At 69.3% G+C, this 228,607-nt stretch carries 221 protein-coding genes, 1 tRNA gene, 4 pseudogenes and 1 riboswitch (2 of these 227 cut by a window edge); of the genes and pseudogenes, 99 read left to right on the top strand and 127 right to left on the bottom strand.

What is annotated here, in order from left to right; genetic code table 11:
• Positions 1–741, top strand: the 3' portion of a protein-coding gene (locus ASG12_RS05770) for an acyltransferase (protein WP_055786233.1). It extends 681 nt beyond the left edge of the window; the window shows 741 of its 1,422 coding nt (coding positions 682–1,422); its start codon lies beyond the left edge, outside the window; the stop codon is at positions 739–741.
• 10 nt (positions 742–751) lie between these two features.
• Here the strand turns inward: ASG12_RS05770 and ASG12_RS05765 are convergent, their stop codons facing one another.
• The 4 genes from ASG12_RS05765 to ASG12_RS05750 all read right to left on the bottom strand — a co-directional run bounded on the left by ASG12_RS05765 (position 752) and on the right by ASG12_RS05750 (position 4,560).
• Positions 752–1,705 (bottom strand): SGNH/GDSL hydrolase family protein, encoded by a 954-nt coding sequence (locus ASG12_RS05765; protein ID WP_235456086.1) that lies wholly within the window; start codon positions 1,703–1,705, stop codon positions 752–754.
• A gap of 70 nt (positions 1,706–1,775) precedes the next feature.
• Entirely contained in the window at positions 1,776–2,759 is a 984-nt protein-coding gene (locus ASG12_RS05760) for an arsenic resistance protein (protein WP_055786227.1), read from the bottom strand.
• A gap of 36 nt (positions 2,760–2,795) precedes the next feature.
• On the bottom strand, positions 2,796–3,578 hold the full coding sequence (locus ASG12_RS05755; RefSeq protein ID WP_055786224.1) for a VOC family protein: 783 nt from the start codon (positions 3,576–3,578) through the stop codon (positions 2,796–2,798).
• A 37-nt stretch (positions 3,579–3,615) separates the two neighbouring features.
• Complete coding sequence (locus ASG12_RS05750) at positions 3,616–4,560, bottom strand: esterase/lipase family protein (RefSeq protein WP_055786220.1); 945 nt, start codon at positions 4,558–4,560, stop codon at positions 3,616–3,618.
• A gap of 117 nt (positions 4,561–4,677) precedes the next feature.
• Here ASG12_RS05750 and ASG12_RS05745 point away from each other — a divergent pair, with 117 nt between their 5' ends.
• Both ASG12_RS05745 and ASG12_RS05740 read left to right on the top strand, forming a co-directional pair.
• Entirely contained in the window at positions 4,678–5,190 is a 513-nt protein-coding gene (locus ASG12_RS05745) for an RNA polymerase sigma factor (RefSeq protein WP_055786217.1), read from the top strand.
• The gene (locus ASG12_RS05740; RefSeq protein ID WP_055786214.1) at positions 5,187–6,461 is read left to right on the top strand and encodes a VOC family protein; all 1,275 of its coding nucleotides are present in this window, start codon (positions 5,187–5,189) and stop codon (positions 6,459–6,461) included. Before ASG12_RS05745 ends, ASG12_RS05740 begins: the two co-directional genes overlap by 4 nt.
• Here ASG12_RS05740 and ASG12_RS05735 read toward each other — a convergent pair.
• Genes ASG12_RS05735 through ASG12_RS05715 form a run of 6 tightly spaced genes read right to left on the bottom strand, consistent with a single transcriptional unit; the run spans position 6,452 to position 10,991 of the window.
• Positions 6,452–6,826 carry a VOC family protein gene (locus ASG12_RS05735; RefSeq protein ID WP_162243400.1) on the bottom strand — a complete coding sequence of 125 codons (375 nt, stop codon included), beginning with the start codon at positions 6,824–6,826 and terminating at the stop codon, positions 6,452–6,454. The two genes, ASG12_RS05740 and ASG12_RS05735, sit on opposite strands and share 10 nt — an antisense overlap.
• Before the next feature lie 38 nt (positions 6,827–6,864).
• Complete coding sequence (locus ASG12_RS21130; protein WP_045821780.1) at positions 6,865–7,053, bottom strand: ferredoxin; 189 nt, start codon at positions 7,051–7,053, stop codon at positions 6,865–6,867.
• A gap of 13 nt (positions 7,054–7,066) precedes the next feature.
• Complete coding sequence (locus ASG12_RS05730; RefSeq protein ID WP_055786208.1) at positions 7,067–8,470, bottom strand: aldehyde dehydrogenase family protein; 1,404 nt, start codon at positions 8,468–8,470, stop codon at positions 7,067–7,069.
• Positions 8,471–8,482: 12 nt separating this feature from the next.
• Positions 8,483–9,274 carry a coniferyl-alcohol dehydrogenase gene (locus ASG12_RS05725; RefSeq protein WP_055787764.1) on the bottom strand — a complete coding sequence of 264 codons (792 nt, stop codon included), beginning with the start codon at positions 9,272–9,274 and terminating at the stop codon, positions 8,483–8,485.
• Between the two features lie 2 nt (positions 9,275–9,276).
• Entirely contained in the window at positions 9,277–10,548 is a 1,272-nt protein-coding gene (locus ASG12_RS05720) for a cytochrome P450 (protein ID WP_055786205.1), read from the bottom strand.
• A gap of 38 nt (positions 10,549–10,586) precedes the next feature.
• Positions 10,587–10,991: an SCP2 sterol-binding domain-containing protein gene (locus ASG12_RS05715; protein WP_055786202.1), complete on the bottom strand. Its 405-nt coding sequence runs from the start codon at positions 10,989–10,991 to the stop codon at positions 10,587–10,589.
• Positions 10,992–11,064: 73 nt separating this feature from the next.
• Here ASG12_RS05715 and ASG12_RS05710 point away from each other — a divergent pair, with 73 nt between their 5' ends.
• Positions 11,065–11,634, top strand: coding sequence for a TetR/AcrR family transcriptional regulator (locus ASG12_RS05710; RefSeq protein ID WP_055786199.1), 570 nt, complete (start codon positions 11,065–11,067; stop codon positions 11,632–11,634).
• On the opposite strand, the gene ASG12_RS05705 is transcribed toward ASG12_RS05710, so the two are convergent.
• The 5 genes from ASG12_RS05705 to ASG12_RS05685 all read right to left on the bottom strand — a co-directional run bounded on the left by ASG12_RS05705 (position 11,623) and on the right by ASG12_RS05685 (position 15,157).
• The gene (locus tag ASG12_RS05705; RefSeq protein ID WP_200932728.1) at positions 11,623–12,906 is read right to left on the bottom strand and encodes a M18 family aminopeptidase; all 1,284 of its coding nucleotides are present in this window, start codon (positions 12,904–12,906) and stop codon (positions 11,623–11,625) included. The genes ASG12_RS05710 and ASG12_RS05705 overlap by 12 nt on opposite strands.
• A gap of 5 nt (positions 12,907–12,911) precedes the next feature.
• Positions 12,912–13,592 carry a phosphoribosylformylglycinamidine synthase subunit PurQ gene (purQ, locus tag ASG12_RS05700; RefSeq protein ID WP_045821774.1) on the bottom strand — a complete coding sequence of 227 codons (681 nt, stop codon included), beginning with the start codon at positions 13,590–13,592 and terminating at the stop codon, positions 12,912–12,914.
• Entirely contained in the window at positions 13,589–13,828 is a 240-nt protein-coding gene (purS, locus tag ASG12_RS05695; RefSeq protein WP_045821773.1) for a phosphoribosylformylglycinamidine synthase subunit PurS, read from the bottom strand. The genes purQ and purS overlap by 4 nt, the downstream gene beginning before the upstream one ends.
• 71 nt (positions 13,829–13,899) lie before the next feature.
• Positions 13,900–14,607: a DUF2334 domain-containing protein gene (locus tag ASG12_RS05690; protein WP_045821772.1), complete on the bottom strand. Its 708-nt coding sequence runs from the start codon at positions 14,605–14,607 to the stop codon at positions 13,900–13,902.
• A gap of 64 nt (positions 14,608–14,671) precedes the next feature.
• Complete coding sequence (locus ASG12_RS05685) at positions 14,672–15,157, bottom strand: glutathione peroxidase (RefSeq protein WP_045821771.1); 486 nt, start codon at positions 15,155–15,157, stop codon at positions 14,672–14,674.
• A gap of 128 nt (positions 15,158–15,285) precedes the next feature.
• On the opposite strand from ASG12_RS05685, the gene ASG12_RS05680 reads away from it, so the two are divergent.
• From ASG12_RS05680 to ASG12_RS05670, 3 genes are all read left to right on the top strand, one after another.
• Entirely contained in the window at positions 15,286–15,801 is a 516-nt protein-coding gene (locus ASG12_RS05680) for a MarR family winged helix-turn-helix transcriptional regulator (RefSeq protein WP_235456074.1), read from the top strand.
• Positions 15,801–17,276, top strand: a complete 1,476-nt coding sequence (locus ASG12_RS05675) for a DHA2 family efflux MFS transporter permease subunit (RefSeq protein WP_055786195.1) — start codon at positions 15,801–15,803, stop codon at positions 17,274–17,276. The genes ASG12_RS05680 and ASG12_RS05675 overlap by 1 nt, the downstream gene beginning before the upstream one ends.
• 264 nt (positions 17,277–17,540) lie before the next feature.
• Positions 17,541–18,425, top strand: coding sequence for a hypothetical protein (locus ASG12_RS05670; RefSeq protein ID WP_055786192.1), 885 nt, complete (start codon positions 17,541–17,543; stop codon positions 18,423–18,425).
• A gap of 78 nt (positions 18,426–18,503) precedes the next feature.
• Here the strand turns inward: ASG12_RS05670 and ASG12_RS05665 are convergent, their stop codons facing one another.
• Positions 18,504–20,612 carry a S9 family peptidase gene (locus ASG12_RS05665; RefSeq protein ID WP_055786189.1) on the bottom strand — a complete coding sequence of 703 codons (2,109 nt, stop codon included), beginning with the start codon at positions 20,610–20,612 and terminating at the stop codon, positions 18,504–18,506.
• On the bottom strand, positions 20,609–21,502 hold the full coding sequence (locus tag ASG12_RS05660) for a phosphoribosylaminoimidazolesuccinocarboxamide synthase (protein WP_055786185.1): 894 nt from the start codon (positions 21,500–21,502) through the stop codon (positions 20,609–20,611). The genes ASG12_RS05665 and ASG12_RS05660 overlap by 4 nt, the downstream gene beginning before the upstream one ends.
• A 112-nt stretch (positions 21,503–21,614) precedes the next feature.
• Here ASG12_RS05660 and ASG12_RS05655 point away from each other — a divergent pair, with 112 nt between their 5' ends.
• On the top strand, positions 21,615–22,142 hold the full coding sequence (locus tag ASG12_RS05655; protein ID WP_055786183.1) for a mycothiol transferase: 528 nt from the start codon (positions 21,615–21,617) through the stop codon (positions 22,140–22,142).
• A 290-nt stretch (positions 22,143–22,432) separates the two neighbouring features.
• On the top strand, positions 22,433–23,989 hold the full coding sequence (locus ASG12_RS05650; protein WP_082501785.1) for a GMC oxidoreductase: 1,557 nt from the start codon (positions 22,433–22,435) through the stop codon (positions 23,987–23,989).
• Positions 23,990–24,007: 18 nt separating this feature from the next.
• On the opposite strand, the gene purB is transcribed toward ASG12_RS05650, so the two are convergent.
• The 4 genes from purB to ASG12_RS05630 all read right to left on the bottom strand — a co-directional run bounded on the left by purB (position 24,008) and on the right by ASG12_RS05630 (position 28,620).
• Positions 24,008–25,438 carry an adenylosuccinate lyase gene (purB, locus tag ASG12_RS05645; protein WP_443089073.1) on the bottom strand — a complete coding sequence of 477 codons (1,431 nt, stop codon included), beginning with the start codon at positions 25,436–25,438 and terminating at the stop codon, positions 24,008–24,010.
• Between the two features lie 144 nt (positions 25,439–25,582).
• Complete coding sequence (locus ASG12_RS05640) at positions 25,583–26,635, bottom strand: glycerophosphodiester phosphodiesterase family protein (protein WP_443089082.1); 1,053 nt, start codon at positions 26,633–26,635, stop codon at positions 25,583–25,585.
• Between the two features lie 78 nt (positions 26,636–26,713).
• Complete coding sequence (locus ASG12_RS05635) at positions 26,714–27,334, bottom strand: TetR/AcrR family transcriptional regulator (protein ID WP_055786174.1); 621 nt, start codon at positions 27,332–27,334, stop codon at positions 26,714–26,716.
• Between the two features lie 77 nt (positions 27,335–27,411).
• On the bottom strand, positions 27,412–28,620 hold the full coding sequence (locus tag ASG12_RS05630; protein ID WP_055786172.1) for an aminotransferase class I/II-fold pyridoxal phosphate-dependent enzyme: 1,209 nt from the start codon (positions 28,618–28,620) through the stop codon (positions 27,412–27,414).
• Between the two features lie 120 nt (positions 28,621–28,740).
• On the opposite strand from ASG12_RS05630, the gene ASG12_RS05625 reads away from it, so the two are divergent.
• Positions 28,741–29,664, top strand: a complete 924-nt coding sequence (locus ASG12_RS05625; protein WP_055786170.1) for an alpha/beta hydrolase — start codon at positions 28,741–28,743, stop codon at positions 29,662–29,664.
• Positions 29,665–29,676: 12 nt separating this feature from the next.
• On the opposite strand, the gene purD is transcribed toward ASG12_RS05625, so the two are convergent.
• The gene (gene purD / locus ASG12_RS05620; protein WP_055787750.1) at positions 29,677–30,936 is read right to left on the bottom strand and encodes a phosphoribosylamine--glycine ligase; all 1,260 of its coding nucleotides are present in this window, start codon (positions 30,934–30,936) and stop codon (positions 29,677–29,679) included.
• Positions 30,937–30,997: 61 nt separating this feature from the next.
• The gene (locus tag ASG12_RS05615) at positions 30,998–32,278 is read right to left on the bottom strand and encodes a low temperature requirement protein A (protein ID WP_235456072.1); all 1,281 of its coding nucleotides are present in this window, start codon (positions 32,276–32,278) and stop codon (positions 30,998–31,000) included.
• Between the two features lie 96 nt (positions 32,279–32,374).
• Here ASG12_RS05615 and pip point away from each other — a divergent pair, with 96 nt between their 5' ends.
• The gene (gene pip, locus ASG12_RS05610) at positions 32,375–33,346 is read left to right on the top strand and encodes a prolyl aminopeptidase (protein WP_055786167.1); all 972 of its coding nucleotides are present in this window, start codon (positions 32,375–32,377) and stop codon (positions 33,344–33,346) included.
• Between the two features lie 13 nt (positions 33,347–33,359).
• Here pip and ASG12_RS05605 read toward each other — a convergent pair whose 3' ends face one another.
• From ASG12_RS05605 to ASG12_RS05560, 10 genes are all read right to left on the bottom strand, one after another.
• A complete protein-coding gene (locus ASG12_RS05605) occupies positions 33,360–33,848 on the bottom strand; it encodes an FBP domain-containing protein (RefSeq protein WP_055786164.1) in 489 nt (162 codons plus the stop codon).
• A 128-nt stretch (positions 33,849–33,976) separates the two neighbouring features.
• Positions 33,977–36,109, bottom strand: a complete 2,133-nt coding sequence (locus ASG12_RS05600) for a glycosyltransferase family 39 protein (protein ID WP_055786162.1) — start codon at positions 36,107–36,109, stop codon at positions 33,977–33,979.
• Entirely contained in the window at positions 36,106–37,410 is a 1,305-nt protein-coding gene (locus ASG12_RS05595) for a bifunctional glycosyltransferase family 2/GtrA family protein (protein ID WP_082501662.1), read from the bottom strand. Before ASG12_RS05595 ends, ASG12_RS05600 begins: the two co-directional genes overlap by 4 nt.
• A 78-nt stretch (positions 37,411–37,488) precedes the next feature.
• Positions 37,489–38,295, bottom strand: coding sequence for a hypothetical protein (locus tag ASG12_RS05590; RefSeq protein WP_055786160.1), 807 nt, complete (start codon positions 38,293–38,295; stop codon positions 37,489–37,491).
• Position 38,296: 1 nt separating this feature from the next.
• Positions 38,297–38,722 (bottom strand): HIT family protein, encoded by a 426-nt coding sequence (locus ASG12_RS05585; protein WP_045821757.1) that lies wholly within the window; start codon positions 38,720–38,722, stop codon positions 38,297–38,299.
• Between the two features lie 103 nt (positions 38,723–38,825).
• Positions 38,826–40,334: a sensor histidine kinase gene (locus ASG12_RS05580; protein ID WP_055786158.1), complete on the bottom strand. Its 1,509-nt coding sequence runs from the start codon at positions 40,332–40,334 to the stop codon at positions 38,826–38,828.
• Positions 40,331–41,029 carry a response regulator transcription factor gene (locus ASG12_RS05575; protein ID WP_045821838.1) on the bottom strand — a complete coding sequence of 233 codons (699 nt, stop codon included), beginning with the start codon at positions 41,027–41,029 and terminating at the stop codon, positions 40,331–40,333. Before ASG12_RS05575 ends, ASG12_RS05580 begins: the two co-directional genes overlap by 4 nt.
• Positions 41,030–41,146: 117 nt before the next feature.
• Positions 41,147–41,686 (bottom strand): methylated-DNA--[protein]-cysteine S-methyltransferase, encoded by a 540-nt coding sequence (locus ASG12_RS05570; protein WP_055786155.1) that lies wholly within the window; start codon positions 41,684–41,686, stop codon positions 41,147–41,149.
• A complete protein-coding gene (locus ASG12_RS05565) occupies positions 41,683–42,870 on the bottom strand; it encodes a winged helix DNA-binding domain-containing protein (protein WP_055786154.1) in 1,188 nt (395 codons plus the stop codon). The genes ASG12_RS05570 and ASG12_RS05565 overlap by 4 nt, the downstream gene beginning before the upstream one ends.
• A 19-nt stretch (positions 42,871–42,889) precedes the next feature.
• A complete protein-coding gene (locus ASG12_RS05560) occupies positions 42,890–43,291 on the bottom strand; it encodes a RidA family protein (RefSeq protein ID WP_055786151.1) in 402 nt (133 codons plus the stop codon).
• 118 nt (positions 43,292–43,409) lie between these two features.
• Between ASG12_RS05560 and ASG12_RS05555 the strand changes: the two genes are divergently transcribed.
• On the top strand, positions 43,410–44,267 hold the full coding sequence (locus tag ASG12_RS05555) for a formate/nitrite transporter family protein (protein WP_055786148.1): 858 nt from the start codon (positions 43,410–43,412) through the stop codon (positions 44,265–44,267).
• A gap of 73 nt (positions 44,268–44,340) precedes the next feature.
• Here the strand turns inward: ASG12_RS05555 and ASG12_RS05550 are convergent, their stop codons facing one another.
• The 4 genes from ASG12_RS05550 to ASG12_RS05535 form a co-directional block, all read right to left on the bottom strand.
• On the bottom strand, positions 44,341–44,619 hold the full coding sequence (locus tag ASG12_RS05550; RefSeq protein WP_055786145.1) for a LapA family protein: 279 nt from the start codon (positions 44,617–44,619) through the stop codon (positions 44,341–44,343).
• 145 nt (positions 44,620–44,764) lie between these two features.
• Positions 44,765–44,935, bottom strand: coding sequence for a CsbD family protein (locus tag ASG12_RS05545; RefSeq protein WP_045821745.1), 171 nt, complete (start codon positions 44,933–44,935; stop codon positions 44,765–44,767).
• 121 nt (positions 44,936–45,056) lie between these two features.
• A complete protein-coding gene (locus ASG12_RS05540; protein ID WP_055786143.1) occupies positions 45,057–46,127 on the bottom strand; it encodes an XdhC family protein in 1,071 nt (356 codons plus the stop codon).
• Positions 46,128–46,278: 151 nt separating this feature from the next.
• A tRNA-Thr gene (locus tag ASG12_RS05535) sits at positions 46,279–46,353 on the bottom strand.
• 9 nt (positions 46,354–46,362) lie between these two features.
• Between ASG12_RS05535 and ASG12_RS05530 the strand changes: the two genes are divergently transcribed.
• The 5 genes and pseudogenes from ASG12_RS05530 (at position 46,363) to ASG12_RS22320 (ending at position 53,185) form a co-directional block, all read left to right on the top strand.
• Positions 46,363–47,925, top strand: a complete 1,563-nt coding sequence (locus ASG12_RS05530) for a threonine/serine ThrE exporter family protein (protein WP_082501661.1) — start codon at positions 46,363–46,365, stop codon at positions 47,923–47,925.
• Positions 47,926–48,085: 160 nt separating this feature from the next.
• On the top strand, positions 48,086–48,253 hold the full coding sequence (locus tag ASG12_RS21950) for a hypothetical protein (protein ID WP_160298507.1): 168 nt from the start codon (positions 48,086–48,088) through the stop codon (positions 48,251–48,253).
• A gap of 80 nt (positions 48,254–48,333) precedes the next feature.
• Positions 48,334–49,794, top strand: coding sequence for an alpha,alpha-trehalose-phosphate synthase (UDP-forming) (locus ASG12_RS05520; RefSeq protein ID WP_045821834.1), 1,461 nt, complete (start codon positions 48,334–48,336; stop codon positions 49,792–49,794).
• A gap of 76 nt (positions 49,795–49,870) precedes the next feature.
• Positions 49,871–52,429, top strand: a complete 2,559-nt coding sequence (otsB, locus tag ASG12_RS05515; RefSeq protein ID WP_055786137.1) for a trehalose-phosphatase — start codon at positions 49,871–49,873, stop codon at positions 52,427–52,429.
• A 52-nt stretch (positions 52,430–52,481) separates the two neighbouring features.
• A pseudogene (locus ASG12_RS22320) lies at positions 52,482–53,185 on the top strand (DUF6461 domain-containing protein).
• A 63-nt stretch (positions 53,186–53,248) separates the two neighbouring features.
• Here ASG12_RS22320 and ASG12_RS05500 read toward each other — a convergent pair.
• Positions 53,249–54,061 carry a transglutaminase-like domain-containing protein gene (locus ASG12_RS05500; RefSeq protein ID WP_055786127.1) on the bottom strand — a complete coding sequence of 271 codons (813 nt, stop codon included), beginning with the start codon at positions 54,059–54,061 and terminating at the stop codon, positions 53,249–53,251.
• 115 nt (positions 54,062–54,176) lie between these two features.
• Between ASG12_RS05500 and ASG12_RS05495 the strand changes: the two genes are divergently transcribed.
• Positions 54,177–54,935 (top strand): SDR family oxidoreductase, encoded by a 759-nt coding sequence (locus ASG12_RS05495; protein WP_055786123.1) that lies wholly within the window; start codon positions 54,177–54,179, stop codon positions 54,933–54,935.
• Between the two features lie 8 nt (positions 54,936–54,943).
• Here ASG12_RS05495 and ASG12_RS05490 read toward each other — a convergent pair whose 3' ends face one another.
• Both ASG12_RS05490 and ASG12_RS05485 read right to left on the bottom strand, forming a co-directional pair.
• Entirely contained in the window at positions 54,944–56,260 is a 1,317-nt protein-coding gene (locus ASG12_RS05490) for a L,D-transpeptidase (RefSeq protein WP_055787741.1), read from the bottom strand.
• Positions 56,261–56,342: 82 nt separating this feature from the next.
• Positions 56,343–57,437 carry a UDP-N-acetylmuramate dehydrogenase gene (locus ASG12_RS05485; protein WP_055786120.1) on the bottom strand — a complete coding sequence of 365 codons (1,095 nt, stop codon included), beginning with the start codon at positions 57,435–57,437 and terminating at the stop codon, positions 56,343–56,345.
• 25 nt (positions 57,438–57,462) lie between these two features.
• Between ASG12_RS05485 and ASG12_RS05480 the strand changes: the two genes are divergently transcribed.
• The 8 genes from ASG12_RS05480 to deoC all read left to right on the top strand — a co-directional run bounded on the left by ASG12_RS05480 (position 57,463) and on the right by deoC (position 63,926).
• Positions 57,463–57,963: a DUF2505 domain-containing protein gene (locus ASG12_RS05480; protein ID WP_055786117.1), complete on the top strand. Its 501-nt coding sequence runs from the start codon at positions 57,463–57,465 to the stop codon at positions 57,961–57,963.
• Positions 57,964–57,987: 24 nt separating this feature from the next.
• Positions 57,988–58,497, top strand: a complete 510-nt coding sequence (locus ASG12_RS05475) for a DUF2505 domain-containing protein (protein WP_055786114.1) — start codon at positions 57,988–57,990, stop codon at positions 58,495–58,497.
• Between the two features lie 79 nt (positions 58,498–58,576).
• Positions 58,577–59,278 carry a hypothetical protein gene (locus ASG12_RS05470; protein ID WP_055786112.1) on the top strand — a complete coding sequence of 234 codons (702 nt, stop codon included), beginning with the start codon at positions 58,577–58,579 and terminating at the stop codon, positions 59,276–59,278.
• Between the two features lie 39 nt (positions 59,279–59,317).
• Entirely contained in the window at positions 59,318–60,151 is an 834-nt protein-coding gene (locus tag ASG12_RS05465) for a carbon-nitrogen hydrolase family protein (RefSeq protein ID WP_055786109.1), read from the top strand.
• Positions 60,152–60,257: 106 nt separating this feature from the next.
• A complete protein-coding gene (locus ASG12_RS05460; RefSeq protein WP_055786105.1) occupies positions 60,258–61,274 on the top strand; it encodes an LmeA family phospholipid-binding protein in 1,017 nt (338 codons plus the stop codon).
• Complete coding sequence (locus ASG12_RS05455) at positions 61,271–62,758, top strand: cryptochrome/photolyase family protein (protein WP_082501658.1); 1,488 nt, start codon at positions 61,271–61,273, stop codon at positions 62,756–62,758. Before ASG12_RS05460 ends, ASG12_RS05455 begins: the two co-directional genes overlap by 4 nt.
• A gap of 106 nt (positions 62,759–62,864) precedes the next feature.
• Entirely contained in the window at positions 62,865–63,158 is a 294-nt protein-coding gene (locus ASG12_RS05450) for a hypothetical protein (RefSeq protein ID WP_055786100.1), read from the top strand.
• 78 nt (positions 63,159–63,236) lie between these two features.
• Complete coding sequence (deoC, locus tag ASG12_RS05445) at positions 63,237–63,926, top strand: deoxyribose-phosphate aldolase (protein ID WP_055786097.1); 690 nt, start codon at positions 63,237–63,239, stop codon at positions 63,924–63,926.
• An 87-nt stretch (positions 63,927–64,013) separates the two neighbouring features.
• Here deoC and ASG12_RS05440 read toward each other — a convergent pair whose 3' ends face one another.
• The 7 genes from ASG12_RS05440 to ASG12_RS05410 form a co-directional block, all read right to left on the bottom strand.
• The gene (locus ASG12_RS05440) at positions 64,014–65,066 is read right to left on the bottom strand and encodes an alpha/beta fold hydrolase (protein WP_235456062.1); all 1,053 of its coding nucleotides are present in this window, start codon (positions 65,064–65,066) and stop codon (positions 64,014–64,016) included.
• A gap of 106 nt (positions 65,067–65,172) precedes the next feature.
• Positions 65,173–65,934, bottom strand: coding sequence for a MerR family transcriptional regulator (locus ASG12_RS05435; protein WP_055786090.1), 762 nt, complete (start codon positions 65,932–65,934; stop codon positions 65,173–65,175).
• Between the two features lie 46 nt (positions 65,935–65,980).
• On the bottom strand, positions 65,981–66,901 hold the full coding sequence (locus ASG12_RS05430) for an AurF N-oxygenase family protein (RefSeq protein WP_055786087.1): 921 nt from the start codon (positions 66,899–66,901) through the stop codon (positions 65,981–65,983).
• 149 nt (positions 66,902–67,050) lie between these two features.
• Positions 67,051–67,353, bottom strand: a complete 303-nt coding sequence (locus ASG12_RS05425) for a DUF2516 family protein (protein ID WP_055786083.1) — start codon at positions 67,351–67,353, stop codon at positions 67,051–67,053.
• Positions 67,354–67,464: 111 nt separating this feature from the next.
• Complete coding sequence (locus ASG12_RS05420) at positions 67,465–68,163, bottom strand: hypothetical protein (protein ID WP_045821729.1); 699 nt, start codon at positions 68,161–68,163, stop codon at positions 67,465–67,467.
• Between the two features lie 43 nt (positions 68,164–68,206).
• Complete coding sequence (locus ASG12_RS05415; RefSeq protein ID WP_045821728.1) at positions 68,207–68,641, bottom strand: helix-turn-helix domain-containing protein; 435 nt, start codon at positions 68,639–68,641, stop codon at positions 68,207–68,209.
• Positions 68,642–68,764: 123 nt separating this feature from the next.
• A complete protein-coding gene (locus ASG12_RS05410; protein WP_055787738.1) occupies positions 68,765–70,090 on the bottom strand; it encodes a DUF445 domain-containing protein in 1,326 nt (441 codons plus the stop codon).
• 98 nt (positions 70,091–70,188) lie between these two features.
• On the opposite strand from ASG12_RS05410, the gene ASG12_RS05405 reads away from it, so the two are divergent.
• The 4 genes from ASG12_RS05405 to ASG12_RS21545 are packed head-to-tail and all read left to right on the top strand — an operon-like array spanning position 70,189 to position 73,062.
• The gene (locus ASG12_RS05405) at positions 70,189–70,986 is read left to right on the top strand and encodes a TetR/AcrR family transcriptional regulator (protein WP_082501657.1); all 798 of its coding nucleotides are present in this window, start codon (positions 70,189–70,191) and stop codon (positions 70,984–70,986) included.
• Positions 70,987–71,003: 17 nt separating this feature from the next.
• Complete coding sequence (locus tag ASG12_RS05400; protein ID WP_055786082.1) at positions 71,004–71,351, top strand: DUF4873 domain-containing protein; 348 nt, start codon at positions 71,004–71,006, stop codon at positions 71,349–71,351.
• On the top strand, positions 71,348–72,184 hold the full coding sequence (locus tag ASG12_RS21550; RefSeq protein WP_055786079.1) for an SDR family NAD(P)-dependent oxidoreductase: 837 nt from the start codon (positions 71,348–71,350) through the stop codon (positions 72,182–72,184). Before ASG12_RS05400 ends, ASG12_RS21550 begins: the two co-directional genes overlap by 4 nt.
• 5 nt (positions 72,185–72,189) lie before the next feature.
• Complete coding sequence (locus tag ASG12_RS21545; protein ID WP_055786076.1) at positions 72,190–73,062, top strand: PPK2 family polyphosphate kinase; 873 nt, start codon at positions 72,190–72,192, stop codon at positions 73,060–73,062.
• Between the two features lie 23 nt (positions 73,063–73,085).
• Here the strand turns inward: ASG12_RS21545 and ASG12_RS22290 are convergent.
• From ASG12_RS22290 to aceA, 3 genes and pseudogenes are all read right to left on the bottom strand, one after another.
• Positions 73,086–73,655, bottom strand: a pseudogene (locus ASG12_RS22290) (rhomboid-like protein); the annotation flags it as partial.
• A 121-nt stretch (positions 73,656–73,776) separates the two neighbouring features.
• Positions 73,777–74,658, bottom strand: a complete 882-nt coding sequence (locus tag ASG12_RS05385; protein WP_055786072.1) for a 3-hydroxybutyryl-CoA dehydrogenase — start codon at positions 74,656–74,658, stop codon at positions 73,777–73,779.
• A 164-nt stretch (positions 74,659–74,822) separates the two neighbouring features.
• Complete coding sequence (gene aceA, locus ASG12_RS05380; protein ID WP_045821725.1) at positions 74,823–76,118, bottom strand: isocitrate lyase; 1,296 nt, start codon at positions 76,116–76,118, stop codon at positions 74,823–74,825.
• Positions 76,119–76,509: 391 nt separating this feature from the next.
• On the opposite strand from aceA, the gene ramB reads away from it, so the two are divergent.
• The 4 genes from ramB to ASG12_RS05360 all read left to right on the top strand — a co-directional run bounded on the left by ramB (position 76,510) and on the right by ASG12_RS05360 (position 80,660).
• On the top strand, positions 76,510–77,973 hold the full coding sequence (gene ramB, locus ASG12_RS05375; RefSeq protein ID WP_055787733.1) for an acetate metabolism transcriptional regulator RamB: 1,464 nt from the start codon (positions 76,510–76,512) through the stop codon (positions 77,971–77,973).
• Positions 77,974–77,991: 18 nt separating this feature from the next.
• Positions 77,992–78,522 carry a carboxymuconolactone decarboxylase family protein gene (locus tag ASG12_RS05370; protein WP_055786069.1) on the top strand — a complete coding sequence of 177 codons (531 nt, stop codon included), beginning with the start codon at positions 77,992–77,994 and terminating at the stop codon, positions 78,520–78,522.
• On the top strand, positions 78,519–79,277 hold the full coding sequence (locus ASG12_RS05365) for a class I SAM-dependent methyltransferase (RefSeq protein ID WP_082501656.1): 759 nt from the start codon (positions 78,519–78,521) through the stop codon (positions 79,275–79,277). Before ASG12_RS05370 ends, ASG12_RS05365 begins: the two co-directional genes overlap by 4 nt.
• A gap of 99 nt (positions 79,278–79,376) precedes the next feature.
• On the top strand, positions 79,377–80,660 hold the full coding sequence (locus ASG12_RS05360; protein ID WP_055786067.1) for a PucR family transcriptional regulator: 1,284 nt from the start codon (positions 79,377–79,379) through the stop codon (positions 80,658–80,660).
• 12 nt (positions 80,661–80,672) lie between these two features.
• Here ASG12_RS05360 and ASG12_RS05355 read toward each other — a convergent pair whose 3' ends face one another.
• Both ASG12_RS05355 and lpdA read right to left on the bottom strand, forming a co-directional pair.
• Positions 80,673–81,569 (bottom strand): DNA-3-methyladenine glycosylase family protein, encoded by an 897-nt coding sequence (locus tag ASG12_RS05355; RefSeq protein WP_055786065.1) that lies wholly within the window; start codon positions 81,567–81,569, stop codon positions 80,673–80,675.
• Between the two features lie 13 nt (positions 81,570–81,582).
• A complete protein-coding gene (gene lpdA, locus ASG12_RS05350) occupies positions 81,583–83,004 on the bottom strand; it encodes a dihydrolipoyl dehydrogenase (RefSeq protein ID WP_055786063.1) in 1,422 nt (473 codons plus the stop codon).
• Between the two features lie 149 nt (positions 83,005–83,153).
• Between lpdA and ASG12_RS05345 the strand changes: the two genes are divergently transcribed.
• Complete coding sequence (locus ASG12_RS05345; protein ID WP_055786061.1) at positions 83,154–84,107, top strand: cytochrome c oxidase assembly protein; 954 nt, start codon at positions 83,154–83,156, stop codon at positions 84,105–84,107.
• Positions 84,079–86,202, top strand: a complete 2,124-nt coding sequence (locus ASG12_RS05340; RefSeq protein WP_082501655.1) for a prolyl oligopeptidase family serine peptidase — start codon at positions 84,079–84,081, stop codon at positions 86,200–86,202. Before ASG12_RS05345 ends, ASG12_RS05340 begins: the two co-directional genes overlap by 29 nt.
• A gap of 286 nt (positions 86,203–86,488) precedes the next feature.
• On the opposite strand, the gene ASG12_RS05335 is transcribed toward ASG12_RS05340, so the two are convergent.
• From ASG12_RS05335 to ASG12_RS05310, 6 genes are all read right to left on the bottom strand, one after another.
• Positions 86,489–88,003, bottom strand: a complete 1,515-nt coding sequence (locus tag ASG12_RS05335; RefSeq protein ID WP_443089081.1) for a DUF222 domain-containing protein — start codon at positions 88,001–88,003, stop codon at positions 86,489–86,491.
• A 281-nt stretch (positions 88,004–88,284) separates the two neighbouring features.
• Positions 88,285–89,115 (bottom strand): hypothetical protein, encoded by an 831-nt coding sequence (locus ASG12_RS05330; protein ID WP_055786052.1) that lies wholly within the window; start codon positions 89,113–89,115, stop codon positions 88,285–88,287.
• Positions 89,116–89,152: 37 nt separating this feature from the next.
• Complete coding sequence (gene ppk2, locus ASG12_RS05325; RefSeq protein ID WP_055787728.1) at positions 89,153–90,079, bottom strand: polyphosphate kinase 2; 927 nt, start codon at positions 90,077–90,079, stop codon at positions 89,153–89,155.
• An 83-nt stretch (positions 90,080–90,162) separates the two neighbouring features.
• On the bottom strand, positions 90,163–90,678 hold the full coding sequence (locus ASG12_RS05320) for a DUF6764 family protein (RefSeq protein WP_055786049.1): 516 nt from the start codon (positions 90,676–90,678) through the stop codon (positions 90,163–90,165).
• A gap of 186 nt (positions 90,679–90,864) precedes the next feature.
• The gene (locus ASG12_RS05315) at positions 90,865–91,302 is read right to left on the bottom strand and encodes an SRPBCC family protein (RefSeq protein ID WP_045821824.1); all 438 of its coding nucleotides are present in this window, start codon (positions 91,300–91,302) and stop codon (positions 90,865–90,867) included.
• 61 nt (positions 91,303–91,363) lie between these two features.
• Positions 91,364–92,038 (bottom strand): DUF4166 domain-containing protein, encoded by a 675-nt coding sequence (locus ASG12_RS05310; protein WP_055786047.1) that lies wholly within the window; start codon positions 92,036–92,038, stop codon positions 91,364–91,366.
• A gap of 207 nt (positions 92,039–92,245) precedes the next feature.
• On the opposite strand from ASG12_RS05310, the gene ASG12_RS05305 reads away from it, so the two are divergent.
• Positions 92,246–93,013 (top strand): acyl-[acyl-carrier-protein] thioesterase, encoded by a 768-nt coding sequence (locus ASG12_RS05305; protein ID WP_055786044.1) that lies wholly within the window; start codon positions 92,246–92,248, stop codon positions 93,011–93,013.
• Positions 93,013–93,777, top strand: a complete 765-nt coding sequence (locus ASG12_RS05300) for an acyl-[acyl-carrier-protein] thioesterase (RefSeq protein ID WP_055786041.1) — start codon at positions 93,013–93,015, stop codon at positions 93,775–93,777. The genes ASG12_RS05305 and ASG12_RS05300 overlap by 1 nt, the downstream gene beginning before the upstream one ends.
• A gap of 7 nt (positions 93,778–93,784) precedes the next feature.
• Here the strand turns inward: ASG12_RS05300 and ASG12_RS05295 are convergent, their stop codons facing one another.
• Complete coding sequence (locus ASG12_RS05295) at positions 93,785–94,453, bottom strand: hypothetical protein (protein WP_055786037.1); 669 nt, start codon at positions 94,451–94,453, stop codon at positions 93,785–93,787.
• 207 nt (positions 94,454–94,660) lie between these two features.
• On the opposite strand from ASG12_RS05295, the gene ASG12_RS05290 reads away from it, so the two are divergent.
• Positions 94,661–95,452, top strand: a complete 792-nt coding sequence (locus ASG12_RS05290) for a trans-aconitate 2-methyltransferase (protein ID WP_055786034.1) — start codon at positions 94,661–94,663, stop codon at positions 95,450–95,452.
• Here ASG12_RS05290 and ASG12_RS05285 read toward each other — a convergent pair.
• The 4 genes from ASG12_RS05285 to ASG12_RS05270 form a co-directional block, all read right to left on the bottom strand.
• Positions 95,439–96,005 carry an isochorismatase family protein gene (locus ASG12_RS05285; protein WP_055786030.1) on the bottom strand — a complete coding sequence of 189 codons (567 nt, stop codon included), beginning with the start codon at positions 96,003–96,005 and terminating at the stop codon, positions 95,439–95,441. The genes ASG12_RS05290 and ASG12_RS05285 overlap by 14 nt on opposite strands.
• Positions 96,006–96,088: 83 nt before the next feature.
• Complete coding sequence (locus tag ASG12_RS05280) at positions 96,089–97,930, bottom strand: endonuclease/exonuclease/phosphatase family protein (RefSeq protein WP_082501781.1); 1,842 nt, start codon at positions 97,928–97,930, stop codon at positions 96,089–96,091.
• A 75-nt stretch (positions 97,931–98,005) separates the two neighbouring features.
• Positions 98,006–98,674 (bottom strand): DsbA family oxidoreductase, encoded by a 669-nt coding sequence (locus ASG12_RS05275; protein ID WP_055786024.1) that lies wholly within the window; start codon positions 98,672–98,674, stop codon positions 98,006–98,008.
• A 42-nt stretch (positions 98,675–98,716) separates the two neighbouring features.
• Positions 98,717–100,303, bottom strand: coding sequence for an alpha/beta fold hydrolase (locus ASG12_RS05270; protein ID WP_327197933.1), 1,587 nt, complete (start codon positions 100,301–100,303; stop codon positions 98,717–98,719).
• 225 nt (positions 100,304–100,528) lie between these two features.
• Here ASG12_RS05270 and ASG12_RS05265 point away from each other — a divergent pair, with 225 nt between their 5' ends.
• From ASG12_RS05265 to ASG12_RS05250, 4 genes are read left to right on the top strand one after another with little or no spacing between them, the layout of a single operon-like run.
• The gene (locus ASG12_RS05265) at positions 100,529–101,386 is read left to right on the top strand and encodes an ABC transporter permease (protein ID WP_055786022.1); all 858 of its coding nucleotides are present in this window, start codon (positions 100,529–100,531) and stop codon (positions 101,384–101,386) included.
• Positions 101,383–102,102 (top strand): ABC transporter ATP-binding protein, encoded by a 720-nt coding sequence (locus ASG12_RS05260; RefSeq protein WP_055786019.1) that lies wholly within the window; start codon positions 101,383–101,385, stop codon positions 102,100–102,102. Before ASG12_RS05265 ends, ASG12_RS05260 begins: the two co-directional genes overlap by 4 nt.
• Positions 102,103–102,143: 41 nt before the next feature.
• The gene (locus ASG12_RS05255) at positions 102,144–103,181 is read left to right on the top strand and encodes an ABC transporter substrate-binding protein (protein ID WP_055786016.1); all 1,038 of its coding nucleotides are present in this window, start codon (positions 102,144–102,146) and stop codon (positions 103,179–103,181) included.
• Complete coding sequence (locus ASG12_RS05250) at positions 103,178–104,296, top strand: LLM class flavin-dependent oxidoreductase (RefSeq protein ID WP_055786013.1); 1,119 nt, start codon at positions 103,178–103,180, stop codon at positions 104,294–104,296. Before ASG12_RS05255 ends, ASG12_RS05250 begins: the two co-directional genes overlap by 4 nt.
• 4 nt (positions 104,297–104,300) lie before the next feature.
• Here ASG12_RS05250 and ASG12_RS05245 read toward each other — a convergent pair whose 3' ends face one another.
• Positions 104,301–104,663, bottom strand: coding sequence for a hypothetical protein (locus ASG12_RS05245; protein WP_055786010.1), 363 nt, complete (start codon positions 104,661–104,663; stop codon positions 104,301–104,303).
• A gap of 77 nt (positions 104,664–104,740) precedes the next feature.
• Between ASG12_RS05245 and ASG12_RS05240 the strand changes: the two genes are divergently transcribed.
• From ASG12_RS05240 to ASG12_RS05230, 3 genes are read left to right on the top strand one after another with little or no spacing between them, the layout of a single operon-like run.
• Positions 104,741–105,007 (top strand): type II toxin-antitoxin system Phd/YefM family antitoxin, encoded by a 267-nt coding sequence (locus ASG12_RS05240; protein ID WP_055786008.1) that lies wholly within the window; start codon positions 104,741–104,743, stop codon positions 105,005–105,007.
• On the top strand, positions 105,007–105,417 hold the full coding sequence (locus ASG12_RS05235) for a type II toxin-antitoxin system VapC family toxin (RefSeq protein ID WP_055786004.1): 411 nt from the start codon (positions 105,007–105,009) through the stop codon (positions 105,415–105,417). Before ASG12_RS05240 ends, ASG12_RS05235 begins: the two co-directional genes overlap by 1 nt.
• A 28-nt stretch (positions 105,418–105,445) precedes the next feature.
• On the top strand, positions 105,446–105,919 hold the full coding sequence (locus tag ASG12_RS05230) for a hypothetical protein (protein WP_055786001.1): 474 nt from the start codon (positions 105,446–105,448) through the stop codon (positions 105,917–105,919).
• 130 nt (positions 105,920–106,049) lie between these two features.
• On the opposite strand, the gene groL is transcribed toward ASG12_RS05230, so the two are convergent.
• Positions 106,050–107,675, bottom strand: coding sequence for a chaperonin GroEL (groL, locus tag ASG12_RS05225; RefSeq protein WP_055785999.1), 1,626 nt, complete (start codon positions 107,673–107,675; stop codon positions 106,050–106,052).
• Positions 107,676–108,116: 441 nt separating this feature from the next.
• On the opposite strand from groL, the gene ASG12_RS05220 reads away from it, so the two are divergent.
• Positions 108,117–108,944, top strand: a complete 828-nt coding sequence (locus tag ASG12_RS05220) for a type IV toxin-antitoxin system AbiEi family antitoxin domain-containing protein (protein WP_055785996.1) — start codon at positions 108,117–108,119, stop codon at positions 108,942–108,944.
• Positions 108,945–109,021: 77 nt separating this feature from the next.
• Here ASG12_RS05220 and ASG12_RS05215 read toward each other — a convergent pair whose 3' ends face one another.
• Together ASG12_RS05215 and ASG12_RS21540 are read right to left on the bottom strand one after the other, a co-directional pair.
• Complete coding sequence (locus ASG12_RS05215) at positions 109,022–110,140, bottom strand: LLM class flavin-dependent oxidoreductase (protein ID WP_055785993.1); 1,119 nt, start codon at positions 110,138–110,140, stop codon at positions 109,022–109,024.
• A complete protein-coding gene (locus tag ASG12_RS21540; RefSeq protein ID WP_156377925.1) occupies positions 110,137–110,307 on the bottom strand; it encodes a hypothetical protein in 171 nt (56 codons plus the stop codon). The genes ASG12_RS05215 and ASG12_RS21540 overlap by 4 nt, the downstream gene beginning before the upstream one ends.
• A gap of 134 nt (positions 110,308–110,441) precedes the next feature.
• Between ASG12_RS21540 and ASG12_RS05210 the strand changes: the two genes are divergently transcribed.
• Together ASG12_RS05210 and ASG12_RS05205 are read left to right on the top strand one after the other, a co-directional pair.
• The gene (locus tag ASG12_RS05210) at positions 110,442–111,632 is read left to right on the top strand and encodes an LLM class flavin-dependent oxidoreductase (protein WP_055785990.1); all 1,191 of its coding nucleotides are present in this window, start codon (positions 110,442–110,444) and stop codon (positions 111,630–111,632) included.
• Entirely contained in the window at positions 111,629–113,002 is a 1,374-nt protein-coding gene (locus ASG12_RS05205) for an NtaA/DmoA family FMN-dependent monooxygenase (protein ID WP_055785986.1), read from the top strand. Before ASG12_RS05210 ends, ASG12_RS05205 begins: the two co-directional genes overlap by 4 nt.
• 4 nt (positions 113,003–113,006) lie before the next feature.
• Here ASG12_RS05205 and ASG12_RS05200 read toward each other — a convergent pair whose 3' ends face one another.
• Both ASG12_RS05200 and ASG12_RS05195 read right to left on the bottom strand, forming a co-directional pair.
• Positions 113,007–113,381 carry a GNAT family N-acetyltransferase gene (locus ASG12_RS05200; protein WP_055785983.1) on the bottom strand — a complete coding sequence of 125 codons (375 nt, stop codon included), beginning with the start codon at positions 113,379–113,381 and terminating at the stop codon, positions 113,007–113,009.
• A 2-nt stretch (positions 113,382–113,383) separates the two neighbouring features.
• On the bottom strand, positions 113,384–114,403 hold the full coding sequence (locus ASG12_RS05195; RefSeq protein WP_055785979.1) for a pirin family protein: 1,020 nt from the start codon (positions 114,401–114,403) through the stop codon (positions 113,384–113,386).
• Positions 114,404–114,534: 131 nt separating this feature from the next.
• On the opposite strand from ASG12_RS05195, the gene ASG12_RS05190 reads away from it, so the two are divergent.
• Positions 114,535–114,990: a carboxymuconolactone decarboxylase family protein gene (locus ASG12_RS05190; RefSeq protein WP_055785976.1), complete on the top strand. Its 456-nt coding sequence runs from the start codon at positions 114,535–114,537 to the stop codon at positions 114,988–114,990.
• Here the strand turns inward: ASG12_RS05190 and ASG12_RS05185 are convergent.
• Positions 114,965–116,236: an FAD-dependent monooxygenase gene (locus ASG12_RS05185; RefSeq protein ID WP_082501780.1), complete on the bottom strand. Its 1,272-nt coding sequence runs from the start codon at positions 116,234–116,236 to the stop codon at positions 114,965–114,967. The genes ASG12_RS05190 and ASG12_RS05185 overlap by 26 nt on opposite strands.
• Positions 116,237–116,307: 71 nt before the next feature.
• Between ASG12_RS05185 and ASG12_RS05180 the strand changes: the two genes are divergently transcribed.
• Positions 116,308–116,787 (top strand): MarR family winged helix-turn-helix transcriptional regulator, encoded by a 480-nt coding sequence (locus ASG12_RS05180; protein ID WP_156377923.1) that lies wholly within the window; start codon positions 116,308–116,310, stop codon positions 116,785–116,787.
• Between the two features lie 7 nt (positions 116,788–116,794).
• Here the strand turns inward: ASG12_RS05180 and ASG12_RS05175 are convergent, their stop codons facing one another.
• Positions 116,795–117,379: a TetR/AcrR family transcriptional regulator gene (locus ASG12_RS05175; RefSeq protein ID WP_082501649.1), complete on the bottom strand. Its 585-nt coding sequence runs from the start codon at positions 117,377–117,379 to the stop codon at positions 116,795–116,797.
• A gap of 94 nt (positions 117,380–117,473) precedes the next feature.
• Here ASG12_RS05175 and ASG12_RS05170 point away from each other — a divergent pair, with 94 nt between their 5' ends.
• Positions 117,474–118,841 (top strand): MFS transporter, encoded by a 1,368-nt coding sequence (locus ASG12_RS05170; protein ID WP_055785964.1) that lies wholly within the window; start codon positions 117,474–117,476, stop codon positions 118,839–118,841.
• A gap of 80 nt (positions 118,842–118,921) precedes the next feature.
• Here ASG12_RS05170 and ASG12_RS05165 read toward each other — a convergent pair whose 3' ends face one another.
• Positions 118,922–119,188: a lipopolysaccharide assembly protein LapA domain-containing protein gene (locus tag ASG12_RS05165; RefSeq protein WP_045821685.1), complete on the bottom strand. Its 267-nt coding sequence runs from the start codon at positions 119,186–119,188 to the stop codon at positions 118,922–118,924.
• A 211-nt stretch (positions 119,189–119,399) separates the two neighbouring features.
• Between ASG12_RS05165 and ASG12_RS05160 the strand changes: the two genes are divergently transcribed.
• The 4 genes from ASG12_RS05160 to ASG12_RS05145 all read left to right on the top strand — a co-directional run bounded on the left by ASG12_RS05160 (position 119,400) and on the right by ASG12_RS05145 (position 123,202).
• The gene (locus ASG12_RS05160) at positions 119,400–120,572 is read left to right on the top strand and encodes an acyl-CoA dehydrogenase family protein (protein ID WP_045821684.1); all 1,173 of its coding nucleotides are present in this window, start codon (positions 119,400–119,402) and stop codon (positions 120,570–120,572) included.
• A 58-nt stretch (positions 120,573–120,630) separates the two neighbouring features.
• Positions 120,631–121,755, top strand: a complete 1,125-nt coding sequence (locus ASG12_RS05155) for an acyl-CoA dehydrogenase family protein (protein ID WP_055785962.1) — start codon at positions 120,631–120,633, stop codon at positions 121,753–121,755.
• A gap of 57 nt (positions 121,756–121,812) precedes the next feature.
• Positions 121,813–122,679, top strand: a complete 867-nt coding sequence (locus ASG12_RS05150) for an SDR family oxidoreductase (protein WP_055785959.1) — start codon at positions 121,813–121,815, stop codon at positions 122,677–122,679.
• A gap of 61 nt (positions 122,680–122,740) precedes the next feature.
• Complete coding sequence (locus tag ASG12_RS05145; protein ID WP_055785956.1) at positions 122,741–123,202, top strand: SRPBCC family protein; 462 nt, start codon at positions 122,741–122,743, stop codon at positions 123,200–123,202.
• 59 nt (positions 123,203–123,261) lie between these two features.
• Here the strand turns inward: ASG12_RS05145 and ASG12_RS05140 are convergent, their stop codons facing one another.
• Together ASG12_RS05140 and ASG12_RS05135 are read right to left on the bottom strand one after the other, a co-directional pair.
• Positions 123,262–123,468: a hypothetical protein gene (locus tag ASG12_RS05140; protein WP_055787721.1), complete on the bottom strand. Its 207-nt coding sequence runs from the start codon at positions 123,466–123,468 to the stop codon at positions 123,262–123,264.
• A 126-nt stretch (positions 123,469–123,594) separates the two neighbouring features.
• A complete protein-coding gene (locus ASG12_RS05135; protein WP_055785953.1) occupies positions 123,595–124,395 on the bottom strand; it encodes an HAD-IIA family hydrolase in 801 nt (266 codons plus the stop codon).
• Between the two features lie 62 nt (positions 124,396–124,457).
• Between ASG12_RS05135 and ASG12_RS05130 the strand changes: the two genes are divergently transcribed.
• From ASG12_RS05130 to ASG12_RS05115, 4 genes are all read left to right on the top strand, one after another.
• Positions 124,458–125,810 carry a dipeptidase gene (locus tag ASG12_RS05130; protein WP_055785950.1) on the top strand — a complete coding sequence of 451 codons (1,353 nt, stop codon included), beginning with the start codon at positions 124,458–124,460 and terminating at the stop codon, positions 125,808–125,810.
• 62 nt (positions 125,811–125,872) lie between these two features.
• The gene (gene moeA, locus ASG12_RS05125) at positions 125,873–127,123 is read left to right on the top strand and encodes a molybdopterin molybdotransferase MoeA (protein ID WP_055787718.1); all 1,251 of its coding nucleotides are present in this window, start codon (positions 125,873–125,875) and stop codon (positions 127,121–127,123) included.
• A gap of 212 nt (positions 127,124–127,335) precedes the next feature.
• Positions 127,336–128,046: a phosphatidylserine decarboxylase gene (locus tag ASG12_RS05120; protein ID WP_055787715.1), complete on the top strand. Its 711-nt coding sequence runs from the start codon at positions 127,336–127,338 to the stop codon at positions 128,044–128,046.
• Positions 128,043–129,017, top strand: a complete 975-nt coding sequence (locus ASG12_RS05115; RefSeq protein ID WP_082501648.1) for a CDP-alcohol phosphatidyltransferase family protein — start codon at positions 128,043–128,045, stop codon at positions 129,015–129,017. Before ASG12_RS05120 ends, ASG12_RS05115 begins: the two co-directional genes overlap by 4 nt.
• A 6-nt stretch (positions 129,018–129,023) precedes the next feature.
• Here ASG12_RS05115 and ASG12_RS05110 read toward each other — a convergent pair whose 3' ends face one another.
• Complete coding sequence (locus tag ASG12_RS05110) at positions 129,024–129,494, bottom strand: hypothetical protein (RefSeq protein ID WP_055785947.1); 471 nt, start codon at positions 129,492–129,494, stop codon at positions 129,024–129,026.
• 114 nt (positions 129,495–129,608) lie between these two features.
• Entirely contained in the window at positions 129,609–130,013 is a 405-nt protein-coding gene (locus ASG12_RS05105) for a hypothetical protein (protein WP_055785945.1), read from the bottom strand.
• 260 nt (positions 130,014–130,273) lie between these two features.
• On the opposite strand from ASG12_RS05105, the gene ASG12_RS05100 reads away from it, so the two are divergent.
• The 7 genes from ASG12_RS05100 to ASG12_RS05070 all read left to right on the top strand — a co-directional run bounded on the left by ASG12_RS05100 (position 130,274) and on the right by ASG12_RS05070 (position 138,431).
• Positions 130,274–133,210 carry a Na+/H+ antiporter subunit A gene (locus ASG12_RS05100; RefSeq protein WP_055785942.1) on the top strand — a complete coding sequence of 979 codons (2,937 nt, stop codon included), beginning with the start codon at positions 130,274–130,276 and terminating at the stop codon, positions 133,208–133,210.
• Positions 133,207–133,881: a Na(+)/H(+) antiporter subunit C gene (locus tag ASG12_RS05095; RefSeq protein ID WP_055785939.1), complete on the top strand. Its 675-nt coding sequence runs from the start codon at positions 133,207–133,209 to the stop codon at positions 133,879–133,881. Before ASG12_RS05100 ends, ASG12_RS05095 begins: the two co-directional genes overlap by 4 nt.
• A complete protein-coding gene (locus tag ASG12_RS05090) occupies positions 133,878–135,485 on the top strand; it encodes a Na+/H+ antiporter subunit D (RefSeq protein ID WP_055785936.1) in 1,608 nt (535 codons plus the stop codon). The genes ASG12_RS05095 and ASG12_RS05090 overlap by 4 nt, the downstream gene beginning before the upstream one ends.
• Entirely contained in the window at positions 135,482–136,270 is a 789-nt protein-coding gene (locus ASG12_RS05085; protein ID WP_055785933.1) for a Na+/H+ antiporter subunit E, read from the top strand. Before ASG12_RS05090 ends, ASG12_RS05085 begins: the two co-directional genes overlap by 4 nt.
• Positions 136,267–136,581 (top strand): monovalent cation/H+ antiporter complex subunit F, encoded by a 315-nt coding sequence (locus ASG12_RS05080; RefSeq protein ID WP_045821673.1) that lies wholly within the window; start codon positions 136,267–136,269, stop codon positions 136,579–136,581. Before ASG12_RS05085 ends, ASG12_RS05080 begins: the two co-directional genes overlap by 4 nt.
• A gap of 22 nt (positions 136,582–136,603) precedes the next feature.
• A complete protein-coding gene (gene mnhG / locus ASG12_RS05075) occupies positions 136,604–136,936 on the top strand; it encodes a monovalent cation/H(+) antiporter subunit G (RefSeq protein WP_055785930.1) in 333 nt (110 codons plus the stop codon).
• A gap of 214 nt (positions 136,937–137,150) precedes the next feature.
• Positions 137,151–138,431, top strand: a complete 1,281-nt coding sequence (locus ASG12_RS05070) for a PucR family transcriptional regulator (protein ID WP_082501647.1) — start codon at positions 137,151–137,153, stop codon at positions 138,429–138,431.
• A 9-nt stretch (positions 138,432–138,440) separates the two neighbouring features.
• Here the strand turns inward: ASG12_RS05070 and ASG12_RS05065 are convergent, their stop codons facing one another.
• The 4 genes from ASG12_RS05065 to ASG12_RS05050 form a co-directional block, all read right to left on the bottom strand.
• Positions 138,441–139,568: a glutamate--cysteine ligase gene (locus ASG12_RS05065; protein WP_055787706.1), complete on the bottom strand. Its 1,128-nt coding sequence runs from the start codon at positions 139,566–139,568 to the stop codon at positions 138,441–138,443.
• Positions 139,568–140,287: a superoxide dismutase[Cu-Zn] gene (gene sodC, locus ASG12_RS05060; RefSeq protein WP_082501646.1), complete on the bottom strand. Its 720-nt coding sequence runs from the start codon at positions 140,285–140,287 to the stop codon at positions 139,568–139,570. The genes ASG12_RS05065 and sodC overlap by 1 nt, the downstream gene beginning before the upstream one ends.
• 124 nt (positions 140,288–140,411) lie before the next feature.
• Complete coding sequence (locus ASG12_RS05055; RefSeq protein WP_055787702.1) at positions 140,412–140,918, bottom strand: LytR C-terminal domain-containing protein; 507 nt, start codon at positions 140,916–140,918, stop codon at positions 140,412–140,414.
• A gap of 64 nt (positions 140,919–140,982) precedes the next feature.
• Positions 140,983–141,351 (bottom strand): DUF3263 domain-containing protein, encoded by a 369-nt coding sequence (locus tag ASG12_RS05050; RefSeq protein WP_055785927.1) that lies wholly within the window; start codon positions 141,349–141,351, stop codon positions 140,983–140,985.
• 162 nt (positions 141,352–141,513) lie between these two features.
• Here ASG12_RS05050 and ASG12_RS05045 point away from each other — a divergent pair, with 162 nt between their 5' ends.
• Both ASG12_RS05045 and ASG12_RS05040 read left to right on the top strand, forming a co-directional pair.
• Positions 141,514–142,134 carry a peptide deformylase gene (locus ASG12_RS05045; protein WP_055785924.1) on the top strand — a complete coding sequence of 207 codons (621 nt, stop codon included), beginning with the start codon at positions 141,514–141,516 and terminating at the stop codon, positions 142,132–142,134.
• 24 nt (positions 142,135–142,158) lie between these two features.
• Entirely contained in the window at positions 142,159–143,139 is a 981-nt protein-coding gene (locus tag ASG12_RS05040) for a GNAT family N-acetyltransferase (RefSeq protein ID WP_055785923.1), read from the top strand.
• 178 nt (positions 143,140–143,317) lie between these two features.
• Here ASG12_RS05040 and ASG12_RS05035 read toward each other — a convergent pair whose 3' ends face one another.
• The 5 genes from ASG12_RS05035 to ASG12_RS05015 all read right to left on the bottom strand — a co-directional run bounded on the left by ASG12_RS05035 (position 143,318) and on the right by ASG12_RS05015 (position 148,830).
• Positions 143,318–144,196: an FAD:protein FMN transferase gene (locus tag ASG12_RS05035; protein WP_055785920.1), complete on the bottom strand. Its 879-nt coding sequence runs from the start codon at positions 144,194–144,196 to the stop codon at positions 143,318–143,320.
• A gap of 184 nt (positions 144,197–144,380) precedes the next feature.
• Positions 144,381–145,106, bottom strand: coding sequence for an ethanolamine ammonia-lyase subunit EutC (gene eutC, locus ASG12_RS05030; protein WP_268810423.1), 726 nt, complete (start codon positions 145,104–145,106; stop codon positions 144,381–144,383).
• A complete protein-coding gene (locus ASG12_RS05025) occupies positions 145,103–146,527 on the bottom strand; it encodes an ethanolamine ammonia-lyase subunit EutB (protein WP_055785915.1) in 1,425 nt (474 codons plus the stop codon). Before ASG12_RS05025 ends, eutC begins: the two co-directional genes overlap by 4 nt.
• A 3-nt stretch (positions 146,528–146,530) precedes the next feature.
• A complete protein-coding gene (gene eat / locus ASG12_RS05020) occupies positions 146,531–147,967 on the bottom strand; it encodes an ethanolamine permease (RefSeq protein WP_055785912.1) in 1,437 nt (478 codons plus the stop codon).
• Between the two features lie 62 nt (positions 147,968–148,029).
• On the bottom strand, positions 148,030–148,830 hold the full coding sequence (locus ASG12_RS05015) for a LysE family translocator (RefSeq protein WP_327197932.1): 801 nt from the start codon (positions 148,828–148,830) through the stop codon (positions 148,030–148,032).
• 89 nt (positions 148,831–148,919) lie between these two features.
• Here ASG12_RS05015 and ASG12_RS05010 point away from each other — a divergent pair, with 89 nt between their 5' ends.
• A complete protein-coding gene (locus tag ASG12_RS05010; protein ID WP_156377922.1) occupies positions 148,920–149,903 on the top strand; it encodes an SMI1/KNR4 family protein in 984 nt (327 codons plus the stop codon).
• Between the two features lie 21 nt (positions 149,904–149,924).
• Entirely contained in the window at positions 149,925–150,305 is a 381-nt protein-coding gene (locus tag ASG12_RS05005) for a hypothetical protein (protein ID WP_055785906.1), read from the top strand.
• A gap of 6 nt (positions 150,306–150,311) precedes the next feature.
• Here the strand turns inward: ASG12_RS05005 and fmdA are convergent, their stop codons facing one another.
• On the bottom strand, positions 150,312–151,565 hold the full coding sequence (gene fmdA / locus ASG12_RS05000) for a formamidase (protein ID WP_055787695.1): 1,254 nt from the start codon (positions 151,563–151,565) through the stop codon (positions 150,312–150,314).
• Positions 151,566–151,998: 433 nt separating this feature from the next.
• On the opposite strand from fmdA, the gene ASG12_RS04990 reads away from it, so the two are divergent.
• From ASG12_RS04990 to ASG12_RS04980, 3 genes are all read left to right on the top strand, one after another.
• Positions 151,999–152,667 carry a hypothetical protein gene (locus tag ASG12_RS04990; RefSeq protein WP_055785900.1) on the top strand — a complete coding sequence of 223 codons (669 nt, stop codon included), beginning with the start codon at positions 151,999–152,001 and terminating at the stop codon, positions 152,665–152,667.
• 139 nt (positions 152,668–152,806) lie between these two features.
• Positions 152,807–153,307, top strand: coding sequence for a CHAP domain-containing protein (locus tag ASG12_RS04985; protein WP_055785896.1), 501 nt, complete (start codon positions 152,807–152,809; stop codon positions 153,305–153,307).
• Positions 153,308–153,353: 46 nt separating this feature from the next.
• Entirely contained in the window at positions 153,354–154,151 is a 798-nt protein-coding gene (locus ASG12_RS04980; protein ID WP_055785894.1) for an exodeoxyribonuclease III, read from the top strand.
• Here the strand turns inward: ASG12_RS04980 and ASG12_RS04975 are convergent.
• Entirely contained in the window at positions 154,121–154,540 is a 420-nt protein-coding gene (locus tag ASG12_RS04975) for a DUF4345 domain-containing protein (protein ID WP_055785890.1), read from the bottom strand. The genes ASG12_RS04980 and ASG12_RS04975 overlap by 31 nt on opposite strands.
• Before the next feature lie 83 nt (positions 154,541–154,623).
• Here ASG12_RS04975 and ASG12_RS04970 point away from each other — a divergent pair, with 83 nt between their 5' ends.
• Positions 154,624–155,226 carry a TetR/AcrR family transcriptional regulator gene (locus ASG12_RS04970; RefSeq protein ID WP_235456059.1) on the top strand — a complete coding sequence of 201 codons (603 nt, stop codon included), beginning with the start codon at positions 154,624–154,626 and terminating at the stop codon, positions 155,224–155,226.
• A gap of 13 nt (positions 155,227–155,239) precedes the next feature.
• Here the strand turns inward: ASG12_RS04970 and ASG12_RS04965 are convergent, their stop codons facing one another.
• The 4 genes from ASG12_RS04965 to mbtM form a co-directional block, all read right to left on the bottom strand.
• Positions 155,240–156,223 carry an ABC transporter substrate-binding protein gene (locus tag ASG12_RS04965; RefSeq protein WP_055785887.1) on the bottom strand — a complete coding sequence of 328 codons (984 nt, stop codon included), beginning with the start codon at positions 156,221–156,223 and terminating at the stop codon, positions 155,240–155,242.
• A 47-nt stretch (positions 156,224–156,270) separates the two neighbouring features.
• Complete coding sequence (locus ASG12_RS04960) at positions 156,271–157,083, bottom strand: hypothetical protein (protein ID WP_055785883.1); 813 nt, start codon at positions 157,081–157,083, stop codon at positions 156,271–156,273.
• 91 nt (positions 157,084–157,174) lie between these two features.
• Entirely contained in the window at positions 157,175–158,335 is a 1,161-nt protein-coding gene (locus tag ASG12_RS04955) for an acyl-CoA dehydrogenase family protein (RefSeq protein WP_055787689.1), read from the bottom strand.
• Positions 158,332–160,005 carry a long-chain-fatty acid--ACP ligase MbtM gene (gene mbtM, locus ASG12_RS04950; RefSeq protein WP_055785879.1) on the bottom strand — a complete coding sequence of 558 codons (1,674 nt, stop codon included), beginning with the start codon at positions 160,003–160,005 and terminating at the stop codon, positions 158,332–158,334. Before mbtM ends, ASG12_RS04955 begins: the two co-directional genes overlap by 4 nt.
• Positions 160,006–160,095: 90 nt before the next feature.
• Here mbtM and ASG12_RS04945 point away from each other — a divergent pair, with 90 nt between their 5' ends.
• The 6 genes and pseudogenes from ASG12_RS04945 to ASG12_RS04925 all read left to right on the top strand — a co-directional run bounded on the left by ASG12_RS04945 (position 160,096) and on the right by ASG12_RS04925 (position 172,579).
• Positions 160,096–164,109: a non-ribosomal peptide synthetase gene (locus ASG12_RS04945; protein WP_055785876.1), complete on the top strand. Its 4,014-nt coding sequence runs from the start codon at positions 160,096–160,098 to the stop codon at positions 164,107–164,109.
• Between the two features lie 44 nt (positions 164,110–164,153).
• Positions 164,154–165,956 carry an IucA/IucC family protein gene (locus ASG12_RS04940; RefSeq protein ID WP_082501777.1) on the top strand — a complete coding sequence of 601 codons (1,803 nt, stop codon included), beginning with the start codon at positions 164,154–164,156 and terminating at the stop codon, positions 165,954–165,956.
• A complete protein-coding gene (locus ASG12_RS04935; RefSeq protein ID WP_055785873.1) occupies positions 165,953–168,268 on the top strand; it encodes a penicillin acylase family protein in 2,316 nt (771 codons plus the stop codon). The genes ASG12_RS04940 and ASG12_RS04935 overlap by 4 nt, the downstream gene beginning before the upstream one ends.
• Before the next feature lie 29 nt (positions 168,269–168,297).
• Positions 168,298–169,599: pseudogene (locus ASG12_RS22055) on the top strand (condensation domain-containing protein); the annotation flags it as partial.
• Between the two features lie 123 nt (positions 169,600–169,722).
• Positions 169,723–171,243 carry a pyridoxal phosphate-dependent decarboxylase family protein gene (locus ASG12_RS22050; RefSeq protein WP_055787683.1) on the top strand — a complete coding sequence of 507 codons (1,521 nt, stop codon included), beginning with the start codon at positions 169,723–169,725 and terminating at the stop codon, positions 171,241–171,243.
• Entirely contained in the window at positions 171,233–172,579 is a 1,347-nt protein-coding gene (locus ASG12_RS04925) for a lysine N(6)-hydroxylase/L-ornithine N(5)-oxygenase family protein (RefSeq protein WP_055785869.1), read from the top strand. Before ASG12_RS22050 ends, ASG12_RS04925 begins: the two co-directional genes overlap by 11 nt.
• 129 nt (positions 172,580–172,708) lie before the next feature.
• Here the strand turns inward: ASG12_RS04925 and ASG12_RS04920 are convergent, their stop codons facing one another.
• The 6 genes and pseudogenes from ASG12_RS04920 to ASG12_RS04895 all read right to left on the bottom strand — a co-directional run bounded on the left by ASG12_RS04920 (position 172,709) and on the right by ASG12_RS04895 (position 178,255).
• Positions 172,709–174,016 carry a wax ester/triacylglycerol synthase domain-containing protein gene (locus ASG12_RS04920; protein ID WP_082501643.1) on the bottom strand — a complete coding sequence of 436 codons (1,308 nt, stop codon included), beginning with the start codon at positions 174,014–174,016 and terminating at the stop codon, positions 172,709–172,711.
• Positions 174,013–174,294: pseudogene (locus ASG12_RS04915) on the bottom strand (acyl carrier protein); the annotation flags it as partial. The gene ASG12_RS04920 and the pseudogene ASG12_RS04915, both read right to left, overlap by 4 nt.
• Positions 174,295–174,343: 49 nt before the next feature.
• On the bottom strand, positions 174,344–175,159 hold the full coding sequence (locus tag ASG12_RS04910) for an ABC transporter permease (protein WP_055787676.1): 816 nt from the start codon (positions 175,157–175,159) through the stop codon (positions 174,344–174,346).
• A complete protein-coding gene (locus tag ASG12_RS04905) occupies positions 175,156–175,935 on the bottom strand; it encodes an ABC transporter permease (protein WP_055785863.1) in 780 nt (259 codons plus the stop codon). Before ASG12_RS04905 ends, ASG12_RS04910 begins: the two co-directional genes overlap by 4 nt.
• Complete coding sequence (locus ASG12_RS04900) at positions 175,932–176,930, bottom strand: daunorubicin/doxorubicin resistance ABC transporter ATP-binding protein DrrA (RefSeq protein ID WP_055785860.1); 999 nt, start codon at positions 176,928–176,930, stop codon at positions 175,932–175,934. The genes ASG12_RS04905 and ASG12_RS04900 overlap by 4 nt, the downstream gene beginning before the upstream one ends.
• Positions 176,927–178,255, bottom strand: coding sequence for a salicylate synthase (locus tag ASG12_RS04895; protein WP_055785858.1), 1,329 nt, complete (start codon positions 178,253–178,255; stop codon positions 176,927–176,929). The genes ASG12_RS04900 and ASG12_RS04895 overlap by 4 nt, the downstream gene beginning before the upstream one ends.
• Before the next feature lie 93 nt (positions 178,256–178,348).
• Between ASG12_RS04895 and ASG12_RS04890 the strand changes: the two genes are divergently transcribed.
• Positions 178,349–180,010 (top strand): (2,3-dihydroxybenzoyl)adenylate synthase, encoded by a 1,662-nt coding sequence (locus ASG12_RS04890; protein ID WP_055785855.1) that lies wholly within the window; start codon positions 178,349–178,351, stop codon positions 180,008–180,010.
• Here ASG12_RS04890 and ASG12_RS04885 read toward each other — a convergent pair.
• Positions 179,980–180,738: a siderophore-interacting protein gene (locus ASG12_RS04885; RefSeq protein ID WP_055785852.1), complete on the bottom strand. Its 759-nt coding sequence runs from the start codon at positions 180,736–180,738 to the stop codon at positions 179,980–179,982. The genes ASG12_RS04890 and ASG12_RS04885 overlap by 31 nt on opposite strands.
• Before the next feature lie 68 nt (positions 180,739–180,806).
• Positions 180,807–181,151, bottom strand: coding sequence for a GNAT family N-acetyltransferase (locus ASG12_RS04880; RefSeq protein WP_045821649.1), 345 nt, complete (start codon positions 181,149–181,151; stop codon positions 180,807–180,809).
• 278 nt (positions 181,152–181,429) lie between these two features.
• Between ASG12_RS04880 and thiC the strand changes: the two genes are divergently transcribed.
• Positions 181,430–183,079, top strand: a complete 1,650-nt coding sequence (thiC, locus tag ASG12_RS04875) for a phosphomethylpyrimidine synthase ThiC (protein WP_082501642.1) — start codon at positions 181,430–181,432, stop codon at positions 183,077–183,079.
• Between the two features lie 35 nt (positions 183,080–183,114).
• A complete protein-coding gene (thiD, locus tag ASG12_RS04870; protein WP_045821647.1) occupies positions 183,115–183,960 on the top strand; it encodes a bifunctional hydroxymethylpyrimidine kinase/phosphomethylpyrimidine kinase in 846 nt (281 codons plus the stop codon).
• Positions 183,961–183,990: 30 nt separating this feature from the next.
• Here thiD and ASG12_RS04865 read toward each other — a convergent pair whose 3' ends face one another.
• Both ASG12_RS04865 and ASG12_RS04860 read right to left on the bottom strand, forming a co-directional pair.
• A complete protein-coding gene (locus tag ASG12_RS04865; protein ID WP_055787674.1) occupies positions 183,991–184,761 on the bottom strand; it encodes an ABC transporter permease in 771 nt (256 codons plus the stop codon).
• Positions 184,761–185,720 carry an ABC transporter ATP-binding protein gene (locus ASG12_RS04860; RefSeq protein WP_055785846.1) on the bottom strand — a complete coding sequence of 320 codons (960 nt, stop codon included), beginning with the start codon at positions 185,718–185,720 and terminating at the stop codon, positions 184,761–184,763. Before ASG12_RS04860 ends, ASG12_RS04865 begins: the two co-directional genes overlap by 1 nt.
• A 173-nt stretch (positions 185,721–185,893) precedes the next feature.
• On the opposite strand from ASG12_RS04860, the gene ASG12_RS04855 reads away from it, so the two are divergent.
• Positions 185,894–187,609: a sensor domain-containing protein gene (locus ASG12_RS04855; protein WP_156377920.1), complete on the top strand. Its 1,716-nt coding sequence runs from the start codon at positions 185,894–185,896 to the stop codon at positions 187,607–187,609.
• 5 nt (positions 187,610–187,614) lie between these two features.
• On the opposite strand, the gene ASG12_RS04850 is transcribed toward ASG12_RS04855, so the two are convergent.
• The 3 genes from ASG12_RS04850 to thiO all read right to left on the bottom strand — a co-directional run bounded on the left by ASG12_RS04850 (position 187,615) and on the right by thiO (position 189,681).
• Entirely contained in the window at positions 187,615–188,397 is a 783-nt protein-coding gene (locus ASG12_RS04850) for a thiazole synthase (RefSeq protein ID WP_055785838.1), read from the bottom strand.
• Entirely contained in the window at positions 188,390–188,605 is a 216-nt protein-coding gene (gene thiS / locus ASG12_RS04845) for a sulfur carrier protein ThiS (protein ID WP_156377919.1), read from the bottom strand. The genes ASG12_RS04850 and thiS overlap by 8 nt, the downstream gene beginning before the upstream one ends.
• A complete protein-coding gene (gene thiO / locus ASG12_RS04840; protein WP_235456057.1) occupies positions 188,602–189,681 on the bottom strand; it encodes a glycine oxidase ThiO in 1,080 nt (359 codons plus the stop codon). Before thiO ends, thiS begins: the two co-directional genes overlap by 4 nt.
• Positions 189,678–189,791: riboswitch (TPP riboswitch) on the bottom strand. Its footprint overlaps the gene before it by 4 nt.
• A gap of 41 nt (positions 189,792–189,832) precedes the next feature.
• On the opposite strand from thiO, the gene thiE reads away from it, so the two are divergent.
• A complete protein-coding gene (thiE, locus tag ASG12_RS04835; RefSeq protein ID WP_055785835.1) occupies positions 189,833–190,504 on the top strand; it encodes a thiamine phosphate synthase in 672 nt (223 codons plus the stop codon).
• Positions 190,505–190,739: 235 nt separating this feature from the next.
• Positions 190,740–191,192 (top strand): hypothetical protein, encoded by a 453-nt coding sequence (locus ASG12_RS04830; RefSeq protein ID WP_055785832.1) that lies wholly within the window; start codon positions 190,740–190,742, stop codon positions 191,190–191,192.
• 26 nt (positions 191,193–191,218) lie between these two features.
• Here ASG12_RS04830 and ASG12_RS04825 read toward each other — a convergent pair whose 3' ends face one another.
• The gene (locus ASG12_RS04825; protein WP_055785828.1) at positions 191,219–191,704 is read right to left on the bottom strand and encodes an NUDIX hydrolase; all 486 of its coding nucleotides are present in this window, start codon (positions 191,702–191,704) and stop codon (positions 191,219–191,221) included.
• Positions 191,705–191,863: 159 nt separating this feature from the next.
• On the opposite strand from ASG12_RS04825, the gene ASG12_RS04820 reads away from it, so the two are divergent.
• The 3 genes from ASG12_RS04820 to ASG12_RS04810 are packed head-to-tail and all read left to right on the top strand — an operon-like array spanning position 191,864 to position 196,890.
• The gene (locus ASG12_RS04820; RefSeq protein WP_055785826.1) at positions 191,864–193,369 is read left to right on the top strand and encodes a hypothetical protein; all 1,506 of its coding nucleotides are present in this window, start codon (positions 191,864–191,866) and stop codon (positions 193,367–193,369) included.
• On the top strand, positions 193,366–194,346 hold the full coding sequence (locus tag ASG12_RS04815) for a glutamate ABC transporter substrate-binding protein (RefSeq protein WP_055785821.1): 981 nt from the start codon (positions 193,366–193,368) through the stop codon (positions 194,344–194,346). Before ASG12_RS04820 ends, ASG12_RS04815 begins: the two co-directional genes overlap by 4 nt.
• A 36-nt stretch (positions 194,347–194,382) precedes the next feature.
• Positions 194,383–196,890 carry a serine/threonine-protein kinase gene (locus tag ASG12_RS04810; protein WP_082501640.1) on the top strand — a complete coding sequence of 836 codons (2,508 nt, stop codon included), beginning with the start codon at positions 194,383–194,385 and terminating at the stop codon, positions 196,888–196,890.
• Here the strand turns inward: ASG12_RS04810 and ASG12_RS04805 are convergent, their stop codons facing one another.
• The 3 genes from ASG12_RS04805 to ASG12_RS04795 are packed head-to-tail and all read right to left on the bottom strand — an operon-like array spanning position 196,891 to position 200,179.
• Positions 196,891–198,225, bottom strand: a complete 1,335-nt coding sequence (locus ASG12_RS04805) for a glycosyltransferase (RefSeq protein WP_055787666.1) — start codon at positions 198,223–198,225, stop codon at positions 196,891–196,893.
• Complete coding sequence (locus ASG12_RS04800) at positions 198,222–199,265, bottom strand: hypothetical protein (protein WP_055785814.1); 1,044 nt, start codon at positions 199,263–199,265, stop codon at positions 198,222–198,224. Before ASG12_RS04800 ends, ASG12_RS04805 begins: the two co-directional genes overlap by 4 nt.
• Positions 199,262–200,179: a WcbI family polysaccharide biosynthesis putative acetyltransferase gene (locus ASG12_RS04795; protein ID WP_055785813.1), complete on the bottom strand. Its 918-nt coding sequence runs from the start codon at positions 200,177–200,179 to the stop codon at positions 199,262–199,264. The genes ASG12_RS04800 and ASG12_RS04795 overlap by 4 nt, the downstream gene beginning before the upstream one ends.
• Before the next feature lie 199 nt (positions 200,180–200,378).
• Between ASG12_RS04795 and ASG12_RS04790 the strand changes: the two genes are divergently transcribed.
• Genes ASG12_RS04790 through ASG12_RS04775 form a run of 4 tightly spaced genes read left to right on the top strand, consistent with a single transcriptional unit; the run spans position 200,379 to position 204,409 of the window.
• On the top strand, positions 200,379–201,425 hold the full coding sequence (locus tag ASG12_RS04790; protein ID WP_235456055.1) for a glycosyltransferase: 1,047 nt from the start codon (positions 200,379–200,381) through the stop codon (positions 201,423–201,425).
• Positions 201,422–202,558: a glycosyltransferase gene (locus ASG12_RS04785; RefSeq protein WP_055785810.1), complete on the top strand. Its 1,137-nt coding sequence runs from the start codon at positions 201,422–201,424 to the stop codon at positions 202,556–202,558. The genes ASG12_RS04790 and ASG12_RS04785 overlap by 4 nt, the downstream gene beginning before the upstream one ends.
• Positions 202,559–202,571: 13 nt before the next feature.
• The gene (locus ASG12_RS04780; protein ID WP_055785809.1) at positions 202,572–203,594 is read left to right on the top strand and encodes a glycosyltransferase; all 1,023 of its coding nucleotides are present in this window, start codon (positions 202,572–202,574) and stop codon (positions 203,592–203,594) included.
• A complete protein-coding gene (locus ASG12_RS04775; protein ID WP_055785806.1) occupies positions 203,591–204,409 on the top strand; it encodes a glycosyltransferase family 2 protein in 819 nt (272 codons plus the stop codon). The genes ASG12_RS04780 and ASG12_RS04775 overlap by 4 nt, the downstream gene beginning before the upstream one ends.
• A 3-nt stretch (positions 204,410–204,412) precedes the next feature.
• Here ASG12_RS04775 and ASG12_RS04770 read toward each other — a convergent pair whose 3' ends face one another.
• The 5 genes from ASG12_RS04770 to ASG12_RS04750 all read right to left on the bottom strand — a co-directional run bounded on the left by ASG12_RS04770 (position 204,413) and on the right by ASG12_RS04750 (position 211,682).
• The gene (locus ASG12_RS04770; protein ID WP_200932727.1) at positions 204,413–205,636 is read right to left on the bottom strand and encodes an acetate kinase; all 1,224 of its coding nucleotides are present in this window, start codon (positions 205,634–205,636) and stop codon (positions 204,413–204,415) included.
• Entirely contained in the window at positions 205,636–207,717 is a 2,082-nt protein-coding gene (gene pta / locus ASG12_RS04765; protein ID WP_082501638.1) for a phosphate acetyltransferase, read from the bottom strand. Before pta ends, ASG12_RS04770 begins: the two co-directional genes overlap by 1 nt.
• Positions 207,718–207,737: 20 nt before the next feature.
• Complete coding sequence (locus ASG12_RS04760) at positions 207,738–208,376, bottom strand: TetR/AcrR family transcriptional regulator (RefSeq protein WP_055785800.1); 639 nt, start codon at positions 208,374–208,376, stop codon at positions 207,738–207,740.
• A gap of 20 nt (positions 208,377–208,396) precedes the next feature.
• On the bottom strand, positions 208,397–209,473 hold the full coding sequence (locus tag ASG12_RS04755) for an amidohydrolase family protein (RefSeq protein ID WP_235456053.1): 1,077 nt from the start codon (positions 209,471–209,473) through the stop codon (positions 208,397–208,399).
• A gap of 148 nt (positions 209,474–209,621) precedes the next feature.
• Positions 209,622–211,682: a glycosyltransferase family 39 protein gene (locus tag ASG12_RS04750; RefSeq protein WP_055785794.1), complete on the bottom strand. Its 2,061-nt coding sequence runs from the start codon at positions 211,680–211,682 to the stop codon at positions 209,622–209,624.
• 142 nt (positions 211,683–211,824) lie between these two features.
• Between ASG12_RS04750 and ASG12_RS04745 the strand changes: the two genes are divergently transcribed.
• A complete protein-coding gene (locus tag ASG12_RS04745; protein ID WP_055785791.1) occupies positions 211,825–212,313 on the top strand; it encodes a hypothetical protein in 489 nt (162 codons plus the stop codon).
• A gap of 79 nt (positions 212,314–212,392) precedes the next feature.
• Here the strand turns inward: ASG12_RS04745 and ASG12_RS04740 are convergent, their stop codons facing one another.
• The 6 genes from ASG12_RS04740 to fgd form a co-directional block, all read right to left on the bottom strand.
• Complete coding sequence (locus ASG12_RS04740; RefSeq protein ID WP_045821626.1) at positions 212,393–213,103, bottom strand: enoyl-CoA hydratase/isomerase family protein; 711 nt, start codon at positions 213,101–213,103, stop codon at positions 212,393–212,395.
• 9 nt (positions 213,104–213,112) lie between these two features.
• Positions 213,113–213,676 carry a TetR/AcrR family transcriptional regulator gene (locus ASG12_RS04735; RefSeq protein WP_055785787.1) on the bottom strand — a complete coding sequence of 188 codons (564 nt, stop codon included), beginning with the start codon at positions 213,674–213,676 and terminating at the stop codon, positions 213,113–213,115.
• An 11-nt stretch (positions 213,677–213,687) separates the two neighbouring features.
• Positions 213,688–214,575 carry a DMT family transporter gene (locus tag ASG12_RS04730; RefSeq protein WP_156377918.1) on the bottom strand — a complete coding sequence of 296 codons (888 nt, stop codon included), beginning with the start codon at positions 214,573–214,575 and terminating at the stop codon, positions 213,688–213,690.
• A 46-nt stretch (positions 214,576–214,621) separates the two neighbouring features.
• The gene (locus ASG12_RS04725) at positions 214,622–215,422 is read right to left on the bottom strand and encodes an alpha/beta fold hydrolase (protein WP_055785785.1); all 801 of its coding nucleotides are present in this window, start codon (positions 215,420–215,422) and stop codon (positions 214,622–214,624) included.
• An 81-nt stretch (positions 215,423–215,503) separates the two neighbouring features.
• Positions 215,504–215,662 (bottom strand): hypothetical protein, encoded by a 159-nt coding sequence (locus tag ASG12_RS21535; protein ID WP_156377917.1) that lies wholly within the window; start codon positions 215,660–215,662, stop codon positions 215,504–215,506.
• Positions 215,663–215,832: 170 nt separating this feature from the next.
• Positions 215,833–216,846, bottom strand: coding sequence for a glucose-6-phosphate dehydrogenase (coenzyme-F420) (fgd, locus tag ASG12_RS04720; protein WP_045821622.1), 1,014 nt, complete (start codon positions 216,844–216,846; stop codon positions 215,833–215,835).
• 187 nt (positions 216,847–217,033) lie between these two features.
• On the opposite strand from fgd, the gene ASG12_RS04715 reads away from it, so the two are divergent.
• Complete coding sequence (locus ASG12_RS04715) at positions 217,034–217,927, top strand: SGNH/GDSL hydrolase family protein (RefSeq protein ID WP_162243398.1); 894 nt, start codon at positions 217,034–217,036, stop codon at positions 217,925–217,927.
• Between the two features lie 3 nt (positions 217,928–217,930).
• Here the strand turns inward: ASG12_RS04715 and ASG12_RS04710 are convergent, their stop codons facing one another.
• The 3 genes from ASG12_RS04710 to ASG12_RS04700 are packed head-to-tail and all read right to left on the bottom strand — an operon-like array spanning position 217,931 to position 220,599.
• Entirely contained in the window at positions 217,931–219,274 is a 1,344-nt protein-coding gene (locus ASG12_RS04710) for a sensor histidine kinase (protein ID WP_055785779.1), read from the bottom strand.
• Entirely contained in the window at positions 219,271–219,954 is a 684-nt protein-coding gene (locus ASG12_RS04705; protein WP_055785776.1) for a response regulator transcription factor, read from the bottom strand. Before ASG12_RS04705 ends, ASG12_RS04710 begins: the two co-directional genes overlap by 4 nt.
• Before the next feature lie 30 nt (positions 219,955–219,984).
• Positions 219,985–220,599: a DUF5666 domain-containing protein gene (locus ASG12_RS04700; RefSeq protein WP_156377916.1), complete on the bottom strand. Its 615-nt coding sequence runs from the start codon at positions 220,597–220,599 to the stop codon at positions 219,985–219,987.
• A gap of 159 nt (positions 220,600–220,758) precedes the next feature.
• Between ASG12_RS04700 and ASG12_RS04695 the strand changes: the two genes are divergently transcribed.
• Positions 220,759–222,654 carry an ABC transporter ATP-binding protein gene (locus ASG12_RS04695; protein WP_055785772.1) on the top strand — a complete coding sequence of 632 codons (1,896 nt, stop codon included), beginning with the start codon at positions 220,759–220,761 and terminating at the stop codon, positions 222,652–222,654.
• Between the two features lie 49 nt (positions 222,655–222,703).
• On the opposite strand, the gene ASG12_RS04690 is transcribed toward ASG12_RS04695, so the two are convergent.
• From ASG12_RS04690 to ASG12_RS04680, 3 genes are all read right to left on the bottom strand, one after another.
• On the bottom strand, positions 222,704–223,324 hold the full coding sequence (locus ASG12_RS04690) for a TetR/AcrR family transcriptional regulator (protein WP_055785769.1): 621 nt from the start codon (positions 223,322–223,324) through the stop codon (positions 222,704–222,706).
• The gene (locus tag ASG12_RS04685; protein ID WP_055785766.1) at positions 223,321–223,707 is read right to left on the bottom strand and encodes a hypothetical protein; all 387 of its coding nucleotides are present in this window, start codon (positions 223,705–223,707) and stop codon (positions 223,321–223,323) included. Before ASG12_RS04685 ends, ASG12_RS04690 begins: the two co-directional genes overlap by 4 nt.
• A 136-nt stretch (positions 223,708–223,843) precedes the next feature.
• The gene (locus tag ASG12_RS04680; RefSeq protein ID WP_055785763.1) at positions 223,844–224,470 is read right to left on the bottom strand and encodes a TetR/AcrR family transcriptional regulator; all 627 of its coding nucleotides are present in this window, start codon (positions 224,468–224,470) and stop codon (positions 223,844–223,846) included.
• 118 nt (positions 224,471–224,588) lie between these two features.
• On the opposite strand from ASG12_RS04680, the gene ASG12_RS04675 reads away from it, so the two are divergent.
• Positions 224,589–225,641, top strand: coding sequence for an MFS transporter (locus tag ASG12_RS04675; RefSeq protein ID WP_055785760.1), 1,053 nt, complete (start codon positions 224,589–224,591; stop codon positions 225,639–225,641).
• A gap of 22 nt (positions 225,642–225,663) precedes the next feature.
• Here ASG12_RS04675 and ASG12_RS04670 read toward each other — a convergent pair whose 3' ends face one another.
• Positions 225,664–227,373 (bottom strand): TIGR03767 family metallophosphoesterase, encoded by a 1,710-nt coding sequence (locus ASG12_RS04670; RefSeq protein WP_055785757.1) that lies wholly within the window; start codon positions 227,371–227,373, stop codon positions 225,664–225,666.
• Between the two features lie 221 nt (positions 227,374–227,594).
• Between ASG12_RS04670 and ASG12_RS04665 the strand changes: the two genes are divergently transcribed.
• Positions 227,595–228,347: a DUF2127 domain-containing protein gene (locus tag ASG12_RS04665; protein ID WP_055787655.1), complete on the top strand. Its 753-nt coding sequence runs from the start codon at positions 227,595–227,597 to the stop codon at positions 228,345–228,347.
• Between the two features lie 16 nt (positions 228,348–228,363).
• On the opposite strand, the gene ASG12_RS04660 is transcribed toward ASG12_RS04665, so the two are convergent.
• A protein-coding gene (locus tag ASG12_RS04660; RefSeq protein ID WP_055785755.1) for a TetR/AcrR family transcriptional regulator crosses the window boundary here: on the bottom strand, positions 228,364–228,607 show its final stretch. 341 nt of this gene lie beyond the right edge of the window; 244 of the gene's 585 nt are visible here — the last part of the coding sequence; its start codon lies beyond the right edge, outside the window; the stop codon is at positions 228,364–228,366.

Below are 228,607 nucleotides of genomic sequence, written 5' to 3'. Positions count from 1 at the left end.
CCCGTCGGGGTGCTGTGGCGGCACCTCGAGATCACGCTGCTCCCCTACCAGTTCTTCATCCTGTCGGGCGCTCTCGCCGCGATGCACTTCGAGGCGTTCAGCCGATTCGCGAAGCGGTTCCGGTGGGCGGTGCTCGGCGTCGGCGCGATCGTCATCGCGGCCACGTTGATCTACTTCCTGAAGCTGATCGATCGCGGCGAGTCGATGTTCCGCGCGACCAACGTGTTCATGCTGCACAACACCTTCGCCTACATCGCGATCATCGCGATGCTCTACTGCATCGGCACCATCTGGCAGGAACGACGTCGGGCGGGATCGATCGCGGCGCGGTTCATGCGCACCGCCGCCGACCGCTCGTTCGGCATCTATCTCGCCCACGCGGTGGCCCTGAGCGTGGTGCAGCCGACGGTGCTCGAGGACATCGATGCACCCACGGGCCTCGAGATCGTGCTGGCCTACGCCGCGGTCGTCGCCATGACGATCGCCATCGTCGAGGTGTTGCGTCGCAGTCCGATCAGCCTCATCACCACCGGACGCAGCACCCTCGACTGGCGCACGCAGACGCCGGCGAAGTCACTGCCGGTGGGCGTGCTGACGATGGCCGCGGGCCTCGCCGTGCACTACACCTTCTCGCCGTTGGCGGGGTCGGCCCTGTTCGGGACCGGCGCATTGCTCACGGCGTCGTCGGCGTGGGTCCTGCTCAAGCAGCGGCGCTCGCACGACACCCCCGTCGCGGCCTGACCGGTATCGCTCAGCTCGGCGTCGTGGGTCGACGCAGCCCCGACGTCTCCAGCGCATCGAGGACCAGCGAGGCCATCGCCTCTCGCCCCTCGGCGTTCGGGTGGTACGGCAGGGGAAGGCGGAAGCCGTACACCCAGGGCGACGCCGAGCACGCCGTGTGATCGGCGCCGGCGGCCGCGGCGTTGACGAGGGTCGCGCCCGTCGCCTCCGCAGCGGCACGCGTCGTCGCGGTGAGTGCCGCGAAGGTGTCGACGGTCTGGCGTGCCTGCACCGGGTCGAGGGGGATCACCGGGCAGGTCGTCGCCTGGGCGTCGAGCACCGGCAGGTAGTCGACGATCATGACCACCGCGCGCGGGGCACGGGCCCGCACGGCGTCGACCAGTCGGATCATCGACGCGCGCAGACGGTCGTAGTCGGCGGGCACCGGAGGCGGCGACGGCCGTCCGGGGCGACACTTCTTCCCGTCCACGTTGACCGGTTCGGCCAGCCAGTTCGAGCAGCTGATCTCGGTGAGCCGCCCGATGTAGCGCAGGTCGTTGCCCCCGGTGGTGATGGTGACGAGTTCGGTGTCGGGGCGCACGGCGTCGATCTGCGGTTCCGAGGCCCGGCCGGGCTGCGCGCGGTCGAGGATGTCGGGGATGGTCGACCCGGAGCACGTGACGTCGGTCAGGTCGGCGCGCCACCCGGCGGCGACCCGGTGCGGGTAGTCGTCGCGACTACGCAGGCAACGAGCGCTGATGAGGTCGCCGACGTCCGGTCCCGCGGCGTACGAACTGCCCAGGGCGACGTAGTGGATCGGGCCCTCGGTGGTGGCGCTGCGCGGCATCGGCGACATCGCCTCGTCGTCGGTCGTCGAATCCGACGTCGACCATCCGACGACGCCCGCCACCAGCACGGCCACCCCCACGATCGCCGTCAGCGAGGCCGCTGTGCGCAGCCAGCGCCGTCGCGTTCCCGGACCCACGTCGATTCCCCTCCCCTTCCTCCCGCACCCGGATGACCGGGCGCGCGCATCACGAACGCGGAACATCTTCTCATGCGCCGGTGACGGCAGCGCGCTTCGCCGAGCCGCCGATCAGCAGGGGGACGATCCGCACGTAGATCACCATCCCGAGCAGTTCCACGAGTGTCTGAGTGACCACGACCGCGGGCGTCAGATCGAGGTCGGCCGGCAACGCGACGGCGAGCGGCAGGACCACCAGCGAGTTGCGGGTCGCCCCCGAGAACACCAGCGCACGGCTCGCGGCCACGTCGTATCGGGCGATCCGGGCGACACCGGCGCCGAGGAACGGCATCACGATCAGGAAGGCGACGAACAGCAGCGCCGCAGGCAGCAGCGACGACCACCGGTCGGCGACGGCATCGATCTGCGAGACGACCACGACCGCGAGGGTGACCATCATGATCGGCACCATCGCCGCCGCCATCGCCGATATGACGACCCGGCCCGCCCGCCGTCTGCGGGCCACCGACTGGGTGACGCCGGCCAGCACCAGCGGCACCACGATGAGCAGCACGAACGCCTCGACGAACGGGGCGATGTCGATCACGTCGACGATCTCGGACCCGACGAAGGCCCAGAGGTACAACGGCAACAGCAGCAGCTGGAGCAGCATCAGCAGCGGTGCCGCGGCGAGCAGACGGTCGGACGCGCCGCCGGCGAGCCCACTGAAGACGATGACGTAGTCGATGCACGGCGTGAGCAGCACCAGCAGCGCGCCGATCAGGACCGGTCGGTCGTCGGCCACCACGCGGGTCAGCGCGAACACGACCGCGGGCACCACCACGAAGTTGAGGACGACCACCCCGAGCAGAAAGCGGCCGTCGCGGACCGCGGCGCCGATCCGTCCGAACGGGACGGCGAGGAACGTGGCGTAGAGCAGGACGATCAGCACCGGGGTCACGGCGTGACCCGCCACCGGGCCGACGTCGGGGACGGCCAGGCCCACCACCGCGCCGCAGGCGAGTGCGGCGAGATAGAGCGGGATCTGGAACCGCTCCCTCGCTGCGACCGTCACGGACGCCGAGGATAGCGAGCGCGGGTCGACCTCCGCTCAGTGCAGCATCGACACGACGTTGCCGGAGGGGTCGGCGAACCACACGATGTCGGGGCCCATTCCCACCTGTCGGCCGCGCATGATGCCCTTGTCGTCGCACGGCATCCCGGGGTAGCGCAGGACGGCGACTCCACGGCTCACGAGATCGTCGACGGCGGAATCGATGTCGGCCACCGGGATGTTCAGCACGGTGTGCGAGGCGGGACGGTGATCGTCGCTCGGGTACACCAGCACGCGTGTGCGGCGGTCGAGGTGCAGCGTCAGCATCCCGGAATCCGATCGCGCCACGCGCAGCCCGAGGACGTCGCCGTAGAACACCGCGGCCGCGTCGACATCACGGACGGCGAACCCGCTGAACGGCGTCATCGACGCCTCCTCGGCGTCGCGCACCATCGCCTCGCTCAGGGCGATGACCTGCACGAGATTGCCGTCGGGGTCGGTCGCGGTCCCGAACCAGCTGCCGTCGCGGTCCTCGACGGGGGCGAGCCACCCGTGGCCGAGCTCGTCGACGCGCGCCGCCGTCGCGTGGATGTCGTCGACCTCGAGATTGAGGATGAGGCGCGCGGGTTCGCGCGCCGGGCCGGTGACGTCGTCGCGGGCGTCGATCATCAGGTAGAAGCCGTCCAGATCGACGGAGTAGATGACCGGTTCACCGGGGTCGTACCCGGGCTCGTCTCCGACGTGTTCGACGGCGGCGTCGAACACCGACGCGTACCAGTCACGGAGTCGGGCGGGGTCGTCGCTGGAGAGCAGTGCGCTGGAGATCGTTGCTGTGGCCATACCGGTACTGACTCGGCGGGCGGGCCGAACTCATCGGTCAACCGGGCAGGCCCGGGGCCACCGGCACGCACGGGACCGGCACCGGGTGGGCGGGATCGAGTGCGGTGCGCACGAGGGCCGCGGTCCGCGGGGACGACACCAGCGACAGATGGTCGGAGTGGTCGGCGGCGCAGGTGTCCTGCACGACGATGTTGGTGGTGCGCGGTCCGGGGACGAAGCCGTCGGTCCAGGGCTCCACGATGCCGTCGAAGCGGGTCATGATGTTGGTGTAGGTGACCCCCGGCGCGTACGGGGTGCCGCCGGCGTTGATCTGTCGCATGAACGGGCTGCCGTACTGCTCCTCGGCGCACTCCGGGCACGGCAGGACCGTCTTCGGGTTCAGTCCCAGTGCGCGCGTTGCCGATTCGAGCTGCAGGTAGGGCGTCTGGTCCTGGCCCTTCCAGTACGGGGCGAGCGAGACGTACCGGTTCACGAACTGCGCGCCACCGAGGTACCGCACGTACCACTCGGGCATGAGCGTTCCCTCGGAGTGACCGACGAGGTCGACCTTCGCCGCACCGGTGGCCGACCGCACCCGGTCGACGAACGACGCGAGCTGCCGCGCGCTGGGGACCATGCTGGTGAGCCCGCCCAGCTGGTTCAGCGGATAGGGCGTGCCCGGCAGCGCGCCATAGGTCAGCGCGAACACGCAGTATCCGGCGTTGTGCAGCACCGGCCCGAGCGTCGCCCAGTTGGTCTGGCGGTTGCCGCCCGTGCCGTGCACCAGGATCACCGGTTCGGGGTGCGCCGTACTCGGCCGACAGCCGAAGTCGTTGGTACCGGGCAACGAGCCGCCGGGATTCGCGAGTTCCGCGCGGGCACCGGCGAAGAAGTCGTAGGTGACCGGGAGCGGGGCGGCGGTCGCCGGTGTGGCGACGCCTGCGAGGGCGATCAGCAGTGTCGCGAGAGCGGTCAGCCGCAGAACGGCGGGACGAACACGCATGGGACCTCCTCGGTGTGGTCGGGATCGAGTGCGTCGAGGACCGTGCGCCACACGGCCCAGATTACGGGTCGCCCCCGATTCCGCCGGATTTCCGCGCCGCCCGACGACTATGGGGATGTGAGTGTCGGATCGGGCGCGGGCGCGCTCCTCGAGATCTACGACGACGCGGTGCCGGTCGTCTACGGATACCTCCTGCGCCGGTGTCGTGACACCGCCGTCGCCGAGGACCTCACCTCGGAGACGTTCCTCGCCGCGATGGACGCCGCGCGACGGGGTGCGATGCCCTCGGCGGGCACCGCGTGGTTGGTCGGCGTCGCCCGTCACAAGCTGGCCGACCACTGGCGTCGCGCCGCGCGGACCGCGACACCGGTCGCCGACGTACCCGAGACCGTCCACGACGGCTGGGACGCCGAACTCGACCGTCTGGTCGCCGAACACGTGCTCGCCCGCCTCACGCCGCTGCACCGGGCCGTACTCACCCTGCGCTACGTCGACGACCTCACCGTCGCCGACTGTGCCGACACCCTGGGCCGGACCGTGTCGGCGACCGAGGCCCTGCTGACCCGCGCGAAGCGCGACTTCCGCGCCCACTATCCGGGCGCCCCGACCGCGAGAGGAGGCGTGTCGTGACCACCCATTTCGAGGACCGTGATCCGTTCGCCGTCCTGCGCGCCGACGACACCCCGCTCGACCCGTCGACGGATTTCCGTCGCCGGTTGCGAAGCCGCCTCGAACGGGGCGCCGCCCTCCCGGAAGGAATCGACATGTCCATCACCCTCGACGAGACCCCCACTACCACAACCGGTTCCCCTGTCGTGGAGCGACCGGGCGCCCTGCCGTACCTCACCGTCGGCGACGGACGTGCCGCGATCGAGTGGTACACCGGCGTCCTCGGTGGCCGCCTGCGCGGCGAGCCGATCACGATGGACGACGGGTCGGTGGGCCATGCCGAGATCGAGATCGGAGGTGGCGTGGTGTATCTCGCCGAGACCTCCCCCGATCTCGGTTTGGCCGCGCCGACGCCGGGGGCGGTGTCGGTGAGCCTGATGCTCGCGGTGCCCGACACCGATCGAGCGGTCGCCGCGGCCCGCGCGGGTGGGGCGACGGTGCAGCGGGAACCCTACGAGGGCCACGGATCCCGCACCGGGGCGATCATCGACCCGTTCGGACATCGGTGGATGCTGACCGGCCCGACACGGGCGGAGGCCGCCTCGCGGATGCTCCGCGGCGACCTGATCTATCCGTCGCTGTGCGTACCCGATGTCGAGGCCGCGGTGCGGTTCTACGGCTCGGTGCTCGACTGGCGGTACGACCCCGAGACCCGACAGGTCACGAATCTGGGTCATCGACTGGGTATCTCGAGTCTCGGCGACCTGCGCACCGTGTTCTGTGTGTACGCCGTCGACGATCTCGACGCCGCCCGCGCGGCGATCGTCGCCGCCGGGGGCCGTGACGTCACCGAGCCCGGCGGGCACCCCGGGTCGCTCGACGCCATCGACGATCAGGGCACCCGGTTCGCGGTGTACGTCCCCGACGCCGACGAGTCGCGAGGAGACCTGCATCCGTCAGGGCACGGCGAGCTCACCTACCTCACCGTCGAGACCCCCGACAGCGCCGCACTGCGCGATTTCTACGGGTCCGTCCTCGGGTGGGAGTTCACCGCGGGCCGCATCGACGACGGCTGGGAGGTCGACGACGCCCGCCCGCAGATCGGGATCGCGGGAGGCGCGCAGACACACGCGGCCGTCGCGATGTGGGCGGTCGACGACATCGATCTCGCCGTCGCACGTGTCCGGCAGGCCGGTGGCGAGGTGATCTCGGAACCCGAACGGATGCCGTACGCGACCGTCGCGGAATGCCGCGACGACCAGGGCGTGCGCTTCTACCTCGGTCAGTACTGATCGGGTTCGATCAACCCGATCACGTTGCCCTCGGGATCCACCGCGTCGCAGTGCGTGGCTCCGCGGAACGACCACTGGGTCGACGCGGGCTCGACCGCGCCGCCCGCAGCGGTGATGCGCTCGCGTGCGGCGACGAGAGAGTCCACCTCGACGGTCAGCTTGATCGCCGTCTCGCTGCGACGCGGGGCAGGCACGGCAGACGGTGTCGCGTCAGGTGAACGGACGAGCGTGACGAGACCCGCCGACGACGCCATACCGCGGTAGCCCTCGCCGTGGTCGACGTCGGTCCAGCCCAGGCAGTCGGCGTAGAACCGCTGCATACGGTCCAGATCGGACACGTAGATCACCGCGCCGGCGAGGTTCATGTCGGCAGGATACGAGACCGCGCCGCCGCGGTCGCGGATCACTCGATCAGCGTCAACGCCTGGGTGGGACATTCGCTGATCGCCCGGCGCACGCTGTCGACGTTCGCCTCGACTGCGGCGTCGTCGACCTGCACCTCGCCAGAATCCGCGAGCTCGAACACCGCCGGTGCCGCCATCTCGCAGTTGCCGGACGCACAACAGATGTCCCGATCGACCGTCACGTGCATGACCGCTCCCCTCTCAGAGCATCCGGCGCAGCAGCTTGACCGCGCGGTCGCTGTACGGCGGATAGATCAGCGACAGATCGGGTTTCGTCGGCTTGGCCAGCACCGCCTTGCGGTGACTGAGCGCCTCGAAACCCCAACGGCCGTGGTAGGCGCCCATGCCGCTCGCGCCGACACCGCCGAACGGGAGACTGGGGATCAGGCAGTGCATCGCGATGTGGTTGACCACCGCACCACCCGACGGGATAGCGTCGATCATCTTCTGCCCCAGCGCCTTCGACGACGTGAAGACATAGCTCGCGAGCGGTTTCGGGCGCGCGTTGACGAAGGCGATCGCGGCGTCGGGTGAGTCGACGGTGAGGATCGGGAGGATGGGCCCGAAGATCTCGTTCTCCATCACGGCGTCGTCGGGGTCGGGGTCGACGACCACGGTCGGCTCGATGCGGAGGTTCTCGCGGTCGACGCCGCCACCGAGCGCGATGCGACCCGTCGTGGCGTCGAGATAGGCCGACAGCCGGTCGAATTGGCGGGCGTTGACGATCTTGACCGTCGGCTCGGTCTTGTCGGCACGGAACTCGGCGATGGTGGCGCCGATCTTGCGCACCAGTTCGTCGACCACCGATCGGTCGGCCAGCACGTAGTCGGGCGCGATGCAGGTCTGGCCGGAGTTCAGCAGCTTGGTCCAGGCGATCCGGCGTGCGGTGACGTCGAGGTCGGCGTCGGCGGCGACGTAGACGGGGCTCTTGCCGCCGAGTTCGAGGGTGACCGGGGTGAGCGTGGGGGCCGCGGCGGCCATGATCTTCTTGCCGACCTCGGTGCCGCCGGTGAACACGGCGTGGTCGAAGCCCATGGCGAGGAGGTCTTGCGTGGTCGACGCATCACCCTCGATCACCCGGAAGGCCTTCGTGTCGAGATACTGCGGAACGATGCGCGCCAGCAGCTCCGACGACGCGGGCGCCATCTCCGAGGGCTTGAGCACCGCACAGTTGCCGGCCGCGATCGCCGCGACCAGCGGGCCGAGGGTGAGGTACACGGGGTAGTTCCACGGGCCGATCACGAGCACCACGCCGAGCGGCTCGTACTGCACCCAGCCCCTCGCGGGCAGCTGCGCCAGGGGCAGCGACTGCTTCTGTCGCTTCATCCACTTCTTCAGGTTCTTGCGGGCGTAGGTGGCCTCGCCCTTGGTCGAGGCGATGTCGCCGAGCCACGCATCGAACCCGGCGCGACCGAGGTCGGCGTCCAACGCGGCGACGATGTCCGCCTCACGCTCGTCGAGCATCCGCTCGAGGGCTTCCAACTGTCCTGTGCGCCAACCGATGTCTCGGGTCACCCCGGACGCGTGGTACCGGCGTAGCTCGGAGAGCACCGTCGGGTCGACCGGCTCGACGACGGGTGTGGTGGGGAGGGTGGGTGCAGCCATGGTGGGTCCTTCTCAGATCTCGGGTGCCGGTACGACGCCGGTCAGGATGCCCCCGCTGAGACCGCCGTCGACGACCAACCCGTGGCCGTTGATCCAGCGTGCGGAGTCGGTGACCAGGAAGATGATCGCGTCGGCGATGTCGTCGGGCTGGGCGTGTCGGCCCAGCAGACCCCGGACGCCGTCGAGATTATCTTTGCCCATCGACTCCTCGAAGTCGGGCAGAATCGGCGTTTCCACAGGTCCGGGCAGCACCGCGTTGATGCGCAGCCCCATCTCCACCAGGGCCAACGACATCGACATCGCGTAGACCGTGGCGACCTCCTTGGAGAAGTTGTAGGCGTTGCCCTCCTGCGGGTGGTCCTTGAACCAGGCGGCACCCTCGTCGAAGGTGTCGGTGGCCAGCAGGTCACGCACGGCCTCGAGTCGCAGCGGCCAGTTCATCCCGGCGATCGACGAGACCACCACGATGGCGCCGCCCGACCGCAGACGCTCGAACATCGCCTCGGTGAGGTGGCGCACCGCGAGTGCGTTCACCGCGAGGACGAGGTCGCCCGGCGCGGTGCCGGGGATGCCCGCGACGTTGATCAGACCGTCGAACTCGCCGTCGAGCTGTTCGACCGCGGTGTCGATGCTGCGCGGGTTCGCGAGATCGACCTCGATGTGCGAGGTGACCGCCGCGGTGGGGGTGTTGCGGTCGAGGCTGTGCACGAGCGCGCCCGCGTCGAGGAGCTTGGTGGCCACCACGTGACCGATGCCCGACGCCGTCCCGGTGACGACGAAACTCTTTCCGGCCAGGTCGATCATGGTCACTTCTCCGTGGTGTGGGGCTCGAGGGTGTAGGGCAGGGATCGGACGGCGTGGACGAAGTTGCCCACGAGGTACTCGGGGTCGCCGAGGGTGAGCCCGGGTGCACGGGACAGCAACTGGCCGAACAGTTCTCGCAGCTGCGTCTTCGCCAGGAAGGCACCCATGCAGTAATGCGGTCCACCACCGCCGAACCCGAGTTGCGGGTTGGGCGACCGAGTGAGGTCGAAGGTGTCCGGGTCGTCGAAGACCTCGTCGTCGCGGTTGCCCGACGGATAGAGCAGCAGCAGCCACTCGCCGGCCTTGATCTGCTGACCGCCGAGCTCGGTGTCGACGACGGCGGTGCGCCGGAACGTCATCACCGGCGTCGCGTACCGGACGAACTCCTCGAGCGCGGTGGCGGCGTTTCCCTCGAAGTCGTCGGCGAGCAGAGCACGTTGGTCCGGATTGTCCTGCAGCGCACGGGCCACGAGGCTGATGGTGTTGCGGGTGGTGTCGTTGCCGGCGACCGACAGGAGCACGAAGAACGCCGCGATCTCCTCGTCGGTGAGGTGCTCGCCGTCGACCTCGGCCTCCACCAGGTTGGTCATCAGGTCGTCGCGGGGATCGGCGCGGCGCTCCTCGGCGAGATCGAGGGCCAGACCGAGGAGGGCGACCAGCGACTCGTTGAGGACCTCGCCGGGTTCGCGTCCCGCGGCGACGTCGGGATCGTTCCACGAGACCATGCCGTCGGCGTGGTGGGCGGCCTCCTCGCGGTGCTCGGCGGGCAGGCCCATCATCTCGTAGATGGTCCACATGGGCAGTCGCTTGGACACCTGGGCCACGAAGTCACCCGAGTCGGTGGTCAGGAGATCGTCGACGATGGTGCGGGCCTGGTTCTCGATCTGCTCGGTGATCGCCGCGACGCGACGCGGGGTGAACGCCGCACTCACCAGCCGCCGCAGCAGCGAATGTCGCTTGCCGTCCATGGCGAGGAACGACATCGCCGCCTCGAGCATCTCCTCGGGCACCTCCTCGACCATCACGCCCTGTCCGGAGGTGAACAGTTCGGGGTGCTTGGACACGTAGGCGATGTCGGCATGACGCGCGACCGCCCAGATACCCGGCTGCTCGGGTGGGATGAGCGCACCCTCGACCGGCGGATGCCAGCTCACGGGCGCCTCGGCCCGCAGGCGGGCGAAGGTCGCCTCGCGGTCGGCGGCGGCGCCGGCCCAGAACGACAGCGGCGAGATGGTGTCGGGATGGAAGGTGCGATCGGCGGTGGGTGCGCTCATGGTGGTCTCCCGGTGGTGGGGTCGGACGAAGGTGGCCGTCAGACGAGCAGGTCGTCGCGGCCGTCGGCGGTGAGGCGCTCGATGTAGGTGGGGAACAACTTCTTCGACAGCGGTGCGATCTTCAGCAGCGACGCGACGTTGCCCTCGACCTTGATCTTCTTCTTCGCCATGGCCATCGGGAGGTTCACCTTCCCCTGCCAGTAGGCGTTGCCGACGTCGGCGGTCATCGACATCGTCGCGACCGGTTGCGGGGCGCCGTCGCGGCCGTTGTGGACCGACCCCGTGGTGGTGTCGATGATCAGATGCGTCTCGGGCTCGCTGAAGTCGAACTCGAGCACGATGCCGGTCTCGGCCAGCTTCGGGCCCAGCTCGGCGTCGGCGAAGGCGGTCTCGAAGATGCCCCCGATGTAGGTGGCGACCTCGTCGGAACTGCGGAAACTCACGTCGACCTCCGGTTGGTTGTGGTGGCGTGGGTCACACTAACATAAGTCCACTTATGGCGTCTAGGCTGAGTGGGTGGTATCGACGACCTCGCGCCAGGCGTACCTGGAGACCGGATTGGGGGTCCTGGCCGACCAGGGCTACGGCGGACTCAAGCTCGCCGAGGTCTGTCGCCGCCTCGGGGTGACCTCGGGCAGCTTCTATCACTTCTTCGCCAACTGGGGCACCTACACCGGTGAGCTCATCACGCACTGGCACACCGAGAGCACCACGCTGCTGGTGGAAGGTGTTCGCGCCCAGTCGGATCCACGCGCGCGGATCGACGCGCTGCGGGCGATCGGACTGTCGCTGCCGTACCGCGCGGAGGCCGCGATCCGCACGTGGAGCAGCCTCGACCCCGAGGTGAGGGCCGTGCAGCAGGAGGTCGACGCGCAGCGCATCGCCGCCCTGTCGGACGCCGCGTTCGACATCCTCGGCGACCGGCGTGGCGCGGACATGTTCGCGAAGTGGTCGATGTACCTGCTCATCGGCTACGAGCAGATCACCCTCCCCGACGATCCCGATGCCCTCGCGTGGCTGTTCAGCCGCGCCGAGCAGGCCCTGATCGGCGGCGAGCTCCGCGGGATCGACGCGTCAGACGGGTGACAGGAACGCCTGCAGCGCAGCCGAATACAAGGTGATGTCGGCGGCACCCATGAGTTCACGCGCACTGTGCATGGCGAGCTGTGGGGCACCGACGTCGACGGTCGACAGACCGGTGCGCGTCGCGGTGATCGGCCCGATCGTCGATCCGCACGGCAGGTCGGCGCGGTGCACGTACCGCTGCAGCGGCACACCGGCCTGTTCACACGCCAGCGCGAAGAGTGCCTCGCCGCCGGCGTCACTGGCGTAGCGCAGGTTCTGGTTCACCTTCAGCACGGGGCCACCGTTGACCGCGATGCGGTGGGCGGGCTCGTGACGGTCGGGGTAGTTCGGATGCGTGGCGTGGGCCATGTCGCCGGAGACACACACGCTCGATGCCATCGTGCGGAGGAACTCCGAACGGTCGCCGCCGCGACCGGCCACGATCCGTTCCAGCGTCGAGATCAACAGGTCCGATGCCGCCCCGCGATCCGATGCGCTGCCCACCTCCTCGTGGTCGAACAGCGCGAGCACGCGGGTGTGGGCCGCACCGGTCGCGCCGTCGAGCAGGGCGCGCAGACCGGCGTAGCAGGTGCCCTGGTTGTCCAATCGAGGAGCACTGATCAGGTCACCGTCGGCGCCGACGACCGCGCTCGGCGCCAGATCGTGGGTCATCAACTCCCACCCGAGGACCTCGGCGGCATCGACATCGGCTCGCGCACAGACGGTCTCGAGGAACGTGCGACTGTCGCCGGTGTCGACGCCCCACACCGCGTTGACGTGTCGCTGCGGGTCGAGGGCGACACCCTTGCGGTCCTCGGACAGGTGGATGGCGAGCTGCGGCACCCGCAGGATCGGGTCGTCGACGCGGATGAGTCGCTGCTCGATCGTGCTGCCGCGGCGGATCGCGACGCGCCCGGACAGACCCAGGTCGCGGTCGAGCCAGGAGTTCAGCCACGCACCGCCGTAGGGCTCGAGACCGACCATCCGCAGGCCCGCCGAGCGCAGTTCGGGGTGCTGCTTGAGGCGCAGGTTGGGGCTGTCGGTGTGACCGCCGATGATGCGGAACGCGGTGCCGGCGTCGCGGGCGTCCCAGGCGATCAGCGACCCGCCGCGGATCACGAAGTGCGCACCGGGTTCGATGGGCCAGACATCGGCCTCGTGGAGTTCGGTGAAGCCGGCGGCGCGCAGATGCGTTGCCGCGGTGGCACACACGTGGAACGGCGACGGGGACGCGTCGACGAAATCACACAGTCCCCGCGCGGTCGCCGTGGTGGTGATCGCGGTGTCGGCCACGGGGATCAGGCGGTGGCCAGCACGGCGTCGAGTGCCGAGTAGAACAACCCGAGCCCGTCGTCGCTGGGTCCGGTGAGCGGCTCGGTGGCGTGTTCGGGATGCGGCATGAGCCCGACGACGCGGCCGTCGGCGCTGGAGATGCCCGCGATCGAGCGCATCGAGCCGTTCGGGTTGTCCCCGGCGTAGCGGAACACGACGCGGCCCTCGCCCTCGAGTTCGTCGAGGACCTCCTCGGACGCGACGTAGCGTCCCTCACCGGATTTGAGCGGCACCAGGATCTCGGCGCCGGGCTCGAAGCGGCTGCTCCACGCCGAGGTGGTGGAGGCGACCTCGAGCCACTGGTCACGGCACACGAAGTGCAGGCCGATGTTGCGGGTGAGCGCGCCGGGCAGCAGACCGGCCTCACACAGCACCTGGAAACCGTTGCAGATACCCAGGATCGGGACACCACGGGTGGCAGCCTCCACGACCGAACCCATCATGGGCGCGAACCGCGCGATGGCGCCGGCACGCAGGTAGTCGCCGTAGGAGAACCCGCCGGGCACGACGACCGCGTCGACCCCCTGCAGGTCGGTGTCGGCGTGCCACAGTTCGACCGGGGTGGCACCGGCGAGCCGGACCGCCCGCGAGGCGTCGACGTCGTCGAGGGTGCCCGGGAAGGTGATGACGCCGATGCGTGCCGTCACTGCTCGGCCCGGGAGACGGTGAAGTTCTCGATCACGGTGTTGGCCAGCAACTCCGCCGCGATGCGGTCGAGTGCGACGTCGTCGACGGTGCCGTCGACCTCGAGTTCGAACCGCTTGCCCTGGCGGACATCGGAGATGCCGGAGAAGCCCAGCCGTCCCAGTGCCCCCACGATGGCCTGACCCTGCGGGTCGAGGATCTCCGTCTTGGGCATCACATCGACCACCACACGTGCCATGAGAGTGCGCTCCTGATTCCGATCGGCCGGTACTCGATCCTGAGGGTTCTCGGTCGAGACGACTTTACCGGTCAGGCGGCGCCGCGCCCGGCGGCGACCCCGGTGAGACGGCGGTAGGTGACCGGCGTCAACCCGTGGTGACGCGACAGGTCGACGCAGTCGAGGAGCGTCTGCCGCGCGATCGGGGTCTGCAGGTGCTTGGCGGCGATCGACAGCCGCACCACCCCGCCGCGCCGGGCCGTCCGGTTGGTCGAGACCACGACCATCCGCGCCCACCACGCGTCGGCACGGAAGCCGTCGCCGAAGCCGAGGACGCGGGCGCGGGTGAACTGACCGGTGACCAGGTCGTCCCACCCCGTGAAACCCAGGTTCACCCGGAACCCGGCAGCCGGAAGCGCGGCCGTCGCACCCGCCGACGCCGTCCACCGGGGCGCGGCGAACAGGCGTGTCCGCAGACCGGCCGCCTCGAGCACCCGGTCGGCGGCGGCGAGGCGCAGCGCGGCCTCGTGGGTGTCGATCACCGCGAACTCGGCGCGGCGTCGCTTCGTCGCCGCCTGGTCGTAGCCGTGCAGCACGATCGCGTCGTCACCCGACCGGCGCTCGCGCAGCCAGTCGACGGTCTCGGCGTCGTCGCCCAGGCGATAACCGTGCTTGAGCCGCGGTGACACCAGCAGCGAGGTGGGCACCTCGCGGCGGGCGAGGTCGTCGACGAAGGCCTGCGTGTCGGTGAGGGTGTCGGCACGGATTCCCGAGACCGACACATACAACTGTCCTGCCATGTCCCCGAGTGTCCGTTCGGCAGGTGAGCCGTCGGTTATGTCGCCGTGTACGGCGTGCCAACTCTCAGGAGAGAACGGATTCGATGGCCTCGATGACCTCGGGGGCGTCGGGCTCGGTGCGCGGGCGGAAACGCTTCACCACGGTGCCGTCGGCGTCGAGCAGGAACTTCTCGAAATTCCATTGCACGTCGCCGGCCTCGCCGGAATCATCGGACGCCTGAGTGAGCTCGGCGTAGAGCGGATGGCGGTTGTCGCCGTTGACGTCGACCTTCTCCAGCAGCGGGAAGGTCACGCCGTACGTGGTCGAGCAGAACGTCTCGATCTCCTCCGCGGTTCCGGGTTCCTGACCCATGAACTGGTTGCAGGGCACACCGACGACGGTGAGCCCGCGATCGCGGTAGTCCTCGGCGATCTTCTCCAGCCCGGTGTACTGCGGCGTGAGGCCGCACTTGCTGGCCACGTTGACGACGAGGACGGGACCGTCGAACTCCGCGAGGCTGGTGTCGGAACCCTGGAGGGTGGTGAGCGGGATGGACTTGATGGAGGTCATGCGACGAGCGTAGTCACGGGGCTCTCCCGCCGTCCGTGACGCGTCTCACATGCGATTTCCGGCCGACGTGCGCCATGTCACAACAATTGCGGTGGCGGCAATAGTTGCGCGGGCATTACCTTTTTCCGGTGACCATCACCGACCCCTCCGCGGACACCGCGGCGTCCACGGAACAGACGTTCGACGTCCTCGTCGAGTTCCTCGGGCGCCTCATGACCACGGCCGAGGTCGATGCGCTCGACAGCCTGTTCAACACCGAGATCTCGTTCTCGCACTTCCGCACCCTCATGGTCCTCGCGGGCCGCGGGCGGGCGTTGTCGGTGAACGAACTCGGTGACGCGTTGCACCTGTCCGTCGCGGCCACCGGTCGCAACGTGGACAAGCTCGTGGGCCTGGGACTCGTCGATCGACGCGAGGACAGCCACGACCGCCGCATCAAGCGGGTGTCCCTCACCGACGAGGGCCACACCGTCGTCAACGCCCATCTCGACAGCAAGGAGGAGCAGTTCCGGCACTTCGTCGGCCGACTGCCCGCCGAGCTACGCACCAACCTGTACGACGCTCTGCACTCGATAGTCAGCGGCGACTACCTGTCCGAATCCGATCCGGTGTTCGCTCACCGGCACCATCAGAAAGTGGACTGATGACCTCCTCGACACCATCGACCGATCAGGGATCGGGGCTCGACGCCCGGACCCTGAAGGTCGCCGCCGTGGTCGTGCTCGGCGCGATCATGTCGATCCTCGACACCACGGTCGTGGCCGTGGCGCAGAACACCTTCCAGGACGTGTTCAACACCTCCGCCGCCAACGCCGCCTGGACGGCCACCGGCTACACCCTGGCACTCGCCGCGGTGATCCCGCTCTCGAGCTGGGCCACAGCACGTTTCGGCACCAAGAACGTCTACCTCACCTCGCTCGTGCTGTTCGTGCTCGGTTCCATCCTCTGCGCCTTCGCATGGAACATCGGATCGCTCGTCGCGTTCCGCATGCTGCAGGGCGCCGGCGGCGGCATGCTGATGCCCGTCGGCATGATGATCCTCACGCGCGCAGCGGGTCCCGAGCGTGTCGGCTCGATCATGGCCGTTCTCGGTATCCCCATGCTGCTCGGACCCATCGCGGGCCCGATCCTCGGCGGCGTGCTCATCGAGTTCGTGTCGTGGCACTGGATCTTCCTCATCAACGTCCCGATCGGCATCCTCGCCATCGCGTACTCGGCGTGGATCCTCGACGGCGAGGAGGAGAAGTCCAAGCCCCCGTTCGACTTCGTCGGACTGCTGCTGCTCTCCCCCGGTCTCGCGGTGTTCCTCTACGGCGTCTCGTCGTCGAACTCCGAGGGCACGTTCATGTCGGCCAAGGTGCTCATCCCGATGGTGATCGGCGCGGCGCTGATCGTCTCGTTCGTGGTCCACGCCCTGCGCGGCAAGACCCCGCTTCTCGATCTCCGCTTGTTCCGCAACCGCACGCTGAGCATCACCGTCGTCACGTTCACGTTCTTCCTGATCGCGTTCTTCGGTGCGTCGCTGCTGTTCCCGCAGTACTTCATCGGTGTGCGCGGTGAGTCGACGCTGATGGCCGGCCTGCTGGTCGCGCCGCAGGGCCTCGGCGCGATGCTGACGATGCCGATCGCCGGTCGCATGACCGACAAGATCGGACCCGGCAAGTTCGTGCTCACCGGCATCGTGCTCATCGCGGTCGGTCTCGGCGTGTTCATGTTCCTCGGAGCGGACACCTCGTACTGGCTGCTCGGCGGCGCCCTGTTCGTGCAGGGTCTCGGCATGGGCATGTCGATGATGCCGATGATGTCGGCCGCACTGGCGACGCTGAAGGCCGAGAGCGTCGCCGACGGCTCGACCCTGGTCAACGTCGTCCAGCAGACCGCCGCCTCCATCGGCACCGCGGTCATCTCGGTGATTCTCGCGACCAACCTCAAGGGTCTGGCCGCACCGACACCGGGCGCCTCGGCCGGCGCGTTCGGCGACACCTTCGTGGTCGCCGTGGTGCTCATAGTGATCTGTCTGGTCCCGGCGTTCTTCCTGCCCCGCAAGAAGATCGCCGTCGCCACCCCGGTCGACGAGAACGGCGAGCCCGTCAAGGCCGCCCCGGTGATGATGCACTGATCGCCCGACCCGTTCGACCCACGAGCCCCGCCGGCACACCGGCGGGGCTCGTGTCATCTCTGCACCCAGTACCCGACCGCCCCAACCGCCCCGACCGCCCCAACCGCCCCACCCCACCCGCCCCACCCGCCCCACCGCCCGCCCATCCCGCCAGTTGGGCCGTTGTTTCCCGCAGTTGGGCCGGCGTTCGCGTCAGTTGGGCCTAAGGCGACTCGAAGGGACGCCGAATGAAACCAGAACGCTGCCGACGCCGTCCAACCGTGCATGACATTCGGCGAGCACCCGCTATGGGGCGAAGCGCACATCATCCGGGCGAACGCGCACGCGCACGACGTCCGGCGCGATCACCATCGCCTCCATCGGGGTATCTATGTCGAGCCCGGCATCGCCCTGTCCCCTGTCGACGTGATCCGCGCGGCCGCGATGCGGGCCGGACCCGGCGCAGTCGTCGCGGGGACGAGCGCCGCAGTCCTGCACGGGGCGAAGTTCAACGACACCGGAGACGAGGTCGAATTGATCCGCGACCTCAGCGGTCAGGGACGCACGCGCAACGACGTCCACATCGTCCGAACCGACGGCCTCGAACCGGGGATGATCGACGTCGTCGACGGAATCGCGGTCACCTCGCCGATCCGTACCGCGTACGACCTGGGTCGGAGAACGCCCGCGTGGATGGCACTCGGTCGCCTCGACGCCCTCGCCGCTGCGACGGATCTCCACGTCGGGCAGCTGTGGTCGTATGTCCGGGACCATCCCCGCACGAAAGGGATCCGGCAGATGCGCGAACTGGTCCCGTTGATCGACGCGAATGCCGAATCACCCGGCGAGAGCTGGCTTCGTTGGGTGATGATTCAGGGCAAGTTGCCGAAACCCGAGACACAGATCGAGATTCGCAACGCACGGGGCGAACTGATCGCACGCTTCGATCTCGGATATCGCCGCTACAAGGTGGGCATCGACTACGACGGCGTCGACTTCCACACGTCACCGACAGATCGAGCCCATGACCGTCGCCGCGACCTCGCCGTGCGCAACCGAGGGTGGGAATCGATCCGAGTCGACTCGGCGACCCTGTCTCCCCACCCCGACAGGGTCATTCGCACCATTGCCGACGCACTGGTGATCCGCGGCTACCGGCCGTCGGAGTAGAACGTCGGCCCAACCGAAGCGAACGTCGGCCCAACTGCGGGAAACGACGGCCCAACTGGCGGGTGGGGTGGGGTGGGGTCAGATGGCTCGGGTCTGGCGGAGGACCCAGGCGTGTTCGAAGGCGACTTCCTCCCACTGTTTGTAGCGACCGCTGACGCCGCCGTGTCCGGCGCTCATCTCCGTCTTCAACAGGATGGGGTTGTCGGACGTGGTGGTGTCCTGCAGACGCGCAACCCATTTCGCGGCCTCGGTGTACATCACGCGGGTGTCGTTGAGCGAGGTGATCGCCAGGATCGAGGGGTACGCGACGGCCGCGACGTTCTCATACGGCGAGTACGACTTCATGTACTCGTAGACCTCGGCGTTCTCCAGCGGGTTGCCCCACTCGTCCCACTCGATGACGGTCAGCGGCAACGACGGATCGAGGATCGACGTCAACGGGTCCACGAACGGGACGACGGCGAGGATGCCGCTGAACAGCTCGGGCGCGAGGTTGGCGACGGCGCCGATCAGCAGGCCACCGGCCGAGCCGCCCTCCCCCACCAGCTGCGACGGCGACGTGGCACCGGTGTCGACGAGATGCCGTGCGGCGTCGACGAAGTCGGTGAAGGTGTTCTTCTTGGTGAGCGTCTTGCCGTTCTCGTACCAGTGCCGCCCCATCTCGCCGCCGCCGCGGACGTGGGCGATGACGAACACGACACCGCGGTCGAGCAGCGACAGCCGTGCGATCGAGAAGCCGGGATCCATGCTCGCCTCGTACGAGCCGTACCCGTAGAGCAGCGTGGGCGCCGGCCGCGACACATCCTTGCGGCTCACGATCGACAACGGGATCTGCGTGCCGTCGGCGGCGGTGACCCACTCGCGTCGCTGCTCGTAGTCACCGGCGTCGTACTCGCCCAGCACCACTTGCCGTTTGAGCAGGATCCGCTCGCCGGTGCGCACGTCGAGGTCGATGACCTCGCTGGGCTCGATGAAGCTGGAGTACCCGATGCGCAGGCGCGGCGCCGCCCACTCGGGGTTGCCCGCGAGGCCTGCCGTCGACAGTGGCTCGTCGAAGGTCACCTCCTCGAACGCGACCTCGGTCGCGCTCGAGGCGTCGCGGATGTCGGCGATGGAGATCCGCGGGGTCGCTCCGCGTCGGTAGCTGAGCACCAGCTGGTCGGCGAACGCGTCGACACCCTCGATGCGCATCTCGTCGGAGTGCGGGACGAGGACGCGGGTGGCGGTGGGGTCGTCGGCCGGGGCGTCGAGCAACTCGAAGTTCTCGGCGTTCTCGTTGTGGGTGATGAGGAACCGGTCCTCGCCTCCGATGACGGCGTGCTCGACGTCGTACTCGACGCCGTCGCGACGCGGCCACACCACGCGGAACTCGCCGGTCGGGTCGTCGGCCGAGAGAACGTGGACCTCGGAGGTGATCTTCGAGCCCAGCCCGATCATCAGGTACTTGTCGCTGCGTGTCCCGCCGATGCCGACCCAGAATCGTTCGTCGGGCTCGTGGAAGACCTTCACGTCGTCGGTACCGGCGCCGAGATCGTGGCGCCACACGGTGTCGGGCCGCCACGCGTCGTCGACGGTGAGGTAGAAGATGTGCCTGCCGTCGTGCGACCACGTCGCGCCGGGCGCGGTGTTCTCGACCGTCTCGGCCAGCATCTCACCGGTGCGAAGATCCTTGAAACGCAACGTGTACCGCTCGTCGCCCTTGACGTCGACGCTGTAGGCGAGCAGATCGCCGTCGTCGGTCACCGAGAACGCACCGAGGCTGTAGAAGTCGGTCCCCTCGGCGTCGAGGTTGGAGTCGAGCAGAACCTGTTCGCCGGGGAGCGGGGCGTCGCCCGACACCGTCGGCGGATCCCAGTCGTCGTCGCCGGCGATCGGCGCACGACACCGCAGCGGGTACTGCTTGCCCTCGACCGTCCGCGCGTAGTACCAGTACTTCCCTCGGCGCGACGGCACCGACATGTCGGTTTCCTGTGTGCGCGCCTTGATCTCGCCGTAGATCGCCGTGCGCAGATCGGCCAGTTCCGCGGTGTCGGCCTCGGTGAGCGCGTTCTGCGCCTCGAGGAAGGCGATGACCTCGGGGTCCTCCTTCTCGCGCAGCCACTCGTAGTCGTCGACCACCTCGTCGCCGTGGTGGACGCGGGTGACCGGGACCTTCTTCGCGGCGGGAGCCTGCGGTGCGGTGGTCATTGCTCCTCCTTCGGCCAGTCGTCGAACGACAGACCCGAGATACGTTCGTAGGCATCGATGTACCGGCGACGGGTGCGCTCGGCGACATCGTCGGGCAGTGGCGGTGGCGGCCCGTCGGCGGCTTTGTCCCACCCCGAGTCGGGGCCGGTGAGCCAGTTGCGCACGATCTGCTTGTCGAAACTCGGCTGCACCTGTCCCGGGGTGTAGGTCTGCGCGTCCCAGTAGCGGGAACTGTCCGGGGTCATCACCTCGTCGGCCAGCACGAGACCGCCGTCGGCGTCGGTACCGAACTCGAACTTGGTGTCGGCCAGGATGATCCCGCGCTCACGCGCCAGGTCGACACCGCGCGTGTAGATGTCGAGCGTCAGCGCCCGGGCCGCCTGCGCCACGTCGGGCCCGACCTTGTCGACGACGGCGTCGAAGTCGATGTTCTCGTCGTGGTCGCCGATGTCGGCCTTGCTGGCGGGAGTGAAGATCGGTTCGGGCAGCTGCCATGCCTCGTCGAGTCCGGTGGGCAGTGCGATGCCGCAGACCGCGCCGTTCGCCCGGTAGTCGAGGAGCCCCGATCCGGTGAGGTACCCGCGGGCAACGCATTCGACGGGCAGCATCGGCAGCCTGCGCACCACCATCGAGCGCCCGAGGACCGATCCCGGGATGCGTTCGTCGGTGGCGTCGCCGGCCAGGTGGTTGGGCACGCCGAGGGTGTCGAACCAGAAGAACGACATCGCGGTCAGCACACGCCCCTTGTCGGGGATGGGCGTGGTGAGGATGTGGTCGAAGGCGGAGATCCGGTCCGACGACACCATCAGCAGCGTGTCGTCGTCGATCTCGTAGAGCTCGCGGACCTTGCCCGACGCCACGTGGCGGTAGGACTCGAGGGTGGGACGCATTCCCTCAGGCTAGTGGCGCGACCCGGTTGGCCGCCCCTGCGGGGATGGCACGGCCCCCGCCGTGACGTTGCACCGATCACACGATCACGACACCGACCTGTGAGGAGCCACCATGGCCGACGACGCCACCGCCCTGCACGACGTCCTCGTCGACGCGTTCACCCGTGTCGACGACGCTGTCGCCTCGTTGACCGACGACGCCGATCCCGCGGTGCTCACACACCGGATCGACGCCGATGCGAACACCATCGCCTGGCTCATCTGGCATTCGGCGCGGGTCGTCGACGACCACATCACGGGGCTGTCGGGCCGCGATCAGGTGTGGCCGCAGTGGCGCGACCGGTTCGATCTCCCCTTCGACGACTGGGCGACCGGTTACGGACAGTCCAGCGACGAGGTCGCCGCGGTCCCCGGCGACGGCGCCACGCTGGCCGGGTACTTCCATGCCGTGCACTCCGCCACTCTGGACTATGTCCGCGGGGTGGATGCCGACGAGATCGAGCGGGTCGTCGACAACAACTGGGACCCGCCGGTCACCGCGGGGGTCCGACTGGTGAGTGTCGTCAACGACATCACGTTGCACCTGGGACAGGCCCAGTTCATCGCCGGCGTCGCCCACCGCGCGGCGACCTCGGGGTAGACGCCGACCACACCCACCGATGCCGACCGACCGGCGTCACAATCCGACCCCGACCACCGACTCGTCACTTCGGCCCATCTGGATTCGCGGCTTGTCAGATTCGTGGTGAGGATGTGTCCACGCGGTCACACCAGAGGTGACGAGCCCCGACGTGGCGGCCGCGGACAGCAGTGCGGAATCACCGCACACATCGGCGGCCGGGGGGTCCATCAGTGCTCGACAGACGTGCGTTCATCACGGGGGCGACGCGAGCCGCCGCCGGTGTCGCTGCCACCGCAGCCCTGGGTCCGATGGCTGCCCGTGCCGTCGCCTCGCCCGTCGGCGAGCCCGCCTACCGTGCGCTGGTCCCCGAGATCTATCGCCGGGTGCCGTCGGCGCCCGCGTTCAGCGACACCATCGTGGTGGGCACCGGGTTCGGGGCCGCCGTCACCGCATTGCGTCTGGGACAGGCCGGACTCGATGTCACCGTGCTCGAACGCGGCTCGCGCTGGCCGATCGACCCGCACCGCGCGATCTTCGCCAACGACGTGCTGCCCGACGGGCGCGGCTACTGGCGCCGCACCGTCAATCCCGTCCCGCTCACCGGACTCCACCAGGTCCCCGTCGACTCCTTCGGCGGAGTGCTCGAGGCCACCGAGCACGGCGACCTCGAGGTGTGGCGGGGTGCGGGCGTCGGCGGCGGATCACTGGTGTTCACCGGCGCCCTCGTGCGGCCCGAGCGCCGGTTCTTCGAGGCGGTGTTCGGCTCCACCCTCGATCATGACGCGATGACCCCGTATTACGCCCGGGCTCTTCGGGGTCTGGGCGGATCACCGATGCCTTCGGACGTCGTGGCATCGGGACCCTTCACCCACTCGCGGGTGTGGGACGCCGAGGCCCGTCGCGCCGGGTACGCGCTGCAACGCATCGACGGCATCTGGGACTGGGACATCGTCCGCGCCGAACTGCGGGGCGCGGTCCGTCCCTCGGCGATCATCGGCGAATCGAACCTCGGCAACGCCGACGGCAGCAAGAACGACCTGCGATCGACCTATCTCCGACAGGCCGAGGCCACCGGGCGGGTGCACATCCATCCCCGCCACGAGGTCATCGACATCGGTTGCGACGCAACCGGATTCGTCCTCACCGTCGCCGAACTCGCCCCCGACGCCACCGTGATCCGTCGCCGCACCATCGGCTGTCGGCGCCTGTTCCTCGGCGCCGGATCGATGGGGACCTCGGCCCTGCTGGTCCGCGCCCGCGACACCGGCACCCTGCCAGACCTGAGCGGCGCGGTCGGCGAGGGCTGGGGCACCAACGGCGACGCCGCCCTGGTGCGCGGGCCCGATCTCCGCGCGAACGGCCTCGTCCAGGCGTCACCGTCGGCCACGCGGATCGTCGACGAATCCACCGGAACCGCTGTGTCGCTGGAGAACTGGTATGTACCCGGGAACCCTGTCGACCTGTCGCTGATCGGCTCACTCGGCATGGTGCTCGACGGCACCCGTGGGCGGTTCGTGCTCGACCGCTCCACGGGACAGGTCGACCTGCGGTGGCCGCGGGGTGGCAACCGCGACGTCGAGAACGCGTTGCGTGCGGTGCACTCCCGCATCGCCGAACGCAGCGGGATCGGTGTCGGCGCAGGGCCGTTGGCGAGAGACGTGAACACCCGCTTCACCGCCCACCCGCTCGGCGGTGTCGTGCTCGGCCGCGCCACCGACACCCACGGTCGTGTCGAGGGCTACCGCGACCTGTACGTGGTCGACGGCGCGCTCATTCCGGGTTCCACCGGCACGGCGAACCCCTCGTTGACGATCACCGCCCTCGCCGAGCGCAACATCGAGGCCGTCATCGCCGCCGGCGGCTGAGCCGCGGTCGGCAGTCGGTCAGAGGATCGGCGCCGGCGCATACGCGGCGGCGTCGGGGTACTGCTCCACGAGCCGGCCGACCGCGGCGACGACGTCGGCGACCTGCGCCTCGGCGGCACCGATGAACGCGTGCTTGTCGGCGAGGGCGGCGTCGAGTGCCGCGCGGTCGAGCGGAAGTCGGTCGTCGGCGGCGAGGCGGTCGAGCAGGTCGGGCTCACGACCCTCCTCGCGCATGGCCAGCGCGACGGCGACCGCGTTCTCCTTGATCGCCTCGTGTGCGGTCTCGCGGCCCACCCCGGCGCGCACCGCCGCGATCAGCACCTTCGTGGTCGCGAGGAACGGCAGGTAGCGGGCCAGCTCCTTCTCGATCACCGCCGGATATGCACCGAACTCGGCGAGCACGGTCAGGAACGTCTCCATCAGTCCGTCGATCGCGAAGAACGCGTCGGGCAGTGCGACGCGACGCACCACCGAGCAGAACACGTCACCCTCGTTCCACTGGGCGCCGGCGAGTTCGGCGGCCATCGATCCGTAGCCCCGCAGGATCACCGTGAGCCCGTTGACCCGTTCGCAGCTGCGGGTGTTCATCTTGTGCGGCATCGCCGAACTTCCGACCTGGCCGGGTTGGAAGCCCTCGGTCACCAGTTCGTGGCCCGCCATCAGGCGGATGGTGTGCGCCAGTGACGACGGGCCGGCCGCCACCTGCACCAGCGCGGAGACGACGTCGTGGTCGAGTGACCGTGGGTACACCTGGCCGACCGAGGTGAGTGAGTGCGAGAAACCCAGGTGTGCAGCGATCTTCGACTCCAGCTCGGAGAGCTTGGCGGCGTCGCCGTCGAGGAGGTCGAGCATGTCCTGCGAGGTGCCCATCGGGCCCTTGATGCCGCGCAACGGGTATCGGTCGATGAGTTCCCGCAGTCGGGTCAGCGCGACGAGGAGTTCGTCTGCGGCCGAGGCGAATCGCTTGCCGAGAGTGGTGGCCTGCGCGGCGACGTTGTGGCTGCGCCCGGCCATCACGATCGACGAGTACTCCGCGGCGCGATCGGCCAGCCGTGCCGCGACCGCGACCCCGTGGGCGTGCACGTGCTGGAGCGAACGCAGGATCTGCAGCTGCTCGACGTTCTCGGTGAGATCGCGGCTCGTCATCCCCTTGTGGATGTGCTCGTGGCCGGCGAGGGCGTTGAACTCCTCGATGCGGGCCTTCACGTCGTGGCGGGTGACGCGCTCGCGATCGGCAATGGACGACAGGTCGATCCGGTCGATCACGCGGGTGTAGTCGTCGATGACGCCGTCGGGGACGTCGACACCCAGATCACGCTGCGCCGAAAGGACCGCGATCCACAGTTGCCGCTCGAGGGCGATCTTGTGTTCCGGCGACCACAGCGCCACCAGATCGGCCGATGCGTAGCGACCGGCGAGGACATTGGAGATCCGAGGCTTTTCCGACACGGCGCTCATTGTGCCCTGACCGGCGCAGCTGCCCAACCGCGGTCGTCACCTGCCCAACTGCGGTCGTTACGTGCCCAACCGCGGTCGTTACCTGCCCAACTGCGGTCGTTACGTGCCCAACTGCGGTCGTCAGCGGGGTTGGGGTCAGGAGTAGGCCTTGGGCAGCGGCAGGCCGCGATCGGCGAGGACCTGACGCAGACGCGTCGGGTAGTCGGTGATGATGCCGTCGGCGCCGGCGTCGATCTGGGCGTTCATCACGTCGACGTCGTCGATGGTCCACGGCACCACCGTGAAGCCCATCGCGTGCGCGCGCTCCACGAACGCCTTGTCGGCGACCAACGCGAAGTCCTTGTCCTTCGTGGTCTGGCCGTAGGGCACCGAGTAGCCCGGCGAGAGCACCTGCACACCCAGCTTCTGCGCGCCGGCGATCACGTCACCGCCCACCGAGGCGTAGTCGACCGAGCCGGTCCACATCGAGTTCGGCTTCCATGTCGTCTCGTCCCACAGCGCGACCAGCGGGATCGACGGTGCGGCCTGCTTCACCAGCGGCAGGGTGCGCCAGTCGAAGCTCTGGATCTCGACCTTGTCGGTCTTGTTCGCCGCCTTCACCGCGCCGAGGATCACGTCCACGTACTGCTGCGGGGTGGCCGACTCGGTGCGCTTCTCGCCCTCGATCTTGGTCTCCACGTTGTAGCGGACACCGGCCTTGTACTTGTCGGCGAGCGCGAACAGCTGTGGCAGCGTGGCGATCTTGTTGCCCTCGACCACCTTCGCGTCGGGGTAGGCGGCCAGCTTCTTGCCGCATTCGAGCGTCTCGATCTGGGCGTAGGTGAGATCGTGGACGACCTTCCCGACGTACGGGAACTGCGGGTCGCCCGCGGTGACCGGCGCCGTGTCCGAACACTTGGTGGCGTCGATGGTGGGGTCGTGCCAGATGATCGGCGCGAGGTCCTTGGTGAGGACGATGTCGAGTTCGAGGGTGCTCACGCCCAGCTTGATCGACTGCTCGAAGCCGTACAGCGACTCCTCGGTGTGCTCGCCGCGGCCACCCCGATGTGCCTGCAGGTCGACCGTCCGCACGGCACTCGACGCCGATGACGACGACGCCGACGAGGCGTCGGGGGAATCCGACCCGCACCCGGCCAGACCGACCGCGGAGACAGCAACGATGGCGAGGGCGGCGGAGAGGGGGCGCAGTCTGCGGCGTCGAGAGGTCATCACGGAACCTCACGGTAGGGGCGGTCGGCGGCGATCACCGAACGGCGACGGTCGAGTTCACCGACTGTTCAGCCGACGGTCGTCGGCGTGGACCGGCGCCAGCACGTCGACGACGTCGCACAGCGCGATGCGCGTGACCTCCATGACGTCGTCGACCGAATCGGCGAGCGCACCCACGACGGCGCCGTCGACCACGGCCATCAGCTGGTTGACCCGCTCGGGACTGCCCACCCGGCCGGACTTCTCGAGCACCTCGCAGTGCAGGCCGGCGAGGAGTTTGCGGCGGTTGGCGAGCACCGGCCGCAGCCGCGGGAACCGCGCGCAGAGCACGATCATCTCGTATCGCGTCGTCAGCTCGTCGCGGGTGGTGCCGTCGCCGACGAACACGTCGGCCAGCGCCTCGGCGGTCGCCTCGTGTCCCCGCCGGCGACGGGTGAGCATCTCCGACCGCAGTCGGATCGCCTCCTCGTCGTGGTGACAGGCGAAGGTGACGGCCTCCACGATGAGGTCTTCGAGGGACTCGAAGTAGTAGGTCGTCGACGCCAGGGGCAGCCCGGCCCGGTCGGCCACGGCGCGATGGCGCACCGCGTCGAAGCCGCCCTCGAGCAGGAGTTCTGCTGCGGCGGAGATCAATCGGGCACGCCGTCGCATTCCCTTGGGCGTGGCTGCCGACGTCATCCGATCATGCTGCCAAATGTGTGGTGCACGTCACCGTGTTTTGGCCGAAACGGCCCCACCCCAGGGTGGCGCCGCGATCAGCCCGCGTGCAGGCGCGAGGTCTCGAACACCGGGGTGAGCAACTCCAGGCCGCGCTCGATCTCGGCGGTGGTGCCGGCGAAGCTCAGCCGCACCGTCCGGTTGCCCGAGCGGGTGTCGAAATCGGCGCCGGGCGCCATCGCGACGCCGGTGTCGGCCAGCACCCGCGCGCACCACGACAGGGAGTCGTCGGTGACGTCGCCGATGTCGGCGTAGACGTAGAACGCGCCGTCGGGTGGGGCGATGTCGGTGACACCGAGGGTGGCGAGACCGTCGAGCAGTACCGCACGGTTGGCGGCGTATCTCTCGACGTGCGAATCACATTCGGCGATCGACTCCGGGTCGAAGGCGGCGACGGCCGCCGCCTGCGACACCGCCGGCGGGCAGATGGTGAGGTTCGCGGTGAGGCGTTCGACCCCGCGCCGGTAGCGCTGCGGCACCAGCATCCATCCCAGGCGCCATCCGGTCATCGAGAAGTACTTCGACACCGACCCCATCACCACCGACTCTCGCGACGTCGCCCAGGCACAGGACGTGGGGCCGGCGTACTCGATGCCGTGATAGATCTCGTCGGAGATCAGCAGGGTGCCGTGGTCGGCGCACCAGGTGGCCAGTGCGGCCAGATCGTGCGGGGTGATGACGGTGCCGGTCGGGTTGGCGGGGCTGGCCACGATGAGTCCCGCGGGTGGGGAGTCGAGGGCGTCGAGCATCTCGACGGTGGGCACGAACCCGGTCGCGGCACCGCAGTCGAGTTCGACCACCTCGCACCCCAGGGCACGCAGGGTGTTGCGGTAGGCCGGATATCCCGGGCGGGCCATCGCGACGCGGTCCCCGACATCGAACGCAGCCAGGAAGATCAGCGTGAAGGCACCCGACGAGCCGGTCGTCACGACGACGTCGGCGGGGTCGACCTCGAGGCCGTACCGCGTCCGGTAGTGCCCGGCGATCGCGGTGCGCAGCGGCGCGATGCCGGCCGACTCGGTGTAGCCGAGCACGTCGGCGGCCAGTGCCGAGCGCACCGCCCGCAGCACCGGCGCGGGGGCGGGTGTGGACGGCTGCCCTGCCGCCAGCGACACCACCTCGAGTCCTGCCGCGCGACGGGCGGCGCAGGCGGCGAGGACGTCCATCACGTGGAACATCGCGATGTCGGAACGCTGCGAGCCCTCTGCTCGCGCACTCCCCGCTCGTGAACTGCCTGGTGCGGACATGGCTCGACACTAACGTCGCGCGGGTTCACCGGTAGCCTGTGGAGTCGTTCGCCGACACCACGATGTCGGCGCGGGGGCCGAGACAGACCACGGGTAGAGCAGAAGGGGACGACCGGGTTCATGACCGCACTCGATCGTCGTACGGTGCTGCGTGCCGCGCTGGGGATGTCGGCGTTGGCCGTCGGTGGTGCTCCGGTGCTCGCGGCCTGCGCCGACGACGACCGTGGCCGGATGGACCCGCGTCGCGCGGCCCAACCGCAACGGGAGGACGAGGTCTCACCGGAGTCGACGGTGCCGACATCGGTCGCCCCGAACGATCCGACGCTGATCACCGGCAGTTTCCGGTCGGTGAAGATGGCCGGGCGCGAGACCCGATGGGTGGTGGCGCGGCCGCCCGGCGTCACCGGTCTGTTGCCGGTGGTCCTGGTGCTGCATGCGCTCAACACCGACGAGCGCACCGCGTTCGACTCGAGTCTGCAGATGCACCGCTATCTCGCGCAGTCGGTGGCGGCGGGCACGGCGCCGTTCGCGCTGGCCGCTCCCGACACCGGGCGCAACTACTACCACCCTCGCCTCGACGGGGCCGATTCCGCGGCGATGATCATCGACGAGTTCCTCCCGATGCTCACCTCCGACACCTCGCTGGGCCTGCGCACCGACCGGATCGGCCTCTACGGGTGGTCGATGGGCGGCTACGGTGCACTGCGGATCGGTGCCATCCTTGGACCGCAGCGGGTGGCCGCGATCGCCGCGAGTTCGCCTGCGCTGTGGGGTGATCCACGAACGTTCCCGCCACGCGCGTTCGACAGCCCGCAGGACTACCAGGCGAACTCGATGTTCGGTGCGCAGAACGCGTTCGCGAAGATCCCGCTGCTCATCGACATCGGTGCGAGCGACCAGTTCTACCTCTACACACGCCAGTGGATGGCCGGCCTGCACCCGCCTGCGGCCTTCACCACCGCGCCCGGCGGGCACAACAATCGCTTCTGGCGCAGTGTCCTCCCCGACCAGTTGGCGTTCCTCGGCCGCAATCTCGCGGCCTGACCCCGGGAAGGTTCAGGTGGGGATGGTGATGCGACCCTCGAGCGCCGCCAGCCCGATGTCCGAACGGTGATGTGCCCCGGCCAGTTTCACACCCGCGAGTCGTTCGTAGGCCTGCTTGCGCGCCTCACCGAGGTCGGCGCCGGTGCCCACCACGCTCAGCACACGTCCGCCGCTGGAGATCACCGCACCGTCGGCGCCGAACGCGGTGCCCGCGTGGAGGACTCCTTCGGCGTCGCTGCCGGTGATCGGGTCGCCGGTGCGCGGCGACGCGGGGTAGTGCTCGGCGGCGACGACCACGGTGACCGCCGCACCGTCGCGCCACCGCAGGGGCGCGAGTGAGGCCAGCGCACCCGTCGCGGTCGCGTGCAGGGCCTCACCCAGCGGCGAGTCGAGCAGCGCGAGGACGGCCTGGGTCTCGGGATCGCCGAAGCGACAGTTGAACTCGACGACGGCGGGACCGTCGGGCCCGATCGCGAGGCCCGCGTAGAGCAGTCCGCTGAACGGCGTTCCCCGCGTGGCCATCTCGGCCGCCACAGGCCGGACCACCTCGTCGACGATCTGCTCCACCACGCCGTCGGGCAACCACGGCAACGGGGTGTAGGCACCCATCCCCCCGGTGTTGGGGCCGCGGTCGCCGTCGCCGACGCGCTTGTGGTCCTGCGCAGGCAGCAGCGGCACCACGCCGGTGCCGTCGACGAGACAGAACAGCGACACCTCGGGACCGTCGAGGAACGATTCGAGCAGCACCGGGTGGCCGAGTTCGAGGAGATCAGCGGCGTGGGCGCGGGCGGCATCGCGGTCGGGCGAGACGACGACGCCCTTGCCGGCGGCGAGACCGTCGTCCTTGACCACCCAGGTGGGACCGAAGCGGTCGAGCGCGGCATCGAGGTGGGCGGGGGTGTCGACGATCTCGCTGTAGGCGGTGCGCACCCCGGCCGCGGCCATGACGTCCTTCGCGAACGCCTTCGAGCCCTCGATCTGCGCGGCGGCGGCCGACGGACCGAACGTCGCGAAGCCGGCGGTACGCAGCGCATCGGCGACCCCCAGGACCAGCGGAACCTCGGGTCCGATGACCACCAGATCGGCGTCGACCTCCGCGGCCAGGGAGACCACGGCCTCGCTCGAGGCGACATCGACCGCGTGGTTGGTGGCGAGTGCCGCGGTCCCGGCGTTACCGGGTGCCACGTGCAACGACGTCACCGACGGGTCGGCCGAGAGTCCCACCAGAAGCGCGTGTTCGCGGCCGCCGGATCCGATCACCAGTACTCGCACGAGCGGTGACTCTACCGGCCGCACCGTGGAGGGGCCCCGGACCAACGCGTCCGGTACGCGCTCACCCGGCCACGCGGGCACGCAGCCGGTCGAGGGCCTCCGCACGATGGCGGGTGCCGATCAGCTCGTCGAGCACGACCACGCCCACCGGGGCGATCGCGGTGACGATCAGTGCGTAGACCACCTCGACACCGCCCGCGGCCAGCGCGACCGACCCTCCGAGGACCGCGACCGCCCCGATCGCGAGCAGCACGTTCAGGACGTCGAACTCGACGAGATAGGAGTACGTGGCGGTGATGCCCACGAGATAGACACCCAGCGGGACCGCCACACACGCGACCACGACGGCGGCCGACACGGTGGCCTCGTGTTCGAGATACAGCGCCGCCACGTGCAGACCGGCACCGACGGCCGCGATGGCCATGAAGACGAGGATGTGCGAGTAACCCCAGCCGAAACACTTGCTGCGCCGCAGTTCCAGCGCGTCACCGGTCGGCACCACGAAATAGATCCACCACATGGCGAAGGTGGTGGCGACACCGGCCAGACCGAGCACCGCGGTCTCGACATCCCAGCCCTGCGCGTGGACCACCGCCTGCAGCGCGACGACCGTGCCGACGATGCCCTCGCCGAGGGTGATGATCGCCAGCAGGCCGTAGCGCTCGGCGATGTGGTGGGGGTGCCACGGGGTCGCCGGCTCGGAGTTGCGGGTCTCGGCGACGAACGGACCCGCGAGTTCCAGGGCGACGAGCCCCACGGTGGCGATCAACGTCGGGACCAGGGTCATCTCCAGCACGATCACCAGCACCCAACCGATCTGCGCGATGAGGATCGCCGCGGCGTAGGTGAGGCAGGTCCGCCGGTACTGCGGGCTCTGCAGCGCCGCCCGGACCCACTGGAACATCATGGCGACGCGCATCACGACATAGCCGAGGACGGCCACCCGGTTGTCGATGGTGCGTCCCTCGGCCACGGAGGTGAACACCGGCTCGATGCCGAGGGCGAGGATGAGGACGCCACCCATCTGCAGCATCGTGACGACGCGGAACACCCAGTCGTCGGTGTCGAAGGCCGAGGCGAACCAGGTGAAGTTGATCCACGCCCAGATGCTGGCGAAGGTCGCGAACAGGAATCCGATGAGGGCGGTGGTGTAGTCGCCCTCGGCGAGATAGTGGGCGAGTTCGGTGCCGGCCAGCGAGAACGCGACGACGAACGTGAGGTCGAAGAACAGCTCGAGGTTGGTGGCGGTGCGGCCTTCCTCGTCGTGGGAGCGGCCGGTCATGCGCGTGACCCGATGGGCCAGCGGGTTACGCGCGGACGAGCCCGCGTCGGTGGCAGTCATGGCGACCTCTTCGCGCGATCGGGGACGAGACGGGTGGAATGGTACGTACCGGCCATTCCCCGTGCGCGACGTCGAGGGACCGTTAGGTTGGCTTTCATGCCTGCGTACCCGCCGACCGTCCCCCACGACCACGGCATGCTCGACGTCGGCGACGGCCAGTTCGTCTACTGGGAGAGCTGCGGCAACCCCGACGGGAAGCCGGCGCTGCACGTCCACGGTGGGCCCGGGTCGGGGTTCTCTCCCGGCGCCGGGCGCAGTCTCGACCCGTCGCGATACCGGATCATCAATGTCGATCAGCGCGGCTGCGGCCGGAGTCGGCCGCACGCGAGCGACCCGTCGACGTCGTTGGAGACCAACACCACCTGGCATCTGGTCGCCGACATGGAGCGCGTGCGTGTGCATCTCGGCATCGAACGGTGGTTGCTGCACGGCGGATCGTGGGGGTCGACGCTGATCCTCGCCTACGCGCAGACCCATCCCGATCGCGTCACGCAGATCGTGATCCCGGCGGTCACGACCACCCGCAAGCGCGAGATCGACTGGCTCTACGGCGGTGTCGCGCGCTATTTCCCCGAGGAGTGGGATCGCTTCCGCGCGTCGGCGGGGGTGCCGGCACGCGAACCCGGCACCGCGCGAGCCGATCTCGTGCAGATCTACGCCCGCCTCGTCAACGACCCCGACGAGAGCGTCCGCCTCGCGGCCGTCGACGCATGGTGTCGCTGGGAGGACACCGTCCTCTCACTCGAACCGAACAGCTCCGGCAACCCGTTCCGCGGCAGGCCGTCGGATGCCCGGATCGCTCTGGTGCGGATCTGCGCGCACTTCTTCTCCCACTACGGCTGGCTCGCCGAGGGTGCCCTGATCCGTGACGCCGGGAAGCTCGCCGGGATCCCCGGCGTGCTGGTCCACGGCCGTCACGATCTGGGGAGCCCCGTCGACACCGCCTACGACCTCGCCGCCGCGTGGCCGGGATGCGTGCTGCACGTCGTCGACGACGGCGGCCACACCGGCTCGGAGCAGCTGGGCCGAAACCTCGTCGAGGCGCTCGACCGGTTCGCCTCGATGTGAGCTCGCGGGCGGCTCAGTCGGAGACGCGCGCCACGAACGCGGCCAGGTTCTGACGGACGCGGTCGATCTTCGACTCGACGTCGAGATCCTCGCGGTACTGCTTGCCCAGCGCCGGCGTCTTCTTACCGCGCGCATAGAGCGAGCAGTCGAGGTCGCTGCAGATGTAGGTGCCCACGGTATTGCCCTTGCGTCCTGCTTCGCCCGCCTTGCGCGCGGTCATCAGCGACACCCCGCCCGAGGGATGGGTGGTCAGGCAGATCTTGCACATCTGTGCCTTGCGCGAGCCGCCGGTCTCGTACCGCAGCGCCACCCCGACCAGGCCGTCGTCGCCGGGGGTCACCACATACGACCGTCCGGCGTACGTCGGATCGACCCAGCCGAGGAAATCGATGTCCTCCCAGCGGGTCTCGGACAGATCGCGGGGCAGCACGATCCGCTTCATCTCGCCCTTCGTCGCGTTGACGAATGAGGCACGGATGTCGGAGTCGGTCACGGGTTCCACGGAGAGGCACCGTATGCGAGGCCCGACGGCCGGGCAACGGGATTTCGGTACCGCCGACGCGGGCCGAGTGGACGGACGCAGGTGCCGGGGCACCCGCGTCGGCCTGCTCGACCCGCGTTCGACACTGGTCAGCCCTTCGGTGCGGTGAGGTCGTAGAGCGTCACCGAGCCGACGGTCATCGCGGTGTAGTGCGCGGTGACCCACTCGCTGATGGCCGTGGCCGTCCCCTCGGTGTTCATGCCGCCACCCATCCGGCCACCACCGATGAAGTAGTGGATCTTCCCGTCGCGCACGTACTGCTGGAACTGCGCGAGCGTGGGTGACGGATCGCTGCCGTTGAACCCGCCGATCGGCATGACCGGCTTCTGCGTGGCGAGCTGATACCCCGACGCGGAGTTGGACCCGATGGCCGCCGCGACCCAGGTGTAGTCCGAGGCGTGGTTCTCGAGCAGGTCGACCATCTCGGCCGTCGGCTTCGACCCCTCGAGCAGACCGCCGCCGGGACCGCCCATGCCCATGCCGCCGAAGGCCTCGGCACGCGCGGCCGTGCCGCCGCCCTGGTTCGCCCCGCCGGGGGTCATGCCGGGCGGCGTCTGACCGCCGGGGCCCTGGCCCTGACCACCGAAACCACCGAAGGCGCCGGGGCCGAATGCGCCGCGTTGACCTCCGCGACGTCCGCCCATGCCGCCCGGCCCGAACCCGCCCTTGACCTGCGGGCCGGCACTGATGATGGAGCCGCTCTTCGCCGTCGCCACGTGGTCGATCGCGTACGCCGTCGGTCCCGCGAGACCCATCACGATCGCCACCGCGGCGACCACCGCCGCGATCCGCGGGATGCGCGTGACGAGCACCCCGAGCGCGGCGAGCACCGCGAGAACCACCACGACGACCTTGAGCCACGGCACGAAGTCCGACGAGCGGTTGAGCAGGACGAAGGACATGACGCCGGTGACGACGAATGCGGCCGCGAGCACCAGTCGCACCCAGAGTCGGCCGCGTTCACGCCAGCAGAGCACTCCCCCGGCGCCGATGAGTCCGGCGATCGCCGGGGCCAGAGCAACCGTGTAGTACGCGTGGAAGATGCCCGACATGTAACTGAACGTGACCGCCGTCGTGAGCAGCCAGAGCAGCATGACCGCCACCAGTGCCCGCGGGGTGTTCGTCCGCGCCGCGCGTCCCGCCAGCACGAGGGCGGCGACACCGAGGATCAGCGCGGTGGGGATCAGCCACCCGATCTGTCCACCCTGTTCGGGTTGGAACATGCGGAAGAACCCGGTCTCGCCCCACATACCGCCGCGGCCACCCGGGCCGCCCGCGCCACCGGGGAACCCGGCACCGAACGCACCCTGGGCGGCCTCCGACGTCGCGCGCCGTGCGCCGCCGCCGGTGGAGCCGGTCTCGTTGCCGGTGAGTCGGCCGAAGCCGTTGTACCCGAACGTCAGCTCGAGGATCGAGTTGTGTTGCGAACCACCGATGTAGGGCCGCGAGTCCTTCGGCCACAGGGTGACCGCGAGGACCCACCAGCCGGCACTGACAGCCATCGCGGCCAGTGCGGCGACCAGGTGGCCGAGTCGCTTGATCGGTGTGTGCTGTCCGAACGCGAGGTAGGTCAGGGCCAGCGGCGGGATGACCAGGAACACCTGCAACTGCTTGGTGAGGAACCCGAATCCGACGAACACACCGGTGAGGATCATCCAGCGGATGCGGCCGTCCTCGATGGCCTTGAGCGTCGCCCACACCGCGGCGATCATCAGCAGCACCAGTAGTGCGTCGGGGTTGTTGAAGCGGAACATCAGGGCCGCAACGGGTGTCAGCGCCAGGGTGGCACCGGCGAGGAGGCCGGCCGTGGCTCCCACGTACTTCTTCACGATCAGGTACAGCAGGGCGACCGAGGCCACCCCCATGAGGACCTGGGGCACCAGGATGGACCACGAGTTCAGGCCGAAGATCCGGACCGCGATACCCGGGATCCACAGCGACATGGGCGGTTTGTCGACCGTGATGGAGTTCGCGGCGTCGGACGACCCGAAGAACCACGCCTTCCACGACACCGACCCGGCCTGGATGGCCGCGGAGTAGAACGAGTTGGCGTAGCCGTTGGCGGCCAGATTCGACAGGTACAGCACGGCCGTGCCTGCGAGCAGCACGGCGAGACCGATACGGTCGCGCACCACCGACGTGGGCCGACGCCCCCCGTCGGTGCGGGGGGCGTCGGTGACGTCGTCGGCGTGGGCCGAGGGGATGTCGGACAGTGTGCTCATGCGGTGGCTGCACTCTCGAGTTCGGTGGTCGGGTGCGCGGAGCGGAACACCCAGCGCAAGGCGACGAATCGGGTCAGGGTGGCAACGAGATTGGCGACGATGAGGACGAGCAACTCGATGTGCTTGCCTGCGTCGGGGGCGAACGCGTGCAGTGCCCACAGCGATCCGGCGGTGAGTGCCCACCCGAACACGAACACCGCGATGCCCTGCATGTGGTGTCGTGCGGCGCCGTCGCGTCCCTTGATGCCGAAGGTGAACGCGCGGTTGGCGGCGGTGTTGAACACCGCGGTGATCAGCAGGGCGGTGAAGTTGGCCGCCTGTGCGCCGATCAGCGAGTGCAGCATGAGGTACAGCACCGCGTAGGCGACGGTCGAGATCACGCCGATCACCGCGAAGCGGACCAACTGGCCGACCATGCCGCGCGGCACACCGGTCACCTGCGGGTCGTCGAAACGGTTGCGGCCGAGGCTGCGTCGCAGCTCTGCGACCGGGAGTTCGCCCTGGGCCAGCGCGCGGCCGACCCGCCAGCAGCCCTTGAGGTCCTCGGTCGCGGTCTTGACGATGTCGACCTTCGAGTTGGGGTCGTCGATCCAGTCGACGGGCACCTCGGCGATGCGCAGCCCGATGCGCTCGGCCAGCACCAGCAGCTCGGTGTCGAAGAACCAGCCGGTGTCGGCGACGTAGGGCAGGACCGCCCGCGCGACGTCGGCCCGCATGGCCTTGAACCCGCACTGGGCGTCGGAGAACTTCGCGCCCATGGTGGTCCGCAGGATGAGGTTGTAACTGCGCGAGATGAACTCACGCTTCGCGCCGCGGACCACCCGCGACGACCGCGACAGCCGCGACCCGATGGCGACGTCGGAATGACCCGACAACAGCGGCGCCACCAAGGGCATCAGCGCGTTGAGGTCGGTCGACAGGTCGACGTCGCAGTAGGCGACGACGGTCGCGTCGCTCTCGCTCCACACCGCGTTCAGTGCCCGGCCGCGCCCCTTGGCGTCGAGGTGGACGATCCGGACGTTGTCCATCGTCTGCGCGAGCTCCACACCGACGGCCAGGGTCGAGTCGGTGCTGGCGTTGTCGGCGATGGTGATCCGCGCCGAGTACGGCACACGGGTCCGCAGGTGCTCAGCGAGCCGCACGATGCAGGTCTCGAGGTCGGCTTCCTCGTTGTAGACCGGGACCACCACGTCGAGCTCGGGGGTCGGGTGGGTCCGGTCGACCACGACGGTCATCTCGGGGGCGCGAGTCGGCTCGGGAAACGTCGCGTCGCCCGACCGATCGATGGTGTCTGCTGTCATACAGGAGACTCTGATCGAGTCGGCTGGCTCGATTCTGCGGCCGACCTGTCAGCTTCCTGTGAGCGAGGGGTCCGCCGATCAGCCGGTGAAGAACAGGCGCAACGCCGGTTCGGGGTCCACCGCGGTCCCGATGTTGGCCGCGACCACCACGCCGAGTGCGAGGGTGGCCACCGCGAACACCACGGCCGACGCGCCCACCATCGGACGCCGCCGCCCGCCGCGGTCGGCCCTCCGGGCGCGTCGGGTGGCCACGACGGCGACCGCCGCGAACGCGGCGACCACCACACCGAGGCTCACCGCGAGAACCGCGTGGTACCGACCGAAGTCGCTGATGAGGGTCGCCACCGCGGGATCGGTTGCCCCGCGCGACATCACACCGCCGGCAGCGGCTCGGGTCGACTCGTCGGGCAGCAGGCTCAGTGCCGAGGACAGCGGCGCGAGAGCGCCCTGCACGTTGGCGACGGCGAGCAACGAGGCGGCGACCACGGCGAGGCTGATCGCCCCGCCGACCACTGCCCACCACACTCGTGCGACACGGGTCGAGGTGGGTGCGGCCGTGGCGACGAGTCGGCGACCCAGCGCCACCAGAGCCACCACCGCGGCGATCGCGAAGACGACCTTCACCCAGTGGAACTGCGACCAGTAGTCGGTGAGGTCGGCGAGCGGGCCGGACACGGTCGCCGCGTGACGTCCGAGGAACCCGTCGACAGCACCGGTCGCCGCGGCCGCGAGCCGATGCCCGCCGGTGATCCCGGCGCCATAGGGGTCGCCCACCACGATGCTCGGGGCGACGACGAAACCCACACCCGCCGCTGCCGCGACGGCCGCCCACACCGGAGCCGAGCCACCGGCTCCGCGACGCCTCGCGTCGATCGCGTGCGCCACGTCAGTCGGCGACGTGCTCGGTGTGCCCCGCCGACCGCAGCGCGGCGCGGATCCTCGCCGCGGCGTCGTCGAGGGCGGCCGGATCGGGGTCCTTCTCGGCCAGCGCGAGATCGAAGGTCTCGAGTGAGTGCGCGGGGAACACGTGGATGTGCAGGTGTGGCACCTCGAGGCCGGCGATCAGCAGACCCATGCGCGGGGCGTCGAACGCGTCGCGCGTGGCCGTGCCGATGGTCTGCGACACCGCCGTGAGATGCGCGAACACACTCGGATCGACCTGCTCCCAGTGGTCGATCTCCTCCCGCGGCACCACCAGCACGTGGCCCGGGGTGACCGGGTTGATGGTGAGGAACGCGACGGCCGTGTCGTCTTTCCAGACGAAGCGTCCGGGGATGTCGCCGTTGATGATCATGCTGAACACGGTTGCCATGGCTCGATCGTAAGCCCGGCGATCGGCTGCTGAGATCGTCCCCCTGGGCGCCACCCGAGGGCAGATCGCCGTCGGACACCCGCCACGGGGACGATCTCGGCAGCTACTCCGCGCGGGGGATGCGGACGCGGAAGGTGGCGCCGCCGCCGGGGGTGTCGTCGACGCCGACGGTGCCGCCGTGGGCGTCGACGAGCGCGGCCACGATCGACAACCCGAGACCACTGCCCCCGACGCCGCCGTCCCGGTGTCGTGACGAGTCACCGCGGAAGAAGCGCTCGAAGACGCGGGCGCGGTCGGCCGGGGCCAGGCCGGGACCGGTGTCGACGACGGAGATGATCGCGTCGCGGTCGTCGGTGCCGATCTGCACGGTGATCGTCGCGTCGTCGGGGGTGTGTCGGATCGCGTTGGTGATCAGGTTGCTCAGCACCTGCGACAACCGCGCCGCATCGCCCATCACCGCGGGGATGCCTGGGCCGTCGAGCACCTGCAGCGCGATCTCCCGCTCGGGCGCCATCGCGCGGGCGCTGTGCACCGAGTCCGACGCCAGTGACAACAGGTCGACCTGCGCGCGCTCGAGGGGCCGCTGGGCGTCGAGCCGCGCGAGCATCAACAGCTCCTCCACGAGCAGGCCCATCCGCCCGGCCTCGGTCTCGATCCGCGACATCAACTGCCCGGTGTCGGTCATCGCGCCCTGGCGGTAGAGCTCGGAGAACCCGCGGATCGAGGTCAGCGGGGTGCGCAGTTCGTGGCTCGCGTCGGCGATGAAGCGCCGCATCTTGTCCTCGGAGCTGCGCGCCTGCTCCTCCGACGCGGCCGTGGCGGCGAAGGCGTTCTGGATCTGGTGCAGCATCACGTTCAGTGACGTCGCGAGCCTGCCGACCTCGGTGTTCGGCGGCGACGTCGGGACACGCTGATCGAGGTCGCCGCCGGCGATCTTCTCCGCGGTCTCCTCGACCCGCCGCAGGGGTCGCAGGCTGGTCCGCACCAGGAGGTAGCCGAGGCCGCCCACGACGACCACCACACCGAGCCCGACACCGAGTTGCAGCCAGATGAGGCGGGTGACGGTGTCGTCGACGTCGGTCAGCTTGATCGCGACGACCGAGGTGGTGGCGACGCCCGACGGGTTGGTCGCGGTCACCTTCACCACGCGCCACCGCGCGTCGGATCCGGTCGCGCTGTCGACGGTGACCGGGTCGGTGGAGAAGCGTGAGAGGTCGGACAGGTCGGGGGTGCCACCGACGTCGTTGATGGTGAACGTCGCCCCGTCAGAACGGATCAGCATCACGTAGTAGGGCGAGGGCGGGCGACGTTCGGTGGTCGGGCTGCCGCTCTGTCCGTTCTGGCTGAAGGGTCCGCGGTCGTCGCCGTCACGCGGACGGGCCCACCCCTCGGCGGCACCGCGCAGACCGTTGTCGGTGCGGTCGATCAGGCGGTTCTCCAACGCCGACGTGACCGACACCCCCGACACCACGAGGCCGAGCGCGACCAGCACCAGCATCAGCCCGACCAGCGAGACCCGGAGCGGGACACCGCGTTTACGACGCGGGATCGGCGACTCGGGCGCGACCGGTGCGGTCGTGGGACGGGGCGCCTCCGGCGCGGGGGCGGTCATCGAGGTTCGCGCATCACGTACCCCACGCCCCGCAGGGTGTGGATGAGGCGTTTGTCGCCGGTGTCGACCTTGCGACGCAGATACGACACGTAGGACTCGACGACGTTGACCTCGCCACCGAAATCGTAGTTCCACACGTGGTCGAGGATCCGTGGCTTCGACAACACGGTCCCCGCGTTGATCATGAAGTACCGCAGCAGGGTGAACTCGGTGGGCGACAGCGACACCAGTTCGCCGTCCTTCCACACCTCGTGGGTGTCGTCGTCGAGTTCGATGTCGGCGAACGAGATCCGCGTCGGTTCGGCGGGCTTCTCCCCGAAGCCGTTACGACGCAGGATCACCCGCAGTCGGGCGACGACCTCCTCGAGGCTGAACGGCTTGGTGACGTAGTCGTCGCCGCCGATGGTGAGCCCGTTGATCTTGTCCTCCATCGAATCCCGCGCGGTGAGGAACAGTGCGGGGGCCTCGATCCCGTCGGCGCGCAGCCGACGCAGCAGTCCGAAGCCGTCCATGCCGGGCATCATCACGTCGAGCACCAGGGCGTCGGGGCGGAAGGTGCGGGCCTTGTCGAGGGCGGCGGGACCGTTGGCGGCCGTCGCGACGTCGAAGTTCTGGAACTTCAGCGACACCGACAACAGTTCGAGGATGTTCGGCTCGTCGTCGACGACGAGCACGCGGGCACCGGGATCAGTCATGGTGCCCACCTTCCGTGTACGCGCTGACATGGGGCTGGCAGAACCCTGGCAGGTTCCTGTGAGCCGATCCCACCCTCTCACGACGGGGATCTCCGCAGGTCGCAACGGCGCGAGCGGTCAGAACAGGGTGGGTTCGCCGAACCCCGCCACCCTCTCCGCCGCGAGGATACGACTCTTCGTGGCCGCACCGCCGGGCGCGGAGAACCCGCCCACCTCGGTTCCGGCGCCGACGACGCGGTGGCACGGGATGACCACCGGGATCGGGTTGCGACCCAGCGCGCGGCCGACCGCCTGCGCGGCGCCGGGTTGACCGAGTCGGGATGCGACCGCTCCGTAGGTCAGGACCCGGCCGCGGGGGATGTCGCGGGTGATCGCGTAGACGCGGCGGTCGAAGTCGGGCAGGGCGTCGATGTCGACGGCCACCGCGGACAGGTCGACGTCGTCGCCGGCCATCAATCCCCGGATCAGATCGATCGTCTCGGCCACATCGGGATCGGGGTCTCCGGGCGCGGCGTCGAACGAGGCGAGATATCGCTCGATGTCGGCTCGGTCGTCCTCCGGCAGTGCCACCGCGACGATCGCGCCGGCGGGGTCCCAGCACACCCCGCACACACCGAGTGCGGTGTCGAACAACGCGAACCGCCGCGTCGAGGTCACCGCACGGCCTTCATGAACGGCGCCGGGTACCCCGGTTTCGGACGTGCGTCGCCGAGCCAGGCGGAGAGCTCCTCGGCGCGGGCCGACAACTGGGTCGTAGCCGCGCGCGGCAGCTTCTCCAGCGGGTGCAGTCCGACGCTGCCGTCGGGTCGGTGGAACCATCCGCCGACGATGCGGCCGTCCCACCAGATCGTCTGTCCCCCGTTGCCGTTGCGGTCGAACATGTGCTCGCCGTGGTCGCCGAGATACCAGCCACGGTCCTTCCACCCCATCGTCGCCGGGTCGAGCTCGGGGAGCAGGAATCCGCGCGGCGCAACGGGTTCGACATCCTCGAGATCGTCGGGGAGCACGTACCCGACACCTCCCCCGTCGAGATCGACCTCGACGGCCGCGAGATCGGCCAGCGCCGCGCGCACCGCGGCCTTCGTCGACCCGAGCCACCACACGATGTCGGTCTCGGTGCCCGGCCCGAAGGTGCGCAGCCATCGCGCGACCATCGCCCGGTGGCCCTCGGCGACCGACAGCTGCGGGAGGGGCTCGCCGAGCCAACGCTGCATCGACGACCACTGCGGACGGGACAGATGCCACCCCGCGGCGTTGGGGCCGCGGACGATGTCGCCGGCCGCGCTCATCATGTTCAGCACGCGCGGACCCATCGGCGCGGTGCCGCCCCACGACCGGTCCGGGGCGATCTGCACGTGTCCGTCGAGTTCGGGCAGTCGCTTGCGCAGCTCGGTCGAGGACGCCACCGAACCATCGGCCAGCGCGTCGACGACGGCGGTCCGTGCGGTGTCGATCCACCCCTCGGGATCGTCGAAGTCGGTGCTGCGGCGGAGATCCCGCAGCATGTTGGTGCGTTCGGACGCGGCGACGCGCGGACCCACCGCACCGACGGCGTCGGCGAGGCCGGTGCGGTCGAGGACAAACATGGTCCGCCGCATCGCGAGTTGTTTGACCAGCGTGCGCTCCTCGTAGAGCGCGGTGTCGAGCTGTTCGCGCACGAAGCCCGGGAGGCGGGCCCACAGCGACAGATACATCGTGGGCGGGCACGTGGCGTGCAGCCCGACGATCGACGAGACCGCATCGGTCACCGAGAACGCATGGGGCACATCGTCGGTGAGCAGGTGGCGCCGCTGTAGGCGGGCGCGACGCTGCGCGTCGTCGATGCGGGGCCGGGCGCTCATCGGTCGATCGGTGACGACGTCAGTGTGCGGCGAGGACCGCGATGGCCTCGATCTCGACGAGCTGGTCGTCGTGGGCGAGGACGGTGACGCCGAGCAGCGAGGCGGCGGGCTTGTGGTCACCGAACGCCGCGACGACCGCGTCCCACGCCACCGACAGGTCGGCCTGCAGTCCCTCGGCGACGAAGACCGTCACCTTCGCCACGTCGGTGAGCGACGCGCCGGCCTCGGTCAACACGGTGGTCAGGTTGTCCATGCACGCACGCGCCTGCGCCTGGACGTCGCCGGGTGCGATGGTGGCGCCGTCGGCGTCGAGCGGGGCGATCCCGGCGGTGAACACCGTCGACCCCGGCGCTGCGGTCGCGCTGTAGGAGAACCCACCGTCGTGGAGGGCATCGGAACCGTTCACGCGTATCTGCGACATGGGCGTCATCCTACGACTGCGACCGCCCTGTCAGGAGCGGGCGTAGGGTCGGCGAATCGCCTGTAGCCGTCGGGGTGTGTCGCCTTCGCGACCCCACCCACCGACGTCAGGACCGACGATGGCCGGACACGGCGAACAGCGCAGCCCGAAACGACGCCGCGAGGACGAACGGCGCGAGATCGGGCGCAACGACGGACCGCTCGAGAGCGAACTCGAGGACAGCTTCGTCACCGTGGTGACCGAGGGTGCCGAACGCCTGCACCGCACCGTCCGCACCGTGGTGATCACCGGGTTCTTCGGTGGCATCGAGGTGTCGCTGGGCATCATGGCGATGCTCGCGGTGCTCCACGAGACGGGCGACCACCTGCTGGCGGGGGTGGCGTTCTCGATCGGACTGATCGCGATCTTCCTCGCGCACAGCGAACTGTTCACCGAGGACTTCCTGATGCCGGTCGCCGCGGTCGTCACCCGCAACGGGTCGGTGCTGCAGCTCGCGCGGTTGTGGGTCGGCACGCTGCTGGCGAACCTCGTGGGCGGCTGGGTGATGATGTGGATCGTCACCCGGGCCTTCCCGGAATGGGACACCGTTCTCGCCGAGTCGGCCCATCATTTCGTCGACGCGCCGCTGTCGCTGCAGTCGATCTGTCTCGCCGTGCTCGGCGGGGCCACGATGACGCTGCTCACCCGCATGCAGCAGGGCACCACCTCCGACGTGGCGAAGATCGTCGCGGCGGTCGGGGCGGCGTTCCTCCTCGCCGGACTCCAGCTGTTCCACTCGGTGCTCGACTCGCTCATCATCTTCGGAGCCATCACGACCGGTGGGGGCGTCACCTACCTCGACTGGCTGAACTGGTTCTGGTACACCACCGCGTTCAACATCATCGGCGGGATCGTCCTCGTCACGACACTGCGTCTGCTCCGAACGAAGGAGTTGGTGAACGCCGAACGCGACGACCCGTCACCGGCGGACGGCTGACCCCTCGGAACGCCGAAACCCCGGCGGGACACCATGTCCCGGCCGGGGTTTCGAGCTGTTCGAGAGGGTTCGGTCAGCGCAGCGCGCGGCGGGCGCGAATCGCTCCGCTGACGGTCAGGGCCACCACGGCACCGACGACGGCCGAACCGAGCAGCGCCACACCGACACCGAGGTCGAAGTCCCACGCGACGAACGAGATGGTGGTGTGCACCGTGTTCTGCAGGACGAACACGACGAGCGCGGCGACGAGGACGGTCGCGACGGCGAGCAGCATCTTCGATGCGGCGCCGAATCCGCGGCGGGCGGGGCGCTCGGTGGTGGTCGACGGGGTGCGGGTGGAGGTGGCGGTCATGATGTTACCTTCTCTAGGTGTGAAAAGTGTTGGTGGTCAGGGTGGTTCGCGGTGTGCGATCACACCCCGGCCCGGTGGGTCGCCGCCGATCCGGAGGCGGCCCACCGTGGGGTTGTCGTGCACTGATTGTTCGGTCACGAACAGATCAGGAGAGCTTGTCCTTGATGTTCTCGCCGACCTTCTTCACGCCGGCCGAACCCTGATCCTTCTTGCCCTCGGCCTCGAGGTCCTTGTTGTCGGTGACGTCACCGACGACCTCCTTGGCCTTGCCGATCGCATCTTCGGCGGCGTTCTTGGCCTTGTCGACGATTCCCATGATGACTCCTCTTCTCGGTGCCGCAACGGGGTGTCGCGGTTACAGGAGTGGAGTCGGGCGGGCTCGGAGGTTTGCACTCGATGACGGATGTGACGGTCGACACATCTACGAAACGTGCAGCTCAGCGGTGTATCGGGCCGTCCAGCTCGGCCAGGGGACGGCCCGAGCCGCCGCCGCGGGCGGCGACGATCGCCGCCGCGATGGACACCGCGGTCTCGTGTGCGGTGTGCGCACCGAGGTCGAGGCCGACGGGACTGTGCAGTCGCGCCAGGTCGCACTCCGACACGCCGGCGTCGACGAGACGGACGAGACGGTCGGCGTGGGTGCGGCGCGAGCCGAGCGCCCCCACGAACGCGAAATGGTCGAGGGTGAGCGCGGCCGCGATCGCCGGGACGTCGAACGTGTCGTCGTGGGTCATCACGCACACCACGGTGCGGTGATCCAGTCGCCCTGCCTCGTACTCGGCGCGCAGATAGCGATCGGGGCGCTCGACCACCACCTCGTGCGCGGCCGGGAATCGGTGGGCGACGGCGAAGGTGGCCCGCGCATCGACCACGGTCACGCGGTACCCGAGCAGACAGGCGACCTCGGCCAGTGCGCGTACGAAGTCGTTGGCGCCGGCCACCACCATGCGCGGCCGGGTGCCGAAGACGTGCACGAACACCGGCGCACGGTCACCGACGACCTCCCCGCCGACCACTCCCGACGCCCCCGCGGCGATCATGGCCCGGGCGTCGTCATCGACCCGGTCCCACGGGGCGTCGGTCCACCCGGCGGCCGGCAGGAGCGTGCGCCGGGTGTCGGTCCCGACGGTGGTCAGCAGAGCGCAGGCCTCGCCCGCCGCGAGACGGACCGCGAGGTCGCCGAGCACCGAGGCGTCGTCGACCCGCTCGACGAGCACCTCGATCTCGCCGCCGCAGGTGAGCCCTACCTCCAGTCCGAGCGCATCGGTCGCATCGGGGCCGTACCGCTCGACGACGGCGGCGCCGGTCGCGAGGACGTCGCGCGCGGCGGCGAGCACCGCGGCCTCCACACAGCCGGTGGAGACCGAGCCGACGATCGTGCCGTCGGAGGTGAGGACCATCGCCGAACCGACCGGCCGGGGCGAGGATCCGTGGGCGGCGATGATGCGCGCGAGCGCGACCGGACCCCGCGCGGCGGCGGCGCACAGTTCGTCGAGGACCTCGCGCATCACGTCATCGTCGTCGCCCCGACCGGGCGCGGCAACCGGGGCGCGAACCCTGTGCCCAGGGACGTTGGACACGAGCAACTTCCGGGGGTGTTCGGGCCGCCGTGCGTGGGTAGTCTGCGGTGGCGGTGCGCGGTGTGGCGATCGCCCGCGGTGGAGCCCCCTGTCGGGATTGAACCGACGACCTTTCGCTTACAAGGCGAGTGCTCTACCACTGAGCTAAGGAGGCGAATACAGCGTGGCCGAGTATATCCGCAGGATGCTGCGACCCCTGGCCGGCTCCCGTCGCGCGACGATCGACACGATCGAGCCGCTGACCTCCCCGCTCTCGCCGCGCCAGCCCGTCGACCTCACCGACGACGCCGCGGTCACCGAGGTCCTCGATCTGGCGATCAAGGTCGGTTCGGTGCTCCTCGACTCGGGCACCGGCGCCATCGACACCCAGACCCAGATCCGTTTCGTGGCAGGCATGTTCGGCGTCGAACGCGCCGATGTCGACGTGACCTACAACACGATCATGGTGAGCGCACGGCGCGGATCGTCGATGCCCCCGGTCACCGCGATGCGCACCGTGCACTACCGCTCCCTCGACTTCACGCGCCTCGCGCAGGTCGACCGGCTGATCCGCAAGATCCGCAGTCTCGCGGTGACGCCGGGCGAGGCCCACGAGGTGATCGACGACATCATCTCCTCACCGCATCCCTATGCCCGCTGGATCGCGACGCTGGCGTGGTCGACGATGGCCGCGGCGCTGTCGGTGACCCTCGGCGGCGGGTGGCTCGTCGCCGTCGTCGCGTTCCTCACCACGGCGTTCATCGACCGCATGAACCGCTTCCTCAACCGGTGGGGAACACCGCAGTTCTTCCAACAGGTGGCCGGCGGCTTCATCGCGGTGATCCCGGCGGCCCTGGTGTTCCGCTATCAGGAGGCACTGGGAGTCGCGATCTCCCCGTCGCTGGTCATCGCGGCGGGGGTGATCGTGTTGCTGTCGGGGTTGTCGTTGGTGGGTTCGGTACAGGACGCCATCACCGGCGCACCCATCACCGGGGTCGCACGGTTCTTCGAACTGCTGATCCTCACCGGCGGCATCATCTCCGGCGTCAGCGTCGCGTTGCGCCTGCTCGAGGGCACCGGCACCTACCTGCCCACCATCACCAGCACCACGACCCTGGGACTCACCGACGCACCCGCGCAGATCATCGGTGGCGGTGTCGCGGCCGCCGCGTTCGCCCTCGGCAGCTACGCCGAGACACGGGCACTCACGGTGGCCTTCGCCGGCGGCCTCATCGGGGCGACGGTGTCGGCCGCGGCGGCACTCATCGACATCGGCGCGGTCATCGCCGGCGGTCTGGCCGCGGTCACCGTCGGTTTCGTGGGTGGTCTCCTCGCCCGCCGGGCGTTGACGCCACCGCTGGTCGTCGCGGTCGCCGGCATCACGCCGCTGCTGCCCGGTCTCGCGGTCTACCGCGGGCTCTACGGGTTCCTCAACGAGCAGACGCTCGACGGTTTCACCGCCCTCGCCTCGGCGTTGGGCATCGGGGCGGCGCTCGCAGCCGGCGTCACGCTGGGCGAGTTCCTCGCCCGTACGCTGCGTCGACCCCGCATCCCGACACGTCCCACGCGCGCTCTGCTGACCGCGCGGTCGGCGTTGCGCCCGAAACGGTTCACCCGCGACGCCGACGACCCGCCACCCATGCCCGACGACGTCGCCGTCACCGAACCGATGCGTGCGCTGCGCGCCGACTCGGGGTCGTTCGCGCGGATCACCGCCGAGGACCTCGCCGCCCGGGCCGACCGGTGAGCTCGCGGTGGACGACGAGAAGGGCGAGCCGACCGGCGACCACAGGCCCGAGCCGGACGGCGACCACAGGCCCGGGCCGGACGGCGACCACAGGCCCGGGCCGGACGGCGACCAAAGGCCGAGGTCAGGGCCGATGATGACGCGGGGTAAACTGATCGTCATGCCTGCCAAGACCAGCGACACCGCCGAGATTGCCGAGGACGACATCGCGACGGTCGCCGCCGAGACCGCCAAGTCCGCACGACGCGTGGTCGCCGCCTACGCCACCGATGCCGACGAGTGCCGGATGCTGCTGTCCATGCTCGGGATCAGCCCCGACGTCGTCTGAGCGTGCCGACCAACGTCACCGATCCCGAGGGGCTCGTCCCTGATCGCGTCGACACCGATTTCCATGCCGCCGATTTCGTCGTGGTGGCCAATCGTCTCCCGGTCGACAAGGAGACCCTGCCCGACGGCAGCGTCCGCTGGAAGCGGAGCCCCGGCGGCCTGGTGACCGCGCTCGAACCCATCCTGCGGTCACAGACCGGTGCCTGGGTCGGGTGGTCGGGTGTCCCCGACTCCAGCGAGCACCCCGTGGTCGACGGTCTGCAGCTGCGTGCCGTCCCGCTCTCGGCGACCGAGATCAACGAGTACTACGAGGGTTTCTCCAACGCGACCCTCTGGCCGCTCTACCACGACGTGCTGGTCAAGCCCGAGTACCACCGCGAGTGGTGGAACACCTACGTCGAGGTGAACCGTCGTTTCGCCGAGGCCGCCTCCGACGCGGCGTCCGAGGGCGCGATGGTGTGGGTGCAGGACTACCAGCTGCAGCTGGTGCCGAAGATGCTGCGGATGCTGCGGCCGGATCTGAAGATCGGCTTCTTCCTCCACATCCCGTTCCCGCCGGTCGAGCTGTTCATGCAGCTCCCGTGGCGCACCGAGATCGTCGAGGGCCTGCTCGGGGCCGATCTCATCGGTTTCCACCTCCCCGGTGGCGCGCAGAACTTCCTCTACCTCGCCCGACGGCTGGCCGGTCAGGCCACGTCGAAGGGGTCGGTCGGTGTCCGCTCGAAATTCGGCGTGGTGCAGGTCGGTTTCCGCAACGTCCGCGTGGGTGCGTTCCCGATCTCCATCGATTCCGGTGCGCTCGACCAGACCTCGCGGTCGAAGAAGATCCGTGACCGCGCCGCCCGCATCCGGGAGGAGTTGGGCAACCCGTCGACGATCATGCTCGGCGTCGACCGCCTCGACTACACCAAGGGCATCGACGTCCGGTTGCAGGCGCTGAGCGAGCTGCTCGCCGAGAAGCGGATCGATCCTCAGGACATGGTGATGATCCAGCTGGCGACGCCCAGCCGCGAACGCGTCGACAGTTACATCCAGATGCGTGCGGGCATCGAGCAGCTCGTGGGCAACATCAACGGCATGTACGGCGAGGTCGCCCACCAGGTCGTGCAGTACCTGCACCGCCCGGTCGAGCGCGACGAGCTGATCGCGTTCTTCGTCGCCGCCGACGTCATGCTGGTGACGCCGCTGCGCGACGGGATGAACCTCGTCGCGAAGGAGTACGTCGCGTGCCGCAGCGATCTCGGTGGCGCGCTGGTGCTCAGCGAGTTCACCGGTGCCGCGGCCGAACTCCGGTCGGCCTACCAGGCCAACCCGTACGACCTCGACGGGGTGAAGGACGCCATCGTCGCCGCCGTCGAGCAGGCCCCCGAGGACGGACGCAAGCGCATGCGCTCGCTGCGCCGGCAGGTGCTGGCCCACGACGTGAGCCGCTGGGCCCAGAGCTTCCTCGGGGTGCTCGCCAACACCAGCGAGACCACGCCGAGCGGCAACCGCGGTGTCGATCTGGTCGAGGACGGCGCCGACGACGACAACGGTCAGTGACCGCGTCGCCGTCGCGCAGCACACGTCGGGGTTTCTCGATTGGAGCCCCCTCGCCCGGGGGTTCTAGACTCACCGAGTGAGTGCCCAAGATCTGTCCCCGGAGCTGCGCCGCGCGTTGAAGGACATCGCGCGCACCCCGCGTCTGCTCGTCGCCTCGGACTACGACGGTTGCATGGCGCCGATCGTGTCCCGCCCCGAGGACGCGCGGCCCAACCCCGACTCGGTCCGCGCGATGCGGGCCATCGCCGACCTCGACTCCACCACCGCGGCGGTCATCTCCGGCCGCGCCCTGCGTGACCTCGCGACGCTGTCGCGGTTGCCCGCCGAGGTCCACCTCGTGGGCAGCCACGGCAGCGAGTTCGACATCGGCTTCGTGCACGAGATCAGCGCCGCGGCAACCGAACTCCTCGACACCGTCGTCACCGAGCTGCGGGCCATCGCGGTCGACTACGAGGGCGTGACGGTGGAGACCAAACCCGCCAGCACCGCCCTGCACGTGCGCAACGCCTCCGACACCGACTCCGACTCGGCCCTGCACCGCGTGCGGGTGGGGCCTGCCACCTGGGACGGCGTGCAGGTCACCGAGGGCAAGTCGGTGATCGAGCTCGCCGTGATCCGCACCGACAAGGGGCAGGCGCTCGACATCCTGCGCCACCAGGCCGGGGCCGGCGCGGCGATCTTCTTCGGCGACGACGTCACCGACGAGAAGGCGTTCCGCCGCCTCCACGGACCCGATTTCGGCGTCAAGGTCGGCGACGGCGACACCCTCGCCACCTACCGCGTGACCGACACCGATCAGGTCGCGCTGGCGCTGGCGTTCCTCTACGAGGAGCGTCGCGCCTGGCTGCGTGGCGAGAACGCCGCCCCCATCGAACGGTTGTCGATGCTGGCCTCGCCGCGCACCGTCGCGTTGCTGACGCCGGATGCCAAGGTGTGCTGGATGTGTCACCCCGAACCCGATTCGGCGGCGGTGTTCGCGAGCCTGCTCGGCACCGTCGACGCCGGTGAGTTCGGCGTGCGTCCCCACGTCGACGGCGACCGTCGCGCACCACTGCCGCAGAGCCAGCGCTACGTCGACGGCACCATGACCATCGCGACCCGCTGGGCCGGACTCGAGGTCGTCGACTACCTGCCGCACGACGTCGCGCCGGGCAGGACCGACCTCGTCCGCGTCATCACCGGGTCGGTCCCGGCGATGGTCGAGTTCGCGCCGCGACCGGAGTTCGGTCAGGCCAGCGTGCAGATCGAGGCCGTCGAGGACGGGTTGCGCGTGTACGGCTCGAACGAGCCGATCGTCCTGCGCGCACCGGGTGTCACCTGGCGCATCGACACCGAGCGCTTCTACCAGCGCGCGACCGCCGTCGTCGACGCGTCGAACGGCCCTGTGGTACTCGAATTGCGTTGCGGCACCGATTACATCGGCGAGGAGGAGCGGACCGAGACCCAGCGACGCGAGCTCGCGCAGAGCTACTGGAGCGACTGGTCGGCCGGCTTGGCCCTGCCCGTCATCAAGCCCGACCTCATGAAGCGGTCGGCACTCACGCTCAAGGGACTGGTCCACGCCGACACCGGGTCGATCATGGCCGCGGCGACCACATCGCTGCCCGAGGAGATCGGCGGTGTCCGCAACTGGGACTACCGCTACTGCTGGCTGCGTGACGCCGCGCTGACCGCGTCGGCGCTGGTGTCGGTGGGGTCGCACGGCGAGGCCGAGGGCTACCTCACCTGGCTGTACCGGGTGCTCGGCACGGTGAACGGTCCCGAGTGGCTGCACCCGCTGTACACACTCGCCGGTGGCGGTCTGCCGCCCGAGGCCATCATCGACTCGCTGCCCGGATACGCCGGCTCGCGACCGGTCCGCGTCGGCAACGCCGCCAACCAACAGGTCCAGCTCGACGTGTTCGGCCCGATCGTCGAACTCATCGGGCACCTGGCCGATGCCCGTGCGGGCAACGGTGACGCCACACCGCTCACCGACGCCGACTGGGACCTGGTCGCGAACATGGTGTGGGCGGTCGAGCGACGCTGGTTCGAGCCCGATCACGGTATCTGGGAGATCCGCGGCAACCCGCGTCACCACGTGTACTCGAAGGTGATGTGTTGGATGACCGTCGATCGCGCGCTGAAGATCGGCGAACGGTTTGGTCGCGAGGTGGAGCCGGGTTGGTCGGTGCTGCGTGACGTGATCGCCGGGCAGGTCATCGATCAGGGCTGGAACGCCGAGGTGCGGTCGTTCACCGCGGCGTACGAGGGCACCGACCTCGACGCCGCCACCCTGCACATCGGGTTGGCCGGGATGATCGATCCCGCCGATCCGCGTTTCACCCAGACCGTCGAGGCCACCGAGGCCGAGTTGCGCAGCGGCGCAACGGTGTATCGCTATCATCACGACGACGGCCTGCCCGGCGGCGAGGGTGGGTTCCACCTGTGCGCGGCGTGGCTGGTGGAGGCCTACCTGCTCATCGGTCGACGCACCGACGCCGAGGCGCTCTTCGACCAACTCGTGAAGGCCGCCGGCCCCACCGGGTTGCTGTCCGAGGAGTACGACCCGGTCGCCGAGCGTTCACTGGGCAATCACCCGCAGGCCTACAGCCACATCGGTCTGCTCCGCTGCGCGGCCCTGCTCGCCGGCTGATTCACGCGCCTGCTGACTGAGATCGTCCGCCCCGAGCGCCACCTCCGGCGATATGCCGGAGATGGCAGTGGAGGCGGACGATGTCCGCCGTGACCCACGGCTACTCCTGTACGTTCGATCAGTGTCGACCCCCGAGCCGCCGGACCTCCATGACTACGACTGGCGCATGGACACCGCACTCAACAACCACATGTTCGAGGCCTATTGCCTCACAATCATCACCGACCTCGCCGCCGACGACCTGATTGCGCTGCTCCCATCGGCCAGGGTCGTCGACACCTGCGACCACGCCACACTCGACGACCGCGGGATGGACATCGTCGGTGACGTGGGTGGCGGGGCAGGCCTGGTCCAGGTCGGGGGTTCGGTGGTCATGTTCGAGCCGAACGGATACTGCGGTGTCACAACGGATCTGATGGCGCCGCGTCAGTAGGGCGGACTGTAGTGAGCGATTATCTGGGAGGCCACGGCGTGAGTACCTTCCAGTGGTACGTCGACGGTCAACTGCGCACCCAGTTCGAACCGCCCATGGCGGACGGCCGCGAGGGGACCACGCCCGATGATCTGGTTCCGCTGATGCGAGCCATCGGCGGCTTCCCGATCGACCTCGATGACCCTGAGGACGACAGGAGGTTCGACCTTCCCTACCGGCAAGCGACGCTCGCGCTGATGGAAGCACTCACCGGCGTACGAGTGACCCTCGAACTGCTCCGCGACTCGACATTCGTCAGTGTCGACATCCCGCTTCCCGACTGAAATCGTCCGCCCTGGCCGCCACCTCCGGCAATATGCCGGAGGTGGCCGTGCAGGCGGAAGATGTCAGCCGATGCTGATGTGGTCGGAGCCGTTGTCGACGGGGAGGTCGCCTGCGACGGTGGCGATGACCTCGTAGTTGTTGAGCGTGATGTTGCCGGAGTGGTTGTCGAGGAAAGCGGTGTCGGCGGCGTCGCGACCGGTGGCGATCCGCACCAAGGCCTGACGCGGGGCGAGGCCGGTGGCGTCGACCACGAGCCAGGTGCCGTCGATGAGGGCCTCGGCGACGGCGTGGAAATCCATCGGCACGCAGCCGGGGGCGTACACCGCGACGAGGCGGGCCGGGATGTTCAGTGCGCGCAGCAATGCGACCACCAGGTGGGCGAAGTCGCGGCAGACCCCGGCGTTGGCGAGCAGGGTGTCCTCGGCGCCGTCGATGGGATCACTGGCGCCCGGCAGGTAGTTGAGGCGGTCGGCGACGAACTTCGACACCTCGAACAGCAGCTCGATCGGCGGCTTGCTGAGATCGAATTCCGCTGTGACGTAACCGAAGAACTTGTCGGCCTCGGCGTACCGGCTGGGCCTCAGGTAGATCGACCGCTCCCCGACCTGCTCGGTGAGCGGATCGGCCGGGGTGTTCACCGACGCCGAGTACTGCACGAGCACGTTGCCGTGGTCGACGTGGAAGCGATGGATGCGGGTACCGCACTCGCCGACGATCTCCTCCGGGGTGACCGAGTTCCCGTTCACCGACACCGCCAGGGTCTCCACGAGGTCCATCCCGGGCAGCTTCGCTACGGTGACCTGCACTTCGAGCTCGGTGGCGGCCCCCACCCAGATGTCCATCATCGACGAGACGTCGCGCTTGATCGTGCCCATGGTCGGTTGCCCCTACCCTGCAGTGTGTTCGGACATGCGATGGCGGTCCCCGACTGAGTCTGCACGGCGCCGGGCTCAGCCTAAGCCGCCTGCGGCGCCACCGTAAACTCGTGCCATGACCACTCCCGACACCTCGTCGTCATCCCGCCGCGTCGCCGTCGTCACCGGAGCGAGTTCCGGGATCGGCGAGGCCACCGCGAGAACGCTTGCGGCACAGGGGTATGAGGTCGTCGTCGGTGCGCGGCGGCTCGACCGGTTGCAGACCCTCGCGCAGGAGATCGGCGGCCGGGCTATCGCCCTCGACGTGACCGACGACGCCTCGGTGGCCGACTTCTGCGCACAGCTCGACCGCGTCGACGTCCTGGTGAACAACGCCGGCGGTGCGCAGGGCCTGGCGACGGTGGCCGACGCCGATCTCGAACAGTGGCGATGGATGTGGGAGACCAACGTGCTCGGCACGCTGCGGATGACGAAGGCGCTGTTGCCCGCGCTCGTCGACTCCGGTGACGGCCTCATCGTCACGATCACCTCGATCGCGGCCATCGAGACCTACGACAACGGCTCGGGCTACACCTCGGCCAAGCACGCCCAGGCCGTGCTGCACCGCACGCTGCGTCCGGAGTTGATCGGGAAGCCCGTGCGGCTCACCGAGATCCTGCCCGGCATGGTGGAGACGGAGTTCTCGCTGGTGCGGTTCGACGGCGACGCCGAGAAGGCCGCGGCGGTCTACGACGGCCTCACCCCGCTGACCGCGGGCGACGTCGCCGAGGTCGTCGGTTTCGTGGCGTCACGGCCGCCGCACGTGAACCTGGATCAGATCGTGCTTAAGCCGCGCGACCAGGCCAGCGCCCGCCGCAACGTCAAGACCGGATAGGCCTCGGGTCAGCCCGTCGGACCCTGGCGTGCCGGGGTCGGCGGGGTGGTCGAGATGCCCGACAGCTGCGGCGCGTTCGACGGGGTCGCAGGCGCCGAGGAGCTGGTGACCTCGCCCTTGAGCGCCGACATCGCCTTCCAGTCGTCCCAGCCGAACGTCCAGTCGTAGATGTCGCCGTCGGCCTCCGACAGCGGGATCCGCGTGTTGGTGACCTCGACGGGGTCGCCGTAGATCGCGACGTTGAAGTACTGCTGCGCGTTGTCGAGCGACAGGTTGATGCAGCCGTTGGTGACGTTCGACGAGCCCTGCACACCGGTGGTCTCGGGGTTGGCGTGGATGAACTCGCCGTTGTTCGAGATGCGCACGGCGAAGCGCTCGCGCACGTTGAAGTACCCGGCGGCCGGGTTCGACATGTAGAAGTCCTCGTGCTTCTCGCTCACCACGTGGATGCCCGAGCGGGTCACGTTGCGGTCGAGGTCGCCGCTGCCGTAGCTGCACGGCAGGGTCATCAGCACATCGCTGCCGCGCATCACGTCGATCTTGAACGACGTGGCGTCGGCCTTCACGATCTGGGCGCGACCGATGACGAAGTCGCTGGTGACGTCGGCGGCGCCGTAGACGCCGTCACCGTGGTCGAGGCCGTAGAGCTTGGCGACCATCGACACCTTGGTGCCCGGCGCGAAGTACTCCTTGCTGCGCCAGTGCGCCCGCGACCCGTTGTCCTCGGGGAGCCAGGCCCAGCTGCCCTCGGTCTCCGGGGTCGTCTTCACGGTCAGCGCCTTCTCGACGGCCTTCTTGTCGGTGACCGTGGAATCGAACTTCAGGATCAGAGGTGCGGCGATGCCGACCTCCTGGCCGTCGGCGATGTTGACGACGACATTGGCCTGTTCCTGCGGGGTCAACGTCGTGAAGGTGCCCTGGATCGGCACGGTCTTGCGGTCGTCGCCGATCGCCGTTCCCGACCAGGTGTAGGTGTTGCCGTAACCGAGGGGCTCACCGATCGTGTAGGTCGTGCGGTCCTCCGACAGTGCGCCGGTCACCACGGTGCCGCGCGAGTTCGTCAGCTTCACGTCGGGGTTGAGCTGGCCCTTGCTCACCTTCACCGAGAACGCCGCGGTGGGGCTGGGGTTCGCGTTCGCGTCGAGCGCCGGGGAGAACGTGATGCCGGCCGAGGGTTCTGCACTCTTCGACGCGGCGGCACCGGATGCGGTGTCGCCGGACGAGCCGGTGCTGCAGGCTGCGGCGGTGACGCCGACGGCGCCGATGGCGATCGCGCCGAGCGCCGTCCGCCTGGTCATCGGGGAATGGCCACGAGAGACGGTCATGTACACCGACGATACCTGCAGACGACGAGTGCTCCGGACGGCGCAGAGTACGTCCACCCGGTCACACCTGCTGTCACAGGGCCTACAGACGGCATCCCACGAGGACGGGTTCGGGCTCGAGAACCACCCCGAAGGCCGCGGCCACACCGTCGCGGACCTCGCGCGCGAGCGCCAGCAGGTCCTCGGTCCGGGCGGGACCGCGATTGGTCAGCGCCAGGGTGTGCTTGGTCGACAGGCGCGCCGGCGCGTCCGCCGACGGATGGCCGCGACCGAACCCGGCCTTCTCGATGAGCCAGCCGGCCGACAACTTCACCCCGTCCTGCGCCGGGTAGCGCGGGATCGGGACGTCACCGACCCGGGCGACGATCCGCTCGAGGATGTGAGGCAGATCATGCTCACCGACAACGGGATTGGTGAAGAACGACCCCGCGCTCCAGGTGTCGTGGTCGTCGGCGTCGAGCACCATGCCCTTGCCCCGGCGCAGTCGCAGCACCGCCTCGCGTGCCTCGGCGACGGGCACACGCGCCCCCGGCTCCACCCCGAGGGCGCCGGCGAGCTCGCGATACCGGATCGGCGCGCTGAGACCGTCGTGGGTCAGCGCGAACGCCACCGCCGTGACCACCCGGTCGGACCGGTGTTTCAGTGCGCTGGTCCGGTAACCGAGCTCCAGCGACGCCGACGACACCCACTCGACGGCACCGGTCGCACGGTCGAGGACCTGCACCTCGTCGAGCACGTCGGCGATCTCGACGCCGTAGGCGCCCACGTTCTGCACCGGCGTGGCACCGGTCGCACCCGGGATGCCCGACAGGCACTCGAGGCCACCGAGATCACGGGAGACGGTGTCGGCGACCAGACGGTCCCAATCGACCCCCGCCCCGGCGACGACCACGACCGTGTCGCGGGTCGGGTCGACCTCGCCGACCCGGATACCGTCCTGGGCCATCTGGACCACGGTCCCGGGGAAACCCTCGTCGGAGACAACGAGATTCGACCCGCCGCCGACGATGAGCACCGGCTCACCGGAACGATCGAGACGGTCCAGCGCGGCGATGAGCTCGTCGACGTCGGTGGCCCGGACGAGGCCGCGCGCCCGACCACCCAGGCGCAGGGTGGTCAGGTCGGCCAACGACACACCGCCGTCGGCGTCGAGGTCGTTCGCGTCACGGGATCCCACGGGCCAACGGTAACGTCTGCAGGTCATGGCGACGAAGCTGCAGCACACCATCGAGTTCCCGTTCGGCATGGCGGCCTATCGGAAGGCCATCTCCGACCCCGAGTACTGGTCGACCCTGGCGGTGGGTTCGGACAAGGCGCCGGGCGAGCTCGAATCGGCCGACATCACCGACACCGGCGCGCAGATCGCGCTCATCCAGAAGATCCCCGCCGACAAGCTCCCCTCGGCGGTCACCTCGATGATCCCCGGCGACCTCGCCATCCACCGGACGGTGTCCATCGAGTTCACCTCCGACGACCGGTCGGCAGGCACCTTCGACGCGACGGTCAACGGCGCACCGGCCACCACCTCGGGCACCATCGAGGCGACCGGCGCGGAGAAGTGTTCCATCGCCTTCACCGGTGAGGTGACCGTTCGAATCCCCTTGATCGGCGGGAAGATCGAGAAGATGATCGCCGAGAACATGCGCACCCTGTTCGAGGCCGAGCGCGATTTCACGATTGCCTGGCACGACGAGCACCCCTGACCAGGCGGCAGGTACGGTAACTCCATGGCGCGACGTCTCAGCTACTCAGCCCGCTACGAGCATCCCACCGAGAAGGTCTATTCGGCTCTGTCGAGCCGCGACTTCTGGGATGCCCAGATGCTGGAGTTCCGGAAGCTGACCCCCCAGTCCGATGTCGAGAAGTTCGTGGTCGACGAGAACGGCATCGACATCGTGCTGGTGCAGACGCTGCCGAAGTCCGACCTCCCGGCCATCGCCAACGCGGTGATCAAGAAGGACATGATCATCACGCGCAAGGAGTTCCTCGGACCGTTCCACCCGGAGAAGACCGAGGGCACCTACAGCGCGGGCATCCCGGCCGGCCCCGGGAGCCTCACCGGTGTGCAGGAACTGTTCCCCACCGAATCGGGCTGCACGCTGCGGCGCACGACCGAGGTCAAGGTCTACGTCCCGTTCGTCAACGGCAAGCTCGAGCAGCTCATCCTGGTCAACCTGGTCGACCTGTTCCGCGGCGAGGCGGAGTTCACCGCGGACTGGATCAAGGCCAACGGCTGAGCCGTCGCGGCACCACCCCGACGGGGTCATCACCCGCGGCACCACCAACATCAACCGCCTCCGCCGGGTCGACCGGTGGATGGCCTCGCGCCCCGAGATCGTCGACGTTCTCCGTGCCGTCGAGCAACCGCTCGCCGTCGATCTCGGTTACGGTGACCGCCCCGACACCGCTGTCGAGATGTTCCGACGCCTGCGTCACGTCGTCGCCGACCTCGCGCTCGTGGGCCTCGAGATCGACCCCGCCCGGGTGGTCGCCGACCACGACGGTGTCCGATTCGCCCGTGGCGGTTTCGAACTCGCGGGTCTGAGACCACACCTCGTGCGGGCCTACAACGTGCTGCGGCAGTACGACGAGGACCAGGTCGTCGGTCACTGGCGTCGGATGCAGGACTCGCTCGCGCCGGGCGGGCTCATCGTGGAGGGCACGTGTGACGAGATCGGCCGACGCTGCGCCTGGATCCTCCTCGACGCCGACGGCCCGCGCTCGCTGACGCTGGCGTGGGCGCCGCGACACACCGACCATCCCTCTGCAATAGCGGCCCGCCTGCCCAAGGCGCTGATCCACCACAACCTGCCCGGGCGCCCGATCCACGACCTGCTCACCGCGGCCGACCGGTGCTGGGACGTCGCCGCGCCGTATGCCCCCTACGGGCCGAGGGTGCGGTGGTCACACGCCCGGCGGGCGCTCGCGGCGAGCGGCGTGCCGTGCGAGATCCCGCGACGCCGCCTGCGCGACAACACCCTCACCGTCCCGTGGTCGTTCGTCGCACCGAGCCGCTAGCCGTCCCGTCGTCGGCGACAGCGCCGTACCGTGTCACGCATGCGTATAGCGATGGCCCAGGTGTCGACCGGCACCGATCCGCACGCCAATCTCGACATCGTCGCCGCCCGCACCCGCCAGGCGGCGGAATCGGGCGCCGAGCTTGTGGTGTTCCCCGAGGCCACGATGTGTCGTTTCGGGGTGCCGCTCGCACCGGTCGCCGAACCGCTCGACGGACCGTGGGCCACGGCGGTGTGCGCGATCGCCGCCGAGGCCGCCACCACCGTCGTCGTCGGCATGTTCACCCCCGCCGACGCCGCGAACGGGCGCGCCCGGGTGCGGAACACCCTGCTCGTCGCCGGCCCCGACGGATCAGCCACCTCCTACGACAAGATCCACCTCTACGACGCCTACGGGTTCCGTGAGTCCGACACCGTCGCCGCCGGCTCGGCACCGACCACCATCTCCGTCGCCGGGCACACCGTCGGCCTCGCGACCTGCTACGACATCCGCTTCCCGGAACTGTTCACCGCACTCGCCGACGACGGCGCCGAGCTCATCGTGGTGCCCGCCTCGTGGGGTGCGGGCCCGGGCAAACGGCGTCAGTGGCGGGTGTTGGCCCAGGCCCGCGCACTCGACAGCTCCACCGTCGTCGCCGCCGTCGGGCAGGCCGTCCCCGATGACCCCGCCGTCGCGGAGTCGTCGGCCCCCACCGGCATCGGCAACTCGGTGCTGGTCGACCCCTTCGGCGAGCTGGTGGCCGAATACGGCGAGCACGAGAACCTCGGCGTCCACGACGTCGACCTCGAGCGCGTCGAGGCGGCGCGGTCGGCGATCGGTGTGCTGGCGAACCGACGTCTGGCACCCGCCCGCGCGGGGGTCGTGACCGCCTGATCGGCCGCCCGCACCCGACCGCCGACGTCCGCCGGTCACCGCCCGCCACCGTGTTTTGCGGGAACTCTCACGATCGCCTCACCATCGGCAGGCAGAATCGGAGGTGATGAATGAGCCCGAGCGACCCGACAACAGTCCGCAGCAGCCCGGCCCCACACCGCCGACCGAGCAGTTCCCGGTCGGCGGGCAGGCGTACTCGCAGACACGCCCCTTCGACGCCGAGCCACAGACACAGCAGGTGGCGGCCGGCGATCCGGGGCCCACGCCGACCCGACCGAAACGGCGTATCGGCGTGATCGTGACGATCAGTGCACTCGTGGTGGTGCTCGTCCTGGTGATCGCCGGGGTGGGCAGCGAGCTGTACCTGCGCAACGCCACCAAGGACTGCCTGGAGAAGTCGTTCAGCGACGTCACCGGCTCGTCGGCGTCGGTGTCGTTGAGCAAGAAGCCGATGCTGCTGCAGTACGCCACCAAGAAGGTCCCGTACGTCCAGATCGACGCCGGCGGGGACAACGGGTCCGCCATCGAGCTGCACGGGCGCGCCGACGACATCACCGCGCGGTCGGACGGGTCCACGCTGGGGTCGTTGTCGGCCAACGGATCGGTGCCGTTCTCGCGCATCGTCGAACTGAGCAAGCAGTCGGCCCAGACCGCGGCCGATCAGAACCCGGCCGATCAGAACACCGGTGGCGCCGATTCCACGCAGAACGGTCAGAGCGGTCTCTCCGGGCTGTTCGGCGGTTTCACGTTGAACAGCGTCACCGGCAACCAGTCGACCGGCACCATGTCGCTCGACGCGACGGTCACCGTCGCGATCTTCCCGATCCCGGTGAGCGTGGAGCTCAAGCCGACCGTCACCGGCGGCAAGATCGAGTTCCAGGTCGTCAAGGCCAGCGCGCTGGTGTTCGGCGTGCCGTCGGGATTCGCCCAGACCCTCGTCGACGGCGTGTCGAAGTCGCTGTTCCCGCCGCTGTTCGACCAGCTCGACTTCCAGCAGCTGTCGGTCACCTCCACCGGGGTGGATTTCCGGGTCACCGGCACCGACGTCCCGCTGAACCAGGACACCCTCGGGTCGACACCGGTGGACCAGGGCTCGACCAACGACGCCTGCACCATCCTGTGAGCCCGGATCCGCTGTGGCTCTTCGGCGATCAGCTCGGTCGCCACATCCACTCCGCGCCGCAGCACGCCGACCGCGAGGTGGTCCTCGTCGAGTCGTCGGCGGCCATCGCGCGTCGCGGCGGGCACCGACAGAAGGCGCACCTCGTGCTCTCCGGGATCCGGCATCTGGCGGCCGAACTCGGTGACCGCGCGCAGTTCTGGCAGGCGTCGGGGTACCGCGACGCGCTCGTCGAACTGGGCCGACCGGTCGTGGTGCACGAGCCGACGTCGCACGCCGCGGCGGCGTTCGTCGCCCGCCTCGCCGCCGACGGACTCGTCTCCGAGATTCTCCCGAACCCGTCGTTCGCGTTGTCGCGCAAGGAGTTCGGCGAATGGGCCGGCGACGGGACGAAGTTCCGGATGGAGAACTTCTACCGCGACCAGCGGGTGCGGTTCGACATCCTCATGGACGGCGACAAGCCGGCGGGCGGCAGCTGGAACTACGACCACGACAACCGCGACGCACCACCCAAGCGCGACACCCTCGGTGTCGACCCGCCGTGGTTGCCCACCGAGGACCAGATCGACGAGGAGGTCCGCGCCGACCTCGACGCCATGGTCGCCGACGGTGTCGCGTTCACCGGCGTCGACGGGCCACGGTTGTTCGCGGTCACCTCCGACGAGGCCGACGAGGCCCTTCGCACCTTCATCGACCAGCGTCTGGCGACGTTCGGTCGGTGGGAGGACGCCATGATGGACGCCGACTGGGCCATGTCGCACTCGCTACTGTCGGTGCCGTTGAACCTGTCGTTGCTCGATCCCCTCGACGTGGTGCACGCCGCCGAGGCCGCGGTCCGGGACGGATCGGTCGACATCTCCGCCGGCGAGGGGTTCATCCGGCAGATCATCGGGTGGCGCGAGTTCATCTGGCACCTCTACTGGCACTACGGACCCGAGTACATGGAGAACAACAGCCTCGACGCCCACGTGCCGCTGCCGGACTGGTTCCGCAGCCTCGACGCCGACGCGGTCACCGCACGGTGCCTGTCGGAGGCGCTACGCGGTGTGCGCGATCGCGGGTGGGTGCACCACATCCCGCGCCTGATGCTGCTGGGAAGCCATGCGCTGCAACGCGGATACGACCCGGCCGAGCTCTCCGAGTGGTTCCGCGCCAACTTCGTCGACGGGTTCGACTGGGTGATGCCGGTCAACGTGATCGGGATGAGCCAGCACGCCGACGGCGGGCTGATGGCGACGAAGCCCTACACCTCCGGTGGCGCCTACATCGACAAGATGTCCGACCACTGCAAACCCTGTGAGTTCAACCCGAAAAAGCGTGTCGGCGACGACGCCTGCCCCTTCACCGCGGGCTACTGGGCGTTCACCCATCGTCACGAGGAGATGCTGCGGAAGAACAACCGCACGGCGCGGTCGGTGGCGACGATGAACCGTCTGAAGGACCTCGACGAGCTGCTCGAGCAGGAGTCCGTGCGCGAGCATTTCTGAACCGATGACGAACCTGAGAATGTCCGCGAAGTCCACAGCGGCGGCTCAGTTCCCGGCGGTACGATCTCGACACCGACCGATCGACCGATGTGAGGTGGCATCCACCATGCGAGGACGTACGAAGGCAGCGCGCAGCCCGATCGCCCACAATCCGTTGGCTTTGACGCTGGTCAGCTACGCCGGAGTCGTCTGGGCGGCGGTCGCCGTCTTCGCGGTGACGCTGTTCGCCTCGACCGCCGTCGGTGACGGCCGATCCGCCTACACCTATCCCCTGCACCACTGGTTCATCGCCGGCGGTGCCGCCGCCGGCGTCATGGCGGTACTCCTCGTCGGCGTGCACGTGCTCCTCACCGACGTCCGCCGTCGATCGGGCAGACAACCGCGTCGATCGGGCAGATAACGCCGTCGATCGTGCACGTCCCTCGCTCCGCCCCCTTCGGGTGACCGCACCCGTCGTCGGTGTGCCACGCTCGACGACATGACTTCTGCCTCGACCGGAACCCTCACCCGACGACGCGTGGCCGCGATGGTCGACCACACCCTGCTCAAGCCCGAGGCATCGCGCGACGACGCGCTGGCCTGTGTCGCCGAGGCCGCCGATCTCGGGGTGCTCGCGGTGTGTCTGTCACCGTCGATGCTGCCCATCGACACCGGGTCGCAGCGCACCTGCGTAGTGGCGGGATTCCCCTCGGGCAAACATCATTCGCTCGTCAAGGCGTCGGAGGCGCGACTCGCCATCGACACCGGCGCCGACGAGATCGACATGGTGATCGACGTCGGCGCAGCGGTCGCCGGGCTCTACGACGAGGTGTTCGCCGACGTGCTCACCGTCCGCGAGGCCATCGGACCCGACGCCGTGCTCAAGGTGATCATCGAGTCGGCGGCCCTGCTCGAGTTCGCCGGGCCCGACGCCGTCACGGAGGTCTCGAAACGGGCCGCACAGGGAGGTGCCTCGCTCGTGAAGACGTCGACCGGCTTCCACCCCAGCGGCGGGGCGAGTGTGGCGGCCGTCGAGCTGATGCGGGCTGCGGTACCGGCATCGGTCGGCATCAAGGCCTCGGGCGGCATCCGCACCGCGGAGTTCGCCGCCGAGCTCATCGCCGCCGGCGCCACCCGCCTCGGCCTGTCGGGGTCGCGCGCGGTCCTCGACGGCTTTGCCGACGACTAGGCCTTTCGGCACAGTCGGCGGGGCCTTTTGGCACAGTCGGCGGCGCCTTGTGGCACGCTCGGCGAACTGAGGTGCCGATCGGCCGGGTCAGGGGGTGTACGCGACGCGGTCGCGGGTCGCCTCGAGCAGTTCGGTGAGCAGGTCGTTGTAGCGGTCGTGTTCCTCGATGTTGCTCATGTGCCCGGTGTGATCGAGCACCAGGTACTCCTGCAGATGCCCGGCGGCCTTGAGCGTGGACGCGATGGCGTCGGAGTGCTTGCGCGGGGTGAGGCGATCATCGGTGCCCACGACCACCGCCGTCGGCACCGTGAGGTTGATGACGCCCTGCCAGACGTCGAGATCGAGCAGCGCCGAACCCCAGCGCGCACGCGCACGGGCCGGGCACTCGCTGATCATGTGGTCGCAGAACTCGACGTGCGAGAGCTTGGCCTGGGTGTTGAGCGCGATGTACTGCGCGACCTTGGGTGAGGCGGTGGTGTGCGGCAGCGGCGCGGGCGTGGTGGCGACGAGCCGGCCGACGGCGTGCTCGAACGGGCGCGTGAACCGCGGCAGGCCTTCGGGGACCACCGCGAGGTTCTGCACCACCTCGACCGCGGCGGTCGAGGTCAGCACCACGACGCGCGCGAGGCGATCGACGCTCGCCGGGTGGTGTTTCGCCCACGCCAGCACCGACATCCCGCCCATGCTGTGCCCGGCGATCAGCGCACGACGCCCGTCGGGGACCACCGCGCGCAGCACCGCTTCGAGGTCCGACCCGAGCAGCGCGGTGCTGAGCTTGGTCCGACCGAGCGGGGTCTTGCCGTGGCCGCGTTGGTCGTAGACCACCACGCGGTGGTCGGCGGCGAAGGCGTTGATCTGGGCGTACCAGTGCCGCGTGTTGCAGGTCCATCCGTGGGCCATCACCAGCAGGTCGCCGTCGGGCGGTCCGTAGGCCAGCACGTTGATCGGATTGCCGTCGGACGCGCGGACATCGATGCGCTCGGGCGTCATGATCGGTTCGGCCAACAGCGCGTCGGGGCCGTCGTCGATCGGCGCGGGCCCGGTCAGGGCGGTGCGCACCAGGGCGCCCAGGATGGTCCCCACCGCGAGCCCGGCCCCACCGACCGCGACACCGCCGGCGATGGCGGACCCGGTGAGCACTCGATGCGATCGTGCCACCTCGCGTATCGGCCGATGCGTCCTCGTCATGTGTGTGAACCTCTCCGATGCGTGCCCGAACGGCCATCGGTCGGGCTGGGGGTGGCGCTCAGGCGGACCCGCTGAGCGGATCGGTGTCCAGACCGCGGTCGTTGTCGAAGATCTCCGAGGCCTCGCCGAGAGCCTCCGAGATCTTGGCGTCGAGCGAACGCTGGAACGCCGACTCCACGATCTCGTGGGCCATCGGGCGGACCGCACCGATCAGATGGGCGACCTTGGCGACCTCGGTCTCCTCCATGTCCAGCAGGCGACCGTCGTCGCCGAAGTACTTGTCGGTGATGATCGCGACGAAGTTGTCGGCGATGTCGTCGATGTCGTTCTGGATCCGTTCCCATTTGCGCAGAAGGGGTTCCAGTTCGATGCCGGCCTTCACCAGCACCTCGGCACCCTCGAGCAGCTCGGGACTCTTCACCGCGTACTGGGCGCCCTCCTTGGCGAGCAGACCCAGCTTCTGACTCATCGCGATGGTCTTCTCGTCGGCGCCCAGCGTCCGACGCAGCTCGGTCAGCGTGATGGTGGCCGCGCGCTTGAAGGTGCGCCACCGGCCCGATTTCGGGGTGCCGTGGAGCACGTGCTCCACCTTCATCCCGTAGTGCGCCGCCTGCAGCAGCTCGCTGATCGTGGCGAAGGTGTAGCCGCGTTCGAGCAGGCGCGAGATCAGGTTCAACCGGACGAGGTGCTCCTGTGAGTACCACCCTGTGCGCCCCTTGATCTTCGGCGACGGCAACAGCCCGCGATCCTGGTAGACCCGGATGTTGCGCACGCTGACACCCGACACCTCGGCGAGCTCGTTGATCCGGTATTCAGCCACGCGGCGAGTCTATCCGCGCGGGTGTGCGGTCTCGGTTCGAGTCGTGTCAGATGATGGCGCCGCGGCGCAGCAGGTACTTGCCCGGACCGCCGATGAGACCGCACTCGTCGAGGAAGGACACCGTCTTGGCGCATCCGTTGCGCTTGCGGTCGTTGTAGTACGTGTTCGTGCGGGCGGCCTTCTTCGCGGCCTTCTTGTCGAGGCCGGCAGCCTCGTAGACCTTCGGGTTCACGAGGCAGAACACCACCATGTAGACGGTGATCGCGAGCATGAGGCGCGTCAGGTGGCGGCGGATCGGGCTCATGTCGGCCGCGATGCGCACCGTCTCCTCGCGGGCGAAGCGGATGTGGCGGGCCTCTTCGAGCACGTGGATCTTGCTGACGGTGCGGGTGACCGGCTGCACGCGCGGGTCCTTCATGAAGTCCCGCTGCATCATGTCGAGGATCTCCTCGGCGGCCAGGGTGCCACCGAAGGCGAGCGATCCCGACGCCAGCGCCTTGAACGGGCGCGACAGGAAGTTGATCCACTTCGGGCGCTCGTAGTTCGGGATGCCGAAGTGCTCGGCGGCCTTGGCGAACATCGTGGAGTGCCGGCACTCGTCGGCGATCTCGGTGAGCGCGAACTGGAAGTGCGGCGACGCCGGATCCTGCTTGTAGGCGTCGCGGATGAGCATCTGCATGAGGATGATCTCGAACCAGATGCCGGTCGCGCTGATGCTCGCGGCCTCGTGCTCGGTGAGCGTGATGCGCTGGGCCTCGGTCATCTGATCCCACATCTCGGTGCCGTAGAGGCTGCACCACTCGGGGGTCATGCCGTAGTAGCTCTCGTGGTCGATCGGGGCGTCCCAGTCGACCTCGATCAGCGGGTCGTAGGACTTCCGTGCCGACGAGGCCAGCAGTCTCCGCGCGGTGTCCTGGCGGTCCTGCACGCGATCGAATCGGGTGAGGGGCTCGGCTGCGATGGTCATCGTGGGCTCCTGTCGAAGGCGGTTCTGCCCTCGGTTGACGACATAGTCCTTGTCAATCAACGATGCGATATGACACCTACCGTTGTCAAGGTATTGAGACAACGAATATTGTCACGCCACGCGATGGCACCAACGGGCGCCGGCCGAGATCACACCTTGCGGAACCAGCGCTTGTTCTGGATCGCGTCGACGCGGGGCCGCACGTCGACGAGGTAGACCAGCACCGCGACGATGCCGACGATGCCGAACAGGCCCAGCAGCCCGAAGAACCAGATGAAGAGACTCGCGAGCACCAGGATGCCGACCCAGATCACCTTCGACTGCCGATCGACGGCCGGGAAGGCGTCAGGACGCTGGATCGCGGCGTGGACGAGTGCGACGAGCGCGGCGGCTCCGCCGACGATCGTGAGGATCAGGACGATGAGGCTCTGTCCGTAGGCGAGGATGCTCATGGCCACGATCCTATCCGGGCATCACCGACACCGGTCGCGGCCCGCGAACGCACGAACGCCCCCGACGAACCGTGGTCCGTCGGGGGCGTCCGGGTCTGGCGGTGAAGGGCCTTACTTCGAGGCGGCCTTCTTGGCGGGAGCCTTCTTCGCGGGGGCCTTCTTGGCCGGGGCCTTCTTCGCGGGGGCCTTCTTGGCCGGGGCCTTCTTGGCGGCGGGCTTCGCGGCCGGCTCCTTCAGCTCCTCGAGGACCTTGGCGGGCGAGTCCTTGCGGCCACGCGCCTTGGCCTCGACGGTGCCGGCGGCACCGGCGGCCTTGCCCGAGGCGAGGTTGGCGAGCTTCGCGGCGCGCTCACCCACGGCCCGGGTCTGCGAGGAGATGGTGCCCAGGGCGTCCTCGGTCAGGTCGACGGCGTCGTTGTAGACCTTCTCGGCCTTCGAGACGTTCTCCTGGAACTCCGGCTGGGTGCGCAGACGCTCGACGGTCTCCTCGCCGCGCTCGGCGAGCGAGTTGTAGATGCCGGTCGCGACCTCGATGTAGGCCTCGGCGACCTTGCGGAGCTCTTCGGGGGTGAAACGGGTGCGCAGGTCGTCGATACCGGCAGGCACCTCCTCGGGGAGTGCGTTGATGCGCTCGCGGGTCTCGGTGAGACGCTCGCGGGTCTCCTCGATACGCGCCTGGGCGGTCTCGGTGGCGGCCTCGGTGCGCTCACGGAGCTGGGTGAGGACCTCGTTCACCTGCTGGAGGGCAAGGTCGCCCACGCCGACCGCGGCGTAGATCGGGGTCGAGAAAAGCTTGTCGTTCTTGCTCATTGGTGTCTCCTTCATGGGTGATGCGATGGTGAACCGTCAGCGACTATGGAGCGGCTGGCACGCCGTTCTCTTTGCGGAACGACTCGTAGATCTCGAGCAACATCTGTTTCTGTCGCTCGCTGATCTGCGAATCGGCCAGCAGCGCGTCGCGTACCGGGCTGGCCGCACGTTCTTCGAGAATGCCTGCGCGGACGTAGAGCACTTCCGCCGACACACGCAGACCTTTCGCGATCTGCGCCAACACATCTGCCGACGGTTTGCGCAGTCCTCGTTCGATCTGGCTCAGATACGGATTGCTGACTCCGGCCCGTTCGGCCAACTGCCGAACCGAGACTTCCGCGGCAACCCGCTGAGACCTGATGAACGCACCGATGTCCTGTGCGGCGTTCACAACGTTCTCGACCGCTCGAGTCGCTGCGTCCTCGGCATCCACGAGAGGCGTTGTGTTCTCCGGTGGATCGACCGATTCAGAGTTCATCGGTACCTCCTTGAGTCTCCGTGAACCAGTATTCGCACCGAGTGCTAGCAAATGCAAGCACTCAGCTAATTTTTGGTCCCGATAGTGGCCGATGCCACACGGAGAGGGGGTCTGCAGCGGCCGTCAGCCGAAGAGCAGCACCGAGATCGAGTAGATCGCGAGGCCGGCGAGAGAGCCGACGACGGTGCCGTTGATGCGGATGAACTGCAGATCGCGGCCCACCTGGAGCTCGATCTTGCGGCTGGTGTCCTCGGCGTCCCACCCGCGCACGGTCTCGGTGATCACCGAGACGATCTCGGTCGCATAGTTGGCCGCGACGTGGCGTGCGACCCGCACGGTCCAGAAGTTCATCTTGGCCTGCAACGCCTCGTCGTTGCTGACGCGCGTGGCGACCTTGATGACCGCGTCGGCCAGCGTCGCGCGCAAGGTGCTGTCGGGGTCGTCGAGTGCCTGCTCGAGAACGGCTTTCGCGGCCTTCCACGCCGACGACGCCGCACCGGCCACCTCGTCGCGACCGATGAACTCGGCCTTGATCGCCTCGAGCCGCTCGATGGTGGCCTTGTCGTGCTGCAGATCCTGCGCGAAGTTCTCCAGGAACTCGTTCATCGCCCGCCGCACCTCGTGGTCGGGATCGGACCGGACCTTGTTGGTGAAGTCGACGAGCTCACGGTGGATCCGTTCACCCACAACGGCGTTGAGGAACTTCGGCGCCCAGGCGGGGCCGTCCTTGTCGATCACCCGATCGATGAGGCCCTGGCTGTCGAGTGCCCAGTCGTGCGCACGGTCGCACAGCATCGCGATGATCGGCGCGAGCCGGTTCTCCTCGATCAGCTGCTCGAGCACGCGACCGGCGGGCGGTCCCCACTGCGGCTCGGCCATCCACCGCATCCCCGCGACGATGAACTGTTCGACGTCCTCGTCGGCCAGCATCTCCCCCGCCAGACCGATGGCGCGTGACGCCTCCTCGCTGATGCGATCGGAGTTGCGCGGATCGGCCATCCACCGCGAGACCCGCTGCGGCAGATGGATCTTCTCGACCTGTCCCTCGATCACCGACGGTGTCATGAAGTTCTGCTCGACGAATCCGCCGAGCTGGTCGCCGATCTGGTCCTTCTTGCGGCGGATCAGGGCGGTGTGCGGGATCGGCAGGCCCAGTGGCTGACGGAACAGCGCGGTGACGGCGAACCAGTCGGCGAGCGCGCCCACCATGCCCGCCTCCGACGCCGCGCGCACGTAGGCGACCCACCCGGCGGCGTCGGCGCCGTCGCGGCTCTCGATCCAGCGGGTCAGCAGGTACACACCGGCGGCGAAGACCAGCAGCCCGGTCGCGACCACTTTCATCTTCCGTAGGGCTCGCCGGCGTTCGACGTCGGCGGCGTCGAAGCCGGACAGACCGGTGGGGGCGGCGCTGGGGGCGGGCGCGGGGTCGGTGCGCTGCGCCGTCGACATCGAATTCACCTGACCAGTCTTACCCGAATCCGACTCCCGTGCCCGCGGCGGACGAGCTGCGGTGATCCGGCGCCCACCGGCGGGGATACTGTGGGCGCATGCCCGCTCGCCAGACCACCGCCGCGGCGGCCCGTGCCGCCGTCGTGGCCGCCGCGAACGCGACGAAAGGGCTCGAGGCCGCACTCCGGGGCGCCGCCGACGACATCCCCGACGGCAAGCCCGACGGCCGCAAGCAGCGATGGCAGCAGCACAAGGAGGAGCGGCGCGCCGAGCTCGTCGACGGCACCCTGACCGCGGTGCGTGCCCTCGGCGCCGACATCGGCATGGACGAGATCGCCTCGCACATCGGCGTCTCGAAGACCGTCCTCTACCGGTACTTCACCGACAAGAACGATCTGAACACCGCCGCGATGGTGCGGTTCATCGAGGTGACTCTGCTGCCGCGCCTCACCGAGGCGCTGATCGACGACGTCGACGAGTTCACGATGACGCGCGCGGTGATCTCCATCTACGTGCAGACCATCGCCGACGAGACCCAGATCTACACCTTCGTGACCAGCTCGAAGTTCTCCAGCCCCACGGTTCTGGCCGACTCGGAGAAGCTGATCGCGCAGGTCGTCGCGTTCGCGATGAACGAGCGGCTCAGCCACCGAGGTCTCGACACCTCCGGCTTCGAGACCTGGGCGTACGCACTCGTCGGCGGCGTGCAGCTCGCCACCCACTGGTGGATGGTCGAGCGCACCCTGAGCCAGGAACAGCTCATCGACCACCTCACGATGCTGGTGTGGACGTCGTTCGTCGGCATCGCCGAGGTCGGCGGGTCCGCGGCGGTGTTCAACTCCCGGGAGCACCCGCTGCCGGAGTTCGGTGTCGTACCGTCGACGACCGCGACCTGACTCCCTACAGTGACGCCATGAGCGATCACGAACCCGCACACGACCACGACGACGACGCGGGTGGCTACACCGGTCCGGCGACGATCACCGTGGGCGGGCGACGCCCGGTGGAGGCGAACGTCCAACTGATCGGCCACTTCGATCCCATCGCGGGGCGCTATCAGTGGCAGGGTCGCATCCGCGGCCTGAAGGCGGTGTCGGATCCCGCCGATCCGCCGGTCGCCGAGGGCACCGAGGTACGCATCAGCACCCCGCACGGCGCCGGTGAGGGGACGCTGTCGGCGGAGGACGCATTCGGCGGGCACGTGGTGCGCGGGGTGAGCGCGCCCCCGTTCGCGCAGCTCCCCGACGACGTCGACCGGTGACCCCGCCGGTCGCGCTGGTGACCGGCGCGAGCCGCGGCGTGGGTCGTGGTGTCGCGCGAGCTCTCGGCGCGGCCGGGTGGACGGTGTGTCTCACCGCCCGTGGCGGTGTCGGACCCGACGACCGGCTCGGTCGTGTGGCCGCCGAGATCACCGCGGTCGGCGGGACGGCGCAGGCGATCAGCTGCGACCACACCGACGACGACGCGGTGGCGGCACTGTTCGAGCGCATCGACGGTGACCACGGGCGTCTCGACCTGCTGGTCAACAACGTATGGGCGGCGCCGCGCGGCTTCGGCGGCTTCTCCGAGAAGTTCTTCGAACGCCCGATCTCCGACTGGGACACCCTGATCGGGGTCGGACTCCGCGCGCACTACGTCGCCTCGGTGCACGCGGCGCGACGCATGGTCGACGCCGGGTCGGGTCTCATCGCGAGCATCTCGTCGTTCGGGTCGCGCGGGCACCTGCACTCGGTGCTCTACGGGATGAGCAAGACGGGTCTGGACAAGATGACCTCCGACATGGCGCACGAGTTGACCGGGACCGGCGTCAGCGCGGTGAGCCTGTGGCCGGGACTGGTCCGCACCGAGCTGTTGATGTCGTTGGGCGTCAACGACTTCGCCGGGTTCTCCCTGGAGCGCGCCGAGGACCCCACATTCATCGGTCGTGTCGTCGACGCCCTCGCCCGCGACCCCGCCCTGTCCGCGCGCAGCGGTGCGACGCTGGTGACCGCCGAGCTTGGTCGCGAGTACGGGCTGGCCAACGACGACGGCGTCGTACCCGACTCGCACCGTGCGGCATTCGGCGGTGGCGGGCTGTTCGGGCCGGTAGGTTGACCCCCGTGTCCTCTTCTGACGAGTCCGGCTCGGACGATCCCGCCATCGCCTCGGCGCCCACCCTTCTGCGTGCCCGCGCCCAGGGGCCGCTGAGCGGCATCGATCAGCGCTCGACCCCGGGTTTCGACGGCGACAAGGCTGCGGGCAAGGCGGCGCTGAAAGCCCGTGGCGCGCTGTTGGCGGGACTGCAGGAGAGGCTCTACGCACACGGACGCAGCGGTGACCCGCGGTCGATCCTGTTGGTGCTGCAGGGGATGGACACCGCCGGCAAGGGCGGCATCGTCAAACACGTCGTGGGCATGGTCGACCCGCAGGGGGTGTCGCACGCGTCGTTCGGCAAGCCCACCGATGAGGAGCTCGCCCACGACTTCCTCTGGCGGATCCGTGCCAAAGTGCCTGCGGCGGGCCAGATCGGTGTGTTCGACCGCTCGCACTACGAGGACGTGTTGGCCGTGCGCGTGCACGACCTCGTCCCGGAATCCGAGTGGTCGACCCGCTACGCGACCATCAACGATTTCGAGGCCGATCTCGTCGCGGCCGGCACCACCGTCGTGAAGGTGATGCTGCACATCTCGACCGACGCCCAGCGCGAACGGCTGGCCGAGCGCCTCGACCGGCCCGACAAGTACTGGAAGTACAACCCCGGCGACATCGACGAACGCCAGTACTGGCCGGCCTACCAGGAGGCGTATCAGGTGGTGTTCGACGAGACCGACGTCGACACCGCGCCCTGGCACATCGTGCCCGCGGACCGCAAATGGTATGCGCGCCTTGCCGTCACGGAGCTGATGATCGAGGCCCTCGAGCGCCTCGACCTCGAGTGGCCCGCTCCCGATTTCGACGTCGAGCACGAGAAGAAGCGGCTCGCGCAGACCTGAGCTCCCGCCGCTCGGTGACCGATGATCACCGGTCCGAGCAGCAGGCCGGTGGTGATCGCCACGAGGTGCCCGAGCGTCGTCACCGAGGGGTCCACGACGAGGGTGAGCCCTGCGAGTGAGACGACCGTGGTCGCGAACGCCCGCCGCCATTGCGGTTCGACGAACTGCGCCGCGCCACCGACGAACGCGAAGATCGCGTAGCTGACCCCGATGTCGCGCATCGACATCTGCGACGACGACGTCGCGCCCACCGCGATCGCCACCCACAGTGCGCCCTGACTCACCCCGGTGCCGACGACGTGTCCGGCGAGACCCAGTGCGGCCCAGCGTCGGACACCGAGTCGTCGTTCCATCGGGATCACGACGACCGCGAACATCACGGCGTAGGGCAGCCAGTAGGCGCCGTCGAGCCACGCCAGACTGGAGCCGAGCACCGCGACCGGATCGGACACCAGGTGGGAGATGTCGGTCGACGACGCGGCCAGCCACGCCGCGACCCGTGCCGGGGCGGCGGTCCGCTGCAGCACCGTGGTGACCAGCAGCAGCGCCAGCCAGCTCACCGACACCGGCGCCGAACGCAGGACGTCGACCATCCGTCGCATCATCATGTCGCCCACCCTGGCCGCGACATCGTCGTCGAGCCTGGACGCACCCTGTGAGTCGCCTGCAAACAGGGCATCGGTAGCAGCTCGTCCCGCTGAGCGGGACGAACTGCTACGCCTGTGCGGTCGCGGGGTAGCGGTAGAAGCCACGTCCGGACTTCTGGCCGAGGCGGCCGGCGTCGACCATGCTCAACAGCAGCGGTGGCGGCGCGTAGAGCGGTTCGGCGTACTCGGCGAAGAGGGTGTCGGCGATGGCCTTCACGGTGTCGAGGCCCACGAGGTCGGCCAGCTTGATCGGGCCCATCGGGTGTGCGCAGCCGAGCATCATCGCGCGGTCCACGTCCTCGGCCGTCACGAGACCGTTCTCCACCATGCGGATCGCCGACAGGAGGTACGGGACGAGCAGCGCGTTGACCACGAAGCCGGAACGGTCCTCGGAACGGATGACCTGCTTGCCCAACACATCCGAGGCGAACAGCTCGGCTCGCGCGGCGATCACGTCGGCCGTGCTCGAGGTGGTGACGAGCTCCACCAGCGGCAGCACCGGCACGGGGTGGAAGAAGTGCAGGCCGATCACCCGGCGGGCGTCGGTGGTCGCCGCGCCCAGTCGTGTGATGGGGATCGACGAGGTGGTCGAGGCGAGCACGGCGTCGGGGTCGGTGACGATCGCGTCGAGCGCGGCGAACAGCGACGCCTTCACCGATTCGTCCTCCACGACGGCCTCGCACACCATCTGACGATCGGCGAACCCGTCGAGGTCGGTGGTGAATCGCAGTCGGCCGCAGGCCTGTTCGCGCTCGCGTTCGGTGAGCGCCCCGCTGCTCACGCCGCGGTCGAGGGATTCGAGGATGCGTGTGCGCCCGCCGGCGACGCGGTCGCGGGTGGTGTCGTGCACGAGGACGTCGGTGCCGGCGCGGGCACACACCTCGGCGATCCCGGCCCCCATCTGACCCGAACCGATGACACCGATCCGCGACACTGGTGCGGTGGCCACGGCACTCCTAGGGATCGGATGAGTTCGCCCACGCACCATGCGAATTGGTGAGACGAGGGTAACTCTGGTCGGGGACGGGCTGACTTCGCCAGAAACGAACAGGCGGCCCGCAACACGAGTTGCGGGCCGCCTGTCTCACCGGCGAAGAGTTCCGGAGAGGCGGCTCAGTGGAACTGGCCCTCTTCGGTGGAGCCCTTCAGCGCAGCGGTCGACGTGTTGGGGTCGACGGTGGTGGCGATGCGGTCGAAGTAACCGGCACCGACCTCACGCTGGTGCTTGGTGGCGGTGTAACCGCGCTCCTCGGCGGCGAACTCGCGCTCCTGCAGCTCGACGTACGCGGTCATCTGGTTACGGGCGTAGCCGTGGGCCAGATCGAACATCGAGTAGTTGAGGGCGTGGAAGCCGGCCAGGGTGATGAACTGGAACTTGAAGCCCATGGCGCCGAGCTCGTTCTGGAACTTGGCGATGGTCTCGTCGTCGAGGTGCTGCTTCCAGTTGAACGACGGGCTGCAGTTGTAGGCCAGCAGCTGGTCGGGGAAGTCGGCCTTGACGGCCTCGGCGAACTTCTTCGCGAGCTCCAGGTCGGGCTTGCCGGTCTCCATCCAGATGAGGTCGGAGTACGGGGCGTAGGCCTTCGCACGGGCGATGCAGGGCTCGATGCCCTTCTTCACGCCGTAGAAGCCCTCGGCCGTGCGGCTGCCGTCGAGGAACGGCTTGTCACGGTCGTCCACATCGGAGGTGATGAGGGTGGCGGCCTCGGCATCGGTACGCGCGATGACGACGGTCGGGGTGTCGGAGACGTCGGCCGCGAGGCGCGCCGAGGTCAGCGTGCGGATGTGCTGCTGGGTGGGGATGAGCACCTTGCCACCGAGGTGGCCGCACTTCTTCTCCGAGGCCAGCTGATCCTCCCAGTGGGTACCGGCGGCACCCGCGGCGATCATGGCCTTCTGCAGCTCGTAGACGTTGAGCGCGCCACCGAAGCCGGCCTCACCGTCGGCGACGATCGGGACGACCCAGTTGTCGACGGCGTTGTCGCCCTCGACCTTGGCGATCTCGTCGGCGCGCAGCATCGCGTTGTTGATGCGGCGGACCACCGACGGCACCGAGTTGGCCGGGTAGAGCGACTGGTCGGGGTAGGTGTGGCCCGACAGGTTCGCGTCACCGGCGACCTGCCAGCCCGAGAGGTAGATGGCCTTGAGGCCGGCACGCACCTGCTGCACGGCCATGTTGCCGGTGAGGGCACCCAGCGCGTTGATGTACTCGTCGCCGTTGACGCCGTTCACGCCGTCCCAGAGGATCTCGGCGCCACGCTTGGCGAGGGTGTTCTGCTCGACGACCGAGCCCTGGAGCTCGGAAACCTGCTCGGCGGTGTACTCGCGGGTGATGCCCTTCCAGCGGGGATTGGTGTCCCAATCCTGCTGGATCTCCGCGGTGGTCCTCGGCTTTCCGGTGTTGCTCATGCCCACTTCACTTTCCATCGACTTCGTCTACTTGGTCTTGTCCGGTGGCGCCGTGCGCCGTTCGGGGGCACCGGGACTGTGTGAGTACCCGGCGATTCGTGCAGCTCTGCGCCGATCGGATTCGCAACCGGTGAGCCGCCCGAGGGCGCCGCCTGCAACGAGGGTGCCACACATCAAACGCGCTGGTCCACACCTCGGACGTGCCAATCTGAGCCACAACAGGTGACAGATTTGCAAACTCTGCGAAGATAGATCTGCGAAGTCCGTCGGGCGTCCGAGGCAAAAAGTACGCGCGTACTGCGTTTTTGTCGGAGGACCGGACCGCTCGACAGCGCGGGCTGCGGACGCCGCCGTCGGCGGTCGTCGCCGGGACGAGAGGAGGGTGGTGACCATGATCACATCCACATCGGGCGGGGATGCCGACCGGAGAGGTGACACCGACCGCGGCGGCAAGACGTTCGTCGGGTCCCGACTGCGCGCGTTGCGGTCGCAACGCGGGCTGTCGCAGGTGGCGCTCGCCGGCACCCTGTCGATCTCGCCGTCGTATCTGAACCAGATCGAACACGACGTCCGACCGCTGACCGACTCGGTGCTCGCGCGCATCACCGAGGTGTTCGGTGTCGACGCAGAGTTCTTCAGCTCGCAGGACAACGTGCGGCTGATCGCCGAGATGCGTGAGGTGCTCGGCGACCCCGATCTCGATGCCGACACCGACACCGCCGACATCGCCGAGATGGTGCGATCGCATCCCGACCTCGCCCGCGCGATGGTGAACCTGCACCGGCGCTACCGGATCGCCACCGACCAACTCGCCGCCGCCACCGACGACCGCGTTGACGGCAGCATGCGCGGGTCGATCACCGCACCACACGAGGAGGTGCGCGACTACTTCTACCAACGCCACAACTACCTGCACGAACTCGACGTCGCGGCCGAGGAGATGGCGACCAGGATGCGCATGCACTCCGGTGACGTCCGACGCGAGATCCACAACCGGCTCGAGACGGTGCACGGCGTCGAGATCGTCCGGCGGGTCGACATGGGCGACACCCTCATGCACCGCCTCGACCCCCGCACCCGACGGCTCGAGATCTCCCGACACCTCTCCGGCGGTCAGCGCACCTTCAAGCTCGCCGCCGAACTGGCCTACCTCGAATACGGGGATCTGCTCGACAAGCTCGCCGGCGAGGGCAACTTCACCAACGACGAGGCGCGCAGCCTCGCCCGACTGGGGCTGGCCAACTACTTCGCGGCCGCCGCGGTGCTCCCCTACTCCCAGTTCCACGGTGCGGCAGAGGATTTCCGCTACGACATCGAGCGGCTCTCGGCGTTCTACCAGGTCTCCTACGAGACGATCTGTCACCGCCTGTCGACGCTGCAGCGGCCGAACCTGCGCGGCATCCCCTTCTCGTTCGTGCGCGTCGACCGCGCGGGCAACATGTCCAAACGACAGTCGGCGACGGGTTTCCACTTCTCCTCGAGCGGCGGCACGTGCCCGCTGTGGAACGTCTACGAGACCTTCGCCTCGCCGGGCAAGATCCTCACGCAGATCGCCCAGATGCCCGACGGCCGCACCTATCTCTGGGTCGCCCGCACGGTGGAGCGACGCGCCGCTCGGTACGGCCAGCCCGGCAAGACCTTCGCCATCGGACTGGGATGCGAACTGCGCCACGCGGGTCGGCTCGTGTACTCCGACGGACTCGAGATCGGACCGCAGGCCCAGGTGACCCCGATCGGCGCGGGCTGTCGGGTGTGCGAACGGGTCAACTGCGCACAGCGCGCGTTCCCGGCACTCGGCGCGACGCTGCAGATCGACGAGCACCGCAGCACCATCTCGCCCTATCTCATCGACTGACCCTCTAACCTCGGACGCGTGACCCAACCTCGCGTGGCCCCGGGCAATCTCCGTCAACTCGGTCCGTTCAACTGGGTGTTCTGCCGCGCCGCGGCGCGCACCCAGGGGGTGAGCGACATGCACATCTTCTCCACTCTCGGTCGCACCGGTGGACTCTTCCGTGGCTGGCTGCACTACTCGGGTCGCCTCATGCCGTTCGGGCCGCTGTCGCGCAAGGAGACCGAGATGGTCATCATCCGCACCGCCCACCTGCGGCAGTGCGCCTACGAACTCGACCACCATCTGCGCATGGGCAAGCGTGCCGGCATCGACCGCGCGCTGGCCGAACGGATCATGGAGGGGCCCGACGCGGGTTTCGGCGAACGTGAACGGGCGATCCTCACCGCCGTCGACGAACTCGTGGGCGACCGCGACATCTCCGACCGCAACTGGGACGCGCTGCGGGGACATCTCACGCCGAAGCAGCAGATCGGCCTGGTGATGCTGGTCAACCAGTACGACTCGTTGGCCACCACGATCGGGACCCTGCGCATCGAGCGGGACCGATGACCCCTCGGCCGATCGGTTCGGCCGCCGATCGGGTCCGCGCGCTGCTGACGGTGCCCGTCCGCGACGAGTCCTCGGGCTACCTCGACGTGCTGCCCCCACCCGAGACGGCGCAGTCGCTGAGCCTGCGGATGATGCAGAACCCGGTGTTCGCGGAGGTGTACGAACGCGCGTGGCGACCGGTGTTCACGCGCCTGTTCAGCCTCGGCGGCACCTCCACCGCTGCGTTCGACAAGCAGCTCACCGCGCGGCTGAGCCGTCCCGGTGACCGGAAGATCCTCGACGTCGCCTGCGGCCCGGGCAACTACACGCGACGTTTCGGCACCGGCCTCGACCGCGCCGGCCTCGCCGTCGGGCTCGACTTCTCGGCCCCGATGCTCGGTCGCGCGGTGCTCGACAACACCGGCCCGCAGGTGGCCTACGTACGCGGCGACGCCCACGCACTGCCGTTCTTCGACAACACCTTCGACACCGTTGCCTGCCTCGCCGCGCTGTACCTGATCACCGACCCGATGGCCGTGATCGACGAGCTCGCACGGGTGGTCGCGCCCGGTGGCGAGGTCGTCGTGTTCACGACCGTGCGGACGCGACTGACCTCGGTCCCCGGGACCGGGCTGCTCAACCGCGCGACCGGTTTCCGCATCTTCGACCGCGACGAGATCACCGACCGCCTCGCCGCGGCCGGCCTCACCGACATCGAGCAGACGATCACCGGTCAGGGCCAGTTCGTGACCGCTCGCAAGCCATCTGACATGTAAACGTGTCAACAATCGATGTGACGATTCGGCCGTGAGGTCGCCTGCGCTGCGTTAACGTTTCCCCGTGCCGGGGAGGGCACACGGCGGGAGGGGCATCACATGTACGCACACACACCCACGACGACCGCGTTCGCGCGGCCCGACGCACGTCCGCTGGCCGCGATCGGCTTCGCGGTGCGAGAACTGTTGCGCGGACGCAACGGCGCCACCGGGATCGACGCGGACATCAAACATCTCGGCGTGCGGATCTCCTGCGCCGCGATGACGCTGGTCGGGTCACGACGCACACCTGCGCCCGCGCACACCCCGGGGCACCTCGAGTCCGCGATCGCGGCCGCGGCGATGGCCGCGGTCGCCGACGCCGAGGAGTTCGAGCCGGCGGTCGACGACGACGACATCGCGCAGACGATCACCTCCGCGGTCGCCATGTGGACGCGTGACGGCATCGACCTGGCGGCGATCCTCTCGGTCGTGGGCAGCGCCTTCGACACCGTCGTGCGCGCCGTGACCCAGCCCGAGGGCATCGCCTCACCGAACGGGGTGACCGAGCACGGCGTCGATCGCGAGCAGACGCTGCGCGCCCTGTCGCTGCTCATCGACATCCGTGGACGCGTGATCTCCATCGTGACCAGGGCGTTCGTCGCCGAGGCCGACCACGAGCTCACGCCACCCACCGACTCGCCGCGCGAATCGTTCGTCACCGAGGTGCTGGCCGGGCGGATGCACGTCCACCAGTCCGCGGAGTTCGGTGTCGCGGCCGCCGAGCGCTATCAGGTGCTGGCCCTCGTCGCCGACGCCGACGCGGCGACGTGGCGTCGGCTGCGCACGGTGGCCTCCGACGTCCTCGGTGACCGGGCACTGTGCCTGCTCGGGGCGCGGGGCGGCACGGTGATCGTCCCGCTCTACCGACCCGACGAGGCCGTCGGTGCCGACACGGTCGAGGAGCTGCGCGCGGCGATGGGTGCCGATGTGACGTGCACGTCGGTCATCGGTGGCCCCACCGAGGTCCCTCGCCTCGCGGCCGACGCCGACGAGCTGCTCGAACTGGCCCGCGCGATCGGCAAGCCCCCGGGTCTGTACGGCCTCGCCGATCTCGTCATCGAATATCAGGTCACCCGACCTGGGCCCGCCCGCGACCGGCTCGCGGCGATGATCCGCCCGCTGGAGGACAACGCGCAGCTGCTCGAGACCCTGCGGATCCACATGTCCTGCGGGCTGAACCGACGCGAGACGGCGCGGCGTCTGTCGATCCACCCGAACACGGTCGACAACCGCATGACGAAGGTGTCCGAGGCGATCGGGCTCGATCTCAGCCGCCCGCGTTCCATCGCCCAGACCCAGTCGGCGATCCTGGCGTTCGACGCGGCGGGTGCCACGCGCTGACGCGCACCCGGGTCAGAAGGACCGGTAGTCCCGCACCGACATGCGCGGGCCGCGGCGTTCCGGGCGGGTGCCGTACAGCTCGATGAGGCGCACGACGCGATAGCGCTGTCCGGCATAGGGTTCGAGCAGTTCGAGCATCCCCGCGTCGTCGACCGGCTCACCGATCAGCGTCTGGCCCACGGTCTTGCACACGTGATAGTCGCCCACGGGCACCACGTCGGGATCGCCCACGGCGCGGCACCGCACCTCCGATTCGGTCCACCGACCCACACCGCGGAGCAGGGTCAGCTTGGTGTGGTGACGTTCGACGTCCAGGGCCGTGGCGCCGCGGATGGTGCGCATGCGGACCGGTTCGATGCCGCTGCGATGCCATTCCCAGCTGGGGATGTCGGCCCAATCGTGCTGCGGGGGTGGCACTCTCATGTCCGCCGACGGTCCGTCGACGGGGCCGGGCGCCGGTTCACCGAAGCGCCGCACCAGGTATCGCCAGGCACGCCACGCCTCGCGGCCGAGCACCTTCTGCTCGAGGATCGCCGGCACGAGCGCTTCCCACACGCGGTCGGTGCGTCCCAGCCTGACCCCCGCGTGCTCCGCCTGGCGCTGGAGGCCGGCGACAACCGCGTCGTGGGCGATCAGCGCCGACGGGTCGTCGTCACTACCGAGCAGCGACGGCAGATGCTCGAGCAGCCACTCCGCACCCGGGCCCCAGCCGTGCCCGGTCACCACACCCGACCGCCGGGTGATGGCCATCGTGCCGGGACCGTCGGGCGTGTGGCTGGCCTTCCAGACCGAACCGTCGGGCGCGAAACGGAACGAGGGGTCGCCACTGCCACGACGGTGCAGCGCGAGGGTACGGCGGATGTCGAGTGGCCAGGGTGGTTCCCACTCCCTGGTCAGCTCGCCGTCCACCGGGGGTGATGATCTACAGGTTGATCATGTGCCCGACGGCGCCGTGGAACGTCTCCTGCATGGCCTCCGACAGGGTCGGGTGCGTGTGCACGTTGCGCGCGAGTTCGTGCGCGGTGAGATCCCACTTCTGGGCCAGGGTCAGCTCGGGGAGCATCTCGGAGACGTTGTCGCCCACCAGGTGTCCACCGATGAGCTCGTCGTGCGTGGTGTCGGTGATGAGCTTGACGAAGCCCGCGGGCTCGCCGAGTCCCTGCGCCTTGCCGTTGGCGGTGAACGGGAAGGTGGTGACCTTCACGTCGTAGCCCTCGTCCTTGGCCTGCTCCTCGGTGAGACCGAATGAGGCGACCTGCGGCTGACAGAACGTCGCACGCGGCATCATCCGGTAATCACCCAGCGGCATCGTCTCGGCACCGGAGATGGTCTCGGCGGCGACCACGCCCTGCGCCTCGGCGACATGCGCGAGCATCAGCTTGGCGGTGACGTCACCGATCGCGTAGATGCCGTCGACGTTGGTGCGCATGTACTCGTCGATCGCGATGGCCCCGCGCTCGGTCAGCTCGACACCGGTCTTGTCGAGGCCGAAGCCCTCGACCCGAGGGGCGAACCCGACCGACATCATCACCTTGTCGACGGTGAGGTCGCTGTCGTTGCCCTTGGGGTCGGTGTAGCTGACGACGACCTTCGAGCCCTGGTCGTCGACGGTCTTGACCTTGGTCGAGGTCAGGATCTTCACGCCGAGCTTCTTGTACTGCTTGGCCAGCTCCTTCGAGGAGTCCTTGTCCTCGTTGGGCAGCACGCGGTCGAGGAACTCGATGATGGTGACGTCGACGCCGTAGTTGGCGAGCACGTACCCGAACTCCATGCCGATGGCACCGGCACCGACGATCGCGATCGACTCCGGCAGCTCGCGGGTGAGGATCTGCGACTCGTAGGTCACGACGTTGTCGGACAGCTCCACACCGGGCAGCAGCTTCACGTACGAACCGGTGTCGATGATGACGTTGTCGAACGTCACCTCGCGATCGTCTGTGTCTTGGGCCGGATCCGCTCCGCTGCTCGGCCGCACCGTGATCGCCTTCGGGCCGGTGAACACCCCGTAGCCGTCGATCTCGGTGATCTTGTTCTTCTTCATCAGGAAGTGGACGCCCTTGACGATCCCCTCGGAGACCTTGCGGCTGCGGTCGTAGGCCGCGCCGAAATCGAAGGTCACCTCACCGGAGATGCCGAACGTCTTCGCCTGTGAATGGAAGATGTGGGCGAGCTCGGCGTTGCGCAGCAGCGCCTTCGACGGGATGCACCCGACGTTGAGGCACACACCGCCCCAGTACTTCTCTTCGATAACGGCGACTTTCTGCCCGAGCTGGGCGCACCGGATTGCGGAGACGTACCCTCCCGGACCTGCGCCGAGGACAACTGTGTCAAAGTGTTCAGCCACGGCGCCAGCCTACGTTGCCCGCGCCGGCCCACGCAGGCCGACCGACACAAGTTCGCGCACGGCGCAAGGGGCCGGCCGCGGAGCCGACATTCTCCGCGCTTCGGTCGCCGAGGTTGTGGCCCGGTGACGACCGGGAACATACTCCGACGATGTCTGTCGTCCACCGTCCGCTGACCGTCGAATCCGCCCTGACCACAGGTCATCTCGATGTCGTCACGCTCGGTGTCTGCCTTGTCGTGCTTGCCGCGTACTGGTGGGCGTGGCGGCGGTCGACGGTGTCGGCGGGTCGGGGCGCGGTGTTCACCGTGATGGGTGTCGGCGTCTGGGTGATCTCGACGGCGAGCTTCGTCGGGGCGTACGCCGACGTGCTGTTCTGGGTGCGCGCGCTGCAGGTGGTGATCCTGCTGCTGATCGTGCCGTTCGGACTGGCCGCGGGGATGCCGCTCGCGGTCGCGCGCGATGCTCTGGGACCGCGCGGCAGGCGGCGGTTCGACGCGGCGATGGCCTCGAAGGCCGCGCGGGTGCTGACCTATCCGGCGGTCACCTCGGCGGCGGTGCTGATCACGCCGTGGCTGTTCTACCTCACCGACTGGTATTCCGCGGTGCTGCGCGGTACTGCGCTCGACGTCGTCACCCGCCTGCTGTTCGTGGGGATCGGATTCGGCTACTTCTGGTCGCGGCTGCAGGTCGACCCGGTGCCGCGCAGGTTCCCCCAGGCCCTGTCGCTGCTGATCACGCTGGTGGAGACGATCGGTGACGGCCTGCTCGGGGTCGTCATCTGGCAGGGAGGCGACATCGCGCACGGCTGGTACGCCGCCCTCGACCGCACGTGGGGTCCGTCGCTGCGCACCGATCAGATCATCGGAGCGGGCATCCTGTGGGTGCTCGGCGACGTGGTGGGCCTGCCGTTCCTGCTGACCCTGATGAGCCGCTTCCGCACCGAGCAGACCCGCCGAGCCCTCGAGATCGACGCCGAGATCGACGCAGGCATCGACGTCGGGGGCGACGTCGGGTCGGATGACGCCGCTGATCGCGTCGAGGCCGACGCGCCGCCCGCCCTGTGGTGGGAGACCGATGCCACGCTGCGCGATCGGTTCCGCTGATCGGGCGCCTGACACAATCGGGCGGGTGACCGACACGGCGAGCAACCCCGAAGATCCGTACCTCTGGCTCGAGGAGGTCACCGGCGAACAGTCGTTGGCGTGGGTGCGCGAACACAATCAGCCCACGCTCGACGAACTCACCGGTGGCGAGCGCTTCGCCGAGCTCGAGGCCTCGGCGCTGGAGATCCTCGACACCGACGACCGCATCCCCTACGTGCGCAGGCGCGGTGAGCACCTCTACAACTACTGGCGCGACGCCACCAACACCCGTGGGCTGTGGCGCCGCACCACGCTCGAGTCGTACCGCACCGACCGCCCCGACTGGGATGTGCTGATCGATCTCGACGCCGTCGCCGCGGCCGAGGACGAGAACTGGGTGTGGCAGGGCGCGGCCGTCCTGCGACCCGATCACGAGCGCGCGTTGGTGTCGTTGTCGCGCGGCGGCGCCGATGCCGCCGTCGTCCGCGAATTCGACCTCGTGTCACGCACCTGGGTCGATCCCGACGGCCCCGAACGCGGGTTCGTGTTGCCCGAGGAGAAGTCCGACGTCGGGTGGATCGACCGCGACACCGTCTTCGTGGGAACCGATTTCGGCCCCGACGCCGACGGCGTGTCGTCGCTGACCGAGTCGGGGTACCCCCGGATCGCCAAGCGCTGGACCCGCGGGACACCGCTGGCCGAGGCGGAGACCGTGTTCGCCGGGGAACGCTCGGATGTCGCCGTGCAGATCAGCCACGACGCGACACCCGGGTGGGAGCGCGACTTCCTCGTGCGGGCCGTCGACTTCTTCCATCAGGTCACCTACGAGGTGCGCGACGGCGAGCTGATCGAGATCGCCGTGCCCGACGACGCCCACACGGTGATCCGCCACGACTGGCTGTTCGTGCTGACCCGCTCGGACTGGACGACAGGCGAGACCACCCATCCGGCAGGCACTCTCGTGGTGTTCGACTACCCACGGTTCCTCGCGGGCGAGGAGTCGTCGGGGCGGGTGTTGTTCGCCCCCGACGCACACACCAGCCTGCAGGATGTGCGGGCGACCGCATCGCATCTGGTGCTCGTGACGCTGCACGACGTGCAGACCGAGGTCCATCTGCTGACTCTCGGCGACTGGGCGCGAGCCGAGATCGCGGGGTTGCCTGCGCTGGCGACGATCTCGGTCCTCGACACCGATCCCGATGTCGGCGACGAGATCTTCCTGTCGGCGAGCAGCTTCACCACGCCGCCGACCCTGCTGCACGGCACCACCGTCGACGGTGTGGCTCCGCTCAAGCAGAGTCCGGCCCATTTCGACGCCGACGGCATTTCCGCGACACAGCATTTCGCGACCTCCGACGACGGCACGTCGGTGCCGTACTTCGTGGTGAAGCGCGACGACGTCACCGACGGGCCGACGCTGCTCTACGGCTACGGCGGGTTCGAGAACTCGATGACCCCGGGGTATGCGGCGATCTCCGCGCGGAGCTGGATCACGCGGGGCGGGATCTACGTGATCGCGAACATCCGCGGCGGCGGCGAGTACGGCCCGTCGTGGCACACCCAGGCACTCAAAGCGGGCCGCCACCTGGTGTTCGAGGACTTCTCGTCGGTGGCGAAAGACCTCGTCACGAGGGGGCTCACCTCCCCGGATCGCCTGGCCGCCCAGGGCGGGTCGAACGGCGGACTGCTGATGGGGGTGATGGTGACGAGGTACCCGGAGTTGTTCGGCGCCATCGTCTGTCAGGTACCGCTGCTCGACATGAAGCGCTACCACCTGCTGCTCGCGGGCGCGTCGTGGGTGGCCGAGTACGGCAACCCCGACGACCCCGCGGAGTGGGAGTTCCTGTCGCAGTACTCGCCGTACCAGCGGATCGTCGCCGGTGCGCAATATCCCGACCTGCTGATGACGACCTCCACCCGCGACGACCGCGTGCACCCGGGTCACGCCCGCAAGTTCACCGCACGGATGGAGGAACTGGGCCACCGCGTGCGGTACTACGAGAACATCGAGGGCGGCCACGGCGGCGCGGCCGACAACAAGCAGTCGGCCTTCAAGTCGGCGCTAGCGTACGAGTTCCTCTGGCAGACGGTCGGTTCCCGCGGCACGCAAGGCTGACTGTGGGGAAAGTCCAGTCACGCGGTGGGTGCTCAGCGCGCAGAAAGTCCAGTCGCGGGTTGGTGCTGAGCGCGCAGAATGTCCAGTCGCGGGTTGGTGCTGAGCGCGCAGAATGTCCAGTCGAGCGGTCGGGCTGAGCGCGCAGAAAGTCCAGTCGAGCGGTCGGGCTGAGTGTGTGGAAAGTCCAGTCGAGTGTGCTCACCGCGTCGCGCGAGCCGACATTGAGACAGCGCACACTCGACGCCGACTTTCCGCACAGTCAGCGGTGGTAGAACGCAACCACGAATCAGGCAGCAAGGTACAGCGGAGCCCGCGGCCAGGTGAGGTCGAAGCTCCGAGCCGGCGGCGGTCCACTCCGCTCAGGGCACGGTGGATCGACCTCTCGGGAATGTCGTTCGAGCAGTTCGTCGATCCTGTGTAGGTGGTTGGCGCGCAGCTCATCGGGTGGGTCGGTGTTACGTCGCCACCCATAGCGGCCCCTGTCAGGGCCGTCGGTGATCTTCTCGGTGCTCCACTGATGCGGTTCGGATCCGACGGCCCGATTGTGGCGTCCGCACGCCGGTGCCAGGTGCGGAGAGTCGGTGAGACCTCCATCGGCCCAATCAGCTTCGGCGTGATGCATTTCGGTGTGCGCGAACGGTGTCGTGCAGTCGTCTTTGCTACATCCCTTGTACTGCGAGAACGCCATCAACCGCTGCGCCTGCGACGCGAGGCGCCGGCCGCGGCCAAAGAACAAGGGTTCGCCGGTGACGTCGTCGAACACCGCGAGGTGGGACTGGGCGTCCGCAGCTAGCTTGATCACGTCAGACATCGGGAGGTCGCTGCCGGTGGCGGTACGTGCGATGCCGGCATGCTCGCGCAACTGGGCGTCGGTGATGGAGACGATGATCTGGGGCGGCAACCCACGATGCGACCCACCGAGAAGCCCACCGTTCACCGCAGCGTCCAACAGAGCTTTCAACGCGTCGTGGTTCCGCTGACTCTGCGATCGATGGTCCCGGTCAGCGGCCTCCCGCAGGACCTCGGAATCGGCGTCGGCGTGATCGCCTTTAGGTGACTGATCGTCGTCAGGATTGTTCATCCCGGGCGCGGCCCACTTCGCGAGGACGACGTCGAACAGAGCCCGCGTCATCGGATCGAGAGTCGCGGTGAGTTTCGACATCAACTGGCTGTCCTGGCACCCGAGGTTCAGTTTCCGATTCCTGGCGCGGTCGCGATCGTCGGTGAGGGTGCCGTCGGGGTCGAGGTGGGCGAGGATCCGCACGCCGGCGGCGCCGATCTCTTTGGGCGTGAGTGTGGTGGCGAACTCGGCCAGGACTTCCTCTGCCCGCGCTCGCTGTTCCACATCGACGGCCGAGGGGATCTTCTTCAACACGTCGAGTACCGCGTGGACGTGATCGGGCCCGATCGTTCCCGCGGCCAACTCGCGAGCGGTGTTCGGACAGACGGGTGGCAATTGTTCGCCAGTCATCGCGTGCATGGGCTCCAACGCCTGCACCGCCTGCAACCGCTTCTTGGGGTGGGTGATCCGCAGTTTCGTCTGCAGGAACTCGGAGACGGTCACGCATCCCACGGTCCGGTGGGCGTCACGGTCGGAGACCTCGAGAATCCGCTGGTTGCCGATGGATTCCATTCGGCGGATGTTGTGTTCGTGGCGGATCGCCAGCTCGGCGACGGTCTGCTCGTCGCAGGATGAGGAATCGGATACAGCGATTCTGTCCAAGATCTGTTCCAGGGCAGCGTAATCCGCCTCAAGATCGTTCACGGACTGCCCCCTCCCCAGGTGTGACTGTACGTCTATTCTAGCACGCGTGTTCGAGGTGTGGGAGATTGATTATCGTGAATAGTGTTGAACGTGAGTGCATTTCGGGTGGGTGGATGCGTTCTACTACCGCTGACGGTGCGGAAACCGGACGCCGAGTGTGCGTTGTTTCGTTGTCGGCGTGCGTGACGCTGCCAGCACACTCGACGGCCGTTTCCACACAGTCAGCAACCGCGGGCCACGCACTCGACGACCGTTTCCACACAGTCAGCATCGTTGGCCGGCCGTTTCCGCACAGTCAGCACTTTGTCTGACACGGCTCAGCGGCGGGTGCGCTCGAGGGTGAGGGAGACCAGGATGCCGACGGCGATCGCGGCGACGCCGACGCCGCCGACGATCAGGGAGGTGTGGTGCAGGTCGTCGATGGAGGAGTCGATGACGATGCGCGCTATCTGTTTGGCCGAGCTCTGGGCGCCTGCGACCTCGTCGTCGGCGCGACCACGGGCGAACACGCCGAGCACCCAGCTCACCGCACCGGCGATCACCGCACCCACACCGAGCGCGGCGAGGGTGAACCCGCGTCGACGGGCGAGGATCAGCGCGAGCAGGGCGAACACCGTCGCAATTCCCGCGGCGACGAAGGCGATGCGCGTGACCTGATCACCCGCTGTCGCGTACCGACCGGCTTCGAGGCCGCTGCGGCGCGACTCGCTCAGCGGGATCTCGACGGGCTGGGTGACGCGGACACCGCTGATGCCGAAGTCCCGGATCGCGCGGTTCACCATCGCGGTGAGATCGAGGGTGAGGACGCCGTTGCGCTCGGCGTCGGTGGTGGGCTCGGTGAACAGCCAATCATGCTGCTGGCCCAGCACATCGGCGAAGTCGGCGACGAACTGATCACTGCGTGTGTAGGCCCCGGTCGCAGGGCGGACCAGCGTGGCGCTGAGCGTCCCACCGGTCTGGTCGGAGATCTGCGCGGCGATCTCGTCGGCCATCAGATCCTGGATCTGCCGATCGTGGGCCATCGGCGACACGAACGACGTGAACCCCTCCCTGTCGACCACGCGATAGTGCACCCACAACGACGGCAACGCCCCCACCATCGCGATGATCGCGATCAGCGTCGCCAGTCCCGCACCAAAAGTCCGCACGCGCCCCACGCTACCGATCCCGCTCGAGCGGGTGCCGCTACTCCCCCAGCAGGTCGCGCGCGCGTCCCACGATGAGCGGGTCGGGGGTGCCGACGACCTCGGCGTCCTTGCCGGAGTAGTCGAAGAGGTTCAGCACGTGGCGCATGGCGTTCACGCGGGCGCGCTTCTTGTCGTTGCTCTTCACCACGGTCCAGGGCGCGTGATCGGTGTCGGTGTGGGAGAACATCTCCTCCTTGGCCGCGGTGTAGTCGTCCCACTTGTCGAGCGAGGCGAGATCCATCGGCGACAGCTTCCACTGCCGCACCGGGTCGACCTGCCGGATCGCGAACCGGGTGCGCTGCTCGAGCGCGGTCACCGAGAACCAGAACTTCACGAGGTGGACGCCGTCGTCGATGAGCATCTGCTCGAACAGCGGGACCTGTCGGACGAATCGCGCGTGCTGGGCGTCGGTCGCGAAACCCATCACCCGCTCGACACCGGTGCGGTTGTACCAGGAGCGGTCGAACAGCACGATCTCACCGGCGGCGGGCAGGTGCGACACATAGCGCTGGAAGTACCACTGCGTCGACTCACGCTCGGACGGCTTCTCCAACGCGACCACCCGGGCGCCGCGCGGGTTCAGGTGCTCCATGAAGCGCTTGATGGTGCCACCCTTGCCCGCGGCGTCGCGGCCCTCGAACAGGATGACGACCCGGGCGCCGGTGTCCTTCGCCCAGTTCTGCAGCTTGAGCAGCTCGATCTGCAGCAGCCGCTTCTCGAGTTCGTAGTCGCCGCGCGACATCCGCTCGTCGTAGGGATACCCCTCCCGCCAGGTGTCGACGACCGAGTGGTCGCTACGCAGGATCAGGCGGGGATCGTCGTCGTCGGAATCGTCGACGGTGAAACCCGACGTGTCCGCGAGGTCGACCACATGGGCCAGCTCCTCACGTCCGATGGACGTGCTCAGATCGACGACGGTGCGCAGTTCGGTCACCCGCCGAGATTAGAACGGCGGTCGGACCGCAACGTGACGTGAAGGTGAACGGCGGGCGTCGCCGCGAGGCTCCGTCAGCGCACGTTGGTGAAGTACGTGCGACCCGTCCCGAAGCAGAAGGTGCCGGTGGTGCTGTCGTAGGCCGCGGCCGCGCCGCCGCTGCAGCGGACGCCACCCTCGCCGGAGTACGCCGCTCCGCCGATGCCGGCCACGGAGACCGACGTGCCGCCGGTGCGGGCCTGGGCGACCGAGAGTCCGCCGGGCCCGACGCTGAACGAGTAGCTCGTGCCGCCGCTGCGCGCACCGGCCAGAGCGGTCGAACCGGGCGCCGTGTTGAGCGCGTTCGCGCGGCCGTTGGTGAGCGACGAGGCCACCGCGGTGCCCGCACCGGAGCGGTCCTCGGCGTGCGCCGTCGCCACGCCCTGGGCGCGAGCACCACAACTACCGGCGCCGACAACACGATTCACCTGACCGTTGTTGGCCGCGTCGCACACCAGCGGTGCCGCGGAGGCGCCCCCGGTACCGACGAGCGACATAGCGCCCACGGCGCACGCGCCGACGAATCCTGCTGCAACCGTGCGCACTGCCATGCGTGAACCAACCCGAAACATGCTGAACCTCAACTGATCTTTTCGAAACTCGCGATCCCGGCGGCCACCGACTCGCACGCGCCAACCGTACTCGCCGACACGCCGTCACCACCGGCAGCGCCGTGCATCGATCAGGTCACGAACTCCGAGCGAGGCCGCCCGTCAGGAACTGCGACGCTTCGCCCGTCAGGAACTGCGACGCTTCGCCTCGGCGGTGAGGCCCTTCTTCGCCGTCTCGACGGCCTTCTTCTGCGCCTGCTTCACGATGAGGCCGGGCATCTTGATCTTGAGATCCGCCTCGAGTTCGAACGCCACGTGCGACCCACCGTCTTTCTCGGTGACCGTGTAGGTGCCCTTCTGCGAGGACAATTGGTCGCTCTCGACCAGTTCCCATGTGCAGCTGTTCTCGGTCCAGGTGTAGTCGAGGACCTCGTTGTCGGTGATGCCGGCCATCGTGACCGCGACCTTGACCCGCTTGGGGCTGCCGTCGGAGTGCTCCTCGAGGATCTCGGCGCTCTTGTGCGGGCCCGACCACTCGGGCAGCGCCTCCACATCGAGCAGGATCTCCATGATCACCGACGGCGCGACGTCGACATCGAATTCGGTGTTACCGCTGACTGCCATGGCAGCGAAGGTACCCGACCGGACCACGACCGCGTGGCCGATCACCGGCGTCGGCCGTCGCCTATTCCGTGTCCTCGAGACGCAGCGGCCAGGCCTCGTCGGGAATGTCGTGAATCGTGCACGGACGATCACTCGCGGTGAACCATCCACGGAAGTGCATGATCTCGCCGAGGGTCACGTTGCGGACCGTCGCGTCGAGGCGGAACCGCTGCTCGTCGTCGTCCCACTCCTCGACGTAGCGCATCGACGTCGCGAACAATCCGCGCATCCCCATCCGCAGTCCGCGGCTGAGCATCCGCATCGGCTCGCTCTCCAGGATCAGGGACCCACCCGGACCGACGCGGGGGTTCAGCGGGATCAACAGATCGGGACCGTCGCCGAAGTAGTCGACCAGCCCCGAGGACCCGTTCACCAGAAGCGAGTGCAACCGCTGCTCACCGTTGGAGTACGCGAACCGACGGATGACGGCGAGCGATTCGCGACCGCGCTCGTCGACGTAGCAGTAGTTGTCCATGAAGAACGGCACGAGGCGGCTCGTGGTCGTCGGCATCACGTTGCGTTTACGGAAAAAGCGCAGCACCGGGGGCGTGAGCTTGGACGTGCAGAACACCGATTCGACGATCCCGCTCGTCACCTGCGCGACGCCCGACGTCGAATCGACGCCGTACCGCCACTGGATGTTCGGGTGCAGCTTGGTGAACTCCGAGCCCAGTGCGGCGCGATACACCGGCGTCATCCGCGCACCGCCGCACCCAACCCAGACATGACTGGTGAATCTACTCCCGCGACACCCCAGCCGTCACAAGAACACCATCGTGCTGGTCGCGACGACCACCAGCACCGACGGCGCGGGTCACGCGGCGCTCCCGCCGTCGCGGCGACCGGCCGCGAGGTACGTTCGCACCCGAGGTCCACACGTCTTCTGATCCGGGGGTACCCGCCCATGTCGTCGCCCAGCGCTGCGCTGTCCGCCCTGACCCTCGACCCCCTTCCGTCGGAGGGATACGTGTTCACCACGCAGTGGCCGGTGCGCACCAGCGACATGAACGAGAACGAGATCCTGGGCTACGACTCGGCCGCCCGCTACCTGCAGGAGGCAGGCGCATTACATCTCGCCGACGGCAACGCCCTCGGCGACCACGAGTTCTGGATCGCGCGACGCACCGTGATCGACATGATCGAACCGATCAGCTGGCCCAACACGGTGACCGTGTCGCGCTGGTGTTCGGGGTTGTCGTCACGGTGGTGCGACATGCGGGTGCAGATCGTCGGCGACCACGGCGGACGGGTCGAGACCGTCGGGTTCTGGCTGAACATCAACATCGAGACCGAGGGCATCGGCCGCATGAGCGACTACGTGATCTCACGCCTGTCGACGACCACCGACAACACCCGCCTACGCTGGAAACCCATGCTGACCGATCCACTCCCCACCGAGTCGACACGCACCTTCCAGATCCGCCGCAGCGACACCGACCGATTCGGGCACGTCACGAACGCGATCTACTGGCAGGCCGTGGCCGAGGTCGCCCCCGAGGTCGCCGAACTCGTCACCGCGCCCCATCGCCTCGTGGTCGAGTTCAACAAGCCGATCATGTACGGCCAGGAGGTCCACCTGACCACCGCGCCCATCGACGACGGACTGCTCGTGTGGTTGTCGGTCGACGGTGAATCCCGTTCGCACGCGTCGATCACCGCGTTGGCCGCCTGATGTCGACGACCGAGCCGCTCGCGGCGACCCCACTGACCGATCGCCCCACCGAGGGATACGTCTTCGACACCGGGTGGCCGCTGTCGAGCGCCGACATCGACCAGTTCGAGGGACTCAGCGTCGACGGCATCGCCCGGTACCTGCAGGAGGCCGGGGCGCAGCACCTCGTCGACGCAGGCGCGTTCGAGACCCACAAGTTCTGGATCGTGCGCCGGACCGTCATCGATGTGATCCGCCCGATCACCTGGCCCGACGAGGTGCACCTGTCGCGATGGTGCTCGGGCATCTCGCCGCGCTGGTGCAACATGCGCGTGCGCGTCACCAGCGAGAACGGCGGCCTCATCGAGACCGAGGGTTTCTGGATCAACATGAACATGGAGACCCAGTCGCCGGGGCGACTCGAGGACACGTTCTTCGACATGCTGGCCACCACCACCGACAACCATCGTCTGCGCTGGAAGGCGTGGCTGAACACCCCGCTGGAGAACGAGTCCGATCGGCGGTTCGTGCTGCGCCACGCCGACACCGACCGGCTCGACCACGTGAACAACTCGGTGTACCTCCAGGCGCTGCGCGAGGTGTTCCCCGACCACCCTGACCTGTTGAGCAACCCCTACCGACTGGTGATCGAGTACAACAAGCCGATCACCTTCGGTGAGGACGTGCGCATCACGACCGCACCCACCGACGGCGGCATCCTCATCTGGCTCTCGGTCGACGGCGACTCCCGCGCCCACGCGTCGATCACCGCACTGCCGCACTGAACTCGCGTCAGAACTGATCGTTGCGGTCACGCGCGAGGACGAAGCCGAACCGACCCGAGTCGGGTGTGCAGGTGATCCCCGCGGTGGTCGATCGACAGATCACGCCCGCTGTCGCGATGAACTCGCCGTACTCGAGGACCTTGCCACCCAGCGTCCCGGCGCCGACGTTCTGACTGTTGCCCACGTAGGCGGGCTGATTCATGCAGTGACCCCCCGCGTGGTCGGCGAAGAGGGTCACCCCGTACGTGCTGTTGCCGCGGTTCTTGCAGACCGTCCCGGTGTTGCTCGCCACCGAACTGATCGCCTGGCAGCCCGGCTTGATCGAGGGGTAGGCGAATCCGATGCCGCACTTCACGTTCCCGCTCGGCGACTGGAAGTAGTACGCCATGCCGTTGGCGCCGTCGGTGTAGAACGACCTCGGATCGACGCCGACCAGCTCACCACCGACCGGGGCCCGACCGGCGGTGGTCGCCGCAGGTGCGGCCGGCGCGGGAGCGGGATCCGACACCTGATCGTCGGCGACCTGGGTCGGATCCGACTGGGCAGCGGGGGCGTCCGAGGTGCTCGGACCTCCGGCCGAGACGGTCATCGTCGCGGTCCGGGTCGGGGTCACCTGACCGTTGTCGCCGCCGCAGCCCGCGAGGGCCACAGCCGCCACGGCGAGAAGTGCCGCCACCAGCCCCGATCGCCTTCTTCCGTCCGTTCGCGCCATTGTTCGTCCTCACTGTCGACGTCGTCGGTACCATTCGGTACCACGTTCGGATCATCGCTGCGGCCGACCGAATCGTTTCCTTTCGTTACGTAACCGACATCTCGTGGCACCAACAGTATGCGCGTACTGTTTTCCTCACAGTACAAGCGTACTGTTTGACGGGAGGCTGACATGTGGAACCCGAAGCACTACCTCGCATTCGCTGATCACCGGGGACGCCCCTACGGAGAACTCCTGGCGCGCATCGACTCCGAGCGACCCCGTCGCGTCGTCGACCTCGGCTGTGGCCCCGGCAATCTCACCGCGGGACTCGCCGCCCGGTGGCCGGACGCCGCCATCGAGGCGACCGACAACTCACCGCAGATGGTGGCCGCCGCGCGCGAGCGCGGCATCGACGCACAGCTGCAGGACGTGCGTGACTGGCGGCCCGCACCCGACACCGACGTCGTCATCTCCAACGCGACCCTGCAGTGGGTGCCCGAACACCGCGAACTGCTCCACAGCTGGGCCCGAGAGCTGCACCCCGGCGCACACCTGGCCTTTCAGGTCCCGGGCAACTTCGAGTTCCCGTCGCATCGGATCATCCGGTCCGTCGCGACCTCACCGCGCTGGCGGGATGCGCTGTCGCAGATCGACTTCCGCGGTGGCGACACCGTCGACGGTCCGACCGGCTACGCGGCATTGCTCACCGACGCGGGCTGCGTCGTCGACGCCTGGGAGACCACCTACGTGCAACAGCTCACCGGTGACGACCCGGTGCTCGACTGGGTCACCGGCACCGCACTGACGCCGGTCCGATCAGCCCTCGACGACGACGCCTGGGAGGCGTTCCGCTCCGACCTGGCCCCCCAGCTGTCGACGGCGTATCCCCGCCGCGCCGACGGCAGCACGTTCTTCCCGTTCCGGCGGATCTTCGTGGTGGCACGCACCGGCTCGGATGACGGTGAGGTCAGACGACCGTGATGCCCGCGTCGGCCATCTCGGCGACGGCATCGGCCGAGGTGCCCGGCGCGACACCCGCGATCAGATCGGTGAGCAGTCGGACGCCGAACCCGGCGGCGAGCGCATCCAGCGCGGAGGCCCGCACGCAGTAGTCGGTGGCGATACCGACCACGTCGACGTCGGTCACACCGAGCGCCCGCAGCGCGTTGACCAGCGCCGAACCGTCGTCCGTGGACCCCTCGAACATCGAGTACGCGGGCACACCCTGGCCCTTGCGCACGTGGAGGTCGACCGCATCGGCGACCAGATCCGGGTGGTACTCGGCGCCGGGGGTACCCGCCACGCAGTGCACCGGCCAGGTGACCTCGAAATCGGGTTCCGACGTGGTCGCGAAGTGGCCGCCGTTGTCGTTGTCGGCGTCGTGCCAGTCGCGCGAGGCGACGACGACGTCGTACTCGGCGTCGACGAGATACTCGGTGACTCCCCGCGCGACCGCGGCACCACCGACCACCCCGAGGGCGCCACCCTCGGTGAAATCGTTCTGGACGTCGACGATCAGCAACGCGGTGACCATCCCCCGATCCTACGGATGGTGGTGTCGCCGGGCCGCCCTCCGAGCGCTACGGGCGACGGTGTCGCCGGGCCGCCCTCCGCGCGCTACGGCCGGACGTGCACCACCTGCGGGTCGTGGTCGGAGGTCTGGCCTGCGAACTCGGCGTTGAGGTGGATGACCTCGTACCGCGCCCGGGCGCGCAGGTCGGCGCTGACGATGATGTGGTCGAGTACCTGCGACACCCCGGAGTAGACGTAGGTGTACTGCTGCGCGCGCGGCAGGGTGGCGATCAGGTCGACGAGACCCGTGCCGCCCCCGGTGAGGGTGCGGACGGCGGGACTGAACTGGTAGTCGTTCAGGTCCCCGGCGATCACGATCGAGGCGCGCCGATCGATCGCCTGCAGGCTGCGGATCCACGCGTTCTCGACCCGTGCCTGGGCGAGTCGCTGGGTCTCGGAACTGCGTGCGGGCGGCTGGAAACGGCCGTCGGCCGACTGGTCACCGCCCTTGGAGGCGAAATGGTTTCCCACCACGAACACCGTGCGACCCCGGAACACGAACTGACCGACAAGGGGTTTGCGGCTGTTCGTCCACGCCGGATCGGTCGGCGCTATCCGACCCGGTGACACCGAGAGCTCGGCACCACCGCTCGCACTGCGCTGCGGGGTCGTCGCGGTGGTGGCGGTCGCCCTACCGCGGTCGACGAACGAGACGCGAGACGGGTTGAACAGGAACACCGTTCGGATGTTGCCGCCCGGCTGACCGCCGTCGGCGTCGTTGGTCGGGTCGACGTCGCGGTGGTCGTACCGCGGACCGCCTGCGGCGGCGATCGCGTCGACGAGGGTCGAGATCGTGGTGTTCGCGGCGGTGATGCCGTCGTCGGTGGCGCCCGAGTTGTCCTGCACCTCTTCGACGGCCACCACGTCGGGGCTCGCGAGGTTGGTGACGATGCCGCGGGCGAGCGCCGAGAACTTGCTCTGCGGGTCGCGCGGGGCGAGGTTCTCGACGTTGTAGGTCGCCACCGACAAGTCGGCGGCGTCGGGCTTCGACGCCACCGTCGGGGTGAGCCCGCCAGCGACGACCGCCGGCAGGGTCGGCGCGTCGATCACGAATCCGCCGAAGCTCGACCAGTCCACCTGGCCGACGACGGGACCCGCGAACCGGTCACCCACGTTCATCCGGGGCTTCGCACCGTCGAGGGCGGAGACCTTCACCCGGCCGGTCGGCAGGTCGTAGCTCGACAGCAGCGCGCCACCGTGGATCGTCCGGTCCGCGTTCGGCTTCGAGGTGATGTAGACGTCGCCGTAGGTGTTGCTCGGGGCGATGATCCACGGCGCCGGCACCGACACGCGCTCACCCTCGTGCGATTCCCAGAACTCCTGGGCCGATCGTGCCGGCACCGCGCGACGGATCTGCTCGATGTCGCCCGACACCGGAGGTGCGAAGCGGGAGGGGACCGCGGTCGGCGAGATGACCACCGGGGCGGGGAGCGCGTTGCCCGACGACACCACCGTCACCGTCGGCGAGGTCAGCTCGGTGACGCTGAGGTCGGCGACGTTCGCCGCCGCGCGGTACTCGGTCACGGTGGCCGCGACCGTGACCGCGTCGCCCGGCTTCACCGTCGGCGCGGCCGAGCCGGTGAACACGAAGATGCCGTCGGAAGTCGACCGATCCCGAGCACGATCATCACGGTCGGATGTGGCCGACTGCATCCAGAAGCCGCGGGGAGACCCGGTCCGGATCGCCGTCACCACGCCAGGCACCCCGGATACCTTCTGCCCGACCAGCGGCGACGTGAACCCCGGCCCCTGGATCGCAGCGATGGTCGTCCCGGTCGACGTCGGGGTGGGTGATGTCGGCGTGGGCGTGGCCGCGGCGACCGCTGCGGGCGCGAGGGCGGTCACGAGCGCCAGGGCGAGGGGCGGGGTGAGGCGGGTCAGACGCATGGTCACGAACTTTAGCCTCGCCAACTACATCGAGATGAACACGCGGAGAACGCACCACCTCGCCCGCGGGCGGCGTCAGGCGGGCGTGGGCGAATCCCGCCGGTCGGCGACGACCTGCTCGAGCGCAGAGGTGAACGCCGCGGCGGGCTGGGCGCCGGATATGCCGTAGCGGCCGTCGAGGACGAAGAAAGGGACGCCGGAGATGCCATGGGCGCGGGCCTGGGCGATGTCGGCGTCGACCTCGGCCACGAACTCGTCACCGGCCAGCGCCTCGAGCACCGACGCGCGGTCCAGACCGACCTCGGCGGCGAGATCGGCGAGCTCCTCCGGGCGGCCCAGGTGGCGCCCCTCGGTGAAGTACGCCGCGAACAACCGCTCGGCCAACTCGCGCTGACACCCCACGGTCCGTGCGAGATGCAGTGCGCGGTGGGCGAGTCGGGTGTTGGTGTGGTGCAGCGCGTCGAAGTCGTACGCCAGTCCCTCGACCGCCGCGAGTTGCGTCATCTCGTCGAGCATCTGCTCGACCTGTGCCGGCGACATCCCCTTGTGCCCCACCAGGAAATCGACCTCGGAGCCGTCGAAGTCGGTCGGGGTGTCGGGCGCCAGTTCGTAACTGCGATATGTCACCGTCACGTCGTCGCGGCCGTCGAACGCGGCCAGCCCCTGCTCGAACCGGCGTTTGCCGATGTAACACCAGGGGCAGGCGATGTCCGACCAGATCTCGACGGTGATGGGTGTGCTCATACCGGACTCAACCACGACGCACGAGCCGGGATTCCGTGGTGGTCAGCGTGGGGGGAGCAACGGCGTCGTGAGGGGGGCCTCCGGCGCACGGGTGACCGAGGTCGACCCGGTGCGCAGGTACTCGACGATCGCGGCATCGACGACCGGGTTGCCGCGACCGAACTGCACGTGGTCGCCACCCCCGACGGTGATGAGGTGCGATCGCATCCGATCGCGGTGGATCAGCCCTCCCGGGTACGGCGTCTGCGGGTCACCGATGCTCTGCAGTTGCAGCGGCGTGACAGCCAGGCCACGGTTGCTGATCCGGACCGGGCGCGCGACCGGCGCCGCCCCCGAGCAGGCGAGTCCGGACTCGAACAGGTAGCTCGCACCGGTGTAGGGGTCGCCGATGACGAAGGAGTCCAGCAGCGACGCCGGCGCGACCTGCGGACGGGCCGTGACGGCGTTCTCGTTGCAGAGTAGGAGCAACTGCATCGACGACGAGTTCACCTGGCGCTCCGCCTGGTTCGACGGGAGTTGTCGAGCCGGCCTGGGAGCGAGGATGATTCGCTGGGCGAGGCGTGGCCAGTCGTCGCGACTGGGTGCCGCGACCCGGGTCAGCGTCAACAGGTTCGACGCGTTCTGCGACTTACCGGTCGCGAGGCTCGCGACGAGGTTGTCGAAGTAGGCACGCGCGGCCGCGGTTCCCGATCCGCGCAGGAAGGCGTCGAACGCGGTCCGCATCGCCGGCGGGGTGTCGCCGACCTGCGCCGGGGGCGGTCCCAGCGACGGCGGGACGCCCGCTTCGGCCGCCACCTTGCGGCTCCACTCGCGGTAGACCGCGAGTGGCGTGCGACCGAGGTGATAGGTCGCGTCGTTGCCGGCGATCCACGCGAACATCGCCTGAGTGCGAGCCCTGTAGGGCGCGGTCTGTGCGGTGAGCAGCGTGTTCCACACGATGGTCGGGTTGACGGCCGAGTCGAGGATCAGCCGATCGGTGTGTTGTGGGAAGAGCGTCGCGTACGTCGACATCAGCGTGGTGCCGTAGGAGATCCCCAGCAGGTTCACCCTCGGGCCGAGACCCAGTTGCTCTCGCGCCGAATCGATGTCGCGTGCGGTGTTCTCGGTGGTGATGTTCTCGGTCCCGCCCGGCGTGCGCGCGTCGCACGCCGATCGTGCGACCGCGCCACCGGCGAACACCGTCGCCGGCGAGCTCGGCGATACCGGCGCACACGCCACGGGGTTGGCGCCGATGAGTCCGCGCGGCTGCACGGCGATCAGATCCCACTGCGCGCGCAGCTCCGTCGGCAGCTTCGCCTGGGTGAACATGGGGATGCCGTCACCCCCCGGCCCACCGGGGTTGCCGATCAGGACACCGCGCTTGTTCGCCTGATCACCGGCGGGCAACTTCGACACGGTCACCGAGATGCTGCCCGCCGACGGGCGCGCGTAGTCGCGCGGGACCCGGACGACGGTGCACACCGTGTCCGCCGACGCGCCATGGATCGCCGGGCACGGCCCCCACGAGGCGGAGCTCGCAGGAGCAGGCGCTGCGGAGGCCGACGACGTGGCCACCGACGCTGCCAACCCGACCGTCATCGCCCCGACGAGAACACGGATCGCCACTCGACGCGTCGTACTGTTAGCCACGCGCACGACGCTAGTTCATCACGTACGACAGCGCGACACCTCGCACCTCCCGCACGGTCGCGGTCGGCTCCGGCATAGCGACAGCCGATGGGTGCGGGCAAATTCTCGCCGCAGATCGGCCCACGGTGGCGCCAACCCTCGCCGATCGCCGACGTCTTTGTGACCGTCGAATCCGACGAGGCCACTCGGGTGTCGTCGTCGTGACCCGGACAAGGAGCGCCACCCATGGTGATCTCGTACGCACACGTGGAGTCTCCGCCGACGTCCACCGGCGCCACCCCGCCCGCCGTCGCCTCGGCGAAGCGCCCGGCACCTCGCACGAGGTGGCAACGACACCGCTGGACCGTCATCCGGGTGCTGTCGCCGATCGCCCTGCTCGTCCTCTGGCAGATCGGCAGCGCGCTGCGGATCATCCCCGAACGGATCCTGCCCGCGCCGTCGCTGATCGCCGACGCCGGTGCCGAACTCGTGCGCAACGGCGAACTGGCCGACGCGCTGGTGGTGTCGGGTACACGGGTGGTCGAGGGACTCGTGCTCGGCGGTCTGATCGGTGTCGCGCTCGGCGCCGTCGTCGGACTGTCCCGGGTCGCCGAGGCCACCGTCGACCCGCCCCTGCAGATGCTGCGCGCACTGCCCCACCTGGGATTGATCCCGCTGTTCATCATCTGGTTCGGCATCGGCGAGACCCCGAAGATCCTGCTCGTCGCACTCGGTGTCGCGTTCCCGCTCTACCTCAACACGTCGTCTGCGATCCGCCAGATCGACCGCCGCCATCTCGAGACGGCCACCGTCCTCGGATTCTCGTGGCGGCAACGCTTCTCGCGCGTCATCCTGCCCAGCATCGCGCCACAGCTGCTCGTCGGGTTCCGGCAGTCGCTGGCCATCGCCTGGTTGACGCTGATCGTCGCCGAACAGGTCAACTCCGACGCCGGGCTCGGTTTCATCATCAACCAGGCCCGCGACTTCCTCCGCATCGACACCATCATCTTCGGACTCGTCGTCTACGCGTTGCTCGGCATCATCACCGACGGCATCGTGCGCATCCTCGAGGCCCGGGCCCTGCGCTACCAGGCCGACCGATGACCGCCACCGACACCGCCGTCGCATCGCTGCGCGGCGTCGACAAGTGGTACGGCGACCATCAGGTCCTGCGCGGGGTGGAACTCACCGTCGCTCGTGGCGAGATCGTCGCGCTCGTCGGACGTTCCGGCTCGGGGAAGTCCACCATCCTGCGTGTCCTCGCCGGCCTGTCCGACGACCACACCGGTGACACCCACGTCTCGGGTCGCCCGGCCGTCGCGTTCCAGGAACCTCGGTTGTTCCCGTGGCGCAGCGTGGTCGACAACGTCTCCTACGGACTCAACCCCTCGGGGGTCACCGGAGCCCCGGCCCTGCGCGCCGCCGAGGCCACGCTCGTCGAGGTCGGCCTCGACGACAAGTTCGACGCGTGGCCCGCCACGCTCTCGGGCGGGCAGGCGCAGCGAGCCGCCCTGGCCCGCGCGCTGGTCGGCGAACCTGAACTCCTTTTGCTCGACGAGCCTTTCGGCGCACTCGACGCCCTCACCCGGCTGTCGATGCAGTCGTTGCTCCTCGACCTGTGGCGGCGACACGACCTCGGGGTCCTGTTGGTCACGCACGACGTCGACGAAGCGGTGGCCCTCGCCGACCGTGTCCTCGTCCTCGACGACGGCGCGATCGTCGACCGGGTCGATGTCGATCTCCCCCGCCCCCGCGACCGCGGGACCTCCGGCTTCTCGGCGTTGCGGGCGCACCTGCTCGACGCACTCGGCGTGCACTGATCCACGCGACCGATCCACCTCTGATCCACCGAAAGGCATTCATGCTGTTCGCTTCTCGTCCCCGTTCGCGTCGTGTGGCAACGTCGCTGCTGACCCTCGTCGTCGGCGCCACCGCGCTCGCCGGATGTGTCTCACGCGAGTCCGACACCGGGTCGGCTGCCGCGCCGTCGGCGGTCGACGCGAGCCGGCTGTCGTCGGTCACCCTGAACGTCGGTGATCAGAAGGGCGGGACCCAGGCTCTGTTGGAGGCATCGGGGCAGCTGACCGGCACCCCGTACCGGGTGTCGTTCTCCACCTTCACCTCCGGTCCCCCGCAGGTGGAGGCGGCGACCGCCGGACGCATCGACTTCGCCGTCACGGGCAACACCCCGCCGATATTCGGCGCCGCCGCGAACGCCCGCATCAAGGTCGTCAGCGCGTACACCAACGACGCGAGCGGAGATCAGATCCTGGTGCCGAAGACCTCGACCGCGCGCAGTGTCGCCGATCTGCGCGGCAAGCGGATCGCCTTCGGCAAGGGCAGTTCGGCCCACGGGCACCTGCTGTTGCAGCTCACCAAGGCCGGGCTCACGCCGGCCGACGTGCAGCTCGTCCCCCTGCAACCCGCCGACGCGCTGACCGCGTTCACCGCGGGCCAGGTCGATGCGTGGGCCATCTGGGACCCGTTCACCGCCCTCGCGCAACAGCAGACCGGCGCCCGCACCCTGACCACCGCGCAGGGTGTCGCCAACGGCTACGGCTTCGGCATCGCCGCGCAGCAGGCCCTCGACGACCCGGCGAAGAACACGGCGCTCGCCGATTTCGTGTCCCGCCTCGCCAAGGCGTCCGCGTGGGCGCAGGCCCACCCCGAGGAGTGGTCGGCGAAGTACTCCGCGGCGGTGAAGATCGACCCCGTCGCCGGTGAGGAGGCCCAACGACGAAGCCTGCGGCCGGCCATCCCCCTCGATCGGACGGTGATCGATTCCGAACAGACGCTCTACGACGCCTTCGTCGCGGCGAAGCAGATCCCGGCCGGGAAACCGTTCTCCGACTTCGTCGACACCCGTTTCGACGCCACCGTGAAGGCGGCCACCCGATGAGCGCACGCGTCTTCTGGTTCCTGCCCACCGCCGGCGACGGGCGCTCGATCGTCGGTGCGTCGCACGCGTCGTCGCATCGGGTGGAGCCCGCCGGTTTCCGGCCGCCCACCCTGCGTTACCTGACCGAGGTGGCCCAGGCCGCCGACCGTCTCGACTACGAGGGTGTCCTCACCCCGACCGGAACATGGTGTGAGGACGCATGGTTGACCACCGCGGCCCTGCTGCAGGCGACCCGTCGGCTGAAGTTCCTCGTCGCGTTCCGGCCCGGGTTGACGCCACCGACACAGGCCGCGCAACAGGCGGCGACCCTGCAGCGGATGTCGGAGGGACGGTTGCTGCTGAACATCGTCACCGGCGGCGACGACGCCGAGCAGCGCCGCTTCGGTGACTGGGTCGATCACGACCGCCGCTACGCGCGCACCGACGAGTTCCTCGATCTCGTGCATCGCATCTGGACGCAGGACTCGGTCGATCATTCCGGCGAGTTCTACCGCGTCGCCGACGCGAGGGTGTCGCGGGCACCGGACCCGTTGCCGGAGTTCTGGTTCGGCGGATCGTCGGAGCCGGCCCTGGCCGTGGCGGCGCGCCGCGTGCAGACCTACCTCACGTGGGGTGAGCCGCCGGCGGACGCGAAGGCGAAGATCGACCGCGTGCGGGCACTGGCCGCCGCCGAGGGCCGGCGGCTGCGCTACGGCATCCGGCTGCACACCATTAGCCGCGACACCTCCGCCGAGGCGTGGGCGGTCGCGCAGAAGCTGCTCGACGAGCTCCCGGCCGACCAGATCGCGAATGCCCATCAGCTGCACTCGTCGTCGCAGTCGGAGGGTCAGCGCCGGATGGCCGCACTGCACGGCGGTCGCACCGATTCCCTCGAGATCTACCCGAACCTGTGGGCGGGTGTCGGGCTGATCCGCGGCGGGGCGGGCACCGCGCTCGTCGGGTCACACGAGGAGGTCGCGAACCTCATCGGCGAGTACCACGACGCGGGGTTCACCGAGTTCATCCTCTCGGGTTACCCGCATCTCGAGGAGGCCTACCACTTCGCCGAGGGCGTCCGCCCGATCCTCGACCGCCGCGGGATCACCGCCCCGGCGGCTCCTGCACGCGCGGCCTGAGACCTCAGGCCTCGTCGTCCCACTGCACCAGCTCCACCTGGACGTCGCCGAGCCGGACGGTGGCGTTGCGGCCCGTCGGCACCCGCGTCGGGGGAGCGACGACCCGCTCGATCCGTGGCCGCAGCGCGGTGAGCGCGCCGTCGAGGTCGTCGACGAGCCAGGTGATCTGGGTGTCGCGGACGGCGGCGAGCGCGTCCTCGTCGCCGGCGACGATGACGGTGTCGTCGGTGATCATCACCTGCAGCCCGCGGTCGGGCAGGGCGAACCTCCGGCCGCCGGCGGGCGAGGAGCCCAGCAGCTCGCGTGCCGCGAGGTGATCATCGAGGTCTGACGTGTACACACGAGCAAACGACTGCAGAATCGGCATGCATCAAGGCTATTGGCGGCACTGAGCGTTCGCGACGGCTCCACGGTGTACTACGCTTGGGTAGTACACTACTGGGCATGTCCACCGTTCCCGTGCGCGAGCTGAATCAACAGACTGCGGCCGTGCTGGCGCGGGTGAAGTCCGGTGAGCAGATCGAGATCACCGAGCGCGGTGTCGTCGTCGCCGTGCTCGCGCCCCCATCGCCGCACCCGCTCACCGATCTCATCGGCGCGGGCAAAGTCGTCCCGGCGACACAGTCGGGACCCCTGCCCGGGCCCACCGGACCCATGCACGACGACTCCTCCGACCTGCTGCGCGAGATGCGTGAGGACGAACGCTACTGATGATCTACCTCGACACCTCGGCCGCGGTGAAGCTGATCCGCCGCGAGCCGGAGTCGCGCAGCCTCACCGAATGGATCAACGCGTCCGACAAGGGATTGGTGTCGTCGGCATTGCTCGAGATCGAGCTGGTGCGAGCTGCGCGACGGTTGGGCGAATCCACCTTCGTCGGTTCCGCTTTCGCACTCCTCGACCGCGTCGCCTGTCACGAGATCGACAACGACGTACGGCGAGCGGCGGCCGCGTTCACCGATCCCCTGCTGCGATCGCTCGACGCCATACACCTGGCGACGGCTCGCGACGCCTTCGACGGTGTGGTGACGGACTTCTGTTGTTATGAACGGCGGTTGGCCGACGCGGCGCGCGACGTCGGGCTCTCGGTGGCGGCGCCCCGCGACAACCTCAGGCGCTGATTCGTCGCCTCTGTGCCCTACTGCACATGTGACCGACATCGTATTCCGTTTCGGCGCCGACAAGCGTGTAGTCGAGTGCATGAACGCAGTTCTGCATGAGCGCATCGTCGACGAGCGACGGCGGCGGCGCATCGTCCGCTGGTACTACGCGACGCACCTGATTGCCTTCATCGGAGTGATCTTCGGCTTCCTGATCCGCTTCGGGCCTCCCGCCGACCTGGCATACGCGGCCGGGATGACGCTGTGGCTCGGGGGTTTCGGGGCATCGTCGGTGTTGCTGCTGACCGGTGGTCTGCTCGGGATCTACGAGACGTCGACATCGGTGACGACGATCAAGGTCACCGCTGCACTCGTCTCGCTCCTGTCGGGATTTCTGATCTACGGCCTCGGCATCATTACCACCCCAGTGCTGCTGCTCGCGGGGATTCTCCTGCGCGCACTCGTGATGTGGGTTCAGAGACGACTCGGCCTGCAGCGCGCTCCTGCGACCGTTCCCGCCTGACGCGACCGTTGCGACGGTCGCGTAGGGGCGAAACGGTCGCAGGAACGCCGAAAGCCGGCCACCGCGAACGGTGACCGGCCTTCGGTTGTGTCTGATGAGTCAGACTGTCTGTCGAGTCAGACGGGGGGGATCAGAATCCCATCCCGCCCATCTCGTCGCCACCCGGCATCGCCGGGGCCGGGTTCTTCTCCGGCTTGTCGGCGACAACGGCCTCGGTGGTGAGGAACAGGGCCGCGATCGAGGCTGCGTTCTGCAGCGCCGAGCGGGTGACCTTCACCGGGTCGTTGATGCCTGCGGCGAGGAGATCCTCGTACACGCCGGTGCCGGCGTTGAGGCCGGTGCCCAGCGGGCTGTTGCGGATCTTGTCGGCGACGACGCCGGGCTCGAGGCCCGCGTTGAACGCGATCTGCTTGGCCGGGGCCTCGAGCGCGACGCGCACGATGTTGGCACCGGTGGCCTCGTCACCCTCGAGCGACAGACCGTCGATGGCCGGCTCCGACTGCAGCAGGGCCACGCCACCACCGGCGACGATGCCCTCCTCGACAGCGGCCTTGGCGTTACGCACGGCATCTTCGATGCGGTGCTTGCGCTCCTTGAGCTCGACCTCGGTCGCAGCGCCGGCCTTGATGACCGCGACGCCGCCGGCCAGCTTGGCCAGACGCTCCTGCAGCTTCTCACGGTCGTAATCGGAGTCGCTGTTCTCGATCTCGCCACGGATCTGCGAGACACGACCGGCGATGGCGTCGGCGTCGCCGGCACCCTCGACGATGGTGGTCTCGTCCTTGGTGACGACGACCTTGCGCGCGGTACCGAGCAGCTCGACGCCTGCGCCCTCGAGCGAGAGGCCGACCTCTTCGCTGATGACCTCGCCACCGGTGAGGATGGCGATGTCGGCCAGCATGGCCTTGCGACGGTCACCGAAGCCGGGGGCCTTGACGGCAACCGACTTGAAGGTGCCACGGATCTTGTTGACCACCAGGGTCGAGAGCGCTTCGCCCTCGATGTCCTCGGCGATGATCAGCAGGGGCTTGCCGGCCTGGATGACCTTCTCCAGCAGCGGCAGCAGGTCCTTGACGGTCGAGACCTTGCCCGAGACCAGCAGGATGTAGGGATCCTCGAGGACCGCTTCCTGACGATCGGCGTCGGTCACGAAGTAGCCCGAGATGTAGCCCTTGTCGAAGCGCATGCCCTCGGTGAGCTCGAGCTCGAGCCCGAACGTGTTCGACTCCTCGACCGTGATGACGCCTTCCTTGCCGACCTTGTCCATGGCCTCGGCGATGAGCTCGCCGATGGACGGGTCGCCTGCGGAGATGCCGGCGGTCGCAGCAATCTGCTCCTTGGTGTCGATCTCCTTGGCCGAGGCCAGCAGCGACTCGGTGACGGCCGCGACGGCCTTCTCGATGCCGCGCTTGAGACCGAGCGGGTTCGCGCCGGCCGCGACGTTGCGCAGGCCCTCACGAACGAGCGCCTGGGCGAGAACGGTGGCGGTGGTGGTGCCGTCGCCTGCGACGTCGTCGGTCTTCTTGGCGACCTCCTTGACGAGCTCGGCGCCGATCTTCTCGTAGGGATCCTCGAGCTCGATCTCCTTGGCGATGGAGACGCCGTCATTGGTGATGGTGGGGGCGCCCCACTTCTTCTCCAGAACGACGTTGCGACCCTTGGGTCCCAACGTCACCTTGACTGCGTCGGCGAGGGCGTTGAGTCCCCGCTCGAGGCCGCGACGGGCCTCTTCGTCGAACGCGATTTGCTTGGCCATGCGAAGTGATCCTCCGATAGGGGGTGACACTGAAGTTCGTTGGCCGGACTCGGTGCCCGCGACGGACGACCGGGGGTGTCAGTGAAGACCCGATCTCACCGTTCCGACCTGGCACTCCCGGTTCGAGAGTGCCAACTGCCTTTTTAGCACTCGCCCATGGCGAGTGCAAGGTCGCGGCGGCGGGTGACGCGACGTCGGTGGAAACGCTGTCGCGAAGCCACCACGGGCAGGTGAAATCCGCATCCACGCAGCCCACGCCCCTCGGGAATCGACTGAGATGTGCCGCTCTCGTGCACGCCAACGCCCTGTGGGCGATGGCATGCAGGAAACAGGCACATCTCAGCCACCGGCCTGTGCACAGATCGACGGCAGTCCCCAGAACCGGCCCGTCACCGCGCTCGGAACGGGGTTCGGCGCCCGGGGCCGCCGACACTGCTCGTCATGTCCGATCTCGACCCGGTGGTCCGCGCATCACACGGTGTCGTCTCCCGGCAGCAGCTGGCCGACCTGGATGTGGGCGATGCCGAGATCCGGCGACTCGTGCGCCGCGGCGCGATCCGTCGCCTACGTCCAGGATGGTTCGCCGCGCCTCACGCCGACCCGATGGTCGTCGAGGCCGTCTCGGCGGGCGGGATTCTCACGTGTGTCTCCGCCCTACGACGACACGGACTCTGGGTTCCCGAACACGAGAAGAAGCTGCATGCGCGGCCGGCCCACCGCAAGGTCCGACTCGCGTCGGGATGCCGCGTGCACGGATCCATCCCGCCACCGACGGCCGCCGTCGACGATCTGCTGTGCTCGCTCGCCTACGCCGCGCGGTGCCTCGACGCCGAAGGGCTCGTCGTGGTGTGCGACTCGGCGCTGAACTCCCGACGCGCCACCGTCGAGGAGATCACCTCCGCCCTGGCACCCGCCCCTGCACGCACCCGTGCACTGGTCGACCGATGTGACGGCGCCGCGCAGTCGGGGACGGAGACGATGGTGCGGCTCCGGCTGCGTTCGCGGAACATCTCCGTCACCCTGCAGCCCCGCATCGCGGGCGTCGGTTTCGTGGATCTGCTCGTCGGGGATCGCCTGGTCGTCGAATGCGACAGCCGCGAACACCACACCGGGATCGAGCGGTATGAGAACGACCGGGCACGAGACAGGATGCTGATCGAGCTGGGCTACCTCCCGCTGCGACTGAGTTACCGGCAGATCGTCCACGACTGGCCCGCCACCGAAGCCGCGATCCTGACCCTCGTACGACGCGGTGACCACCGGCGGTGACCGAGATGTTCCCCTCTGCTGCACGGCATCGCCCCATATGCGATGCCCGCCCGCTCAGTGCGACATCCCAGTCATGACTAGGCCAGACCCCACTCCTTGGCGAGGAGTTCGTGGGAGCGGAGGCGGTCGTCGAAGCCGTGGGTGACGCTGGTGACGACGAGTTCGTCGGCGCCGGTGGCGGCGGCGAGGGTGCGGAGCTCGTCGGCGACCGAGGGCGCGTCGCCGACGAACTGGGTGCGCACGCGGTCGTCGACGACGGCCTGCTGGGCCTCGGTGAGCGGTTCGGTGAGCGCGGGGTCGGGATAGGGCACGGCGCCACCACCGGCGCGGATGCTGTGGACCCACGGTCCGAAGCTCGAGGCGAGTTCGCGGGCGGTGGCGTCGTCGTCGGCGACGACGACATCGGCCGACACCACGACGTAGGGCTCGGCGAGCGTCTCCGACGGTACGAAGGCCTCGCGGTAGGCCGCGACCGCGTCGAGGGCCGTCGAGGGGGTGATGTGGTAGCTCGCGACGAACGGCAGACCGCGTCGGCCGGCCACCTCGGCGCTCTGTCCCCGACTGCTGCCGAACACCCACACCTCGACGTCGGCGTGCTCACCGGGCACCGCCGAGAAGTGCTCGCCCCCGACCTCGAAGGTGCCGGCGAGCAGCGCGAGGACGTCGTCGACGGCCTCGTCGAAATCGGGTTGCTGCGCCGGCGGCGGCAGCAGGGCGGTCGCCGCCGCGGCCATCCGAGGCGACCCGAGTTGCTTCACCGCGGAGAAGGGCCGGGGCACCAGCACCCCGTCGACGACCCGATCGTCGGTCACGGCCGGCGGACGCGGTGGCGCCGATCCCGCGGTGGCCTCGGCGCGACGCTGACCCGACCGCCCCACCCCGAGGTCGAGGCGACCCGGGTGCAGGGCGTCGATGGTGCCGAACGCCTCCACCACCGACACCGGCGTGTGGAACCCGATCTGGACGGCCGCGGCCCCCACGCGGATGCGGTCGGTCGCCGCGGTGACGAGCGCGATCGCGGTCGGCGTCGACGAGCTCGCGACGGCGACGAAGTGGTGCTCGGCGAGCCAGAAACGCTTGTACCCCAGACTCTCTGCGTGTTGTGCCAGTCGTACCGAGTTCCGCAGCGCGTCGGTCGGGGTGCCGCCCTGCGAGATCGGCGACAGGTCCAGCACCGACAACGGGATGGCGGTCATCGCTCGTCGATTCCCGGGACCCCGTCGGTCCGCGTCGCCAGGGCGGCCCGCGACGACGGCCACACCGAGTGCGCGTCGGGGTTGAGCGCTGCGGCGGCCGAGAGCAGGTCGACCGCTCGCAACCGCGTCAGCCACGACGGACGCAGGACATCGATGGAGACAGACATGGGTCCAGTGAGCGCCGTCGTGGCCGATCTCGCGACGGTTGTGTTCACCGTGATTTGTTCTCCGCGCGAACGGAATCGTCACCACCACCCTGGAGTTGACCCGACGACAACCGCTACCAGGAGGTGAGGTCCGCGTGTCCGCGAGCCCCGAGCAATCGATCCACGTCGCCGTCGCGCTGGGTGGCGCGGGACGACACCCGGCCGCCTGGCGTCTCGACTCGGCCCGCCCCACCGATTTGGTGAGCGCGCAGTACTGGATCGATCAGGTGCGCCTCGCCGAACAGGGGCTGCTCGACCTGGTGACCATCGAGGACTCGTTCTCCCTCTCGGACTCCTCGTCGGGTCCGGCGGCCACCGCCGACGGGCGCGTCGATCTCGCTGTCGGACATCTGGACTCGACGCTCATCGCCGCCCGCGTCGCACTCGCGACCGATCGCATCGGGCTCGTCCCGACGGCGGTCACCACCCACACCGAGCCGTTCCACGTCTCGAAGGCCATCGCGAGCCTCGACCACGCCTCGCACGGTCGGGCGGGTGTCCGCCTGCGGATCTCGCACCACGCGGGGGACGCCGCCCTGTTCGGACGCCGCCCCACCGCCGAACCCGTCCCCGACCTGCTCGCCGAGGCCGCCGATCACGCGGAGGTCCTGCGTCGTCTGTGGGACAGCTGGGAGGACGACGCGGAGATCCGCGACACCGCGACCGGCCGCTTCATCGACCGGGACAAGCTGCAATACATCGATTTCCGGGGTGCGTTCTTCTCGGTGCGCGGCCCGTCGATCACCCCGCGACCGCCGCAGGGCCAACCGGTCATCGCGACGCTCAGCCATACCGGCGACGTGCACCGCTTCGTGGGCAGCTCGGCCGACCTCGCGTTCGTCACCCCCACCGACGTCGCCGATGCGCGCACCATCGTCGCCGAGATCGACCGGGCCCGCGTCGAGGCCGGACGCGACGACGCCGTGCGCGTGCTGGCCGATCTGACCGTGTTCCTCGGCGACACCCGCGCGCAGGCGCGGGCGCATCGCGATCGACTCGACGAGTGGCTCGGCACCGAGTTCACCGACGACGCCGCGGTGGTCGTCGGCACCCCCGCCGACGTCGCCGACCGGATCGCCGAGCTCGTCGACCCCGCGACCGGGGTGGCCGGTGTCCGCCTGCGACCGGGAGCCGTACCCCTGGACCTCGAGGCGATCGTGGCCGGCGTCGTCCCGGAACTGCAGCGACGCAACCTGTTCCGCACGAGCTACTCCGAGGAGACCCTCCGCGGGCATCTCCGACTCCCCCGCCCCGCCAACCGCTACGCAGGACTGGTCACAGCATGAGCACCCCCGAGAAGAATCGCCGCCGTCAGGTCCATCTCGCCGCGCATTTCCCCGGCGTCAACAACACCACGGTGTGGAGCGATCCCGCGGCAGGCAGCCACATCGACATCGAGTCGTTCGTCCACTTCGCGCGAACCGCCGAACGCGCCAAGTTCGACTTCCTGTTCCTCGCCGAGGGATTGCGGTTGCGCGAGCAGAACGACCAGATCTACGACCTCGACGTGGTGGGCCGCCCGGACACGTTCACCGTTCTCGCCGCGCTCGCCGAGGTGACGAGCCACCTCGGCCTCACCGGCACCATCAACTCGACGTTCAACGAGCCGGTCGAGGTCGCACGGCAGTTCGCGAGCCTCGATCACCTCACCGCCGGTCGGGCGGCGTGGAACGTGGTCACGTCGTGGGACGAGTTCACCGGCCAGAACTTCCGTCGCGGGGGCTACCTCGCCAAGGACGCCCGCTACACCCGCGCCCGCGAGTTCCTCGATGCCGCACAGCGACTGTGGGATTCGTGGGACGACACCGACATCGTCGCCGACAAGGCCACGGGCCGGTTCCTCCGACGACCCGACGCGGGCGCGTTCTCGTACGCGAGCAGCCAGTTCGACATCACCGGCCGGTTCTCGGTGCCGCGCAGTCCGCAGGGACGCCCGGTCATCTTCCAGGCGGGCGATTCCGAGGAGGGCCGCGACTTCGCGGCCGAGACCGCCGACGCGATCTTCTCCCGACACGGGACCCTCGATGCGGGGCAACAGTTCTACGCCGACGTGAAGGGCAGGCTCGCCCGCTTCGGTCGCGAGCCCGACGAGCTGCTGATCCTGCCGGCGACGACGTTCGTGATCGGTGACACCGACGCCGACGCCGCCGATCTCGCCCACGAGGTACGCCTCGCGCAGGTCAGCGGTCAGACCGCGATCAAGTTCCTCGAGCAACTGTGGAACCGCGATCTCTCCGACCACGATCCCGACGGTCCGCTGCCGGCCGTCGATCCGATCCCGGGCGAGAACACCGTCGCGAAGGGGCGGGCCAGCGTGCGCATCCACCGCGATCCGCGCGACGTCGCGGCGGAATGGCGGCAGTTGGCCGAGGCGAAGAAGCTCACGACGCGCGAGCTGATCGTGGAGGTCACCGGTCGGCAGTCGTTCATCGGCTCGGCAGAGACCGTCGCGGACAACATGATCGAGTTCGTCGAGGCCGACGCGTGCGACGGCTTCATCCTCGTCCCCCACATCACACCCGGGGGCCTCGACCGGTTCGCCGACGAGGTGGTCCCGCTGCTGCAGGAACGCGGCGTGCACCGTGCGGACTACACCGGCACCACCCTGCGACACCACCTCGGGCTCGCCGACGTGCGGCCCCGGGTCGGGGCCTGAGCCCTCAGGCGGTCTGCTCGCGCAGGTCGTCCATGATCTGCTGGGTGGGGCGGTCGACGATGTCGGCGAAGTCGTCGTGCTTGCGCAGGTAGGCGGCGAACAGCGGACACACCGGCACCACGCGGGTTCCGTTGTCGCGCATGGCCTCCAGCGCGCCGCGGACCAGCAACGTCCCCAGTCCACGACCGCCGAAGGCGTCGTCGACCTCGGTGTGGAAGAAGACCCGCTGCGCGTGGCCGGAGTCGTCGGTGCGGTCGCGGTACAGCGCGAAGCCGACCACCGAGCCGGTGCCGTCGCCGGTGTCGACGGAGATCTCGAATCGCTGCATCGCCGGGTTGTCGGCGATGTCGGCCCGGGCGCCCGTCTTGTCGGTCGGCATGGTCAGTGGCCTCTCGTGGAGCCGACGTGCGGCGCCGGGTTGGCGCGCGGTCGCAGCGTGGTGGTGGGCATCTCGGGAGCCGGGATACGCGGGTGCGGCCCACGGTATCCCTCGACGGTCCCGAATCGGATGTCGCCGGCCTCCCACTGCGCACGGTAGGAGGCGATCTCGTCGTGGGTGCGTCCGACGAAGTTCCACCACATGATGATCTCCTCGGTGAACGGCTCACCCCCGACGAGCAGTGCCCGACCCGACGTGTCGGATCGGTTGGCCATGACGACGGTCGGCGACCCGACGCCGACGTAACCGAGTTCGCCGACCGCGAGCGACTCGTTCTCGACGGCGATGTCACCCCGGTCGCTCAACACGCCGTGTTCGTGCGTCGGAGCGACCTCGAGCGTCACGGTGGTGTGCGCGGGCAGCACGATCTCCGCACCGACCAGCGCGGTGGCGGTCCGCACCGGCGAGTCCGCCCGCACGCGCTCGTCACCGACCCGCAGGCCCACCTCGCCGAGGAACACCCGCATCTGCGCGCCGCCGGCGGTGACCGGTTCGGGGGCGAAGTGGTCGAAGCCGTGGTCGTCGTCGCGCACGGCGTCGGGCAGTGCCAGCCACAGCTGCGCCCCGTGGAGGATCGTCGTGTCCGGAGTGGACACCTCGGAGTGGCTGATGCCGTGACCGGCCGACATGAGGTTGAGCTCGCCGGGGCGCACCATCGCGTGGACGCCCGCGGAGTCGCGGTGCTCGATCTCGCCGGTGAACAACCAACTGACGGTCTGCAGACCGGTGTGCGGGTGCGGCGCCACGTCCATGCCGGCCGATGTCGACACGTCCTCGGGGCCGTAGTGGTCGATGAAGCACCACGCCCCGATCAGCGACCGTTGTCGCTGCGGCAGCGTCCGCCGGACACGCATCGCGCGCGGACCGCCCAACGGCACCTCGCGCGCGGTGATGACCTCGACGCCGCCGCGCGGGTCGGCCACGCACTCCTGGGACACCGGGTGCTCTTCGAGATTGCTCATCGCCGTCCCATCCGCTCGCTCACGCCGCGTCTATGTTGATGCGTGAGTGAACGATACGCCGGTGATCCCACCTGCGGCGTACGCCCACCGAGCCCCGCGCCCCGCGCCTCTGGTCACCGACAGGAGCCACGATGGACCACCCGCACATCTACATCGACAAGCAGTCCCCCGAGGCCTACCGGGCACTGGGTGGGGTCGCGGCCGCGGTGTCGGACACGGCACGCGGCGCCGATCTCCCGCGCATCCTGGTGGAGCTGGTCAACCTGCGGGTGTCGCAGATCAACGGATGCGCCTTCTGCCTGGAGTTGCACTCGCGCCGCGCGATCGCCGCCGGCGAGACCGTGCAGCGCATCGCGACACTGCCCGCCTGGCGCGAGACCGAGCTGTTCGACGAGACCGAGCGCGCGGCATTGCTGCTGGCGGAGACGGTGACGACCCTGCCGCCCCACGACGTGGCGGAGATCGAGTACGAACGGGCTCGCGCCACGCTCACCGACGACCAGGTCTCGGCGGTCATCTGGGTCGCCATCGCCATCAACGCCTTCAACCGGGTCTCGATCCTCAGCCGACACCCCGTCCGGCAGTGACCGGCGCGTCGGCGTAGATCGGGTAGTCCGGCAACACGAAATCCTTGCCCGCCCGCGAGAGCAGACGGTGCTCGACCCGCGAACGCACCGCGGGTCGCGCGAGCAGGGTGTGCACGGCCCGCAGCACCCGCAGGCCGCGCGTCGTCCTCGGCATCACCATGCGGGAGTTGCCCGACGACGGGGTCTGGACCGACTCCGCGTACGGGCGGATGATCCGTTCGTATGCGGTGAAGGCGCGCCGATGGTCGATCGCGTCGCCGGTGCGGGCCGCGTCGAGTTCGCCGGCGAGGACGTAGGCGCCCACCAGTGCGAGCGTCGTACCCATGCCGGTGGGGCCGCCCGCCCACGCCGCGTCGCCGACGACGATGACCCGGCCGCGCGAATAGGTCGGCATCACCACCTTGTCGGTGCGTTCCATGTAGAACTCCTCCGGCGCGGCCTCGAAGCCGTCGAGGATGCGGTCGGTCTCCCACCCGACTCCGGCGAAACGGTTGCGCAGCACCGTCATCTGCGCGGCGTGGCCGAGACGGTCGAGGCCGAGATCCGGCGCCAGGAAACCGAGGTTCGCGCGGATGGTGCCCGTGTTGTCCGGACGGAGGCCGACCATACGGCTGTCCCGCGCGGTCATCCAGCGCCACCAGTCGTCGTCGGCGGCGGTCCGCGCGATCGTGCCGTAGGCGATGTAGAGGCCACGGCTGATCGTGCCCACCTCGTCGCCGAACACGAGGTCGCGCGTCGTGGAGTTGCGCCCCTCGGCCACCACGACAAGGTCGAAGTGCTCGCGGGTGCCGTCGGCGAACGCGACGGTGACACCGTCGTCGGGCCGGTCCTCGAGCGCGACGACGTGCGTCCCGAACCGGTGCTCGACCGTTCCCTCCGTGAGTCCCATCAGGATCTCGGAGAGCTTCCCGCGCAGGATCTCCAGCTCGGCGGTCGGCCCGTCCTCACCCTCGAGGGCGGGCAGCTCGGCGTAGGGCTCGCCGCGGTGGTCGAGGTAGCGGATCCCGACCTCGCCGGTGGAGGCCGCCTTCACCTCGTCGCGGATCCCCATCGCGCGCAACACCGCGTGACCGGCGTCGCGGATGTCGATGTTCTGTCCAGCCTCGCGCGGACGCGGCGCCCGTTCGAGAAGCGTCACCGCGAAACCCGCCCGCTGCAGGGCCCACGCCTGCGCCGGCCCTCCGACACTGCCCCCGGTCACCAGGACTCTCGGCCGGTCACCCTCGTGTGCTCGTCGATCGGTCATGTCGTCCTCCATCACCGTGCGAATGTATGTAGACAATCTAGCAATCAGTTTGTCGAATGACCATATTGACTATGCACTCGCCCGATGGTGGGATGTCCCCCATGCCCGACGACTCCTACGGAGACCTCGACCCCGCGACGGTGGCCGTCCGCGACATGGTCGGCGCGTCGCGAGAGCTGGTCGGGCGCATGGCCGACCGGATGGGGATGAACCCCAACGACATGGCGGCGATCGCCGCGCTGGCACAGCGCGGACCGATGGGAGTGGCGGAGTTGGCCGCACACCTCGGGATCCGTTCGGCCTCGGCCACGGTCCTGGTGGACCGACTCGAACGCGCCGGGCACGTCCGGCGGGTCCGCGACACCGTCGACCGCCGCCGGGTGTCGGTGGTCGAGACCCCGGCCGCACGTCAGGCCACGCACGCGGCGTGGAGCGCGACGATCAGCCGCATCGACGACGTCTGCCGCGCCCTCCCCGACGACGAACGCGAGGTCGTCCTCCGGTTCCTGTCCGACATCACCGAGGTCACCGCGGACAGCGGGAACGACTGAGCGCAGGCTAGTGCGCGAGCACGCGCGCGGGCGCCATCGCGAGGACGTCGGCGACGAGGGAGTGCGCGAAGGCCTCGTCGGCGTGGAGCCCGAACACGACGTGGTGGTACAGCGGCGCCACCACGTGGTTGAGCACCTGGGCGACGGTCGGCACGGCCTCACCCCGCTCGGCGGCGCGGGCCAGCATCTGTCCGGCCTGCTCGTCGCGGGTCTCCCAACACGGGCACTCGCCCGGGGTGCCCTGACGCGCACTGACCATCGCGCGGAGGTAGACGATGCGCTCGGGTCGGGTGATGTCGGCGACGATGATGCCCGCCCACGCCTCGAGATCGCCCCGGATGGCGCCGGTATCGGGCATGGGCTCGTCGCCGGTCAGCGCGGCGACCGCGACCTCCTCGAGGAGCGTGGCCACCCCGCCCCAGCGGCGATAGATGCTGGTGGGGTTCACCCCGGCGCGTTCGGCGACCTGCGGGACGGTCATCGTGTCGCGATGACCCTCGCTGACCAGCGCGCCGACCGCCGCGTAGACGTCGGCCTGCACGCGTGCGCTGCGGCCGCCGGGCCGTCGGGCAGAGGTGCGGGTGGTAGTCATGTCTGCCATTATTGCAAATCGACTGGCTTTAAGTCGGCGCACGGTGCTACCTTCTCAAAAGCAACAATCACTGCTTTAAGTGAGGAGTAGCGACATGCAGCGACAGATCCCGCGGTCGGTGGCCTTCTGGCTGGTCGGCCTGACCTCGACGGTGGTGCTGTTGGCCTCGGCCGCGCCGTCGCCGCTGTACCCCGTCTATCAGCAGCTGTTCGGGTTCTCGGCCTTCACCCTGACCATCGTGTTCGCGGTGTACGTGCTCGCCCTGGTGGGGACGCTGCTCACCGTCGGATCGATCTCCGACCACATCGGTCGACGCCCCGTCCTCGCCGGCGCCATCGTCCTGTTGATCGTGAGCATGGTGGTGTTCCTGACCGCCGACGGTGTCGCGATGCTGATCGTCGCCCGGGTCCTGCAGGGGCTCGCGACCGGCGCACTGGTCGGCACCGTGAGTGCCGCACTCGTCGACCTCGCCCCGACACCACATCTGGGGTCGATGGTCAGCACGGCCACCCCGCCCCTCGGGCTCGCGACGGGCGTGGTGCTCGCCGGCGTGCTGGTGGAGTACGCGCCGCTGCCACGCGTCATCGTCTACGTCGTCCTCATCGTGGCCCTGGCCGTACTGCTCATCACGATCGCGTTCCTGCCCGAGACCTCGCCGCTCCTCGGCTTCGACTCGAGATCGCATGCGCTGGGGACGATCTCACCGAGTATCGCCGTGCCTGCCGACGTGCGTCCGGTGTTCTTCTCGGCGGTCCCGGCGATGCTCGCCACGTGGTCGCTCGGTGGGCTCTACCTGTCGCTGGGCTCGTCGATCACCGCGCAGATCCTCGGTGTCGCCAACCACGCGACCGGTGGCGCGATCCTGTGCGCCTTCTTCGGCAGCGCGGCCCTCGCCTCGACCGTCGCCTCCCGCGCGTCGACCACGATGAAGCTCGTCGTCGGGTACAGCGCACTCGCCGGCGGGGTGCTGATCTCGATGTCGGCGGTCCTGGCCGAGTCGGCACCGGTGTACGTGATCGGATCGATCCTCGCCGGAATCGGTTTCGGCACCACGCTTCTGGGCATCATGTCGGAGATGGCGCGCGTCAGTGCGCCCTCGCAGCGCGCCCAGGTGTTCGCAGCGGTGTTCGCCGTCTGCTACACCGCGTTCAGCGTCCCCGCGGTGATCGCAGGCGTCGTCACCGGCCACGTCGGCCTGCGCGCGACCGCGGTGGGCTACGCGATCTTCATCGTGTCGCTGATCGCCGCGGCCGCGATCGCCGCGGTGGTGTTGCGCGACCGCGGCGAACTCCCCACCGGCGACGAACCGTCAGGCGCGGGCCCGCTCGGCGGCCTTGGGCGTGACGACGCCCTTGTCGACGGCCTTGGTCACCCGCTTGCGCGAGAAGCGACCGACGCCGGTCAGGATGCGCGAGACGATGGTGCGGCGGCCCTTGCGGCGTTCGAGTCGGGCGCCCGCTGACAGGCTGAGCCGGGCGACGAGCGGCAGCGCGAACGCCACCAGCAGGTAGCGGTAGATGTAGCGCCGCGCCAGGAGCGGGATCACTTCAGCGCTCGGCGCGCACGGATCGAGCCCGAGATCAGCCAGGCGAGGACGGCGCCGACCGCAGCTCCGATGAGCAGCGCCAGCCCCAGCCCGAGATCGAGCTGCCATGCCAGGAACTTCACGCTGACCTTGTCGGTGTTCTGCAGCACGAAGGTCACCAGCGCGGCGATGACCACGACGGTCAGGACGAGGAGTACGCCCGATCCGGCCCCGATGGAACGCCGGCGTGTGGGGCGGGAGGTCTCCGTGGTGGCGGCACTCATGGCGGTCCTGCTCTCTGTCCTGCGGAATCCGTCGTGGATCACCGTCACAACGGACGATGTCAAGAAGACATCTCGCCGACCGCTCCCGCGACATCACGAGAAGGTCTCGAAAAATCACGAACCGATAACGGCGGCGGCGATCGTGTCCCGGTGTCCGCATGGAGGCCACCTGCGTTGACGTCCCGGGCCGCAGTGGGAGTAATAAGGAGCTATGCACCTCGCCCTCACCCCCGAAGAAGCGGACTTTCGCGATGAGATGCGGACGCTCTTCACCACGAAGATCCCCAAAGAGATCCGCGAACGCTCGGCCGCGGGAAATCTGAACTTCCCCGACGACATCGTCACCACGATGCGCATCCTCAACGAGGAGGGCATCGCGGTCCCGAACTGGCCCGTCGCCGACGGCGGCAAGGACTGGACCCCGGTGCAGCGCCACATCTGGCAGGACCAGATGAACCTCGCCGCCGTGCCCGAGCCGTTGGCGTTCAACGCCGCGATGGTCGGACCGGTCATCGCGCAGTTCGGTTCGCAGGAGATCAAGGACCGCTTCCTGCCCGCGACGGCGAACCTCGACATCTGGTGGTGCCAGGGCTTCTCCGAGCCCGAGGCCGGCTCGGACCTCGCGTCGTTGAAGACGAAGGCCGTCCGCGACGGTGACCACTACATCGTCAACGGCCAGAAGACCTGGACCACGTTGGCGCAGTACGCCGACTGGATCTTCTGCCTGGTGCGCACCGATCCCGATGCGCCGAAGAAGCAGGCCGGCATCAGCTTCCTGCTCATCGACATGAACTCCGAGGGCATCGAGCGGCGTCCGATCCAGCTCATCGACGGCGGCCACGAGGTCAACGAGGTCTGGTTCACCGACGTCCGCGTCCCGGTGGAGAACCTCGTCGGCGAGGAGAACGCCGGCTGGAGCTACGCGAAGTTCCTGCTGTCGAACGAGCGCGGTGGCATCGCCCGCGTCTCGTACAACAAGATCCGTCTCGCCCGGGCCAAGGAGATCGCGGCGTCGATCCCGACCCCGAACGGCTCCCTGCTCGACGACCCGTTCACCCGCGCCCGCTTCGTCGAACTCGAGAACGCCCTGCTGGCACTGGAACTCACCCAGCTGCGCGTGGTCGCCTCCGATGGCGACGGCAAGCCGAACCCGGTGTCGTCGGTGTTGAAGCTCCGCGGCAGCGAGCTCACCCAGGAGGTCACCGAGCTCATGACCGACCTGGCCGGTACCGACGCCCTCACCGTCTTCGACCCCGCCCTCGACGACGCCGAGTGGGCACACCTCGCCATGCCGACGTACCTCAACACCCGCAAGGTGTCGATCTACGGCGGATCGTCGGAGGTCCAGCGCACCATCATCGCCTCGGGGATCCTGGGTCTGTAGAGACCGGTCCACCGCACCCCACACATCTTTTCTGTACCCACGAAAGGGTCACTCCCCCATGGATTTCGAACTCACCGAGGAGCAGTCGCTCCTGCGCGACACCGCGCGTGAGGTGCTCGGCCGCGCCTACGACGTCGAGAAGCTCCGCGAGGTCGCCGAGACCGACCGCGGCTGGAGCGAGAAGGTCTGGAGCTCGCTCGCCGAGATCGGCATCCTCGGCCTCCCGTTCTCCGAGGACGACGGCGGCGCCGGTGCCGGTTTCGCCGAGACCGCGGTCGTGGCCGGCGAATTCGGACGGTCGCTGGCCCCGGAGCCGTTCATCACCGGCATGGCGACGCCGGGTGTGGCGATCGCCGCGGTCACCGACGACGCCCTGCGCGGCGAGATCGTCGGCGAGGTCGCCGAGGGCGGGCTGGTGCTCGCCTACGCCCATGACGAGCCCGGCGACCGGTGGCCCACCGCAGCCCTGGCGACCACCGCCACCGCTTCCGGCGACAGCTACACCCTGACCGGCACCAAGAGCCCCGTGCTCGCCGGCGACGTCGCCGGGACGTTCGTCGTCACCGCCACGCTCGACGGCGCACCCGCGCTGTTCCTCGTCGACGCCGACGCCGAGGGCGTGACCCGCACCGCGTTGCGCACCCATGACCGGCGTCGCGCCGCCCGGGTCACCTTCGACGGTGCGGCCGCGACAGCGCTGCCGGTCGACGATGCCGCCGCGGTGATCACGAAGACCGAGGTCGTCACCCAGACCCTCCTGTGCGCCGAGGCCGTCGGCGCCATGGAGCAGGCCCTGAACCAGACCACCGAGTACCTGAAGTCGCGCAAGCAGTTCGGCGTGCCGCTCAAGACGTTCCAGGCGCTCACCCATCGCGCGTCGAACATGTACGTCGAACTCGAGCTGGCCCGCAGCATCAGCACCTACGCGACGATGCGTCTCGCCGACGACGACGTGGACCCGGCGACCGCATCGCGCGCGAAGCTGCAGATCTGCCACTCGGCGCGTCTCATCGGCCAGGAGACCATCCAGCTCCACGGCGGCATCGGCCTCACCGCCGAGTACCCCGTGGGCCACGTGGTGAGCCGCCTGACCGCGATCGCCCACACCCTCGGTGGGTCCGACGATCACCTGCGCGCCCTGTCGGAGACGGTCGCCGATCACGACATGCTCACGCTGATCTGACGTTCCTGCTCGCCGCATTTGCGGACGTTCGTCCAGACAGGTGTCTACTCTGACCGGATGAGCGGTGATGTGCTGGTGGTGGTCGGCGTCGGTGGCATGGGCGAGGCCATCGCACGTCGTCTGGGATCCGGTCGTCCGGTGGTCCTCGCCGACCACGACGACGCCCGTCTGCAGGCGTTGGCCTCGGCCATGCGTCGCCAGGGTCATGACGTGCGCGACCACGCGGTCGACGTCAGCGACCGTGGGTCGGTGCGCGATCTCGCGGAGTTCGCTGCCGGGGTGGGCCCGGTGACCGCGGTCGCGCACACGGCGGGCCTGTCGCCTGCGCAGGCGTCGGCCGAGCGGATCGCCGCCGTCGATTTGGTGGGGATGGCGATCTCGCTCGACGAGTTCGGCGAGGTGATCGCTCCCGGCGGCGCCGGGGTCTACATCGCCAGCATCGCCGGTCACATCTTCCGTGACGCCGTGGACTCCGCGACCGCTGCGACGTTCGCGACGGCACCGGCCGAGGACCTCGCGGGGGTCGGGCTGCTGTCGATGCCCGATGTCCCCGCCGACCTCGCGCGGGCGATGACCTACGGATACGCCAAGCGCGCCAACCAGATCCGCGTACAGGCCCAGGCACCGCGGTGGGGCGACCGCGGCGCACGGGTCAACTCGATCAGCCCCGGGGTGGTGGCCACCCCGATGGGCTGGGACGAGTACGAGGCCGAGTTCGCCCACGACGCCTACAAGTCGATGGTGAGCGACAACGCGGCCGGCCGGTTCGGGACCGCCGAGGACGTGGCCGCGGCCGCGGACTTCCTCCTCGACAACACGAAGGCGAGTTTCATCAGCGGTGTCGACCTGCTGGTCGACGGCGGGACACTCGCCGGTATCGGCACCGGTCGCGTGTCGATGGGCCCGGCCGAGACCTCGGCGTGAACGTCGCGGCCGATAGACTCTCACTTCACGCATCGTCGCGTCGACCACCAGGAGACAAGCCATGGCAGCACCGCTGATCGAGACCTCGACCGACATCGAGGCCACTCCCGAGAAGGTGTGGTCGATCGTCTCCGACCTCGCCCGCATGGGTGAGTGGAGTCCGCAGTGCCGCAAGGTGGTCGTGCGTGGCGGGAGGACGCGACTGGGCGCGAAGACCATCAACGTCAACAAGCGCGGACTGCTGGTGTGGCCGACGACCGCCACCGTCACGCGGTTCGAGCCGGACCGCCAGATCGCCTACCGGATCACCGAGAACCGCACCGAGTGGGGATTCGAGATCACCCCCACCGACCGCGGGGTCACGCTGACCGAACGCCGGGTCGCGAAGAACGGCAAGACCACCGCCGCATCGGCATTCCTCATCGGCAAGTTCATGGGCGGCACCGAGCCGTTCGACGACGAACTCGCCGAGGGCATGCGCGAGACCCTCGTGAAGATCAAGGCCGCCGCCGAACGCGGCTGAGAAACGCTGTCCGGGCCACGCGGTCCGGCGACGGCCTCGAGGTGATCCGTCAGCTCATCTCACTCGGCGAGCTTCGACACCGCCTGCGCCCACAGGAAGTACTTGTTGGTACCGAGGTCCTTGACCGTCGTGATGTTGAACGCCTCCTTGAGGAGCTCGGCGTGCCGCGGGCTGAGGCCCTGCAACGCGTCCACCGGCGCGTCGGCGAGCTCGTCGATCGGCTTGTCCTCGAAGGCCTTGTCGAACTTGTCCTTGAATCCGCTCATCTGACCCATCCCTCTCGTGGCGGTCGGCGCCGGGGAGTCGGCACCGTTCCCGCGACAGCGTAGGAGACGCCCGCTGTCGATCGCCGGGTTTCGCTCTCCGTGAGTGCTGCGGAGCCGATCCGGCGGTCAGCGACCCAGCCGGTCGAGCAGTGCGGGCAGATCGGCGACGGAATCGATCACGTGGTCGGGTACCGGTCCGAACTCGTCGGCCTGCAGCTTCTCGAGCGCCGTCGCCCGGAACTTGCCGGTGCGCACCAGCACCCCGATCATCGCCGAGGCCTGGGCGCCGAGAACGTCGTTGTGCATGTCGTCGCCCACCATCACGACCGAGGTCGGTTCGAGCCCCATCATCTCCACCGCGGCGCGGAACCCGATCGGCGACGGCTTGCCGATGGCGCGGATGGTGGTGCCCGCGGCCTTCTCGAGGCCCTCGAGGTAAACGCCGGTGTCGATGCGGACGCCCTGCTCGGTCGACCACGTCATCGAGCGGTGCATCGCGATCACCGGCACGCCGGCGATCATGAACTCGAGCACCCGCGACATCGCGTCGTGGGTGAACTCCGGTCCCGCGCCACCGAGCACGACCACCTCGGGGGCGTCGTCGGGATCGGTCACCACCTCCACGCCGGTCAGGTCGGCGGCGATGGCGCCCTTGTTGAGCACCCACGCCCGCTTGCCCGCATGATTCGCCCGCAGGTACTCACCGGTCAGTCGCGCGGCGCTCAGGATCTCCTCGGGGTCGACGGCGAACCCGCAGTCGCTCAACGCGTCCGCGATCTCGGCGCGTGATCGCGATGTCGTGTTGGTCAGGAACATCCGCGGGACATCGCGTTCGCGCAGCGCGGCCAGAGCATCTACCGCGCCCGGCAGCGGACGCCACGAGGTGACCAATACCCCGTCGATGTCCAGCAGCAGCCCGATCGTCATGTGTTCTCAAGCTAGTCGTCGCCGCGGGGGGTCGCAGCACGTGGGGATGGCATGCTGAAAACATGGCCGACCACCCCACGACAGATGTGACCGATGAGCTGATGGCCGCGGCGCGTTCCGATCTCGCCGAGTTGGTGTCGTTCGCGTCGGTGCACGGCTCCCCGTCGCACCGCGACGCCTGCGCCGGGGCCGCGGACTGGGTGACCGCGGCGTTCGCCGAGGTGGGTGTCGTGTGCGAATCGATCGTGACCTCCGACGGCAGTTCGGCGGTCATCGGGCACCGTCCGGGCCCGGCCGGGTCGCCCACGGTGTTGCTCTACAGCCACCACGACGTGCAGCCCGCCGGCGACGAGCGTCTCTGGAAGTCACCGCCGTTCGAGCTCACCGACCGCGACGGGCGGTGGTTCGGCCGTGGCGCGGCCGACTGCAAGGGCAACGTCGTCGCCCACCTCACCGCGTTGCGGGCACTCGCGGCGCACCCCGGGCTCGACGCGCTGGGCTGCGGGATCCGCGTCGTCATCGAGGGTTCGGAGGAGGCCGGGGGCGAGGGCCTCGACCACCTGGCTCGCGAGCGACCCGAGCTGTTCGCCGCCGACATGATCCTCATCGCCGACACCGGCAACGTCGCCGTCGGCGCACCGACGCTGACCACCAGCCTCCGCGGCGTCGCCAACCTCAAGGTCACCGTCTCGACGCTGGCCTCCGACGTGCACTCCGGCCAGTTCGGCGGCGCGGCCCCCGACGCCCTCGCCGCGCTCATCGCCGGACTGGCGAGCCTGCGCGACGCCGACGGCAACACCACCATCGACGGGCTCACCGCCGACCAGACGTGGTCGGGCGTACCGTACGACCGCGATGTCTTCGCTTCCGACGCAACGGTTCTCGACGGGGTCGACGTGATCGGTTCGGGCGCGCCGGCCGACATGGTGTGGGCGCGACCGGCGGTCACGGTGATCGGCCTCGACGCACCGTCGACGGCGAACTGCGCGGCGGCGATCGTGCCCACCGCATCGGCCGTGCTCAACCTGCGCGTGCCGCCGGGCATCGATCCGACGACGGCCCGCGACGCCCTCGAGGCCCATCTGCGTCGCGCCATCCCGTGGAACGCACGGGTGACGATCGACCCCGAGGCGGTCGGGGCGCCGTTCGCCGCCTCCACCGACGGCCCCGGCTACCGGGCGCTCAGCGCGGCCATGGCGACGGCCTACGGAGCCGACGTCGCGCATTCCGGCCAGGGCGGCTCGATCCCGCTGTGCACGGTGCTCGCCGAGATCTGCCCCGAGGCCGAGATCGCGCTGCTCGGGGTGGAGGAACCCCGCTGCCGTATCCACGCTCCCGACGAGAGCGTCGACCCCGACGAGATCCGCCGCACCGCGCTGTCGGAGGCGCTGTTCCTCGCGGCGTACCCGTCGTGACCGCGGGCGCCGGCCACCACCACGACCACCACGGGCACCAGCACCTCGAGGACCCCGCGACGCTGCGGTCGGTCGCCGACCACGCGCGGATCGTCGCCGACCTGTTCTCCCCCACGCCGATCGAATCGGTCGCCATCGCCGAGGCCCTCGGACGCGCGGTCGTCGACGACGTGCGCGCCGCGGTCAGCCTGCCCGGCTTCGACAACTCGGCGATGGACGGCTACGCCGTGCGCGCCGCCGAGGTCGCCGGGTCCTCCGCCGACACCCCGACACGACTGGTGGTGACCGAGGACATCTACGCCGGGCGGACCGATCGGCTGCGACTCGACCCGGACACGGCCCACCGCATCATGACCGGCGCACCGCTGCCCGACGGGGCCGACGCCGTGGTCGCGGTGGAGGCCACCGACGGCGGCGTCGAGCAGGTCGCGATCGCCGCACCGGTCGCCGAGGGCACCAGCATCCGACGCGCGGGCTCCGACATCGCCGCCGGCGACACCGCGCTCAACGCCGGGACCGTGCTGCACGCGTCCCAGGTCGGACTGCTCGCGGCACTCGGTGTCGCGCAGGTTCCGGTGCACGCACCGTTCCACGTGGTGGTGCTGTCCACGGGCTCGGAACTGATGGCGCCCGGCGTCGATCTCGAGCACGGCCAGATCTACGAGAGCAACGGCGCGATGCTGTGCGCGGCGGTGCGCGAGGCCGGCGGGCGGGCGACGCCGGTGCATTTCGTCCCCGACGACGTCGAGCAGTTCCGATCGCGTCTCGACGCAATGGTGCGCGGCGACGGTCCTGCCGGACGCGTCGATCTGATCCTCACCTCCGGTGGGGTCAGTGCCGGTGCGTACGAGGTGGTGAAGGACGCGCTCTCCGGTCACGGCGTCGAGTTCGTGAAGGTCGCGATGCAGCCCGGGATGCCGCAGGGATGCGGTACCTACCGCGCCGATCAGGACGCGGCCGACGCCACAGGGGTGCCGATCGTGACGCTGCCGGGCAACCCGGTGAGCGCGCAGGTGTCGTTCGAGATCTTCGTGCGTCCACCGCTGCGGGCGTCGATGGGTCTCCCCGCGTCGCGTGTCCGCCGTCGCGCACGACTCATCGACGACATGCGATCACCGCGGGGCAAAGAACAGTTCCGCCGGGGGGTGGTCACCGTCGACCCCGACGGGGCCGCGACGGTGGCGCCCATCGGGCCGCCGTCGTCGCACCATCTCCGCTTCCTGGCCTCGGCGAACGCCCTCATCGACATCCCCGCCGACGCCGCCGACGTCGCGGCGGGCAGTGTCGTCGAGGTGATCCTGCTCGACCCCTGACCCGCGTCGCACCCGCACGTGGGGCGCGGGGCGCCCGGGTGCGCTCGGCTATCCTGGGCGCGTCCGGCACACGCCGGGCAGGCACCATCACACACTTGTCGAGGGACGGAGCAGCGGACGTGGCGAGACGGCCCCGCACTCCCGCCCGGGCACCCGCGGTCGACGGCGCCGACCGGGCCGAGCCCCATCTGTTCGAGACCGACGGCATCGCCGTGCCGCCCGTCGACGGCGAGCTCACCGAGCACTCCAGCGGCGCGGCCCACGTCATCGAACTGATCCGTCACACCGTCCCGCCGATGCACCCGGCAGGTATCCCCTTCGTCGCGGGTCCGGCCGCCATCGCCGTGCTGGCTCGCCGACACCGCTGGATCCGCCGCCCGGCGACCGCCCTCGCCGTGGCGTCGGCGACCTTCTTCCGCCACCCCACCCGCGTCCCTCCGACGACCACCGGCGCTGTCGTGGCCCCCGCCGACGGCGAGATCACGCTGGTCGACACCGCGGTACCTCCGGCCGAACTCGGCCTCGGCGATCGCCCCCTGCCCCGCGTCTCGACCTTCCTCAGCGTTCTCGACGTCCACGTGCAGCGGGTGCCGATCGCCGGCGAGGTGGTGTCGGTCACCCACACCCCCGGTCGTTTCCTGTCTGCCGATCTCCCCGCGGCCAGCACCGACAACGAGCGCACCTCGATGCGCATCCGTACCGCCTTCGGCGTCGATGTGGGTGTCGTGCAGATCGCCGGGCTCATCGCGCGGCGCATCGTCTGTGAGGCGCGCCCCGGCGACACGCTCACCCTCGGTGCCACCTACGGCCTCATCCGGTTCGGGTCGCGCGTCGACGTCTACCTCCCCGAGGGAGTGACGCCGAGGGTGCTGCCCGGTCAGCGGGCCGTGGGTGCCGAGACCGTTCTCGCGAGCCTGACGTGATCGACGCCCGGCGGACGCCGGTACGGTCGTCGCGCCGCCCGACCGGACGTCGCGGGTCGGGGCGGGGCTCCACGGGCCGGCGTCGCACCCTCCGACAGTCCGTGGCGCACAATCGTTCCCGCGTCCCCGATCTCGCCGGCGGTCGTCTGCTGGTCCCGTCGGCGCTGACCGTGCTCGCGATCTGCGCGGGCCTGTCGGCGGCCCGGTTCGCCCTCGACGGCCGCGTCGATCTCGCGGTCGGCATGATCGCGGCGTCGGCTCTGCTGGACGGGATCGACGGACGTATCGCGCGACTGCTCGGCGCGACCACGAAGATCGGCGCCGAGCTCGACTCGCTCGCCGACGCCATCAACTTCGGTGTGGCCCCGGCACTCACGCTGTACCTGTTGCTGCTGCGTGGGCAGGACGCCGGCTGGGTGCTCGCGCTGATCTTCGTGTGCGCGGTGGTGCTCCGGTTGGCGCGCTTCAACATCATCGACGACGACGATGACGTCCCCGAGTACACCAAGAACTACTTCGTGGGCGTGCCCGCACCGGCCGCCGCACTCATCGCGCTGCTGCCGGTGGCCGCCGAGCAGCAGTTCGGCACCGGTTGGTGGACCTCACTCGCCGCCGTGGGGACCTGGATGATGCTGACCGCCGCGCTGGCGGTGAGCCGTATCCCGACCGCGTCGTTGAAGACCTACTCGATCCCGCCGCGTGCGGTCGTGGGCCTGCTCATCCTGGTCGCGATCTGTGCGGCACTGCTCGTCACGTTCCCGTACCTGCTGATGTTCCTGGTGATCGCGGCGTATCTGGTCCACATCCCGTTCGCCTGGCGCACGCAGCGCTGGATCGCGTCGCGTCCGCACACGTGGGATCAGGCTCCCAAGGAGCGCCGAGCCGAACGCCGGGCCATGCGCGCGATCGACCGCAGTCGGCCGCAGAAGTCGCAGGCCCGGCTCGGCCTGCGCCGCCCCGAGCGGCGCTGACCCGGCTCAGCTCGTCGTCGTGCCCGCGGTACCGGTGCCGGTCTGGCCCGAACCTGTCTGGCCCGAGCCCGTCTGGCCCTGACCTGTCTGGCCCGAGCCCGTCTGGCCCTGACCCATCTGGCCACCCGGGGTCATCCCGCCCATCGGGCCGCCCTGTGTTGAACCCCCTTGGGTCGAGCCCATCTGGCCCGGTCCCTGCTGGGAGAACCCCTGCTGGGGTGCGGTCGTCGACGAGCCGGAGTCGCCGGCCCAGAAGCCGAGGCCGAAACCGGCGGCCATGAACGCCACGGCGATGCCGACACCACCGGCGATGAGGGCGTTCTTGAACTCGGTGCTGCGGCCCGCCAGGGTCGCGCCGAACGACGGCCGCTCGGCGGCGATCGCAGGGTGCGGTGGCGGGGGGACGTCGTGCGCGGTCGGAGCAGCGGAGGGACTGGTCATCGTCGAGATCACCTTCTCGTCGGGCGATGCGCGCATCGGCGCTCTCGCGGTCGGATACCCGACGGGGCGCCGGGTACCGACCGTTTCTATCGACGAGAACTGTTGGGCGACCTCACATCACCTGTCAGGTCGCTGTGGCCGCACGAGAGCTCAGTTCCGGGAGACCTGGTAGAACACCGAGTTCGGTCCGCCCGCGGCGCCCGCGACACTGCCCACCTCCACGGTGTAGGTGGTCGACGACCGTGTCGAGGTCAACACCACCACCTGGTTGCCGCCGTCGGTGGTGCGCTGGACCTCGCGGTACCCGACATCGGTCAGCTTCTTCACGCCGGCGTCGAGTGCGGCGGCGATCGTCGACGAGCCCTGCACCGTGAGGTTCCAGCCCTCGTCGGCCGAGCCCCCCGCCGACAGCAGCGCCCCGTCGATCAGAGGGACGTCGGCGCGCGGGAAGTCCGCCGGCAGCGCCAGTGCGCCGGCCGTGGAACTCTCCACCTGCGACGACGAGCCCGACCCGCATCCGGCCAGCAGAATCGCGGCGACGAGCGTCGTCACCATCGCCACCCACCGCGTCGCCGTCCCGCGCCGCCGCCTCTGATGATCCGGGCCTGTCACCTGCAACCACGTCCTTCGCTCCACGTGCCGCCGGGTCGGTCGGCCATCCTCTTCGCCGCTGGAACCCTATCGCGGGCCGCACGGCGCCGCGTCCCCCGAACGGCACCGGTGCCCACGCCGCCGGTAAGCTGGGAGAACGCGACCGCCCAGCACCACCATCGGCCGTCGCGTGACACCCCGCCCATCGAACGACGGAGTGCCTGTTGATCGCGACCCTGATCGCGCTGGTCCTCACGGCTCTCGCCGCGCCCGCGATCATCTCCTGGCTCGGCCGCCGGGGCTTCTACCTGCTCGCAGCAGCCCCCGCGGCGGCGATGGTCGGGGTCATCGTCGAGTGGCCGCGCGCCGGTGAGTCACCACGCCTCGAGTCGATCCGCTGGGTCCCGGCGTTGCAGATGGACATCGATCTGCGGATGGACACCCTGTCGGCGATCATGTCGATCCTCGTGCTCGGCGTCGGCGCACTCGTCCTCTGCTACTGCGCGGAGTACTTCGACAACGACGACAGCTCATCGGGACCCCGGATCCGGCGGCGTGTGGCGGGGTTCGGCGCGCAGATGGTCGCGTTCACCGGCGCGATGTTCGGGCTCGTGGTCAGCGACAACATGATCGTGCTCTACATCTTCTGGGAGGCGACGACCGTCCTGTCGTTCCTGCTGGTCGGCTTCTACGCCCAGCGCGCGACCTCGCGACGCGCCGCCACCCAGGCCCTGCTGGTCACCACCGCGGGCGGACTGGCCATGCTCGCGGGCATCGTCATCCTCGGCGAGCGGGCCGGCAGCTACCTGCTCTCCGACGTGATCGCGAACCCCCCGACCGGCACCGCGGTCACCGTCGCGGTCGTGCTCGTCCTCATCGGCGCCCTCAGCAAGTCGGCGATCGTCCCGTTCCACTTCTGGCTGCCCGGCGCCATGGCCGCACCCACACCCGTCAGCGCCTACCTGCACGCCGCGGCGATGGTGAAGGCGGGCATCTTCCTCGTCGCGCGGCTCGCCCCCGGGTTCGGCGACCTGATGGCCTGGCAGATCTCGGTCGTCGGCCTGGGCATGCTGACGATGGTGCTGGGCGGATGGCGATCGCTGCGCGAGTTCGACCTCAAACTGATCCTGGCGTTCGGCACCGTGTCGCAGCTCGGCTTCCTCATGGTGCTCGTCGGCACCGGCGACGCGAACGTCGCGCTGGCCGGTGTCACGATGCTCGTCGCACACGCCCTGTTCAAGGCATCGCTGTTCATGGTCGTCGGCGTCATCGACCACTCCACCGGCACCCGCGACGTCCGCAAGCTGGCCCGTCTGGGCAGCACCGCGCCGTCGCTGGCGGTGATCGCCGCGGTCGCCTCGGCGAGCATGGCGGGACTGCCCATCACCCTCGGGTTCGTCGGCAAGGAGGCCGCACTCACCTCCCTGCTCGACGTCGACGGGTTCGACGGCTGGCAGGGCCCGGTGTCGACGGCGGTGGTCGTGTTCGGGTCGATCCTCACGATGGCCTACACCACCCGATTCCTCTGGGGCGCGTTCGGCCGCAAGGTCCGTCGTGAACCCAGCGCCGCGGTGGCCCGCATGCATCACCCGTCGGTCGCGTTCATCGCCCCCGCCGGCATCCTCGCCGCGCTCGGTGTCGCGGCCGGGTTCGTCGCGGGCCCGCTCGGGTCGCTGTTCGAGCCCTATGCGGAGACGCTGCCCGCGAACGGCCACGAACTCGAGCACCTCGCGCTGTGGCACGGGTTCACCCTGCCGCTGCTGTTGACCGTGATCGTCATCGTCGGTGGTGTCGGGACGTTCGTGGTGCTGCGACGACGTCGCCGCCGCCTGGGCTTCCACACGCCGCCACTGGGCAACGCCGACCGCATCTACGACGCGGTACTGCGCGGCGCCGACACGGTGTCGTTGGCGCTGACCCGCGTGACGCAGCGCGGCTCGCTGCCGCTCACCCAGGGCGTCATCATGGTCACCACCATCGTGGTGCCCACCGTCGCACTGCTGATCGGTGCGCGAAACCGCCTGGACATCAACGGGTTCGATTCGTTCGCCCAGGTCGTCATCGGCGGGATCATGATCGCCGCGGCGATCGCCACCACGGTGCTGCGCAACCGACTCGCCGCCGCCCTCGTCGTCGGCGTCACCGGGTACGGCTGCGGCATGATCTTCGCCTTCTACGGCGCGCCGGACCTCGCGCTCACCCAGTTCCTCGTCGAGACGCTGACCCTGGTGATCTTCGTGCTGGTGTTGCGCAAGCTGCCCGCCGAGGCCGAGGCGCGGCACTCCACCGGGTTCAAGCCCCTGCGGGCGCTCATCGGTCTGGCGTTCGGGGCGCTGCTGGTGGTGATCGGTCTGTACGCTGCGGGCGCGCGCACCACCACCCCGGTCGCCGACGACCTGCCGAAGGCCGCCTACGAGTTGGGCAACGGCGCCAACGCGGTCAACGTGCTGCTGGTCGACATCCGCGCCTGGGACACCCTCGGCGAGGTGTCGGTGCTGCTGGTCGCGGCGACCGGTGTTGCGTCGATGGTGTTCCGTCACCGCAGGTTCGGTGCCGCACCGCGCGTCGCCGACGCCGCCCGGTTCCACGGCGCCGATCCCGACGCCGTCGACGACATGCCCACCGCCCGCACCACCTGGCTGCGGGGCAGCGAGCTCCGCGATCCGCGCCACCGCTCGATGGTGTTGGAGGCGACGACGCGGCTGATCTTCCCGACCATGGTCGTCGCCTCGATCTACTTCTTCTTCGCCGGCCACAACGCGCCCGGCGGTGGATTCGCGGGCGGTCTCACCATGGGGATGGCGCTGGTGCTGCGCTACCTGGCCGGTGGCCGGTACGAGCTCGGCGAGGCCATCCCCGTCGACGCCGGTCGGATCCTCGGGCTGGGCCTGGCGCTGTCGGTGGGTACGGCGCTGGCGTCGGTGTTCGCGGGTGCGCCGGCGCTGTCGTCGGCGACGATCGAGCTCACGCTGCCCGTCCTCGGCGACATCAAGCTCGTCACCGCGCTGTTCTTCGATCTCGGGGTGTATCTCATCGTGGTCGGGCTGGTGCTCGACGTGTTGCGCAGTCTCGGCGCGCGTCTCGACATCGAGGAGACCTCGACCACCGCGGGCCGCGCGTCGGCCGGGGCCGATGCGACCGGGATGGGGGCACGCCCGTGACCATCAACCTCGGACTGCTCATCGTCGCCGGGCTCCTCGCCGCGTGCGGTGTCTACCTGCTGCTCGAGCGCAGCCTCATCCGGATGTTGTTGGGACTCTTGCTCGTCGGCAACGGGCTGAACCTGCTGATCATCACGATCGCCGGTCGCGAGGGCAACCCGCCGATCTACGGGCGCTCGTCGGACCGTCGCACCGCCGACGCCGACCCGCTGGCCCAGGGCATGGTACTCACCGCGATCGTCATCACGATGGGCATCGCCGCCTTCGTGCTGGCCCTCGCCTACCGATCGTTCGTGATCAACACCGACGACGAGGTCGACGACGACCCCGAGGATCTCAAGGTGAAGAAGCAGTCGCTGTCGGAGGCACCCGACCGCGACCGCAGCGACGACCCCGTCACCGGTGTCGACACCCGGTCCGGCGACATGTTCGACGACGACGGCACACCGTTGTCGGCAGAGGAGATCCGTGAGCGCAAGCGTCGGCGCATCGAGGCCGACCTGATGCCGGAGGAGGAGGCCGACGACGACTCCAACGACGACCTCATCCCCGACGACCCGGACCTGGCCGGTGTCGCTGCCGAGGACATCGCCCCGGATGCGGCAGATGACGGCTCGCCAGAATCGCTTGTGACAGATGACGGCTCGCCCGAGGCGGGTGATCGGCGATGACCATCGACACCAGCTGGTTCGCGACGCTGACCATCATCCCGACGCTGCTGCCCCTGGCCGGTGCGGCGCTCACCCTGGTGATGGGTCGCAGTCCCCGGATCCAGCGCGCCGTGGCCGTCACCGCGATCGGCGCGGCCTTCGTCGCCTCGTGTCTGCTGCTGTATCTCACCGACAAGTACGGCACCTACGCGCTGCACGTCGGTGGCTGGGACGGCAAGGGCTACACGAACGGTCCGTTGGGCATCACGCTCGTCGCCGATCAGCTCTCGGCGCTGATGCTGGTGGTGTCGACGGTGGTGCTGCTGTGCGTCGTCCTCTACGCCGTCGGGCAGGGTATCCGCGACGGCACCACCGAGCAGCCGGTCTCGATCTTCCTGCCCACCTACCTCGCGCTGACCGCGGGTGTCTGCAACGCGTTCCTCGCCGGCGACCTGTTCAACCTCTACGTCTCGTTCGAGGTGTTGCTGGCGGCGAGCTTCGTGCTCCTCACCCTCGGCGCGAGTGCCGACCGCGTGCGGGCGGGTGTGTCGTACGTGTTGGTGTCGATGGTGTCGTCGCTGATCTTCCTGGCGGGGATCGGCTTCGCGTACGCGGCGACCGGCACGCTCAACCTCGCGCAGATGGCGGTCCGGCTGCAGGACATCCCCGACGGGACGAAGGGCGCGCTGTACGCGGTGTTGTTGGTGGCGTTCGGGATCAAGGCGGCGGTGTTCCCGCTGTCGACGTGGCTGCCCGACTCCTACCCGACGGCCCCGGCCCCGGTGACCGCGGTGTTCGCCGGGTTGCTCACCAAGGTGGGTGTGTACGCGATCATCCGGGCGCACACCCTGCTGTTTCCCGGCGGCTCGATGGACACGGTGCTGTTGGTGGCCGGTCTGCTGACGATGCTGGTGGGCATCTTCGGTGCCATCGCCCAGGCCGACATCAAACGACTGCTGTCGTTCACGCTGGTCAGCCACATCGGTTACATGATCTTCGGCATCGCGCTGTCGTCACGCTTCGGGTTGTCCGGTGCCATCTTCTACGTCGCGCACCACATCCTCGTGCAGACCACGCTGTTCCTGGTGGTGGGTCTCATCGAACGTCAGGCGGGCTCGGCGTCGCTGCGTCGCCTCGGCGGCCTGGCCGCCAGTCCGCTGCTGGCCGGTCTGTTCCTCATCCCCGCGCTGAACCTCGGTGGCATCCCGCCGTTCTCGGGGTTCATCGGCAAGGTCGCGTTGATCGAGGCGGGCACCCAGGACGGCAGCGTGTTGGCATGGCTGCTCGTCGCCGGGTCGGTCGTGACCAGCCTCCTCACGCTGTACGTGATGGCCCGGGTGTGGACGAAGGCGTTCTGGCGTCCGCGGGCCGACGCCCCCGAGGGCGATCTCGCCGACACCGGTCCCTCGGCGCTGGTCGAGGAAGAGGGCGACATCGCGTTCGGTGACCGAGCCGATGTCGGCCGCATGCCGATCGGCATGGTGGTACCGACGATGCTGATGGTGGTCGCCGGTGTCGCGTTGACCGTGTGGGCCGGGCCGATCTTCGACTTCACCAACAACGCCGCGGCCGAGCTGACCGACTCGAGTCTCTACCTCGACGCGGTGCTGGGAGGTTCGCGATGAGCGACGAACCGCGGCGCGAGATGGGTCCGATCCCGGCGAAGGGGCCGGTGTACGGCCGGTTCCACCACGCCTGGAGGGTGTCGTTCTTCGCCGTCGCCTGGGGGCTCGCCAAGATGGTGGTGTGGGCGAGGTCGCGCGTGCACCTGCTGTCGTGGCTGGGTGGCGACGGCCGTGAGATCGCCGTCCGCCTGTGGACCATCGGCTGGCTCACGTTCGTGTGGGTGCTGCTGTGGGGCACCATCTCCTGGGCGAACATCCTCGGCGGTGTCGCGGTCGCGGTCGTCATCCTGGTGTTGCTGCCCCTGCCGCGGGTGCCCGTCGAGGGACGTATCCACCCCGCCACGGTCGTGTTGCTGGTGGCCTACCTGATCCGCGACTTCTTCGTGTCGAGCGCAGAGGTCGCGTGGCTCGCGGTCCGCCCACGTCGCCCACCGCTGTCGGCGGTGCTGCGGACACGATTGGCGATCAAGTCCGACATGGTGCTGACGCTGGCCGTCGACTACATCAACCTGGTGCCCGGCACGATGGTCGTCGAGATCGACCATCGCCGCCGCCTGCTCTACGTGCACCTGATCGACGTGAGCAGCGAGAAGAAGGTGCGCGCGTTCTACCGGCAGATGGAGACCGTCGAGCGGTTGTTCATCCGGGCCTTCGAGCGGGACAGTGAGTGGCATCCGAGTCCGTACCACGGTCTCGACGACGAGTTCCACGGCACGCCTCCCGTCAGCAGCGACCCCCACGAGACGACGGGCTCCGTGCCCGAGGCGAAGGGAGACCGGCGATGACGATCGTCTGGATCATCGCGGCGATCCTGCTGCTGGCGTCGGCGGTGATCACCATGATCCGGGTGTTGGTGGGCCCCAACACCCTCGACCGACTCGTCGCCCTCGACACGGTGGTCGCGCTGGCCATGTGCAGCCTCGCCGGCTGGGCGGCCTACAGCCTCGACTCCACCGTGGTGCCGGCCATCGTCGCGCTGTCGTTGCTCAGCTTCGTCGGGTCGGTGGCAATCGCTCGGTTCCGCGTCCGCGACGACGTCGTGCGGGTGCATCCGGTGACCGGCGAGCCCAGCGCCGGACCGGAGGTCCGACGGTGATGGCGAGTCCGGAGGTCCGACGGTGATCACGGATGTGGTGGTGGCGATCCTGGTGTTGACCGGGTCGGTGCTGGCGTTCACGGCGTCGATCGGTGTGCTCCGCTTCCCCGACACGATGACGCGGATGCACGCGACGACGAAGCCGCAGACGTTCGGGCTGTTGCTCATCCTGATCGCCGCGATGATCCGTCTCGCCGGCAGCGTCGACTTCGGGATGCTGGTGCTGTCGGGGTTGTTCGCACTCATCACCGCACCGGTCGTCGCCCACCGGATCGGGCGTCTCGCGTATCAGGAGCAGCGGGTGCGCGACGACCTCATGCAGCGTTCCGACGCGGACTCCGGCTCGTCGGACTGACCCGTTCGGCCGTACCGGTCGGCATGGACATCGTCGGTGCTCAGACGGTACGCGGTCCGCGGAATGTCCGATTCGCGTAGCAGATCGTGAGGATGTGTAACTTGTGTAGCTGCACACTTCCGGGGCCCCTCAACATGCGTTACAGTTCACCTCACGAAATGAATCGCACGTGGCTATGGGGGTGCGTGTGAATGAGCGGGGAGTACCACTGATCATGTCGACACCGAGCACCGATCTGGACACCGCGGCCGCGTCGGGGGATCGCGCGCCGGGTCCGACCATCACCGTGGCGGGCCTCCCCGCATCGCGGTCGCTGTCGGACATCAACAAGTTGGCGACTCAACTCGTCGGGCACTTCGCCGACAACGTCGCGCCGTGCGGGACGCTCCCGGGCGAGCAGCTGCACGGTGACGTCACCGCCGTCACCCAGACCTGCCTGCGGATGGCCATCGAGATCCTCGACGAGCAGCGTCTGCCCGGCGAGGAGCAGCTCGCGCAGCTCCGAGAAGCCGCCGCACAGTGGGCCCGCGAGGGCGTGCCGCTCGACACGATCATCCACACCTATCACGAGGGCATCAAGATCGGTTTCGACCTGATCGCCGCGAAAGCCGGCGGAGACGACCTCGCCGACCTCGTCTCCGGTTTCCGCCTCGTGATGAAGCTGCTCGACACGTTCACCGTCACCGTCGCCACCGCGTACGTCGAGGAGCAGCGGCTCGTCGCGGGCCAGCACCAGTCGGCGACACAGACGCTGATGTCGGCGCTGCTGTCGGGGCACACCGCGTCGTCGGTGGCCCGCCAGACCGGACTGCCGGTGGCGCAGAGCTACCAGGTGGTGTCGATGACCATCGCGCCCCATCCCGACGAGCTCGACCCGCGGGTCAACACGAAGATCGCCGCGCGCCGCAAGCTGCGTCGCGTGCAGTCGTCGCTGGCGACCACCTTCAACTCCCGCGCGCTGACGCTGCTGAGCAACAACGGTGGCACCGTGCTGATCCCCGCCGACACCGACATGCCGGTGCTGACCGGCGAGCTGCTCGAGGACCTCTCGGCCGTGGCCGAGGCGCCGATCATCGCGACACACTCGATCGGAACCACCGACCGCATCCCCGAGCTCGCCTCGGAGAGCCATGAGCTCATGGATCTGGTGCGCGCGATCCGCCGTCCGCCGGGTCTCTACGAGATGCAGGATCTGCTCATCGAGTACCAGATCACCCGACCGGGCCCGGCGCGCGATCATCTCGCCGCGACGCTCGAACCGCTCGACAACCATCCCGAGCTCCTCGAGACGCTTCGGGTGCACCTCGACACCGGGCTCAACCGCAAGGGAACCGGGCGTCGGATGCACATCCACCCGAACACCGTCGACTACCGACTGCGTCGCATCACCCAGACCACCGGTATCGATCTCGCTCTCCCCGAGGGCATCTCGCGGGCGCACATCGCGTTGCTCGCCCGCGACCTCGAGCAGCAGGCGACCCGACCGACCGTCTGACGGTTCGGCTCAGCGACCGAGTTCGTTGACCACCGCGGTCACCACGTCGCGCATGTCACCGGTCTGCGCGAACACCGCGCGCTGGCGCTGATACGAGCCCCGTCCGTCGATGATCGACGAGACCGAGGCGAGTTCGTCTACGCAATCGAGCCGTCGCGCAACGGGTTCGAGCCGGGTGAGGATGTCGGCGAGGTCGTCGGTCACGAGTCTCTCGTTGCAGTCGGCGTCCTGGATGATGACCGCGTCGAGGCCGTACCGCGCTGCGCGCCACTTGTTCTCCTGCACCAGCCACGGCGCCATCTCCCGCGGCAGGGTACCGGCGGTGAGGCGGTCGTCGATGTCGACGACGAGGCAGTGGATGAGTGCGACGAGAGCCTCGAGTTCGGCGACCGTCGACACGCCGTCGCACACCCGGACCTCGACGGTGCCCAGGCGGGGCGAGGGGCGGATGTCCCACCGCACCTCGTTGATGTCGTCGATGATGCCGGTGGTCTTCTGGTCGGCGACGAACGCCTCGAAATCGGCCCACTCGGAGAACTGGAACGGCAGACCTGCCGTGGGCAACTGCTGGAACATCATGGCGCGGTTGCTCGCATAGCCGGTGTCGGTGCCCGCCCACATCGGTGACGACGCCGAGAGCGCCAGCAGGTGCGGGTAGTACGCGAGCAGGGCGTTCACCACCGGGAGGACCTTGTCGCGGCGGTCGATTCCGACGTGCACGTGCACGCCCCAGATGAGCATCTGGCGTCCCCACCACTGCGTGCGCTCGATCAGCTCGGCGTAGCGCGGTGACTCGGTGAGCTGCTGGGTCGACCACTCGCTGTAGGGATGCGTGCCGGCGCCGAAGAGATCGACGCCGATGTCGTCGGCGATGGCGCGCACCACGCCGAGGGTGTGCCGCAGATCGGCCATGGCCTCACCGGTGGTGGTGCAGACACCGGTCACCAGTTCCACGGTGTTGCGCAGCAACTCCTGGTGAATCCGGTTGTCCAGCGTCGAATCCGCGAGGTCGACGACCCGATCGAACAGTGCCGCAGCCGAATTCGAGAGTTCACCGGTGGTCTTGTCGACCAGGGCGAATTCCCACTCGACACCCAGTGTCGGTGCGGGAGAGCCCCGGAACTCGATGGGGGCGATCACCCCTGTTCGATGACTCCGCAGGCGACGCGCGTGCCGGCGTCACCGGTGGAGAGCGTCTCCTGGTCGGGGGCGGGCGCGTAGCGCGTGGGGATGTTGGCGAAGTTGTCGGGGCCGGAGTGGATCATGATCGACTTGCCGGCGATCTGGCTCAGGGTGAAGGCGCTGGTGGTGGTGACCGTCTCGCCGGTGCCCGCCCCGGTGACGTTGATCGACACCAGGTCGCCGCTCGCGGGATGGCCGGTGCGGCCGTCGACCTGGAAGTGGCCGCCGGCGGACAGGAACGCGCCCGGGGCGCCGCCGGTGGGGGCGACGGAGTTGTTCTCGCACTTGCCCACCGAGTGGATGTGCAGGCCGTGGAAGCCGGGGGTGATCCCGGAGGTGACCTTCACGTCGACACGGACCGCCGAGCCCTCGGTGGAGAAGGTGGCCTCGCCGACGCGTGCGCCTCCGGGGCTGATCAGCGACGCGGTCAGACCCGAGCCCGACGGCTCGGCGTTGCCCGATTCGGTCGGTGATGCGCCGGCCTCCCGCTCGTTGATGCCGAGGTTGTTCGGGGCCTGGTCACCGGTGACGACGGCGGGCGTGGTGCCCTGCTGCGAGCTGGGCTCCTCGCCCGGGCTGCACGCGGTGAGGACTGCTCCGGCGGCGACCGTGGAGGCGGCGAGCACGAGTGCGCGGCGCACACCGGCGTGGCGGAGGGTCGGCTGGAACATCATCGCGGAAGGTCTCCCTTGTTGTGATCGGGCGCGGGGCGGGCGCGTCGGTGGAAATCATATCCGGCGTGCCACGTGCGGGGTCCCGCCGCCCGCTCGTCGCCCGACGACGATCACGGGCCGGGTGTCATCGGGTGATGACGATGACCGCGATCCCGCCGCGACACTGCGTGAAGGCCGAGGGACGGGGATCTGCGGTCGCACCGTTGTCGAGGTCGGCGACGACCTTCTCGGCCTCGTCGCGCAGCGACGGTGTGTAGAAGACCGTGTTCTCGGTGATGCTCGCCGACTGCAGGTTGCCGGGCTCGCTGGTGCGGTAGCCCTTGGCCTTGAGGGTGTCGGTGACCTCGACCGCGAGGCCCGACTGCGACCCGGCGTTGTAGACACAGACGAGAGGACCCGATGCCGAGGCCGAGGTGGACGAACTCGTACCACTCGCCGGTGCGCCGGCAACCGCCGACGACGACGGGGTCTCCGACGCGCTCGACGCGGCGGCCCGCAGGTCGGCCTCGGGACTGCTGGTGGTGGTGACCGCGGAATGCCAGCCCAACCCGATGCAGACCACCGCGATCGCGAACAGCAGCATCGCCCCGGCGCGCAGCGGCAACCGCGTGTTGTCAGATTCGGGGGCCATCACGGCCGCCACTCTACGGACGTCTGGTGCCTCATCGCGGTCCGGGACTCCACGGATCGAGGCGTCAGGTGATCTCGAAGCCGAGGCGTCGGGCGGCGCGCGCCTTCTGCCTGCTGGCACGCAGGCGACGCAGACGCTTCACCAACATCGGGTCGACGGCCAGCGATTCGGGTCGATCGACCAGGGCGTTGAGGACCTGGTAGTACCGCGTGGCCGAGAGCCCGAAGAGTTCCTTGATGGCCTCCTCCTTGGCGCCGGCGTACTTCCACCACTGCCTCTCGAAGGCGAGGATGTCGTGTTCGCGGCGCGTGAGGCCGTCGGCACCGACGACATTCGCGTCGGTTCCGGTGGTGGGGGTGCCCGGGGTGTCAGACTGTTCGCCGGTGCCGACCGGGCCCGACCCCTTTTGACTACGCGCAGTTGCGCCGTCCATCTCGCTCCCTCGAGGTCTTTCCTGCTTACACACCGCGTGACCTGCGAACAGTGCCCGCATCGACGATCGGACTGGTCGAATTACATCGGTGTGGTTCGTTGAACATCTAACCATGAAAGTCATGGGGATTTCGGGTTCGCCGTGCCGAGTAATCTGTGCCGCATGGCAATTCTTCCCATCTGCATCGTCGGTGAGCCGGTGCTCCACCGACCGACCGAGCCGGTGGAACTCGACGCCGACGGTCGGCCGCCCACCGATGTCGTCGCGCTGCTCGACGACATGTACGAGACGATGGACGCCGCCCACGGCGTGGGCCTGGCGGCCAATCAGGTCGGGGTGGGTCGGCGGTTCTTCGTGTTCGACTGCCCCGCCGGCGAGACCCGGTCCACCGGTCGCGAACGCGGCGAGATCATCAACCCGGTGCTCGAGACCTCGGAGATCCCCGAGACGATGCCCGACCCGGATGACAACGACGAGGGCTGCCTGTCGGTGCCGGGTGAGCAGTTCCCCACCGGCCGCGCCGACTGGGCGCGGGTCACCGGGGTGGACCGCACCGGCGCCGAGGTCGTCGTGGAGGGCACCGGCTTCTTCGCGCGGATGTTGCAGCACGAGACCGGGCATCTCGACGGGTTCCTCTACGTCGACGTGCTCGTGGGGCGCAACGCCCGCGCCGCGAAGAAGGCGATCAAGCGCAACGGGTGGGGCGAGCCCGGACTCACCTGGACACCGGGCGAGGGACCGGATCCGTTCGGTCACGACGACGACGACCTCGACGACGAATGAACCCCGACGAATGAACCCGGGCGAGTGACCGCGGCCCCGGGCGATCGCGTCGTCGTCCGTTTCCGCAGGGGCGCGGGCGCGCCCGGCGACTGGCGGCGCGACCCGTCGGCGACGGCGAGTGACGTGACCGGCGTGCTCGTGGCCGTTCCCGACAACGGCGCGTGGGCGGTCGATCGGGATGGCGAGATCGTCTCGATCCCCGCCGAACTGGTGATGTCGGTGCGAGTGCTCTCGGATCGCCCGGTGCGCAACTCCGAGATCCGCGCGCTCGAGAGGGCCGCGGCCCGCGGGTGGCCCGGGTTCGAGTCGACGACGATCGGCGGGTGGTTCGTGCGCGCCGGTGGGGGTTTCAGTCGACGCGCCAATTCGGCGGTGCCCCTGGAACGAGGCGCGACCCTCGACGGCGGTGTCGTGGAGGCGTTGTCGGCGTTCTACGCCGACCGCGATCTCTCCGCGCGATGCGCTGTGGTGGAGAGGCTCATCCCGTCGGTGCACGTCGATCCGGATCGGTTCGAGATCGAGGCGATCGCGATGGTCCGCTCGGCCGAGGCGATCGACGTCCGACGCGATGTCGAGATCACGATGACCGACACCCCGTCCGACGCCTGGATCCACGCCTACCTGGGGAGTGCGGACCGGGTTGGGTCACCGGAGGTCGTGCGGCGAGTGGTGACCGCGTCGATGGACGGCACCCTCGGCTTCGTGTCGGTGACCGACGCTGGTCAGATCGTCGCGATCGGCCGCGGCGCGGTGACCACCGACGAGCCGTTCGACGTCGGCGCGCGCGGGGTCGCCTGGAATGGCATCACCTGCCTCTGGACCGACCCGCGGCTGCGCGGGAGCGGCGTCGGGACCGCCGTGGTCGACCGACTGCTCGGGTGGGGTCGCGAGTTCGGCGCCGAGCAGGCCTACCTTCAGGTCGAGACGACCAACACCGCGGCCATCCGCCTCTACCGCCGCCTCGGCTTCACCCGACACCACACCTACGGCTACCTCCCCCTCTGACCCCCGTCGACCGTGCAGTTATCTCCGTCGATCGGGCATTTAACTGCGCCGACCGTGCAGTTATCTCCGTCGATCGGGCATCTAACTGCGCCGAGCGTGCAGTTATCTCCGTCGACCGTGCATTTAGCTGCGCCGAGCGTGCAGTTGTTCGCATCGATCGGGCAGAAACCGATGTGCGTCAGGCCGCGTGGGCGTGGAGTCGCGCTGCGAGCGGGCCGAATTCGTCGACCGCGCCGTCGCGATCGACCGACCACGCCGACATCTGTTCCTCGAGGATCCAGGCACGCGCCCGCGTCGGATCGGTGTGCATGAGCGTCGCGGCGGCCTGCGCGGTACCGGCATCGTCGGCGACGACCGTCGCCGACATCAGTCCCGAGATTGGTTGCGGGTCGAAGGGGCCCCTCGGCAATGCTGCGATGTCAGCCGCCGACACCGTGGCCATCGCATGTCCCTGCGGGAGTTCGAGTTCGCCGACCACCGGTGCGCTCGCGACATGCCATCCGCCCAGCGGGGGATGTCCTGCGGACGCGACCACACCGCCCACGGCCACCATCACCCCGCAGCCGAGGCGTTCGGCGACCAGGTGTGCGGACATGTCGGCCAGGAAAGCGCGCCCGGCCGTGAGCAATTCGATCCGGACATCGGCGGGAACGGTCACGCAGCCGTCACCCAGTCGCGGCCGGTGCCACGCCGGGATGGGCGACACAGTCCGCACGACGACGGGCAGCGGGCCGTCGGTCGTGAACCGCAGGTGCGGCAGGTGGCGATAGTCGGGGACGGAGCTACGCCGAACCGCCTGTGTCGCACCGCCGGTCAGGTCGGCGTGGAACAGGGCGTCGGTGAGGATCTGCTCGAACACCACGCTCACCATCACCGGGGTGCCCGCGGCCAGATCGACCGCGTGGATCTCGGCCGAGGCGCGACGGCGGTTGACCGTGAGGTCGATGTTCTCGGCGTGACGCGCGACCTCCCGTCGAGCGGATTCGAGGGTGGCGGGTTCGGTCACCGACACGGTGATGTCGGTGTCGAGACCGGTGAGAGAAGTGGTGGCGATCATCGTCGACTCCTGTGTCGGTGGTGGTTGGCTGATGAGAACCATCGTGTGCGCCGACCCTGGGTGCTTCCTGTGAGCCACCCGACAGACACCTATGGGATCGCGCGACATGCCCGATCGATGCGAGCAACTGCCCGATCGATGCGAGTAACTGCCCGATCGACGCCTGACACTGCCCGGTCGACGGTCAGGTGGCGAGGGTGCGGCTGGTGTCCTTGAGGTCGACACCGCTCCGGCCCAGTGCACGGGCACCTTCCACCAACGCGGCCACCACACGCGCGGCACCGACATAGCTCTGGCCTCCGGGCGGGTGGATGTTGGAGATGCAGTTGCGTTCGGAATCGGCACGTCCGGGTCGCGGCAGGTGGGTGAGGTAGATCCCGACGCTGTCGGCGACCGACAACCCCGGCCGCTCCCCGATCACGACGATGAGCGTCCCGACCTTCTGGGCGGCGCCGATGTGGTCGCCGAGCGCGACGCGCGCCTGGGTGGCGATCACCGGTGTGGCGATCGAATACGTCGGTGCGAGAACGTCCTTGACCGCGGTCACCACCCCGACGGCGTGTTCGGTGAGGGCGATCGGCGAGAGTCCGTCGGCGAGGACGATGCCGATGTCGGCGTCGGCGGTGGCCACCGAGAAGTCGTCGCCGGGCGTACGCCCGAAGTCGGGGCGCCGGAGGTACTCGCTGCGGTCGGCCGCCCGGCTGGCGACGACCTCGGGGGTGCCGAGTCCGATCGGTGCGATCGCCGCCACCAGACCGTCGACGTCGAGCGGATGGTGCACGGCATCGCGGGCCGCGGCGTGCGCGGCCGCGAACTCCAGCACCCGCGCCGTGGGCAGCGAATCGCCCGCCCGTCCGAGACCGATACGGGCGGCGGTGTTCTCGCGCAGCATGTCCCAGAGATCGCTCACGAGTGGGCCGCCGTGGCATCGGTGAGGGCACGCAGCGGCGACGCCTCCGGGGCGAGGTCGAGGATGCGGCCTCCCGCGTCGAGCATGCCGACCGAATCGAGCCAGCCCTCGAACTCGGGTGCCGGCCGCAACCCGAGGACGCGGCGTGCGTAGAGGGCGTCGTGGAACGACAGGCTCTGGTACCCGAGCATGACGTCATCGGCTCCGGGGACGGTGATCACGAACGGCACACCGGCCGCGCCGAGAAGCGTGAGCAGGGTGTCCATGTCGTCCTGGTCGGCCTCGGCGTGGTTGGTGTAGCAGACGTCGACACCCATCGGCAGTCCGAGGAGCTTGCCGCAGAAGTGGTCTTCGAGCCCCGCGCGGATGATCTGCTTGCCGTCGAAGAGGTACTCGGGCCCGATGAATCCGACCACGGTGTTGACGAGCAGCGGATCGAGTTCGCGCGCAACGGCGTAGGCGCGCGTCTCGAGCGTCTGCTGATCGACCGGCTTGCCGCCCGTACCGATGTGCGCGCCTGCCGAGAGCGCCGAGCCCTGCCCGGTCTCGAGATACATCACGTTGTCGCCGACCGTGCCGCGCCGCAACGACTTCCCCGCCTCGTTGCCCTCGCGCAACACGGCGAGATCGACACCGAAACCCCGGTTGGCGCCCTCGGTGCCCGCGACCGACTGGAAGACGAGGTCGACGGGGGCACCGGCCTCGATCAGCCCGATCGTGGTGGTGACGTGCGACAGCACGCACGATTGGACAGGGATCGCGTACCGGACGCGGATGTCGTCGAGCAGATGCAGCAGGTCGGAGGTGGCCTGCGGCGAATCGGTCGCGGGGTTGATGCCGATGACCGCGTCGCCGCAGCCGAGCAGCAGACCGTCGAGGGTGGCCGCGGCGATGCCGAGCGGGTCGTCGGTCGGGTGGTTGGGTTGCAGCCGGGTCGTCAGCGTGCCCGGCAACCCGATGGTCGTGCGGAAGGCCGTGGTCACGCGGCACGCCTTCGCCACGGCGATGAGGTCCTGGTTACGCATCAGCTTGCTCACCGCGGCGACCATCTCCGGGGTGAGTCCCGGTCCGAGGGCCGCGAGCGTCGTCGCGGCGTCGGGTGCGCTCGCGACCGACAGCAGGTGGTCGCGGAGTTCACCGACGGTCATCGACGCGACCGGGGCGAACGCCGCGGTGTCGTGGGTGTCGATGATGAGCCGCGTGACCTCGTCGGTCTCGTACGGCATCACGAGATCCTCGAGGAAGGTGGTCAGCGCGACGTCGGCGAGCGCCCACAGCGCGGCGGCGCGTTCGAGGTCGGTCTGCGCCGCGCATCCGGCGAGCTCGTCGCCGCTACGCCGCGGCGTCGCCTTGGCGAGCAGCTCGATGAGCGAGTCGAAGGTGAAGGTGGTGCCGCCGAGCGTTTGCCGATGGGTCGACACCCCTCACGCCACCTCGTCGTCGGCGAGCAGGGCGAACTCCTCGTCGGGGGATCCGGCCACCAGGTGCCGTCGGCTGTAGAGACCGAAGTAGGCCATGAACACGGCGAACGCCCCGAGCGTCCACAGCGCGGCGGTGGTGTCGACGAGGAAGGTGGCGATCACCGCGGCGACCGCGATGACCAGCGCGAACCCGGTGGTCACGATGCCGCCGGGCGTGCGGTACGGACGCGGCATGTCGGGCTCGCGGACCCGCAACACGATGTGGCTGATCATCATCAACACATAGCTCAGGGCCGCGCCGAACACGGCCATGTTCAGCAACATCGCCCCCTCACCGATGAAGGTGAGTCCGAAACCGATGACGCCGGGGATGATCAGGGCCCACACCGGCGCCTTGCGGTTGTTGGTCAGCGACAGCGACGTCGGGAGGTAGCCGGCGCGCGACAGCGCGAACGTCTGCCTCGAGTAGGCGTAGATGATCGAGAAGAAGCTGGCGACCAGTCCGGCCAGGCCGATGTAGTTGACGACCGTGGCGGCGGTGCCGTCGCCGAGCGCCTCGACCAGCGGGTTGCCCGAGCCGGAGATCTCGTCGGCGCCCATCGCGCCGGTCGCCAACACGAGGACCACCGCACCGGTGACCACCAGCATCAGCATCGCGACGATGATCCCGCGGGGCACGTTGCGCTCGGGGTTCTCGGCCTCCTCGGCCGCCAGCGGCACGCCTTCGACGGCGAGGAAGAACCAGATCGCGAACGGGATCGCCGACCAGATACCGAGATATCCGTGCGGGAGGAAGCTGGACGACCCGGCGGCGTCGGGGTCGGCGGCGATGTTCGTGAGATTCGAGGCGTCGAACATGCCGGCCGCGGCGACGGCGAAGACGATCAGCCCGACCAGGGCGATACCGGTGATGACGAACATGGCCTTGAGGGCCTCGCCCGCGCCCACGAGGTGCACGCCGATGAAGATCGCGTACGCGGCGAGATAGACCCACCACCCGTCGGTGATGCCGAACAGGTTCAGCGATTCGACGTAGGCGCCGATGAACGTGGCGATGGCCGCGGGAGCGATCGCGTATTCGATGAGGATGGCGGTTCCGGTGGCGAATCCGCCCCAGGGGCCCATCGCGCGACGCGCGAACGTGTAGCCGCCGCCCGCGGCCGGTAGCGCCGAGGACATCTCGGCCATACCCAGCACCATGGCGAGATACATCGCGGCGATGACGATCGCGGCGATCAGCAACCCGCCGAAACCTCCCTCGCCGAGTCCGCCGTTCCATCCGGCGTAGTCGCCGGAGATGACGTAGCTGACGCCGAGACCGGCGAGCAGGACCCAGCCCGCGGTCCCCTTCTTCAGCTGTCGTTTCTCGAGGTAATCACTTTCGGCACCTGCACCTTTCGGCGCCGCGGACACCGGCGGGGCGGACTTGTCGATCGTCATGACCGGACGCTAGACCCGTTGTGAGAACTACGGGTGATATCGGCTTTTCGGGCATGTTTCGTTCACCGTTTCTGAACTTTTCTCGCCCGCCCGGGTGCGCGTTCGCACGCTCGTTCTCCGTTCGCACGGTGTCGCGTTGTTCGCACCCTGCCGGCGGTATGCGAACAGTGCGACAGCGCGCGAACGCCCGCGGTTGACACTCTCGCTCGGGCGGGGACCTCCCGGGCCAGGACGACGGCGACACAACCCAGCAGAGTGCCGGTGACCCGTCGTTGCCAGATCGCCCACGTCGGGCTGCGCGTGAGAAAGCCGGCGACGGTGGCGGCGCCGACGATGAGCGAGGCGTTGACGATCATGCTCACCGTGATCTGGAGCGTGCCGAGGGTGAGGCCCTGCGCGAAGTGATGCCCACGGTTCGGGTCGATGAACTGCGGGATGAGCGTCAGATACATGATGGCCGCCTTGGGATTGAGCAGGTTGGTCACCAGGCCCATGGAGAACAATCGCGCCGAACTGTCGCGCGGGAGGTCGGCCACCTCGAAAACCCCTCGGCCGCCGGGCCGCAACGCCTGCCACGCCAGGTGGGCGAGGTACACGACACCTGCCGCCTTCACCCCGATGAACAGCCACGGGACGGCGACGAACACCACGGCGAGACCGAGGTTCGCCATCAGCATGTAGACGACGAAACCGACACCGGTCCCGGCGAGCGAGACGAGTCCGGCCCGACGGCCCTGGCCGATGCTCCGCGACACCAGGTACATCATGTTCGGCCCCGGCGTCATGACCATCACCAATGCGGTCAGGACCATGCCCGACGCCGCGGGCAGCGAGATCGGGAGCAGTCCGTCGAGTGCGTCCATGCGCGCCAGCCTGAACCCCATCCGTCGGCACATCAACCGAGTTTCTCCACGCAACGAACACCGCCGACGTCGACCGCTACCGTGACGTCGTGTCTGTGACCGAGGCGTGGGATGCGTTCATGGCGTTGCTGGAATCCGAGGCACCCGCGACCGCGCGCTCGTTCCGGCCGGGTGCGACGGCCGCGGCCGTCGACGCCGCCGAGCGGGCCACCGGACTGAGCTGGCCGAAGGAGTTGCGCGAGTTCGTCACGTGCCAGGGCGGTCAGCGCGAGTACGCGCCCGACGCTGCGGAACCGTTCGGTGGTCAGATCCTGCCAGCACAGGACATGTTCGGGCTCGACCAGATACTCGCCGAACGGACGATGATGATCGAAGTGTGGCAGGGCATCATCGAGGGTGATGCAGAGTATTTTCCCGGCGGCTACGACGGCGTGATCGCAGCGCATCCGCACGCGGGATCCAGAGCCGGAGCCTTTCTGCCGCACTACATCCCGATCAGCGGAATGGACGGATACCTCTACTTCTGCGATCTGCGTCCAGGCGAGGCGCACGGGAGTGTCCGCGCCTACTACCAGGACGCTTCCGACGACGACAGCTACACGTGGCGGTCGATCACCGAGATGGTGACGGGCCTGCGGGCGGCGATAGCCGGCGGGTCAGCGGTCGACATGTGGGAACCGCGCATCGAGAACGACGAGGTCTTCTGGCAACCCGAAGGGAGTGGCGACCAACCGGCACGACCCACACAGCACACGCCCGGACGTCTGGTCGTCCACACCGGATACGACGCTCCACCCGCGGACGCGTTGGCACGCCCGTTCGAGAGCCCCGGCGCCGACATCGACGCGATCGCCCACGCGGTTCGGGCCGCCGCAGAGGCCAAGTACGGCGCGGTGCGGGTGTCGGGTGCGCAGACGAACCTGCGCTGGATCCCGCAGATCCCCGGTTTCGTCGCCGACTGCCGGGCCACCGTCGGCGGCATCGTGATGCCCTACGCCGCCGTCATCACCGACACTCCGAGCGAGTTCCTGGTCGTGGAGATCCCATCGGAGGGTGCCTCGTTCGAACGGTGACGCCGTCGTAGGCTCATATCGATGACCCTGCAGATGCCGTCGCCGGGCGAGGAGCCGCGCACACGCCGTACGCGCACCCTCGTCGCGGTCGCCGCGCTGCTCGCGATCCTGGTGGTCGTGCTGGCCATCGGGGTGTCGTGCCGAGGCGACGATCAGCCGGTGCCGGCAGTGACCTCGGGTGTCCCGTCGTCGACGCCCACGACGACCACGACGGCGACGACATCCGAGACGACGACCACGACCACCACCACGCAGACTGCCCCGACGACCGAGCAGGCACCCGCCCCGGCGGGACCGAAAGAGCCGACCGGTCAGCAGAAGAAGCAGGACGACACGAAACCCGGTCCCGGCGCGGGTGGCCCTGCCGGTGGACCCGGAGGGCCGGACAAGAAGCCGGGCTGAGAGTCGTCAGAAGGCCGAGTGCGGGGCTCCGATGCCGGGATCGATCTGGAACGGACCGGATGCGCTCGGTGAAATCGGGAAGTCGAAGATGGCCGTCGGGATATACACCGTCGCACAGGCATTGGGGATGTCGACGACGCCGGACAGCCGACCTTCGATCGGCGCGGCGCCGAGCAGGAGGTAGGCCTGCTCGGGCGAGTAGCCGAACTTCGTGAGGTAGTCGATCGCGTGCAGACACGCCCGCTGATACGCCAGATGCGAGTCGAGATAGCGCTGCTCGCCGTCGAGGGTCACCGAGGTACCCGAGAAGGCAATGAACTCCGAATACTGCGGATCGGTGTTGCCGGGCATGAAGATCGCGTTCTCGCTGACCCCGTAGGTGCTCATGCCGTCACGGAGGATCTCCACGCGCAGGTCGATGAACCCACCCATCTCGATGGCTCCGCAGAAGGTGATCTCGCCGTCGCCCTGCGAGAAGTGCAGGTCGCCGACCGAAAGGTTCGCGCCGTCGACGAACACCGGATAGAAGACCCGACTGCCCTTGGTCAGGTTCTTGATGTCCTGGTTTCCGCCGTTCTCTCGCGGCGGCGCGGTGCGCGCACCCTCGGCGGCGGCTGCGTCGAAAGCGTCGCCGGTGAGGGTCCCGAGGATCGCGCTGTCGGGCAGCGGCGGCAACGCCAGCGGCGGGACGCGATCGGGATCGGTCGCGATCAGCGCGGCTTCTCGCGTGTTCCACGTGCTCAGCAGGTCTTTCGAGGGCGCCGTACCCATGAGTCCGGGGTGCACGATGCCGGTGAACTCGACGTGTGGGACGTGCCGCGACGTCGTCTTCTGACCGCTGAAGTCCCAGATGGCCTTGTAGGCGTCGGGGAACTGTTCGGTGAGGAACCCGCCGCCGTTGAGGGTCGGGAAGATGCCGGTGTAGCCCCACCCCTGGCCCGCCAGCGGTCCGGAGTCCTCCTGGGGGATGGGACCGATGTCGAGGATGTCGACGATGAGCAGATCGCCCGGTTTCGCGCCCTCCACCGCGATCGGTCCGGACAGGACGTGGACGCCGGCGAGCGGGGCGTCGCGGATGTCGTCGGCGGAGTCGTCGTTGACGATGGCGCCGTCGAACCATTCCCGGCAGTGCACCCGGAACGAGTCACCCGCCTTGACGGTCACCGCGGCGGGGATGTCGGGGTGCCATCGGTTGTGCCCGACCTTCTCCTGCGCCGTGAACGGCTTGGTGGAATCCAACGGGAAGATCAACTCGGGCATGCGGTTTCCGATCTCGTGAGGGTTCTCGAGGACGTCAGGGGCGGGGCAGGCGTCGATGACGCGGATCGGTCGACACCGGACGGCGACCACGACCAGAGGTCGGTATCGATGACGTGACTCGCGGCGACTGCGCGGTCGCGGCGGTGGCGTCATGGAGGCGCATCGCCACCGAGCCCCGGTGGCTCACCGCGATCGAGTCGAATCGTCGACGGGCGACCGCACCGCAACCGGAACAGTCGATCCGATCGGGCACCGACGCCATCGAATACGCACGCTCGGTGTCGCCACATCCCTGGTCACAGCGGAATCCGTACAACGGCATCGCGGCTCCTTCCCTCGGGAACGTACGGGGAACGCTAGGACGCCCCGGAACACCTGTCCACCGGAGCGACGACCGCGGCCTCTCAGGCACGTCCCCTATCCTTGGACGGCCATGACTGAGCCCTTCACACCCGGACCCCACGATCCCCAGCCCGATGAGCCCGGATCCGACCCCGCCGCCGGACCCGATCCCTCGTCCCGCCGGACCACGATCCTGCTGGCGGTCTCCGCGGTCGCCGCGGTCGCGATCGTGATCGCGGCGATCCTCATCGCGACCTCGGGCTCGAGCGACTCCCCGACGGCCGCGAGCGCATCGAGGTCGTCGACACCGACGACCGAGACGGTCACCGTCACCCCCAGCACCACCGACGAGACCACCACGACCGAGGAGACCACGACCACCACCGAGGCGCCGTCGACCGAGGAATCCGCATCGTCGACCGCGTCGGAGACCGCCGGCAACGGCCGCGACGCCGCCGTGTACGACTGCGCGGGCAACCCCCAGGTGCGGCCCACCGAGATCACCTCCATCTACTGCGGTGACAACGCCGTCTCGCTGACCAACATGCAGTGGACCCGATGGGGTGCGCGCGAAGCGGTCGGCAGCGGCACCGAGGTGCGCAAGGTGTGCGAGCCGAACTGTGCACAGGGATCGGTGGTCGGTGAGCAGGTGACCGTCGTGCTGGGCGACGTCACCAAGAAGGCCTTCGGCACCGTCACCGTGACCGACGAGAACGGCACCTCGAAGACCTACCGACTCACCGGCAACGCCCCGAACTGATCGCCCGGCGCGGATCGCCGCGCACCCGGCGTGCCCGATTTCGTGGACACGACCGCGACCGTTCCGTTACATTTCGTCGCGGCACCTGCCACGTCAGACGTCCGGTTCGGGGTCGGCTGAACCGAAGGTCACGCCCTTGATGCTGCGTTCGCGCCTGTTCGGCATCCTCCTCGCGCTGTTCGTCTCGGTCGCGCCCGCCGCTGTCGCCGCCGCGCCGGTGTCGGCGACACCCGCCACGGTCGTCTCCGGTCGCACTGTGGGGCAGACGATCTCGTACAACACCGGCGCACCGGGCCAGTGCACCTGGGGCGCGATGGAGAAGTTCCGCGCCTACTCCGGTCGTTACGCCGCGCTCGCGGGCAACGCCGCCGACTGGTACCACAACGCCCGGGCCACCGGTTGGTCGACATCGGCCACCCCGCGCCCGTTCGCGATGGTCGTGTTCCCGCCGGGCGTGCAGGGGGCGAGCCGATACGGCCACGTCGGATGGGTCGATGCACTCCGCCGCATCGGTGGGTCGACGTGGCTGCACATGTACGACATGAACGGCCCGGGCGGCCCGTTCGCCACCCGATGGACGTGGATCCGACACGTGCCGGGCATGGGGTACATCCTCGCGCCCCGGGCCGCCGGCGCCTGAGCCTCGCCGGGGCCCGCCCCACCGGTGCCGCGTAGCGTCAACAGCCGTGCGTATCGCGACGTGGAATGTGAACTCGATCCGGGCCCGCAGCGAACGGGTGGTCGACTGGATCGAACGCCACGACATCGACGTCCTGGCCATCCAGGAGACCAAGTGCACCGACGAACAGTTCCCGGCGATGGGTTTCGCCGCCGCCGGTTACGACCTCGCGACGCTCGGCCACAACCAGTGGAACGGCGTGGCCATCGCCTCACGCGTCGGCATCGATGACGTGGCCCGGGGTTTCGACGGTCAACCCGCCTTCGGCAAGGCCGACGCCGAGAAGGTGATCGAGGCGCGCGCGATCGGCGCCACGTGCGGCGGGGTGCGGGTGTGGAGTCTGTACGTCCCCAACGGCCGGGACCTGACCGATCCGCACTACGAGTACAAACTGGCGTGGCTGGAGGCGCTGCGCGGCGCCGGCGCCGCGTGGCTCGCCGAGAACCCGCAGGCGCAGATCGCGTTGACGGGCGACTGGAACATCGCGCCCACCGACGACGACGTCTGGGACACCGCCTATTTCGCCGACAAGACCCACACCTCGCCGCGGGAGCGCGCCGCGTTCGATGCGGTCGTCGAGACAGGATTCGCCGATGTGGTGCGCCCGTTCACCCCGGGACCCGGGGTGTTCACCTACTGGGACTACACCCAGCTGCGCTTCGCCCGTCGCGAGGGCATGCGTATCGACTTCGCGTTGTGCTCACCGGCCCTGGCGGCCCGCGTCACCGGGGCCGAGATCGATCGTCAGGAACGAAAGGGCAAGGGCGCCAGCGATCACGCCCCGGTGATCGTCGATCTCGACTGAGCTGCACCGACCAGCCCCCGTCCGGCGATCCGGCGCAGCATCAAGGCATGCGCGATCGGGATCACCAGCTCGACGGGGATCATTCCGACGTAGAACCAATTCGGCGCTCCGACGGCGACCCAGGCCCACAACCGGGCCACGCCACCGACGAAGAAGAGCGCGCCGAGGGCGTTGATGATCCGCGCGCGCGCCTCCACGTCGTTGGCAGCCCAGATGAACGCGGCGCCGTAGGCCGCGAACAGGACGTTGTAGAAACGCAGGTCCGATTCCATGGTGGCGTTCACCGACCCACCACCGATGTAGGTTGACTGACCGATCGCCAAGTGCACCAACGCGATACTGATGACAACCGCGCCGAACAACCGAACCCACATCGCGAACATACGCATGGTCGCTCCTTGTTTTACACGTGTATAACTGGACGGGACGTTACTGCTCCGCACTGACGTTGGCAAGACCTAGACTGTGGACCGTGACCTCCAGCCGGATGAGTTCCGATGCACGGCGCGCACACCTGCTCGACACTGCGGAGCGGCTCTTCGTCTCCGTCGCATACGACGACGTGCCGATGGCGCAGATCGCATCGGAGGCGGGTGTGACCCGAGCGCTGGTCTACCACTACTTCCCCACCAAAGCCGATCTCTTCGCAGCGATATGGGCACGTGCGCACGAAACGTTGGGCACTACGGTTGACTTCGCGCAGGCGCGATCAGTCCGCGACGGATTGATCTCTGCTCTGGTCGCCTACCTGGACTTCTACGAGAAGCATCTCGGCCTCGTCCTCACCGCCAACAGAAGTGCGATCGCGGCCGCACCCGTGGTGCGCGACCCCATCACCGCCACCTTCGACACGTTGACCACAACGGTTCTCGACGCCGTAGGGGCGTCGGGGGAACCGAGAAGGATCGCCGAGACGGCATTCGCGGGGTGGATCGGCTTCATTCGCGAGGCGACGGTGAAGACGCTCCTCGATCGGACCGTCACGCCGGAACAGAATCTCGCGATCTGCATCGACGTCCTCGATGCGACCGTGGGCCGGCACATCGATCTGGACGTTCCGGCCGGCCGCGGCTGACGACGGGGACCGATCAGCCCGCGGCGGCGGAGAGTGCCGGCTTCAGCTTGTCCAGGGCGTACGGGATCGACAGCGCCGACGGGAGATTGAGCGCGGTGATGGCCGTGAGGTCGAGTTGGGCGACCGCGTTGCGCTTCACCGAGTCGAGCTGTCCGTAGCCGGGAAGGTCTTTCAGCGTTCCTGCGAGCTGCGGAGACGAGGCTGCGATCACCAGTAGGTCCGAGTTCAACTCGGGGATGTTCTCGGTGCTGATCGGGAACCGCGGCAACTTCTGTTGTGCGGCAACGGTCTGCAATCGTTGCGGGATCGTCAGGCCGAGATCGGCGAACAATGTCGCAGCGCCGTCCTTCGGGTCGCCGAACACCTGGATCTGATCGGCCGAGTACAGGTACGCGAAGGTGAAGGTCTTCCCGGCGAGACCGGGGTTGGCCTTCTTCAGCGCGGCCACCTGTCCCTGCACGCCGTCGATGATCTCGGTGGCCTTGTCCTTCTGCCGCAGAATGGTTCCGAGCAGGGTGATCTGGTCCTGCCACGGGTCGATCTGCGCGCCGGTGATGCTGGGGATCGTCGGGGCGATGGCCTTGAGCTTGTCGATCTCGGCCGATTCGACCCCGAAGCCCGGAAGAAGGATCAGGTCGGGATCGGCGGCAGCGATCTGCGACACGCGGTCGCCGGAGAGGTTGATCTGCTTCGCCGAACCGAGTTTGTCCTTCACCCATGGCGACACCGCACCGCCCTGCATCTGCGCGGTGGTGCCGTACGCGGCCGGGGTCACCCCGAACGCCGCGACGGCGTCGGTCCACTGGTCACCGATCGCGACGATCCGCTTCGGGATCGAGTCGATGGTGACCGATCCTGCCGAGGTGTTGATGGTGACCGGCGCGACCGACCCGGAGGCATCGTCGTTCTCCTCCGGTGCGCTACACGCGGACATCCCCAGCGTGAGTGCACCGATCAGTGCGATCGTGAGGGCCGTCAGGCGGCGTCGTGACGTCATCGTTCTCCTCGAGAGGTGGTGTGCGGCAGTCGCGAACTCGCGACAGGTCAGACCGTGCAGGGCAGCAGCGCGAGACCGGCGACAGCGCAGGTGCTGGAGTTCGACAGCTTCCACTTGCCGTCGGTCCACACCCACGACAGCGCCTGGGTCTTCGACCCCTGGCCGACCAGCGTCATCTGCAGGGTGGCGTTCAGGGTGGTGCCGTTCACGGTGACCGGGTCGATGATCCGGTAGGTGAAGCCCGCGCCGCTCACGCGCAGGAGGTTGGCGACCCCGTCGACCGAGCCGAGACCCCGCGCGCCGGAATGCAATTCGTCGGCACGGGCGGCGCGGGATGCCCCGGTGTTCATCAGGATGCGCACCTTGGTGTTGAGCTGCCCGGCGGTGAGGGCCTGCGGCGCGGCAACCGGGGTGGCGGGCGCGGCCTGCTGCGGGGCATTCGACTGGGCCGTGGGGGGCGCTGCGGTGGCGACCGGTGCCGTTCCCGCGCCCGCGCCACCTCCGCTCTCGGGGACCTGCTCGCCCGCCGCGGCCGCCGCGGGAGCGGGGGCTGCGGGAGCAGCGGCGGAGGTGGGGGCCGCCTGCGCGACGGGCTGCTGGGTCAGTGCGGACTGCGCGGCACCGAGGTTGACGACGGTCGGCGTCTGCGCCGACGCGCTCGGCTCACCGTCGATGTCGCCCGAGATGACCAGTCCCACCACGCCGATGGTGACGATGACCGCCGAGACGACAGCGGCGACACCGGCCGAGGCGAGGACGGTGGGCAGGTTCACCGAGGACGTCCGCTTCGACGACGGCGTCGCGGCGTCGTGGTGCTCGGTCCCGTGGGAGTCAGCCGAGTAGGGGTCGCCCTGGGTCATGTCGTGTGGTCTCCTCGTGGCGTGGTGGACGCAGTCGTCCACGGTGTGGTCAGAATATAGGTGAGGCTAACCTCAATCGCCAAACGCGGTGTCAGCTGATCGAGTCGGCGAACCGGCGATAGCCGTCCACGTCGGGTCGCATGCCGGCGGCGACGAGTTCCCACAGCACCTCGTCGGCGCCGCCACCGACCCTCGCCAGCTTCATGTCCCGCCACCATCGGGCAAGGGGCGTCTCGTCGAGCAGATACCCCGAGCCGCCGAAGATGTGCATGCACTCCCCCATGACCTCCTCGCCCAGACGCGCGGCGGTCACCTTCAGCGCTGAGGCGGTGCGCACGTCGAGACGACCCGCCGCCGCGACGCCGTGCAGCGACAATCGCAGCATCTCCACGCGCGCATACAGATCCGCCACCCGCAGGCGCAGGGCCTGATGGTCGAAGAGCGTGCTCCCGAACTGCGTCCGGTCCTGCATCCGGGCGACCGTGACACCCAGCACCATCTCGCACGCGGCAGCGACCTGCCCGGCGATCGAGAGTCGTTCGTGGGCCAGTCCCCAGCTCACCATGGCCAGGCCCGTCCCCGGGCGGCCGATGAGGTGGTCTGCGGGTACCCAGGTGTCGATCTCGACCGACGCGGTGTCGAGCGGTGCCGCACCGGCCTTGTCCCACGGCGCGTTCACCGTGACATCGCGGGTGGGCACCAGGACGAGTGCGACGTTGCCGTGCGCCGCCGAACCGTCGGCCGAGGTGTCCCGTGCGACCACCAGGATGTGGTCGGCGATCGGCGACAGCGACACGAACTTCTTGTGTCCATGGACTCGGAAGCCGCTGTCCCGCGGCGTGATCGAGGTCTGAGCGATCTGCAGGTCCGAGCCGCCCGACGACTCCGACGCGGCGAGACACAGCACCGCCTCGCCGGCGATGGCCGCCTCGGCCACCGCGCGCAGCGTCTCCGAACGGCCACCGAACCGACGGAGTATGGCGATGGCGGAGTCGTGCAGACTCACCCCGACCCCGATCCCGGCCGACCCCAGCCGGCCGAGCGCGAACGACAACGCCACGAGCTTGCCGATGTCGGGCGTGGTCGCGTCACCCCATTTCTCGGCGAACACCCCTGCAGCGCCGAGTTTCTCGATCAGTCGGCGCGGGAAGTGCGCGGTGGCCTCCGCCTCGTCGACCCACCCGCGCAGCTCGTCGTCGAAGACCCGGTCGAGCAGTTCCCGATAGGTGCCGGTGGGCGCGACGACGGTCACGACCACGCCCCCGATTCGACGAGGTCGCGGGTCGCGAGGCGGCGCAGTTTGCCCGAGGTGGTCCGTGGCACCGACCCGGGCTCCACGAAGACCACGTCGGTGGGGACCACGCCGCAGTCGGAGGCGACCGCCGACATCACCGCGGACCGCATCTGGACCACTGCGTCTCCCGTGGTGCGGGTCTCGGCGACGATCACGAGGCCGGGTCGACCCGACCCCCGCGACACGGCCACCACCCCGCCGCGCCGGACGCCGTCGACACCGGCGGCCGCACGCTCGATCTCCACCGGGAACAGGTTGCGACCGGCGACGATGACGATCTCCTTCGTCCGACCGCAGATGACGAGCCGGCCGTCGACGAGGTATCCGAGGTCGCCGGTCGGGAACCAGGCGTCGGGTTCGGTGGGTGGATGCCCGAGGTAACCCGCCATCATCGACGTACCCCGGATCTCGACCGACCCGACGTCCCGTTCCTCGATCGTCGGCACCTCGACGTCGGCGGGCACGACGCGGATCTCCATGCCCTCCAAAGGTTCGCCGAGCAGCGGGTACCGCCGCTCGATGGTCGTCCCGTCGTCGCCGCGGACGGTCACCTGGTCGTAGCGCGCGCCCTCCCCCGGCGCCGGAACCGTGACCGCGCAGACCGATTCGGCCATCCCGTACGCCGGTGTCGCGGCCGCCGGATCGAATCCGACCGCCGACGCCCGATCGAGGAAGCGGTCGAATGCGTCGGGGTCGATGGGTTCGCCGCCACTGAGCGCGACCCGCAGGCGCGACAGGTCGGCGCCGGCCAGGAGCTTTCCGTACCGGCCGACGATGTCGTAGGCGAAGTTCGGGGCCGCGGTGATGGTCGCCCCGGAATCGGTGAGCCACTGCGGCCACCGGAACGGCGACGCGGCGAACGCCGAGTTGGGCGCGAGCCACAAAGGGATCCCCGCGGACATCCCCGCGACCAGGAACGTGAGACCCATGTCGTGGTAGAGCGGCAGCCAGCTCAGACCGATGTCATCGGTGGCATCGAGGCGCAGTCGATCGACCAGGGCCGCGGTGTTCGTCGCGACCGCCTCGGCGGTGAGCACCGCCGTCTTCGGGTCACCGGTGGACCCGGCCGTTCCCTGCAGGATGGCCGCGGCGTCGCCGACGAGGCCTGTCGGGCGACAAGCACTGGTGTCGATGCCGACGCCGACGAGATCGACGTGGTCGATGTGCAGCGCGCAGTCGACCGCGGTCAATGCCTCCAGCTGCGCACCCGACCCCAGCACGATGTCGACCCCGACGCCGGCGAAACGTCCCGCGGTCGCGACCGCCCACCGTGCGTCGTCGGCACCGCGCACCGGTCCGGGCAGGATCGAGACGGCCGACCCCGACAGCCATGCGGCGTGTACCGCGGCGACCAGGTCGGGACCGGGATCGCCGATGAGTCCGATGCCCGCGCCCGCACGACGACCGCCACGGGTGGCCTCGATCCAGGTCGCGATCTCGAGCGCACGCTCACGGATCACGCGCCACGGCCGCTGCACCCACTGCTCGGTGGGCATGTCGAAGACCGACAACACGGCGTCGCTCGCGCTGATCGACGCGTCGATCACCTGAGCCCAGTTCGTGCGAGAGCTGTCGCGGTCGTACCAATCGCGTTGTGCCACTTCGTGCTCGGTCGGAGCGACTGACATCGGCCTACACCTCTCCACATCCCCACCGTTTGTATATTAAGCCTAACCTAACCTAAGTTCGACGGAAGCCGGCAACGAAGGGGAGTCAACATGGTGGTCGATACAGCGGTGCCGACGCACGAGGTGTCGGCAGACGTGGTGTCGACGGTCGGGCAGGCGCTCGGCGTCGATCCGGCCGATCTCGATCCGCACGGCGACCTCATCGCCCAGGGGCTCGACTCGCTGCGGATGATGCGGCTCGCGGGCCACTGGCGCAAACGCGGGCACGACATCGACTTCGCACGTCTGGCGCAGGAACCGACCATCGACGCGTGGTCGCGCCTTCTCGACGGACCGGCGACCGCAGCCGAACCCGCGCACGGGCAGCGAGCCGATCCAGCCGCCTTCGACGACACGGCGTTCCCGCTGGCACCCATGCAGCACGCCTACTGGGTGGGCCGTTCCGACAGCCACGACCTGGGTGGCGTCGCCGCACATCTGTACGTCGAGTTCGACGGCGCGGCAATCGATCCGGACCGGTTCCGGTCGTCGGTCGCCGCACTTCTCGAACGCCATCCGATGACGCGGGTGGCGGTGGCCCCCGACGGTACGCAGCGGGTCGGCGCGGCCCACCCGGACACGGTGCGCGTGCATGATCTGCGCCGTCGGTCCGATCAGGCGGTCGAGGAGTTCCTCGCGCAGCAGCGACACGGGAACACCCACGCGATGCTGCCGGTCGAGGACGGTCAGGTGATCCGTACCGATCTCACGCTGCTGCCCCGCAGTCGCACCCGTGTGCATCTCGACGTCGACATGATCGCCGCCGACGCCATGAGCTTCCGCGTCCTCGTCGACGACCTGGCCCGCCTGTACCGCGGCGAGCAGTTGACCCCGCTGCGCACCGACTTCCGCACCCTGTCGGCGGAGCGCACGTCACGGCCCGCCCGCGACGCCGACATCGCTTGGTGGCAGGCGCGTCTCGACGACCTCCCCGGACCACCGGAGCTGCCGCGTACCGACCCGACCGGCCCGGCGTCGACTCCGCACGGCACGGCCACGACGGTGCGGCTGCACCACGCGATCGATGCGGCCGACCGCGCGCGCCTCGAGACCCACGCACACTCCCGAGGTGTCACGCCGGCAACCGCGGTCGCGGCCGTGTTCGCCGAGGCCGTCGGAACACACTCGGCCACTTCTCGTTTCCTGCTGACGGTCCCCCTCTTCGATCGCGACGCCACCCACCCCGACGTCGAACGGGTGGTCGGTGACTTCACGTCCTCCCTCGTCGTCGCCGTCGATCTCACGGCGCAGCGCACGCTCGCCGAACGCGCCGTGGACATGCGTGCGGCGATGCACGACGCCGCGGCACACGGCACCGTGAGCGGGCTCGACGTGCTGCGCGACCTCAGCCGCCGTCGAGGTGAACCGGTCGTGTCGCCGGTGGTGTTCACGAGCGCACTCGGCCTCGGCGAACTGTTCTCCCCCGCGGTGACCGAGGCGTTCGGCACGCCGACGTGGATCGTGTCGCAGGGCCCGCAGGTCCTTCTCGACGCACAGGTCACCGAGATCGACGGTGGGTTGCTGGTGAACTGGGACGTGCGCGCCTCCGATCTCGATCCGGCTGTCGCGCAGTCGATGTTCGATCACTACGTCGCACTGCTCGACCTGCTGATCGCGGGCGACTGGGAACGCCCGGCACCCTCGGGCGTCCCGGCCGAGGTGATGGCCGAGCGTCGCGCCGTCGAGCATCCGCTGCCCATCACCGACACCTTCGACGGAACACTGCACCGTCGCGTCCTCGATCTCGCCACACAGCGCACCGACACCCCGGCACTCATCGACGGCGAATCCACCTGGACACACGGCGAGCTCGCCGACCGGGCGCGGCGGGTGGCGGGCGCGCTCCGCGCGGCGGGGGTCGGAGCGGGCGACACCGTCGTCGTCACGATGCCCAAGAGTGCTGCGCAGATCGTCGCGGCCATCGGGGTTCTCGCCGCCGGCGCCACCTACGTGCCGATCTCCCCATCGCAACCCGACGACCGCCGTGACCGCATCGTCTCGGTCGCGACCCCGTCGGCGGTGCTCACCGACCGTGCCGACCGGGTGACCGACACCGCGCTCGCCGTCGTCGTGTTCGACGACACCGCGTCCGCCTCGCCGCTCGATCCGGCCGACGACGCGAGCGGTCCCGACTCGCTCGCCTACATCCTGTTCACCTCGGGATCGACCGGTACACCCAAGGGTGTCGAGGTCCCCCATCGCGCCGCGGTGGCGACCTTGACCGACCTGGCCGATCGCTACGGTCTCGGCGCATCCGATCGCGCGCTCATGGTGTCGTCGCTGGAGTTCGATCTCTCGGTGTTCGACGTGTTCGCGCTGCTCGCCGTCGGCGGTGCGGTCGTCGTCGGTGACGACGACCCCACCACGCGCGTCGACTCGTGGGCCCGCGCCCTGCACGAGGAGTCGATCACCGTACTCAACTGCGTCCCCACGGTTCTCGGGATGCTCCTCGACATCACCGACATGCCTACGTCGCTGCGGGTGGTGCTCACCGGCGGCGACCGGGTGGAGGTGGCGCATCTGCGTCGGATCGCCGAGCAGGTGCCGGCGGTTCGTGTCGCGGGCCTGGGCGGCACCACCGAGACGGCGATCCACTCCACCGTCTGCGCACTGGCCGACGTCGGGGACCACACCGGTTTCGTCCCGTACGGCACGCCGTTGCGCGGCGTGCGCTGCCGGGTCGTCGACGCCATCGGCCGCGACCGCCCCGACTTCGTACCGGGTGAATTGTGGATCGGCGGCGACGGTGTGGCCGCGGGCTATCGCGGCGACCTCGACCGCACCGCCGAGAGGTTCGTCGAGGTGGACGGTGTGCGGTGGTACCGCACAGGCGACGTCGCGCGGTACCTGCCGGGAGCGTTCCTCGACTTCCTCGGCCGCGACGACCACATGGTGAAGATCCGTGGCCACCGTGTGGAACTTGGTGAGGTGGAGTCCGCACTCCTGCGCCTCGGGCAGGTGTCGGCCGCGGTCGCCTGGACCGACGGACGTGATCTGCACGCCGCGGTCACCATCGGGACCGCGGAGACACCGGAACCCGCGACTCTCGCGGACGCGCTGCGCGATCTGCTGCCCGCGCACATGATCCCGCGATCGATCACCGTCGCCGACCGGCTCCCGTTGACCCCCAACGGCAAACTCGACCGCACCCGCGCCGCCGCCGAGTTCGACGACGCCGGGTCGGTCGAGTCGATCGCCCCGCGTACGCCCGTCGAGAAGGCACTCGTGGCGGTGCTCGAGACCATCCTCGCCACGCGGCCGATCGGGGTCACCGACGAATTCGTCGCTCTGGGTGGCGATTCGGTGCTGGCCACCCGGTTCGTCGCCGAGATCCGTCGATGGCTCGCCGTTCCCGGCGCCACGGCCTCGGTGACCGTGGCCGACATCTTCACCCGCCGAACCGTCGCGGGACTCGCGACGCGACTCGAGGAGCTGCACGGTGCGGCGATCACCGAGGTCGCCGAGGTCATGCTCGAGGTGCTGGGTCTCTCGGCCGGCGAGGTCGCCTCCGAGCTGGGCCAGAGGAGTCCCGCGATCGCCCATCGTCGCATCGATCTCGACACCGATGTCGAGCTGGTGCACGGCTGGCTCACCCACCCCAAATCACACTTCTGGGACATGCTCGGCGCCACGCGCGAGGAGGTGGTGTCGCTGATCACCCAGGCCGACGCAAGCGGTTTCGGTATGCGGCTCGGCATCGTGGACGGCGAACCGCAGTTCCTGTTCGAACTGTACGAACCGCTGTCGAGCGAGCTCGCCGACGCCGGTACCGGTTACGTCCACGCACCCGGGGACATCGGTATGCATCTGCTCGTCGCGCCGACCGACACACCGGTGACCGGTTTCACCGCGTCGGTCATGCGCCACATCTTGCGGACCGCGTTCGGCGAGGCCGCGGCGCGACGTGTCGTGGTCGAGCCCGACGTCCGCAACACCGCCGTGCACCGACTCAACGAGTTGGTGGGGTTCCGCGTCGAGGGCGATCACCCGGTGGGCGCGAAGACCGCGCGGTTGAGCTACTGCACAGCAGACGATTTCGCAGCGACCGAATCGGTCGACTCGTGACGTCGACAGCGCCGCCGAGAGCCGAGACCGACAGTCGTGCCGACATGGCCACGGTGTACGGGCGGCGTCTGGCCCGCAAGGTGTTGGGCGAGTTCGCCCACGAACAGATCATCCATCCGATCCCGATGGGCGGCCACGATCCGACCGACGATCGCGACACCTCGGGTGCCGGTTCGCTGTACCTGGTGCTGTCCGACGACCAGCGCACCGAGTACGTCTTCCGCGCAGAGGTGTTGGCGCTCGACAACTGGGTGATCGACGAGCCCTCGATCCGCCGCCTGGTCGACGGCACCGAGGTTCCCGTCGACCCCGTCGCCGTGCTGCTCGACCTGCGTGAGCGCCTCGCGATCGACCCCGACGCCGTGCCCGCCTACCTCGAGGAGTTCGTGAACACGCTCGGCCTGGGTGCCGATCGCCCCGAGCACCTGCGCATCCCGGCCGCCGACCTGGCCACGGCGGATTTCCAGACCATCGAACAGACGATGACCGAAGGGCATCCCTGCATCGTCGCCAACGCCGGCCGAATCGGTTTCAGTTCCGACGATGTCGCGCGCTACGCGCCCGAACGCGGCGAGCACTGCCGCCTCGTGTGGGTGGCCGCGCCTCGGGAACACTGCGATGTCGCGACGATGACCGATCACGACCACCGGGACCTCCTGGTCGACGAACTCGGCGCAGCGACCCTCGATCGCTTCGACGCGGTCCTACGCGCGCGCGGACTCGAGCCCGCCGATCACCTCTACCTCCCCGTACATCCGTGGCAGTGGGCCGAGAAGGTGACACGTGTGTTCGCGCGGGAACTCGCCGACGGGACACTGGTGTTCCTCGGCGAAGGCGAGGACCTCCATCGGCCGCAACAGTCGATCCGGACGCTGTTCAACGCGTCCGACAACCGTCGGCACTACGTCAAGCTCGCGCTGTCTATCACGAACATGGGTTTCACCCGCGGGATGTCGGCCGACTACATGCGCACCACACCCCTGATCAACGACTGGGTACGCGACCGGGTCGGCGACGACGAACACCTCCGCGGACTCGGTTTCGCGATGCTGTTCGAGGTCGTCGCGATCGGCTACCGCAACCCCGTGCTGCAGAGCGTCACCACGCCCGGTTCGGAGTACCGAAAACTGATGTCGGCGCTGTGGCGACAGAGCCCCGTCGGACTCGTCGCCGACCACGAGCAGCTCATGACCATGGCGGCGCTGCTCCACGTCGACCACCGGGGCGACCCGTTGGTGGGAGCACTCATCCACCGATCGGAACTGTCTGCGACGGAATGGCTCTCGCGCTACCTGCGGGCCTACCTGCACCCGGTCATCCATCTCCTCTACCGCCATCGGCTGAAGTTCTCGCCGCACGGTGAGAACCTCATCCTGGTGCTCGACGACGGCGTCCCGGTGCGCGCCATCCTCAAGGACATCGGCGAGGAGGTCACCATCGGTGACGACGCCCCCGGGTTACCCGAGTCGTGCCGACGCGCGGTCGTCCATACCGACGACTCCATCGGCAACCTCGGCATCCTGTCCGATGTCTTCGACGACTTCCTCCGCCCACTCGCGGGAATCCTGCACCATGCAGGCCTCTGCGACGACACGTCGTTCTGGAGAACCGTCGCCGACAGCGTGACCGATTACGTCACCGGTCATCCCGAGCTGGCCGACCGCTTCAGCCGGTGGGATCTGTTCGCACCCGACTTCGGTGCGATCCACATGAACCGTCTGCAGCTCGGCAACAGTCGCCGCATGGTCGATCTCGGCGACTCCTACGCCGCACTCCTCGACACCGATCACCGCCTCGTCAACCCGATCGCCCGGTTCGCCCCCTCGCCGACCCGGGAGCACCCGTGACCGCTCCCTGCGACGCACAGGGTGTCGAGATCCTCCGTGACGCATGGGGGATCCCGCACATCCGTGCCGATTCCGCACGCGGAGCCCTCTACGGACAGGGTCGCGCCTGCGGGCTGGACCGCGCCTGGCAGATCGAGTTCCTCCGGCTGAGGTCGGAGGGTCGCACCGCCGAGGTCTTCGGCGCCGACGCCATCGGCTGGGACGAGTTCGCCCGGCGCGCCGGGATCGACCGTGCCGCACGGCGGATCCTCGCCCGCTCGTCGGTCCGGACGCGAGAACTGTTCGGTGCCTATGTCGACGGGGTCAACAGCACGCTGGAGTCCGCAGAAGCGCTCGAGCTCACCGAGCTCGACCACCGGCCGCTGCCCTGGCGACCGTGGACACCGATCGCGGTGTTCATCACCCACAACATCCTCTTCGGCCGCTTCCTCACCAAGCTGTGGCGGGTGCACGCCTGCACCCATCTCGGTGCGGATGCGCTGCGCCTGTTCGACTTCGAGAGTCCGGCCGCCCCCGACCCGGATGACCCCTTCGATCCGCCCCTGCCCGACGCCACCTTCGTCGAGACCGTGCTGGCCGAGTTCGCCGCCGCGGGTGCGACCGGGATCGAGCCACCCGGACCGACACCGCTCAGCGACGCGATCAGTGGCAGCAACGCGTGGGGCATCGCCGCGTCACGCTCGGCGAGCGGGTCGCCGCAGATCGCCGGCGACCCGCACCGATTCCTCGAACTCCCCGGGGTCTACCTCCAGACCCACCTCGCGTCACCGGAATTCGACGTCGTCGGGTTCGCGTTCGCCGGGGTCCCGGGGGTGCCGCACTTCGCCCACGCGGGTTCGGTCGCGTGGGGCATCACCAACGCGATGGGCGACCACCAGGACGTCTACATCGACCACCTCTCGCGCCGCGACGGATCGGTGACCGCGCAGGGCCCGCACGGTGACGTCGCGGTCACCACCTGGACCGACTCCATCACGGTACGCGGGGGCGACCCGGTGACGGTCGAGATCATCGAGACCACACACGGATCGGTGATCGTCGGCGGACCCGACGCACCCATCGCACTGAGCCTGCGCACCCCGATCCTGCACGACGACACCACCACCGCCGACCCGTTCATCGACTTGCTGTTCGCGACGTCGATCGCGGGTGTCGAACGCGCCCTGCGTGACTGGGTGGAGCCGGTGAACCGCGTCGTCATCGGCGACGCGAGCGGTCGACTGGTCGCACACCTCGTGGGGGCGATGCCCGCACGCACCCCGGAGAACTACTGGCTGCCGGTGCCCGGGTGGACCGACCGTCACCGGTGGACGGGAATGCGCACGACGTCCGTGCACGACGGAGCGAGGGCACCCGACGTCACGTCGTTCTCCGTCATCGCCAACCAGCGCATGACCACCGCGCCACTCCAGCCGGTCACCACCGAATGCGTCCGCGCCGATCGCGCCGACCGGATCGCAGCGCTCCTCGAGGCCAAGGCCCAGCACAGCGTCGCCGATGCCGAACGCATCCATCGCGACGACGTGCTCGACGCGCGGGACATCGTGCTGCGACTCCTCGACGAGATCGACGGACTCGACGAGCGCGCACGACGGCTCGTCGCCCGCCTCGACGGGTGGGACCGATCGATGGCGGTCGACAGCACGCAGGCCTACGTGTTCGCCGAGATCCGTGCCCATCTCGTCCGCGGTCTCATCCGGTCTCCCGCTTTACAGCCGTTGGCGACGAGGCACGTGTTCCCTGCGGTGTTCGACCCGTGGTTCGTCTCCTTGCCCCGCGTGTCGGCGGCGCTGGAATCGGTGATCGCGCACGCGGGCCGACTCGGGGCCGACGCCGGCGCCATCCTGCGCGAGGCGGTCGACGCCGTCGCCTCCGGGCTCGAACACCTCGACGACATCCCCACGTGGGGTGACGTGCACGTGCTCACTCCGATCCACGGATTCGACCTCGTCGGTGCGACGACCGCCCACCCCGCGCTGTCGGCCCGGCTGCGGCCCCACCCGCACGCACTCGGCGGCGACGCCGAGACGGTGTTCGCCAACGGCAGCGCCATCGGTTTCAGCCACGCCTGCAGCGTCGGTTCGGCCGCGCGGTTCGTGTGGGACCTCGCCGACCGTTCCGCCAGTCGATGGGTGGTCCCCCTCGGCGCCTCCGGCGACCCGCGCCATCCGTCGTTCGAGAACCAGGCGTCGCGGTGGGCACGGGGCGATCTGTTCCCCGTCGTCGATTCCTGGGACCTGCTGTCGCACATCACCGTGCATCACGACGACACGACCACAACGACCGACCACCTGACGATGGAGGACGCGTGAGCGTACTGGACGAATCACGACTCGAGCTGATGCGACGACGCCTCGCCGGTGTCGACGCCGGCGGATCGGCCGCGGGTACACCCCCGACCCCCGACACTGCACAGGATCCGACGCCACGGACGCGGGGCGAGCTCGGTGTCGCCGAGCGGCGGATGTGGCGGATCCACCAGCTCGATCCCGAATCCATCTCGCACAACATCGGTCTGGTGCTGACATTCACCGATGGCCGCGCGACCGACGACGTCGTCACCGCCCTCGAGGAGACGCTGCGCAGCCCGGTCCTCTCGTCGGTCATCGTCGACGACGAGGGTGTCGTGCGACGGGAACCGGCAGATGTCGAGGGCGGATGGTCGGTGCCCGGCACCCTCTGGGAGTGGCCCGCGCCCGCCGAGGGCGCTGCGGTCCCCGGAGATGTGGACGGGACCGCGACCGCGCTCACCCGCCGGCCGTTCCGCCTGACCGAGGAGGCGCCGGCCCGCGCGTGCCTGCGCGTCGCGCCCGACGGAACGTGCACGGTGATCCTCGTCGTCCACCACATCGCCGTCGACGGCACCTCGTGGCCGGCACTGCTCGGGCACCTCGTCACCGGCGCCACTGCCGTCACCCCGGTCGTCGGTGCCGCGGACGGCTCGCCACAACCGGTCGACGACGCTCTGCGCCATGCCCTGTCGACCTGGGCTGCCGACGACATCCGCCACCCGCTGACCGGGGCCCTGCCCACGGAGTCGGCCGAACAGAGCTGGATCACGCCGCTCGACGAGGGTGCGGTCACACGGGATCGGCGCGCACTCGACCCCGCGGCGGTCGCCGCGCTCGGCGAGGTCGCCCGCGACGTCGGTGCGACATCGAACGCGCTGATGATCGGGGTGTGCGCACTGGCTGCGCACTCGCTCACCGGCGCTGACGATCTCGTGGTGCTCGTCCCGAGTGAGAACCGTCGTCCCGATCAGGACCCACGCGTGGTCGGCTACTGCGGCAACATCGTTCCGATCCGCTTCACCGTCGACCCGACGGCGTCGGTGCGCGAGACGTTGCGCCGCATGATGTCCGCGATCTACTCGGCCATGGAGTTCGCGTCGATCGACTACGGCACCCTGCTGACCGCGCTCCGTGCCCACGGCGGTCGATTCCCTGTCGCCGATATGATGGCCTCGGTCCGCAGCGCGCCCGTGCGGGGCGTCACGACGCCGGGCGCTCCGGCGGCCGGTGACGTCGACTACCGGTCGGTGTCGACCGGTGTGGGTGGTTACCCACTGAGCTACGCCTTCGAGATCACCGATGACGGAATACATCTCGAGATCGACCATCGCACCGACATCCCCGAGGCCGAGGTGACGCAGCGAGCGCCGGCCATCGCGATGGGCCTCATCGGCGAACTGCCCGACAACCTCGACTCCACACTCGCCGACCTCGTCGACGCGGTGCGGGCCGCGTGCGCCTTTCCCGGATTGCCGATGCGCCGATCCCGCTTCACCTCCCCCGGTCGAGGGTGGGCGCAGGTCGGCGCCGACCTCATCCGCATGGCCGAATCGGTCTCCGACACCTCCCATCACGGCGCACCGCTGCCCCACGGACTCCCGGGCGACGTCCTCGACGAGGTCGACTCCGCCCTGGGCCCACGGGTGATCCCGTCGGCCGGCATCGGCGAATCGCAGGCGCTGGCCCGACTCGGTGACCTCGTCGCGCGACACGGACTCGACCTCACCCACACCCGCACCGCGGCGCACCTGCAGCCACCACCACTGACCGTCGCGGTGGTCGCCGACGCCCTCGCCGGTGCCACCAACGCCTCGCTCGACACCTACGATTCGGGTCCGGCGACCCTGGCGATCGAGCAGTGGATGATCGCGGCACTGGCCGACCTCGCCGGACTCGGGTCGGGTGCGGGCGGCGTGTTCGGTCCGGGGGGTTCGTACTCGAACCTGCTGGCGCTGCTCATCGCTCGCGACCACGCCGCCGCGGCACTCGGACTCGACACCCGCACCGACGGCACCGGCGCGCTACACCGACCGGTCGTGTTCTGCTCGCGGATCGCGCACTTCTCCATCCATCGCGCCTGCGCCGCACTGGGGCTCGGTGAGTCCGCGGTGGTCGGCATCGACGTCGACGACGACCACCGCATGCTGCCCGAGGCGCTGGAGGCCGCTCTCGCCGCCGCCGGGGACCGGACCCCGGTCGCCGTGGTCGCCACCGCGGGCACCACCGATTTCGGCACCGTCGACCCGCTGCCGGAGATCGCCGCCATCGCCCGTCGACACGGCGTGTGGTTGCACGTCGACGCCGCCTACGGTTTCGGGTCGCTGTTCTCCGATCGTCTCGCCGGGCTGGTCGAGGGCATCGATCGCGCCGACTCGATCACGTTGGATCTCCACAAGATCGGGTGGCAGCCCGCCGCGGCGAGCGTGTTGCTGCTCGCCGACTCCGGGCGTTTCGCCGCGGTCGACCGGTCGGTGTCGTACCTCAACCCCACCGACGACATCGAGGCCGGCTACGGCGGCCTGCTGGGACAGACCCTGCAGACCACCCGGCGGCCCGATGTTCTCAAGGTGGCCGCCACGTTCCTGGCCTACGGCAGGCTCGGTCTGGGGTCGATGCTCGACCGTTGCCACGAGCTCGCACGGCACGCCGAGCAACGGATCGCGACCGAACCCCACCTCGAGCTGATCGCCCCGGTGACCCTCACGACGGTCGTGTTCCGTTACCGCTGCGCCGATCTCGACGCCGTGAACGCCGAGCTCCGCCGTCGACTCATCCGGTCCGGGGCGGCGCTCATCGGCCGCACCCGCGTGGTGACCGCCGGCGCCGACCGGCCGCAGGTCTGCCTCAAGCTGACCCTGCTCAATCCCGAGGCCCACGAGGCCGACATCGACGCGCTCTTCGACGACATCATCCGCGTGGCGCTGGAGGTCGAATCCGAGAGCGCCCGTGCCCTGTCCACCGATGCAGATGCGCTGGAGGCATCCCATGAGCACTGAGTTCCCCCGCAGCGTCGATGTTCTCGCGATCGGGTGCGGTCCGTTCAACCTCGGTCTCGCCGCGCTGGCGTCCACCGTCGACGACCTCGACCTCCTCGTCGTCGACGCACGCCCGGAGTTCCGCTGGCATCCCGGGCTGATGTTCGACGATGCGACGTTGCAGGTCAGTTTCCTCTCCGATCTGGTCTCCCTGGTCGAGCCGACGCACCCGATGTCGTTCCTGGCCTACCTCGCCGACGTCGACCGCCTCTACCCGTTCCTGGTGCGCGAGAACTTCTTCCCGACACGCATCGAGTACGAGGCGTATCTGCTGTGGGTCGCCGAGCGACTGGGATCGCTACGATGGGACACCTCGGTCTCCGAGGTGCACTTCGACGCCGAGACCGATTCGTTCCGTGTGATCGTGACCTCCGGGGGACAACGGTCGACCATCCACGCCGCACACGTGGTGTGCGGCGTCGGTACCGAACCGCATCTGCCCGCCTCCCTCTCGACGGGCGAACCGGCGTCCCCGTCGCTGATCCACAGCGGCGAGTACCTGAATCACCGAGCCCGCGCCCACGCCGCCGAGGCGGTGACCGTCATCGGGTCGGGCCAGTCGGGCGCCGAGATCGTGGTCGACCTGCTCGAGGCGAACCTCGGCGGCGGACCCGCCGTGCGGTGGTGGACCCGCACCGGGTGGTTCGCCCCGCTCGACTTCACGAAGCTGTCGCTGGAGATGACGACGCCGGCGTACATGGACTACTTCCACTCGTTGCCCGAACAGACACGCGACACCGTGCGCGCGGGACATTGGCAGTTCCACAAGGGCATCTCGGCCGACACCCTCGAACGTCTCCACGATCTGCTCTACCGCCGCCAGCTCGCCGGCAAACTACCGCCGGTGCAGTTGCGCGTGGGGGTGTCGGTCACCGGTCTCGAGGCGCAACCCGACGAGCGTCTCCGCATCCACGCCCGCCACGACGACACCGGCGCGACCATCGCCCACACCGCCGATCTCGTCGTCGCGGCCACCGGCTACCGACCGCGCAGCACGGCGTTCCTCGATCCCCTCGACGAACTGATGGTGCGGGATTCGCGAGGCCGCCCGGTCATCGACAACGACCACTCCGTGGTGATGCGCGAGGGCCTCGAGCGTCGCCTGTTCGTCGCGAACGCCGAGGAGCACAGTCACGGGGTGTCGTCGCCGAACCTCGACATCGGGGCGGTCCGCAACGCCCGCATCCTCAACGCGATCACCGGCCGCGAGGTCTACCGCCTCCCCGGCCACACCGCGTTCACCACCTTCGGCCCCGACGACGACGAGGTCGTCGAAGCCCCCCAGTTGGGCACGTAAAACCCGCAGTTGGGCACGTAAAACCCGCAGGTGGGCAGCGCGACGCGTCGGTGCCCAACTGGCTGCGTTACGTGCCCAACTGGCGTCTTCACGTGCCCAACTGCGGGCGTCACGTGCCCAACTGGCGGGTCAGGGGGTGGTGAGGACCTCGTCGAAGGCGGCGGCGAAGCGGGCTGCGTAGCCGGGGAGCGCCTGCGGATCGGTGACGATGCCGAAGGTGGTGCGGTCGCCGAGGATCAGCGACGTCACCGAGAACGAGTACCCGCCCAGCGGCGACAGCGGCGTGAGGGCGACGATCCGACGACCCAGCACCGACCGCACCCGGGAGAAGCCGGGATTCACGCCGATGTGGATGTCGGGCGCCATGCGCGACATCGAGGCGCCGACGATCGCCCGCATCACCGGCCAGGGTGGTGACGGATGACCGGTCGCGGCGAGCGCGAGCGCCGCGCGGCGGGATTCGATCAGTGACAACTGGTCTCGGCTCCGCTCGATCTGACGACCGAGATCGGTGTCGCTTCCCGCGAGGTTGAGCAGGGTCACCGACACCGCGTTGCCGGTGTGTCGGAACGTGGGGTCGAGTGTGGCGGGCAGGGTCACCCGGATCGAATCCGCGCCGTTCTCCGTCGGCGGATGCGCGCTGAGCGTGGCGCCGACCGCACCCAGGACGAACTCGTGCACCGTCGCCCCATGGCGTTTCGCGGCACGACGGAGGTCCCGGGTCGCCACCGACACCGTCGCGGTCTCGCGGCGACCCGACGTCGTGAGAGCGGGCCAGCCGCGACCGGACCGCCCTGCCTTCCACTGCTCGTCGTGCGCGGCGCGGGCGTCGGCGAGCACCTCGGGATCGATGTCGCCGACACGGAATCGGGGGCTGGTCGCGAAACGGTCGAACTCGGCGAGTTGGTCAGGGGTCCCGTCGGCGAGCAGCGCCGCGAACGCGGCGCCCGCCAGACCGTCGGACAGGCTGTGGTGCACGCGCAGCACCAGCAGTTGTTCGCCCGAGTCGCCGATCGTCATCAGCGTGATGTGCCAGAACGGATCCGGACGTCGGAGGTGGGTCGCACACAGCTCGGCGATCGCCCGGTCACGAGCCGTCACGTCGGCGACCTCGACGGCCTCGACGTGGCGGGCGATGTCGATCGCGTCGGCGGGGGTCACGACGATCTCGGGGCGACGCCACCGCCCACCACGCACCCCGACACCGAAGACGTCGTAGCGCCCGACACGCGACCGCACACGATCGCGGATCTCGTCGATGCCCAACAGCGTGTCACCACCGGCGATCTCGAGAACCATCGACCAGTGCATCGGCCGCGATGCGGTGTCCATGTGGAGGTAGGTGAAGTCGGGCGGTCCGTACTCGGTGGGGCCGGCGAGGGCCTCGGCGACGTCAGCGGTGTCGACGGCCTCGGTCGTGTCACGGGTCTCGGTCATCGGCCGGCCACGGCGAGACGCGATCGGATGACCTGCTCGAGGTCGGCCACCGAGGCGCTCTCGAAGATCTCGCGTTCGGTGAGCGCGACACCGAGCCGTTCCTCGATGGCCACGACCCCGATCGCGACGGCGACCGAGTCGAGCCCGAGGTCGTCGACGAGACGGGCAGAGCCGGTGACATGTTCCGGGGACAGGTCGAGGTCGTTCGCGAGGATGTCGCGGAGTTCGCTGTGCACGCGGTCGGCGGCGGGTTCGGTCATGGGTGATGCTCCTCGGGTGGTGGGGACGGTTCGTTGGTCGGGGGGTGCAGGACGGACAGAGAAGGGGTCATCGCGGCCCTGCGGCGGCGCGTCGGTAGCCGCGCATCGCCAAGGGACCGAACACGATCGCGAATCCGAGCGCCCACGCGAGGGTGGTCGTCAGGGGCACGGCGACAGGGCCGCCCTCGGTGAGACCCGCGATGGCGTCGATCGCCGGACTCATCGGTTGGTGGGCGACCACAGGGCGGACCCACCCGGGGTATTCGGTGAGCGGGGCGAACCCGGTGGTGAAGAACAGCAGGAACAGGAACGCGCCACCGAGCAGCTGCACCACCTCGCGTCCCGCGGCGACGGTCGCCAGGGCGATCACCGGGATGGCCACGCCCACACCGAACACCACCGGGACGGCGAGCGCACCGACTGCGGCGGCGATCCCCTGATCGAATCCGAACCCCATCGTGGTCGCGACCGCGAACAGGACCACCGTCCCGATCGCGGTGCGCACCGCCTCGGCGAGCAGGCGGCCGAGGAGAAAGCCCGAGCGGTGCACGGGCAGGGTCCACAGTCGTGCGAGGACACCGGAGTCGCGATCGGCGATCACGGTGAGCGCGGCGGCGACGGTCCCGTAGAGCGCGCCGACGAGGGCGACGAGTCCGGTGGTGCCGACGATGCTGTCACCGCTGCCCATGGAGGTGATGGTCTTGCCGAGCACGAGGTGGAACATCAGCAGCAGGAAGGCGGGGAACACCACCGCCTGCACCACGACGCCGGGGTCGCGCGACCACGTGCGCAGCAGCGCCGACGCGTGCACGACCGCTTGACGTCCGACGCCGACCGACGCGCGGGTCGGCGTGTTCTGCGCCGCAGCGTGTCCGGTGGTCATCGGCGCCACTGTCGTCGGCCGGCTACGGTGACGGCCAACACCCCGACCGCGAACAGACCCGTCGACCACGCGGTGACCGCGACGACGTCGACGTCACGTCCCGCCGCGAGATCGCGCAGCGCCTCGGTGAGCACCGATACCGGTTGGTTGCGCACGAAAGGTTGCGCCCACCCCGGGAAGCCCTCGGCGGGCACCAGTCCGGTCGACGCCATCACCAGGACGAGTTGAGGGATCATCAGCACGCCGGCGATCGCGGCCGATCCGGTGACGACGGTGCCCACCGCGTCGGTGAGCAGGCTGACCGAGACCGCGAACACCACGAGCAGGAACACGAAGATCGCTGTGTCGGTCGATGATCCGTCGAATCGGAACCCGAGACCGGCACCGATCGCGACGCCCGCGGCGATCGAGATGACCATGCGCACCGAGACCCACGTCATGCGGGCCACGACAGGGGCGAGCCGGGAGATGGGCATCGACATCATGCGCATCCGCGTCCCGGCGCGTGCGTCGGCTCCGGCCGACTCGGTGGCGGCGATGGCGGCGAACAGTCCGGCCTGCACCAGGATCAGCGGGGTGAGGAACTGGGCGTAGTCGCCGCCGCCGGCCTCGAATCGACGGTGCAGCGGCGTGTAGAAACAGACGAAGAAGACAGCGGGGCTCAGCAGTGCGAACGTCGCGTCGCCGGATCGGACGGCCGCGCGGATCTTCCGGCCCGCCAACGTCGTCGACGCCGACACCAGTCCGACCGACGAGCGGTCGAGGACAGCGGTCATGCCGGGGTGTCGGTGAGTTGGAGGAACACCTCGTCGAGCGATGGACGCCGGAGTCCGATGTCGATCACCTCGACACCGTGCCCGTCGTCGGTGCGGCCGTCGAGCCGGGCGATGACCTCGCCGACGGTGCTCACGCCCTCGGGGGCACGCACGACGAGCCTCGTCTGCCCCGGTTCGGACGAGGGGGCCGAGGCGGTCTCGTCGACCTCGATGAGCTCGAACCCGGCGAGCAGAGCGGTTGCGCGAGCCGCATTCTCGCCGTCGGCGACGGTGATCTCACATACCGCACCCCCCACGCTGGACTTCAGCTGACCGGGGGTCCCCGTCGCCACCACCCTGCCGCGGTCGAGCATCACGATGCGGTCGGCGAGGCGATCGGCCTCCTCGAGGTACTGCGTGGTGAGCACCACCGTGATGCCGTCGTCGCGGAGCCCGGCGACGGTGTCCCACACCGCGGCACGGCTGCGCGGGTCGAGACCCGTCGTCGGCTCGTCGAGGAACACCACCTCCGGTCGTGTGACCAGGGCGCCGGCGATGTCGACGCGGCGGCGCATGCCGCCCGAGAGCTGCCCCACCCGGCGTCCACGGACGGCGCCCAGATCGAACTGGTCGACGAGCTCGTCGATGCGGCTCGCGAGGCGCCGGCCACGGAGGCCGGTGAGCCGACCGAACACCGTCAGGTTCTCCGTGGTGGTGAGTCCGGGATCGATCGACGCGTATTGGCCGGTGAGCGAGATCAACTCGCGTACACGCGCCGCGTCGTCGACGACGTCGTGACCGCAGATCCGCGCGGTACCGGCCGTCGGCCGCTGCAGTGTCGACAGCACCGACACCGTCGTCGTCTTGCCGCTGCCGTTGGGGCCCAGCAGACCGAGCACCTCGCCGCGGGTCGCGGTGAACGAGATGCCGTCGAGCGCGCGCACCCCGCCATAGCTCTTCACCAGGTCGGCGACGGCGACCGCGGGAACGTCGAGAGCTCCGGGATCGGCCGTCACCGGGCGGGCACCACGTACGGGGCGACGCTGCGGAGTTTCTCGCAGGTCTCGGTGAACTCGCGGTCCGGTGTCGAGGCGGCCACGATGCCGGCCCCCGCACGCAGCCAGGCACGCTCCGAGTCGGCGAAGATGGTGCGCAGGGCGAGTGTGGCCTCGAGCTCCCCGGTCGACGACGCGGTCATCACCGCACCGGAGTACAGCCCACGCGAGCTGGGTTCGAGGCGGTATATCGCCTCGAGGGCAGGGGCTTTCGGGATACCGGACGCGGTGATCGACGGGAACAGCACGGCGAGGGCGTCCCACGCGGTGACGCCGGCGTCGAGCCGACCGCTCACGGTCGAGGCGAGGTGTTGCACACTGCCGCGGCGGCGCACCTCCATGAACTCGTCGACCGTGGTCGAACCGGACCGCGACACCGAGGCGATCTCGTCGACGCACGCCCGCACCGACATGGCGTGTTCGGCGATCTCCTTGCCGTCCGACAGCAGGTCGTCGCGCGCAGCCAGATCGGCCTCGGCCGATTCGCCGAGGGCACGGGTTCCCGCCAGGGGTTCGGTGACCACGACACCCTCGGCGTCGACGGCGACGACGAGTTCCGGGCTGAACCCGGCCGCGGACAACCCGCCGAGCGACAGCAGGAAGGACCGCGCCGGGGTGTTCGCGGCACGGCCACGTGCGTAGGTGGCCGGGATGTCGACGGCGAACGGTATCGACACCTCCCGCGACATGATGACCTTGTGGTACCGACCGGCCGCGATCTCGTCGATCGATGTCGCGACCCGTCCGCGGTAGTCGTCGGTGTCGGTGTCGACGTCGACCTCGCGGCTTCCCGCGGGATCGACTGCGACGCGGGCGAGTTCACGCAGGCGGTCGGCGCGGGCGGGATCGGCGGTGCCGGTGTCGATGCCGTCGGCGCCGACGTGGGCCTCGAACTCCGGGACGATCAGATGCGCCAGGACGGCGTCGGCGGCGACACGGTCGAGCAGGCCGTGCCGGGCCGCACAGAAGTCGAAGCCCACCCAGCCGTAGACGCGCCAGTCGCCGCCCGTGCGCAGCGACGACACCGCCTTCCGCAGTGCGTCTGCCGGCTCGCCGGTCCACGTCTCGGTCGACTCGTGCTCGCCGTCCTGTACGCGGATCTCGTTGCGGGTGAGCACGATCCGTGATCGCACGCCGGCCGCGAACGTCCACCGTCGATCGCGTTCGTACGCGACGTGGTCGCCGAACTCCCCTGCCGCGGCCCACGCGGCGATCACCCGTGCGGCCTCACCGGAATGGTCGAGAGTGGGAGTGTCGAGCGGTGCGGCGTCGAAGGTCAACGACATGAGTCTGCTTCCCTGGGAGTCGTGTGAGCCCGGATCGACGGGCGCACCGGGTATGGAAAGGCTACCCTAACGTAGTCGTGATTGAATGTCGTCATGGCCCAGCCCACACCCACCCGAACGGCCGATCTCGCGACCGGCTTCGTCCCCCACGACCCCGACGCTCTGCAGCGGTATCGCGCCGCCGGCGTCGTGGACGACGCACCGTTGTGGGGCCTGCTCGAGGACGCCGCCACGCGTACCCCGCATGCCCCGGCGGTCAGCGACCCCGCCCGCAGCCTCACCTACGCCGAACTGGCCGCAGCGGCGCGGCGTCGGGCCGCCGGGTTCCTCGATGCCGGTCTCACGCCCGGCGCGCCGGTCATCCTGCACCAGAACAACTCTGCCGCGTTCGCCGTCAACGTCCTCGGTCTGCTGCGCGCGGGTCTCGTCCCGGTGATGTCGCTGCCCGCCCACCGCGTCACCGAGCTCGCCCACCTCGCCGAGACCGCGGGCGCGGTCGCCTACGTCGGCGACGCACCTGCGATCGCGTCGGCGTTGTCCGACCGCGTCCCCGCGGTCGCCGCGGTGTTCGTCGAGGGCGGCGGTTCCCACCCCGCTCCGCCCGACGCGGACCCGGCGAGCCTGTCGAGCGACGTCGACCCGGGGGCGGTCGATCCCCAGCTGCCCGCGTTGTTCCTGGTGTCGGGCGGGACCACCGGACTGCCGAAACTCATCGCGCGCACCCACGCCGACTACCGCTACAACGCGCGACGATCCGCCGAGATCGCCGAACTCACCGCTCGCGACGTCTACCTCGTGGCACTGCCGGGCGCCCACAACTTCCCGCTGTGTTGCCCGGGCCTGTTCGGCGCCCTCACCGTCGGCGCGCACACCGTGTTCACCGACAACCCCAGTCCCGACAACGCCTTCGACATCATCGAACGCCACGGCGTGACCGTGACCGCCCTGGTCCCCGCGCTCGCCCAGGTGTGGTGCGCGGCCACCGAGTGGGAGCCCGCCGATCTGTCGTCGCTGCGGCTTCTGCAGGTGGGCGGGGCGAAGCTGGCCCACCCCGACGCCGTCGCGATCGACGCCGCTCTCGGTGACGTGGTCCAGCAGGTGTTCGGGATGGCGGAGGGGCTGATCTGTTACACCCGCCTCACCGATCCCCGTGCGCTGGTCCACGAGTCGCAGGGTGCGCCGATGTCGGAGCTCGACGAGGTGCGCATCGTCGACCCCGATGGGCACGACGTCGCCGACGGTGTCGAGGGGGAACTGCTCACCCGCGGGCCGTACACGATCCGCGGGTACTACCGCGCCGAGGAACACAACGCGCGGTCGTTCACCGCGGATAATTTCTATCGCTCGGGCGACCGCGTCCGACGCCTGCCCTCTGGACATCTCGCCGTCACCGGCCGTATCAAGGACACCATCGTGCGCGCGGGGGAGAACGTGGCCGCCGACGACATCGAGGAACACCTCCTCGCCCACCCCGCCGTCGCGCAGGCTGCGGTGGTCGGCCTGCCCGATGACGCTCTGGGGGAACGTATCTGCGCCGTGTTGGTGATCTCGAGCGCGGTCGCCGCCTCGGCGGCACCGTCGCTCGGCGAGGTCCGCGGGTTCCTCGCCGAGCGCGGGTTGGCGACGTTCAAGCTGCCCGACACGGTGTGCACGCGGTCGTCGCTGCCGGTGACCGCGGTCGGCAAGATCGACAAGGCCGCACTCCGGCGCGCGCTCGACGGGGATCAGCCCGCGGACTTGCCCTCGGTCCAGTAGGCCATCGAGGTCACCGACTTCCGGCCGAGCGAGAAGTCCTTCTTGAGGATCGAGGTGACGGCGCGGGTGGCCGCGGCCTCCAGTGCCACCCACCCGTGGTGATCGGGTGACGGCGTCGCGGCCGCACGGACGGCGTCGACCACCGCCGAGCCGTTGCCGCGCGGGATCCAGTGCACGGTGTCGCCGGGTCGGGCGCGCAGCGGCAGATCGCGGTCGCTCGGGTGCTGGTACTCGAACCACAGCGTCACCGGCACCTCGGGTGCGGCCGAGGCGGAGATCGCGTCGAGCAGGGAGTTGATCGCGGCGAGCGATGCGGCGTCGCCGGCGAGGAACCAGCCCGCGGGCGCCGGATCGGGGTAGGCGAACTTCGAGCCCATCACGGTCGCGTTGATGGTCTCGCCGGCCGTCACGTGCTGGGCCCATCGCGCGGCGGTGCCCTCGTGGACCGCGAACTCGATGGCGAAACTGTCGGATGCGGGGTCGGGATCGACGAGGGTGTAGCCGCGCTGATGCAGGCTGCCGTCGGCCTCGAACCACAACCGCACCCACATGGTGGGGTGGACGGGCGTCTTCTCGAGCAGTCCGCCGCCGGTGAAGAACACCCGGACGTAGGCGTCGGTGACGACCTCCGACCCGGTGACGGTGATCGTGAAATCGGTGGCGCCGAACAGCTTGAGGACCGCGCCCTGCCACCCCTTGGACGGCGACGCCGTCGTGGACTCACCCATGGTTGCTCCCTCTTCCTCATTGTCAGTGAGGCGAGGGTAACCTAACTAGGCGGCCGCGGCGCCCGCGGTCAGGCGGCGATGGGTGCGACGCCGGGGTGCGTGGCCAGGTAGTGGCGGGTGAACGTGCAGATGGGACGCACTTTTGCGCCCGTGTCGACGACATACTGCAACGCGCCGGTGGTGAGACGCGAGGCCAGACCGTGGCCGGTGAACTCGTCGTAGAGGACGGTGTGGAGCACCGTCATCACGCGTTGACCGTCGACCTGATCGACCTGATAGCCGAGAACGCCGACGAGGTCGCCTGCGACGTACAGCTCGAACCGGTCGCGGTCGGCGTTGTGCACCACCTCGGAGATCTGGTGCAGGATCGATTGCGCCGACTGCGGTGGCTTCTTCTTACGACGGACCTGCATCAGCGACCTCCTCTCGAATGTGACAGCCATCACAGTACATCGGGACGTACCTACGGTGGCGTAGTTTCTCCAAGGTTCAGGCACTCGTAACCACATCGAGTCGAGGGCGTTGGAGCCCATCACAGCACCGCAACGATCGCGTACGGTTGGGCCAGAACACCGAACACCACAACCGAAAACGCACGGGGGCTCTCGCGAACCGAGGGCTGAGATGGCGGCAGGCGGCCGCCGACCGACCGAACCTGTCCGGGTAATGCCGGCGTAGGGAGATGAACTCGATGCACGATTCTGCCGCCATCACCACCGGTCCCATCCGGGGTAGCTCCAAGCACCTGCGCGACGTCGACGGCATGGCCGTGCCGTTCCGTCGCGTGCACCTGTCCACCGGCGACCACCTCGACCTCTACGACACGTCGGGTCCGTACACCGACACCGACGCGTCCATCGACCTCGACCGTGGACTGCCCACGACCCGCGACACCTGGCAGCGACCCGAGGCCATCGACGGCGCCGCGACCCAGTTGGCCTGGGCGCGTGCGGGTCTCGTGACCCCGGAGATGCGATTCATCGCCGCCCGCGAGGGTGTCGACGTCGAACTGGTGCGCTCGGAGGTCGCCCGCGGGCGGGCGGTGATCCCCGCCAACCACCGCCACCCCGAGTCCGAGCCGATGATCATCGGCAAGGCCTTCGCGGTGAAGGTCAACGCCAACATCGGCAACTCGGCGGTCACGTCGTCGGTCGCCGAGGAGGTCGAGAAGATGGTGTGGGCCACCCGCTGGGGCGCCGACACCATCATGGATCTGTCCACCGGCGACGACATCCACCTCACCCGCGAATGGATCATGCGCAACTCGCCGGTGCCCGTCGGCACCGTCCCGATCTACCAGGCGCTCGAGAAGTGCAAGGGCGACGCCACGAAGCTCACGTGGGAGATGTACCGCGACACCGTGATCGAGCAGGCCGAACAGGGTGTCGACTACATGACCGTCCACGCCGGCGTGCTGCTGCGCTACGTGCCGCTGACCGCCAAGCGCGTCACCGGCATCGTCTCGCGGGGTGGATCGATCATGGCCGCGTGGTGCCTCGCCCATCACGAGGAGTCGTTCCTGTACACCCACTTCGACGAGCTCTGCGAGATCTTCGCCCGCTACGACATCACCTTCTCCCTCGGTGACGGTCTGCGCCCCGGGTCGATCGCCGACGCCAACGACGAGGCGCAGTTCGCCGAGTTGCGCACCCTCGGTGAGCTGACGAAGATCGCGAAATCACATGGCGTGCAGGTGATGATCGAGGGCCCGGGCCACGTGCCGATGCACAAGATCGTCGAGAACGTGCGTCTCGAGGAGGAGCTCTGCGAGGAGGCCCCGTTCTACACACTGGGCCCGCTCGCCACCGACATCGCACCCGCCTACGACCACATCACCTCCGCCATCGGCGCAGCGATGATCGCTCAGGCCGGCACCGCGATGCTCTGCTACGTCACCCCGAAAGAGCATCTGGGACTGCCTGATCGGGACGACGTGAAGGTGGGTGTGATCACCTACAAGATCGCCGCCCACGCCGCCGACCTGGCGAAGGAGCACCCGCGCGCGCAGGAGCGTGACGACGCGTTGTCGAAGGCGCGCTTCGAGTTCCGCTGGAACGACCAGTTCAACCTGTCGCTCGATCCCGACACCGCCGTCGAATATCACGACGAGACCCTGCCGGCCGAGCCCGCCAAGACCGCGCACTTCTGCTCGATGTGCGGGCCGAAGTTCTGTTCCATGCGGATCTCGGCGGATGTGCGGCAGTACGCCGAGGACAACAACCTCGAGACCCAGGCCGACATCGACGCGATGCTCGCGGCGAAGATGGACGAGAAGTCGCGGGAGTTCGTCGCGGCGGGCAAGCAGGTCTACCTCGACATCACCCCGGCCACCGCCACGTGACAGCGATCCCGCCACGGCCCGGGGATGATGGACCGATGAACCTGTTGCCGTCGGCGCCCCTGGGCGCCACCCCGGTCCGAGCGATGACGATCGCGGGCACCGATTCCGGTGGCGGCGCCGGGGTGGCCGCCGACCTGCGGACCTTCGCCCTGTCCGGGGTGCACGGGTGCGTCGCGGTCACCGCGGTCACCGTGCAGAACTCGCTCGGGGTGAGCGCGGTGCACACCATCCCGCCGGAGGTGGTGGCCGGGCAGATCCGTGCGGTGGTCACCGACATCGGCGTGCAGGCGATGAAGACCGGGATGCTCGCCAACGGCGCGATCATCGACGCCATCGTCGACGTCGCGGCCGAGGTCGGACTGGGCCGCGACCGCGCCATCCCCCTGGTCGTCGACCCGGTGTGCGCGTCGATGCACGGTCACCAGTTGCTGGCGCCCGAGGCGATGGACACCCTGCGTGACCGGCTCATCCCGATTGCGACCGTGGTCACCCCGAACCTCGACGAGGTCCGGCTGATCACCGGCATCGACGTCGTCGACGGCGACACCCAGCGGCAGGCCGCGGTCGTCCTGCATGAGATGGGCGCGCAGTGGGCGATGGTGAAGGGCGGCCATCTGCGCAGCAGTCCGCGCAGCGCCGACATCCTCTACGACGGGACCGAGTTCCTCGAGTTCGAGCACGTCCGGATCGACACCCCGCACGATCACGGCGCCGGCGACACCCTCGCCTCGGCGATGTGTTCGGCTCTCGCACACGGGATGTCGGTGCCCGACGCCGCCACCTTCGCCAAGGCGTGGGTGAGCGAGTCGATCCGTTGGTCGTACCCCCTCGGGAAAGGCCACGGACCGGTCAACCCGCTGTGGCGGGTCGCCGGTCCGTAGTCGAGAGGGTCGGGCAGGGAGCGTGAGAGCTCAGGCGTCGCGTCGGTTCGTCAGGACGATCCCGACCGCGAAGAGCCCGATCGCCCATACGGCGAAGTAGATCAGCGAGCCGTAGTCGTTCCACGGGTAGTCGATGCTGCCGCCGCCGTTGTTGACGTCGGACCCGCCCGCCAGGAACCGACCGGCGTTGTTGAACGGCAGGTAGGGCGCGACGACCTTCACCTTCGGGATGCTCGAGAGGATGAGCTCCAGTGCGAGCGGCCAGATGAGGACGATGACGATCGCGCCCGCGCTCTGCCGAACGATCGCGCCGACACCGAGGCCGATCAGCACGCACAGCACCATGTACACCGGGACACCCCAGTACTGGCGGACGGCGTCACTACCCAGCAGGTCGACCTGGCTCGACCGGTCGCCGGCCAGCGCCTTGCCGAGCGGGACGGCCACGAACGCGAGGACGAGGGTCACCACGAAGGACACGCCGCCGTAGACCACGGCCTTGGCGTACATGACGCTCGAGCGGGCGGGGATGGCCTGGAACGTGGTGCGGATGGTCCCGAACCGGTACTCGCTGGTCACCGCGAGGACGGCCATGATCATGAGGACCAGCACGCCGAACTGGGTGACACCGATGAGATAACCCGGTGCCCCGAGCAGGGGTTCGGACGCACTCAGCGACGAGTCGGCGAACCCGACCAGCACTGCGATGAGGATGCCGAGGACCACCACGATCCCGACGCACCAGTACGGCGACTTGGTGCTCAGGAGCTTGATGCGCTCGGCGTTGATGGCGTTGGTGATCACTGCTGTCCTCCGGGGAAGTTCGTCGGCGCGCCCGATCCCTGTGCGGTGTTCTTCGCTCCGCTGTACTGCACGGAACTCGCGGTCAGGGCCATGAACACCTCCTCGAGGGAGGCCGTGCTGCCCGAGAGCTCGTGCAGCACGATCGAGTTGGCCGCGGCGATCTCGCCGATCTGGTCGGTCGTGACGTCGGGAACGGTCATCGCCGACGAGCCGTCGGCGGCCGGCGCAGGCGCGAGGCCCTGGGCGACGAGCGCGGTGTGCAGCTGCGGCAGCTGCGGACTGCGGACGGTGACGATGCGCTGGGCCTGGCTGGTGAACTCCTTCACCGAGCAGTCGGCCATCAGACGTCCCTGACCGATCACCACGAGATGATCTGCGGTGAGCGACATCTCGGTCAGGAGGTGGCTCGACACGAGCACCGTCCGGCCCTGGGTGGCCAGTGCCCGCATGAACTTGCGGATCCACACGATGCCCTCGGGATCGAGACCGTTGACCGGCTCGTCGAACAGCAGGACGCCGGGGTCGCCGAGCAGGGCACCGGCGAGTCCGAGGCGCTGGGACATGCCGAGGGAGAACCCGCCGGCCTTCTTGCCCGCGACGGCGGTGAGCCCGACGTCCTCGAGCACCTGGTCGACGCGGCTGACGGGCACACCGCTGGCGGCGGCCATCCACCGCAGGTGCGAGCGTGCCGAACGGTTCGGGTGTACCCACTTCGCGTCGAGCAGGGCACCGACCTGGCGGAGTGGATCGGTGAGTTCGCGGTACGGGCGGCCGTTGATGGTGGCGGTGCCCGAGGTCGGGTTGTCGAGTCCGAGCATCATCCGCATGGTGGTCGACTTGCCCGCGCCGTTGGGCCCCAGGAAGCCGGTGACCATGCCGGGTTTCACCTCGAACGTGAGGTCGTCGACCGCACGGGTGGCCCCGTAGGTCTTGGTCAGTCCTTGAACGTTGATCACGCAGGTGACTATGCCAGCCGGACCATCGCGGCGGATCGGTCGATGGATTGACAAACCGCGGCCGCGCGGGCGTCGAAGGTCGGAGAAACGGCAGGGCGGGGCGGCTGCGGACGGGTATCGTCGACGTGCGGTTCGGGGCGGTGTTCGGTTGCGGGAAAGGCGGAGACAGCGCAGTGACATCACCCGGTTCTCCGGCCACCCCCGGGCAGGCCTCGTGGACGAACTCCGAACTCGAGTCGATGGCCGTGCGCGTGCTGGGTCGGGTTCCGGTCACCGAGTTCGGCGTCATCATCAGCGGCGCCGACGGGAGGTTCGTCGCCGGCACCCCGAGCGCCGCATCCATCCTCGGGCTGACCGTCGAGCAACTGCTGGGACGCACGATCGTCGACCAGCGCTGGTCGGCGATCACCGTCGACGGCGAGCCGGTCGCGGGCGACGAACTGCCCGCGAACACCACCCTGCGCACCGGCCGACCCCAGTCCGGCGTGCTGCTCGGTGTGCAGCGCGGCAGCGACGCGGCCGGCGAACACACCTGGCTCCGCGTCGACACCCACATGCTCCCGCACGACGAACCGCGCCCTCCCGGGGCCGTCCTGTCCTGCTTCGCCGTCATCGACGGACCCCGCGCGGCCGAGCTGCGCCTCGCGCAGTCCGAACGCACCTTCCGGATGATCACCGAGCGGTCCCAGGAGGTGGTCGGCATCCACGGCCTCGACGGGACGTGGCTGTGGGCGTCGCCGGCCGCCGGCCGTGTGTTCGGCGTCGCGCCGCCGGACCTCATCGGCAGCAACGTCTTCGACGTCATCCACCCCGACCACGTGGCAACCGCGAACGCGGCGCTCGTGGCCGTCCTCGACGGCGGCGAGCCCGTGACACTCACGTTGCGGGTACGACGCAGCGACGGTGCGTACTTCTGGACCGAGGTCATCGGGCAGTTGATCCGCGACCGCCGAGGACGACCGCATCAACTGCAGTCGTCGTTTCGCGAGGTCACCGCGCGGGTCGAGGCCGAGCAGGCTCGCGACGCGGCGGTCGAGGTGTTCCGGACGGTGATGGAGAGCTCGCCGATCGGGATGGCACTGCGCGATCTCGACGGCCGCATCCGACGGACCAATGCGGCCCTGCAGGAGATGCTCGGGGTCACCGACGACGATCTGGTCGGGACCACGCTGCTCGACCGCGTAGACGGCGACGACCGGGCGGCCGTGGACGGCGCGCTCGCCGCACTCGTCGCCGGCGACGACGGTCGCACCGGCTACGAGGCCCGGTTCGGACTCCCCGACGGCTCGACGGTCTGGGTGCAGTCGACGTCGGTCATGCTGCGCGCCTTCGACGGATCGTCGTCGACGGTCCTCGAGCAGCTCCACGACGTGACCGCCCGCAAGATGGCCGAGGCCGAACTCGAGCGGCGCGCGAGCTCCGATCCCCTCACCGGCCTGGCCAACCGCGCCCGTTTCACCGATCTCCTCGACGCCGCACTACGCGATGCCCGGGCAGGCGGCCCGCCGGTGACGGTGGTCTTCCTCGACATCGATCGGTTCAAACAGGTGAACGACACCTGCGGGCACCCTGTCGGTGACGATCTCCTCCGCCACATGGCGTCGAGCCTCACCGCGGCGGTCGGCGACGACGACGTGGTGACCCGCTATGGGGGTGACGAGTTCGCCGTCCTCCTGCGCAGCGCGGCGACCGATGTCGCCACGATCGTCGCGCGCATCGACCGTGCCACCAACGGGACCTTCGAGTCCCCGGACAACTGTTGTCCGGAGGTGTCGTTCACCACGAGCATCGGGGTGGCGACGTCGACCGGCGACAGCCCCGACGCCGTGCTCCGCGACGCGGACCGGGCCATGTATCTCGCCAAGCGTCGTCCCGACCGCACCGCCTGAGACGGTCAGTCCCGCGCGGGCGACGAGGCCTGCGCCCAGAAGCGGCGTGGGATGCGCCCCGCGCGGCGCGCCAGGAAGCCGCCGTGTACGGCCGCGGCCATGGCCTGCGCCATCGTCGGTGGGTCGTCGGCGCGGTTGACCGCCGACGCCAGCAGCACCCCGTCGCAGCCCAGTTCCATGGCGAGGGCCGCGTCGCTGGCCGTGCCGACCCCCGCATCGAGGATGACCGGTGTGGCGGCCGACGCCACGATCATCTCGATGTTGTGCGGGTTGGCGATCCCCAGTCCGGTGCCGATCGGCGACCCCAGCGGCATCACCGCCGCCACACCGACATCGCGGAGTCGCGCCGCGACGATCGGGTCGTCGCTGGTGTAGGCGAGCACGGTGAACCCGTCGTCGACGAGGGTGTCGGCGGCGTCGAGCAATTCCACGGGGTCGGGCAGCAGGGTGCGGTCGTCGCCGTGGATCTCGAGCTTCACCAGGTCGGTCTCGAGAGCCTCGCGCGCGAGCTGCGCGGTGAGCACCGCCTCGGCGGCCGTACGGCATCCGGCGGTGTTGGGCAGCACCGCGATGCCCAGCCGACGCAACAGATCGATCACGCCCGGGCCGCCGCCGGCGTCGGCACGCCGCATCGCCACGGTGGTCAGTTCGGTACCCGAGGCGACCAGAGAACGTTCCAGCACATCGAGATTCGCGGCCCCTCCGGTGCCCATGATGAGTCGCGAGGAGTACCGGTGCCCGCCGATGTCGAGCGCTCCCGCGACGAGGCCGTCGCGCACGTCAGCCACCCTGCACCGCCGTGAGGATCTCGACGCGGGCACCGTCGGGCAGCGGCCGGTCCCACGCCGAACGGGGGTGGACCGCGTCGTCGACGGCGACGGCGACGCCACGGTCGGGCAGCCCGAGTGCAGCCAGCAGTCCGGCGGCGGTGACGCCTGCGGGGAGTTCACGATCGGTGCCGTTCACCCGGATCGACACCTGCGCGTTCTCGCTCATGCACTCCTCCGGGGGTCAAGTCGCGCCACCCACGGTGACGCCGACGGCGGTGACGAGACGTCGAGCAGGTCGACGACGATCTCGGCGGTCAACGGTGCGGTGAGGATGCCGTTGCGTCCGTGCCCGACCGCGACGACGGTGCGTCGGTCACGTCTGCCCACCAGCGGCAATCCGTCGGCGGTGGTGGGGCGCAGCCCCGAGCCGATCTCGGCGACGCGGTACTCGGCGAGCCCCGGCATCAGTTCGGTGGCGTCGATCAACAGGTCACTCACCCCGCCCACGCGAGGCGCGGTGTCGTCGCGGTCGCCGGTCTCGTACTGGGTGGCCCCGACCACGACGCCGTCGCGTCGCGGGACGACGTACACCGACCGGCCACGCCATCGTGCGCGGACCACGGCATCCGGTGGCGGCGGTGCGGTCGGCGGTCGCGACAACCGCAGTATCTCGCCCTTCTCCGCGGTGACGGATACGCCCTCGATGAGGTCAGGTGCCCAGGAGCCGGTGGCCACGACCACCTGATCTGCATCGAGATCACCGATGCGGCAGACCTTCTCGGTCTCGAGGGTCACGCCTGCCGATCGTGCGCCGGACCGCACCGCGGCCAGCAGGGCACGATTGTCCACGGCACCCTCACCGGTCACCAGGTACCCGCGGCGTGCACTCGATCCCAACATCGCTGCCGCCGAACGCATCCGGTCACGGTCCACCGACTCGGGCCGCACATCGAACGCGGCGAGGTGATCGACGACGGCGCGCAGGTGCCCGACGTCGGAGCTGTCGGCGGCGATCAGGAGGGTGTCGGCGGCGACCATGATGTCGGCGGTGTCGACGCCGGACGCATCGAGGTCGGCCAGCAGCGCGGGCCATCGGTCGCGCGCGGCGAGAGCGAACTCGAGGAGCGCGTCCTCACCGGGCCGCCCCTCCCCCGCGCAGCCGAGCATCCCGCCGGCGACCGAGGTACCGGCGCCGGTGATGTCGGGGGCGTGCAACGTTGTGCGCCAACCGTTCCGGGCTGCACGCCAGGCGATGATCGACCCGACGACGCCCCCACCGACAACGGCCAGACGTGCGCTCACTCGTTCCACTCCCTTCCTTCGCCGGCATTACCCGGATCAGGTGCGACGGTCGGCGGCGGTGAGCCGCGATCTCAGCCCGATTCATCCCTCGGGCCCCCGTGTGTGTGCTCTCGACCCTACGCTGCTGCACCCGCCCTCTAGGGTCGAGCGGGTGGACACGCGCACGAGACTGGCCGACGCCCGGCTCTACCTCTGCACCGACGCCCGGCGTGAACGCGGCGACCTGGTGGATTTCGTCGACTCCGCGCTCGCCGGCGGCGTCGACATCGTGCAGCTGCGTGACAAAGGATCCCCGGGCGAACAGCAGTTCGGGACGCTCGAGGCCGCCCAGGAGATCGACCTGCTGGGTGACCTGGCCGGCGTGACCGCCCGACACGGCGCGCTGCTCGCGGTCAACGACCGCGCCGACATCGCCGCGACCGCCTCGGCCGATGTGCTGCATCTCGGACAGGACGACCTCCCGCCCGCCGCCGCCCGTGCGATCGTCGGGCGCGGGACCGTCATCGGTCGCTCCACCCACGACGCGACGCAGGCGGCCGCGGCCGACGCCGATCCCGACATCGACTACTTCTGCACCGGCCCCTGCTGGCCCACCCCGACCAAACCCGGCCGACCCGCCGCGGGCCTCGGACTCGTCGAGACCACGGCCGCCCGCACCACCCGGTTGCCGTGGTTCGCCATCGGCGGCATCGACGAGACACGCGTCGCCGAGGTGGTCGCGGTGGGGGCACGCCGGATCGTCGTCGTCCGGGCCATCACCGCTGCCCCCGACCCCCGCGCCGCGGCCGAACGTCTGCGTTCCCTGCTCACGTCCGACACCTGACACGCGGGGCGCGTACACAGATCGCACCGATGACGCTCGCCACGTGGACCATCCACAGGGCACTCGGTATCGGTGAAGGTTGTGTACCGATCAGCACCTGATCTACTCTCGGCGAACCATGACGCGCATTCTTCTCGTAGCCCGCCGCAGCGGGGTCTGATCCGACCGACCCCCCGCTGCGGGGTCGCTGTGCGCTCGTCTTCTCGGTCCTCCTTCTTTCCCTGAGAGACCACTCATGTTCGCCACCACATCCACATCCTTCGAACCGGCGTCGAACCGGTTCGCCACTCCCCTCCCGCGCGCTCTGCGCGCATCGGCCGAGACCCTCGACTGGCGCGATTTCTGCGCGGGCCACGCCGGGTCGGGATCGATCCGCCTGGGCACCTGGTCGGCCGTCGCCGCCCACGACGACCTCGTCGACTTCCGCGCCACGCTCGCCGTCGGCGACCGCATCTGCGCCGTCGACGCCACCGCCGTCGGACCACTGGGCGCGGCAACGGCGATGTTGCACTCGCTCGGCGTCGCGGTCGAGATCACCGGCCTGCATCAGCAGTCGGTCTGCGGCGACACCGTGACCTTCGTCGAATGCGACATCGACGGCCGTCGGGCCTGGGGCATGGGCATCGCCGCTGATCCGGCGCTCGCCGGCGTGGGCGCGATGATCGCCGCGGCCAACCGGCTGCGGTGATCAGCGCAGTCGGCTGACCTGCGAGATCAGCTCAGGTCGGGGAGTCCGGTGGTGATGTGGGTGCGCAGGGCCGGCCAGGCCTGGGCGAACGAGGGGTGCAGCGGGAGCTCGTCGACGACGTGCTCCGCGACCCACCGCAGCTCCGACGACTCGACGTTGGCGACGGTCTCCAGCGGGGCGCTGACGTCGGCGATCACCGTGTGATACGTCCAGCCGCTGGCGGCCTCGTGGGTCAGCACCTCGTCGCGGACGGTCAGGTCGTCGTGGGAGATCCCGGCTTCCTCGCCGGCCTCCCGCACAGCGGTGTCGCGGGCCGACTCGTGGGAGTCGCGGGCTCCGCCGGGCAGTCCCCAGGTGCCTCCCTGGTGCGACCACAACGCGCGGTGCTGCAGCAGGATGCCGACCGATCCGTCGTCGAGTGGTGCCCGCAGCAGCAGTCCCGCCGCGCCGTGCAGACCCCAGTGGCGGGCGCCGTCGGACTCGAAGACCCACCCGTCACCGTCGCCTCGCACTGTCGAACCTCGTCTCTCCCCGGGCGACCTGCAGGTCGCCGCACTGTCACAACCGTACCGAGATGAGGTGACGGCGTCGGAGTTGCGGACATGGGCAGGCGCTGCGCGATTAGAGTCGGACAGGTACATCTGCACCGTCCGCACGGAAGGGACCCACCAGTGACCGGCGACGCGGCGTCCCTGCGCTCCCGGCTCATCCGTGGGCCATCGGAGTCGGTCGACTCCCGTCCGGACGGTTCCGGGCCGGCCGCGACCCGGCCCGGCGGGCTGCTCCGCCCCCGTCGCGGCGGCCGACGCACCGAGCGACGCGGCTCCCTCACCTCCCGCGGGGCACGCGCCGAGCGACGCGAACTGATGGCCCTGGCGCGTGATCAGGCTCGGTCACCGCTGGCCACCATCCGACAGCTCGCGGGCACCAGCCCGGGCAAGCTCTTCCTCATCGCGGTCATCCTGGTGATCGGTGCGATCGCCACCGGCTGGTACGCGTCGACCTCGCTCGACAACCGGACCGCCGCGCTGGCCCAGACCATCTCCGACACCGAGCCGATCGCCGAGTCGTCACAGGTGCTCTACAGCGACCTGTCGATCGCCGACGCGTCGGCGAACGCGGCCTTCATCTCCGGTGGACTCGAACCCGCGGCCCTGCGCAGCCGCTACTCGGCGGCGATCGCGACGGCATCCCAGGCCCTGATCCAGGCGGCGAGCGGGACGGCCGAGGAGAACACGACCGTCCGCGACGACCTCAACTCGCTCGCCGAGCAACTGCCCGTCTACACCGGTCTCGTCGAATCGGCGCGCACCAACAACCGGCTGGGGAACCCGGTCGGATCGGCCTATCTCGGCGAGGCCTCGAACCTGATGCAGACCACGATCCTGCCCGCGGCGCAACGGCTCTACACCGCGCGCTCGAATGCGATCAGCGATCCGCAGAACCGTTTCACCGATCCACCGTGGGGCGTCTATGCCGCGCTGGCCGTGCTGCTCGTCGCGCTGATCGCGACCCACCAGTACCTGGCCCGACGGACGCGTCGCCGACTCAACCTGGGTCTGCTGCTCGCCATCGGGTTCACCGTCGTCGCCGCCCTGTGGGTGCTCGTCGGCAGCCTGCTGTCGGTGTCGGCGACCAACAGCGCCGAGACGCGGGGCGCCCAGCCGCTGCGCGACCTCACCTCCGCGCGCATCCTCACCCAGCAGGCCCGATCGGCGGAGACGCTGTCGCTGGTGCGCCGCGGCGACGAGGCGACGCTACAGAACCAGTTCGTGAGCGCCAACGGCCGCATCGCGGCCACCCTCAACTCCTATCTCGCCGACACCGACGACGATGACGACACCGATGCCCGTGAATCGGTGCAGCGGGCGCTCGCCGCGCTGGCCACATGGCAGACCGCGCACGCCGCGACCATCGAGCGGTCGAACGCCGGCGACTTCAACGGTGCGACCGCGATGGCCGTCGGCAACACCGCGAACGGTGCCGCGCAGGCCTACATGACCCTCGACCGCGCACTCATCGACGGCATCACACGCACCCGGACCGCCTTCCGTGACGACATCAACACCGCTCGCGTCGTCATCGGATACGTGGGCAGCGGCACACTGGTGCTCGGTCTCCTGGCCGCGGCCACCTCGGCGCTGGGTATGACCCCGCGTATCCGGGAGTACCGGTGACGTCCCTCCGGCGACTGCTCGCCGTGCTCGTCCTCGCCGTCGTCGCGCTCACCGCATCGGCATGTCTGCGCGTGCCCGCCCCGGACGACCCGCCACCCTCGGCCTCGGCGACCACCCCGACACCCCCGGGACTCACGACCGACGCCCCGCGCGAGGAGGTCCCCGATCAGGCGTCCTGCGAGACCGGCAGTCTGCGTCCCGGTCCGCTGCCGCCGGCCGGTCGGATGCCGACCGGCTCGGCGATGGAGGGCATCTTCGCGCGCGGACGACTGATCGTCGGGCTCGACGTGGGGTCGAACCTGTTCAGCTTCCGGGACCCGATCAGCGGCGACATCGAGGGGTTCGACGTCGACATCGCCAAGCAGATCGCCCTCGCCATCTTCGGCGACCCCAACCGCATCGAGTACCGGATCCTGACCTCGAACGAACGGATCTCGGCGCTGCAGAACCGCGAGGTCGATCTCGTGGTCAAGACCCTGAGCATCACCTGCGACCGCCTGCAGGACATCGCCTTCTCGACGGTGTACTACGAGGCGTCACAACGCATCCTGGCGCTGCGGGGCTCGCCGATCAACGGTATCGACGACCTGGCGGGAAAGCGGGTCTGCGCCGCGCGCGGCACCACCTCCATCGCCCGACTGCAGCAACGGGTGCCCAGCGTGCGCGTCGCCTCGGTGTCCACGTGGGCCGACTGTCTGGTGGTGCTGCAGCAGGGCGGTGTCGACGCGGTGTCCACCGACGACGCGATCCTCGCCGGACTCGCCGCGCAGGACCCCTACGTCCACGTCGTCGGGGCGAGCCTCGGCGAGGAGCCCTACGGCATCGGGATCAACAAGGACCAGCCCGATCTCGTGCGATTCGTCAACGGCGTGCTCGACCAGATCCGCGCAGACGGCACCTGGTACGAGATCTACACTCGGTGGCTCTCCATCCTCGGACCGCTGTACTACCCGCCCCAGCCGCTCTACCGCGACTGACCACGATCGACGCGACCCCTCCGGAGGTGAACCACGATGGCCGAGACCGACGCACGCGGCAGCGCGCAGGCCTCTGACGTCGGCACCGCCGCAGGGACCGACGACGCCGCCGAGGTCGCGACCCAGGCCGTCGACATCGAGGTCGCCACCCAGGCCGCCGAGCTGGAGGTGGGCACACAGGCGACTGAGCTCGAGGTGGGTACGCAAGCGACCCGGGCCGCGGTCCCCGACGTCGGCACGCAGGCCACCCAGGCGGCCACCCCCACCGGCGGTCCGGGCACCGAGGCCACCACCGACGACGCCGGAACCCGCGTCCCGCCCGCGCTGCAGGCCCTGACCAGTCGGGTCACGCGCAAGCGGCGTCGGCTCGGTGCCGGGCTCGTCGACGTCACCTGGGTCCGCGACATCGAGCCCGAGGACGCGGTGATGTCCGACCCGGTCATCCCGGAGGCCAAGCGCGACTGCTGGCAGTGCGGCCGCCCACTCGGTCGGTCGTCGGGGCCCGGCGAGGGACCGCTCAACGGCGACTGCCCCCACTGCGGTGCGCACTACTCGTTCACCCCCGGCCTGGCGCCGGGAACGATGGTGGCCGACCAGTACGAGATCACCGGCGCCATCGCCCACGGCGGTCTCGGGTGGATCTATCTCGCCTTCGACCGCAACGTGTCCGATCGCGCGGTCGTCCTCAAAGGTCTGCTGAACTCCAACGACGCCGAGGCCCAGGCCGTCGCCTTCGCCGAACGACAGTTCCTGGCGTCGGTGTCGCACCCGAACATCGTCAAGATCTTCAACTTCGTCGAACACCTCGACACCTCGGGGCGCACGTTCGGCTACATCGTGATGGAGTACGTCGGCGGTGCGACGCTCAAGAGCCTCACCACCGTCGACGGCGACTCCTCCCACCGCAAGCACCTCCCGATCTCCCACGCCATCGCCTACCTGCTGGAGGTGATGGGCGCGTTGGGGTACCTGCACTCGGTGGGGCTGGTGTTCAACGACGTCAAACCCGAGAACATCATGATCGGCGGCGACGAGGTCAAGATGATCGACCTCGGGGCGGTCTCGCCCATCAACGGATACGGACACCTCTACGGCACACCGGGATTCCAGGCGCCGGAGATCGTGAAGACCGGCCCGCAGATCGTCACCGACATCTACAGCATCGGACGCACGCTCGCCGTCCTCACCCTGCCGATGCCGATGGAGAACGGCCGCTACATCGACGGCCTCCCCTCCCCCGAGGACGCGCAGATACTCGCCGACAACGAGTCGTTCCACCGGTTGCTGCAACGCTCGACCGATCCCGATCCGACGCAACGGTTCTCGTCGACCGACGAGATGGCGACGCAGATGCTGTCGGTGCTCCGCGAGATCGTGGCCCGCTCGACCGGTGTGCCCCGGCCGGCCTTGTCGACGGTGTTCACCCCGCAGCGCACCACCTTTGGCACCGACCTCCTGCTCGGCCCGGTCGACGGGTTCTTCGATCCCATCAACTCCGAGACCTTCCTCGACCCCGACGACATCGCCGCGGCGCTTCCCGTGCCGCTCGTCGACCAGACCGACCCGGCCGCAGGGCTTCTCACGTCGGCAGCGCTCTCGGAACCCAACCAGACCCTCGACACGATCCGCAGCGCCAAGCAGGACGGCCTGTCGTCGCTGATCGGCACCGATCCCGGCGACGACCATCCGTCGCTGGAGGTCGACCTCGCCGAGGCCCGCGCCTACATCGAACTCGGCGACGTCGACACCGCGCTCGGGCTGCTCGACATCACCTCGCGGCACCACCAGCACTCCTGGCGCATCGAGTGGTTCCTCGGATTGTGCGCGTTGATCAACGGGGAGCCCGAGGTCGCCCACGAACGGTTCTCGACGGTGCTCGCGGCCATGCCCGGCGAGATCGCCCCGAAGCTGGCCGTCGCTGCGACCGCCGAACTCATCGGACGGTGGTTGCGCAGCGAGGGTTCCGATCCCGGGTCGCGCCGCGGCGGCGCGAATGCCGCGGATCCCGATCGCGCTGCGGCGATAGAACACTGGGACGAGGTGGCGCTGCGCGAGTACACGACGCTGTGGCAGACCGACCGCGGTATCGTCACCGCGGCCTTCGGTGTGGCACGGATGTTGTTCACCGCAGGCGAGTTCGAGGAATCGGTGAAGGCACTCGACGACGTCCCCGCCACCAGCCGCCACTTCAACACCGCGTCGTGCACCACGGTGCTGGCGCTGGTCCACGGACGCGACCCCGAGCAGGTCACCGGCGACCAGCTGCGTGAGGCGGCCCGCCGACTCGCCGCGATGCCCGACACCGAACCCCGCAAGCCGCGCCTCTCGATCATGGTGCTGGGCACCGCACTCGGCTGGGTGAACGCCCACCCCGACAAAGCGTCGCCGAACATCTCACTGCTCGGGTTCCCGTTCACCGAACACGGCCTGCGGGCCGGACTCGAACGGTCACTCCGGCGCCTCGCCCGATCGACCGTCGACCGCAAACAGCGTTTCAACCTCGTCGATCTCGCTAACCTGATCCGCCCGCACACCCTGTTCTGACTACCAGCTCAGCCAGGGCTCCTCGGGCACGACCGCGACATCCACATCGTCGGCGGCGACGGTCACGTGCCCGAACAGCGCGGCGGTCGCCTCGTCCTGCGTCATCTCCAGGCGAGCGAGATGGCGCTGCGCACGGCGGAGTGCTCGTGTCGTCGACACCCGCACGGCAGCGGGGGCAGCGCCGAAGGCGACGTCTGCGACACCCGCGCCACCGGGCCCGAGTGGAGAGGTCACCGCATCGAGGGTGGTGTCACCGAACACCACCCGCCCGGTCACGTCGACGACGAATCGACACCGGTCGAGGACGTGGCGCCCGGGCACGCCGCGACGGATCCGTGAATCCTGCAGCGCCAGAACGTCGTGCATGCTCTCGTCGTCCTCGCCGACCAACCACACCGCGACATCACCGGACCGCACGATCGACGCGATCGTCCGATACAGCGACGCCGGACTGTGGCCCGCGGTCGAGACCCTCGCCACCACATCGGGCACCTCGTGACGCAGACCGGCGCTGCGCGCGGCCGGTTCGGTGATGACCGGCATCAGGCTCAGCGCCTCGCCGTTCTTCGCGTCGGTACGCCGCGCGGTGTCGCGTTCGGCCCAGTCGGGTCCGTCGTGCCACGCCACCGCCCGCGACTCGTGGGCCAGTACGGCGCCGGCCATCGTCATCCGGTTCGCCAGCTCCCAGTCCTCGCCGCCGTAGCGGGTGAACGACTCGTCGAACCCGCCCACCTCGTCGAACAGGACACGGCTGCAGGTCATCACCGCGCTGATCACGTAGCGATACCCGGTCCAGCCGGGGCGAAGCAGGTTCTCGGTCCAGCCGTAGGCGTCGACGAGCCACTGCGGTTCGGTGAGCTCGGTCGGCGGGTCGGTGGTGAAGTCGGCGTGGCGACGGCGTCCGACCACGAGGGCGTCGGGCATCACCGACGGCAGCCGCGCGGCGTACTCGAGGTAATCGGGCTCGGGCACGGTGTCGGCGTCGAGGAAGCACAACACCTCGCCGCTCGATGCGCGCGCACCGAGGTTGCGGGCAGCCGCGGCGCGGAATCCGTTGTCGGCCTGGCGGACCACGGTCACGTCGGCGGTGTGGCCGCGCACGTCGGGCGGGTGCGTCGATCCGTCGTCGGCGACGATCACCTCGACCCGGTCGGTGCCGATGGTCTGGGCATCGAGGGCGGTCAGCACGCGGTGGAGTTGGGCGGGTTGCTCGTAGTACGGGATGACGACGCTGATGGAGCGGACCGGTGCCGGTTCGTCGGCGACGAGATCCCATCGGTTGTCGGCGACGACCACCGTCCCGTCGGCGCAGCGGAACACCCGGTCCGCGGTCATCGGCACACCCGCTCGAACACGACGCGGTGGGCGGCGGCCACCTCTGCGGGTGTCGGATGGACGGCGATGTCGCCCGCAATGCGGGTGCACGACGGATCGTCGAGTGCCGCAGCGATCGTCGCCGGGAGGTCGGCGTCGGCGTAGACGACCAGCGTCCCCGGGGACCGGGTGGCGATCTCCTCGGTGTAGCGGGTGCGCGGCACCAGCGGCGCACGTCGCAGCGATCGCCAGGTGTTCACCGAGGCCGACGCCGACATGTGTCGATGATGCGCCACCGGGACGGTGATCGTCGCCATGCGACGGTACAACTCGGCGTCGTCGAGGAAGCCCGTCACCTCCAGCGGTCGCCCGACGGCCGCCGCATGCGCCTCGAGTTCGTCGACGAGGTCGTCGTGGCCGGGGGACGGCGCCCCGAGCGCGACGAACGCGACGCTCGCGTCGAGATCGTCCATGGCGCGCAGGGTCTCGATGTGTCCCTTGCCCGGGTAGAGGAAACCCAGCACGCCCACCGATGTCGTCCCGGCCGAGGGCTTCGCGGCGCCGGGCACAACCCCGAGGGTCTCGACCATCAGCGGGATCACCTCGGGAGGGGACTGCAGTCCGAGATGATCTGTGTACAGCGCACTCTCGTGGTCGCTGGACACGACGACCGCGTCGAGGGCGGCGGCGACCCGGCGATAGCACTCGACGCGACGCGTGAAACCGGTGCCGTCGGACGGTTGCGGGAGGTCGTGCAGGGTGGCGGTGACCCGTGCGTCCCGTTCGTGCAGCGCGGTGACCAGGCCGGTCGCGGCGTCGGCGGCCGTGGGAGCCGACGCGCCGAACAGTCGGTCGGTGAACTGCAGATGCACCAGCCCGGGACCCGTTGGCGCGCAGACACTCTCCACGGTCCGGGAGTCGACCGCGGGGACGGCCACCAGGGCGTGGCCGTCCGGGTCGTCGGCGGCGAGGGCGGCGTGCACCGCCGTGCCGTAGCGGACCACTCCGTGTTCGGGTGGCCCGACGAGGAGATGCACCATGGACACGCCGGCGCGGATCACGCTGGCATCCCGAGGATCTCGAGCAGTTGCGCGTAGCGGGTGCGCGCGGATTCGAGGTACGTGGGGTGGTCGGCGTAGAACGCGGTCTGCTCGGCGTGCACATGTGCGCTCGTGACGGAGCGCCCCTCCACGGTCCAGGTCTCGCGCGGTGCGGCGTGGAGACCCAGGGCCTCGATCACCCGCTCCTCCAGCGGCGACCGCACGCCGCCCAACAGGGTGCGCCCCGGATCACCGGTACTGGCGGGATGCCCGGCCGCCGACAGCAGGCGGGTGGCGACCGTCGCGAGGACAGGGTTTCCCGGGTGGTTGACGGTGTGCGCGGCGGCCGCCCCGAGGCCGAGGAGCGTGTCGGAGACGCCGACATCGCAGTGTCGCGTTTCCCGGGCGGCGAGCTGTTCGACGCTCCACCGCGCCGCGGTGCGGATCTGTTCCGGGGTCACCTCGACGTCGTCGCGGCCGAACAGCGTGCGCAGGTCGTGGTACGGGACCACCGGGGGCGACACCGACGGGGCGGCAGGATCACGCACGATGACCTGGAAGGGGTAGAGGCCGCCGTAGCGGATGACCGGCCACCGGAGGCGTACCGCATCGGTGGGCAGCCACCGGGTGAGGTCGTCGGTGCCGATCGGCAGATCTCGATATCCCGAGCGCACAGGCTGCGAGAGCACCACCCGAGCCCGGGCGAGCAGCGCCTGCACGTGAGGAATGTCATCGCCGGTGAGTTCGTGCACCGGCGGGACCCGGAGCGTCACGAACGCCCGATCGGCGACCGTGTCGAGGAGAACCCGCAGCGCCTCGGCCTGGCAGTTGCCCCACACCACCCACAGCGGGCGTGGGTCCTCAGGCCCCGGGGCCTGCGACACCCCGTAGAAATCTCCGTAGTGGATCGTTCGCGGATCGTGGTCGTTCGTCACCGGGGTGGGGCCTGACGGGGGGAGGGGCTATTGTCGAGGAGCACGTTTCTTCTCCCTCTCGAGCAGTCGGGCCGGGTGTGACCCTCCCCCCTTTGTAACGTCTGCCGCGCTCGGAGAAAATTTGACCCTGATCCCATCGGTTTCGTCGTCCCCTCCTGACCCCATCCGTGTCGCCTCGGTGCCCACCGCGCATCCCTATGTGGCACATCTCGATTCGCTGTCCGACTCTGTTGTCGACACAGCCGTCCACCGACTCCCCGACCCGCGTCCGGCGGATGCGGGGCCCGGTGAGGCCCGCTGGTGGCCGCCGCGTCTGCTCGAACCACGATGGCTCGCCGACCATGTCGACACCTTCGACCTGCTGCACCTGCATTTCGGTTTCGACACCGCCACACCCGCGTCCCTGCGGGCGGTCCTCGACACCGTGCACGCGGCGGGCAAGCCGGTCGTGTTCACCGTGCACGACCTGCACAATCCCCACTTCCGCGACGACGCGGCACATCGCGCATGCCTCGACGTGCTGATCCCCGGCGTCGACGAACTCATCACCCTCACCCGTGGCGCGGCCGACGAGATCGAGCAGCGGTGGGGACGACGCCCCACCGTGATCGCGCACCCGCATGTCGCCCCGCTCGACCGTGTCGGTGCGCCGCGCACCCCCCACGACGGCTTCGTGATCGGGCTGCACGCCAAGAGCTTTCGCGCCAATCTCGACCCCGGCGCGGTCGTCGACACCCTCGTGCGCACGGTGACGAGCATGAACGACAGCGGCGGCGACGTCACGCTGCGCATCGACATCGACGACGCGGACCATCCACGCGCCGGCGATCTGCTCGCGATGTCCGGTCGGCCCGGCGTGGACCTGCGAGTCCACCCGCGTTTCAGCGACGACGACCTGTGGCACTACCTCTCCGTGATCGATGTGTCGGTGCTCCCCTACCGCTTCGGCACGCATTCGGGATGGCTCGAGGCGTGCTTCGACGTCGGCACCGCGGTGATCATCGGCGACTGCGGCCACCACGGCGACCAACGCCCGGTCACGCAGTTCGGTTTCGGTCCCGACCGTTTCGACGCCGGCAGTCTCGAACGCGCCGTGCGGTCGACGTACCTGTTGCGGGACCATCCGCCGACGGCCACCCGCTCGGACCGCGTGTCCGAACGCGACGCCGTCGCCGCGGCCCACGACGTCGTCTACCGCCGGGCACTGCGCCACACCCGCACCGACGTCGCGGCGCGTGCCTCATGACCGGCGTTCTCACCCCGCTGCGCTCCTCGGATCTCGCGACCGGCGACCGGCCCACCGACCGACCGCTGCGGATCGCACTGCTCGGGTCGTCGAGTCACCCCATCTCCGAACCCTTCGCAGGCGGGCTCGAGGCCCACATCCACCAGTGGGCGACAGCGCTGACCGCCCTGGGGCACGAGGTCACGCTGTTCGCCGCCGACGGATCGGCCACCGACATCGCCTCGGGCATGCTCCGGGTGCGGACGCTCGAGCTCTCCGCGATCTCGAAGGCCGATCCGACGACCCCCGAACACATGGTGAACGAGCATCACGCCTACCTCTCACTGATGCTCGAACTCGCCGAGACCGGCAGCACGACATACGATCTCGTGCACAACCACAGCCTGCACTACCTCCCCATCGCCATGTCGCGGATGCTCGACATCCCCATGCTGACGACGCTGCACACCCCGCCGTTCGCGTGGTTGGAGTCGGCCATCGCCGTCTCCCGCGGCATCACGACGTCGTTCGCGGCGGTCAGCCGGTACACCGCGCGACAGTGGGAGCCGGTGGCCGGCACGGTCGACGTCGTGTTCAACGGCATCGCCACCGAGCGGTGGCCCGTGGGCCCCGGCGGCGATCACGCCGTGTGGTCGGGACGGTTGGTCCCGGAGAAGGGGCCGCACCTCGCGATCGACGCCGCGCGCGCGGCGGGGATGCCCATCCGCATTGCCGGTCCCGTCTGGGACGACCGCTATTTCGCCGACGAGATCGCCCCGCGGCTGGGACACGACGTCGAGTACGTCGGCCATCTGCACCGACGGGAACTGGCCGATCTGGTCGGCCGGTCGGCCGTCGCGCTGGTGACACCGGTGTGGGATGAGCCGTACGGATTGGTCGTGGCCGAGGCGCTGTCGTGCGGCACACCTGTGGCCGCATTCGACCGTGGCGGTATCCCCGAGATCATCGACCCCTCGTCGGGACGGCTCGCCCGGCCCGACGACGTCGCGTCGCTCGCCGCGGCGCTCACCCAGGCCGCGGGGCTGTCGCGGGCCGACGCGCGTCGCCGAGCCGAGGATGTGTGCTCGGAGACGCGCATGGTCGACGAGTACCTCCACCTCTACGACGGCATGCTGACCCGACCGCGATGCTGAGCCGACGCACCGCGTGATCGGCTACTACGTGCATCACCACGGGGTCGGGCACATGACCCGGTCGGCGTCGATCGCCGGTGCCCTCGAGGAACCGGTCACCGTGCTGTCGTCGCGGCGTCCGCCGGCCGATCACCCGGCGGTCGACTGGCTCGATCTGCCGCTCGACGTCCCCGTCGATCCGCTCGGTCCCCGGCTCGTCGACACGGTCGCGGATCCGACCGCGCACGACACCCTGCACTGGGCGCCGACCGGGGTCGACGGCCTCACCGACCGCATGGCGGCGGTCGCCGCATGGATCGCACGGGCGCGGCCGTCGGTGGTGGTGGTGGACGTGTCGGTCGAGATCGCGGTGTTCGTGCGTCTCATGGGCATACCGGTGGTCGTGATGGCCATGCCCGGTGACCGCACCGACGGCCCACACGACCTCGCGCACCGGATGGCCGATCGCATCGTCGCGCCGTGGTCGCGCGACGTCTACGACCCCGCCCACCTCCACCCGTTCGCCGACAAGACCCACCACGTGGGGTCGATCAGTCGCTTCGCCGACCGCACCCGTGATCCGGACGCGGCCGCCACCGAACCGACCGTCCTCGTGCTCGGTGGCGCCGGCGGCTCGGTGGTCGACACCCGGGCCGTCGACGCGGCGGCAGCCGCGTGTCCCGACCACCGATGGCGGTTCGCGGGCCCGGGTTCGTGGGTCGAGGATGTGTGGCCACTGCTCACCGCGGCCTCGGTGGTGGTCACCCATGCCGGTCAGAACGCCGTCGCCGACGTCGCCTGTGCCGCCACCCCGGCCATCGTCATCCCGCAGGAGCGCCCCTTCGACGAACAGATGGCGACCGCCGATGCGCTGTCTCGCAGCGGGATCGCGGTCACGACGCCGTCCTGGCCGGCACCACACGCGTGGCCCCGCCTGCTCGCACAGGCCTCGACCGTCGACGCGACGCGCTGGAAGCGCCTGCAGACCGACGGTGCGGCCGAGCGTGCCGCCACGGTGATCTCCGAACTCGCATCGGCGAGTGGGCGCGCACGATGACGAGAGTGGCTGTGGTGACGGTGGTCTCGGGCCGACACCGCCACCTGCGGGCCCAGCGCGCCGGTCTCGCCCAGGCGACGTCGCCGCCCGCCGTGCACGTGGTGGTCGCCATGGGTGATCCGACGGTGGGCGCCGTGCTCGACGAGAACCCCGTGCCGACGACCCTGGTCACCGTCGGCACCGACGATCACCGCCTGCCCCTGGCGACCGCACGCAATCGCGGCGCCGCGACCGCGATCGACGCCGGGGCCGAGCTGCTGGTGTTCCTCGACGTCGACTGCATCCCGACACCGGATCTCCTCGCGCGCTACGCCTCGGCCGCTGCAGGCCACCCCGACACCCTGCTGTGTGGACCTGTCACCTACCTTCCCCCACGCGAATCCCCCTGGACCACTGCAGAACTGTCCGCTGCGACCGACCCGCACCCGGCTCGCCCGAACCCACCCGACGGCGTCGTGGTCGTCGGTGACGACCCGGACCTGTTCTGGTCGTTGTCGTTCGCGGTGACACCGCAGACGTGGCGACGTGTCGGCGGCTTCTGCGAGGACTACCGCGGATACGGCGGGGAGGACACCGATTTCGCCGCCGTGGCCGCCGTCGCCGGCATCGGAATCTCGTGGGTCGGTGGTGCGCACGCCCATCACCAGCACCATCCGGTCTCGCGGCCGCCGGTCGAACACCTCGACGACATCGTCGTGAACGCGACGGTGTTCCACCGACGGTGGGGCCGATGGCCGATGACCGGGTGGCTCGACGATTTCGAACGCGCGGGCCTCATCACCCGCAGCGCGCAGGAGATCGTCGTCCGGAACTGACGCTCAGGCGCCGGCGACCACCGCGGCGGCCTTGCGGGCGATCGCCAGTTCCTCGTTCGTGGGGACCACGAGCACCGCCACCTCCGAGTCGGCGGTGGAGATGCGGCGCGCCGCACGCGACCGCACGACGTTGGCCTCGTCGTCGACGGCGATGCCGTACCGCTCGAGTCCGGCCAGTGCATCTCGGCGGACCGTGGGCGCGTTCTCCCCGACACCCGCGGTGAACACGATGGCGTCGACGCGACCGAGATCGACCATGTATGCGCCGATGTAGCGACGGAGCCGGTGGATGTAGACGTCGTAGGCGAGCTGCGCGGCCTCGTCACCGTCGGCGACCATCGAGGTGATCGTGCGGAAGTCGTTCTCGCCGCACAGGCCTTTGAGTCCGGAGCCGGAGTTGAGCATGTGGTCGATGTCGTCGATGTCCATGTCGGACACCCGGCGCAGGTACATCACGATCGCGGGATCGATGTCGCCACTGCGGGTTCCCATCACGAGACCCTCGAGCGGTGTGAGGCCCATGGAGGTGTCGATCGGCCGGCCGCCGCGCACCGCCGAGGCCGAGGCACCGTTGCCGAGGTGCAGGATGATCTGTTGGAGGTCGGTGGGATCGGCGCCCAGGAAGTCGGCGGACGCACCACTGACGTATTCGTGCGACGTGCCGTGGAAGCCGTAGCGACGGATGTGGTGCTCGGCGGCCACGTCGCGGTCGATCGCGTAGGTGGCGGCCGCGGCGGGGAGGTGGTGGAAGAACGCGGTGTCGAACACGCAGACGCCGGGGACGTCGGGCAGCAGTGCGCGGATCGCGGTGATGCCCATCAGGTTCACCGGGTTGTGCAGGGGCGCCAGTCCCGACAGGGCGTCGATGGTCTCGATCACCTCGTCGCTCACCAGCACGGGTTCGGAGAACTCCTGGCCGCCGTGGACCACCCGGTGCCCGACCGCCTGCAGGCCGCTCGACGCCAGATCGGTGCCGGCCTCGGCGAACAGGTCCAGCGCCTTCGCCAACGCCTCGTGGTGGTCGGCGATCGCGCCGTCGAACCTGCGGGTGTCACCGTTCTGCTCGTGTTCGGCCGCCGCGGTCTCCGACCCGATGCGCTCGACCAGACCGGACGCGATGACCTCGCCCGAATCGGGATGCACCAGCTGGTATTTCAGCGATGACGAGCCGGAGTTGAGGACCAAGACGGCGCCTGCCGCATCACCCGCCAGCCCAGCGTCCGTCATCACAGGGCCTGGGCCTGGATCGCGGTGATCGCGACGGTGTTGACGATGTCGGACACCAACGCTCCCCGGGAGAGGTCGTTGATGGGTTTGCGCAACCCCTGCAGCACCGGACCGATGGCCACGGCGTTCGCGCTGCGCTGCACCGCCTTGTAGGTGTTGTTGCCCGTGTTGAGATCGGGGAACACCAGCACCGTCGCCTGACCGGCGACCTTCGAGTCGGGCATCTTGCTCTGCGCGACCGACGGTTCGACGGCGGCGTCATACTGGATGGGGCCCTCCACCAACAGATCCGGCGCGCGGTCCCGCACGAGTTCGGTGGCCGTGCGGACCTTGTCGACGTCGGCACCCGAGCCCGATTCACCCGTCGAGTACGACAGCAGCGCGACGCGGGTCTCGATGCCGAACTGTTCGGCGGTAGCGGCCGAGGAGATGGCGATGTCGGCGAGCTGCTCGGCGGTCGGGTCGGGCACGATCGCGCAGTCCCCGTAGGCGAGCACGCGGTCGGCGAGGCACATGAAGAACACGCTCGACACCGTCGAGACACCCTCGAGCGTCTTGATGATCTCGAACGCCGGCCGGATGGTGTGTGCGGTGGTGTGTTTCGCGCCCGACACCATGCCGTCGACGATCCCCTCGTGCACCATCATCGTGCCGAAGTAGGAGACGTCGCGGACGACCTGCAGCGCGCGGGCCACGTCCATGCCCTTGTGCTTGCGGAGCTCCGCGTAGGAGTCGGCGAAACGCTCGAGCAGATCCGACGTGGTCGGGTCGATCACCTCGGCCGCGTCGAGATCGACGCCGAGTTCCTGTGCGCGCGAACGCACGTCGTCGACGTCGCCGAGCAGCGTGAGGTCGGCGACGCCACGGCGCAGCAGACGGCCCGCCGCACGGAGAACCCGGTCGTCGTCGCCCTCCGGCAGCACGATCCGTTTGCGGTCGGACTTGGCGCGCGAGATCAGCTGGTACTCGAACATCTGCGGCGTCACCACCGTCGGCGCCGAGAGCCGCAGCTTCTCCAACAGCGACTCGGAGTCGACGTGCTCCTCCATCAGCGTGAGCGCCGCGTCGATCTTGCGCACCGACTCGACGCCGACCCGGCCCCGGGCCAGCGCGGCGGTGCGCGCGGTCTCGTAGGTCCCCTGCTCACAGGTGATGATCGGCAGCGCCGGCTTCAGTCCCTCCACCAGCGACGAGATCATCGGGTGGGGTTGGATCCCGCCGTTCATGATGATGCCCGACAACTTCGGGAAACCCTGTGCCGCATTGGCGGTCACCAGCGCGAGCAGGACGTCGGACCGATCGGCGGGGGTGATCACCGCGACACCGTCGGTGAGGCGTTCGAGGATGTGTTCGGCGGTCATGCCGCCCACCATCACGCTCATCGCCTCCCGGTCGAGGAGTTCGGGATCGCCGCTGTAGAGCGCACCGTCGAGCGCGGACATCAGCTCGTTCATCGTCGGTGCGACCAACACCGGGTCCTCGGGCAGCGCCCATGCGGGCAGGCCGGTGGTCTCCAGGGTCGTCTTGACCTCGGCGAGTTGGTCGGGTGCACACCGGTTGGCGATCAGGGCCGCGGCCTGGGCGTGGGCGCCACGGACCTCGGCAAGGCAGAGTTCGGCGAGCGCGAGCACCTCGTCCGGTGTGCGGTCGGCGGCCTTGAGCGCCAACACCATCGGCGTGCCGAGGTTCGCAGCGATCCGCGCGTTGAAGCTCAGCTCCGAGGGACTCGCGACGTCGGTGAAGTCCGATCCGATGACGAGCACCGAATCGCACTGCTCCTCCATCGCGTGGAAACGGTCGACGATCTCGGCGAGCGTCGCCTCGGGATCGGAGTGCACCTGCTCGTAGGTGACGCCGATGCAGTCCTCGTAGGACAGATCGGCCGAGTCGTGTTCCATCAGCAGGTCGAGGATGTAGTCGCGCTCGCCGGCCGCGGCCCGCGAGATCGGGCGGAACACACCGACCCGGCCGCCGGTGGCGGCCAGCAGGTGCAGCGTCCCCAGCGCGATCGTCGATTTCCCGGTGTCGCCCTCGGGTGAGGCGATGTAGATGCTGCTCGAGGTCGGACTGCCTGCGGCCATGCCGCTCAGCCTATCGGCACTCATCCGAGTGGTTCGAGGGTGCGATGGGCCAACCGGCGGGCGGCCGCCGCAGGCATCCCGAACGACCGCAGCAGCGTCTCGACCGAGGCGTCGACATCGGCCTCGGTGACCGAGGTCGGATCGGCGAGCCACGCGTGCACCAGCGCCAGCAGGTGGCCACCGGTGATCGCGGTGGCCAGGGCGACGTTGTCGATGTGCAGTCGTCCGGCGGCGACCGCGGCGGACAGGTCGCGGTGGGCACGGGGACCCAGCCCGGTCGGCGACTCCATCAGGACGAAGCCGTAGGAGTCGATGATCTCGGCGGTCTGTCGGTGCGCGATGGCCAGCCGCCCCGCATGCCGGAACGACGTGGCGAAGGCTTCGGCGGGGTCGTCGGTGCGGTCGGCAATGGTCTCGAGGTGGTCGCCGAGCGCCTCGAGGATCTGGTCGATGGCCGCGTCGAAGAGCGACTTCTTGTCGTCGAAGTGGTTGTAGAAGGTCCCGAAGCCGACGTCGGCGGTGGCGGTGATGTCGGCGATGCTCGCGGTCGCGGCGCGTCCGTCGGCGATCAGCGTGCGCGCGGCGTCGATGAGGGCCTGGCGCGTCTTGGCGCGACGTCGGTCGGTGCGGTTCTCCGGTGCCCTCGTCGGTGGTCGCACTGACCCTCCTCCACCTCAGTTCACGACAGACGCGATGCCAATCGGGGCAATTGTGCCAGCGCGTTGAGTCGTTCGATGCGGTAGCGCTGCTGTGGATCGAACACCTCGGCGAGTGCGGGCGCCGGATCGGCACCGGTCTGTCCCCGGTAGGTCAGCGCGCTGAACGGCCAGTCGGACCCGAAGACGATGTGGTCGATGCCGGTCACCTCCAGCACGCTGCGCATCGCGGCCGGTGACGACGACAGCGAGGTGTCGTAGAAGAAGTTCCGGATCTTCTCGTCGGTGCCGAACACCGAGACAGGCGGCGCGGAGGGGAACGCCTGGCGCGGCGTGGACAGTCGTTGCGAGAGGAACGGCACGCAGCCGCCTGCGTGGGCGAGGGAGAACCGGATGTTCGGGTAGCGGTCGATGGTGCCGGTGGCCATGAGCAGGGCCGCCGCGCGCGTCGTGTCGAAGGGGTATTCCTCGTAGAACGCGGGGAACGGCAGCTCCGGCCGGTTGCTCGGGGCGAGCTCGGCCGGATGCACGAACACGAAGGCCGAGCGGGCGTTCAGTGCGGCCATCACGGGCTCGAAGCGGGTGTCGCCGAGATAGATGCCGTTGTAGTTGCTGAGCAGCGCGACACCATCGAGCCTGCGGACGTCGAGGGCGTGGGTGATCTCGGCCAGCGACGCGGCGACGTCGGGTAGGGGGAGGAAGGCGAATCCGCCGAAACGGGTGGGGTACCGCGCGACCAGATCGGCGAGATAGTCGTTGCAGTACCGGTTCATCGAACGCGCCTGCGCGGCCGGGAGGAAGTTCACCCCCGGGTCGGAGATCGACAGCACCTGGGTACCGATCCCGTGCGCGTCCATGAACGCCAACGCCTCGGCCGGAGACCACGACGGCACCGGGACGAAGGATCGCAGTGTGTACCCGCTCGCCTGCAACGCCGCTCGGTAGCGCGGCGGGAGGAAGTGCGAGTGCAGGTCGATGCGGTGCCGGCCCGAGCCCGTGGGGCCGGTATCGGCCGTTGCCACCGACGCCCCGTGCGCGAGGCCGGCGACCACCCCACCGGCGGCCAACGCGGTGATCGCCTGGCGGCGTGTGACATCCATGAGCATCCCCTACGGCCCGATCAATTCTGATGAATCGATCAGTTCGAATTCAAACACGGGCGGTCCCCGAACACAACAGGCGTTGAGAAACGGCAGACGCCGGTGGTCACGGAGGTGACCACCGGCGCCGCACGTCGTGCCGGATCGCTCAGGTGAGCTTGTAGACCGTCTGCCCACCGACCGTGGTGGCGGTGTAGTGCTCGGCCACCCAGGTGGAGATCTCGGTGGCACTCGAACTCGATCCGCCCGGACCACCGCCCTGACCGCTGCCGATGTAGTAGCCGATCTTGCCGTCCTTGACGTACTGGATGAACTGCGCCAGCGTCGGGGTGGGGTCACCACTCCAGCCGCCGATGGCCATCACCGATGTACCACTGGCGATCTCGATTCCCGAGGCCGACTGCGAACCGTTGGTCGCCGCAGCCCACTTCGTGGTCGTGGCCTTGAGGAGCGCGGTCAGTTCGGTGCTCGTCGAACCGCCCATCCCCCCGCCCATTCCGCCGGTGCGCTGCGTGGACGTCGCGGCCTGGGACTGCCCCTGCGTCTGGGTTGCGGTGCCACCCGGGGCACCCGAGGGCCGCTGGCCGCTGGTGCCGCCCGCGCCACCACCACCGGGGCCACCACCGCCGGGCCCACCCATGCCGCCCGAGGAGTCGGCGGTCTGCACCGCAGTGGGGATCGATCCGGTGTGTTCGGTTGCGGCCGTGGCGATACCGAAGGCCGCCGAGGCGCTGAACCCGGCGAGCGCGCCGACGAGGACCGCCGTGGCCACCGCCTTGCGGAACCCGAGTTTCCCGCCGACCACGATCACGAGGACCGCGATGACCGCGACCGCGCCGATCAGATAGCGAGTCCACACCGGTCCGAAGTCGGCTCGATTCAGGAGCACGATCGACCAGCCTGCGGCCAGGGCGATCATGGCGCCCAACGCGATCCGGCCGTCCCACCGGTCCCACAGGCGCCAGGCGTAGACGCCGCCGAGGCCGACGAGTGCACCGATGGCCGGGGCGAGAGCCACGGTGTAGTACGGGTGGATGGTGCCGCTCATGAAGCTGAAGATCAGGCCGGTGACGGCGAGCCAACCGCCCCACATGACCAGGCCCGCCTTCTCGGTGCGCGACAGCCGATCGGTCTCACGCACTCGGATGAACTGCCGCACCACCAGGTAGGCGCCGAAGACGATCACGAACAGCGCGACCGGGAGCAGCCACGAGATCTCGTAGCCCATCTCGGAGCCGAACAGTCGGTTCAGTCCGGTGGCGCCACCGAAACTCGAACCGGCGGCACCGTTCCCGCCCATGCCGCCACCCCCGCCGCCGCTGGCCCCGAAGATCCGGCCGAGGCCGTTGTAGCCGAGCACGAGGTTCATCACCGTGTTGTCGGTGGATCCGCCGATGTAGGGGCGCGACCCGGCCGGCCACAGTGCGACGACGAGGACCCACCAGCCGGCGCCGGCGATCAACGACACCGTCGCGAGCAGGAGGTGCCCGATCCGCTTGAGCCACCCGGTGTTCGCGAGCAACAAATACGCGAGACCGAAGGCGGGCAACACCAGGAGGCCCTGCAGCATCTTGGTGAGGAACGCGAAGCCCAGCGCGACGCCGACCAGCGCCAGCCATTTCCCCGATCCTGCGGCGATCGCGCGGATCAGGCAGTACCCGGCGGCGACCATGAGCAGCACCAAGAGGGCGTCGGGGTTGTTGAAGCGGAACATCAGCGCGGCGGCCGGCGTGAACGCCAGCACCGTACCGGCGATGAGACCCGCGACCTGGCCGTGGCGCGGGTTCGACACCGTGCGCTTCACCGTCGCGTACAGCAGGAACACCGCGAGGACCCCCATGAGTGCCTGCGGCACGAGGACGGCCCAGCTGTTCATCCCGAAGATGCGCACCGAGAGCCCGGTGACCCACAGCGACGCCGGGGGTTTGTCGACGGTGATGAAATTCTGTGCGTCGAGCGAGCCGAAGAACCATGCCTTCCAGCTGGTGCCGCCGGCCTGTGCCGCCGCGGCGTAGAAGCTGTTGGCGTAGCCGTTCATCGACAGGTTCCACAGGTAGAGCACCGCGGTCACCACCAGCAGCACCGGTAGCGGCGCGCGGGTCAGCAGGCGTGAGCGGGTGCTCTGCGGGGTGTCGTGGACGATCCGATGGCGACCACCATCGGGGTCCGGATCGGCGGGCGGTCGCGCCCGGTCGACGAGGGTGGTCATGATGCCTCCGTGGGTAGCTCCGATCGGCAGGGCGCCGATCGGTACGTTCCTCACGATGTCCGTTCTGTCTCCTCTGCGGCTGGGCGGATGCTGGGAGGTCCCTGGGAGCCCCTCACCCCTCGCGCACTGGTAGGAACGGGTGATGATCGCAGACCGGTGGGGCGTCGACACGGCGGAGACCTCGCGTCGATTCCCCTGCGACGACATCGTGTCGCGGCCGGTGCTGCAGGCGTGGCGAGGTGTGACCGTCCACGCGACCCCCGACCGCGTGTGGCCGTGGATCGGTCAACTCCGCCTCGCGCCCTACTCCTACGACTGGGTCGACAACCTGGGCCGTCGCTCACCGACCGAGTTGACGGGTCTTCCGGAACCGGTTGTGGGAGAACACTTCATGTCATGTGGCGGACGACCGCTCGGCGAGATCCTCGACGTCGTACCGAACGAGGCACTCACCGGCGAGATCGCGGGTGCGGTGATGTCGTACGTGCTGGTGCCGACCGGCGGGCACACCCGACTGCTCCTCAAGATCGTCATGTCTCGCGGCCGCCTGATCGCACCCCTGGTCTCGGTCGGCGACCTCGTCATGGCGCGCCGGCAGCTCCTCAACCTCAAGGCCCTCAGCGAGAGATGACTGAAAAGTTCCACTGAGCGGACCGGCATCGCTGTGGGGACGATGCCGAGCCGCTGGGTGGCATATCCCAGCAGGGAACTCAGCTCTCGGCGATGGCGGCCTGGCCGCCGACACCGCTGACCGTCGCCCGCAGGCCGGCGGCGGTACGCGCGTACATCGAGGCCTTGATCTCGCCGATGGTGCGGCCGCGGGTGTGCTTGTTCGCGTGGGCGTAGGCCAGCGCGGTGGGCAGCACGTCGTCGAGAGTGGCTGCGGCATCGACGATCCCGAGATCGTGGGCCTGCTGACCGCCGTACCGCTTGCCGGTCACCAGCATCTCGTGGTTGACCCGGGCGGGCACCTTGTCGCCGACGAGCATCACGCTGCCCGGGGCGTAGCTCGCACCGATGGTGACACCGGGCATGCAGATGTAACCGCGGTCGGACCGCATCACGACATGGTCGTGGGCGAGGGCGAACAACGCGCCACCACCGAAGGCGTGACCGGCGACGGCGGCGACGGTCGGCATCGGGAACACGAGGATGCGTGCGAGCAGTTCCTGCACGCTCTGGATGTAGGGGTCGACCTCGTCGACGTGGGTGAGCACCCACCCCGTGTCGAGGCCGGTCGAGTAGAACTTGCCCTCGTTCGTGGTGACCAACGCGGTCGGACCCTCGCTGGCCTCGACCTCGTCGAGGAGTGCGTTGATGGCCTCGACCTGCGGCGGTCCGAAGACGTTCTCGTCGTCACCACCGCCCTCGTCGCCGAGGTGGAGCACGAACACACTGTCGTCACGGGTCAGATGGGCCACGGCCCCACCCTATCCACCCAGCACGGCTCGGCAGACGAGGTCGGCGACCTGATCGTCGGTCATGGAACTGCCCGGGACGAGCATGTGCGAGTACACGACCCGCGCGGCGAACTCCGATGCCCCGCGACCGTCGGGGTGCAGCGCGCCGGCGAGGGCGGGCTGGGCGTCGAGGTCGGGCAGGCAGCGTTGCACGATCACGTCGATGATCGTGGTGTCGGTCGCACGGTCGGGCCCGCTCGCGACCAGCGTCGACACCAGCTCGCCGGGCTCGTTGCGCAGGAGGTACTGCAGCGCCTCGTGCTCGCGGATGTAGGCCAACGTCTTCGTGACGAGGGTGTGGACCTTGTCGTGCGGGTCGTCGACGGCGAGCATCCAACTGTCCATCCGGTCGTGCAGCACCGACACCTCGCGGTCGACGATCGCGGCGAGCAGTTCGTCACGGCCGCCGAACATGCGGTAGGCCGTCGCGCGTCCGACACCGGCGTGCCGGGCCACCGAGGTCAGGTTCAGGGCCTGGGCGCCGAAACGCGACACCACCGACACCGCCACGTCGACCATGCGCTCGCGATCCATGACTGCAGACGTTAGGCGGTACGCAAGCGGCGTCGCGAGATGGCGACACCGGTGAGGCACATCGCGCCGCCCACCAGTCCGAGCAGCGTCGGCACCTCGCCCAGGGTCACCCACGACAGGAGGATCGCGATGGCCGGGACGGTGAGGGTGGTGGCGGCCATCTTCCCGGCGTCGGTGCGGGTGAGCGCGTAGGCCCACGTGGTGAACGCGATCGCCGTGGGACCGATACCGAGGAACACCATGCCCGCGATCTGGCCGGCCGAGGCGTCGGCGATCTCGCCGACGGCCTGCGGTGCGAACGGGACGGTCACCAGGAGGCCCGCGAGGCATCCGACCCAGGTGGCGGTGATGGCGTCGACCGAGCGCAGCGCCACCTTCTGCATGAGGACCCCTGCGGCGTAGAGCACGGCCGTCACCAATCCCAGCGCGATGCCGAGGGTGTCGTTCGACCCGCTGCCGCCGCTGCCCCCGAACGCGATGAGCAGGACGCCGGCGAAGGCGATCACCATGCCGACCACCAGCGGCCTCGGGAAACCCTCGGCCATGAACAGGCCCGCGAACACCGCCACGATGATCGGCGCGAAGTTGACCAGGAGCGCCGCGGTGCCGGCGTCGAGATGTTGCTCGGCCCAGTTCAGCAGCACGGTGTACCCGCCGAACCACGCGACGCCGTACCCGATCACCAACCCCAGCGCACGCCCGCGCGGCAGCGGCCGGCGATACCGCAGGGCGATCACCGCCAGACCGACGAATCCGACGGCGAGCCGCCCGAAAGCCAGTCCACCGGGTGAGAAGTGGTCACCGACCGAGCGGATGACCACGAACGACGACGCCCACAGCAGCACCGTCACGACGGCTGCGAGAACGGGAAGGGTCGCGGGGTCCAGTCGACGGTTCACGGGGACAGCCTGCGCGAGGAGACCCCGCGCCGACAAACGGGTTTCCTCAGCTGCCGCCGACGAACCGGGCGAGACGTTCGGCCATCGTCTCGGGGTCCCATGAGTGGTGCGCCCCGGTGACACGTTCGGCGCGCCCGTCGGCGGCGGCGTCCGCGATCGCCTCGGCGGCCTCGGCCATGCCCGGGAACGTCTCCGTGCCGACGACCGCGAGCACCGGGACCCCCACCGGGCCGAGGATGGAGGTGAGCGGTTCGGCGGCGACCGCGACCAGCGCACGCCCGTCGGGGCGGAGGCTCTCCACCTGCGCGATCACCGCGGGCCAGATGCCGTCCTCCTGCGCGCGGTCGATGAACTCGGCCGGCATGTCCTTCATGTACTGCCGCTGCGCGCCGTCGCGGTCGCCGGCGTCGAGGCGGCGTTCGAACTCCTCGATCCACTCCCGGGTCTCGTCGCCCGAGTGCATGAACGGGGCCTCCCAGAGCACCAGTCCGGTGACCGGGAGTCCGGCGCGCGCGGCCTCGATGGCGATCGCGCATCCCGACGAGTGGCCGCACAGCACCGCCGAACCACCGGCGGCGGTGATCATCGCCGCGACGGCCGCCAGCTCCCTCTCCAGGGTGATGACCCCGTCGGCGGGGCTCTCGTTGCGACCCAGGCGATCGTGGACGATCGACGCGACACCCCTGTCGGCGAGCAACGCGGCGGTGGCGGTGGTGATCGGGTCGCCCGCACGATGCGGGCCCGCGCCGGCGACGAAGACGACGGCGCGGGCGGCGGAGGCGTCGGAGGGGCCGTGTCGGTCGAACGCGACGGTGTCGCCGAGGGCGGTGGTGGCGAACTCGGTCATCGGTGGATCTCCTCGGATCGGTGCGGTGGTGTCACCGTGTCCGACCCGATCCGAGGGCAGAACTCATCGCTCGCCGGGCAGCTACCGGGTGCGGGCACCCGCCACGTTGGCCGCGGTGAGATCGAGGGACTCGTAGGCGTGATCGTCGTCGCGGGTGACGAGGTAGGCGGTCAGCACCACCATCGACCACGTCGACAGCACGAAGGCCTGAATCACGATGAGCAGGGGAAGAATCGACATGTGTCACGGCTCCTGTGGAGATCGGGGCACACAGCTCGCGAGAGCGGGCCCCTGGGGAGTCGGCATTGACTCGAACGGTTGTGAATCTCCCAGGCTAGGGACCGCAACCGTCCGCGTCGACCGTGGCCGCCCGCTCTGTGACGAGCTCGACACACGCCGTGAGCAGGTGCTCAGCCCAGCTTGCGCAGCCGCGGCTCGAGATCGGTCTGGAAGTTGGTGAGGAACCGCTGCTGATCGTGACCCGGTGCGTGGAACACGAGGTGGTTGAGCCCGGCGTCGGTGTACTGCTTGACCTGCTCGACGGCCTCGTCGGGGTCGGAGGCGACGATCCATCGCTTGGCGACCTGCTCGATCGGGAGTTCGTCGGCGAGACGTTCCATCTCCGTCGAGCTGTTGACGCTGTGCTTCTGCTCCTGTGTCAGCGACAGGGGCGCCCAGAACCGGGTGTTCTCGAGCGCCAACTCCGGGTCGGGGTCGTAGGAGATCTTGATCTCGATCATCTTGTCGATGTCGGCGACGTCGCGCTCGGCCTTGCCCGCGCCCTCGGCGACCGCGGGCAGCAGCTTCTCGGTGTAGAGCTCCATGCCCTTGCCCGAGGTGCAGATGAAACCGTCGCCCGCGCGTCCGGCGTAGCGGGCGACCACCGGTCCGCCGGCCGCGACGTACACCGGGACGGGCCTCTCCGGGATGTCGTACATGTAGGCGCCCTGGGTGGAGTAGTACTCGCCGTCGAAATCGACCTGCTCGCCCGTCCACAGCTCGCGCATCAGCGCGATGGCCTCGCGCAACCGGGCGAAGCGTTCCTTGAACTCCGGCCACTCGCCGGTGAACCCGGTGGCGTACTCGTTGAGGGCCTCTCCGGTGCCGACGCCGAGCATGATGCGGTCGGGGTACATGCAGGCCATCGACGCGAAGGCCTGCGCGATGACCGCGGGGTTGTAGCGGAAGGTCGGCGTCATCACCGAGGTGCCGATCTGGACGCGCTTGGTCCGCTCGCCGACCGCAGCCATCCAGGCCAGCGAGAACGGGGCGTGGCCACCGTTGTGGCGCCAGGGCTGGAAGTGGTCGCTGACGGCGACCGAGTCCATGCCGTGTTCCTCGGCGGAGACCGCGATCTCCACGAGCTCCCGGGGATCGAACTGCTCGGCCGATGCCTTGTAACCGAGTCTCAGTTGCTGCGCCATCGCTGTGCTCCTGTCCGAGGGATCGCCATGAGGCGACTTACGTACCACTCAACCTAGCGCCAGAGTTTCGGTCGGACATAGGTGCGGTCTCGATGCGATGAAAGATTCATCCGGCCAACACCTTCCGTGGTACGAATCGAACCGGCGTCCCCCGTTCGGAGGACACATCGGTATCGAGAGGTTCTTCATGCGCACACGGATGCTCGCCGCGGTCGGAGCGGCCGCACTCACGCTCGCGGCACTGGTCACCACCCCGGCCTGGGCCGCGCCGGGACCGCTGCCCGATCCGTCGCCGACCGCGACCTACTACGTGTCGCTGGGCGACTCGTTGGCCGCCGGCTACCAACCGGACACGGACACCGACGAACCGGTCTCCTACACCGACCGCATCTACGACGCCCTCAAGGTCTCCGACCCGAACCTCGTGCACGTGCGGTTGGGCTGCAGCGGCGAGACGACCGCGACGATGATCAACGGTGGACGGTGCACCTACGCCGGGGCGTCGTCGCAGCTCGATCAGGCGACCCGTTTCATCGCCGCCAACCGGGCGCGCGTGAAGTTCGTGACCCTCGACATCGGCGCCAACGATCTCTACCGCTGCCTCAACGGATCGGTCACCACCGGTTCCTCCGCGCTGGGGGTCCCCGACGTCGGCTGCATCGGCGGCGCACTGCAGACGGTCGGCACCAACCTGTCGACCATCGACGGGCGCCTGCGCACCGCGGGCGGCGCCGGTCCGCGCTACGTCGGCATGAACTACTACACGCCGCCACTGCGGCGGTGGCTCGACAGTGCGCAGGGCAAGGTGTTCGCCCAGGGCACCGCGGCGGCGAACAACCTGTTCTCCGACACCATCCGCTCGGCGAACAGCGCCAACGGGTTCGCCACCGCCGACGTGCTGAACGCGTTCTCCAACAACGACGTCCTCACACAGGTTCCCGTCGACGGCTTCGGGTCGCTCCCGAAGAACGTCGCCCGGATCTGTCAGTGGACGTGGGGATGCACCCAGTACAAGGACATCCACGCCAACCCCACCGGCCACCGCGTCATCGCCGACACATTCCTGCCGCTGCTGAGGTAGCGGTCAGCGCCCGGGTGAGAGCGGCAGATCGAGGCGGAAGACCGCGCCCTCGACGCCCGGAGGGGGATCGACGAGGACGAGGTCCCCGCCGTGCGAGCGGGCGAGGCCGCGCGCCAGCGCGAGCCCGAGTCCGGAACCCCCGGACCGGCGGTCACGTGAGGCGTCGAGCCGGACCAGCCGTTCGAAGATCCGCTCGCGGTCGGCCGGGCCGACACCGGGACCGGTGTCGGCGACCTCGAGGTGCGCCCACCCCGGCGTCGCGTACACCGACGCGGTGACCGCGCCACCGGGCGGCGTCGCCTGACACGCGTTGTCGACGAGATTGGCCACCACCTGGCTGACGCGTCCGGCGTCGGCCACCAGCGGTGTCGCGTCCCCTCGCACGGTCACCGCGACGTCGGGGTGGATCACCGAGACACGAGCGACCTGATCGGCGACCAGCGAGCGCAGTTCCGTCGGCGACGGGCTGAGCGTCAGCCCGGCGTCGATACGGGCCATGTCGACCATGTCGTCGACCAACCGTCCGGCGCGACGGGTCTCCTGCACCAGCAGCAGACACAGCTGTTCGCGATCCTCGACGGGGGTGTCGCGGTCGGACTGCAGCAGCGTCTCGGCGATGGCCGCCACCCCGGCGATCGGGGTGCGCAGCTCGTGCGCGGCGTCGGCGACGAACCGTCGCACCGATTGCTGTGCGGCGCGTTCCCGTGCCTCGGCACCCTCGAGCGAATCGAGCATGTCGTCGAATGCCGCTGCGGTGCGGCCGAGCTCGGTGTCGCGGCGCGCGGGCGACAGTCGCCGTCCGCGGTGCCCGCGGGTGATCGATCGAGCGAGACCGGTCATCGCATCGAGCGGGGCCAACGCGTAGCGGACCGCGAACCACAGCAGCGCCGCGGTGAGCAGGAGGGCCACGACCCCGGCGATCGCCATGCCCCACAGCAGGCGCGATTGCAGCCGATCGAGGAGGCGGTTGTCGACGGCGAGGGTGAGTTCGGCGCCCTGCGTCCACGCACGTCCGCCGCGCAACCGCACCACGCGTCGTTCCTCGCTCTCCCCGGGCGCCAGCGGCCGGCCCACCACGGTGCCGTCGGCGAGGATCAGCTGGGCGCGTACCGAGCGGCCGTCGATACGGGCGAGGAACGCCTCGGGTCCGGTCGCGGTGCGCGCCAGCTGACGCGCGTAGGCGACACGATCGGTCAACAGGTTGTCGACGTCGCGATGCGACACCGCCGTGAACAGCGTTGCGGTGGTGACGATCACGGCGATCAGGACGACCGACAGGACTCCGAGGCAGATGGCGGTGACGCGGAAGCGCAGCGATCTCGTCTGCAGCCGCGGGGTCTCGGTCACGACGACCTCACCGGCCGTGCGCTGTCGAGGGTGTAGCCCCGCCCGCGTTCGGTGTGGAGCAGACGCGGTCCGTGCTCCTCGAGCTTGCGGCGCAGGGCACTCACATGCACCTCGACCAGGTTCGGGTCGTAGTGCTCGTAACCCCATACTGCCGTGAGGATCTGGATCTTGGTGAGCACCCGTCCGCGCCGTCGCGCCAGCACCACCAGCATGCGGAACTCCGTGGCGGTCAACGCGATCGGCGTCCCACCTCGCACCACCACCGCCGCATCGGGGTCGATCACGAGGTCGTCGACGTGGACGATCGACGCACCTCGCCCGCGGCGGCGGAGGACCGCGTTGACCCGGGCGACCAGTTCCGCCATCTCGAACGGCTTGATCACGTAGTCGTCGGCGCCCTCGGTGAGGCCGCGCAGGCGATCGGCGACGGCGTCGCGCGCGGTCACCATCACGATCCCGGCGTCGCTGCGGCGTCGGACGATCTCGAGCAGTGCGAATCCGTCGGACCCGGGCAGCATGACATCGAGCAGCACGACGTCGGGCCGGAACTCGCCCAGGTCGAGCTCGATGCGCGCACCGTCGCCCCGGGCCAGCACCGAGTGCCCGGCATCGGTCAGCGCGGCCGCGATGGCCACCCGGATCGACGTCGAGTCCTCCACGAGCAGCACCGACGAACCCATCAGTCCATGATGCCCCGGTCGGGCCGGCCGTCAGCTGGGTTGGCTCGTCGCGCCCGGTGTCGCCGGCGCGCTCGGCGCGGTCGACGACGCCGCGGGGGTGTTCCTCTTCGCGACACGCGTCGCGTCGATGGTGCCCGAGACGTCTCTGCCGACAACCGCCACCCGGTCGCCGACGCGGAAGTCCGACTGCTGCGCAGGCGCCTTCTTCGTACCGAAGGTCGTGTTCTGTCCGATCGTCACCGTGAGGGTGCGGCCGCCGCGGCCCGAGATGGTCCACGACGATCCGTTGATCGCGGTGATGGTCCCCGCCACTGCACCGCGTGCCTTCCGCTTGGCCGGCGCGGCCTCGGCGCGTGGACCGTCACCGTTGGACATCTGCCGCGAGGAGGCGGAGTTCGCATGTCCGGAGTCGTCGTTGCCGGTGGCGGCCCAGCCGATGCCGCCGCCTATCACCCCGCCGATGACCAGTCCCGCGACACCGGTCACGATCGCGGTCCGTCGCGTGCCCGAGAACCAGGAGGCCCGCTGCGGCGCCGGGGACTGCGTCTCCGAACCTGGCGGCGGGAACGCGGGCGGCGCGGGTGCGTCGAACCGTTCGGTCGACGGCTGCTGTTCGGGATGGTGCGGGTCGTGTGGTTCGGTCATGCCGACCACGCTAGGGACGTTCACGGCCGCGCAGCTGAAGACCTTCTTAAGGTCGGGACCGTGCGCATTCGGGCGGGTGGGACCGGCCGGATTCCTCTGAACGCGAACGGGGCAACCTTTCGTTGACCTGAACATTGGTTGATGTCTTACGCTCGGGTGATGTCCATGGAATCCGTCGCGTACAACTCGCTGTACCGCACGATGTCGCGGTCGGAGAAGAAGTCGCGGCTGCCGAAGGAGGAGCGGCGGCGCACCATGCGCCGGATCGGTCGGTTCGCCCGTCCGCACCGCACCCGCATCGCCGTGTTCCTCGTGTTGAGCATCGTGACCGCGGTCCTCACCGTCGCCACCCCACTTCTCGCCGGTCGCGTGGTCAACCAGATCACGGGTAACGGCACCACATCGATCATCGTGTGGCTGTCGGTGCTGATCGCGGTCATCGCGCTGGTGGAGGCCGGTGTCGGTCTGGTGGTGCGATGGTTGTCGGCGACGATCGGCGAGGGCCTGATCCTCGATCTGCGGCGCACGGTGTTCGACCACGTCCAGACGATGCCGATCGCGTTCTTCATGCGCACCCGCACCGGAGCTCTCGTCAGCCGCCTCAACAACGACGTGATCGGCGCGCAGCGCGCGTTCAGCGACACGCTCTCGGGCGTGGTGTCGAACCTGGTGACACTGATCCTGACCATGACCGTGATGCTGTTCATCTCGTGGCAGATCACGCTTCTCGCCCTGGTCCTGTTGCCGCTCTTCGTGGTTCCCGCTCGACGCATGGGCGCACGGATGGCGGCGCTGTCACGGGAGGCCGCCGAGTACAACGCGATGATGTCGACCCAGATGACCGAGCGATTCTCCGCGCCCGGCGCCACCCTGGTGAAGTTGTTCGGCCGCCCCGACGAGGAGTCGCGCGAATTCGCTGCGCGCGCAGCCAATGTGCGCGGTATCGGGGTACGGCGCGCGGTGCTGCAAGCCGTGTTCGTCACCATGCTGACGCTGGTGTCGGCGCTGGCGCTCGCGCTGGTCTACGGCGTCGGCGGCTACCTCGCCGTGCACGGACACCTCAACGCCGGATCGGTCGTGTCGCTTGCCCTGCTGCTGACCCGGATGTACGCGCCGCTCACGGCGCTCGCCAACGCCCGTGTCGAGATCATGAGCGCCCTGGTCAGTTTCGAGCGCGTCTTCGAGGTGACCGATCTCGTACCGCTCATAGCCGACAAGCCCGACGCGCGCGAGTTGCCCCGCGGACCGGTGTCGATGCGGTTCGACGGCGTCCGGTTCGCCTATCCATCGGCTGACAAGGTGTCGCTGGCGTCGCTGGAAGAGGTTGCGCAACTGGACAACCGCGGTGGCGTCGAGGTTATCCACGATGTGTCGTTCGAGGTACCCGCCGGTTCGATGGTCGCTCTCGTCGGCAGCTCGGGCGCCGGCAAGTCGACCATCGCCCAGCTCGCCACCCGGCTCTACGACGTCGACTCCGGCGCGGTCACGGTCAACGACATCGACGTGCGTGACGTGACGTCGGCGTCACTGCATCGCGCGGTCGGCCTCGTCACACAGGACGGGCACCTGTTCCACGACACCGTGCGCTCGAACCTGACGCTCGCCGCTCCCGACGCCACCGAGGACGAGATCTGGGCCGCATTGCGGCGCGCCCGACTCGAGGAGCTGGTGCGCTCGCTGCCCGATCAGCTCGACACCGTCGTCGGCGAACGCGGGTACCGACTCTCCGGTGGCGAACGTCAGCGCCTCACCATCGCACGACTCCTACTGGCCGAACCGGCCGTGGTGATCCTCGACGAGGCGACCGCCCACCTCGATTCGACATCGGAAGCCGCTGTGCAGGAAGCGCTGTCGGAGGCGTTGGTCGACCGGACGTCGATCGTGATCGCCCACCGGCTGTCCACCGTCCGCGCCGCGCAACAGATCCTCGTCCTCGAGGACGGGCGCGTCATCGAGCGCGGCACCCACCTCACCCTGCTGGCGTCGGGTGGTCGCTACTCCGAGCTGTACCGCACCCAATTCGCCGATCAGCAACCCGCGGACGTCACCGTCTGACTTCACGCTCCGCTTCTGCGGTCACGCTCCACTTACAAGTGGAGCGCGGCTACGCAAGCGGAGCGCGAACGCCACCGAGGAACACCTTCGCGACGTGGTCGGCGTATGTGTCGGGGTCGAGGTTCGGGTCGGCGTCGAGGTGGTCGAGCATGGTGTCGACCATGCCCTGGTAGGTGACCGCGAGCAGGACGACATCGAGGTCGGGCCTGATGTCGCCGCGTTCCTGACAGCGTCGCAGCAGCTCGGCCTGACGGCGGTGGAGCGCAGCGTATTCGGCGGCCCGCTCGGCCGGGTCTCCATCGGCCGTCGCGAAGGCCGCACCGATCTGGCGGACGGTGCGCAACTCGGCGGGGTGGGTGGCCGGCAGACCGGCGGCGCGGTGGATCGCCGAGGTGAACAGTGTCGCCGCGGGGGCGTCGAGATCGACATCGACCGACACCGCCTTCTCGAGGGCAACGAAGGCGCGGCGCGCGGCGGCCACCAACAGTGCGTCGAGGTTGTCGTAGTACCGCCACAGCAGCCCCTTCGACACCCCGGCCGCCTCCGCGATCGCCTCTGCGGTCGTCGCGGGCAGGCCCTCGCGGCCGATCAGGTCGATCGCCGCGCACTCGAGTTGCTCCTTGCGCGCGTCGGGGCTCAGGCGTCGCCGTGGTGTCGGAGCGACCGTCACACGCGCTCCCGCACAACGGATCCGATAATCCCGAGCATCACCAGCGCGATCACGATCATCTCGATGCGCATCCATCCCGGGGCGAAGTCCGGGATCATCGCCTCGATGACGTTGGCCAGGAACAGAACCACGGAGATGATCCCCACGGCGCGAAGAGCCGCCACGCTCACCCGCTGTGCCGACCGCAGTCGCACTGGCAGCAGCGCGGCGAACACGACGACGATGACCGCGTGGACCCACGCGTCCCGAGGAGCCTGATCGGGCGCCACCGCCGACAGGATCGCCAGCGCGACCACGGTCAGCACCGCGATCACGACGTAGGCACGCACCAGTGTGCCGATGATCGGGAGCATCGTCTGGTTTCGGATGTCACGTGTGGTCATGTCGAGGACACTAATGACTGCGCGGTCATTAAGTCAATGATCCGTCTGCATTGGGGTTCGAGCGAGCTCGACGACCACGAACTCCCCCGGTGTCACACCGGCCTGCGAAGCGTCCGCGACCGCTCCGCCCGCTGACTCACTCGACCGTTCCGGTGAGAATCGCCGAGAGCCCGGCACGGAACCGCGCATCACGATCTCCGGAGAGGATGGCGACGCCATCAGATCCCGAGTGCGACGTCGACGGGCTACCCGCACGGACTTCGGCGACGAGCCCGTCCCACTCGCCGGACGCGGTCAATGCGAGGTAGGCCTGCTCCTCGATCACGAAGCCGACGGTGAAGTTGCGCAACGCGAAGGCGATGTCGCCGGCGTCGAACGGCGCGATGACGAGGGGCGCCAACAGGTTGCGCAGCGTCGTCGAGATCGCGACCGTCGCGGCGAACGGTGCATACGAGCCCGCCACGATTCGTCCGCCATCGCGGAACCCCAGCATTGCCTGCCGCATTCGCGCACAACACTCGATGACCTGATCGGCGTGTGGAGAATCGAGCCCGAGACCGTCGAGATCGATGGTCGCGTAGACGGAGTCGGCCAGTGCACGTTGCAGATCGCGTTTGTCCCGGAAGTGCTTGTACAGCGCGCCAGGTGTCACGTCCGCCGCGGCCGCCAGCCTCCGAACGGTGAGTGCGTCGAGACCGTTCTCGGCGACATAGTCGTGCGCGATCGCCACCAGGCGATCGCGGTTGAGTCGGTGCACGGCCATCGCCGAAACCCTACGTCCGGCGTTGACTCGTCGGGATGCATGGCCTAGCTTTCGTCGGGTGAACATTGTTTACCTGAGGAATCGCTCCCGCACCTCGACATCGAGAACGACGCTCACGGTGGCGTGCATCGGTCAGCTGATGGTGGTGATCGATGGACTGATCGTGACCGTCGCCCTGCCCGCGATCCGGTCCGACATGGAGTTGTCCGCGACCACTCAGGGCTGGGTCGTCAACGGTTACCTGCTCTCCTTCGGTGGACTGCTCCTGGCGGCCTCCCGTGCCGCCGACCGGCTGGGACACCGACGGGTCTTCGCCGCCGGTGTCGCGGTGTTCACCCTCGCGAGTCTGTGCGGCGGCCTGGCGCCCGACGGTGGAATGCTCCTCGCCGCGCGTGTCGCCCAGGGCGTGGGAGCGGCGGCGATCGCGCCGACCAGTCTGAGTCTGCTGACCACCACCTTCACCGGCACCGCGCGTCCGCGGGCACTCTCCGCGTGGAGCGCCACCTCGGCGGTTGCGGGTGCCGGTGGCCTCGTGATCGGCGGGGTCATCACCGCTGAGCTCGGGTGGAGGTGGGTGTTCCTCGCGAACGTCCCGGTCGGCATCGTGCTGATCGCACTCACCGCAGCCGTGCCCGCGTCCATCGTCGAGACACGGCCGACCGCGTACCCGTGGCGAACAGTTCTGCGCCGCAGCATCATCGTCGCCAACGTGTCGATGACGGTGCTCGGCGCGGCGATGACCGCCGCCCTCTACTGCCTGTCGCTCTTCCTGCAGAACGTGCAGGGCCGCAGCCCGCTCGCGACGGGCTCGGCACTGCTGCCGATGAGCCTCGTCCTCGCTCTCGGCTCGGTCATCTCGCCTCGCCTTCTCGTCCGCTGGGGACCGAATGCCGTCATGACGGTGGGAACGATCACCGCCATGGCGGGAGCGGTAGCGCTCGTGATGTCGATGAACGGCGATCACGGCGTGGCGATCCTGGCCGGCGCAACTCTCGTGTGGGCGTGCGGCACAGGGGTGCTCACCATGCCGCTCGTGTCGCTCGCGACCTCGGGTGTCCCGCCCGCCGCCGCCGGCCTGGCGTCCGGTGTGATGTCGGTCGCCCGGCAGATCGGCGGGGTGGTCGGGGTCGTCGCCGTCGTCGCGCTGGGTGTGGTCCCGGCTGCTGGATGAAGGATCTCCGCCGCGTGGGCGGTCAGACCGGCTTGGGGAGGAGCAGTTCCACGTTGTGGTCGACCGAGGTGCCGAGACGCTTGGCCTCGTAACCGGTGTCGTTGTAGGAGAATTCGCGGTACATCGAGCCCAACCCCGTCACCGAGTGGTCGGAGTAGTCGACCGAATAGGGCGCGGCCGATTCGATGAGGGTGCAGAACAGCGACAGGGTGCCGTCGGCGTTGTCGCAGACCTCGATCACCCGTGCGTTCTGCGGGAAGTCGATGTGCGAGGCGGTGTTGATCTCCCAGAAGCTCTGCGCCGGAGTGGGTCCGCGGTGCGGCGTGATCTTGTTGGTGTGGGTGTGACCGTTGACCCACGCGATCACGTTCGGGAACCGGTGGAAGAAGTCGATCAGCTGCGGCCCGGTGGCACGTCGCTCGAGCGGCCGTTCCGGATCGGGGATCGGCAGCTCCATCGTGTCGCTCGTGTGGTGACTGAAGGCGACGAACAGCGTGGTGCGGTCGCGGGTGAACAACCGCTGCATCCAGTCGAGCTGGCCCTGACCGATCGACCCGTCGGTGAATCCCGCATGGTTGGTGGTGTCCATCGAGATGCCGACGACGCCGGGCGCGATCTCGAACGAGTAGTAGGTGATGCCGGATTCGGCTGCGTCCCGGGCGAATCCGTGACCGACCGGTCCGGGGCCGGTGTAGCGGTCCTTGAAGTGCTCGGCGATGTACTGCCTCGGCGTGAACGGCCGCCGACGCGGGTCCGGGGTGACGGTGCGAACGGGTCCGCTGACCGCCTGCGCGGCGAGCATGCGCGCGGCGTCGGCGGGTCGGTTGCCGAACGCGTCGGCGATCCGCGCGACCTCGGTCCGGCGCAGCGGCAGATCCGGCTTGATGGATCCGGTGTAGAGCGCGTCGAGCGCCCCGATCCCGCTCGGCAGGGTGCCCTGCACGCTGTCGTCGTGGTTGCCGAACACGCTGTACCAGCGGGTGTCGAGGCCGGGGCTCGTGACGGGCTTGATGCTCGAGGCGAGCAACCCGGGGATCTGCGGGAACCCCTTCTGCTTGAAGATGTCGTTCACCGCCGACTCCGGCTGCCAGTACAGCTCGGAACCCCACACCTGCACGCCCTCGTACCGGGTGAGGTCACCGGTCGACTGCGCGAGGGTGCCGCCGCTGAACAGCGTGAGGAACCACCCGAGTTCGACGAACTCGTGGTTGTCGGTGTTGTCGCCGGTCGACACCACACAGTCGAACCGCCGTCCGCTGAACGGGGCCGTTCTCAGGTCGTTGATCCGCTGCACCAGGTTGATGGTCGCCGCGGCACCGAGCTTCTCGTGGGGCCGGAAGGCCGAGCCGATGTACTGGTGCACGAACTCGGCACGTACCGGGCTCTCGGCGTCGACGATGTGGACGTCGGTGGTCTGCACGATCGACGCGAGCCCCGTCCGTCGATCGTCGCGACCCGCCTTGGGTGCGGCCAGTTCCCCGCGTACCACCAGTGGCCACGCCGGTCCCGCGACAAGCCTGCGATACGACTTCGGTCCGGTCGCGGCGGGGACGCCGACGGTGTCGAGGGTGGTGCCGGCGATGGACACCGCGCGCGACCCGGCGGCGGGATCGGCGAAGGCGATCGGGGCGTTCTTGCCGCTCACCGCGCCGACGGCGGCCACCGCGCCGAGCGCTCCGGCCCCCTTGAACAGGGTCCGGCGGCTGATGTCGTGGCGGTCGAAGCCGGTCATGGTGGTCTCCTCGACCCGGGCAGACGCGCGGTCTGCGTCGACGGCACATCGACCGACGTGCCGTGTCGAATCTTGCCTCAGACGCGCGCTCGAACCCAGTGAAACGCCGCCCGTTCACCCGTCAGTCGCTCGATTCGGACAAAGATCGCATGGTCGTTCGGCCACGACGGCGTCCGCCTATGGTGTGGGCACATGTCATCCGACGGGAGGCGACGGCACCGATGGACTGGTCACTGCGTGCGTGCAGCCGGCACGGGCACGCCACGTACGAGCCCACCGACCACCCCGGACTGCGCTCACGACTGACCGCGACGACCGCGGCCGGCGACGCGTGGCGCTGCCTGCGCTGCGGCGACTTCGCGGTGGGTGAGCCACGCGGGCGGGGCCCGGCCGACGAGGCACCCGACATCGCCGGCGGCAAGGCCGCACGGGACCGCGTGGTGTTGCGACTGCTCGCCGTCGAACGACTGTTGCGCGCCATCGTGCTGCTGATCGCGGGCGGCGCGGTCATCCGCTTTCGCGACAGCCGCGAGTCGGCCCGCCATGCCTTCGACACCGAGTTGCCGCTGCTGCGTCCGCTCGCCAACCAGCTCGGGTGGAACATCGATGATTCGAAGGTCATCAGGCTCGTCGAGGAGAGCTTCTCGCTGAGCTCCACCACGCTGGTGTGGATCGGGGTCGCCATCGCGGTCTACGGCGTCTCCCAGCTCATCGAGGCGACCGGACTGTGGCTGATGAAGCGGTGGGGCGAGTACTTCGCCGTCGTCGCGACCAGCGTGTTCCTGCCCGTCGAGATCTACGAGCTCACCGAGAAGGTCACCGTGCTGCGCATCCTGCTGTTCGCGGTGAACGTGGCCGCGGTGGTCTGGCTGGTGTGGAGCAAACGGCTGTTCGGCGCGAACGGCGGAGCGCGCGCCTACGAAGCGGAGCATCACGCCAACAGCCTGCTGGCCGTGGAGCGGGCCGCCGCCTGACCCACCCCGGCGGGCGTCAGCCGCTCGGCTGCACCCGCAGGCCCGCGACGAGAACTCCGACCATGCGTCGCGCGTCGTATCGGTTGTCCGCCCCGGCACCGATGCAGAGGTTGCCCACGGCGCGCATCAGGTCGATCGGGCGCACGTCGGATCGGATCTCGCCGGCCCGCGCCGCGGCGTCGACGATGTCGGCACACACCGGGACGAGGTTGTCGAGAAAGTAGGAGTGCAGGGCCTCGAAGGTGGGGTCGGTGGACTGC

Source organism: Williamsia sp. Leaf354 (genome assembly GCF_001424365.1).
Classification (GTDB): Bacteria; Actinomycetota; Actinomycetes; order Mycobacteriales; family Mycobacteriaceae; genus Williamsia_A.
The sequence above is the reverse complement of the archived record's forward strand: the minus strand, read 5'-3'. Positions and strand labels throughout refer to the sequence as shown.

Excerpts from the sequence above, each read along its gene's own strand:
- ASG12_RS05755 (WP_055786224.1), bottom strand. The coding sequence starts at position 3,578 with ATGGCCACAGCAACGATCTCCAGCGCACTGCTCTCCAGCGACGACCCC.
- ASG12_RS05750 (WP_055786220.1), bottom strand. The coding sequence starts at position 4,560 with ATGCGTGTTCGTCCCGCCGTTCTGCGGCTGACCGCTCTCGCGACACTG.
- ASG12_RS05735 (WP_162243400.1), bottom strand. The coding sequence starts at position 6,826 with ATGAACCTCGCCGGCGCGGTGATCTACGTGTCCGATCTGGACCGTATG.
- ASG12_RS21130 (WP_045821780.1), bottom strand. The coding sequence starts at position 7,053 with ATGCACGTGACGGTCGATCGGGACATCTGTTGTGCGTCCGGCAACTGC.
- ASG12_RS05730 (WP_055786208.1), bottom strand. The coding sequence starts at position 8,470 with ATGGCTGCACCCACCCTCCCCACCACACCCGTCGTCGAGCCGGTCGAC.
- ASG12_RS05725 (WP_055787764.1), bottom strand. The coding sequence starts at position 9,274 with ATGATCGACCTGGCCGGAAAGAGTTTCGTCGTCACCGGGACGGCGTCG.
- ASG12_RS05720 (WP_055786205.1), bottom strand. The coding sequence starts at position 10,548 with ATGAGCGCACCCACCGCCGATCGCACCTTCCATCCCGACACCATCTCG.
- purS (WP_045821773.1), bottom strand. The coding sequence starts at position 13,828 with ATGGCACGTGTGGTGGTCGATGTGATGCCCAAGACGGAGATCCTCGAC.
- ASG12_RS05690 (WP_045821772.1), bottom strand. The coding sequence starts at position 14,607 with ATGGCAGGACAGTTGTATGTGTCGGTCTCGGGAATCCGTGCCGACACC.
- ASG12_RS05685 (WP_045821771.1), bottom strand. The coding sequence starts at position 15,157 with ATGACCTCCATCAAGTCCATCCCGCTCACCACCCTCCAGGGTTCCGAC.
- ASG12_RS05675 (WP_055786195.1), top strand. The coding sequence starts at position 15,801 with ATGACCTCCTCGACACCATCGACCGATCAGGGATCGGGGCTCGACGCC.
- ASG12_RS05670 (WP_055786192.1), top strand. The coding sequence starts at position 17,541 with ATGACATTCGGCGAGCACCCGCTATGGGGCGAAGCGCACATCATCCGG.
- ASG12_RS05665 (WP_055786189.1), bottom strand. The coding sequence starts at position 20,612 with ATGACCACCGCACCGCAGGCTCCCGCCGCGAAGAAGGTCCCGGTCACC.
- ASG12_RS05660 (WP_055786185.1), bottom strand. The coding sequence starts at position 21,502 with ATGCGTCCCACCCTCGAGTCCTACCGCCACGTGGCGTCGGGCAAGGTC.
- ASG12_RS05655 (WP_055786183.1), top strand. The coding sequence starts at position 21,615 with ATGGCCGACGACGCCACCGCCCTGCACGACGTCCTCGTCGACGCGTTC.
- ASG12_RS05650 (WP_082501785.1), top strand. The coding sequence starts at position 22,433 with ATGGCTGCCCGTGCCGTCGCCTCGCCCGTCGGCGAGCCCGCCTACCGT.
- ASG12_RS05635 (WP_055786174.1), bottom strand. The coding sequence starts at position 27,334 with ATGACGTCGGCAGCCACGCCCAAGGGAATGCGACGGCGTGCCCGATTG.
- ASG12_RS05630 (WP_055786172.1), bottom strand. The coding sequence starts at position 28,620 with ATGTCCGCACCAGGCAGTTCACGAGCGGGGAGTGCGCGAGCAGAGGGC.
- ASG12_RS05625 (WP_055786170.1), top strand. The coding sequence starts at position 28,741 with ATGACCGCACTCGATCGTCGTACGGTGCTGCGTGCCGCGCTGGGGATG.
- ASG12_RS05615 (WP_235456072.1), bottom strand. The coding sequence starts at position 32,278 with ATGACTGCCACCGACGCGGGCTCGTCCGCGCGTAACCCGCTGGCCCAT.
- pip (WP_055786167.1), top strand. The coding sequence starts at position 32,375 with ATGCCTGCGTACCCGCCGACCGTCCCCCACGACCACGGCATGCTCGAC.
- ASG12_RS05600 (WP_055786162.1), bottom strand. The coding sequence starts at position 36,109 with ATGAGCACACTGTCCGACATCCCCTCGGCCCACGCCGACGACGTCACC.
- ASG12_RS05595 (WP_082501662.1), bottom strand. The coding sequence starts at position 37,410 with ATGACAGCAGACACCATCGATCGGTCGGGCGACGCGACGTTTCCCGAG.
- ASG12_RS05585 (WP_045821757.1), bottom strand. The coding sequence starts at position 38,722 with ATGGCAACCGTGTTCAGCATGATCATCAACGGCGACATCCCCGGACGC.
- ASG12_RS05580 (WP_055786158.1), bottom strand. The coding sequence starts at position 40,334 with ATGACCGCCCCCGCGCCGGAGGCGCCCCGTCCCACGACCGCACCGGTC.
- ASG12_RS05575 (WP_045821838.1), bottom strand. The coding sequence starts at position 41,029 with ATGACTGATCCCGGTGCCCGCGTGCTCGTCGTCGACGACGAGCCGAAC.
- ASG12_RS05565 (WP_055786154.1), bottom strand. The coding sequence starts at position 42,870 with ATGAGCGCCCGGCCCCGCATCGACGACGCGCAGCGTCGCGCCCGCCTA.
- ASG12_RS05560 (WP_055786151.1), bottom strand. The coding sequence starts at position 43,291 with ATGTCGCAGATACGCGTGAACGGTTCCGATGCCCTCCACGACGGTGGG.
- ASG12_RS05555 (WP_055786148.1), top strand. The coding sequence starts at position 43,410 with ATGGCCGGACACGGCGAACAGCGCAGCCCGAAACGACGCCGCGAGGAC.
- ASG12_RS05550 (WP_055786145.1), bottom strand. The coding sequence starts at position 44,619 with ATGACCGCCACCTCCACCCGCACCCCGTCGACCACCACCGAGCGCCCC.
- ASG12_RS05545 (WP_045821745.1), bottom strand. The coding sequence starts at position 44,935 with ATGGGAATCGTCGACAAGGCCAAGAACGCCGCCGAAGATGCGATCGGC.
- ASG12_RS05540 (WP_055786143.1), bottom strand. The coding sequence starts at position 46,127 with ATGCGCGAGGTCCTCGACGAACTGTGCGCCGCCGCCGCGCGGGGTCCG.
- ASG12_RS21950 (WP_160298507.1), top strand. The coding sequence starts at position 48,086 with ATGCCTGCCAAGACCAGCGACACCGCCGAGATTGCCGAGGACGACATC.
- ASG12_RS05500 (WP_055786127.1), bottom strand. The coding sequence starts at position 54,061 with ATGGGCACGATCAAGCGCGACGTCTCGTCGATGATGGACATCTGGGTG.
- ASG12_RS05495 (WP_055786123.1), top strand. The coding sequence starts at position 54,177 with ATGACCACTCCCGACACCTCGTCGTCATCCCGCCGCGTCGCCGTCGTC.
- ASG12_RS05490 (WP_055787741.1), bottom strand. The coding sequence starts at position 56,260 with ATGACCGTCTCTCGTGGCCATTCCCCGATGACCAGGCGGACGGCGCTC.
- ASG12_RS05480 (WP_055786117.1), top strand. The coding sequence starts at position 57,463 with ATGGCGACGAAGCTGCAGCACACCATCGAGTTCCCGTTCGGCATGGCG.
- ASG12_RS05475 (WP_055786114.1), top strand. The coding sequence starts at position 57,988 with ATGGCGCGACGTCTCAGCTACTCAGCCCGCTACGAGCATCCCACCGAG.
- ASG12_RS05470 (WP_055786112.1), top strand. The coding sequence starts at position 58,577 with ATGGCCTCGCGCCCCGAGATCGTCGACGTTCTCCGTGCCGTCGAGCAA.
- ASG12_RS05465 (WP_055786109.1), top strand. The coding sequence starts at position 59,318 with ATGCGTATAGCGATGGCCCAGGTGTCGACCGGCACCGATCCGCACGCC.
- ASG12_RS05460 (WP_055786105.1), top strand. The coding sequence starts at position 60,258 with ATGAATGAGCCCGAGCGACCCGACAACAGTCCGCAGCAGCCCGGCCCC.
- ASG12_RS05450 (WP_055786100.1), top strand. The coding sequence starts at position 62,865 with ATGCGAGGACGTACGAAGGCAGCGCGCAGCCCGATCGCCCACAATCCG.
- deoC (WP_055786097.1), top strand. The coding sequence starts at position 63,237 with ATGACTTCTGCCTCGACCGGAACCCTCACCCGACGACGCGTGGCCGCG.
- ASG12_RS05430 (WP_055786087.1), bottom strand. The coding sequence starts at position 66,901 with ATGACCATCGCAGCCGAGCCCCTCACCCGATTCGATCGCGTGCAGGAC.
- ASG12_RS05425 (WP_055786083.1), bottom strand. The coding sequence starts at position 67,353 with ATGAGCATCCTCGCCTACGGACAGAGCCTCATCGTCCTGATCCTCACG.
- ASG12_RS05420 (WP_045821729.1), bottom strand. The coding sequence starts at position 68,163 with ATGAGCAAGAACGACAAGCTTTTCTCGACCCCGATCTACGCCGCGGTC.
- ASG12_RS05415 (WP_045821728.1), bottom strand. The coding sequence starts at position 68,641 with ATGAACTCTGAATCGGTCGATCCACCGGAGAACACAACGCCTCTCGTG.
- ASG12_RS05410 (WP_055787738.1), bottom strand. The coding sequence starts at position 70,090 with ATGTCGACGGCGCAGCGCACCGACCCCGCGCCCGCCCCCAGCGCCGCC.
- ASG12_RS05405 (WP_082501657.1), top strand. The coding sequence starts at position 70,189 with ATGCCCGCTCGCCAGACCACCGCCGCGGCGGCCCGTGCCGCCGTCGTG.
- ASG12_RS05400 (WP_055786082.1), top strand. The coding sequence starts at position 71,004 with ATGAGCGATCACGAACCCGCACACGACCACGACGACGACGCGGGTGGC.
- aceA (WP_045821725.1), bottom strand. The coding sequence starts at position 76,118 with ATGAGCAACACCGGAAAGCCGAGGACCACCGCGGAGATCCAGCAGGAT.
- ramB (WP_055787733.1), top strand. The coding sequence starts at position 76,510 with ATGATCACATCCACATCGGGCGGGGATGCCGACCGGAGAGGTGACACC.
- ASG12_RS05365 (WP_082501656.1), top strand. The coding sequence starts at position 78,519 with ATGACCCCTCGGCCGATCGGTTCGGCCGCCGATCGGGTCCGCGCGCTG.
- ASG12_RS05360 (WP_055786067.1), top strand. The coding sequence starts at position 79,377 with ATGTACGCACACACACCCACGACGACCGCGTTCGCGCGGCCCGACGCA.
- ASG12_RS05345 (WP_055786061.1), top strand. The coding sequence starts at position 83,154 with ATGTCTGTCGTCCACCGTCCGCTGACCGTCGAATCCGCCCTGACCACA.
- ASG12_RS05340 (WP_082501655.1), top strand. The coding sequence starts at position 84,079 with ATGCCACGCTGCGCGATCGGTTCCGCTGATCGGGCGCCTGACACAATC.
- ASG12_RS05320 (WP_055786049.1), bottom strand. The coding sequence starts at position 90,678 with ATGGCAGTGCGCACGGTTGCAGCAGGATTCGTCGGCGCGTGCGCCGTG.
- ASG12_RS05315 (WP_045821824.1), bottom strand. The coding sequence starts at position 91,302 with ATGGCAGTCAGCGGTAACACCGAATTCGATGTCGACGTCGCGCCGTCG.
- ASG12_RS05310 (WP_055786047.1), bottom strand. The coding sequence starts at position 92,038 with ATGACGCCGGTGTATCGCGCCGCACTGGGCTCGGAGTTCACCAAGCTG.
- ASG12_RS05305 (WP_055786044.1), top strand. The coding sequence starts at position 92,246 with ATGTCGTCGCCCAGCGCTGCGCTGTCCGCCCTGACCCTCGACCCCCTT.
- ASG12_RS05300 (WP_055786041.1), top strand. The coding sequence starts at position 93,013 with ATGTCGACGACCGAGCCGCTCGCGGCGACCCCACTGACCGATCGCCCC.
- ASG12_RS05290 (WP_055786034.1), top strand. The coding sequence starts at position 94,661 with ATGTGGAACCCGAAGCACTACCTCGCATTCGCTGATCACCGGGGACGC.
- ASG12_RS05285 (WP_055786030.1), bottom strand. The coding sequence starts at position 96,005 with ATGGTCACCGCGTTGCTGATCGTCGACGTCCAGAACGATTTCACCGAG.
- ASG12_RS05280 (WP_082501781.1), bottom strand. The coding sequence starts at position 97,930 with ATGCGTCTGACCCGCCTCACCCCGCCCCTCGCCCTGGCGCTCGTGACC.
- ASG12_RS05275 (WP_055786024.1), bottom strand. The coding sequence starts at position 98,674 with ATGAGCACACCCATCACCGTCGAGATCTGGTCGGACATCGCCTGCCCC.
- ASG12_RS05265 (WP_055786022.1), top strand. The coding sequence starts at position 100,529 with ATGGTGATCTCGTACGCACACGTGGAGTCTCCGCCGACGTCCACCGGC.
- ASG12_RS05260 (WP_055786019.1), top strand. The coding sequence starts at position 101,383 with ATGACCGCCACCGACACCGCCGTCGCATCGCTGCGCGGCGTCGACAAG.
- ASG12_RS05255 (WP_055786016.1), top strand. The coding sequence starts at position 102,144 with ATGCTGTTCGCTTCTCGTCCCCGTTCGCGTCGTGTGGCAACGTCGCTG.
- ASG12_RS05250 (WP_055786013.1), top strand. The coding sequence starts at position 103,178 with ATGAGCGCACGCGTCTTCTGGTTCCTGCCCACCGCCGGCGACGGGCGC.
- ASG12_RS05245 (WP_055786010.1), bottom strand. The coding sequence starts at position 104,663 with ATGCCGATTCTGCAGTCGTTTGCTCGTGTGTACACGTCAGACCTCGAT.
- ASG12_RS05240 (WP_055786008.1), top strand. The coding sequence starts at position 104,741 with ATGTCCACCGTTCCCGTGCGCGAGCTGAATCAACAGACTGCGGCCGTG.
- ASG12_RS05235 (WP_055786004.1), top strand. The coding sequence starts at position 105,007 with ATGATCTACCTCGACACCTCGGCCGCGGTGAAGCTGATCCGCCGCGAG.
- groL (WP_055785999.1), bottom strand. The coding sequence starts at position 107,675 with ATGGCCAAGCAAATCGCGTTCGACGAAGAGGCCCGTCGCGGCCTCGAG.
- ASG12_RS05220 (WP_055785996.1), top strand. The coding sequence starts at position 108,117 with ATGTCCGATCTCGACCCGGTGGTCCGCGCATCACACGGTGTCGTCTCC.
- ASG12_RS05215 (WP_055785993.1), bottom strand. The coding sequence starts at position 110,140 with ATGACCGCCATCCCGTTGTCGGTGCTGGACCTGTCGCCGATCTCGCAG.
- ASG12_RS21540 (WP_156377925.1), bottom strand. The coding sequence starts at position 110,307 with ATGTCTGTCTCCATCGATGTCCTGCGTCCGTCGTGGCTGACGCGGTTG.
- ASG12_RS05205 (WP_055785986.1), top strand. The coding sequence starts at position 111,629 with ATGAGCACCCCCGAGAAGAATCGCCGCCGTCAGGTCCATCTCGCCGCG.
- ASG12_RS05200 (WP_055785983.1), bottom strand. The coding sequence starts at position 113,381 with ATGCCGACCGACAAGACGGGCGCCCGGGCCGACATCGCCGACAACCCG.
- ASG12_RS05195 (WP_055785979.1), bottom strand. The coding sequence starts at position 114,403 with ATGAGCAATCTCGAAGAGCACCCGGTGTCCCAGGAGTGCGTGGCCGAC.
- ASG12_RS05190 (WP_055785976.1), top strand. The coding sequence starts at position 114,535 with ATGGACCACCCGCACATCTACATCGACAAGCAGTCCCCCGAGGCCTAC.
- ASG12_RS05185 (WP_082501780.1), bottom strand. The coding sequence starts at position 116,236 with ATGACCGATCGACGAGCACACGAGGGTGACCGGCCGAGAGTCCTGGTG.
- ASG12_RS05180 (WP_156377923.1), top strand. The coding sequence starts at position 116,308 with ATGCACTCGCCCGATGGTGGGATGTCCCCCATGCCCGACGACTCCTAC.
- ASG12_RS05175 (WP_082501649.1), bottom strand. The coding sequence starts at position 117,379 with ATGACTACCACCCGCACCTCTGCCCGACGGCCCGGCGGCCGCAGCGCA.
- ASG12_RS05170 (WP_055785964.1), top strand. The coding sequence starts at position 117,474 with ATGCAGCGACAGATCCCGCGGTCGGTGGCCTTCTGGCTGGTCGGCCTG.
- ASG12_RS05165 (WP_045821685.1), bottom strand. The coding sequence starts at position 119,188 with ATGAGTGCCGCCACCACGGAGACCTCCCGCCCCACACGCCGGCGTTCC.
- ASG12_RS05160 (WP_045821684.1), top strand. The coding sequence starts at position 119,400 with ATGCACCTCGCCCTCACCCCCGAAGAAGCGGACTTTCGCGATGAGATG.
- ASG12_RS05155 (WP_055785962.1), top strand. The coding sequence starts at position 120,631 with ATGGATTTCGAACTCACCGAGGAGCAGTCGCTCCTGCGCGACACCGCG.
- ASG12_RS05150 (WP_055785959.1), top strand. The coding sequence starts at position 121,813 with ATGAGCGGTGATGTGCTGGTGGTGGTCGGCGTCGGTGGCATGGGCGAG.
- ASG12_RS05145 (WP_055785956.1), top strand. The coding sequence starts at position 122,741 with ATGGCAGCACCGCTGATCGAGACCTCGACCGACATCGAGGCCACTCCC.
- ASG12_RS05140 (WP_055787721.1), bottom strand. The coding sequence starts at position 123,468 with ATGAGCGGATTCAAGGACAAGTTCGACAAGGCCTTCGAGGACAAGCCG.
- ASG12_RS05135 (WP_055785953.1), bottom strand. The coding sequence starts at position 124,395 with ATGACGATCGGGCTGCTGCTGGACATCGACGGGGTATTGGTCACCTCG.
- ASG12_RS05130 (WP_055785950.1), top strand. The coding sequence starts at position 124,458 with ATGGCCGACCACCCCACGACAGATGTGACCGATGAGCTGATGGCCGCG.
- ASG12_RS05110 (WP_055785947.1), bottom strand. The coding sequence starts at position 129,494 with ATGCGCGCATCGCCCGACGAGAAGGTGATCTCGACGATGACCAGTCCC.
- ASG12_RS05105 (WP_055785945.1), bottom strand. The coding sequence starts at position 130,013 with ATGGTGACGACGCTCGTCGCCGCGATTCTGCTGGCCGGATGCGGGTCG.
- ASG12_RS05090 (WP_055785936.1), top strand. The coding sequence starts at position 133,878 with ATGACCATCGACACCAGCTGGTTCGCGACGCTGACCATCATCCCGACG.
- ASG12_RS05085 (WP_055785933.1), top strand. The coding sequence starts at position 135,482 with ATGAGCGACGAACCGCGGCGCGAGATGGGTCCGATCCCGGCGAAGGGG.
- ASG12_RS05080 (WP_045821673.1), top strand. The coding sequence starts at position 136,267 with ATGACGATCGTCTGGATCATCGCGGCGATCCTGCTGCTGGCGTCGGCG.
- ASG12_RS05070 (WP_082501647.1), top strand. The coding sequence starts at position 137,151 with ATGTCGACACCGAGCACCGATCTGGACACCGCGGCCGCGTCGGGGGAT.
- sodC (WP_082501646.1), bottom strand. The coding sequence starts at position 140,287 with ATGATGTTCCAGCCGACCCTCCGCCACGCCGGTGTGCGCCGCGCACTC.
- ASG12_RS05055 (WP_055787702.1), bottom strand. The coding sequence starts at position 140,918 with ATGGCCCCCGAATCTGACAACACGCGGTTGCCGCTGCGCGCCGGGGCG.
- ASG12_RS05050 (WP_055785927.1), bottom strand. The coding sequence starts at position 141,351 with ATGGACGGCGCAACTGCGCGTAGTCAAAAGGGGTCGGGCCCGGTCGGC.
- ASG12_RS05045 (WP_055785924.1), top strand. The coding sequence starts at position 141,514 with ATGGCAATTCTTCCCATCTGCATCGTCGGTGAGCCGGTGCTCCACCGA.
- ASG12_RS05035 (WP_055785920.1), bottom strand. The coding sequence starts at position 144,196 with ATGATCGCCACCACTTCTCTCACCGGTCTCGACACCGACATCACCGTG.
- eat (WP_055785912.1), bottom strand. The coding sequence starts at position 147,967 with ATGACGATCGACAAGTCCGCCCCGCCGGTGTCCGCGGCGCCGAAAGGT.
- ASG12_RS05015 (WP_327197932.1), bottom strand. The coding sequence starts at position 148,830 with ATGGACGCACTCGACGGACTGCTCCCGATCTCGCTGCCCGCGGCGTCG.
- ASG12_RS05005 (WP_055785906.1), top strand. The coding sequence starts at position 149,925 with ATGACCCTGCAGATGCCGTCGCCGGGCGAGGAGCCGCGCACACGCCGT.
- fmdA (WP_055787695.1), bottom strand. The coding sequence starts at position 151,565 with ATGCCCGAGTTGATCTTCCCGTTGGATTCCACCAAGCCGTTCACGGCG.
- ASG12_RS04990 (WP_055785900.1), top strand. The coding sequence starts at position 151,999 with ATGACTGAGCCCTTCACACCCGGACCCCACGATCCCCAGCCCGATGAG.
- ASG12_RS04985 (WP_055785896.1), top strand. The coding sequence starts at position 152,807 with ATGCTGCGTTCGCGCCTGTTCGGCATCCTCCTCGCGCTGTTCGTCTCG.
- ASG12_RS04975 (WP_055785890.1), bottom strand. The coding sequence starts at position 154,540 with ATGCGTATGTTCGCGATGTGGGTTCGGTTGTTCGGCGCGGTTGTCATC.
- ASG12_RS04965 (WP_055785887.1), bottom strand. The coding sequence starts at position 156,223 with ATGACGTCACGACGCCGCCTGACGGCCCTCACGATCGCACTGATCGGT.
- ASG12_RS04960 (WP_055785883.1), bottom strand. The coding sequence starts at position 157,083 with ATGACCCAGGGCGACCCCTACTCGGCTGACTCCCACGGGACCGAGCAC.
- mbtM (WP_055785879.1), bottom strand. The coding sequence starts at position 160,005 with ATGTCAGTCGCTCCGACCGAGCACGAAGTGGCACAACGCGATTGGTAC.
- ASG12_RS04945 (WP_055785876.1), top strand. The coding sequence starts at position 160,096 with ATGGTGGTCGATACAGCGGTGCCGACGCACGAGGTGTCGGCAGACGTG.
- ASG12_RS04940 (WP_082501777.1), top strand. The coding sequence starts at position 164,154 with ATGGCCACGGTGTACGGGCGGCGTCTGGCCCGCAAGGTGTTGGGCGAG.
- ASG12_RS22050 (WP_055787683.1), top strand. The coding sequence starts at position 169,723 with ATGCGCCGATCCCGCTTCACCTCCCCCGGTCGAGGGTGGGCGCAGGTC.
- ASG12_RS04925 (WP_055785869.1), top strand. The coding sequence starts at position 171,233 with ATGAGCACTGAGTTCCCCCGCAGCGTCGATGTTCTCGCGATCGGGTGC.
- ASG12_RS04920 (WP_082501643.1), bottom strand. The coding sequence starts at position 174,016 with ATGACCGAGACCCGTGACACGACCGAGGCCGTCGACACCGCTGACGTC.
- ASG12_RS04910 (WP_055787676.1), bottom strand. The coding sequence starts at position 175,159 with ATGACCACCGGACACGCTGCGGCGCAGAACACGCCGACCCGCGCGTCG.
- ASG12_RS04905 (WP_055785863.1), bottom strand. The coding sequence starts at position 175,935 with ATGACCGCTGTCCTCGACCGCTCGTCGGTCGGACTGGTGTCGGCGTCG.
- ASG12_RS04895 (WP_055785858.1), bottom strand. The coding sequence starts at position 178,255 with ATGTCGTTGACCTTCGACGCCGCACCGCTCGACACTCCCACTCTCGAC.
- ASG12_RS04890 (WP_055785855.1), top strand. The coding sequence starts at position 178,349 with ATGGCCCAGCCCACACCCACCCGAACGGCCGATCTCGCGACCGGCTTC.
- ASG12_RS04885 (WP_055785852.1), bottom strand. The coding sequence starts at position 180,738 with ATGGGTGAGTCCACGACGGCGTCGCCGTCCAAGGGGTGGCAGGGCGCG.
- ASG12_RS04880 (WP_045821649.1), bottom strand. The coding sequence starts at position 181,151 with ATGCAGGTCCGTCGTAAGAAGAAGCCACCGCAGTCGGCGCAATCGATC.
- thiC (WP_082501642.1), top strand. The coding sequence starts at position 181,430 with ATGCACGATTCTGCCGCCATCACCACCGGTCCCATCCGGGGTAGCTCC.
- thiD (WP_045821647.1), top strand. The coding sequence starts at position 183,115 with ATGAACCTGTTGCCGTCGGCGCCCCTGGGCGCCACCCCGGTCCGAGCG.
- thiS (WP_156377919.1), bottom strand. The coding sequence starts at position 188,605 with ATGAGCGAGAACGCGCAGGTGTCGATCCGGGTGAACGGCACCGATCGT.
- ASG12_RS04830 (WP_055785832.1), top strand. The coding sequence starts at position 190,740 with ATGTTCGCCACCACATCCACATCCTTCGAACCGGCGTCGAACCGGTTC.
- ASG12_RS04810 (WP_082501640.1), top strand. The coding sequence starts at position 194,383 with ATGGCCGAGACCGACGCACGCGGCAGCGCGCAGGCCTCTGACGTCGGC.
- ASG12_RS04805 (WP_055787666.1), bottom strand. The coding sequence starts at position 198,225 with ATGACCGCGGACCGGGTGTTCCGCTGCGCCGACGGGACGGTGGTCGTC.
- ASG12_RS04785 (WP_055785810.1), top strand. The coding sequence starts at position 201,422 with ATGACCGGCGTTCTCACCCCGCTGCGCTCCTCGGATCTCGCGACCGGC.
- ASG12_RS04775 (WP_055785806.1), top strand. The coding sequence starts at position 203,591 with ATGACGAGAGTGGCTGTGGTGACGGTGGTCTCGGGCCGACACCGCCAC.
- ASG12_RS04770 (WP_200932727.1), bottom strand. The coding sequence starts at position 205,636 with ATGACGGACGCTGGGCTGGCGGGTGATGCGGCAGGCGCCGTCTTGGTC.
- pta (WP_082501638.1), bottom strand. The coding sequence starts at position 207,717 with ATGGCCGCAGGCAGTCCGACCTCGAGCAGCATCTACATCGCCTCACCC.
- ASG12_RS04755 (WP_235456053.1), bottom strand. The coding sequence starts at position 209,473 with ATGGATGTCACACGCCGCCAGGCGATCACCGCGTTGGCCGCCGGTGGG.
- ASG12_RS04750 (WP_055785794.1), bottom strand. The coding sequence starts at position 211,682 with ATGACCACCCTCGTCGACCGGGCGCGACCGCCCGCCGATCCGGACCCC.
- ASG12_RS04745 (WP_055785791.1), top strand. The coding sequence starts at position 211,825 with ATGATCGCAGACCGGTGGGGCGTCGACACGGCGGAGACCTCGCGTCGA.
- ASG12_RS04735 (WP_055785787.1), bottom strand. The coding sequence starts at position 213,676 with ATGGATCGCGAGCGCATGGTCGACGTGGCGGTGTCGGTGGTGTCGCGT.
- ASG12_RS04725 (WP_055785785.1), bottom strand. The coding sequence starts at position 215,422 with ATGACCGAGTTCGCCACCACCGCCCTCGGCGACACCGTCGCGTTCGAC.
- ASG12_RS21535 (WP_156377917.1), bottom strand. The coding sequence starts at position 215,662 with ATGTCGATTCTTCCCCTGCTCATCGTGATTCAGGCCTTCGTGCTGTCG.
- fgd (WP_045821622.1), bottom strand. The coding sequence starts at position 216,846 with ATGGCGCAGCAACTGAGACTCGGTTACAAGGCATCGGCCGAGCAGTTC.
- ASG12_RS04715 (WP_162243398.1), top strand. The coding sequence starts at position 217,034 with ATGCGCACACGGATGCTCGCCGCGGTCGGAGCGGCCGCACTCACGCTC.
- ASG12_RS04705 (WP_055785776.1), bottom strand. The coding sequence starts at position 219,954 with ATGGGTTCGTCGGTGCTGCTCGTGGAGGACTCGACGTCGATCCGGGTG.
- ASG12_RS04700 (WP_156377916.1), bottom strand. The coding sequence starts at position 220,599 with ATGACCGAACCACACGACCCGCACCATCCCGAACAGCAGCCGTCGACC.
- ASG12_RS04695 (WP_055785772.1), top strand. The coding sequence starts at position 220,759 with ATGTCCATGGAATCCGTCGCGTACAACTCGCTGTACCGCACGATGTCG.
- ASG12_RS04685 (WP_055785766.1), bottom strand. The coding sequence starts at position 223,707 with ATGACCACACGTGACATCCGAAACCAGACGATGCTCCCGATCATCGGC.
- ASG12_RS04680 (WP_055785763.1), bottom strand. The coding sequence starts at position 224,470 with ATGGCCGTGCACCGACTCAACCGCGATCGCCTGGTGGCGATCGCGCAC.
- ASG12_RS04670 (WP_055785757.1), bottom strand. The coding sequence starts at position 227,373 with ATGACCGGCTTCGACCGCCACGACATCAGCCGCCGGACCCTGTTCAAG.
- ASG12_RS04665 (WP_055787655.1), top strand. The coding sequence starts at position 227,595 with ATGGACTGGTCACTGCGTGCGTGCAGCCGGCACGGGCACGCCACGTAC.